Origin of the sequence: Marinomonas atlantica, from assembly GCF_001639725.1 — a bacterium.
Lineage (GTDB): Bacteria > Pseudomonadota > Gammaproteobacteria > Pseudomonadales > Marinomonadaceae > Marinomonas > Marinomonas atlantica.
Genome location: NZ_LTAW01000002.1, coordinates 229,622 through 460,307 on the forward strand (window position 1 = coordinate 229,622; position 230,686 = coordinate 460,307).

Here is a 230,686-nt window from a genome sequence, read left to right on the forward strand (position 1 = left end):
AATACAGGATGAAAGAGCGGTTTAAGCAAATCGTGATCGATGAGGGGGCAACGGTTTCTAACGACTCTCGTTATTCACCGTTTTGGCGTGTGATCTCTGCCATCGTCGTTACACCAGCTATGTGGCTACTAAAAACGCTGATCGGAAGCATTGCGCCGCAGTTTTATTTGAAAACCGCAACGGGGACTTATTTGGATGACTGGGCAGCAAATTACGATGTGACGCGAAACATAGGCCAGTCAACCATTGGCACGCTTGAGTTTCATCGCTACGACGATACGCAGGCGCGAACCCTCGTTGCAGGGACGGCTATTAGCTCGTTGCCGATTAACAACATCGTGTACACCGTCCATCTCCTCAATGACTTGGAGTTTGAGGCGGGCGTTGCCTACAAGGATGCTGTTGTATCGTCTGTTGTAAACAGCTCTGATACTAATCTAGCGGCGGGTTACTTTAACCAGATCGCCGAGGCGGGTTTATCCGTTGATCACGGTGACAACTGGATAAGTCAAATTGGTGTTAGGGATGAAACAGACGAAGAATTACGCGAGCGCGTGCGCCTTCGCTTTAATCGCTTATCTCACTATCACACAGATGGTGTTTACCGCTCAATTATCAGTGAAGAAGCAGACGTACCACCGGCTAATGTCTTTTTTCAACATGATGCACCGCGTGGACCAGGTACGGCAAACGCTTACATTTTATTCCCGCTGGCGGTGCCGCAGACAAGTGTGCTTGCGCGAGTAAATAAGCACATCAGAGAAGACGGCCACCACGGCCATGGTGATGATGTAATGGTGTTTGAAATGCCACGCCAAGGTGTTGAGGTCACGGCCACGGTATTTATCAACAACGAAGTGATCGAGTTAGAACGCGAGCGTATGCGTGCTGAAATTACCCAAGCTATCAGAGCGGCTTTTCGTGAAAACGCTGCGTATACGGGACTAACGCTCACACACCCAAAAAGCCGTTTTTCGTTCACTCGATTAAGTGGGGAGTTAGTCCGCATCTTTCCCGATTTGGATTTGATTGAGTTTGATAACGCTGACATCTACACAGAAATGTGGGTGCCATCACTGAACAGCGTCACGCTGAACATGGGGGCGTAATGACTGACGATATTCAAACCGGTGAGTTACCAAGTTGGTTACAGGACGCTGAAGTCACAAAGTTAAAAAACGCGGCTGGCAAGTTCTGGGGGCAGGTTTCAGATTGGCTAAAACTGCCACTTGAGCAACTAGACCCGATTACCTGTCATCCTGTGGTGTTGCGTCTTTATGCCTATCAGCAAGACGTAGACCGCTTTGTCACAGAGCCGGATTCGTTGTATCGCCTACGAGTTGCAACAGCGGGGTCTAATACTCGCGACGCGGGTGAATTGATCGGCATGGAACAGATTGTCGAACGATTTGGGGAAGTCATCGCTGGAACCGTCGAACGTGATCCTGATAAAGATTGGGACGTTATTACATTGGTTCTGGAAAACGGCGTGCTAACGAAGGATTGGGAGCTAGGACAATTCATTATCCGCCAGTACGGGCGCACTTGCCGCCGCTACGAATTTTTACTACTCGACATGATTAGCGGATTTTCAGTTGGTGGGGTAGAAGGTGGTATGGAGACCGTCACCACGAAGGTGTCTTTATTCATTCCAGCATATGACGACTTGGTGCCACTACCAATTCAAATTTCACTTAACAGCGCGGAAGTGTCGCGCGATCACATTAAGGGGTTCTCATGGCTGTAAACGGCACGATTACCACGGCGGGCGCGGCTTATCTGTCGCAGCGCATTTCAGCAATGGCAAACGTAACCATTGATCATTTCGTGATGGCCAACGTGCCAGGTATCGACGAAACCACCGAAGCCGATCCAAACTTTGTATTAGCAGAAGAATACATCGTCGCCACGGCGCCTGTGTATCGATTGGCTCACAACGGGGAAAACTCCGTTGTGTATTCCATGGTGCTTGATGGTGAAGAAGGTGACTACGATTTCAATTGGTATGGGCTGGTAACGAATACGGGGGTGGTGTTGGCGTTTGCTAATATTCCGCAGGTTGCTAAGCGTGCGAGTGTTGGTCAGGTGATCAACCGCAACTTTATCTTGCCGTTCACCGCAGCCAAAGCGCTGACTGGTGCGGACATTCCTTCGGAAAGCTGGCAGTTTGATTTCACAGAAACCATCGCAGAAGTGACGGTTTCATTATTGGGTCCGCGTTATGTCTACACTGGCGGGACTTACACTTATCAGTTCACGGATTGGGATGATTTTTCGACCTATTCAGTATTCTCTGATGTGGGGGTAGTGACGCTCGGTAATGCGGAAATGACACTGGATATTCCGTCCAATACAACGGCGGAAGAGTGTTTGGTTACTGTGATCCGTAACGGCTCTGCTCGTGTTCTGACTATTCGTGTGGGTGATCCAGTCGTAGCACAGCCAACACTGATTGCGCCAGTTGATGGAGCTCCGAATATCGCAGAGACGCCAACGCTAACCATGTCGCCGTTCAAGACATTTCCACCGGATACGGATACGCAATTGTCGGCGGATTGGGAGCTATACGACGCCAACGACAACTTGGTGCTAAGCAGTTATGACGACACCGTTAGCTTATCTGCCTTTACAATTCCTGAGGGTGTTCTAACTGAGGGCGGATACGGCTACAAGTGGCGTGGTCGTCAAAACGGACAAGTGCTCGGAAATAGCGAGTGGTCAGAATTATCGATTTTCACCACCAAGGATCAGTTTGCTTATAACAGTGCGCCGACATTGATTGCTCCATTGAGCGGTTCTACGGATATTGCGTTACAGCCAATGCTGACAATATCTGGTTATAGCGTTACACCTGCTGGTTTTGATGCGGTAGATGCGGTTCAGTTCCAGCTTTATAGCGATTCAGGGTTAGAAAATCTTGTTTGGGACTCGGGGGTGCTTACATCGGGATTCACATCGGTTCAGGTTGGAGTTGAGTTAGCTATTGGTCAGGAGTATTACTGGGTTGCTAGACATCGCGGAAGTTCTATTGGCTGGACAGGCTTTTCGGTGCCTTGGTCTTTTGTGACTAGAGAGGCAGAGCTGCCGCAGGGAGTCTTTAGTGCTGACCTTTACTTTGGAAACCTATCTGGCGTTCAAATTAACAATGGAATTGATTTTGCTGGTAAAGACGGGATGCTGTGGATTAAGCAGCGAGATAATCCCAACGCTCATGCGTTGTATGACACGATCCGAGGTCCGCTTTACCGTTTGCGCACTCCTGGTGCGTCGGCTCATGCGGGAGTTGTTGGTGGGCTTGAGTCGTTTAATGCCGATGGTTTTACTTTGGGCGGGAATGTTGGTGAAACTAACCAAAATGGTGTTAAGCACGTGGCATGGTCGTTTAGAAAGGCCGTAGGCTTTTTTGATGTGTTCGAGTTTGAAGGGGATGGCGCAACGGATCGTGCGTTATCACACGGATTAGGGAAAGAGGTAGGGGCTTACATCGTTAAGCGAATTGACGGCGCATCTGACTTCTGGTTGTGGCATCGTGCTGTTTCAAAGAAAGATAGTGGTGGCTATCGAGGGTTGAAATTGAATGATGCGGCGGGGTTGAGCACTTACTACTTGGGCGATTCTGATCCAACGAATACGGAGTTGTTTGTGAGCGGCGACTCAAATGTTTTAGGGGCTCGCTACATTGTATATGTGTTTGCGCATGATCCAAGTCCTAGCGGGATTATCCAGTGTGGTGGCGGTGGTGCATATCAAAGGCAGGATTTGGGTTGGCGGCCTCAGTTTATATTTCAAGCTGGAACAAACGGTTCTAATGGTGATCGTCAATTGATTGATGATGCTCGTGGTATAGGCCCATCTGGTGAGGCGATTCTGATGGCTAATCAGACTGGTTATGAAACCACAGATCAGGATGCAATTTTAGAGGTCGACGGCACAGGATTTAAGCCTAATGCTGGTGGGCCAACTATTTTTATCGCAATTCGTGAGCCGATTCCGGTTTAGGTGGAGAAGATAATGCAACAAATGTTTTGTCTCTGTTATGGAGAGCGAATACTGACCAAGCCGAAAATATATGATCGAAATTCTTTAGCAAGAGCAATTGCGCATCATGGTCTTGCTGAGGGGCTTTTGCCGTTCGCCGTCCCGACATCTTATCTTGATATTGGTCATTTGCGCTTATTGCCCGTCTTCGATGAAACGGTTATTCCGAGTCCTGACGATTTTTATCATGTGGGTCAGGCTAAGCTAGAGGTTTCAGACTATCAGGTGATCAGAAGTTATCCTGTTAATCCTTATTCGATTGAGTATTGTGCTGAATTGGTGGCGAAAGAAGTGTCTGACAAGGTAGATGCGGTAAAGCCTAAATTGAGTGTGGGATACCCCGATATCGAAGTGGACAGTTGGCCGTTGCAGTTGATGGAGGCAAACGCCTACGCTACTGATCCAGAAACCTCGGTACCAACGCTTAAAGGTATTGCGGCTCGCCGTGGTTTAGAGTTGTCTGACTTGGTTGATCGTGTTTTGGCAAAGGCTCCAGTCTATTCCGAAAAGATTGGTTTTTTGCTTGGTTCTCGACAGTTTGTTGAGGATGAATTAACTAAGCTGAAGGAGTCAGAACCAGAAAATTGGCTGAGCCAATTGGTTGAATTGCGAAGTACGTGGCAGTCTGATTGGCCGCCAGAGTTGTTGGGTAAGTAGCTATGGGAAAGGCATGGCTTTACTGCTTAGACCATCATTTTGAATACGAGCACCCGCTATTAGCAGGCATCGAGTTTCAAAACGAATGGGTAACTATTTCTAACTCTAAGATGCTCGTTACCCCGTGCTATTCGTGGGACGGGTGTTCGCCAAAGGTTTATGTATTGGGGTTGTTTGTGGTCGGCACGCCGGATGGTTGTCTACGTAACGGTAAACCGTGGCTGTATTACGACAGTCTTGTGCATGACGTGCTATGTCAGTTTCGTGATCAATTGCCGCTAAGCAAGGCGGACAGTGTGACTATTTGGAACGATCGACTAATAGATTCAGATTGGCCATTGCGTCCTTTGTATGTAGCGATGGTGGACAGATATGGTCCGCAGGATTGGGCAGCATGATTCTAGTACTAAACGGAACAAGTGTGCGTGGATGGGGTTTTGCTGTGACCGGTGAGCAACCATTACCAGAAGAGGATTTATCCGCGCAAACATCCTCAACGCTAACAGCAGAGAAGGGTTTTAAGGGTAAGCGCCTGCGGGTAAAGCTGAATATCAACTTTGAAAACGCAGATGATTTAAAGAGCTTAGTTTTATTGGCTCAAGCTGTAGATGCTTCGGGTACACGTCAAGTCTATACGGTGAGCAACAAAACAGCGTCGGCAATGGGCGTCCGCCAAGTAAGATTTAGTGAGCGATTGAGCGCTCAAGAAATGGAAGATAAGCAGGCTTGGACGGTCACCTTTGTTTTGTTGGAGCATAAATCCGTGGCAGAAAAGCGCGAAAGCAAAGCGTTAGCGGATTCAGGAAACAAAGTGACATCTGTGGGACCAGCAGATCAGCAAGCAGAGCAAGAAGCGGCAGCGGACGTGTCATGGTTTGAAGAAAATGTATTGATGTCAGCTGATAGCAGGTTATCAGGAGGGGGTGAAGTCGATGTTGTATAGATTCTTTGTAAAAGTGGCAGGGGAAGAGCGGCAATTAGTGGAGCATGATGTGCGGCTATTCGCCAACGCATGCGGCACGGCATCATTGAAAGTAGTTTCAGACGCGGAGCCAAAGGGCTCCGTTTTTGTATCGATGTCCATTAACAATGGTCAACGGGTGGGTGTGTTTCTGGGCTTTATTGAGCGAGCAACCAAAGCAACAGCTGGTACATGGACCCTGTTTTGTCGTGAAAAATTGGCGATATTAGAGCGGCGTTTACCGTTATCAATGCGAAACACAACACTGCGCGAAATACTCACAGAGATATCGGGTAAAACTAAAGTGTCGTTCTCTTTGCCTAAGTCGGCATCCTATGTGGATCAGCCAGTGCCGCACTTTGTGCATACCGGCACAGCATTGCAGGCAGTCAGATCATTGGAAAAGGTGTTCAGTATATCGGACTTCATCTGTCAGCAACGACGTGACGGAACTATATATGTGGGAAGTTGGGTAGACGGCATCTGGATAGATAAGCCGATGCAGGTGCCGGAAACGCTATTCACTAATGTCAAAGCCAGCGAATCTTTGACATTTCCAGCAATACCAGGTCTTAGACCTTGTTTCTTATTAAACGGTCGTCGTATCTATGAGGTGACTATGTCAGATGTAACCATGGGGGTATCATGGAAAAAGCGATAGAGCGCATTTTGTCTCGCAAATATCCAGAGCTAGAAATGGGCTGGCACTTGCCACTGTGGGCAAAGGTGGTCGATAACGGTGAAGCATTAGCCCAGCAAACCGCCACAGAACAGCGCCCAGTGTACGCAGTGTCGGTACGCATACTGGATCGATACGGCAATGTGGATGCTGAGGTGCCAGTGATCAATGATGTACTGCTGCCAGTGCCAGCCGGTGCAGCCAACCAGCGCGGCCAGTGGTCTAAGCCGCTGGTTGATACCGTGGTTGAATTGGCATTCGCCTATGGCTCACCAGCACATCCATTCATTCGTTCCATATTGCCACATGGTCTAGTGCTGCCATCGATGGGAGAGAAAGACCAGCGTTGGCAGCAGAGCGAGAAAGCCTACATTCAAGTCAACGAAACAGACGAATGGGAAAAGACAGGACTTAACGACCTTACAAAGATTGAAAACAATCTAACACAGCGCATCGGCAACGTCCGCGATATCATCGCCAAGAAACACTGGGCAGGCAGCGAAACAGAGAACATTTATAAGCTACTCCACGAGCTAATGATCACCGTTTCTGGCATCGCAAATATTGCAGCAAACCACGGACATCCATACACATGGAGTGACCCGGGCGGAGCTGGCACCACATCACCGCCAACCACCGCCGGCCAATACACCGCCAAGAGCAACGAAGCCAGCAACCAAGCGGCTCGGCTTCAACCACTACTGAAATAAAAAGGGCGCACACAGCGCCCTTTTTAGTGGCCAAAATTAAAAATATCTCGCACCCCGCGACCCCTCAAAAGCACTCCTCCCCACGCCTGCGCGCTTTACGCAATGTTTTGATTACTGCAACTTTAAAACTGCAACGACAAGCCGCCACAGCCCGTATGTAAAGCGATTACAGAAAATACGGTATTTCAGTCGAATGAAAGAAAATGCAGTAAAAAGAGCCTTAGAAACGCCGTGTAAAACTAGCGTGTATCAGTAACCACGCGGGATGCCGCCGGATCGTCGATAATTTGATTAATTTCTTTCTAGTAAACCACGGAGTAACATGGGCGGGAGAAACTATTGGGGTTGGCTCGGCATCATTAGAGTTGTATCGGCAATGACAGATATGCTGCGTTAAGATAGTATTCAGCCATAAATTTTAGGGTGGCGCTTATTGAAATGGGTATCGTAGTGGGTATCAATGCTAAGTGGCTAAAGGTAAAAAGCTTTAAAAACAAATGGTTAAGCCTTTTATGGTTCTGATGATCGATAACTACGATTCGTTCACCTATAACTTGGTGCAGTACATTCGTGAGTTAGGTTATGAAGTCGATGTGCGTCGTAATGATGCACTTACGATCCAAGATATTGAGGCGCTTGCGCCAAGTCATATCGTCATCTCTCCAGGTCCGTGTACGCCGAACGAGGCAGGTGTTTCTTTGGCTGCAATTAAGACTTTTGCTGGCCATATTCCTATTTTAGGTATTTGTCTTGGGCATCAAAGTATTGCGCAAGTTTTTGGTGGTGACGTAATTCGTGCCAAAACAGTAATGCATGGTAAAACCTCTAAGGTGTACCATAAAGGAATCGGTGTGTTCCGTGATTTACCTAATCCCTACAATGCTACCCGTTACCATTCTTTGGTCGTGAAGCAAGCAACGCTGCCGGAGTGTTTTGATGTGACCGCGTGGACACAGAACGATCAGGGCGAGCTGGATGAAATCATGGGATTGCGTCATACATCCTTGAATATAGAAGGGGTGCAATTTCACCCTGAGTCGATTTTAACAGAGCATGGTCATGCTCTGTTAGACAACTTTTTCAAACATTAGGAGTTGGCTGGTGGATATACAACAAGCAATCGCTAGAGTCGTGGATAAGCAAAGCCTGACAAGCGAAGAAATGCGTGACGTGATGCGTGACATCATGACGGGACAAGCAACCCCAGCTCAAATAGGTGGTTTTCTCATTGGTTTACGTATGAAAGGCGAAACTGTAGATGAGATCACTACGGCGGCTGAGGTGATGCGCGAGCTATCTTCTAAGGTAGACCTAGGGGATGAAACGCTTGTTGATACTTGTGGTACGGGTGGTGATGGCGGTAATTTGTTTAACGTATCTACCGCATCTGCGTTTGTTGTTGCCGCGGCTGGTGGTCGTGTTGCAAAGCACGGTGGTCGATCGGTGTCGTCGAAATCAGGCAGTGCTGACGTATTAGAGAAAGCTGGCGTATACTTAGGTTTAGAAAGTGATCAGGTTAAGCGCTGTGTTGAAGAGTTAGGTTTGGGCTTTATGTTTGCACCGAACCATCATGCAGCGATGAAATACGCGGTTGGGCCTCGTAAAGAAATGGCCACACGGACTCTTTTTAATTTGCTGGGACCGTTGACGAATCCTGCTGGCGCCAAACGCCAAGTAATGGGGGTGTTTGGCAAAGAGTGGGTGCGTCCTATTGCTGAAGTGCTAAAAGCCTTGGGCAGTGAGCATGTAATGGTCGTGCATTCTGTTGATGGCTTAGATGAGATCAGTGTCGCACAGCCAACATACGTGGCTGAATTAAAAGACGGTGAAATTACCGAATATCAAATTGCGCCTGAAGACTTTGGTATTCCTCGTCAGTCTTTGGCCTTAGTGCAAACGGAAGATGCTGACAGCAGTCTTGCAATGTTGAAGACGGCGATTGAAGGAAAAGGCGTGGACAACGCGCCACGTGACATCGTTGCTTTGAATGCTGGTGCTGCGATTTATGTATCCGGTGTGGCAGACTCATTAGCTGAAGGGGTAGCGATTGCGGAAGATGTGATCGGTGGTGGTTTAGCTAAGATCAAATTGCAAGAGCTGGCAAGCTTTACTCGTTGCTACATGCCTCATTCTACTGAAACAGCGAAATAAAATAGAGATCGATTATGCAAGTTGAGACTCCTACTATTTTGAAAAAAATCGTTGCGCGTAAATACGAAGAAATCGCGGAACGTCAGGTGCGCACCCCGTTCGCGAACCTTGAAATTGCAGCAACGGCTGCCAATGCCCACAACCCCGTTCGTGGTTTTGCTGCGGCGTTACGTCGTAAAATTGGTCAAGGGAAAGCGGGCGTCATTGCTGAAGTAAAGAAAGCATCACCAAGCAAAGGTATTTTACGTGATCCGTTTTCTCCGAAAGAGATTGCTGTTTCTTATGAGAAAGGTGGTGCAGCGTGTTTATCTGTGTTGACTGATCAAGATTTTTTCCAAGGCCATGAAGATTACTTGGTAGAAGCTCGCAACGCCTGTTCTTTACCTGTGATCCGTAAAGACTTCATTGTTGATCCTTACCAAGTTATGGAGGCTCGTTCAATTGGAGCAGATTGTATTTTGTTAATTGCGGCTTGCTTGACGGGTAAAGAGTTACGCGAATTAGACCAAATGGCACGTGATCTTTCGATGGATGTGTTAGTAGAAGTTCACAATCGTGCTGAGCTTGAATTGGCGCTTGAGTTTACCGAAACTGAATTGTTGGGGATCAATAACCGTGATTTGCATACCTTTGAACTTAGCTTGCAGCATACGTTTGAGCTGATGAATGATGTGCCCAAGGATCGCTTAATTGTCACCGAAAGCGGTATTCACACTCGTGATGATGTGGCTGCAATGCGCGAAAACGATATTCATGCGTTCTTAGTGGGTGAAACCTTTATGAGAGCGGACAATCCGGGTGAAAAACTGGCGGATTTGTTTAAATAGTTTGAGAGATTAGAAAATGAAAACAAGTATAGCATGGCAAGAAGATAAGCACTTTACTGCAGAAATGGGCAGTGGGTTTAAAGTGGAAATCGATGGTAACCAAGCCGTGGGCTCGCGCCCGATGGAGCTTATCCTTGCTGGGTTAGGCGGCTGTACCTCTTACGATGTTGTGAATATTCTGCAAAAAGCGCGTCAAGACGTCGTATCTTGTATGGCGCATGTGGATGCAGACCGAGCGGATACTATCCCCTCTGTGTTTACAGAAATTCGCATACACTTTGTGGTCACAGGTCGTAAGATCAAAGAAAGCCATGTAGCTCGTGCTGTTAAGCTGTCTGCTGAAGAGTATTGCTCAGCTTCTTTAATGTTAGAGCGTGGCGGTGTGAATATTGTGCACAGCTACGAAGTGATTGAAGTCGAATAAATTATTTCGGCTCGGACATATTTAAAAAGGCCTCTATAGTAAGATTAGAGGCCTTTTTTATGCTATCTATTTTGCAGTCTATTGTTGTTGCTGGTTTGAGCGCTTACGAAAGTTGCTTGGCGCTACACCAAAGTAGTCTTTAAAGCAGTTACTAAAATGACTGGAGCTGACAAAACCACTGGCGATAGCCACTTCGATGATCGGCTTATTGGTTTGCTGTAGCAGACGTCGAGCGTAAGTAATACGTAGCTCAAGGTAGTATCGCGATGGGCTGGTTTCCAAATGGTTCTGGAAAAGACGCTCAAGTTGACGTCTTGATACGCTGGCATAATGCAATAACTCTTCAAGCGTTAAAGGCTCTTCGATGTTACTGCGCATTAACTCAAGAACCTTTTTTAAAGATTCTGGGTATTTACCGTCGTCCGCAGGTTTTGTAATAGGCGTGACGGCGCTTTCAGATAGCTGATCACAGGTTAAAATTTCTTTTGCAGCCCGTGCAATACGGCTGTCTTGCAAATGTTCAACCAGTGATAATGTCATTGCCAATGCACTGACAGGACCGGAGCAACTTAAAATACGGCCATCAAGAACAGACGTTTCTTTCGCAATGACGGTATCTTGGAAATGCTCGCGTACATAAGGATGATTGTCTGGATGGATCGCTATACGAGTGTTGTTAGTAAGTCCTGCGTGTGCTAAGGCAATGGCGCCATTCCACAAGCCGCCTAAATAGGCATCTTGCTTATGGCTGATTTTCAAATAGTCTGTTAGCTTATTTTGCTCGGACAGTTGGCAGCGGTAACCGCCACAAACGATGAGCACATCGAAATGAGCACTGGCATGTTGCAGTTGTTCTTCTATACTTGTGCCCGTCGCAATCTCTATTCCCAGATCACTGGTTACCGAAGGGCCTTCCATACTCAATGTGGCGTAGTCGAACAGCTTTTCTGTTTGTACGAGGTTGGCGGTGACTAGAGCATCTACTGCGCCAGTAAAGGCCACCATGGAGAAGTGCTTCAATAGGACAAAGCCAATCATGATCGGTTTTTTCTCGCTGTCATGGGATGTTACATGAGCGTGATTGTGATCCGCGTTTGATGGGCTGAAGTGTTTCTTATGGTAGGTCTGGGTCATTTTTAAACTGTGATTCCTGGTGGGGGAGTTCGTCAGTAATTGTGCAAGTGTAAGGTAAACTGTCATCTAAGGTAAGGCTAAAGGACGTAAAAACGTTAGAAATATTGCGTTGTTACTGCAAAATAGCACCTTTTTGAGGTTTAAATGTCATATTTTTGCTGTCGTAAATAACCATCTATGTGACGCATTCAAGAATGTGACATGTAGGGGGTTTTCATAGTATTTCTATTGTAAATTATTTCTTCTATTGAACTGCATTTATTAAGACAAAAACGAACGAAAATCTATGGTGTTGGCTTTTGGGTAGCCCGTATTGATAAGATGACGTCGATTTTGAAATGTTGTTTCAATCATTGAAATAGCAGGAAGAGAAAATCACCGCAGTGAAAGAGCAAGTAAAAGCGCTTTGCGCCGACTACCCAGTCTATCGCTAGTATTACCACTTTGTAATGCAGCCCTCAGAAGGGTTGCCATGATAAGGAGCTGACACAATGCAGCAGTATTCCGGATTTGGCTTGTTAAAGCACAGTCTAAGCCATCATGAAAATTGGCAGCGGGTTTGGCGCAACCCGACACCGAAAAAGAAATACGATGTAATCATCGTCGGTGGTGGTGGTCACGGTTTGGCCACGGCCTACTACCTAGCGAAGCAGTTTGGCGTAACTAACGTTGCTGTTATCGAAAAAGGTTATTTAGGTGGTGGTAACACCGCTCGTAACACAACGATCGTTCGTTCTAACTACCTTTGGGACGAATCTGCTCACCTATATGAGCATGCAATGAAATTATGGGAAGGTCTTTCTCAAGATCTTAACTACAACGTAATGTTCTCTCAGCGTGGCTGTCTAAACCTGGGCCACACGCTACAAGACATGCGTGATATCGAACGTCGTGTAAACGCTAACCGTTTGAACGGTATCGATGGCGAAGTACTAGACGCGAAGCAAGTAAGTGAAATCGTGCCAATCCTAGATTGCTCTGATAACGCTCGTTACCCAGTTATGGGTGCTTCTTGGCAACCACGTGCGGGTGTTGCTCGTCACGATGCGGTAGCTTGGGGTTTTGCTCGTGGTGCTGACATGCACGGTGTTGATTTGATTCAACAAACTGAAGTAACGGACTTCATTATTGAAGACGGTACAGTAACGGGTGTTAAGACAGACCGCTACGGTGACATCATGGCTGATAAAGTTGGTTGTGTTGTTGCAGGCCACTCAAGTGTCATGGCTGCGAAAGCTGGTTTTGAACTGCCATTAGAGTCTCACCCGCTACAAGCATTGGTATCTGAGCCAATCAAACCAATCCTAGACACAGTTGTAATGTCTAACCATGTACACGGTTACGCATCTCAATCTGACAAAGGTGACTTGGTAATCGGTGCGGGTATCGACAGCTACGTAGGTTACGGTCAACGTGGTTCTTACCCAACGATCGAGCATACAGTTCAAGCGATTGTTGAAATGTTCCCAATCTTCAGCCGTGTACGCATGAACCGCCAATGGGGTGGCATTGTTGATACATGTCCTGATGCTTGTCCAATCATTTCTAAAACACCTGTTAAGAACCTTTTCTTCAACTGTGGTTGGGGTACAGGTGGCTTTAAAGCGACGCCAGGGTCTGGCAACGTATTCGCTGCTTCTTTGGCGAAAGGTGAAATGCATGAGATGGCTGAGCCATTCTCAATGTTCCGATTCCACAACGGCGCGCTTATCGATGAGCACGGCGCAGCTGGTGTAGCACACTAACGGGAGATTTAGTTCATGTTTTATATTTATTGCCCTTACTGTGGTGAACACCGCGAAGAAGAAGAGTTCCATAACCACGGCCAAGCTCACATTGAGCGCCCAGCTGATCCAGACTCTTGTACAGATGAAGAGTGGGGGAACTACATGTTCTTCCGTAAGAGCCCTAAAGGCTTACACCATGAAATCTGGGATCATGTAGCGGGCTGCCGTAAGTTCTTCAACGTTACACGCGACACTGTAACGTATGAAATTAAAGAAGTTTACAAAATGGGTGAGCAACCTAAAGTAGTTGCGGAGTAAGGGAGCGGATCATGTCTCAAAAAAATCGTCTACAAAGCGGTGGCCGAATTGACCGTTCTAAGCCACTTACTTTTACCTACAATGGTAAGCAGTTCGAAGGTTTCGCCGGTGATACACTAGCGTCAGCGTTGTTAGCTAACGGTGTTGATATAATTGGCCGTAGTTTCAAATACAGCCGTCCACGCGGTATCGTTGCAGCAGGTGCTGAAGAGCCAAATGCTGTTATGCAGCTTGGTGCAACTGAAGCGACTCAAGTACCGAACGTTCGTGCAACACAGCAAGAACTTTTCTCTGGTCTTGTTTCTGGTTCAACAAACGGTTGGCCAAGTGTTGATAACGATATCATGGGTGTTCTAGGTAAAGTTGGCGGCAAAATGATGCCTCCAGGTTTTTACTACAAAACCTTCATGTACCCTGCAACAATGTGGGAGACATACGAAAAAGTTATCCGTAAAGCAGCGGGCCTTGGTCGTTCTCCAAATGAATACGATCCAGATACTTACGACAAAGTTAACCAACACGCTGATCTAGTTGTTGTTGGTGCTGGTCCTGCTGGTTTGATCGCTGCTTTGACAGCGGCTCGTGGCGGCGCTCGCGTAATCATCGCGGATGAACAAAACGAATTCGGTGGCAGCCTATTAAGCAGCAAAGAAAGCGTTGACGGCAAAGCGGCTGGCGCTTGGGTTGCAAGTGTTGTTAAAGAGCTAGAAGCGAACGAAAACGTAATCGTTCTTCCTCGCTCTACTGTTAACGGCTACCACGACCACAACTTCCTAACGATCCACCAGCGTTTGACTGATCACATTGCTGATCGCGCGCCAAATGGACAGGTTCGTCAGCGTTACCATCGTGTACGTTCGAAGTGGGTGGTATTGGCTACTGGTGCACATGAGCGTCCACTAGTATTTGGTAACAACGATGTTCCAGGTTGTATGGTAGCGAACGCTGTTTCTACTTACATCAACCGTTTCGGTGTTGTGCCAGGCAACGAACTTGTTCTGATGACAACAAATGATAACGCTTACCGTACTGCGATCGACTGGCATGATGCTGGCCGTAAAGTACAGGCGATTGTTGATACTCGTAAAAACCCAAGTGGTGCACTTGTTGAAGCAGCGCGTGAGCGTGGCATCACTGTTATGACGGGTTCTGCTGTCATTGATGTTCAAGGTAGCAAGCGTGTATCGGGTGTATCGGTTGCACCAATCAGTGAAGACGGTTCAAAAGTAACAGGTTCTGTTAAGAAACTGAGTGCTGATACTGTGGCTTCATCTGGTGGCTGGAGCCCTGTTATTCACCTATCTTGTCACACTGGTTCTAAGCCAGTTTGGAACGAAGATGTACTTGGCTTCCTACCTGGTAAAACAGTACAGAAGCAACTTACTGCAGGTGCGATCAACGGTACATTTAATACTGCTGGTGCGCTTGAAGAAGGTAAAAAAGCGGGTCTTGAAGCATTGTCTAAGCTAGGTCTTAGCGCAGTTGAAGTAGACGTTCCTGCTACAACTGAAGTGAAAGAATCTAAAGCAATGGCGTTGTTCCATGTGCCTCACACGAAACCAACGTCTCAAGCGCCTAAACAATTCGTTGACTACCAAAATGATGTAACAGCTGCAGGTATTGAACTTGCTTGTCGCGAAGGTTTTGAATCAATCGAACACGTGAAACGTTACACAGCAATGGGCTTTGGTACTGACCAAGGTAAATTGGGTAACATCAACGGTATGGCAGTTGCTGCGAAAGTTCTGAACCAGACGATTCCACAAACTGGTACAACGATCTTCCGTCCTAACTACACGCCAATCACATTCGGTGCGATCGCTGGTCGTGACTGTGGTGCGTTGTTTGATCCTGAGCGTTACAGTGCAATGCACAAGTGGCACCTAGAGAACGGTGCTAAGTTTGAGGATGTAGGCCAATGGAAACGTCCTTGGTACTTCCCGAAAGCTGGCGAATCAATGCAAGAAGCGTTGAACCGTGAGTGTTTAGCGACTCGTGAGTCTATCGGTATCCTTGATGCATCGACGCTAGGTAAGATCGATATCCAAGGTAAAGATGCGCGTGAATTCTTAGGTCGCGTATACTCGAATGCTTGGGCGAAACTACCTGTAGGTAAGTGTCGTTACGGTCTAATGCTGAAAGAAGACGGCATGGTATTTGATGATGGTGTTACATCTTGCCTAGCTGAAAACCACTTCTTGATGACAACAACATCTGGCGGTGCTGCAACGGTTCTTAACTGGCTAGAATTCTACCATCAAACAGAATGGCCAGAACTAGAAGTGTACTTCACTTCTGTGACTGATCACTGGGCGACGATGACGATCTCTGGTCCGAACAGCCGTAAGCTGCTTGAAGAATTGATTGACGGTGATGTTGACGTTTCTAAAGATAGCTTCAAGTTCATGGATTGGAAGCCAATGTCTGTAGCGGGCGTTCCAGCTCGTGTATTCCGTATCTCGTTCACTGGTGAGTTGTCTTTCGAGATCAACGTACAAGCGAACTACGGTCTGCATGTTTGGGAAAAACTGTTCGAACATGGTGCTAAGTACGACTTGACGCCTTACGGTACTGAAACAATGCACATCCTTCGTGCAGAGAAAGGTTTCATCATCGCTGGTCAAGATACTGATGGCTCTGTTCACCCGTACGATTTAGGTATGGGCTGGGCTGTTTCTATGAACAAACCATTCAGCTTCATCGGTAAGCGCGGTATGCAGCGTGAAGACTGTGTACGTGCGGAACGTAAGCAAATGGTGGGTATTAAAACGATTGATCCAAACGTTGTATTGCCAGAAGGTGCTCAAGCTGTATTTGACCCAACTGCGTCAATTCCAATGCCAATGGTTGGTCACATTTCTTCTAGTTACTGGAGTGCGTGCTTAGGCCGTTCTGTAGCCCTAGGTTTTGTGAAAGGTGGCTTAGACAAGATGGGTGAGAAAGTTTATTACCCACTTGTAGATGGTCGTATCGTTGAAGCAGAAATCTGCAGCCCAATTTTCCTAGATCCAAAAGGGGAACGTCAAAATGTCTGATGTTAAACAAGAAGCAGCAACTGTGGCACCAACTGTAGCCGTTATGGATCAGTTGCCAGATGCATCAATCCAAGGCCAGTCACCTCTGTTTCATGCTGACCTAGCGACTGTTGCTAAAAACGGCCCGAAAACAGGTGGTGTGACATTTAAAGAAGAAGCGTTGATGGGTCAAATCACGCTACGTTTGAATGCTGAAAACGCTGAGCAACTAAAAGCCGCAGAAAAAGCGTTGGGCGTGGCTTTGCCAACTCAACCGCTAACATCTGTAGTGAAAGGCGAAGTATCGGTTCGCTGGATGTCTCCAGACGAATGGTTGATCGTTGTTCCTGGCTTGAAAGCCTTTGAAGTAGAGTCTGCACTGCATGCAGAGCTAAGTGGTCACTACCAAGTAGTGAACATCAGCGGTGGTTGGACAATCTTTAAGCTTTCTGGTGCGAATGTTGTGGATGTATTGAAAAAATCTACTATTGTAGATGTACATCCAAGTGTATTCCCAGTGGGTAAGGTTGTATCAACAACTTTCGCCAAGAGCTCTGCGATCATTCGTCGCTCAGGTGAAAGCGAGTTTGAATTGGTAGTTCGCCGCAGCTTCTCTGACTACCTATGGCTATGGATTCAAGACGCAAGTCGTGAGTTCGGCCTTGTAGTCGAAGCTTAGTACTACCCCTCCCCATAATAGGCCGACCTTTAAGGTCGGCCTTTTTTTCCTAAGAGAACTTCCTATGAAAGCAACTACAAAACCATGGATTTTCACCGCTAGCTGTCCCAGCGTTATTGGTACTGTTGACGTAGTCACAGGCTACATGGCAGAAGCCGGTAATTACATTGATGAAATTCATTCTTTTGACGATCGCGAAGCCAATCGTTTTTTCATTCGTGTTGAGTTTTACCCTCAATCTGCGGATTTTACGGCTGATGAGTTTACTGCAGAATTCACGTCTCGTTCTAAGCAGTTTGAAATGGAATGGGAGCTAACGCCTCCAAACCATCGCCCTCGTGTTGCAATCATGGTATCTAAGTACGATCACTGTCTTAACGATCTACTTTATCGTTACCGTACAGGTCAGCTAAATATTGAAGTGCCTGTTATCATCTCGAACCATCCTGATCTTGAGTCTCTAGCACAGTGGCATAACATTCCTTACTACCACTTGCCAATCACAGCTGACACTAAACCTCAGCAAGAAGCTCAGATCCGTGAATTGATCGAACAGTACGATGCGGAACTGGTTGTTCTTGCGCGTTACATGCAAGTTCTATCTTCTGAAATGTGCCAATACCTTGACGGTCGTGCAATCAATATCCACCACTCATTGCTTCCTGGCTTTAAAGGCGCTCGTCCTTATCACCAAGCTTGGGAAAAAGGTGTGAAAATGGTTGGTGCAACGGCTCATTACGTGAATGACGATCTTGATGAAGGACCAATTATCTCTCAAGGCATCCAAACAGTGGATCATGCGCATTATCCAGAAGATTTGGTCGCAAAAGGGCAAGACGTTGAACGCGTTACATTGTTTAATGCCATCAAGTGTCATGTTGAAAAGCGCGTTTTCTTAAACGGTAAGCGCACGGTTGTATTTGGTCGTTAAGATTATTTAAGAAATTTACCTCTACTTACCGTTCTGGTTATACCCATTTAACCATGTCGTACATAGTTAAAGCGGGGTCGAGTTAAATACTTCGATCCCGTTTTATTATGGCTATTCTTATACATCTATCTTCTTCCTAGATTGGAATTTTCTGGAGGCTTTATGTCTATCAGTGTATTTGACCTATTTAAAATCGGCATTGGTCCTTCGAGCTCGCATACAGTTGGTCCGATGGCAGCTGCCGCTGACTTCATTGATGTGATGTCAGAAAAAAAAGCGACGCAAGATATTGCTAGAGTGGTATGTGATCTTTACGGCTCTTTGAGTGCAACAGGTATCGGTCACGGTACTGATAATGCAGTGATCATGGGATTGATGGGTGAGCGTCCTAACCGAATCAATCCAGAGAGTGTTTTAGAGCGTATTGATTCTCTTAAAACGAGTAACCGTCTAGTAGTAGCCGGTAATCATGAGATCGACTTTATTTGGGAACGCGATATGCTTCTTCTTGAAGAAGTTTTACCGTACCACCCAAATGCGATGCGTCTTACTGCGTACGATGCGTCTGAAAACGTGTTGTATCAAAATACTTATTATTCTATCGGTGGCGGTTTTGTCATTGATGAAACAGAAGCAACGCATGTTGCGCATGTTGTCCCACAAGTTGATGTTCCTTATGACTTCAATAATGCCGTTGAGCTTTTGAGCCTTTGTAAGGCTAATGGTTTAAGCATCAGTCAGCTGATGATGGAAAATGAAAAAGTATGGCGCACCGAACAAGAAGTGCGTGATGGTTTAATGGATATCTGGCAGGCGATGAAAGACTGCATTGCCAATGGACTTAATAAAGAAGGTAAATTACCTGGCGGTTTAAATGTGCGCCGCCGTGCCATGAGCCTACATAAGTCTTTGATCTGCGCAACAAATCCAAATATTATCAGCTCAACGTTAAGTGCAATGGACTGGGTTAATCTCTATGCATTGGCTGTAAACGAAGAGAATGCTGGTGGTGGCCGTATGGTCACGGCACCAACCAACGGTGCGGCAGGTATTATCCCGGCTGTATTGATGTATTACATGGAATTCATGACGAATCCGACTGAAGAAAATATCGTTGATTTCTTCCTTGCTGCCGCAGCAATTGGAGCGTTGTGTAAGAAGAATGCGTCTATTTCTGGTGCAGAAGTAGGTTGTCAGGGAGAAGTTGGTTCAGCGTGCGCGATGGCAGCAGCGGGCCTATGTGAAATACTTGGCGGTACGCCTGAGCAAGTTGAAAACGCGGCGGAAATCGGTCTAGAGCATAATCTAGGTCTGACTTGCGACCCAGTAGGCGGTTTGGTTCAAGTACCTTGTATTGAGCGTAATGCCATTGCAGCTATGAAAGCGATCAACGCGACTCAAATGGCTTTACGTGGCGATGGAGAGCACTTTATTTCATTGGATAAAGTGATCCGCACGATGCGTGATACAGGTAAAGATATGCAAGACAAATACAAAGAAACCTCACGTGGAGGTTTAGCGGTAAACGCTATCGAGTGCTAATCCTCTGACAGGGATTAAAAAACCCCTTGAGACGCCGTCTCGAGGGGTTTTTTTATGGCCGCTAAAACTTGAAATCCAGTGATTAAAGTGATTTATGAGCCAAACGTTCAAGCATATCAAGCAACCATTGTTTTTCTTTGTCACTGTCTAAGCATTTAGCCATTTCGTTCTCGTAGCAACTTACGCGTTCGACAGCATTGGCAAAAAAGGCAGTGCCTTCTTCCGTCATAAATAGAGCGTAAGAGCGACGATCATTGGCAGCGGGACGACGCTCAAGAATTTTTTTGCTTTCGAGCTTGTCAACTGCTGCAACCATAGCGGAGCGATCGTTACCAAGTGCTTGTGCGACAGCTGTTTGAGTGAGGCCTGGGTTACGGTCGACAATTGCAAGCACTGCAAATAACCCTGGGCTAATACCCAAATCGTCACACACTTCACCGAACTTAGCGAAAAAATTCATTTGAGCACGGCGTAAGCGATAACCTAAAAACTCGTCTAATACTCCAAAATCAATGTCTTGATCCGACTTTTTTTGGTGATCTGGCATGTGTAGGGTTCCTAACGCTGTCTAAATTAAAGCCTTATATTGTATACCAACGCATGAGTTTGGTGAAAGATATAACAATTGTTGACTTTATCAAGTTTAACAGTAGGGCTCCAAGTTAGGAGCCCTTAAATCGACTAGCTGCTATTGATTTTAAACTAAGCTATGGCGTGTACTAACCAGAGTGTAATACCAGGGAACATGACCAGTAATGCCACCCGTACACAGTCTGAAATTAGGAACGGAACGACGCCCTTGAAACATTCTTTAAGAGGCAACGTATTATCAAATGACTTGATAATAAAAATGTTCATCCCAACTGGCGGCGTTATGAGGCCCACTTCTACTACGACCAGCGCTATGATACCGAACCAGATGCCTAAGTCAGCAGTCGGAATTCCAAAGTCCATTGCCATAATGATTGGGAAGTAAATCGGGATCGTCAGCAAGATCATTGCCAAACTGTCTAGAAAACACCCCATGATCAAATAGGTCACCAGCATGAGCACTAGAATAGTGTATGGCGATAATCCGGAATTCGTTAGAACATCGACACCTATGTCAGGCAGCTTAGACAGGGCAATGAACACGCTAAACAAATCTGCTCCTAACACGATGAAAAAGATCATCGCAGAAGAGATTGCAGTTCGAATTAAGCTTGCCATAAAGCCATCTAGGCGCATTTTACCATGAGTAATGGCTAGGATAGCTGTTAACACAACACCTACTGATGCCGCTTCTGTTGGGGTGAAAACACCCAAATAGATGCCACCTAAAACGATCAAGAAGATCAGCGTAATGTGCCAAACATTGGCAGTAGATTTGAATTTTTGCGCCCAAGTTGTTTTTTCGCCACGAGGACCTGTATTAGGAAACATGCGCACATAAATTGCGATGGTTAGCATGTATCCTGCCGCCGCAAGAAAGCCTGGAATAAACGCTGCCATAAACATTTTTGAAATGTTTTGCTCGGTTAAGACGGCAAAGATTATCAAAACCATAGACGGTGGTATTAAAATCCCCAGCGTTCCACCAGCAGCGAGTGCGCCTGCGGCTAGGCTACCTGAATAGTTTAGGCGACGCATTTCTGGTAAAGCTACTTTACCCATGGTTGAGGCTGTGGCGAGTGAAGAGCCACAAATAGCACCGAATGCTGCGCAGCCAGCGACAGCTGCCATAGCAATACCACCTTTTTGTCGCCCAACCCATGTGTTACAGGTGCGAAATAGCTCTGTGGTAATACCTGAGCGAGTGGCCAGTTCCCCCATTAATAGAAATAACGGCACCACAGATAGATCATAAGTCGAGAACTTCGCGACCGAAGCAGTTCCTAAGTACTCCATCAAAGCGGGCATTCCGCCAATAGAAGCATAGCCAATGGCGCCGCAAACAAGCATTGCCAAGGCAATGGGGATGCGAATACTCATTAAAACGAGTAACAAAGCCATCATTAAAAATGCCAGTTGGATATCACTCATTGTGCTCTCCCGAATTGCGTGAAAATAACTGCAGCGCACCGCATAGTGCGCACAAGCTAAAACAGATCACGCCTACAACATATACCCACCATATTGGTAGCTCGAGAATCATTGTCTGTTCATAGTAGTCTTTGGATTCGATACCGCTCAGTATCATGCGATAAGCAAACAATGCGCAAACTAAGGTGAATAAAAAGTGCCCAACATTGTCTAAGAAGCGAATCGTGGCAGGGCGGCATCCGCTTGTGAATAAATCCACAATGACGTGCCCCCGCCTTAGATAGCATTCTGGCAAAAAGAGAAACACTGAGATCGCTAAACCAACCTCAGTTAGCTCATAGTTCCCTTCAATGGATTGACCAATGAATGTTCTGCCTAGGATGCTAGCGACCGTAATGATCGCTAGCGACAGCATGATTAGACCACCTGTAAGGGCAAATGCCTGTGATAAGCGCATCAGTCCCTTAGATACAACTTGTGTCATAGATTGAGTCATGCCAAATACCTATGTCGGCTTACATTTCTTCGTATTTTTTAACGAGATCACGAGCTTTGTCTAATAAGCGTTGACCGTCGTAATCGTCGTCATTCATGTCTTCAACCCATTGCTCGGTAACAGGCTCTAACTTCTCTTTCCATCGATCGTATTCCGCCCCTTCAATGTAGTCAAAACTGTTGCCTTCTTTTACCGCATAATCTCGCGCTGCCACTTCATAGTTATCCCAAAGTGTGCCCAAATGACCTGCTAGTGCAAGACCTGAGTTATCGTCGATCACTTTTTGAAGATCTGCTGGTAAGTCTTGGTAGACATCCTTGTTCATGGCGAAGATAAAAGTTTGAGTATACAAACCGTGGTCGCCTTTGAACTCGGTATGGTGGTCAACAAGTTCATAAATTTTCATTGGCAGAACAACTTCGTATGGCAGTACTGCAACATCCAAGACACCTTTTGAAATAGCACTGGCCATTTCCGTTACAGGCATGAATGTCGTGTTTGCGCCTAACGAACGAAAAGCGTTATTCATAAGCTTATTCGGTGCACGAACTTTCATGCTTTCGATGTCTTCAATCTTTTTAATAGCTTTGTCGCGCGAGTGTAGAGATCCTGGAGCGTGAGTGTGCATTGCAAGAAGATGTACATCTTTCATCTCATCTTGCATTTCTGTTTGAGCATAATCTTGTAAAGCCAAGCTGGTTGCTTTGGCTGTACTTGAAATAAACGGAAGTTCAAAAACAGTAGATTTAGGGAAGCGGCCAGGCGTATAGCCCGTGACGGTCCAAGTTATGTCTGAAATGCCTTTACGAACCTGATCAAAAAGCTGTGTTGGCTTGCCACCTAATTGCATAGCTGGGTAAATTTCAATATCAATGCGACCGTTAGATTCGGCCTCAATTTTTTCTGCCCAAGGCTCTAAGAATTGAGCATGTGCCATCGCCATAGGCGGAAGCATGTGGTGTAGCTTGAGGGTAAATTCCGCTTCAGCCATTGCATTTACGGAAAGTACTGTGCCAGCGATTAGGGCTAGACCTTTGCGTCCTAGATACTTCATTTTCCACCTCACATTGTTTTTTTTATACGAGTCTTAATGGTTTTGTTTCGGCTAAGTGTTGTAGCAAATACCGATTTATACATTTTTTACACATATTGTTGTGCATTTCAACAATATGCCTCATAGAATTTTCCCAACCCCTATCCGAAAAAAAGATACCTGCCTTTCAATTTGTAGAATACTTATCAATATAAAACAAAACTATTTGTAAAAATAACTGTTGTATAGTACAACAAAAAGCAGTCGGCGTTATGCCGCAGAAATTTTTACACACCGGAACAATGCTAAAAATAGAAGGTGAAACATGAGCAAGGTGATATCTCTAGAGCAGGCGGCAAGCCTAATCAAAGATGGCGACTCGGTTGCTTGGTCGACCATAGGTATGTCTTATTTCGCAGAAGCGGTGGCTAGCCAATTAGAAAAGCGTTTTTTAGAGACGGGCTACCCAAAAAACTTAACCCTGATCCATGACTGTGGTTGTGGCGATGGCAAAGACGCAGGTATGTCTCATCTTGCTCACGATGGTTTAGTTAAGCGACTGATTTCGGGTCATACCGGACAGGCCCCACGCATGGCAGGCATGATTGTTGAAGACAAAATTGAAGGTTATCTATTACCACAAGGTGTCTTAACAACTATGTGGCGTCAAATTGCAGGCAATAAACCGGGTGTGATTACAAAAGTGGGTATGGGCACGTATGTAGACCCTCTAATTAGTGGCGGTAAAGTTACCTCTAAAGCCAAAGAAGACCTTGTTAAACGCATCGATATTGAGGGCGAAGATTGGCTGCTGTACAAAACTTTTCCGTTAGATGTTGTGGTGATTCGAGCTACGACTGGAGATGAAAACGGCAATTTATCGGTTGAAGAAGAGGCCATGCTCGGTGAAATCCTACCGATGGCGCAAGCAGCACGGAACCGCGGCGGTATTGTCATTGCTCAGGTTAAATACTTAGCCGAAGCGAAAACCATTAAACCGAAAGAAGTCAAAGTGCCGGGTGTGCTAGTCGATTACATTACGATTGCACCACCTGAACAACATAAGCAAACCATTACCACGGATTACAATCCAGGTCTTGCGGGTAATGCTCGTGTTCCTCTAAATGCTATTCCTCCTGTTCCGTTCGGTGAGCGAAAAATCATTGCTCGTCGTGCGGCCATGGAACTATATGACAATGCCATAGTGAACCTCGGCATTGGTATGCCTGATGGTGTGGCATCGATTGCAGCGGAAGAGAATGTTGCAAGCCGTTTTATGCTGACAACTGAATTAGGTACCTATGGCGGTATTCCTGCCTCCGGGGGGGATTTCGGTGCCGCGTGGAACCCAGAAGCGATCATTGAGCACGAAGCACAATTCGATTTTTACGACGGTGGTGGTTTGGATATCGCTTTCCTTGGTTTGGCCCAAGCCGATCAAAACGGCAACCTCAATGTCAGTAAATTTGGCCCTAAAGTGGTTGGACCAGGTGGTTTTATCAATATTTCGCAAACGGCTAAAAAGGTTGTGTTCTGTGGCACCTTGGTCAATGGCGCTAAATTATCTTTAGAGGGTGGCAAGTTAACCGTTTTAGAAGAAGGGCGAACTCGAAAATTTGTCGAGCAAGTGGATCACGTTACGTTCAGTGGTGAGTTTGCACGTGAAAACGATAAGCCAGTGTTCTTTATTACTGAACGCTGTGTTTTAGAACTACGCAAAGAAGGCATGGTATTAACAGAAATTGCACCAGGGCTGGATCTTGAAAAAGATGTATTAAGCATGATGGACTTCAACCCAATCATTGCTGATGACTTAAAAACCATGCCTGAAGCTATTTTCCAACAGCAATGGGGTGGTTTGGGTGACTACATGGCCAGCACAGTAGAATAACAATAAAGGGTGACTAAAATGACAATGCAAAATGTTGAGATTCCATACGGTGCTTATTGGAGCACACCATTCACAAAATGGCAGGGCTCATTGCAGTACTTGCATTCGATGAAGTTTGCCGCGCATGTGGCAAAACAAGAATTAGCAAAACGTTCAATTGATCCAACGGTGTTTGACTCGGGTGTATTGGGTATGACCATTAACCAATATCAGTCTTTCAATGGCGCCCCTTGGCCTTTGTATGAAATTGGTGCAGTGCATACGCCAGGTCATGCAGTGAATCAGGTATGTGCGACCGGAGCACGAGGGTTGTTTGCTGCTGCTTCTGAAGTGATGTGCGGTATGGCCAATGTGTCTTTATTGATGAGTGCAGACCGTTGCTCGAATGGCCCCCATATTTTCTACCCTAATCCAACAGGCATTGGTGGTTCAGGGCAGTCTGAAGATCAAGTGGTTTACAACATGATGAATGACTGTGTTGGCGGTCACTCTATGATGCAAACTGGCGAAAACGTAGCGCAACGTTTTGATATTACTCGTGAAGAACTTGATGCGGTGACCTTACGCCGTTATGAACAGTACCAAGAGGCTCTGAAAGATGAGCAGGCGTTCCAAAAGCGCTTTATGACGTTGCCGCTGTCTGTGCCAACCCCTAATTTTAAGAAAGAAGCTTGTGTTATTACCGGTGATGAAGGTGTTTTTCCAACGACGGCCGAAGGCTTAGCTAAACTTAAGCCGGTTGTAGAAGGTGGGGTGATTACCTTTGGTAATCAAACGCATCCAGCTGATGGCAACGCGGCTATGATTGTGTGTCATACCGATAAAGCTCAAGAGTTGTCCAGTGATCGTACTATTAAAGTCGAAGTATTGGGGTTTGGTCAGGCGCGTGACGACTTAGGTTACATGCCTGCGGCACCGATTGAGGCTTCTAAACGTGCTCTGCAAATGGCAGGTATTAGCATTGACCAAGTGGATGCGATCAAGACTCATAACCCCTTTGCAGTGAATGATGTAGCGCTAGCTAAAGCCTTGGACATCGATGTGATGAGTATGAACAACTACGGTTGTTCGTTGATCTGGGGGCATCCCCAGGGGCCGACGGGTTTGCGTGCCATGATTGAAATGATTGAAGAGCTTACTCTACGTGGTGGAGGCTACGGCTTGTTTACAGGCTGTGCAGCGGGTGATACAGGTATGGCAACCGTGATTCGAGTATCGGATCGCTAGGTTATATTCCGTCTCCAGTTTGGCCGCACTTTAGTGTGGCTTTTTTTTGTAAATAATTTAAATAGTTGTATTTGACATTTGTTTAGCAATACAACTATTATATTTTTAAATAGTGTGAAACTACTTGTAAGTCACCTCAGCCCATAAACATAACAACATAGAGGTAAGCGAATGACACCTTATCAATTTATCGAATTTTCAGTAGACAATGGCATCGGCCATCTTCGATTGAATCGACCAGCCAAGAAAAACGCTATCAACGATTCTCTATGTTTAGAGATCGAGCATGTGTTCATTAACCTTTCTGATGACGTTAATGTCATTGTCTTTTCCGGCGCCGGCCCTGAGTTCTGTGCGGGCTTAGATCTAAGCGAACATAAAGCTCGCGAACCGTTTGAAGTGGTTAAGCATTCCAATATGTGGCATCGAGTGTTCGGACACATTCAAAACTCAGGTATTCCTGTTGTGGCCGCTATGCAAGGTGCAGTGATTGGGGGTGGTCTTGAATTGGCCATTTGTGCCCATGTTCGTGTAACGGAAAAAGGCACGTACTTCCGTTTACCTGAAGGTCGTCATGGCATCTTTGTGGGAGGTGGAGCATCGGTTAATGTGGCGCGTGTAATTGGTGCCAGCCGAATGACTGAGATGATGTTAACCGGTCGTGATGTAGATGCTGAGGAAGGTTACCGTATTGGTCTCGGTCATTATGTTGTTGAAAATGGTACCTCTTTGGATAAAGCGATGGAGCTAGCGGCCAGCATTGCGAAAAACTCAAAATACTCTAACTGGGCCATGACCACTGGTCTTAACCGCATCGACAGCATGTCAGCTGACGATGGTCTTTACACCGAATCACTGATTTGTGGCATCACTCAAACCAGCGAAGAAGTCAAAGCGCGAATCGAGTCATTTTTGAATCGTAAGAAAAGCCAATAATTCATCGGAGGGTACTATGGATATTCAAGGTCGTCATTTTGTTGTGACAGGTTCTGCGTCAGGTATTGGTGAAGCTGTTGCTCGTCGATTACACCGTCTAGGCGCGAGCGTTTCACTTGCAGACCTAAATGAAGAGGGACTTAAGCGTGTCGCAAAGAGCTTAGGGGAGCGTGTGCAATTTGCTGTGACGGATATTTCTGATGAAGCCTCTGTCCAAGCTTCGATTGATCAAGCGGTTGAAGCGTTTGGTGAGATCAGTGGTCTGATTAACTGTGCTGGTATTCCAGGCGCTGAACGGGTTGTGGGCCGTGAAGGGCCGCATTCCCTAGCAGGTTTTGAACGTGCACTAAAAGTTAACTTGCTGGGTACATTTAATATGATTCGCCTAGCTGCTGACAAAATGCAGAATAATGAACAACAGCCTAACTTAGAGCGTGGCGTTATCATTAATACGGCCTCAGTCGCCGCATTTGATGGCCAAATTGGTCAAGCTGCCTATGCTGCATCAAAAGGTGGTGTTACAGCGATGACGCTTCCGATTGCACGAGAGCTTGCGCGTTTTGGTATCCGCGTTATGACCATTGCACCGGGTATCTTTAAAACACCGATGATGGACGTGCTACCCGAAGAAGTTCAACAATCGTTAGGTGCTGCAGTACCTTTCCCTCCACGCCTAGGCGACCCAGATGAATTTGCACAACTGGTTCAGCAAATCATTGAGAACTCGATGCTAAACGGTGAAGTCATTCGCTTGGATGGCGCGATTCGTATGGCAGCGAAGTAGGAGAGGCACGATGAGCTACCAAGCCCCATACAAAGACATGCAATGGTTAGTTGAACAAGCATATCAGTCGCAGCATTTAGCTGAGTTAAATTCATTGCAAGACTTCGATCTGGATTTAGCCAATGCCATCATTGATGAAGCTAATAAATTTGCCAGTAATGTTTTGGCACCATTAAACACAGTTGGAGATACGCAAGGCTGTCAATTTGAAAATGGACAGGTCACAACCCCAAACGGTTGGAAAGAAGCGTATGCTCAGTTTCGAGACTCGGGCTGGATTGGTTTAGCGCTTCCTGAAGCGTTTGGTGGCCAAGGCTTACCAAAATACATTGCCCAACCTGTTAACGAAATGTGGCTGTCTAGTAACTTAGCGTTTGTTATGTTTGCAGCCTTGGCGCAAGGTGGCTCTGAAATTCTATTAAAGTTTGCATCAGACGATATAAAAGCACGCTATTTAACTCAAATCGTAACAGGTGAGTGGACCGTAGCCATGTCTTTGACTGAGCCGAATGCAGGCTCCGACTTAGGCGCGTTAACGACGAAAGCCGTTCCTCAAGCTGACGGTACTTACCAAATCAAAGGTCAAAAAATTTACATTACCTACGGCGAACACGATATGGCGGACAATATTGTTCATCTTGTGTTGGCGCGTACACCGGATGCACCTGCTGGCAGCCGAGGGATTTCATTGTTTGCGGTACCGAAATACCGTGTCAACGATGAGGGCGTCTGTGGCGAATTTAATGATGTTCATTGTACCGGTATTGAACATAAAACGGGTCTTCACGGTAGCCCGACGTGTTCCATTAGTTACGGTGATAATGACGCTTGTGTAGGTGAACTTATAGGTGAACTCAATCAAGGTCTAATGGCCATGTTTGTGCTCATGAACGAAGCTCGCTTAAGTTGTGGTCTACAAGGTGTGGCATTAGGAGAGCTTGCGTATCAGAAAGCTCTACAATATGCCCAAGAACGAGTGCAAGGTGCCGGAGTAGGCGGGAAGCGTGTGGCAATTGTAGAGCACCCAGATGTGCAGCGTATGTTGCTTAATATTCGCTCGGAAACATTTGGTTTACGTGCTTTAGGCTATCAAATTGCCGCTTTGCTTGATGTATCTGAGCTGTCACAAGATTCAGAGCGTGTGCGGATGGCTGAAAGTCGAATTGCTTTATTGACCCCGATCTTTAAAGGCTTTGCAACTGAACAAGCGAATGTTATGGCGGGCACGGCGATCCAAATTTTTGGTGGTATGGGGTTTGTAGAAGAAACGGGTATTGCTCAGGTAATGCGCGATGCTCGGATTACAACGATTTACGAAGGAACCACCGGGGTTCAGGCAAAAGACTTAGTGCACCGAAAAATTCGAATGGACCAAGGTGTCGCTATTAGCCAGCTATTAACGGATATGCGTGATGACATCTGCGCCGCGTCACAAAGTAAGCCCTATCAACGTTTGGCTGTAGCAGTAGATCAGTTGGCAGACGTTGTTGACAGAATATTGCTCAACCCGAATGCGGATACGGCTAAATTAGACGCCGTCTCGGTACCATTTTTAAACGCTATGGGCGGTATTTGCTGTGCATGGCAATTGGCTCGTTTGGAACAGCAAGCACACCTAAATCATGCTCAAGATAATGATTTCTTTGGTAATGTGATTGCCTTAGCTGATTTCTATAGTGTTTATCAATTACCGCTTGCGCAAGCGGCTCTAACAACCGTAAGCCAAGAACAAAATGGAGTAGGTGCTTATCTGTTTTAGCATCTAATACAAAAGGTGTAAGCCTTCTTTGAACCTATAAAAATAACAAGTCTCAGGAGAATAAAATGACCAGCGAATTCCATCCGATCAAGGTGGTGAGTCACTCTGTTGCGATCGAGAAACGTGATAACGGTGAACAAATCATAAGTTGTCAAACGGAGCTTGCAGAATACGCACGTTGTTTAACTGACCGTTTAGTGTATTGGGCTGAGCGTACGCCAGATGTTGTTTTTGTTGCGCAGCGCGATGATGAAAACAAATGGGATCGATATACTTATGCTGAAGCCTTAGAAAAAGTCCGTCAGCTTGCATCGTGGCTTGTAGAGCAGAATGTGTCTCCAGAGCGTCCGATTGCCTTTTTATCTGGCAACAGCCTTGAGCACTTGATGCTTGCTATGGCTGGTTACTATATTGGTGTGCCTCATTCGCCGATATCGCCAGCGTATTCAGTGGTTGCTACCGATTACACCAAGCTTAAACATGTGATTGACCTATTAACCCCAGGCTTGATCGTTGTGGATAAATTAGCACCATACGAAAAAGCGATTAAGGCAGTGTCTGATAATGACGTGCCAGTGGCGGTAATGTATGGCGATACAACGCCACAACTGGTCAGTAATCCGACAGTCTCTTTTGCCCAATTCTGGCAGCATCCATTGAGTCCTGCGATTGAAGAGCGTAATGCTGTAGTGAGCGGCGATACTGTGGCCAAAATCCTCTTTACTTCAGGCACAACAGGTATGCCTAAAGGTGTCATGAACACACATCGTATGCTGTGTGCCAATGCCGTTATGATCCGTGACACTATGGCCTTTTTAGCCGACGAGCCACCTGTAATGGTCGACTGGCTACCGTGGAATCACACCTTTGGTGGAAATCATAACGTCAGCATTGCTTTGTACAATGGTGGATCCTTCTATCTCGATGATGGTAAACCAACCGAAGCACATTTCCATAAAACCTTAAATAATCTTGCTGAAGTAGCCCCCACCGTTTATTTCAATGTGCCTAAAGGCTTTGAATTGTTGGTGAAAAAGTTGCAACAAGACGATGAATTAGCACGCAAGTTTTTCTCTCGTTTGCAGTTTATGTTTTTTGCCGCCGCAGGTATGGCACAACATATTTGGGATGACATTGACGCATTAGCGATTAAATACACGGGTAAAAAGGTTCCTATTTTGACCGGCCTTGGGGCAACAGAAACGGCACCTTCTGTAACGTTTGCTTCGATTAAAGAGAGTGCCTCTGGCGTTATTGGAGTACCAGCGCCAGGCGTTACGCTTAAGTTAGTCCCCAACGAAGGTAAGCTGGAAGCCAGAGTTAAAGCGGTGACGGTGATGCCGGGTTACTGGCGTCAGCCGGAATTAACCGCAAGATCTTTTGATGAAGAAGGCTATTATTGTTTAGGGGATGCGATCGCTTATTTAGATGAAGCACAGCCAAATCGAGGTTTTCGTTTTGACGGACGTGTATCAGAAGATTTTAAATTGGACAGTGGCACATGGGTGAGTGCTGGGACGTTACGAGCAAAATTTATCAGTGCTTTTGCTCCCTTAGTTCAAGACGTGGTGTTATGTGGAATGAATCGTTCTTACATCACTGGGTTGGTATTTCCAGATTTCGCGTGCTGCCAAGCCTTGGTCGATAATGGTACAGAATTAACGCCTAAACAGCTGATTGAGCACCCAACCGTTCGAGCGGCATTTGAAGAAAAGTTAAAAACCTTTTTTGCACAGGGTACAGGCGGCTCTACTGTCGTGAGTAGAGTTCTGTTGCAGCATGAAGCACCTTGTATTGATGCTCATGAAGTAACCGATAAAGGCTCGTTGAATCAGCGTAATGTTCAAGACCATCGAGCAGATCAAGTTAACGAATTATATCAAGAGCCTAAATCTGTCAGTGTAATTAGCGTTTAATGTTATTGAAGAAAGCCAGCCTTGAAGCGACTCTAAAGGGGTGATTGGCGTTTATTGTTATAAGAAAAAGTATCTTTAGGTGACGATTATGAAAATATTAGTCGGTGTTAAGCGCGTAATAGATTACAACGTAAAAGTACGCGTAAAGTCTGACAACACAGATGTGGATTTAAGCAATACCAAAATGGCGATCAACCCATTTTGTGAAATCGCAGTTGAAGAAGCCATTCGTCTGAAAGAAGCGGGTATTGCCACAGAAGTGATTGCAGTAAGCGTAGGTTCTAGTGCTAGCCAAGAGCAATTGCGCACAGCGATGGCGCTAGGTGCGGATCGCGCTATTTTGGTGGAAGCCGAAGGGACTGTTGAACCCCTGAATGTGGCCAAAGCTTTCGCCAAAATTATGGCGCAAGAAGAGGCAGGCCTAGTGATCTTAGGTAAGCAGTCTATTGATTCAGACAATAACCAAGTTGGCCAGATGTTGGCGGCATTGACGAAACGTCCGCAGGGCACATTTGCCTCAAATGTAACCGTTGATGGCGACAGTGTATCGGTTACACGTGAAATCGATGGCGGCTTGCGTACGGTTAAATTGGCACTGCCGGCGATTGTGACAACGGATCTGCGTTTAAATGAACCTCGTTTTGCCAAGCTTCCAGACATTATGAAAGCGAAGCGTAAACCACAGGATAATACCTCTTTTGCAGATCTTGGTATCGAAGTGAAGCAACATATTCAGCTTGATAAAGTGGAGGCCCCCGCAGCGCGCCAAGGCGGCGTGAAAGTCGGCTCGGTTGATGAGCTTATCCAGAAACTGAAAGATGAAGCGAAGGTGATCTAAATGGCTACTCTATTGATTGCAGAACATAATGGTACAGAATTAGCGCCTGCAACCTTGAGCGCTTTAACCGCCGCACAACAGATCGGTTCTGATGTAACGGTTCTAGTCGCTGGCGCCGACGTTAAAGCCGTGGCTGATGCGGTGGCGCAATGCGCAGGCGTGAGTAAAGTCTTGTTGGCAGAGGGCGATAGTTTAGCCCATGACTTAGCTGAAAACCTAAGCGAGTTGGTTATGTCCATGGCAAGTGATTATTCACACATCATGGCGCCGGCTAATTCTGTGAGCAAAGACACTATGCCTCGCGTGGCGGCTTTGTTGGATGTTGGTCAGCTGTCGGATATTACTGCGGTATTAAGTGGCGATCAGTTTCAACGCCCAATTTATGCGGGTAATGCGATTGCGACGGTAACATCGAAAGATGCAACGAAAGTCATTACGGTACGTGCCGCAGCGTTTGATAAAGTAGCAACAACGGGTGGTTCAGCTACGGTTGAATCCATTTCTGCACCGGAAGCAAACAGCCACACAGCTTGGGTTAATGATGAGTTGTCTAAATCTGAACGACCTGAACTAACGGCAGCAGAACGCATTGTATCTGGTGGTCGGGGTGTGGGCAGCGCCGAAAACTTTGCTTTGGTTGAAGCCCTAGCGGATAAGTTAGGTGCAGCGGTTGGGGCATCACGAGCAGCCGTCGATTCTGGTTTTGTGGCTAACGATCTGCAAGTGGGTCAAACCGGTAAAATTGTCGCGCCGAGCCTGTACATGGCATTTGGCATCTCGGGTGCCATTCAGCATTTGGCGGGCATGAAAGACTCTAAAGTCATTGTTGCGGTTAACAAAGATGAAGACGCGCCTATCTTCCAAGTGGCTGATTACGGCTTAGTGGGAGACTTGTTCGAGGTTCTCCCTGAAATGACTGAAAAACTATAACGATAACAATAAGAGGAGTGCAGTTATGCGTGAATCGATGGAATTTGATGTAGTCATCGTTGGAGCTGGTCCTTCAGGTCTTTCTACTGCCATTCGTTTAAAACAGCTTAATACTGAGTTAAACGTCTGTGTATTAGAAAAAGGCTCTGAGGTCGGTGCGCATATCCTATCCGGTGCCGTGCTTGAGCCCCGAGCCTTAAATGAATTGTTTGAGAATTGGCAGGATCTGGGCGCTCCTCTAAACACGCCGGTTACTAAAGACGAAGTCTACGTCTTAAAAAATGGTGAAGTGAGTAAAGAAATTCCCCATGCATTAGTGCCTAATTCTATGAAGAATGACGGTAACTACATCGTCAGTGTGGGCAATTTGAGTCGCTGGTTAGCGGAACAAGCGGAAGGGTTAGGGGTGGAAATCTTTCCTGGCTTTGCTGCAGCCGAAATTTTGTATCACGAAGACGGCCGTGTGAAAGGTGTCGCGACGGGTGATATGGGGATTTCTGCCAGTGGCGAACAACTGTCGACTTACATGGAAGGCATGGAATTACATGCCACGTTTACAGTGTTTTCAGAAGGCTGTCGTGGTCACTTAGGCAAACAACTGATTCAAAAGTTTTCTCTGGACACGAATGCGGATCCTCAGCATTACGCACTAGGTATTAAAGAGTTATGGCAGATTGATCCTGCAAAACATCAACCGGGTCTGGTAGTGCATGGGGCAGGTTGGCCTCTTGAAGATGCCAGTGGCGGCTTCTTCTTATATCACACCGACAACAATCAAGTCGTAGCGGGGTTAATCGTTGATCTAAACTACCGCAACCCTTGGCTTAGTCCATATGAAGAGTTTCAGCGGTTGAAGCATCATCCGTTATTCAAACAATACCTTGAGGGTGGCGAACGTGTGTCTTACGGCGCCCGTGCGATCACAAAAGGAGGCTGGAATGCCCTGCCAACCATGACCATGCCTGGCGCGATGTTAGTGGGCTGTGATGCAGGAACACTGAACGTAGCAAAAATCAAAGGCACCCATACGGCGATGAAATCTGGCATGTTAGCGGCTGAGGCAATTAGCCAAGTACTGGCTGATGACAGTCTATCTTTAGGTAAAACCTTTAGTGATGCCTTTGATCAGTCTTGGTTGAAGCAAGAGTTGTACAGCACGCGTAACTTTGCACCTGCTATGCATAAATTTGGTACGGTTTTGGGTGGCGCGTTTAACTACGTCGATCAGAATATCTTAGGGGGCAAGATGCCGATTACCCTACATGATACATCGGTTGATCACGCACAAATGCAGACGATAGCGCAAGCGAAGAAAATTGACTACCCGAAACCAGATGGCAAGTTGAGCTTTGATCGCTTGTCTTCGGTCTTCCTATCGAACACAAACCATGAAGAAGATCAGCCTTGTCATCTTACTTTAGCGGATGACAGTATTCCGACGGGCAGCAATTTAAGTCAATTTGCAGAACCTGCTCAACGTTATTGTCCTGCAGGTGTGTATGAGGTAGTCGAACAAGCGTCTGGCCCAACATTTCAAATCAATGCACAGAACTGTTTACACTGTAAAACTTGTGATATCAAAGACCCAGCGCAGAACATTACTTGGGTCACGCCAGAAGGTACAGGCGGACCAAATTACCCAAACATGTAATACAGAATTATTCCTCGCTTCTTATATCAAGCCCCGCTGTGCTAATACACAGCGGGGCTTTTGAGTGTATGGCATCAACGATTGTTAATGGTATCCAGCACGTCCCAGCAAGCCCCCAGCGTGTGGTAGTCAACTTTCCCCATTGGCGACTTTTCGTTGGTGATTTTACTGCCGTCACGGGCAACGATGCGAAACCAAGCTCCGTATTGATGATCGATTAAATGATCCCAGCTGTATTGCCAAAGTTTGTTGTACCACTGTAAGTAGACGGGTTCTTGAGTCGTCTGATATAGACGATAAGCGGCGGCAATGGCTTCTGCTTGCACCCAGAAGTATTTCTGGGCATCGGAAAACACCCACGTATCAGGAGCAAAGCCATAGACCAATCCACCAAATTCGTCGTCCCAGCCTTTTGATACCGCTTGATCGAACAAAGATTGAGCGCGCTCTTTTAACCATTTGTCTGGACTTAATTGATCGAGTTGAAGGAGTAGTTTGGTCCACTCCACTTGGTGTCCAGGTTGAAATCCCCATGGCTTAAATAAGTCATCTGGTTTATCGATATTGTATTGCCAGTCGGGTTGCCAGTTTTTATCGTAATGTTCCCAAATCAAGCCACCTGCTTGATCACACAATTCACCCGCAAAGCGTTGAGCAAGTGTCATTGCTCGGGATAAAAATCGTTGGTCGCCGATGGCACGATAGGCCGCAATAAAGGCTTCACATAGATGCATGTTGGCATTTTGGCCACGATAAGAGTCAAGTGAGGTGAGGTCTGCGGATAATTCATCGGCGTAGGCAGAGAATTCTGCTTGGTAAAAATGTGTGTCGAGCCAGTGAAAAAGATGTACTAGCTTGTCGGTTGCATCGACGAGACCAGCAAGATGTGCATGAGAATAGGCAAGTACGACGAAAGCATGACCATACGCCATAGCAGTTTTGTCTGTATCACTTCCTAGTGTCCAAGTATAATGGCCGGTTTCAGGTAAGTAGTGTTTTTGTTCTAGGTAGTCTAAGCCTTGTCTTGTCCAATTGGCATAATGATCCCCATAACCTCGGCGGTAGGCTTCAGCGTAATTGAATATAAATCGACAGGAAGAAACAAGGTGCTTGGAGTGAGGCTCAAAGACAGTTCCATCATCTAAAAAGTTTTGATAAAAACCGCCATTTGGATCCATTACAATCGGCTCATAAAACTTTAATATGCTTTGAGTGTGTTGCTGTAAAAAATCTGGCTGATCAAAATGTGGTGGCATGATAAATCCTTCGTACTCTATGACCTATGATGAGAATTGCCTAGAAGCGTTACGCTATCACTACATAACGGGACGTTTATTATTGTTAACATTAAACATCGTGCTGTGAAATAAATGAATGGCATTTTTGATGAAACGGAATTGAGTCGAATATGAGCTGGTTAAATCAATTTTTCACGACAGACGTAGATCCGTCTTTACTAGTAACAGGAGAGTATGACCCGCTGTTAGTCGTACTGTCTATATTGCTGGCGTCCAGTGCTTCGTTTTTTGCCTTACGGCTAGCGGAAACAGCACGGCATATTGTGCTGACGCGATACCGTCATATCGCGACTGTGACTGGTGCGGTTATTCTGGCTGGCGGTATTTGGAGTATGCATTTTGTTGGCATGCTGGCGTTAGATCTCCCTCATGCAATGAACTATGACTTGTTCCTGACGATCATTTCTTTATTTCCTGCCATTATTGCAAGTTATAGTGTGCTTAAGTCGCTTATATATGTACAAGAAAAGGACGCTCTGTCGTTACGTTTAACCTTAAGAAATGGTGTTATTGTAGGAGCCGGTATTGGAGCTATGCATTATTTAGGCATGGCAGCCATGGATATGCACCTTTCTATAAAGTACAACCCATATTTGTTTGTGTTATCTCTGCTGGTTGCAGTTGTGCTGGCTTGCATTGCATTGTTGGCGCGTCGCAGCATGCGGTTAATGTTTCCTAATGTCCCGACTATTCGAATTAAACTGGTGATTGCAACGATCATGGGGCTTGCGATTTCTGGCATGCATTATACTGGAATGTCCGCTGCGTATTTTATTAATGATTCCTCTATCAGTTTGCTGGTTCAGTCGAACGATAAAAATGTCGAGTTGGCGTACTCAGTATCTATTTTCTCATTTTTAACCTTCATCTTAGCGGTGAATGTGAGTTCACAGTTGCGTTACCGTCAGTTATTGATAGAGAAAACAGCCAGTGAAGCGCATACCCAAGCAGTACTGGATACCGCGACAGATGCCGTTATGACAATTAACGCCCAAGGGGTAATTCAAGAATTTAATTTATCTGCTCAGAATATGTTTGGTTGGACCGAGTGTGAAGCGACGGATCAATTTGTCGGTGTGCTTTTTCCTGATCCGACTGATGACGCTTATGATGGCTTTCTCATAGATTACTTTGATGGGCGCGAGAATAATATCGTTGGCACCAAACGTGAGCTCATGGCGTGTCATAAAGATGGTCGATTATTTCCTATTTCATTGGGTATTGGGCGTATCAATATGCCTGATGGAGAGTTGCTGTATGTGGGGTTTGCCTCAGATCTTTCGCAGCGCCGTGAAATGGAAGCGCGTATATCGAAAAGTGAAGAGCATTTAAGTTCGTTGATTCGAAATATTCCAGGTGTGTCGTACCGCTGTTTGCTGGATGAAAACTGGACGCCACTATTTGTATCTGATGCCATTGAAAAGCTTAGTGGCCAAAAAGTGGAAGATTACTTAGAAGGGCGTTTAGGTTTCGCTTCTTGGTTGCATCCAGATGATAAAGAAGCAGTCGTTGAATTTTTCGATAAAGTGGTGGGAAAGCAAGATAAATACGAACTTGAGTACCGCGTAATTCATAAAGATGGCTCTACAGTTTGGATCTTAGAAAGCGGCACTATAGTTTACGATGAGAACCGCAACGCAAAATGGCTTGATGGGGTCATGTTGGATATTACCAAACGTAAGGAAATGGAAGATGAGTTACGAGAAGCGAAACTAAAAGCGGAAGACGCAGCAGAATCCAAAGCTTCGTTTTTAGCCAATATGAGCCATGAAATACGTACCCCAATGAACGCCATCATTGGTTTTAGTAGTATTTTGCTTGATTCTTCTTTGCCGGTTGAGACGCGTAAACATTTGCAGACTATTAGTCAGTCTGCCCAGTCATTACTGCATTTGCTCAATGACATTCTGGACAGCGCTAAGCTAGAGAAGCATAAGTTGGAGCTAGAGTTGATGCCATTTCGCTTAACCTCTAGTGTTGATACAGTCATCTCGACTTTATGGTTGCAAGCAAAAAACAAAGGCTTAGAGCTTAATTTCAACATCAGCTCTGAATTGCCTAGTGTGTTCACCGGAGCAGAAGATCGTATTCGACAGGTTCTTATGAACTTAGTCGGTAATGGTATTAAGTTTACTGAAATTGGCTCTGTTACGTTGTTGGTAACACCTCTTGTTGAGCGAGATAACTGGGTGCGCTTTACAGTTAGGGACACTGGTATTGGTATCTCTGAAGAACGTGCTAATGCAATTTTTGAAGCCTTTACCCAAGCCGATTCCTCTATGAGTCGACGTTTTGGTGGTACCGGATTAGGCACCACTATTTCAAAGCAACTAGTAGAGTTAATGGGGGGCGAAATTTATCTCGAAAGTCGCTTAGGCGAGGGAAGCTGTTTTTATTTTGATATTCCTTTGCCGCCTGCAGAGCATGAAGAGGAAGCGGCGACTCAATTATTACAATTGCCGCCCTTGAAAATTTTGATTGCAGATGACATTGAAGAAAACTTAACTTTACTGGATATTCTTTTAAGCAAACAAGGTCATACGGTTTATAAGGCGAATGACGGCGTTGAAGCTTTAGAGAAATATAAATCTTTACGACCGCAGTTAGTCCTAATGGATATTCAAATGCCTCGTATGGATGGATTAGATGCCTGCAAGGGGATTCGAGAGTTTGAAGCTCACGCAGGACTAGATGAAACACCTGTGATTGCTTTGACCGCCAGCGTTCTTTTAGAAGATAGATTACAGGCCCAAGATGCTGGTATGTCAGGTTTTGCTAATAAGCCTATTGATCTGATCAAGCTTAACCAAGAAATAGCGCATGCGTTAAATCTTGAATTAGAAAGTCTTGATCCTATCTCAATCGCTAAACCTGATAATAGCCATCAATTATCAGTAGTACACGTCGCTAAAGGTATGGATTTGTGGGGCGACTACAGTGTCTTTACCAGTGAAGTGATAAAGTTTTACCATAAGCATCACACATTACTGAGTACACTTGCCCTAAGTATTGAACAGCAAGATTGGTCTTTGCTTACGGAACAAGCGCATGCATTGAAAGGCTTAACCGGAAACTTAGCCTTACTGCCGCTATACCAACAGTTTATTACCTTAGAAAGTGCTGTGGTTAATCGTCGTGACACTGAAGTCTCAAAGGTGCTAGAAGACTTGCAACAGACGTGGGATAGATTTGAGCAAGATATTGTGTTGTTAGAGTCAGAACAACAGCAAAAGGAATGTATAGATGATCAAGGAGAGGCAAGCATATTGGCCGATCAAACCATGAATAAGCTCCTAACAGAGTGGCTCTACATTACCGAGTCAGGTGAAATCGATGACGAACTGTCTCAGTCGATAGCAAAAGGAGCGCGACAGGATATTACAACATTAGTCACCCAAGCCATCCATGCCATTGATGAGTTCGAGTTTAACGACGCTGTGGATTTGATTCTACAAGCGCGTAGCCTCATCCGACAATAAGGGGAACGTATGAGATTACTTGAAAAAACTCAACCTCGCTTATTGATCGTAGATGATGAACCAGCGAACTTAAAAGTATTGCGACAGGTATTACAGGAACAGTATCGCTTGTCGTTCGCGCGATCGGGCGAAGCCGCACTAGAGCTACTGAAAACCGAAAATATCGACCTGATTTTACTGGATATCATGATGCCAGATATGACGGGCTTTGAAGTGTGTGAACGGCTGAAACAGATACCTAACACTGCCCGTATTCCTGTTATTTTTGTTACAGCGCTTAAAGAAACGATTGATGAAGAGAAAGGGTTTGCACTAGGAGCGGTGGATTACATTACGAAGCCCATTGTTCCCGCAATTGTGCGAGCGCGAGTCAATACACATTTATCCCTAGTCCAAGCGGATGTGTTGAAAGAAACACAAGTCGATTTGATCCAGCGATTAGGGCGAGCTGCCGAGTACAAAGATAATGAAACCGGTATGCATGTACTGCGAATGAGTCACTATTCTTATATGTTAGCCATCGCAGCGGGGATTGATGAGATATCCGCTAATGAACTTATGTTGGCTGCGCAAATGCATGATCTAGGCAAAATTGCCATTCCGGATAATATTTTGCTAAAGCCAGGGCGATTAAATGAGGATGAATTTAAAACTATGAAAGCTCATGCGCAGATAGGGGCTGATATTTTGTCAAACCCACGATCTTCATTAGTGGCTTTGGCCCGTTCAATTGCTATTACCCATCATGAAAAGTGGGACGGTAGTGGTTATCCAAAAGGTTTAAAGGGAAAAGAGATTCCTTTAGAAGGGCGTATAGCCGCCATTGCAGATGTGTTTGATGCGTTGACTAGCGAGCGCCCTTATAAACAGGCGTGGTCCGTTGATGAAGCGATTGCACTGCTGCAAGCGGAAGCTGGCAAGCATTTTGATCCAGATCTTGTACCGTTATTTGTTCGAGCGTTACCAGAGGTTCTAGAGATTAAAAATCGTTTTGCAGAGCAAATCCAAAAGCCTTAATAGGCTTTTGGATCATTCAAATCACATACCTTACCAAAAGCAACAAAATCCCCTCATTTCATTACAGGCCATTCACTAAACTACGGCAGTAATTTCCTGTAACAGACGCTAGTCTAAAACACATAATCTAAATAAGTGGTGTCACAATGAACAAATGGATCATTGTACTTTTGCTTATCGTATTAGTTGGGTGTTCAAAAAAGAATGATGAGAAGACAAATGTGCAAAACGGAAAAGAGTTGTACGGTTTGTACTGTGCAACCTGCCATGCTACTAGAGGGACAGGTAAGTTTTTAATTGGTGTGCCACGCATCAAAGATACTGAATTGCAGCTTAGCCAAATAGCGGACTTGATTCGTAATAAGCATTCAAAACGCGATAAAATGCCTGCCTTCCAGCAGTTAACGTCTCCGCAGGCCCACTCAATAGCATTGTATTTAAAACGAGATTTAAGGTACAAGTAAAACGGCTGTTAGATATACAGATCTAGAAAAGGCCTGTAGTGCTACGATGAGCATCAGAACGGACAATAAAAGTTGGTACACCCGAAAGGATTTGAACCTTCGACCTTCGCCTCCGGAGAGAACTGCACAAGAATACGTGTTTGCGCACTAAGACACATAAATACATATAAATCAATGATCTTGTGTTAAATGAGATTTTTATATTGTGCGTATTAAAAAACATATAGGTGCTATTTATGGTCACATAATGAGAATGGTGACTTTGCAATTTTGTGTGGGTTTCAGGAATGCTTCATCTGATATTTTGATCTCAGATGTCAGCTTGGAGAGGAATTTCACGGGGAACTTTTTCGGGGTTCCCTGTAACCACAACATTATCTCCAAAGCTTTCCACCACCACTTGGCCAGGTGCCACCCATCACGTTATTGTTTAATCTGACTTTCAGGATTAATGGCTGCATTTCATCCAATCCAGCACCTATGAGGTATGGGGGACATTGTCATTAAAAAGCCCCCCGAGCCCTTTTTATAAAAATGTTCTAACCTGAGTGAGTTGCTAGCATTGAAAGTCCTTTTATCAAGAAATAGTGTCGGGAGTGAATATGTATTATATCGGTGTTTGTCGTTATTTCGCGACGGGTGAAGGTGTAACAATTTATGTCGTCAGTGGAAGTGAAGAAGCAATTCGAGAAGCTATTCCTGAATTTTATCTTCAAGGGTTGACCCTTTTAACGCCTACTGATTGGCTCAAAGCTGGTGAAGGAGAATGCACAAATGAATATTACCAGTCGGATGCAGAAGTGCTAAAGGTCTATTTGCCGATGTTATGGAAGCAGATTGAAGAGGTGGCATTAGGGCGAGGCTGTTATCCGGATTTTTTTATGAAGTATCACTTTAACTATTCTTAACTTCAGTCGGAACTCATGAGGTATATGGCAAAGAGGATAACGACCATGCAATCTGTGAGATTTAAATGTATTTTTGACGCCCTCTGCGAATATTCAGAAATGACTGAGAATCTTAAACGCCGCGCAGAACTCATGATTAGAGCGAGAGATTTGATCAAGGATGCCGGTGGTGTACTTGTTGAAAATGATGCGGAGCAGTCCTCTGCGGTATTCAAAGTGCCAACAGAAAATTACGATCTGCTAATGGATCTACTGGATGACTTAATGCTTGAGAGTATCGTCCATTTTCGCAGAGACTCAGAAGAGGTAGAAATTCTTATAGATGATCTGTGAGAGTTTTACGGGCCACCGCCATTTCAGGCTAGAACAAAAGGGGGCAGCACTATGACTTTCATTGAATCAATCATGCAGGGCGATACGAGTAGTATCATTCTAGTTTGAGTGTCTTGCCCGTAACGTACTCATTCCTTTGAGGTGTGTCATGCAGTCCAATATTCGTAAGTGGGCCAATTACGCTGGCACCATCATCCTAGCCATCATTAGTGGGCTAGGTTAAACCAAAATCTAACGCAAGCTGAAGTAGCTAAACGAAGCGGATTAACTAAGTTTGTAGTGGGGCAAGTTAAAAGGGCGGGCGCAGCGAAAAAACGCTGGAGAGCTACCTTTTGGCGCTTGATATACTCGGTCAGCTAAATAACTTTGTATTGCCGATGCTGATATCTTCGATTCAGCTATCTAAGCTGAAAAGCAACATAAGACAAAGAACATCTAGAACGACTAATTGAGTAAGCTCTACTTATCTCTCATAGTTGCTTTCTCAAATTCCACTACTAACTTCATTTGATCTTGTAACGCATTGATCAAATATCCTTTCGGATTATCCAGCCGCCTAAGCAAAGGAAACTGCGATTAAGTCCCCAATATGAGACAATACCCATCTGACCTTTACCGCATGACCGAACGACATGAACCAGCTCTCATTCGCCGATACCGAATTCACCAGTAAACGCCGTAAAACCCGTAAAGAGCTTTTTCTTGGCCGGATGAATGAGCTGATTCCATGGCTGCAACTTGAAGCTCAAATTGAACCGTTCTACCCAAAAACTGGCAAAGGTCGGCGTCCATACCCTCTCGCTACCATGCTACGTATTCATTTTATGCAGAACTGGTACAACATGAGTGATCCTGCAATGGAAGATGCACTCTACGAGATCACCTCAATGCGGCTGTTTGCTGGCTCATCCTTAGAAGGTGCGATCCCAGACCACACCACCATTATGAATTTCCGTCACCTGCTTGAGAAACATAAACTGGGTCGTAAACTCTTCAAAGAAGTAAACAAATGGCTGTCGAACTCAGGCATCTACTTTGAAGAAGGAACGATCGTCGATGCGACGATCATTGAGGCAGCAAGTTCCACCAAAAATAAATCCAATGCGCGTGATCCCGAAATGCACCAAACGCAAAAAGGTAAGCAGTGGTTCTTTGGCCTAAAGGCTCATATCGGCGTAGATGCAAAACGAGGCTTGGTACATAGCTTCACCACCACACCTGCCAACGAACACGATCTCAACCAACTATCAGAACTCATTCATGGTGAAGAATCATTTGTCTGTGCTGACTCGGGCTATCGCGGCATAGAAAAACGCAAAGAAGCTAAGGGTAGAAGTGTGAATTGGTTAGTGGCTGAGATGCCAAGCAAGATAAACGCTTGGAAAAAGCACCCACGCATTAACAAGCAACCCATCCGGACGGAATACTTAAAAGCGAGCATTAGAGCGAAAGTGGAGCACCCATTTAGAATTTTGAAATGCCAGTTTGGATTCCGCAAGGCTATCTACAAGGGCTTGTCTAAAAATGACAACAAACTTGCCGTCCTGTTTGCACTTGGAAATCTGTTACGGGTAGATCAGATGATACGGTCTTCGCAGGGGTAATCCGTCCAAATAACGGATTTAAGGTGCTTGAAGCGCCATAAAAGCGGGAAACTGCGGCTAATTAACTCTTTTGAAGCGTTGTAGGCGGGTGAATCAAGTCAGATCAAAATTCTCTGACTTGTTCGTATATTCCTTAGGATCTATGACAAAACTTTTAACTGCTATTTCCATTATGCAGTTAAATGAGAGATCAGAGGTTTCCCTTTCAGACCCGGTAGCCAAATATATTCCTTCTTTCGCCTCGACCCGCGTTGCTAGTGAGCCAAGTCAGTCTATTTCAGAGCCGTTAAAAACAGAGGGCTTATTTAGAGAAATCACGATAAAAGATCTATTGACGCATACTTCAGGTATGACGTACTCAGGCATGACCTTTACAGGTGTAAAAACAATCTCGGATATCTTATATGAGAATGCTGGTTTTTTGAACTGGAGTGAAACGTTGGACAGTTTTGTCAATACCGCAGCAAAACTTCACCTCGCATTTCAGCCTGGTAAAGACTTTGAATATAGCCTCTCATTTGATGTGCTCGGAAGAATTATAGAGATAGTAACTGATCTAGCCTCTAGATAAGTATCTCCGGGAAAACATTTTAATCCCATTAGATATGGAAAATACAGGTTTTAACGTGACCAAAGAAAATGGTTTCTTATCAAACCTTTACACATATGAAAACGGAAATTTATTACTTGAAGAAGGTAGTTTAAAGTCAAGATACAATAATCCACCCCCCGTATTTTCTGCTGGTGGTGGCTGGTCGGACTCATATTGTGGAATTGTTTCATCAGCAGATGACTATTTTAAATTACTGGAAGTAATGCTTAATAAAGGGTCATATAAAGGAAAGAAAATCCTAACAAAGTCATCTGTTGAAAATATGATTAGAAATCATGTAGGAGGTTTAGCATATGATGATCTTGGAGAAGGGGTTGGCTATGGTCTTGGGGTTGGCGTGATTCCAGGGAGAAATGATAATTAAAACTATATATTTTGGACTGGCGCACCTTACAATAATTTGTTTTGGATTGACTATGAAAATAACGAAATAGGTTTACTTCTGAATAATACGGGACCTTACTTGCATAACAACATTATTAGCACGGTTCAAGGATTCGGTAAAAAATTTAATTGATAATTTTTAATAAAAAAATTGAAGCCAGTCTTTAAGTTTGGCTTCAATTTAATTTTCTCTATTAAATTTTTTTTTGAAAACTGATTTTATTATCTCTATTTCACCCTTGAAGGAGGTTTTTTCCCTGTATAGGAAATACCAATTGCAATCTATGCTCAAATCTTCATCATTGATTACATTGTAAAAAATGTTAGAATTATTTAATGTCCACTCTGAAAGACAGCTAATATATTCTTTATTATTGGATACTATCTTTAATATTGATGAGACTGAATCGATCTCTCTTATTGAATTGGGTGTGTGTCCACTTGGTCTAAATATTTTTTCAAACTCCATTTCTGGCTGATAGTATCTGCTGTAGGTGATGTAAGGCTTATTTGATATTTCTTCTACACTAATTTTTTTTGTTTTGAATATATCGTTTTCTTTGTTTGCAATAAATCTTAATTTGTCGGTTAGTATTAGTTCTGAATTGATCTCTTTGGATTTTGTTGGAGAGTTTGTAATAATAAAATCAACTTTTCCTTCAAGTAGAGATTTTAAAATGTAATCGCTAGAAAATCTGCATATGTCTAGCCTGTTGGATATTTCACTTGGTATCTCAGAAAGTAAATCTTCGATCTTGTCGTAGCCTGAAATTCCCCATTTTATATATTGTTCAGAACGGCTGATAACTATCGCATCTTCTTCAGCTCGCTTTGTTATATGGATAATTTTCTCAGCATCTTGCAAAAGTCTTTTTCCTGCCTCGGTCAGTAGTAGCCGTCTCCCAACAGAGTAGTATATTTTAACTGTCAACCTCTTCTCGATTTCATTTAATCGGTATGTTGCAGCGGGCTGAGTAATTCCAATAGATGATGCAGCTGCCTTTAAAGAGCCACATCGATCCAACTCTAAGATCATTTCATAATGTTTTACATCTAACATGAATACTGCTCCAAAATATAAGAACGACAAGATTACCAAATAAAATACACTATAGCGTCACAAAAGTTACCTGTCTAATGTTTGTTTTAGTGTTTTTGTTTTTTTTAAATATATGATTTTAATGTGTTTTTTAAAATCGTTTGAGCTTGATAAAAAAAACATTGTAAATGTTATTATCTTCTTATTTTTAATTTGGTTTTTAGGTTGATAGTATGAGTTGGAAATAATATATAAGACATAAAAGGAACGAGAGAAAATGAATAATATGAAAATAAGGCCTTTAGCCTTCTATCCATCATTATTGATACTTGGGGTGTTTGGGTTCCTAAGTATTTACTCAGAAGATGTTTTTATATCTGTTGCTAATAGCCTGCATGTTTGGCTTTTAGATGGATTCGGCTGGATGTATTTGATTACTGCATTTATGTTGGTTATATCGTGCATATTTGTGTATATATCTCCTATAGGAAACCTTGTTATTGGAGGTGAAGGTGCTTCAAAAATTCTATCAAAGTGGCAATGGGCATCTATAACTCTATGTAGTTCAGTTGCCATCGGCTTGCTTTTTTTTGCTTCGGCTGAGCCAATAATTAATATTTCTTATCCTTCTAAAATACTCGAAGGAAAGAGCTTGGCTGAAGTTTACACATATTCCATAAGTGCCGTATACATGCATTGGTCATTAACAACTTATGCTTTATATAGCATCCCTGCTTTGGCATTCGCAATTGCATACTATAATTATAATAAAGATTTTAGTATTTCATCGGCAATGTTTGTTGGCCGGAAACTGGTTATACATAAAAGCTTGAAGGAAATAATAGATTCAGTCGCTTTAATTGCATTGGTCTCAGGTATGATAACTTCGCTCGGAACAAGTATTTTAATGCTTGAAGGTGGAGTAAACTTTCTATTTGAAACCTCTATAGATTCAGATTACTTGGCGCTTATTGCAATGCTGGTTATGGTTTTTTCGACTATTTCTGCCGCATCTGGATTACAAAAAGGAATAGCGTTTCTTTCAAGTTGGAATACAAAAGCATTTTTGGTTTTTTCATTTTTGGTTTTAATATTAGGGCCGACGAGTTTTATTGCTCATGCGAGTCTTGATAGCTTAGCTATGTATATTAGCAATTTCGTCAATTTTAGCTTAGACACAGGTGTTATAAGAGACGACTCTTGGCCTAAAGACTGGACGGTATTTTTCTGGGCTAATTGGTATGCTTGGGCACCTATAGTAGCAATTTTCCTAGGGAAAATTTCGAAAGGATACACGGTCAAGCAATTTATGGTCTTTAACGTAGTTTTGCCAGCCATCTTTGTTTTGTTTTGGTGTGGTATATTTGGTTCTTACTCTATCTATTTGGAAATTACACAGGATGGGTTACTTTCTGACACTTTCTCTCAGAAAGGACCGGGTGCAATAATATGGCAGTTACTGGCGGACTTGCCTTTCTCAACTTTCTTCATAGCAACATTCTTAATTATATCATTCGTTTCTTATGTTACTGCCGCTGATTCTTCGATTGATGCGATATCAGGTACTTGCATAAATAATCCTGGAGAAAAGTCACCTCTTTTTATAAAGCTTATTTGGGGCGGGATAATTGCTCTTCTATCAACTGTATTAACAATAAATAGTGGATTGGATGGATTGAAATTGGTCTCAACAATAGGAGGGTTCTTTGGAATGATAATTGTTCTATTTTCACAATACTCTCTTTTGACGTACTGCTATATTAAATCAAATAAATAGTGAGGAAAAAATGAACTCAAATTTGGATTTTCTAATTGAAAACATCAATCTTGATTTGTACCCTATTCATAATAAAGGTTGTGAAGATTATAAATTGGCTGTATCAAATTTTAGAATTCAATTAGATGAATTTGGTTGTGCACATCTTCAAAATTTTATAAAAGATGAAAAACTTACTTTAATTAAAGAGCAAAGTGAAAGTGTTGCAAGTTTAGCACACTATCATGAGAATGAGATTACGCCATATGCTACTGAGGTCGATAAATCACTGGATAAGAGTCATCCTATTAATAGACTGCAAAAATTTAGTAATGGTTTTGTTGCTAAAGACTTGCTTCCAGAAGAGATGATCATTAAAAACCTCTATAAAAATGATTTTTTTAAAAGCTTTATCGCTGATTGTCTCGATCTGGATGTCATATATGAATACGAAGATCCTATAGCGGGCTTAGTTATCAATGTAATGCCGGAAGATACGGCACTGCCTTGGCATTTTGATACCAATGAATTCATCGTCAGCTTAATGACCCGTAAGCCTGAGAGTGGCGGTGAGTTTCAGTATTCGCCTAGCATAAGACAGCCAGGCAACGAAAATTATCAAGGGGTGCAAGAGATTCTAGATGGCGATATGTCCAGTGTTAAATCTTTAACGCTGGACACTGGAGATCTTCAGCTTTTTAAAGGTCGATTCTCAATGCATCGTGTTGCTCCTTGTAAAGGAACACGCTTGTGCGCACTTTTTGGTTACTCAGATAAAGAAGGTGTAATGGGAAGAGTTAAGCGAACTAAAGATGTTTATGGACGCGTTACTCAAGCTCATATTGATGCAGAGCTAAAAGTTCGTGAAGATGGGTTGGCGGGTTAATAATTTTTCAATTTGAAATTATATAATTTCTAATGGTGTATATATGCTTTACGATAGTTACGATTTTTTTAACTCTGAGATTGACATCGAACTCGAAAATAGAGTTTCTAAATATCGATTAGATAGATTAAGAGAGCAATTAGTTGCTTTCAAATTGGATGCGGTAGTTTTATTTGAACCTGTAAACATCCGTTACGCATGTGGAGTGCGTAATATGCAGGTATATTCTCAACGCAATCCAGCACGATACTTAATTGTTCCAGCTGACGGCCCTGTAGCGTTGTTTGAATACAGATCCTGTGCTCACCTAGCAAAAAATGCGGTTACGATTGATGAAATTCATCCGGCAAGCGCAGTGATGCCCCTCCATAGTGGTGATCATTCACATAGGCACGTTAACAATTTCATTAACTCGCTGAAGGACGTACTGAGTCGTTCTAAGAAAGAGTTTGGCACGATCGGTATTGAGTCGGCTCCAACAGAATTACTGTCAGCAACGATTAAAGAAGGTTTTGATGTTATCGATGCATCTCGACCAATCGAAGTAGCGAAGTCGATAAAGAGTCTTGATGAGCTTGTTCTGATCGCTCGTTCAGTAACACTCACAGAAAAAGCCATGGCTACATTAGAGTCAAGCTTGAGGCCCGGTATTACCGAGAACGAAGCTTGGGCCATTTTTAATAAAGAAGTTCTATCAACGGGAGGAGAATATGCGGAAACGAGATTATTTTCTTCAGGCGATAGAACGAACCCTTGGTTTCAAGAGTGTTCAGACAAAGTCATGGAAGCAGGTGAGCTTGTTGCATTTGATACCGATACAGTCGGTGTGCATGGGTACTACACAGACTTCTCAAGAACATTTTTGATCCCAGGTGTCGAACCAACCAGCTATCAGAAAGATCTTTACAAAACCTCTTTTGAAGAAATTGAAACAAACATCGAGTTATTAAAACCCGGTATGAGTTTTAAAGAGTATTCAGAAAAGGCATGGCGAATTCCGAAGGAGTTCCAAAAAAATAGATATCTAGCTGTTGTTCATGGGTGTGGTATGACGGGCGAGTGGCCAATAATATCTCACCATTTAGATTGGGATGATGTGGGGTATGACGGTATTATATTGCCAGGAATGACGCTATGCGTTGAATCTTATATAGGGCATGAAAATGGTTCTGAAGGGGTTAAGTTAGAAGAACAAGTACTTGTCACAGAAAGTGGTGTTAGACGAATGTCTTCTTATGGCTATGATGAGAAATTATTGAGCAATTAATTGATTTTCAAAAGAGCTCTATCTCGTTAGAAGTTCTATCGAGCTTATGCCCTGCATGCAGGGCTTTTTTTAGAATTAATTAGTAAATAAAGTTTTTGGTTTTTATATTTAATTCCCTGCTCAAGATTTTAAAAGGGCGTAAATTGCGTAGATTTATTGTTGATACAACTGCAACAGTAATATTTTTCACTGCTCTTGCTGCTTTTACAGAATTGTATTTTTCTGAAATGAATGTTGAGGAAGTATTAATTACTCGTACTTTAATGATACCGATAATGATTTTAACAGGTCGTCCTTACGGTATTTGGAGAGATTGGTTCATATCCAAATTAAATCCAAATAAGTTTTTAAGTAGAGTTATAGTGGATTGTGTTTCATTTGTTTCATTTCAAATGCCAATATATGCCGCAACACTTTTTATTGTTGGGGTTGAAGTTAGTGAAACTATAACACTTATTTTTTCAGCAACGATTGCTATGGTATTAGTTAGTCGTCCATTTGGGCTATTCCTTGAAAAGATGAGGTGTTGGACTAAATCCGATTAACTATTTCGCTTTAAAGTACTCTAATAATTGAATCAATAAACATCCCGTTGTGGATATTGCTATCACAATAAATATAAAAAAGGAGATGCTAAATGACAGTTTTGTTATACATTGATGGTAAAGACCAAGCCGCAACCCTAAATAAAACGTTTAATCGTCTTGATCCAGTGACCGGTGAAGTTGCTTCCCAAGCTGCTGCTACATCAAAAGAAAATGCCCTCGAAGCAGTTGCTGCGGCGCACACTGCATTCGCGTCTTGGAGCAACACTACACCAGCCGAACGACGTGCGTTACTTAATAAAGCTGCAGATATCATGAACAGCAAAAGCGATGAGTTTGTTGCCGCCATGATTACCGAAACTGGGGCGACAGGCCCTTGGGCAGGGTTTAACGTTTCGCTTGCTGCAGGCCATATTCGAGAAGCTGCGGCACTGACTACTCACATTAATGGCGAAGTAATCCCGTCTAACAAGCTAGGCACCTTAGCCATGTCTGTCTGTAAGCCTAAGGGCGTTTGTTTAGCGATGGCTCCTTGGAACGCTCCTGTAATTCTTGGTGCTCGTGCTATTGCAACGCCACTGGCCTGCGGTAATACCGTGATTTTAAAAAGCTCTGAGTTTTGCCCGTTAACTCACCGATTGATCGTGGACTGCTTTATCGAAGCAGGTTTCCCAGCGGGTACTGTGAATGTGCTAACTCGAAATAGCATTTCTGTCGTTGTATGGCCCATCTGACGAGCTATCCACTCTGGGTTTTCATCAGACGCTAACCATAGTGTCGCAGCGGTATGTCGCGTTTGATAAGGGCGTCGAGACTTGAGACCAAGGAGTCTAAGTAGCGGATGCCAGACACGTTTAGTGACAGTATCGCGTCTGAGCGGCATGCCATCCGGACTGCTGAACACAAGCTCTTGTTGACCTGTCATCTTATATTGATCTTGCAGTGCATCGTATACGGGCTGAGACATCTGTATATCACGCTGTGAGCCGTCGGTCTTTGTATAAGTAAACTCGTTGTTTACCCAAGTTTCACGGACGAGAATAAGGCGTTTCTCGAAGTCTACGTAGTTCCATTTCAATCCATCTATTTCGCCTGTTCGCATACCTGTAAAAAAACGAGTGACGAAATAGGGTCTGAAATCTTGTCTCACATTGCTGATAATGAGGTTAACTTCTTCAAGGGAGAAAGGCTCAATGTCGGACTTGTTAACTTTCAAGGATTTGATTCCTTTCCATGGCGATGTAAACTCGTATCGATCAGCGGCTTCATTCAAGATCATTCTTAACGGCGTCATAATTTTATTAACTGATGCTAGTTTAAGAGGGCTGTTTTTTCGCTTCGGATCTTTGGCGAGAGTTGAGCGAAAATTCAATATGTCTGCTTTAGTGATGCTGCTGATCTCTTCATTTCCAAAATGATCCAGTAGATACGCTGTCATAACGGCTCGGACGGATTTTGTGTATGAAGAGCGCCACTCGATAGTCTTCTCTGAAAACCACAGTTCAGCAAACTCTGCAAAAGTCGGTGTTGTTTGATTCGCTTTTGCATGATGCTCAATAGCAAGATCTGTATTAGCCTTGAGCATCTCTCCTTTTTTGCTTTTGGGGAAATACTCCCAGTACTTGAACGTTCCTAGAGTGATTTCAGCCTCAATCCGGTCGAGGATTTGTTTGACACGTTTTCGGTTAGCTGGTGTATCAGGAAGTTTCGTTTGTTCTCGATACCGTTCGCCGTTGTAGCGAAAATCCATTTGCAGTTTGCCTGCTCTGACGTTAATGGTTCCCATATCTCTCTCCTTATTGAAGGCCAGTCATAAGAGTTTGAATGGCAGGAGCCTTGAACATGTCTTCTTCAATTTGCTCCCAAATATAAAGGATCTTTCTCCGCCAAAAGGACGAAAATAATGAATGCCTTCAATGAGAACTGTGTCCTTAAGCTTGCGGCGAATAGTCTTAGCGTCATACTTAATGCGACCAGAAAGCTCTTCGGTTGTGAGGTATGTTTGTGACATAATACTTCTCCTGTAAGTTAAAAAGTATTTCAGAAGATATATTTGATCTTCTGTAGATCATCGTGACCTCAAAATAATCTTTTGCAAGTCTTTTTGGTTTACAGGAGGTTATTTTGAGGTTTTAAAGATGATTAAGTGTCACTTATCAAAGCTCATGGGTGAGAAGAAACTGAAGATTTCAGATGTCGCGAAAGACACGGGAATCAATAGAGGGACCATTACTCGCCTGTATCATGAGACCGCTGTTCGAGTTGAATTTGAAGTTCTAGAGCAGCTTTGCGTATACCTAGGATGCGATATTGCGGATTTATTGGAGTTAGGTACGGACGATGCTAAAGATAAAGAGGCAGACGATTGAGTTATCGTGACTGAATTTGTCAGTAATTAGCTGGTTTAACTTTGAGTAATTTAAATTTTTTATAGGTATGTGAGGCTTAACGATCAGCATCGCATATTTGGAGTGATGGGCACCAAATAGTCACTTTTTGGTCACAAGTGAAAGATAGGGCAAGAGTGACTAAAAAAAGCAAAGGCCTCTGTAATAGATTTGGATTTGGTCCGTCAAATGTTGATTACAGAGAAAAATGACAATCAATGAATCTAAAGGGGTGTTTATCTCATTGATTTTATTGGGAAGTGGTACACCCGAAAGGATTTGAACCTTCGACCTCACCCTCCGGAGGGGTGCGCTCTATCCAGCTGAGCTACGGGTGCATCAATTAGCGGCGAATTATAAGGGGTTGTTCGTAATGACTCAAGAAACATTCTTAGGTTTACGGTAAAACTTCATTTTGCGTGTTTTTAGAATCTGATTTTATGTATTTTTTGAACTAATAATGATGTTAAATTACTTTTACTGTTGTCTAACTACTCACTATGTTTTTAGAAAGGGATAACTTAGTTATGTGCGCAATGAATTTGAAATGGTATCTAGGGCTTACTGCCGTAAGTACCATGTTGGCATCGAGTCTGGCTGTAGCAGCGCCGACACTATCAAAAGCACCGACTTCTGTATGGGGGGTTGATGACCAATATACGCTGTTTAATGTACACCCTAATGAACCATCAAAAATTTTAACGTCGTTACAAATTAAAAATTTAGTCGAAGGTGATAAGCTGATTGGTATTGATTACCGCGTTGCGCGTGGTGATTTGTATGCTTTGGCAAATACTGGGCGTATTTATATGCTGGATACCCGAACAGGCAATGCCAAGCTCATCGAAGGTTCAGAGCCTTTAGCTGAAATGGCTGTTGGCCCTTATGGTTTTGATTTCAATCCAGCTGCAGACAAGCTTCGAGTGGTTGGTAATCGTAATGATAATTTACGAATCGACCCTGATAACGGTGCAAGAGTGGATTTTGATAAAGTCACTTTGGGTGTACAAACGGACCCTGCTTTGGCATTTGATAGTGAGGATCAATTTGCAGGTCAGTCGCCTGATATTGTAGCGGCAGCGTATACGTACAACCCAAATGACAGTAAGTTGACCACTAATTATGCGATCGACCGAAGAAAAGGCATGCTTTTGATGCAAGGTACGAAAGAAGGTGACTCGCCATCTGTTTCGCCTAACCTGGGTGTTTTGTACACCATTGGTGATCTAGGTATGGGGCCATTAAAAGATGCATCACTAGACATCAGTGACGTTAGTAATACAGCATTAGCCGCTGTTTTATCGGCTGGAGATGCTAAAACTCAATTGGTATCGATTGATTTAGAAACAGGAGTGGCCTCACCTATTGGCGTATTCGGCAGTGGGAGTCATGTTATTGGTATGGCAATCGAGCCATAACAAAAAGGACCTGAGATAAGCATGTTAAAACGCTTAAAAATAATTGGGCTGGTAGCGCTTATGTCGCTACCAGCATTTTCGTGGTCTGATGTTACTATTAAAGTCACGGATCTAAATGGAAAGCCAGTAACTAATGCGGTGGTGTTTCTAAAATCACCCACTATTTTGGCTCAAACCAAACCACTGGAAAGAGTAGAAATTGCTCAACAAAACCGTGCATTTGTTCCCGGTGTTCAAATTGTTACAGTAGGTACAGCAATCGATTTCCCTAATCGTGATGATGTTCGTCATCATGTCTACTCATTCTCTTTAGCGAAAATATTTGAGCTGAAATTGTATGCTGGAAAACCAGAAGATCCGGTGAAGTTTGAGTCTGTTGGTGTGGTGGAGTTAGGGTGTAATATTCATGACAGCATGTTGGGATGGGTATTAGTAAACGATACTTCTGTTTTTGCTAAAACCGATGATGCCGGTTACGTATCTTTCAAAGATCAGAATGAAGGACAATACAAAGTTGATGTATGGCATCGAGATTTTCCTTACGGTGCGCCCTATGAATCTTTCCAGCTTGATAATCAGACAATACAAGAGCATGTATTGAGTTTGAAAACAGAGGGAGTCACGCTTTAATGGGGGCCTTGCTAAACCTTATTCGAGCTCGTTTGTCATTTCGTTTTATTTTTATGACGTTGCTACTGTTAGCGATGCTGCAATCGATTGGTTTTTGGATTGTTCAGGCAACGGTAGAGCGTTATGTTCGAGAAGAAGTGCAGCATTCGATTGCCGTTGCTGAAAGAGTTTGGAATCAATTATTGGTTCAAAATCATCGGCGTCTTGTAGAAGGCGCAGAGCTGCTTGCCTCTGATTTTGGCTTTCGCTCCGCTGTTGCATCTAGAGATGAGAATACTATCTCTTCAGCCCTGGCAAACAGCGCAGGGCGAATTGGTGCCTCGATTGCAATTCTAGTAGACCAACAATGGAATATTAAAGGCTCCTCGTTGCCAGATATGGTCGGCTCTTCGAATACTCATTTTTTGATTAAGTCTCTTTCTGATAAAAGTGTTATGCAAGATGATAATGCTTATTTAACTGCGCTCTATGAAGGCTCCCCAACTCAGTTTGTTGTTGTTCCTGTTCGAGCTCCTCGGGTTATCGGTTATGTATTAATGGGCTTTACGATTGAACGAGATATGATCGCAGAGACCAGTGATTTGGCGGGTATCGATATGGCATTAATGGCCAACAGTAGCTCGAGTGCCGTGAGAGTATTAGCCAGTTCTAGTTTTTTAAAGCAACATTTTTTACAGGACATTCCAGGTGAGTATTTTCTCGAGGATTTATCCTTTGATATGAAGGTAGGTGACGGTACCTATGTTAGCGTGATTCATGGTCAAGAAGTGATTGGTGGTTACATCAGTCTTGCGTTTATGAAATCACTTCAAGAAGCACGACGTCAGTTTGATGAATTATTTGATAAGTTTTTATCTGTCACGCTCGTCGGTCTGTTGATTTTTGGTGTAGCGATTACGTGGTTAAGCCGCCGAGTTGCGCGACCTCTTGAAGTTTTAACCAAAGCGACTGAAGCGTTACAGCAAGGCAACTACGATGCTCTTGTGAGTGGGTCAACTCGTACCGATGAAGTTGGAGTGTTAGCGCGAAGCTTTGATGGCATGCGTACCAGTATTAAGCAACAACAAGAAACCATCACAAATTTAGCGTTCAGTGATTCGTTAACAGGGTTGCCTAACCGTCTTAGCTTTCGTAATAAGGTTGCTCATCACCTAGATAGTGGGCAATATGATTCTCTCAGTATCATCACGATTAACCTCGATCGCTTTAAGCAAGTCAACGATATTTTAGGGTACGAAATGGGGGATGAGATCCTCAAAGCAACTGCCACTCGCTTGCTAGGAATTCACTGTGCTCAACATGATAAATTAGCGCGTGTCAGCGGAGATGAGTTTTCAGTATTGGTTATGCCTGGTGGTGACTCTGCCTTAGAGGTTGCAAAATCTTTGCTAAGTAAACTTAATGAGCCGTTAGAGGTTGATAACAACCAGATTGATCTAAGTGCCAGTATTGGTATTGCCACGTGGCCTGAAGATGCCGTTACGTGTGATGCACTGATTAATGCATCACAAGTGGCGATGTACGCGGCGAAACAACGTACAGAAGATATCGCTGTTTATAAAAGTGAGTTAATTACTTCTACACCGGATAGTTTAAGCTTGTTGTCTGAGTTACGCCAAGCTGTGATTAACAATGAACTGAGGGTGTACCTGCAACCTAAAGTTGCAACCGCGGATAATCAAGTGGTCGCAGCCGAAGCGTTAATTCGTTGGCAACACCCTGAAAAAAACTTGGTGCCACCATTTCGTTTTATACCGTTTGCCGAGCAAACTGGCTATATTCGTGAGATTACCAAATGGATAATTCGTTCATTAGCGAGTCAATGGCATTCATTGCAGACGCAAGATACACCCTTTCGAGTTTCTGTTAATTTATCAACACGAGATCTTATGACTGCTAGCTTTCCTACCTTCCTAGAAGAAACGTTAGCAGAGCATAATGTACCAACGTCTGGTATATGTTTAGAGATAACAGAAAGTGCCATTATGGACGACCCAAACTTTGCTCAAAGAACGTTAGAGAAGTTGTCAGCGATGGGGTTTAGGTTATCGATCGATGATTTTGGTACTGGGTATTCATCATTAGCGTATTTAAAGCGATTGCCAGTGAATGAATTGAAAGTGGACCAATCCTTTGTGTTTGGCATGATTGAAAATAACAGTGATCGTATGATTGTCCAATCTACCATTGATCTTGCTCATAACCTTGGTCTAGATGTGGTAGCAGAGGGCGTGGAAACTGGTGAGATGTACCAAGCTCTGGGTGAACTTGGGTGTGAAGAAGCTCAAGGGTATTTCATTGGTAAGCCAATGCCGATTGATGAATTCTTGGTATGGCGTAAGGAATGGAACCGGTTACACGGCTTAACTTGAGCACTTGTTGTGACAATTTTTTCCATGAGATTATGTAAATCCTATGGATAACGTTTCAAAATCTTGAACTATTGTTTACACAATTATTATAGTGCTCCTATTGGTATCACCATTGGAGTATATATGGCTACTGAATTTGAAAAACAGTTCGTTAATAACATCAAACGTGCACATGTACACGTGGCTTGGGATGGTGATGACTCATCTGACGTACACGTTGTAATTTGGCCTACATGGAGTGGCCTAAGTGACTTTGAAAAAGAATTTGCAGAGGACATCGTTAGTTGGGGGCATACTGCAACAGCAGTCGACCTCTATGGTATTGGCAATAATCCTACGGAACTGCAAGCGAAAGCCGACACAATGATGGCATTAGTGGCAAATAAAGAACCGTTAATCGCTTTGCAAGAAAGTATTTGTGAAGACATCGCTGAGGCACACCCTAATAAGAAGCTTGTCCATGTTGGTTTTTGTCTAGGCGGTCGGCTATCACTGGAGGCAGGGTTGCATATCTCAACGAGTCAAGGTGCTGCCAGTTTTCATGGGTTAATGAACTTCCATCGAGCAAGCTCTATTGACGAGATCAATAAAAACACACAGTTCCTGATATTTAACGGTTACCAAGATCCATTGGTAGATATTGAGACTGCCGAAAGCGCTCGTGAGTATCTAGATGAGCAAGGGCTGGACTGGCAATTTATCGATTTTGGTCAAACTAAGCACTCGTTTATGCTTCCAAGTGCCAACGCGCCTCAAGAGGGTCATGCTTTCAGTCAGAAGGCTAATGCTAGAGCGCGGCATGCTCTGCGTTTTTTCTTAGACGAAGTGTAGCTGTAACTTCTCGACACCTTTCGAAACGCCCTAATGATTTTTTATTAGGGCGTTTTTTTTGTTTTTAGCAAACCAGAACGCCTTAGCCAACGTACAAGTATCAAAGTAAATACATCAAGGAGGTACGTATGTTGGTATTGCATCATTTAGAAAACTCAAGGTCGCAACGAATTGCTTGGGCATTGGAAGTGCTAGGCGTTGATTATGAAGTGAAGACTTACTTACGGACCCCTGACAATGTGGCACCAGACACATTAAAGCGCATACACCCATTGGGGCATGCTCCAGTCCTACAAGACGATGAGATGACTATTGCTGAATCTGGTGCGATTCTCGAATTTTTAACTGACGAATACGATCCAGAAAACCGCTTAAAGCCAGTAGATAAGAAGTCACTACGTGATTACCGATATTGGCTTCATTTTGCCGAAGGTTCATTTATGCCACTGTTGGTGATGATGTTACTGTTTCGAAAAATTCCCAAGCAACCTATGCCATTTTTTGTGCGCCCAGTCGCTAAATCTATTTCAAACAAAGTGGTCTCCAGTTTCATTGAACCAAGATTAAGAGACGTATTAAGCCTCATTGAAGAGCATTTAACTGTAAATCATTGGTTTGCTGGCGATACAGTCAGTGCGGCTGATATGCAAATGAGCTTCCCTATCTTAGCGTTGAGCGCCTCGATGCCTATTGAAGGCTACCCGCATATAGAGCGCTGGTTGGCTGCTGTACGAAAAGATCCTGCTTATCAAAGAGCTGTTGTGAAAGTAGGCGAATTCAAAGTGTTTTAATGTCTATTTTTCAGCCTTTTGCAATGAAAAGAAGGTTATCTCTGCAGGCATAGCTGTTGATAAAGTTTTTTTTGAAGGCGTATTTTATAGCTATAAAAGACTCATCTGTGAACAAGCAGTGGTATATTGAGTGCCATAGTTTAAATATAAAATTATACGTCTGTCAGAGGAACGAGTATGTCTACCATCATGGTATTAAACGGCCCTAATTTAAACCTGTTGGGTCAACGAGAACCCGAGCAATATGGCCATGAAACATTGGCCGATGTTGAAAGGATGTGCCGAGAAGAGGCCTCAAAACATGGCTACGAAATAGACTTTCGTCAGTCAAATCATGAAGGTGTTCTGATAGATGCAATTCACGAAGCGGGTCAATTGATTAAAGTTGGGAAGTTACTAGGCGTTGTGTTTAATCCGGGTGCTTATACACACACTTCGATAGCGTTACATGATGCTATCAAAGGTGCAGAAGTGCCTGTGGTAGAAGTTCATATTTCCAATGTGCATGCCCGAGAAGCGTTCCGGCATCATTCTTATATCTCACCTTGTGCTCTAGGTATTGTGGTAGGTATGGGCGTTCAAGGTTATGTATTAGGCATGCAGGGTTTACTGCATAAGCTAACAAAGTAAGGCCTGATTCCCTAGTCTTTTAACTGGACTAGGGAGGTACTGCTAAGGTTTTCCTGCCTCCGTAACAAGGTCACCGATAGTGAGATAGGCTTCGTTTGCGCCCTCTAAAATATTATTGATAATGCTCGATGCATCATTAATTAGCTGTTCACTCATGGTAACTTGGCTGGTCACACTTTGCATACTGGTGCGGACTTCGCCTACTAAGTTCGTGTTCTTAGTAACCATTTTTTCTATTTCTGACGTTGATGTACTGGTTCGTGCCGCTAAGGTACGCACTTCATCTGCGACAACCGCAAAGCCGCGGCCGTTTTCACCCGCGCGAGCCGCCTCGATTGCAGCGTTAAGCGCCAAAAGATTTGTTTGTTCCGCTATGGCACCAATTGTTGTAACGATCTTGCCAATTTCTTCTGATTGATGATTAAGCTTTTCGACCAACTGTTCAGATTGAGTGACTTGGCTAATGATTAGATTTGAACTGTCGACTGATTGACGTAGCAAATCTGCGCCTTGGGCGGAGTCTTCAGAGGTTTTTCTAGTTGACTGATAAGCCATGTTCGCAGCTTCTTTCACAGACTTCTGACTCTCCACGCGTTCGGTTACATCCGTTGCAACTTTTACAATGCGAACAATCTCACCATCTGGTCCATAAACAGGATTGTAAGTTGCTTCTATCCAAATGTCTGATCCATCTTGGCGCTTACGCTGAAATAGTCCTGTCTTTGTTTGACCTGTTGCGAGTTCCTGCCAGAAGTTAGGGTTTTTCTGATAGAAGTCATCGTGGCAAAAGATTCTGTGATGCTTGCCTTGAATATCTCGTAATGATCTATATCCCATAGCGTTAATGAAATTAAGGTTGGCGGTAATCACGGTGCCATCTGGTTGGAACTCAATCGTAGCATTGGATTTATCGATTGCATTTAGTAAAGCATCTTGAGCTTGAGTTCGGACTTTTTCGCAGGTGATGTCATTGGCAATTTTGAAGACTTTAACCACTTCACCATTATGTTTGAGTGGGAAATAGGTCGCTTCAATCCACAGGTTACTGCCATCTTTTCGACGACGTAAAAACTGACCTTTTTGACTTTTTCCTTCAGAAAGTTGCTTCCAGAATGATGCGTATTCAATGGAGTTTGCTTCTTGAGTCTGGCAAAAAATACGGTGATGCTTACCTTGAATCTCGTCCAAAGAATAGCCAATAGCTTTTAGGAAAAGAGGGTTTGCATCGAGTACAACGCCTTCTGGTGTAAAACTGATGGTGGCGCAGTACTCATTCAGTGAGTTAATAAAATCAGCATTGTCGTCCTTTACAATGCTTGTGTCAGAGGTCGCCTCTGATCTTTTGAATCCGAACATGTCAGATCTCCTCAAGCATGTATCTGTAGCAATTAGATTAATTTATAACCACGACGTGTGTCGTAATGATTTGTTAGATAAATGATGCGCGTATGTATCAAAATAGATTTTCACCTATGGCCTAGTTGACCATTGATGAAAACCATTCGACTAATGGTCAGGGTTGTAGTAACTGTCTAACTGCGCGGCTGTCTCTTTAACAGCTTTACCAAACAATTGCAGTGCCATGGATTCATTAGTATCAGCACGAACGCTTAACCCAACTGCGCTGAGGGTTTCTTTAGTGTTAACTGGTAGTTCTGCTAATTCGCCATCGGCAATTTCACGTGCAACGACGCCTCGGGAAATGATCCATATAGCATCGGTGTGACGGATAAACTCTTTACCGAAAGCATCGGATACCGTATCAATGCGGTCTCTAATACTACTAACGCCTTCCGCCAGTAAGAAGCGGTCCACTGTCGGTCCTGTAATAGATTCTTCAGGCGGATAAAGTACAGTAAAGCGTGTAATTTCAGTTAACTGGAAATCTTTTTTTGTCAGTAAAGGATGATTAGGACGTACCGCAAAGACAATTTGCTCAGAGTATAAATGTTGAAACGAAATACCAGCCATGGCCTCAGGGACACCCATACGACCAACCACCAAGTCTAACTCGCCAACGCGCAGCTGACTCATTAATAAAGAGTTAGGACCAGAGACAAGGTGTAGGCGTACATCAACATTATTGGCACGAAAACGTTTTACGGCTTCGGGTAATACACTGGTAGCAACAGTAGGAAGTACACCGATACTGAGTTTTTGCTGACCCGTTACTAAGGCTTGATTTACCCGCTCAGCACCTTCTCTAAGTGCCGCAACACTGGTGCTGGCGTGCTCGAGAAAAAGGTTTCCGTATTGAGTCAATTCAATGCCTTTTTTGCTACGCTCAAGTAAGCGAACCCCGAGAATTTCTTCTAGCTCTTTCAATTTTTTGGAGACAGCTGGCTGGGTAAGGGAAAGTGCATCAGCGGCTCGTATAACACTACCTTGGCGAATGACTTCTAAAAAGCACTCTAAGTGGCGATACTTGATCCGATTTTCCATCATGCCATGTGACCCTCAACTCAATAATTCAGACGGGCTATATTACACACTGGATTGTAATTCTTGAAAAGATAAATATACGACTTTTGATATAGATAATGGATGTTCTGCTTTTTTCAGTGGCTAAACCTCTCAAATACGTCTGTTGTAAACCGTATTCAAGAGATTTTTTGAAAGAAGAAGAGAATAATATACCGAAAAAGGCATCTTACATGGGGGCGCTAACTGCCTAAATGAGTGTATCGAATGCTTCACGGGTTAGGTTTCGCACACCCTCTATGCCGACAACAATATTGTCTTCAATACGGATTCCACCATGAGACATAAGCTTATCGATTTTCTTGAGATTGCATCCATGGTTGGGCTGCTGGGCTTTAAGTTTTTCAATCAACATGGGAATGAAGTACAAACCTGGTTCTATGGTAATCACCATATTAGGGCATAAATCACGAGTCAGTCGTAGGAAAGGGCTGTCAGCAGGGGGATTTTGTAGTGTGCCTGTTGCATCGAGCTGACGTCCACCCACATCATGTACTTGAAGGCCTAAGAAATGCCCTAAACCATGAGGATAAAAGTGGTGGGGGATTTGCTTAGCCAACTGCTCCTCAATGCTGAGTGAGCAAAGGTCATGCTGTTTTAGCAGGTGGGCAACACCATGCAGTGTTTTTTGATGCAGTTCTACAAACGCAATGCCGGCAACTGCTTGGCTAGCAATGGATTGCTGCAGTGTGTCCATATCTTGAAGTAAGGCGCTGAAGTCATCATTGAGCGATGTCGTAGTGCGGGTAATATCGCTGGCGTAGCCCTGGTAACTTGCTCCCGCATCGACCAGTAATGTCAAAGGGCGGAACGGGCGCTGGGAAGATTTTTGCTCATAGTGCAAAACCGCTGCGTGTTCATTGATGCCAACAATGTTTGGGTACGGTGTGCCGATGGCATCTTGTTGTGTGGCGTCAAGGTAAGCAAGATGGGTTTGAAGCTCGCTGGCACCTGATAAAAAAGCCTGCTGAGCGGCAAGATGGCCTTTCGCTGCAATTTGGTTTGCAGCTTCTAAGCATGCGATTTCGTAATCTGTTTTGATTGCACGGTCATAGTTCAGCCATGTCATTAAGTCATGGCGGTGGGTCAGAGAACCGATTGCATCTGGGCCAATGAAGGCACTGTTGCTTGAAAGTGATTGCACCCAGCTATCATCGTTGACTGGAGTAATTCGCCAGTGAGATTGCCATTCGCCTTCGGGGATGGCATTGGACATATGCCAAAAATCTTGCTGCGCTGGCCAAATTAACTCTGGCTTATCTTGCTTGATGACAATAAAACTGCCCGCAGGCAATGCAAAAGGAAGCCACTGTTGAGCCGCCGCAAAGGGCTTAAAAGGGTGGGCGTTATCGTCTTCAAAGTAGTGACTTAATGAACCTGCACTTACCACGATGGTGTCCAGTTGAAATTGACTGATCGCAATGCGATAGCGCTGTAGTAATGTTTCTAAATGTCGAATGTACAAAGCATTATCCATAGTGTTGTTCACTTTATTTAATCCTTAGGGCTCAACTGGACATGATATGTTCAGCTTAGCGATTAATTGGGTCTGAACTCTTTATAAGCAGACGCCATCGAATCTATTGTATTGGCATGTTTAGAATGGTTATGTAATTCACTTCGTCGGGCGTTTGGCGAGGAGACGTTTCATACACTTCTAGGCTCATGCGTTGTTTAGCATGTTTGTAACCATGTAGTCTGCTGTAAGTATGCAGGACATGCCAAGCCAGCCACAGATGTTGATAACTGCCTTGATATTTAAGACCAACGTATTGACCCTTAAATGTTATTTTCTCCGGCTGTGCCTCACAGGGGCTAAAGCATTGAATGGGAATACCGAGTTTTCCGACAAAATAGTGCTGACTAAGGTTTGCGGCCTCATAAAGCGCAAAACGAGGGCCTGCTGGCGGATTATCAGGGCCTAATGCTGTATTTAAGTCGCGAAAGCCTTGTTCCATTTTCATCGACATAGGGCGGTCACTCACGATGAACGGGCGTGTAACAGCGTCGACGTTTTGCAGGGTACGAGAGCCTTGTACGTCAAAGTGAATCGCTTCATCGTGAGAGGATGGCATGCGCGCTTTTAAGCGAATCAGCAATAAACGCATGTCAGAGTGTAATTGTTTAAGTTCTGTACTTTGGCGATAGCGATGCCAAAAATTGAGTTCACTGCTGGCAGTAACGGTTAATAACGATTGTTGGTCTTCAGTTTGAGTAAGTTCAACTTGAACCTGAATGGGGTTCAAATAAAAGTGATCCGACGTCACATAAAAACGAATTAATTTTAGGTCGTTACCCTGCTCTATATGGCAAGAAAGTGTGCCTAAATGTTGGCCTTTGAGCTGGATCAAAGCACCGTTCAAGGAGTGACTGTTACTTTGGTTTACCAGTACTGATGCACTTTCGTCATACAGTCCCCACGGCAACCAGCTCGGCCAAAACTCTAATTGCAAAGTATGCTCTTGCAACGAGTCAACGGGAGAGGTTAGTAATGTCGAGTGATGTACGTAAAGGTATTTTTGCGTAAATAAAACATAGCCAGCTACAAAGAGTAGCATCACGGCGATTATGATAAGCCCAATGATCACGGTCTTGCGCTCCTTACTGCCTCGTTACTGCGGACAGAAGTGAAATCCATTCGGTTCTTTAATGTCCCTAAAATTGGAGAAAAAGGCAAATCCTATGATTAATATAGTAAGATTTAGGGTATGAGAGCAACTGTTAAGGGGAAAGCCATGCAGACGCAAAAGGTGTTAGTGTGGGATTGGCCTGTCAGGCTGATGCACTGGCTATTGGCATTATTATTTACTGGGCTGATCATCACTGGAAAAAGTGATGGCGATTTTATGGAGTTACATTTTTACTTTGGCTATGGTCTATCTGCCGTCATTATCGCTCGTGTGATCTATGGTTTTATCGGGTCGGACTTCGCCAGATTTAAACAATTTTTATACCATCCAGTGGACATAATTAACTACAGTAAAACTTTACTACTGGGAAAGGGAAAAGAGTACTTAGGTCATAATCCAGTTGGTGGCGTTATGGTAATTTTGTTGTTGCTGGCTTTGACGGTGCAGTGGGGAAGTGGTTTATTTAGCAGCGACGAAATTTTTTGGTTTGGACCTTTTTATGGTTCTGTCTCAGATGAGATGACCGCTCAATTAGGCAGTATCCATCATTTTTTACCTAATGTTCTATTGGCATTGGTGGCCTTACATATCTTGGCTGTGTTGTACCATGAAGTGCGTTTCAAAGAGCGTTTAGTCGCAGCCATGTTGCACGGTAAAAAGCCACATAGTGGTGAGTCTATAGAGACGATACAAACACCGCGGGTAGGCGTAGTGTTGTCATTAGGCTTAGGGTTGGCATGGCTGGCTTGGTTGTGGAATATCCCAGTATAAGAAAAAATCAGTGATGCAGCTTAAGCTGCATCACTGTCGCCATAGATCTCATCTTTGTTGTAATCAATAGCATCATCACTGGTACGGTAGTCTTCGCCATTATCGTCAACATAAGAGCTTTCATCCGGCTCGATTACCAAATCTTCAAGTACATCAGAGTCTGACTTGTTGCCTGCTTTAGATGTATTTTCATTGTTCGGCTTTTTAGGTGCTTTCTTGCGTTTATTTCCGAACGCTTCAAGCACATCGTCTTTGTTTTCGGCTAAGTACATCGCTAGCTTAGCAGTCAATTTTTCATCGTCTACAACGCCGCTGGACAGCAGTAAATCTTCTAAGCTTTCTGCAGTTTCCAATAGCTTGTCATAGTGATCTGCTTCCGCTTTAGAGGAGAAGGTCATCTTTTCAACACCATTGCGTTCAACAACATATTTAATTACGACAGGCATAAATCGCACCTCATTTAGAATACTGTATAAATATACAGATAATAATTTAGGCTTGTCTAGTATTTTGTTTGGCTAATAGCAGGGACATTGGTAAAGTGGCGACAAATTAAGAGGGCTTAAAGAAATTATGTTTGGCGTTGAGTGGTCTGAAATTAATTGGTCGGTGTTAACGGACAATTTTGAATACATAGCTACGTTATTTTGGATATTAGGCGTTGTGCTTATTGGTCGTTATGTCAAACGACTACTGCGCGCCAATGAAAAGCTCGATGTTGATCGCAAGCGTCGCCGATTAAATACTGTCGATAATGTGTTTAACCTACTTATCGTGATTGGTCTGGTGATGATTTGGTCAGCGGAGTTGCAAGACATTGCCATTTCCATTGCCGCGTTTATGGTCGCATTAGTCATAGCCACGAAAGAATTTATTTCATGTATTGTTGGTGCTTTTTATAAGGCCAGCACACGGCCTTATACGGTAGGGGATTGGGTACGCATCGGTCACTACGATGGAGAGGTCACCGACAGCGATTGGTTGTCTACCACCTTGTTTGAAGTAGACTTTAAAGGCGGCAGCTACGCCTACACTGGCCGGACAACCGTTGTGCCAAACAGTGTATTGCTGACCAACTCGGTGCAAAACTTAAACTACATGCGTCGTTATATTGAACATACCTTTTCGATTTCTAGACTGACAGACGACGTAAATTTGTTTGAAATAAAAGAACCGATCCTTGCCAAAATAAAAGAATACAGTGAACACTTTCGTGAAGTGGCGATTCGATATAACCATTTGATCGAAAAACGCTTGGATATCAAAATAGCTGGTCCTGAACCGACAGTAAGGGTTCGTACGACGATTGAAGGCTATAACGTGTTTACCGTCTCTCTGTTTTGTCCAACACAGGAAGCGGCAGAGATAGAGCAAAAAGTTACCGAAGACTTTATGCGTATTTGGTTTGATAAAAAGCGTCAATTGTAGGAGGCGCGAACATGATGAAGAAAAAGCTTATGTGGCTAGCGGGCTTGGCGGTGACAGTGATGTTGTCCGGTTGCTCGGATATGAGTGTGACCGAAGAAGAGTTAAACCATGAAGTCGCGCAGCGTTTGCAAACGTCTCAGCCAGATATTATTCAGCTGACACTAGAAGATTCTACGTTAAACCTTGATCTATTGATCAAACAAGCCAAAATTGACCTTACCCAGCGTGATGGTGGGTTGGTGATGGTCGATATGAAAACCGACATTCGCGGAACATTGAATGTATTTGGTCAAGACATGAGTATGAAAGCTCAGCTCGATCCCTCGTTCGAGTCGGGACTGCGTATTGAAGAAGACCGTGTGTATTTAGTCGGCGCCAAGTTGACCCAAGTAACGGTTCAGGGCTCTAGCATCAGTGATCAAATGTTGCGTAATACGCTCGGCTCACTGCACGATGAGTTTGAAAAAGCACTGGCAGATTACTTTAATACTCACCCTGTGTATGTGCTTGACCATGATGCGATGGAAAAAGCCGCCGCGAGAATGGTGAAGAATATCGTCATTACTGATGACAGCATTGAATTTATGATTTTTTAGGTAACAAGTGCCGTTTAAGTTAGCATGGCACTCTTTTTAGAAATGAGGATACTCTATGTCTATTGCAGACAACACAGTAGTGCAATTCCACTACACACTTCGTGAAGGCGATACGCTAATTGAAACATCGGCTGGCAATGATCCTTTGGCGTACTTACATGGCCACGGCAACATCATTCCTGGCCTTGAAAAAGCCATGCTGGGTAAATCAGCAGGTGATGAGTTTGAAGTCACTGTGCCATGTAGTGAAGGTTACGGCGAGCGTCAGGACGACAAAACTCAACAAATCCCTGTGAAGCACCTACACGGTGCTAAAAAGTGGAAGCCTGGTATGGTTGCCACCGTTCGCACTGACCAAGGTGCACGTCAAGTGACTATTGTTAAAGCAGGTCTGAAGCACGCGACAGTAGACCTAAACCACCCATTGGCAGGTAAAGAGCTTACGTTCTCTGTACAAGTTATCGACACGCGTGAAGCGACTGAAGAGGAAGTTTCTCATGGTCATGCCCACGGTGTAGGCGGTCATCACCACTAAGTTCTGATCACATTGCTGTCGGTTTTTTATTGATCGACAGCAATGATCCCCATCTTGTTATGTTGTTCCCCCTTCTTTTAGAACACCTCAATATTTCGTTTAAAACGCGTAAAAAGCCCCTATCTTTGCGCTAAAAATCGTTTTCCCTATTTTTTGAACACATCTAAAACGTTATAAAGCAGTATTAATAATCGATTCGTGACTTGACAAGTCTAGACTTCAATGATTAATTGATAATTATTATCATTTGCATCGAGGGTGTTTCATCATGACTTCTCATATCGTTCCGTTTTCTGTAATCGAACAAACCATCAAACGTGGCGTGGCGGCTGACTCACCAAAAGTGTTGTTTCAGTATCTAGATACCAGTGAAGCTTATGCCGAGCAGATTGGTATTTCAGATGCATACGACCTGTTCAAGCGAGTGTATCAAGTCTTATTAGAAACTGTGTGTGATGCCTCTGTGCCAATGCACTGGCGTGAACTATGCTTAGATACGATCCATCGACCATTAATGCAATTAAAACGATTTGTGATCACCGAACAAGATGCCTTGGAGTACTTTCGTCTAGAACATGAACTGCGTGCGTTAAGTCACTACTTCATGTCAAGCAAGCAGAGTTAGGAGTTAACCAATGAACACCAGAATTGAAGCCGACAGCATGGGCGAATTAAATGTCCCTGAAGATGCGCTATACGGCGCGCAAACCCAGCGAGCAATTAATAATTTCCCTGTCAGTGGGCAATCACTTCCAGAGCCTTTTATTCGAGCATTGATACAGCTGAAGCAGGCTGCGGCCCGTGCCAACCAATCTTTAGATTGTGTGACTGAAGAAATGTCTTCGGCGATTGATCAGGCTTGTAGCGAACTGTTGCAGCAACCCAATCTAATGCAGCATTTCCCTGTGGATGTGTTTCAAACAGGGTCTGGTACCAGCTCCAATATGAACGCCAATGAAGTCATTGCGACACTCGCTAGCCGTAAGCTGGGCGACAAAGTAGGGCCTAACGACCATGTGAACTTTGGTCAAAGTAGTAATGATATTATTCCCAGTACAATACATGCGAGTGCCGCCATTGAGGTCAGCAAACGCTTACTTCCAGCATTACGCCATTTACAAAGTGAGATACACACAAAAGGTCAAGCACTGAAAGGTTACACCAAAACGGGTCGTACTCATTTAATGGATGCGATGCCAGTGCGCTTTGATCAAACCTTTAATGGCTGGGCGGCGCAGCTGCAAGACAACATTGATAATCTAAATGCCTTACTCCCTAAAGTCACTAAGCTAGCTCAAGGGGGCACCGCCGTTGGTACAGGTATCAACGCCCATCCAGATTTTTCGACCAAAATTTGCCAAGAGCTATCCGCCATTACCGAAGTGACGTTTTCACCTGCAGACGACTACTTTGCTCTAATTGGTTCGCAAGATACCGCCGTAGCATTATCAGGGGTGTTAAAAACGATCGCCGTCACCTACACGAAAATCGCTAACGATTTACGTTGGATGAACTCTGGTCCGCTCGCTGGGCTAGGGGAGATCACTCTTGAAGCACTTCAACCAGGGTCATCCATCATGCCCGGTAAAGTAAACCCCGTTATTCCCGAAGCTACGGTAATGGTAGCGGCGCAAGTGATGGGCAACGATGCCACCATCACAGTTGCAGGGCAATCGGGCAACTTTGAGTTGAATGTTATGCTTCCCGTGATCGCCAGCAACTTATTAAGTAGCATTCAGCTACTAACTAATAGTGGGCACTTACTTGCAGATAAAGCCATTGCCACTTTGACCGTGAATGAAGAAAAGTTAAATGAAGCGCTGGCTAAAAATCCAATCTTAGTCACCGCATTGAATCCGATCATCGGCTATGCAAAAGCCGCAGAAATCGCCAAAAAAGCATACCAAGAAAAACGCCCAGTGATTGATGTCGCAGCGCAAGAAACGGAACTAAGCCATGAAGAGCTCGAAGGTTTATTAGATCCCGCCAAACTGACCAAAGGTGGTTTATAGCGACACATTATTGCTAGACAAAGCGAGTCGGCCCCATCAAGGAAGATGGCATGGACTGGGAGAACTTTCTCCCAGTCCATTTTTGCTTTAGGAGACTAAGCCCATTTTGCTCGTAGCTTAGGAATAGACAGTAGCACTAATACATCGACTAAAACGATCACTGCCATGCCAATGGTTGCCATCGGCATCAGTAATGAAATGGGTAGCAGTAGCCAAACCGCATGTTGCCAGCGCTTTAGGTTTTTAGGCATTGGGGGGGCAGACAGATCCAGCGCATTGCTAGGGCGACGTTTCCACCACATCACCACACCAGAGACACACATTAGAATCACGGCCAAACAGAACACCGTGCAGGCGACTAAGTTCCAGACACCAAACTGTCCCATGTGCAAGGCAATGCCAAAGGCCATAGACTTCGCAAACCAGTTGTAATCCATAAAGCCAACATCGGCGATCCCCGAGCCTGAATAACGATCCAGATGTACCGTTCGATCATCCAACGCGTTGTTGATATCGCGTCCCATTGTGCTGGCTGTTGCGGTAAAAACGCCTTGATCGCCACGCGGGAAATGCACTTGGAAACGAGTGAACCCCATTTCTTTAGCATCGTTCACCACACGGTCCAATGTCACCGTGTGATCACCCAATGCGGATGACTCAGGCAAAGGGGACTGCTCAAGGTTCCAAGGGATTTGCTTCACGCCCTCTGGGTTTAAGTCGTTGTGCGTCAGTGTTGAAGACACGTTTTTAGCGCTTTTTTCGGTCGGAAATGTGCTCCATGCCTGTACCAATTTACCGCCCCAGACACTGGCCCAAGATAACCCCGAGATGCAGAAGAAAAGTAAAATAACAGCGATCCAAACACCGGTCACACTGTGCAGGTTGCGCCACATGGAGCGGCCTTTACCACGTACCGTCGTAGCCGCACGCCACTTTGATTGCCCTTTATTTGGCCACCACATGTACACGCCGGTTAGGATCAACAAAATAGTAAAACTGATGGCAATCTCAATTAACCAATCACCGGTTAAGCCAATCATGAAGGTACCGTGGGTATCGTCCGCCCATGCGTAAAGCGAGTGGCTGACAGTTAAGTCACCCAGTACTTCGCCCTGATAAGGATCGACAAAAACAGAGCGTGTGTCATCGTCCATTTTCACTTGAAAGCGAGTGGCGTCGGTTGCGGAATCCGACACATAAACACGTTGGATTTGATCTGCTGGGTATTGATCCGCGACCAACTGATACTGCTGTTCATAGCTCAGTGGCGTATCAGTGACTTGATCAACATAGTACAAATCTGAGTGTTGCATGCGCTCAACAATCGGCGCAAACAGCATCATTAAACCAGTGATGGAGAGCATAATTAAAAACGGAGTGACGTATAGACCGGCGAAGAAGTGCCAGCGCCATACAGAGCGGTAAAAGTCCTTAGAACCAAACATTAGAATTCCTGCAATTATTCGGGCATACAAAGTTGATGCCCCGACAATTGTCAGGGCATCATGCTAGTTTTTGATCTTCACTTAACGCAAGGAATGCAGGAGGCGCACGGGCTTGAGTGGTGCGGGTTGGACGTGTTTGCGGTGTTTTAGACGATTTAGTCGGTTGGTCTACAACTTTTTGATGGACATGGAGCGCCAGCGCAGTGGTGGCGGTGTCTATAAAGAAATGCGTACAGGGGCAAGAATGGGAACTACTATGCTGACTCGCTTGAGAGTCTGGTTGTGTCTCTTGCTGTAGGTCGGACGTGTAAACAAAATAGGTCTCGACGCCTTGAGTGGTACAAAGCTCGATCCGTTGCACACCTGACTGACCAATACCGTTCACTAGCGGTACAGCAAAGTACGCTAGCCAGCAGAGGATCAAGAAAAAGTGAGTGCGTTGTTTCACAGTCAGCCGCTTTGTAAAATAAAAAGTGGCGTGACTTTACTGAAACTTTAAGCAAGCGACAAGCTAAAAATGCTTATTTAGCGACATGCGTCAGTCTAAATCATCGAAACGAATTTGTACTTTTGGCTGCTTCGACTTCTCGGCTTCGGGCAGCTTTAGCGGCTCAACGATCTTTTCCAAACCGTTAATCTTCACCTCCAACGCCAGCTGCAACCAACGGCCTAACTTACCCTCCGGCCAACCTTTATGGTTAAACCAAAGTAAATACTCCTCGGGTAAATCCACGATCAAACGACCCTCGTACTTCCCGAATGGCATCTTCTGACGCGCAATATCCAGCAAATCTTGTTTCTCAATCATAACCCAAACCACTCCCTAACAAGCCGCAAATATTACCACACAAAACCCCTGTAAGACCTCGCTGCGCGAGGGAATCGTACGACCCGATTCCATCGGGGATCACTCGTGCCAAATCTAAATAAATCATCAATGTGCCAAGCTATTTAGCTTCGGCATCTCAACCTGCATTGATGCTTCATTCCATGGCATTTAATTCGCTTGCGCAATCCTCGTGCCTCGGCCACGACAGCGCGAATCAAACGCATGGGAATGAGCCAACAGCCTCGCCGTGCGAGGGACTAACTACAGCCAGTTGAATTACCAAGGGGCTTTACGCCTTTTTCCTCAGTAAAAAGTGATAGAACGGCTGTGCGTCATGCTGCCATGGGACAATGACAGTTAGCGGTTGCCTCTCTGGTCAAATCACGCTACAAAAGGGTACATTAAGAACCAACATAGCGGCGATCAAAGATGATCTGAAGCGGTATAGTCCAACAGACTCTGATGTTTAGCGAGTTATTTAACAGGGAAGTCCCACCATGAAAAAAGCAAATCCCCTATATAGACAACGCAGCCGTTCAACAGTGGGTTATAGTCGCAGCAACGCTGCCGTATAACCCTTAATTGTTAAGTGAAGCAGGAGTTCAGCTTGGTGCCACATTCGGACAAAAAAGAAATGGATGACGAAATTAGCAGGCTTATTGATTCAAAATCAAGGTTGGATCATAGAATATTGCTTACGTTACTGGTATTAGGTGTCTTAGTTGTTGTTATTTCTTGTTTTGGTATATTTAAGCCAGTTCATGATGCACCAGAAGTTTGGTTTCAACGTAGTGGGTCTATAGCGGTTTTTATAGCACTATTAGTTGAATATAATGTGCAAAAAAACAAAAATTTTCTTGCCGACTGTAAACCTAGTGACTTTAAATTTTGGAAAACTAATCATCAATATAATTTTCATAAATTACACATATACTCAATTTCTTTAGGTGTAATTGGAACAATTATATGGGGCTATGGTGATTTACTTTATAAAGCTTTCATATAACAAGTTACTCAAACGGACGCTAAACAGTTGGCTAGCACTCGTTCCTCGTACATTTTAGCCAACTATTTCGCGCCACTTAGTAAGGTGTTATAAGTAAGCTGCTTTTGGAGCTTAAGTTTAATGTCTGAAAAAGAAAAAATGTTAGCAGGTAGGCTTTATGATCCAAGCGATGAAGAGTTATTAAAGCTTAGATTGAACGCTAGGTTGTTAACTGAAGCGTTAAATACTACGTCTGTTGAGTTTCACCAAAAGCGTGTTGAAATAGTGAAGCATTTATTTGGCTCTACAGGTAACACTATTCACATTGAGTCTTCTTTCAATTGTGACTACGGCTTTAACATTCATGTTGGTGATAATTTCTACGCTAATTTCGGCTGTGTGGTTTTAGATGTTGCTCAAGTAACGTTTGGTAAGAACTGTTTACTTGGACCTCAAGTTGGAATTTATACGGCGACACACCCTTTAGACCCAACCGAGAGGAGCAGTGGTTTAGAGTTAGCAAAGCCAATCACTTTGGGTGACAATTGTTGGGTTGGTGGCCATGCGGTTATCAACCCTGGTGTGACCCTTGGCAACAATGTGGTGGTAGCCTCTGGTACAGTGGTAACGAAGAGTTTTGGAGACAACGTGGTGATTGGTGGTAACCCGGCGAAAGTGTTAAAAGACATCGTCGCTGAGCCATAATTACGCATAACAAAGCATTTGATAGTGATCTCCAACACATGGCATTGTGGCATTTTCAGTCCTTCGCTTTAGATTATTCTAGAAGCGTGTTCACCTCATTAGTACTTCGCTAAAATCCTAAAGGAGTTAAGATGTCTCTTATCGCTAACACACCGAAACCGCCGTACTACGCGGTGATTTTTACATCTCATAGAACGGATGATGGTAACGGTTACAACCAAATGGCGGATCGAATGGTTGAGTTAGCGTCAAAGCAGCCAGGTTTTCTAGGCATAGAGTCTGCGCGAGAAGAAGTCGGTATTACTGTATCGTACTGGTCTGATCTTGAGTCTATTAAACAGTGGAAAGCCAATGCCGAGCATCAAGAAGCCCAAAGGCTGGGTCATGAAAAATGGTATTCATCATTTAAAACACGAATATCAAAAGTAGAGCGTGACTACGGCATTTAAAAGCCAAATCCATACGATTATTAGTCCTTTAATATCATTTCCAAAGTCCTGATTCTTGGGGCTATCCATACAGAATACCTAATTAGAAAAAGAGAGTTTTTCTCTTTCTTTATGACAAAGCTTTAAAGCTCTCTGTCACTGTATCCCATTTTGTGAGCAGACCTTTCGCTTGATTTGGGTCGTCGAAATTCCATCTGTTTTTGGCGCGTAGATCACCTCAATACCTAATAGGGCTAATGTCTGTTCTAGTTTCTGCCAGCGTTCGGAGCCTTGCCACTCGATGCCACAAACGACTGTTTTAATGTTTAATGAGTCTATCCACTCAGCAGCGGCTTGGGTTTGCGCCATGGGGGCGGCAACAATATGACTTTCATCGACAATGGCGAGTGCTGTGATTAGATTGCGTCGCTGCGTCTCATTCATAATGGGTGCGTAGCCTTTGCTTTGCAGGCAAAAGCTGTCAGGCGCAATACCCACCACTAGAGCTTCTCCCTGTTGACGAGCAAACTCTAGGTAGCGTAAATGGCCTTCATGCATCAGGTCGAAATATCCTAGGGCTAATACTCGTTTTTGGTTACTGTACTGGGTATGCAGCGTATTAAGCTGTCGGCTTATCAGGCTAAGCACAGTGTCTTGAGGTTTATGGCTACGAAGTACCTCGAGAATACGTATTGCTCTTGCTGTATTTCCTCGAAGCCATTGAGCATATAAACGCGAGTAGCCGTAGCAATAGGATAACCAAGAAAACTGCCGAAGATTGTGGGCACAAACAATGGTGTCGAAATCCCCATCCGGAGTACGCCAATTTTCACCATATAAGGCAGTTAGAACGTGATCAGGTCGGCTCAAGTGCCACACTTCTCCTGCAGGGGTAGAGCGATTTGAGAGTGCGATTTTTGGAAAGAAGGTAATACGATTCCAATGAAAGGGTATTCCTTCTACCCATAGGCCACACATGGTTTCGCCGCTGGCGTTATCAGTGCCAAAACCGCATAAATCCAGTGCGATGCCGGTTTTCTGATGCCTAAAACAGCGCGGATTCATTAAATCATAGGAGCGAGACGCCTCATTCCAGCCGTGCTCGGTCAATACCTGAATAGCTTTATCCATTTGCAGCCAATCCAGCCCAACGTCCAAGTCTTTGTCATTGGCAAGCAAGCTCCCTTCACGCTCTAAGCCTAAAAGCGTTCCGGCACAAGCAAAGGCATATACGCCATGTCGTTTTAATAAAGACAATGTTTGCCACAGCAGCTCTTCACCTTGTTCTTGCGTAAACGGCGCTGCAGAGAAAGAAGTTTGTGAAGGCTGCCAATCTTGTTCTGTCTGAATAGAAAGGAGCGTTAATGCAGTATGAAAAGCCGTGGCTGCTTGAGGTAGCTGTTTTGCCTGCTGCAAGCATTGCCCAAGGACATGGAAAATTTGATGTGAGTGGGGGACTTGAGTCACAAGCTCCTGTAAAGCAGGAATCCATTGCTGACCTTTTCCATCCAGTACGGCAATCTGTGCCAAATAAACTGGCGCCATCACCAGCTCAGGGGAAGAGGTTTTGACTTGCTTAAGTAGCGTCTTAGCTTCAGCGTATTGCCCTGCATGAAAATGCTTGATGGCAGTGTTGAGTTGATTAAGTGGGGACATAGCGTTCCAGTAAGGTTATATACTCGTCTGATTATCTGTGAAAAGGTCTGTTTTAAGATTGAAATGATTGATGATAAAAGAAAAATAATACTTTGTGCGATTTTGGCTATTTTTTAACGGAAAGGTTATATCAATAATGCAGACATTAAACGTTTTCGAATTAAGCGTGCTTGAATAAGAGAAATAGCAAAATAGTTGGCTATTTTCACTTTACGATATTAAACAGTTCCAATGCTTCTAATCGTTAATACACGGTAACTGCCAATAACATAGACACTTTTACTTCGCATCGAACCGCTGGGCTAAGGTCTTAGCTGAAGACATCTTTGGTTGGAAAGTGATGCTAATCACACCACACTATGGCTATAACACGCTATTTTTGGCTTAATGAAGGCTCTGAAATTAGGTTTAGGATAGTTGCATTTTATGGTGCAAAACGCGGATGCCAGTAAGTCAGTGACATGTCGCCATTGTGGTTTAAACACGCTGGTGCCTATTCTGTCGCCTAAACAAAAAGCCCATTGTCCCCGTTGTGATCATATTCTGACATCATTCACGTCCAACTGGGTTGATAAGGTGTTAGCTCTCAGCCTTTCGGCAATGCTTTTATTGATCCTGTCCTTAAGCTTTTATTTTTTATCGTTTGATGTGAATGGCATGAAAACGTCCGTCACATTGATCTCTGTGGTCGATGCCATGGAGGATCAAGGTTACCTAGCGTTGGCTGTGTTGATTTTTATACTGTGTATTATCTTGCCCATTGGCGTTATTTCAATGCTGTTGTTCTGGATGTTGGCTATCAAGTTTGGGTTTGGGGTACGCGCGGCGCAAGCTCAGGTCAAGCTATGCTTTGCGTTTCTTAAATGGTGTATGCCGGAAGTCTTTATTGTCAGTGCGTTAGTCAGTATGGTTAAGCTGGTGACCATAGCTGAAGTTGAGATCGGCCCTGGGCTTTATTTCTACGGAGCATTTATTGTCGTCTATGTGCTTATATTGCAGCTTTTAGATCGACATCAAGTTGAAATAGCTTTGCTTGAAGCCTCTTTACCGCCTAAGCCAGTACAAACTCAGCAACGTTTGCAGTGGATTTGGGCATTGTTGATTACTTCTGTGCTTTTATATCTTCCCGCAAATCTATTACCGATTATGACAACACGTTTTTTAGGGGATGATGACCCTTCTACCATCGTCGGGGGGGTAATTACACTGTGGCAGAATAAGTCGTATTTCATTGCCATAGTGATTTTTTTTACCAGTGTTTTAGTACCTATATTTAAAATTTTAGCCTTAGCGTATTTAAGTTATTCAGTACGAGCTTCTTATGCTTACAATGTAAAACAACGCTCATTACTTTATCGAGTGACGGAATTTATGGGGCGTTGGTCCATGATCGATGTCTTTGTGGTGGCTATTTTGGCTGGATTAGTGCGATTAGGGAGTACGATGAGTGTGTATCCAGGCCCTGCGGTAGTGGCCTTTTGTGCTGTAGTAATTTTGACCATGATGGCAGCGATGTCATTTGATAGCAGAATGTTGTGGGATGAACAATCATGAGTGTTTCGCAGGAAAGTAGTGGCGAAAAAACAACCCCCGCGGTTGTGAAAAGTACCCAGAAGGTTTCGAAAATATGGTTGATCCCGATCATTACTCTATTGTTCGGTGCTTGGTTTGTTCTTCAAGATATCAAAAGCCAAGGGGTCTCTATCGAGATAGAGTTCGATACGGCATCTGGTCTTGAAGAAGGAAAAACTGAGATCCGGATACGCGATGTTGTCATGGGGCGAGTGGATAATATTCGTTTAAGTGAAGATTCATCAAATGTGCTCGTGACGGCGAAGATGAATGAGGGGGCGAATAAATTTCTACGCTCAGACACACGTTTTTGGGTCGTTTCTCCTAAAATTTCCTTGGCGGGAGTGTCTGGCTTACAGACCTTAGTTTCAGGTGCCTATATTGATATGTCTCCAGGTTTAGAGGGCGAACCTAAAACTGAGTTTAAAGCGTTAAAAGAGCCTCCAGTGACACCGATCGGTACACCTGGTGTGCGGGTGCATTTGACAAGTGAAGAGACGTTTACAGCTCAAGTTGGCGACCCTATGATGTATCGAGGTTTATCGGTAGGTCGTATTGAGACAGTGGATTATGACTTAGAAGCACAGCAAGCAAAGTACAGTGCTTTTATTGTGGCGCCGTTTGATCAGTTGATTACTGCAAACACACGCTTTTGGAATTCCAGTGGTATCGAAGTGCAGCTCGGTGCCGATGGCGTAGGCTTAACGACATCCAATCTTGAGTCACTTTTGATTGGCGGCATTACTTTTGATGAGCCTAAAGGGATGCCTTCGAAAGGGCCTTTGAAAGACGATCATGTCTTTGAGATTTATCCTTCTAAGAAGAGTGCGGATGACCACCGGTATTCGGAAAAAGTGTATTACATTTTAATGGTTGAAAGCTCTGTCCGAGGCTTAGAAAAAGGCGCCCCTGTGGAGTATCGGGGTTTGAAAGTTGGCCAAGTTGAAGCCATTAATTTTGAGATCGAGGAGATGGAGCGCGCTTTGAGTGCAGACGCGTATAAAATTCCTGTATTGATCTCGGTTCAACCTGCGTTGGTTAACTTAGACGACACACCATCCGGTAAAGAGAAAATCTCAAAACAAATCTCTACATGGGTAGATCGCGGACTGAGAGCCTCCCTTAAAACCGGTAATCTATTAACGGGTGCGGTGTTTGTCGACTTACAGCATTACGATAATGTCGCCAGCGAAAGCTTAGGCAGTCGGCAAGGTTTTGCTGTTATTCCGACGGTACCAGATCAGATTGTACAGTTCGCCGATCAGCTTAATGCCACGATGGATAAGATCAATGCCTTACCGATTAAAGGCATGGCGCAGGATTTACGCACACTGCTTCAAGATTTGGCCCGTAGCACCAAAGCATTTAACGAGACCAGTAGCTCGCTGACGACTAAGCTCGACGAGTTAGATATGCGCGGTATTAATGGCACGCTTAACAGTCTGAATGATTTGTTATCATCCCTTGCTAAGGATGACCAAGGCCTGTCGTCGGTCAACCAAACGATGGTGGAAGTGCAAGAAGCGATTCGCGAGTTGAAGCCGTTGCTACAAAAAATGAACAGTGCGCCGAACAGTCTTATTTTCAAAAGTAAGGTCGCGCCTGATATTGAGCCACGAGGAGTGAATCGATGAGAATTGCAGTATGGCTGCTATGTGTACTGGCGTTGAGTGGATGCTCTACGACGACTTTAGAGCCACCTAAGTATTATGTGCTCAGTGTAGCGCCCAGTACTCTTATAGATCGGGAAGAAGATTCAATTCAGGTAACGCTGGATAACATTAAGCTGGCTGGGTATTTGCAAAGCTCGAATATGGTGTTGCAGGTGTCTGATCATGAATTGTTTTTCTCCAGCAATCACCTTTGGGCAGAATCACTCAAGGTTGGCATTGAAAAAACGTTAGCCCAACACGTCTCGCTGACATCGACGGGTGAAACCTCGCCCATATATTTAGACATTGTGATTGATTATTTTCATACCATTGATCAAGACTCGGTCATTTTAGCCGGTAGCTTTGCCTTAAGAGAGGCGAGTAAACCTGTCAAAAGACAATCTTTCTCGTTAAGCGAACCGCTTAGTCGTTCAGGTTATCACTATTCGGTGTCGGTTATGTCCGATTTAGTAGATCAGTTAGGACGTGACATCAGTCAACAGGTAGAGGAATACAAAAGCTCCGACATCAGTGCCACTGATATATAAATCGATAGGAAATGAAGCGAGCTACTAATTTCCTAGATAGTATACTGAACAAGTGATGGCGGTGCTGGTGTTCGGTTATCCCTGAAAGTCCTATGATTAATTTTGAAGCTCTCCAAGTCATTGCCAATTTTGGGGCATGACAAAAGGAAAGGTCTTGTGCATAAAGCGAGAGAAAGAAATTGGGTAAAAGAGCTGTTCATAGTGATTGTCACGGGCTGTTTCTTTTTATTTACAGCTTCGTCAATTGCCCAGACTAAGAATGAAATTGGGTTGACCCAAGATGAATTAGATTATCTTAGCGCTAAGAAAATATTGCGGGTGTGTGTTGATCCTGATCGGATGCCTTTTGATGGGGTAGATGAAGTCGGACAACACACTGGCCTATCAAAAGATTACTTTGATATTTTCTCGCGCATGCTAGACATAAAAATGATCGTTCCAGAAACTTTGGACTGGGATGATCTGATTAACAAAGCTAAAGACCGCGAATGTGATGTGGTCTCTCAGATCAATGCCAGCGAAAGTCGTAAAACTTTCCTCGATTTTACGTCTCCTTATTTTAATCTACCGTTAGCCGTTGTTACGCGCTATGACAGGATCTTTGTTGAAGAAAGCCTTGAGGGCGCTGGTACACGTTTTGCCGTGATCAAAGGTGACATTGCTATTGAGAAGCTTAAACAGCGTTATCCACGGATTGATCTTATTGAAGTCAGAAATAATATTCAGGCTATGGAGCTGGTGTACGACGGAGAAGTCTTTGGTTATATCGGAGCACAGGGGGCCGTTGCTTTTGCTATTCAGTCCCTTGATTTGAATAAATTGGCAGTGACTGGCAGTTTGCCACTTCGATATGAGCTTTCTGTTGCGACTCGTAATGATGAGCCGTTATTAGGCAGTGCGTTTGAAAAGGCCGTTCTTAACCTTGATCCTAAAGAGGGGCAGAGTATTCGAGATAAGTGGATCGCGATTATGATAGAGGAAGTGCCTGACTATACTTTGTTGTGGTTGGCCTTGTTAGTTTTAGGCACTGTGATTGTTGTTTCTTTACATTGGAATCGTCGCCTAGCCAAAGCGAACCGGAAAGTTCGGGATACTCTTAATGATTTGCATAAAGCGCAGACTCAGCTCGAAAATCAGAACAAAATTTTCAAGCAACAGTCGATCACCGATACTCTCACAGGAATTTATAATCGTCTGAAACTGGATGAAGAACTTTCTTATGCGATTGAGCTATCTGATCGCACTAAATGTGAATTCTCTATCATTTTGTTGGACATAGATAACTTCAAACTGATGAATGACCAGTTCGGCCATCTTTTTGGTGACGAACTATTGAGATCTTTTTCTGACATATTAGTAAGCTCTATTGGTGAAAACGATACAGTTGGACGTTGGGGTGGTGAAGAGTTTCTTGTCATCAGCCCCAACACTGGTCTAGAAGAGGCTAAGAAACTGGCCGAATTCCTGAGAGTGCAAATAGCAGGACACAAATTTGCTGAGGAAAAGACGTTAAGTGCCAGCTTAGGTGTTGCTGTTTACCAATCAGGTGAAAAAGAAGGTTCCTTGATTGGGCGTGTTGATAAGGCTCTGTATCGAGCCAAAAAGAGAGGCCGTAATTGCATTGATGTTGGTTAACAAAACTTGATGCGTTATGGCAGATGACGTTAATTTGGATTAGTTAAAATTAACTTTTACAGTTGATGAGTGCAATGGTCATCCGTTTGAAATAGGTGCTGTTTCTAATCTGAGGTTCTATTAAGTGAGTGACAATATGGATAAGACCGTTTCTTTGGTTCATAAAGCTAAAAAGTGGATGACATTTATTGTCCTTATACTAATGACCTTAATTGTTGCTCTGGCAATAGTAGAGCTGGGTATTATTCTATTTTTAGACATATTCGATCCTACAGACGATGTTCTTTTCTTGGAAATAGACGAGCTGTTTCAGATCTTTGGCTTTTTCTTCATTATTCTCATTGGGTTTGAGCTGGTCGAGACAGTCGAAATGTATTTCAAAGATAACGTTATACATGCCGAGGTAGTATTGCTGGTTGCGGTGATAGCGGTTGCTCGTAAAGTGATTCTACTTGATTTAGACAAGTATGAGCCTTTAGCCATTATTGGGTTAGGGGTTATCATTTTTAGCCTAGGCGGTTGTTACTGGCTGATAAAACACAGTTATCGAGCCAAACTCAATAAAAACAGTGTCTAGCTTTCAGTACGCCTTTGGCTTGAGCGTGCTCTGATCAATCTGCAAAAGAGAGTTCTATGAAGCTGCTTGCAATTTCCGGTAGTCCCCGACAAGCTTCGACTAATACCGCTTTGCTAAATGCCATCAAAAGGCGTGCTCCTTTGGGGGCAGATTTTTTTGTGTTTAACCAACTCAACACGCTGCCCGTTTTTTCGCCTGACTTGGAAGGCGATGCAATGCCACAGGTAATGCGTAAGTTTATCGATCAGGTAGCGCTGGCGGATGGCATTATCATTTCCAGCCCTGAATACATACGAGCAATACCTGGTGGTTTGAAAAATGCGATTGATTGGATGGTGTCGCGCTATGAAGTCGTAGGTAAGCCAATCGCATTAGTGCATGCTTCCCACAGAGATGATGACATGCTGGTTTCTCTAAGGTTGGTATTAAGGACCGTCAGTGAGCATTTTCAAGAAGATAATTTTCTGCGTATTCCTTTGATTGGCAAAACACCTGAGGAAGTGGAGGCGGTTATTCAAACCTCAAACTATGAAGTAGACATTTCAAAATTTCTAGCGGATTTCATGGCGCGTATTGAAGAGATTAAACAAAAATAGTCAGTACTCTACACTATATTCCCTCGTTCTTATTCCATGCCTCTCGGGTTCATTGATTGTGTAGCAACCGGTTAATACCTCTTACGCTGTTCAGGCTGTTACAACTGAATGCTGTTTACAACAAGGTAAGAGGAAGCATCATGTCGAATAAGAAAATCTTAATGATCACGGGTGATTTCACGGAAGACTACGAAACGATGGTGCCATTTCAGGCGCTGATCAGTGTCGGCCATACTGTTGATGCTGTATGTCCAGATAAAAAAGCTGGGGATACGGTGGCGACGGCGATCCATGATTTTGAAGGGGACCAAACCTACACCGAAAAGCCTGGACACCGTTTCTCCTTGAATGCGAGCTTTAGCGAGGTCAACGTTGAAGACTACGATGCTTTGGTCATTCCTGGTGGTCGTGCTCCTGAGTATCTACGGTTAAATAAAGAGGTGATTGCGATGGTGCAGCATTTCTTTACGGCCAATAAGCCTGTGGCGGCGATTTGTCATGGCGCGCAGTTGTTGGCAGCTGCGGGTGTGTTAGAAGGACGAAAGTGTTCAGCGTACACAGCATGTCAGCCAGAAGTAGAGCTGGCAAAAGGAACCTATACGTCGATTGAGGTCGATCAAGCGGTTACCGATGGTAACCTTGTCACAGCACCAGCATGGCCTGCACACCCTGCGTGGCTGGCTCAGTTTTATACGCTATTGAATAACTAACCGGCATAAATAAGGTGTGTCGCGTAGTGACACGCCTTATTTTTTATTCATAGCCTGCGAATAGATTCATTAGTTCTTTTACCATTTTACAAACAGCGTTTTTTGCTTTCTAGCGCCTTAATCTCAATTGCCTTACTTTATATCGTGTACTTCCCCAAGTTATTGGTTCCGTTAATAGATTGGATCACTGACAAATGTGGAGAGGTTGGTTAAGTATATTTTGTCTTATATGCCTATTTTAATACATTGTTCAACAACCATGTAAAGCCAGTGCGTCTTATCACTTGGATGGTGCATAGAAACATTAGGTATGTCAGTTTAATAACCTATTATCAGTCATTAATAAAAGGTGAGGCACAGCATGGAACTGGCGACGTTATATGGAACAGCGTTTTGGGGTATCTTTGTAATTCTACTAACTTGGATGGTGCAGTGGTTTATTGCCGCTGGAAGTAAGAGTAAAAAAGCGGATGCGGTGCCTGGAAAAATTGATGAATCCTTAGGACATAAATCGTTCACGTTTCGAGCCCATCGTACTTTTATGAATTCGCTTGAAAACGTACCGGCGATGTTAGGTGTGATCTTTCTGGCGATACTTGTAGGTGCGGATGCTTTTTGGGTGATGATCTGTATTTGGAGTTTTGCAGTGGCGCGTATTCTTCATATGCTGATGTATTACGCTGTAGCGACCAATGAAAATCCAAGCCCTCGCTCGTACTTTTTCTTGATGGGTTTGTTGTCGAACATCGCACTGTTAATTTTGTGTGCGGTTACCATGCTTAACACATAAAAGTTGGTTGCACTTCAGTCATCGAGTGCGCTTGAAGTGTATGTTTTATGATTAAGGCGCGTCAGCCTAATGACGCGCCTTTTTTACTTTATTGGCGGTCTTTAATTAGCTGGCGTTGTGTTTGGTGGATACTGGTTCTATATTCATTAGTCCTATTACGCTAGTAAGGACGACAGCATGTGCCAACTCTTTGTCAATGCCGATCCCGGTTTGTGGCAGAACATAACGCGTTCTCTTCGCATCGATGGCATGGTGACCAGCATCCGTTTGGAAAATATCTTTTGGTTTACTTTGGAAGAAATTGCTCAGCGTGACCAGCTTTCTTTATCGCAACTGATCGTGAAGTTAAATCATGAAGCATTGGATGCAGGTCATGATTTGGAAAACTTCACTTCGTTTCTGCGTGTCTGTGCAATGCGCTATTTGCATTTACAGACAATTGGCATGTTGCCGCATGCATCCGATATATCATTGGCATCGCTTAACAGTGAACGCATTTTAGAGCAGGAAAAGCATTACTTTGAAACGTATCCCTAGCCGCGATCGCTTGATAGTTCTAACGTTGTTACCCATTTAACGGATATCTGGAGTCCTTATGAAGCTTCTCGATTTTGCTGAAAAAAGTGTGTTGTGTTGGCTTGCGACTGTGTCTAAGGATGCTGCGCCCAATGTGTCACCTAAGGAAATTTTCACCTTTATTGATGAAAACTTGGTATTGATTGCAAACATTGCCTCACCAGAGAGTGAGCGTAACATTCAGGTAAATCCAAAGGTTTGCGTGTCCTTTATCGATATCTTCGAACAGCGCGGGTTCAAAGTAAAAGGCACAGCTCAGGTGGTGACAACAGAAGACAGTGATTGGTCAGAGTATTTGGCAGCGCTGAAGGTATTAGCCGGTGAAAGTTACCCAATCAAAAATATTTTTGCTGTGACCGTAGAGTCTTCGTCTAAAATTATGGCGCCAAGCTACGGGTTATTTCCTGATACCACCACACCAGAAAGCCAAGTCGAGGGGGCTTTAGACACCTATAAAGTGCAGCGTAAAGTCTGAGTCGGTTCATTAATCTGAGCGCTATCGAAGGTATTTATCAATAGACGGAGTATGTTCGCAGAATTATCATAGTGCTTTAGATGATAATCTCTTATAAAAGCAGCGGTGCCTGCTCCTATTCGCCTCATTCATGGACTGCACAATGAAAGCGCTCTCAAAACTTTATAATTACATTCGCTGTATCCCCAAAACACTTCTATTTAACTTTTCTTACTTACCGTTTAAGCAGGCCATTAAGCTCCCTGTGATTGTTAGTCATAGAACACAGTTTTTAAATAGGAAGGGCAGCATCGTTGTCCCTAAAAACGCCAAAACTGGAAAAATTAAATTAGGATTTGGACAAGTTCAGGTGGCAGATGCTGCTTATTCTAGATTCATCTGGAGTTTAGAGAAAAGTGGCTCGGTCACGTTTGGGCATAATGTCAGAATCGGTACGGGCTCTAAGTTGTTTGTGTCTGGTGCATTAACCATTGGTGATAATGTGAATTTTAGCGGTGAAACAAGCATCACTTGTCAAAAGCAGATTGATATATCGGAAGGGTGCTTAGTTTCATGGCGAACGTTGTTTATGGACACCGATTTTCATTCAATTATTAATAGTGATGGCGTTTGCTTAAATCCTGATAAACCTATTCTCATCGGCAAGTCAGTATGGGTGTGTGCTAATTCAACCATTTTAAAAGGTGTGTCTATCGGAGAGCATTCCATTGTGTCCGCCTCAGCCAATGTGGTGTCTTCATTTGAAGGTAATAATATTATTGGCGGCAACCCTGCAAAGGTGATTGGCTCAATGGAAAACAAAACATTTTGTATGTAATCCATTGAAATCTCAATGACGCTTGATGCTAGGGCCTTTTGCTCCAGCTGCCGAAGATGTCTTCTAGATGGCGCTAGTCGCAGGTTGATGAGTATAGTTACGTGCTTGACGAAGCAGTTCAAGTACAGCTCTAGAGGCAGGTGCTAAGATCCCTTCACCTTTATGAATTAGACCATAAGGCTCAAGGATCTTGCCTAACTTTTGTTGTAGATCAGAGTCGACCATGACCTGTTCGATCATGCCATATTTCATGTAATGGTACATAACCGCTTCGGGAAGAAGTGTTAACATGTCATTTTTTTCGAGCAAATTAGTGACCATCAAAAGGTTTTCCGCCGTGACGATATGGTTTGGTAATGGCAGCCCTTTGCGTTTAATGATGGCTTCGAATTCAGCACGCATAATACTGCCCTTTGGTGGCAATACCCACTCTTTCTCTAATAAGCTTTCTATTGGTTGGGGGGTGCTTTTGTTGCAAATTTCGTGTGAGCTTTTGGCGCATACCATTACTGGCTCGGGGCGTGGCATAGTATTGTGAGCCGTATACAATGAGGTACCTTGCTCAAACATATCTTCAGATTGGTCAGAATAAGTTGTTTTATGATAGATCGGCTCATATTGGAAATTAAATTTAAGAAATGTACTCTGTAGCCGAGCTATGGCGATATCAATTTCATCATTTTTTAGCATGATTAGCAGTTCTTCGCTTGACCCAGTTCGTACACTTATTTCCAAAGCGGGATGTTCTTTTCGAATACGATGCATTGCTTCAGGAATCAAATCCGTACATGGAGTTAGGATTGTTCCTATCCTAACATGACCACTCAGGCCTTGACGTATCGCAGATATTTCTTCGAAGGCATTGTCCAAGGTTTTTAATGCATGCCGTGCATACCGAATCATCGTATCACCGTACATGGTAGGGATGACACCTCTTGGATGGCGTTCAAATAGTGGTACTTCTAATGAGTCTTCTACTTCCTTCAATAGTTTTGATATCGCAGGTTGACTAATACCTAACCCTCGAGCCGCATGATTCAGGTTTGACGTTTCTCCTAATGCCACAAGAACTAGTAAGTGGCGATGCTTTAATCGAGCTCGAATAAACCAATTAGAATTAATCGTACGCATAGAATGTCTCGATATATTTGTTTGTATATATATAACTGCAAACTTGATATTTGTTCAATGATTTCTTGTTTCATATTCTTTTTGAGGCCTCAAGGAATAAAGTTCATATGAAGTGACAATATGATCTGACAGAAACTTGTCCAGATTAAAAAAACAAAAAAAGGAGACAGATAATGAAACTCGATTCGTGTATTAGATCAGGTGTAATAGCATTAACCTCTACACTAACTTTGACGGGTGCAATATCAGCACATGCAGCTGAATACTGGAAATTTCAAATCAATGTCAATGCAGGTGATGAGCAATACCAAATTGCGCAACAATGGGCCGAAAGTATTGTTAAGAAAACCCATGGTGATATTTCCGTTGAGCTGATGCCAACCAATTCAATTGTAGGAAACAACGAGACCTTAGACGCGGTAGGGGCAGGCATTCTACAAGGACATATTACTGATCCGAGCTATTTTTCTGGTAAAAATCCAGCGTTTGCAGTTTACGGCAATATGGTGGGAGCGTGGTCTGACCCAGAACAATTTCTAGGCTACATGAGAAGTGCTGGGGGCGAAATGCGTTATAATGCTTTGGTTGAGCCATATAATGTGCATCTGATACGTGCGGGTGTCATGATTCCGGAAGCCCTTGTGAGCAAACGCAAAATCGAAACCATGGAAGACTTCAAGGGGCTTAAAATTCGTGCTCCTGAAGGCATGGTATCTAATATATTCAAACTGGCAGGCGCAGCGCCAGTCAACCTTCCGACTTCTGAAGTCTATACTGCGCTTGAAAAAGGTGTAATCGACGCGGCTGATTATACTGTATTTGCGACAAATTATACCCAAGGCTACTACAAGTATGCGCCGTTTGCAGCGTACCCTGGGTTCCATTCGATGCCCATGATGGCTGTGTCTTTGAATAAAGATATATGGGATGACGTGTCGGACAAAAATCAAAAAATATTGCGTGATTCAATAGATGACATGGTCCTGAAAATGCGTTCAAAGTTAGTGGCAGCTGACCAGGCACAAGTCGCTATTGCTGAGAAAAAAGGCGATGTCACCATAACAACGCTTTCCCCAGAAGAACTGAAAAAATTCCGAGCTGCGGCGCAAAATGAGTGGTCAAACTGGCGTAACAAAACCCCAGAAGCGAAGGAAGCAGTTGACTCTATCGTTACTTATCTAAAAGACAATAATCTGCTTTAAGACTCTGAAACCGAGTCCACTCTTTGAGTGGGCTGATGACCACGGATATTTTCTATGAGTAAACTCCACAATCTCTCCGAATCAGAGTATGAAACATTGGAGCCAGATAAGCGAATGAACGATGACGAGTCGGATCATGAAATTACGTTAGTCGATAGACTAATACAAAGAGCTGGGAAGGCTTGTGCTTGGTTAGTATTAGTAGCCATGGTGATTAGTGTCTATGAAGTCATTATGCGTTATGCCTTTAATTCGCCCACCACATGGGTGCATGAAACGACAACATTTCTGGTAGCCGCTATTTTTTCGATCGGCGGACCTTATACGCTGGCTCGCAATCGTCATATTCAAATCAATGTGTTACATGACTTATTACCCGTCGATAAGCGACGTTGGTTAAAGCTTCTACAGCTATTACTGGGAATAGGTTTTTGTGTGGCAATTGGCTATGCAAGCTGGGTATTGGCTTGGAATGCAACGCACACACCTACAGGTAATTGGCGTTTGCAAACATCGGGATCCTCTTGGGATTCTCCTTTACCTGCCTTTACAAAGTTGATCGTGCTTTTCTCTGTTGGATTAATGGCGTTGCAATTGTTAGTTCGACTCGTTAGGCATGTTCGTCGTAGCCTAGTTCGGCAAAGTGAGAAAAACTGATGACTATTGAAATAGCAACGTATCTGCTGATCTCATCGATCTTTGGGTTGTTGATTTTAGGATTACCATTAGCTTTTGTGACAGGGTTGGTGGCAGTCGTATTTACATTAGGCTGGTTTGGAACCAATGCTGTGCCGCTCGTTGGTAGCCGGATCTACGGATTTATTACTGAGTACTCGTTGGTTGCTGTCCCCATGTTTGTATTTATGGCAGGGCTGCTGGATAGGTCTGGCATGGCTAAGGACTTATTTAACTCCATGAGGATATTCTCGGGACGCTTGCCAGGAGGTGTAGCGGTTCAGACACTTTTTGTGGCATTTTTCTTAGCCGCTATATCTGGCATTATTGGCGGTGAAATTGTGCTACTTGGATTGTTAGCACTGCCGCAGATGTTGCGCTTAGGTTATGACAAACGTATCGCGATAGGGGTTGTTTGTGCCGGTGGCTCTTTAGGGACGATGGTACCGCCTTCTATCGTCTTGATCATTTATGGGTTGATTTCTGGGGTGTCCATTGCTGATCTCTTTAAAGCGGCCTTTGTCCCAGCCTTTGTGTTAATGGCCGCTTATATCGCTTACGTTATATTTATGTGCGCGCGTAATCCTAACATGGGCGGATTAGGCTCTGATCAGGAAGAAAGCTTACCCAAACAAACGTTTTTGCAAACCTTAAAAGGTATTGGTGCACCAGTATTAATTGCTGGAACGGTGCTTGGTTCTATCTATGGTGGTATTGCATCGGTCACAGAGGCTGCCGCTATGGGGGCTGCCGGTGTGTTGTTAGCTGTGAAATTGCGTGGCGAGTTTAACCTCAAACTGCTTAGAGGGAGCTTGACACAAACGTTAGAAACCTGCGGCATGATTGTGTGGATTGGTATTGGGGCGGCTTGTTTAGTCGGTGTATATAACTTGATGGGCGGAAACCGCTTTGTTTCAAACGCGATTCTTGGGTTAGATGTAGCACCGATTCTCATCATAATGGTCATGATGCTGATCTTTTTATTGTTGGGGATGTTTCTGGATTGGATTGGTATTGCCATGTTGTGTTTACCTATTTTCATTCCAATCGTGGTACAGCTTGGCTTCAATCCCGTATGGTTTGGGATTCTTTTTGCTATTAATATGCAAGTCTCCTATATCAGTCCGCCCTTTGGTCCTGCCGCATTTTATTTAAAAAGTGTGGCCCCACCTGAAATAACGTTGAAAGATATTTTTGGCGCGATGTTACCATTTATTGTAATCCAACTCTGTGTATTAGGGCTGATGCTTGCTTATCCAGAAATGACCACTTGGGCTCTTTAGTTCTTCAAAATTTTTTGCTTACAGAGGACTTGGTTCTATGAAAATAGAACCAAGTCATTTTTTATCAGTTACATAAATATGAAAAATACTGTTTCCATTTATTTTTTTCCCCATCTATTAAAAATATCTTCTTTTTCAAAGTGTTCAATCAAATAATCACATATAGATTTCAGCTTGGGTGACGGTAATTGAGTTCTTGGGTAGACCAGCCAAACGCCTGTATAGGGGTACTGGTATTGCGGCAGCAGCGAGACCAGTTTGCCGGATGCTAAATCGTCTTTTACGTAGTAATCCGGCAGTTGGGCAATGCCTAAACCACGACGTATGGCGTCAAGTAAGGCGGGGCCGGAATTACTGCGCCAATGGCTGGACACTTTAATTTCTTTACGTTGGCCATTCTGACTGAATACCCAATGGGTTTTTGACCCCATCAAGCAGCTGTGTTTGTTGAGTTCCGCCAAAGTGTGCGGCATCCCGTTTTGATCAATGTATTCTCTTGAAGCACAGAGATATTCTGCTCGGTCACACAAGCGCCTTGATAATAGGCTGGAATCTCTTAATGCGCCCATTCTGATCGCCAAATCGTAGCCTTCTTCAATTAAGTCCACTTCGCGGTTGGTCAGGTGTAGATCAAGATCAACTTGTGGGTTTTGCAGCAGAAAGTCATTCAGCAATGGCGCTAAGTAGCGCTCGCCAAAAGTCGTTGCACAGGTAATACGAAGTGTACCCATGGGTGCTTGGTTTAGGGCACTTACGGCTTCTTCGGCGGCGGCGAGTGTATTCGGTAGATCTCGACAATGCTGATAGAAGCGCTCGCCTGCTTCACTGAGTCGAATGCTACGTGTGGTACGAAACAAAAGCGTGGTGTTTAAGCGCTGTTCAAGGTGTGTGATTAGTCGACTTACATGCGAGGCGGAGACATTCAGCCGATTAGCAGCTTTTGAGAAGCTGCCCTGGTGGACAACTTCAACAAAGGCTTCCATTGCTTCCCATTGTTTCATAAGTGGTGAATCCTGATTGTTGCTGTATGACAATAATGATTTGTTAAAATAAGTATTATCGCAATAGTTTTTTAGGATTACACTACCTGCACATGTTTCACTAACTATTAAGTTAAGACGGAGTTCACAATGTTGAAATGTAAAGCGGCCGTAGCTTGGGGTCCTGGTCAACCTCTTAAAATCGAAGAAGTTGATGTTCAAGATCCGCAGGCAGGTGAAGTACTTGTTCGCATGGTAGCAACAGGTGTGTGTCACACTGACGCATTCACACTTTCTGGAGAAGACCCAGAGGGTATCTTCCCAGCCATCCTAGGCCATGAAGGTGCGGGTGTTGTTGAAGCGGTTGGTGAAGGCGTAACGTCTCTTAAAGTTGGCGATCACGTTATCCCACTTTACACGGCTGAATGTGGCGAATGTAAGTTCTGTAAATCGGGTAAAACAAACCTTTGTCAGGCTGTTCGTGCAACACAAGGTAAAGGCCTAATGCCTGATGGTACAAGCCGTTTCAGCATTAATGGTGAGCCAATTTTCCATTACATGGGCTGTTCAACGTTCTCTGAGTACAGTGTTGTACCAGAAATTTCATTGGCGAAAGTCAATGAAGAAGCGGCGATGGACAAAATCTGTCTATTAGGTTGTGGTGTTACAACGGGTATCGGTGCGGTTCTTAATACTGCAAAAGTTGAAGAGGGCGCGACGGTTGCTGTCTTTGGTCTAGGCGGTATCGGTTTGTCTTGTATCCAAGGTGCTCGTCTAGCAGGCGCGTCTCGCATCATCGCGATCGATTTAAACGAATCTAAATTCGAAATGGCTGAGCAATTTGGTGCGACGGACTTCATCAACCCATCTAAATTTGATAAGCCGATCCAAGAAGTGATCGTTGAATTGACGGACGGTGGTGTTGACTACTCTTTCGAATGTATCGGTAACGTCAACGTTATGCGTGCAGCACTTGAGTGTTGTCACAAAGGTTGGGGCGAGTCGATCATCATTGGTGTCGCTGGCGCAGGTCAAGAAATCTCAACGCGTCCATTCCAGCTAGTGACTGGTCGTGTATGGCGTGGTTCTGCATTCGGTGGCGTTAAAGGCCGTACTGAATTGCCAGGTTACGTAGAAGACTACATGAGCGGTAAGATCGAAATCGACCCATTCGTAACGCACAAGATGAAGCTAGAAGACATTAACGAAGCGTTCCATCTTATGCATGAAGGTGAAAGTATCCGTACTGTCATCGAGTTTGATACAAAATAAGAGTGATTTATCACAAAAAGCCCATCTAAATGATGGGCTTTTTTACTGATACAAAGAGGGATATATGGAACTTTTATCAAGTACAAAAGTAAGCGGTGGTTGGTTAAAACGCTACCGTCACGAAAGCTTGTCTGTAAAAGGCGACATGGTATTCGCAATCTTCTTGCCGCCTCAGGCAGAGAGCGCGAGTGTTCCAGTAATGTACTGGTTGTCTGGCCTGACATGTACCGATGAGAACTTTTCGCAAAAAGCAGGTGGTTTCAAGAAAGCTGCTGAGCTTGGTTTAGCGATTGTCATGCCGGATACGAGCCCACGTGGCACAGACTACCCTGGCGAACACGAAAGCTACGATTTCGGCTCCGGTGCTGGCTTCTATGTGAACGCAACGGTTGCACCTTATGCCAACACTTACCACATGTATGACTACGTGGTAAAAGAATTGCCAACTCTGGTTGAAGAGCACTTCCCTGTGACGGATAAGCGTTCTATTTCTGGACACTCTATGGGTGGACATGGTGCGTTGATTTGTGCACTGAAGAACCCTGGGCGTTACCAGTCAGTGTCAGCGTTTGCGCCGATCACAAACCCAACGCAGTGTCCTTGGGGCGAGAAAGCGTTCATAGGTTACCTAGGTGACGATCGTGAAGCGTGGAAAGCGTGGGATACTTGTGAATTGATCGCGACGGCCACTGAGCGTTTGCCATTATTGGTGGATCAAGGTGAAGCGGACAATTTCTTAGAAGAGCAACTGAAGCCTGAAGCGCTAGAACAAGCATGTGAAAAAGCGGGTCATGAATTGACGCTACGCCGTCAGTCTGGCTACGATCACAGCTATTTCTTTATCTCTAGCTTTGTTGATGATCATCTGGTTCATCACGCAAAAGCATTGGGTCTATAAGCCTAATTACGCTTTTGTTTAGAGAGACAAAAAAGGCGAGCTACTGAGTAGTTCGCCTTTTTAATGCGTGGTGTTTTAATGCTGCAACAGTATCAGTTAAAACGGAACTGGCTGATTTGAATGCGTAGAGATTCGGCCATTTTGGTGACCTGTTGCGAGCCTTGTGCTACTTCATCAGCTTCTTGCAGCACACGTTCTGATACTTCACGAATACCGATCAGGTTGCTGTTTATTTCCTCAGCGACTTGGCCTTGTTGCTCAGCAGCGGAGGCAATTTGCACGCTACGGTCAGACACATCATCGACTTGCATTAGCATCTTTTCAAGATTCTGCGCGGCATTACGCATACGTTCTGCGCCCAATTCTGCCTGTTGTGTGCTGGATGCCATAGAGCTAGAGGCTTCTGAGGATTGCTGTTGTAACTTTTCAATGATCTGACGGATCTCGACGGTTGAGCTTTGAGTTCGACTGGCAAGAGTGCGGACTTCATCAGCGACGACAGCAAAACCACGACCTTGCTCACCTGCACGAGCTGCCTCGATGGCTGCATTTAAAGCCAGTAAGTTTGTTTGCTCAGAAATATCACCGATCACACCTAAGACAGATTCAATATCTTTTGTTTGTGACAATAACTCAATGATGACGGAGTTAGCGCCTTCAACATGATGTGTCAGCGTCTGGATATTGTGATTGGTTTCATTCAAGTCGGTGCTAGAACTGCGCGTTGTGTCTTGTACGACTTGTGTAGCTTGCGCCGTGTCTTTGGCATTGTTGGCCACATCACGAATAGAGTAGGACATCTCATTCATAGCAGTGGCCAGTTTCTCCACTTCATTAAATTGGCTATCCATCCCACGTTTTGTGTTGCTGGTGTTGCCTTGCATTTGGACAGAGACTGCTTGAAGCTCGTCAATTGCCTGCGCCACGCTGCCTAGGGTTTTTGCTAAAGATTCAGACATTTGATTAGCTGAATCCGCTAGAATACCAAGCTCATCTTTACGGCTAAGTTCTAAGTGATGAGTCATATCGCCACTTGCCACATTTTGTAGATGAGCTGTAACGGCTTTTAATGGACGTACTATGCTACGCACTAGGAAGCAGCTCATTGTCAATGCGACCAGCACCATGATTGTTTCAATAATGACTGACACTAAGGTCGTGTCCCAAAAAGCCTGCTGGACATCTGTTAAAAAGACCCCTGAGCCTATTATCCAGCCCCAGTCTTTAAGGCCTTTTACATAAGAAACTTTATCTTCAGGCTCATCTACTTGAGGGCCTTTGTAAGTATATTCAACAAAGCCTTCACCGTTTTGTTTTACAGTTGAAACCATGTCTTGCCAATGGTGTTTGCCGCCAGCATCCGTTTTATTTTTGACATTACTGCCATTTAGCTGAGGCTTTAGTGGGTGCATCAACAGTGTATGCTGATAGTCGTTTATCCAAAAGTAACCGCCTTTGCCATAACGTAATGCTGCGACCGCTTGTAAAGCTTGCTCTTTGGCTTTTTGCTCACCAATGATAGGCGCTTGAGCATGATAGAACTCAATCAATGAGTAGGCATTGTCTACCTGTTCTTTAACTTGTAACTTGCGTGCTTCAAGTGCGCCTTGGTATTGATTCGTGTAGGCTTGAAATTCAAATATCACCAATAAGCCTACTAATAATGCAATTAGGCCCCATAATTTACGACTGACTTTGATGTCGGCAATCCGCATGATTTCCTCCTGAAAATTTTATAAGCAGAGGTTATGGTTTTTTAGAGGCAAGGGTGCTGATACAGATCATTAATTGAATATAAATGAGACTAATAGATTAGGTTTTTGGCTTTTATTAGTCATGACTTTCAAACTTTTGACATAAACCGTTTAGGGATTCTAATGCGTTACTCAATTTTGATTACTGGATGCAGCAGTGGCATCGGTTTGGAAGCAGCTTTGATGTTGCAAAAACATAATTTTTTAGTGGTGGCGAGCTGCCGTAAAGCCGCTGATGTTGATGCGTTGCGGCAACAAGGTATTAAGCATGTTGTACAGCTAGATTTAGCAGACTCTAAATCCATTGAGCAAGGGCTGAAACAAACGCTTGAGATAACTGGTGGGGCTTTGTACGCACTGTTCAATAACGGTGCTTATGGGCAGCCTGGGGCAGTGGAAGACTTACCAGTAGACGTATTACGCCAACAGTTTGAAGTGAACGTTTTCGGTACGCATGATTTGACGACACGTGTTGTGAAAGTGATGCTTCAGCAAGGCTATGGCCGTATTGTACAAAACAGTTCAGTACTTGGTTTGGTTGCCGCTCCGTTTCGGGGTTCTTACAATGCGAGCAAGTTCGCATTAGAGGGACTTACGGACACCATGCGCATGGAGTTAAGCGATACGCCGATTAAAGTGTCAACCATTGAGCCAGGTCCGATTGTCAGTCGCTTTAGAGACAATGCTTTAATTGCGTTGCAATCTAACATTAATGTGGAAAACAGCCGACATCAAAAAGGCTACCAGCAAGCCATTACGCGTTTAAGCAAAGTTGGTCCTGCAGCAAGTGGTACATTACCCGCAAGCGCGGTCGTGAAAAAGCTATTACATGCATTGGAATCACCCAAGCCTAAGCCTCGTTACTATGTGACTTGGCCAACGTACGCGGCTGGTTTGATGCGTCGTGTGCTGCCGACTTGTTTATTGGACCGCATTATGAAGTCGAATGGTAATTAGTGGTTGGCTCTATTGGCTAACGAGTTGATGACGTTCTGATCCAGTAGCCATTGATCGATGGCGGCTAAATAGCTCTGACGTATGGGCTTCGGTGATAAAAATAAATCATGGTAGCCGCCTTCAATAGCTACCGTTTTAAGCTGGGAAAAAGCGTTGTTCGCGGCCAAGTTCATACTGCCTACATCTAAAACACCATCTCCTTGCTTGACCTCTTCAATATCCAGTGCATGGCGTGTTGTGGTTTTAGAATGGCACATCAGTGTTGGTAACGTTATTGGATGCTTCTGCAAAGCACGTTGGGCTAGAATGACTTGTTTAAGCCAGTGAAAGGAAAGAGGGAACCCTTGTGCTGGTTTCCAATCTAGGCGGTAGTCCCATTCGCCACCAAATTTTTGATGTAAAGTCTGGGCGTATAAACTGATTTTATGGGCTCGTAGTGAATGGTATGGCAGTAAAGATACTGCCAGCCAAATAGGCCAGCTTACATGCTTTATGATCTTGGGCGAAAAGGGCAGGGCTAGAAAAGGACTGTTTAACATCAGCCCAGTAATACGTGGTTTGTTGTTTGTATCTTGTTCGAATACTTGCTGAGTTGATACATAACTTGACGCGATTAACCCCCCTGTCGAATGTGCTAGCAGAGTCACTTCAGTTACGCCGAGTCTATACATCTCAGTCAGCGCGAGATGTATATCATCGTGGTATTGAGTCAGACTTTCACACCAATTAGGCACACTGTTCGGACGAATAGAGCGACCGTAACCTCGTAGGTCGAGTGCAAAAAAACGCAACCCTAACTGTTCGAAGTGATGTGCCAGTTGATCTTGAAAGAAGTAATCCGTATAGCCATGCAAATATAGAACTGCTTTGTGACTTGGCGTGCCAGTGACGTACTCAATGACAGTGGTCACAACGTCCGTCACTGGACCGTCAAATCGATAGGTGTGAGCTATAAATAGCTCACCGAGAATATCAGGTTTGCTATGAAGGTGCTGCCAATAGTCAATCATAACAAATTAGAAAATTTGGTCGCCTAATTGATCTATGGTGAGCTTTGCTTTGCGCGTGGTGAGTTCAACACATTCATCAAGGCTCGCGACCAAATCAGAACGAATAAACTTATGAACTTTTTGGTCTTCGAATTCGCCTTTAGTAATTGTCGCACATACTCGGTATTGGCCTTGATCTGGCTGAGGTGTAGGAATAATGATGAAGCCATTATGCTCAACGGGGTCAAACGTACGAACATTTGAGGTGGTTCCATCACCAGAAAACATTTGAGTAATTTTAGAAAGAAAGCCCATGACAAAAAAGCCTTTGGTAATTAGGATAACCTTCATTGTCATGGATTTTGGCTTGGAGTCAAATAAAGCCTTAAAAGATTAGCTTTGTGGCGTAATATTTGGGGTTACTATGATGGCGCGTTTACGGCTCGACATAAGCGTAAACATAGCGACTAAGATCGCTGGGATCATCAGCAAGTTCAGGATCTCCCAACCAAAAAGCGAGTGCCAGTAACCGGATAACAAGCTGGCGGCCGCGGCACTTGAGAACACGATCAAATCGTTAACACCTTGAACACGGGCTTTATCTGCAGGCTTATAGGTTTTTGTCAAAAGTGCTGTTGCCCCAATGAACGTGAAGTTCCAGCCAATGCCAAGCAATACTAATGCAATGAAGAAGTGCCAATAGCTCACTCCGAATTGGTTTAGGAAAACGCAGCCGAGTAACATTAAGCAGCCAAGCTGGATGACACTGTATGTGCCAATGCGCATAATCAGCCGACCGGTAAAGAAAGAAGGTAAGAACATCCCCAGTACATGCCATTGAATGATGTGTGCAGTGTTACCAAAATCAAAGCCGCATGCCTGCATTGCCAAAGGGGTGGCGGTCATAATTAACACCATCACAGCATAGCCAATGGAGCCGGCCACGATTGCACTCATTAAATCAGACTGTTTAAGCAATTCAAGGTAAGGACGTGGTGTGCCATTTAGTTCTTGTGCAGTGGGCACGCGCATCGGTAATACTGCAATCAACACCGTATTAAAGGTGTACAGCACGATTAAAGCCGCAAACGCACCTAAATACTGAGTTTCGGGTGCCCAGTGCTCAAACCAGATCGCCATATTAGGCCCCAGTACCGCGGCGATAACGCCAGCTCCCATAATCATACTGATGGCAAGAGGTGCTTTTTCTTTCGGTACATTTTCAGTGGCGGCAAAACGGTATTGTTGACCAATACCAATCGCCATGCCCAGTAAAAAAGTCGCGCCACAAAATAGCTCGAATAAACCATGTTTTACGGCGTAAAAGGCAAGAAAAGCACCGCCAACACCGATCAGGTTACCCGCAAGAAAGCCTTTCTTACGGCCTAGCCAGCCCATTAAAAGAGCGGCTGGAAGAGTGACCCCCATGAGACCTAAAAATTGCAGAGCAACGGGTAACGTTGCCAATGCAAAGCTCGGCGCTAAACTTTGACCGATGAGTGCGGTCACAGATACAAGAAGTATGTTGCCTGTTATTAACAGAGCTTGTCCGAGAGACAATCCCCAAACCGTTATATTGCGCATGCTAAATCCTTTATATAGCTGTCATAGTATGTAACGCCGCAATAAGGATCGGGCAGCTACGCCAACATATTAGTCGAGCAACTTGAACATTTATTGCATGATTATAGTAATCACATGAGTTAAGTTCAATTTGATTCGCGTAGAATGGGAAATATTTACAAAAGGAGATATGTGTGGATTTGCTGATGCCAACGCGAAGCGACCTCTGGTTTCTGCCCCTAGGAGGAACAGGGGAAATAGGAATGAATCTAAATTTGTACGGCCACGATGGACAGTGGTTGATGGTCGACTGTGGGGTGTCATTCAACGAACCGATTGATGAAAATAGTGCGCGAACATACGAGCTGGTGTGTGCTGCCCCTGATTTTATTGTACAACAGCGTCATCGTTTAGCTGGGATCGTTATTACCCATGCGCATGAAGACCATGTCGGAGCGTTGCCGTTTTTGTGGCGCCGCTTCCAAGTGCCCGTTTATACCACGCCTTTTACGGCCGAAATTTTACGTCGAAAACTTGCTCAAGTTGGCTTATTGGGAGACGTTGAAATTCACGAATTGCCGATGGGGAGTCAATTTTCCGTGGGTGTATTTGATTTACAGTGGATTACCTTGACGCATTCTATTCCTGAGCCAAGTGGGTTAATGATTGAGACACCAGCGGGTAATGTTTTTCATACGGGGGATTGGAAGATTGATCACAGTCCAGTCATTGGTGAAAAGTTTTCTCCAGCCGTGCTGTCTACGTTACGCAAGCGTGATGTAAAAGCGATGGTGTGTGATTCCACGAATGCCTTAAAAAAGGGTCATTCTGTATCGGAATATGATTGCTATAAAGCCTTACTGGACGTTATCAAAGACGAACAGGGGCGTGTGGTCGTTGGTTGCTTCAGCAGTAATATTGCGAGGTTGGTGTCACTGGGTTACGTCGCTAAGGAAACAGGGCGTTATTTAGCACTGTTAGGTCGCTCTTTACAAAACATGGTCAGTGCGGCTCGAGTCGCAGGCTATTGGCCTGATGATCTACCTGTGATTGACCCTTCGCATCTTGGTTATTTACCTGCAGATGAGGTGTTGGCGGTTGCTACTGGGAGCCAAGGTGAGCCAAGAGCAATGTTAAACCGCTTAGCGCGGGATGACTGTTTCGATTTGTCTCTTCAAAAAGGCGATGTAGTTTTATTTAGCGCTATGATTATTCCGGGTAACGAAGACGCGATTGAACGCTTGGTAACGTCGTTTAAAGCCCAAGGCATTCGCACGATTCAAGGTCATGATACCGTTTTACCGATTCATGTCAGTGGCCATCCATACGAAGAAGAGCTTGCCTCAATGTATGACTGGGTGCGTCCTGAAGTGGCAATACCTACCCATGGTGAACCTGAGCATATGGCTGCCAATGCTCGAATCGCTAAAGAAGCGTTTGTACCACGTCAACTGACTGGACTAAATGGCGACCTGTTTACACTCGCGCCAGAGGTTGGAGTGCGCAAAAACGCGATTAAAGCAAAGCGCATTGCGATAGCCAGGTAACCTTGCGGACTAGCAAGAACCCAAAAAGCCTCATTTTACAATTGTATCATGAGGCTTTAGGCATCAACTGATATGAACCTAACTGGTGTATTGATTACAGCTCTACGGCAACGTTTTCAGCAAACCCTAGCATTAGGTTTAAGTTCTGTACCGCAGCACCAGAAGCGCCTTTCCCAAGGTTATCAAGCTTCGCTGAAAGGACCACCGATTGGCCATCGTCAGAAGCAAATACGGCTAATTCCACTTGGTTTGTATTTTCTAAACCGTGCGGCGTTAGGAACGGTGCATGGCTGTCTTTCACTTCATTAAATGGATGTACAGTGACAAAGTCTTCAGCTGCGTAGGTTGCTGCTAACGCTGCTTGCAATTTTTCACCCGTCATATCGCCAGACAGTGTTACAGGGATGCTAATCAGCATACCTTGAGCAAAGTTGCCCACGCTTGGGATAAAGATTGGCGTGTAGTCTAACTGAGACCATTTTTGAATTTCTGGTAAGTGCTTATGTTTGAAGTTTAAGCCGTAAGTGCCATATGTTGCAGCGCCAGTACTGCCTTCGTATTGCTCGATTAGCTGCTTACCGCCCCCAGTGTAACCAGAAATAGCATTAACAGAGTAATGACCGTTTGCAGCGAGTAGGCCTTGTTCAACCAACGGCTTGAGCAACAGAATAATCCCTGTTGGGTAACAGCCTGGATTGGATACGAACTGTGCCGCTTCGATTTGCCCGCGTTGGCTTTTGTCCAGTTCCGCAAGACCGTAAACCCAACCATCGGCAATACGGTGGACAGAACTTGCATCCAGTACTCGACAACTTTCTTCTTTTGCTAGAGCAACGGTGTCTTTAGCTGCGTCATCTGGCAAGCATAAAACCGTTACGTCGGCTTCTTTCATCAGACGGCGTTTTTCTTCTACATCGCGTTTTTTCTCAGGATCGATACTGATCACTTCGATATCAGGATGGTTTACCAGACGTTCACGTACTTGTAGGCCAGTCGTGCCCGTTTCACCGTCAATAAATACTTTCTTCATTCGTGTCTCCAAGCAACTGCTCAAGCGAAAATGTGAGCAGTAGGCAATTCATTTATGAGCTAATCATAGCACTGGCATGGGCGGGAAAAAACTAAGCGCCAGCTCAGTTTGGAAAATATTTAGGCTGGCGCAAAAGTTTTCATGGTATGAGGTTAGGGTTGTATTTGTTCTTCAATGACTTCGTCAGGGACATCAGCAATCGCCGACTCAAAGGCTTTTAAGCGTTTGTAGATTGATAGCAATTCGACAATCGTTGTCCAAGAGTTAACGAGGAACTGAAAAGAACTTTCAACTTGGTTGAAAGCATTCGAAATACGTTGCATGACCCCTAGCGTAAATGCACCCGCTACGATAGAAGGGCCTAATGCGATTAAAGGTACAAGTACACCAGCTTGCAAGTAACCGTAACGGACCACATTAAAATAAAGGTAATGGAAGTACAGACGGAAGTAGTTTTTGCGAACATTATCGAACAACTCAACGAGTTTTACGGGTTCAGCGCGGTCAGCGTAATCTTCACCATACACCAGTTCTTTACGGTAGGCCGCTTCCACTTTTTGGTTTTTGAATTCAAGCCCCGGGAGTTTTATCCCAGCCGTTGCTAGAAGAACAGTACCGATAATGGACCAAAGAATGGCGACAAACACTAAGGCTTGAGGCACTTCACCTACTAGAGGGAGCTCAGTTACATAACTTGAAAGCGCCCACAAAACAGGTAAGAAAGCGAGTAATGTCATGATGGAATCCAAAAAGCGAACGCCTAGGCTTTCCATAATACTTGCAAAACGCATGGTGTCTTCTTGAATACGCTGGGAGGCCCCCTCAATATGGCGCACTTTTGGCCACAGTGCAGTGTAGTAATTATTCATAGCGGTGCGCCAGCGGAACACGTAATGACTGACAAAGAAATGATTGAAGACAGCAACGGTAATCGCGACCAAAGCAATGGCAGCAAACGTCATAAGCTGCCCATAAAATTCGGTTAGGGTAATGCTGTTTGGTGCAGTTAAGGCTTTTTGGATGAGATCGTAAAAACTGCCATACCATTCATTTATCATGACACTGACTTGAACTTGGAACCAAGTGATAAAGACGATTAGGGCTGATCCCATGACCGACCATTTTGCCCATTTGTGGCCGCCATAAGCCATCCAAGCGCCGACGAATAAAGCATAGCAGACCAACATGTACTGATAGAGCCACACATCGCTGGCAAAACTATAAGCCTCTTGATACGCGACTTGTGCTGCTTGTTCCGCTCCTTCACCTAGTGCATCAGGAAAGTTAACCCCAAAAAATTGTCCAAGGCTTAGCGTTGAACCAAGGTCTTGTCCGATGGTGTACCAGCTAATGACACAAATAAGTGCCCAAAGGGCAAATGTCAAAAAGAACAATTTTGGTTTTGGGAAAAAGGATAAAAACACTGTTTATCTCTCTCTGTCAGTAGGTGATTGGAGCTCAGTAAGGTATTGATTTAACTAATAAGGTAAGTAAAAGCTACTAGAGCTTAAACGAGTAAGTGATCTACGACAACGAAACTCAGTAAAGGATCATGCAAAAAAATCGATTAACTTAGCGGATTCTGCGGCCGTGCCAATAATGCTTTTTCCAATAGACATTATCTAAACGTGAAATTATGACGCCTCTTGATGTTGAGGCATGTAAGAATTTACCGTTTTCTATGTAAATGCCGACATGACGGGCTTTAGAACTCGTTTTGAAGAAGACCAAATCACCTGCTTGAAGTTCATCTTCATCAACGTGGTACCCTGTTTGAACTTGTTTGTCGGTCGTGCGAGGAAGATAAGTTCCGAATTGATCGCGTAGTGCTAAATAGACGAATCCCGAACAATCAACTCCGCGTCGGCTCATACCACCCCACGCATAAGGCGTGTCACGCCAATCTTGATAGTGTTTATAAAGATGCTGTGCTATGGCGGGTTCGTTTTGAGTGCTCAGAGTGCCTGTGTTGACCTGAATTGAGTTGTCTGGAATTGAGCTACAAGCGGTTAGCCATACTGCAAAAAACATAGCGAATAGCATTCTGATTAACGATTTTGTATAGAGCATTGGGCTGGCGTCCTTATACACAGAACATTTATCTTATGCTCTTTATAGGTCGCTGACAAAAACTAGACACGATTTTGTCATCAATAAACGATCAAAACGAAAAAAGCTGTGTCCTATCGCTAGGACACAGCTTTTGAATGGTTAAGTTGTTTGTTAGACAAACTTATTTTTTTAGGTCAGCTACGGTTTTAGCAACAGCACGTTCAAAACGCTGGAAGCCTTCTTTGATATCAGCCTCTGGAATGATCAGTGATGGCGCAAAACGAACCACATTGGGGCCTGCTACCAACACAAAAAGACCTTCGTCTGCCGCATGGGTTAGAAAGTCTTTCGCATGTCCTGCTAGTTCATCTGAGACTTCCGCCCCCATCAACAACCCCATACCACGAATATCTTTAAAGACATGATATTTATCATTGATGGCTGTCAGTTCATCAACAAAAAGTTGGTGACGTTTTTTGACGCCGTCTAGTACTTCAGGAGTGTCAACGATGTCGATCACAGCTTCGGCAACAGCGGCTGCCATTGGGTTACCACCGTAAGTACTGCCATGAGTGCCAACGGCTAAAGAGTTTGCAACTTCTGCGGTTGCAAGCATGGCTGCAACAGGAAAGCCATTACCCAATGCTTTTGCCGTAGTTAGGATGTCGGGTGTCACGCCTGTTTGCTCGTAAGCGTATAAGGTTCCTGTACGACCCACGCCTGATTGCACTTCATCGAACACTAACAATGCTTTGTGTTCATCACACATAGCGCGCACTTGTTGAGCAAATTCAGGGTCAGCGGGGATGATACCACCTTCACCTTGAATGGGTTCCATTACAACAGCACATGTCTTATCAGAGATAAGTCCTTTAAGGGCATCAATGTCGTTGTAATCACAGTGCTTAATGCCACCAGGAACAGGAGCAAAGCCTTCCGTGTATTTTGGTTGGCCACCCACAGAGACTGTGAACAATGTACGACCGTGGAACGATTGATAGAACGAAATGATCTCGTTCTTTTCTGGGCCGAAATGATCAAACGCGTAACGTCGTGCAAGTTTGAAAGCAGCTTCGTTTGCTTCACCACCACTGTTGGCAAAGAAAACGCGATCAGCAAAGGTCTTGTCTGTTAGCTTTTTCGCTAATCGAAGTGCCGGTTCATTGGTCATTACATTCGATAAATGCCAAAGTTTACCGGCTTGCTCACGCATAGTGTCAACCAAAGTAGGGTGGGAGTGTCCCAATGCTGTGACGGCAATACCGCCTGCAAAGTCAATGTACTCTTTACCTTCCTGATCCCATACGCGAGAGCCTTCACCACGAACCGGAATCATTGCTGCCGGTGCATAGTTAGGAGCCATTACATCATCAAACATTGCTCTCGTTACTTGTTCAGTCACTGTATTAATACCTCATAAATTTAGAGCGGCCCAAAGTAGTGGGCCGCTCAAAGGGTTATATCAAATTTCTCAACTCTCGAATAGCAACACTTACCATAGACAGTGACAATTCAGGTTCTGATTTAATCTCGTCAAATGTGCTGTGGTAGTGGTGGATATTGTCATGATTGAGCTGCTTCCAGTTTGCTAAGCGGTTATCTAGGTCGTTCACCTCGATACTGGCCTGAATGACTTCTTGTGAAATAGTGCGTAAAGCATTATCGACTTCGTCGCCAAGGCCTGCTTTGGCACGACGCTCCCACATATCGTCTGCAGGTAATTTGTTGATGCTTTGACGTAACCAGTACAGACCAAGATCCATCTCTAGAGCAAAGTAAGTTTGTGCTGTATCCAAAACTTCTTTCTCTGTCTGAGCTGCAACGCGAATAATGTCCAAGCCATAGAACAAGAATGGTAGGGCAGACAGTTTATCAGCAATCTCTGCAGGGACATGTTGTTCCTGCAATTGCTTGCTTACATCAGAGATGTATTCACACGTTGGCTCCGTCAAAATTGCATCTAAATTATTGCGAATAATACCAATGCCAGGTTTGTAGTTATCCGTTAACTTCTGAATCGCTAGTGCTTCACGAGTGTTACGAATTAACCACAGTGTCGCTTTTTCAAGCAAACTTTGAACTTGGATAAACAACTGATTTTGCAGTTTGTTGTCGACTTTGAAATCTAGCTCGTTGATGGCATCCCACAAAGCTGGAATATCGAACATCTGCTCTGCTGCCATGTAAGCTCGTAATACATTCAAAGCCGATGCACTGGTTTCTTCTTGTACATAGGTAGAGAACGTCGATCCCATGCGGTTACCAACATTGTTGGTCACGTGCGCCGCAATGATTTCTTGTGAAAGGGGGTGGTCACTCATATGTTCAGAGAAACGTTTCACTAATGGTGTCGGGAAATAATCTTTAATTTGTGCGCGCAAATCTGGATCTTTGCCAATACCATCTTCAACCAGTTGTTCAGCGAACTTGATTTTTGAGTACGCCAATAACACAGAGATCTCCGGACGGGTTAGACCTTGGCCTTTGCCCATACGCTTTTTCATCTGTGCATCAGTTGGTAAAAACTCGATTTCGCGATTTAGACGACCTTCACGTACCAATGACAACATCAAACGCCAGTGGTCAGCGATACGTTCAGGTGCACGTGCATTGACCAACGATAAAAGATGGCTCTGGCCTTTGTTGTGACGAATAACCAAATCACCGACCTCATCGGTCATCTCGGCAAGCAGTTTGTTACGTTGCTTTTCAGTCATATCGCCATTTTCAACAATACGGTTAAGCAATATTTTGATATTTACTTCGTGGTCCGAACTGTCCACACCTGCGGAGTTATCGATTGCATCGGTGCTAACTAGTCCGCCTTTTTGAGCAAATTCAATACGTGACTTTTGGGTAAAGCCAAGGTTGCCACCTTCACCAATCATCTTGCAACGTAACTCATTGCCGTTTACACGCAGTGAGTTATTACCATTATCACCCACTTCCGCATGCGTCTCTGATGAGGCTTTTGCGTAGGTACCGATACCACCATTCCAAAGTAGGTCGACAGGGGCTTTAAGAATGTGGGAAATCAATTCCGTTGGCGGCAAAGACTTAACGTTCCCTTCGATTCCTAAGGCTTTACGAATGTCAGCGTTAATTGGGATCGATTTGGCGCTACGGTTAAAGATACCGCCACCTTTAGAGATTAGCTCAGCGTTGTAATCTTCCCATGATGAGCGTGGCAAATTAAACAAGCGTTGGCGTTCTTCAAATGAGGTCGCAGCATCCGGAGTTGGATCGATAAAAATATGCATGTGGTTGAAGGCTGCAACAAGGCGTATGTGTTTAGACAACAGCATGCCATTACCAAATACATCACCAGCCATGTCACCGATACCTACTGCTGTGAAATCAGTAGATTGACAGTCAATGCCTAACTCTTGGAATTGACGTTTAACCGATTCCCATGCTCCGCGGGCAGTAATGCCCATTTTCTTGTGGTCATAACCGTTTGATCCACCTGACGCAAAAGCATCGCCTAACCAGAAACCGTATTTTTCAGAGATGCTATTGGCTAAATCTGAGAATGTTGCTGTCCCTTTATCTGCAGCTACCACTAAGTATGGATCGTCTTCGTCATAACGTTTTACTGAAACAGGCGGGACTAATTCACGCTGAACTAGGTTGTCAGTGATGTCCAAAAGACCTGAAATAAAAGTGGTGTAACAGCGAACGACTTCGGCTTGTGTTTCTTCACGAGAAGAAACTTTCTTAAGCTGCTTGGCAACAAATCCACCTTTCGCGCCGGCTGGTACGATAACGGCGTTTTTGACCATTTGTGCTTTAACGAGGCCCAGTACTTCGGTGCGGAAATCTTCCATACGGTCAGACCAACGTAAGCCACCACGAGCAACTTTGCCACCGCGCATGTGAACGCCTTCTACCCACGGAGCATAGACGAAAATCTCAAAGCGTGGACGTGGCAGAGGTACAGCTGGAATCAAGCTTGGATCCAGCTTGAAAGAAACGTAGTCTTTAACATTACCGTCTTCAGCAGGCTGATAGAAGTTAGTACGCAGCATGGCTTGAATCACAGATAAGTAGTGCTTCAAGATGCGGTCTTCATCTAGGTTAGCAACGTTTTCAAGCGCTTCTTCGATTTTCTCTTGAAGCTTGACTACTTTGTCTTCGCGTTTGCTTTCAAGTGAAGGATCGAATCGTTGCTCAAACAGTTGAACTAGTAAGCGAGCAATCGGCGCATTCTTCTCCAATGTTTGCTGCATATATTGAAGTGAGAAAGGTATTTGCAACTGCACTAAGTACTTTGTGATTGCTCGTAGCATGGTCACTTGACGCCAAGTTAGTGAGGCATCTAATACTAGAGAGTTAAAGCGGTCATTCTCAATACGGCGTTTGACGACAGCATTAAATGCATCTTGGAAATCATCACGGTAGGCTTTTTTATCAAGGTTAACGCTAGGGTTTACACTAATAGCAAACTCCACCACCCATGTGTTGGCTTCACCGTCACCATTTTGATCAAGCTCGTATGGACGAGCTTCTAAGACGCGTAAGCCCATGTACTCAAGGATCGGCAGTACATCGGAAAGAACCAGTGTGGTACCCGCACCATAGACTTTAAAGAAGTAATGGTTTTTGGTTTGACCAACTTGACGGTAAAGATGAGTCGAAATATCGCTGTCATCAGTCAGTTCGCTTAAACGTTCAATGTCTAATACTGCAGTATTTGCAGAAAAGTCTTCGCGGTATGCTGCAGGCAAGTAGGGTGCGTACTCGGTGTAGAGTTTGTTGCCATTTTCTTCGCCTTGGCTGGTATGCAGTGCCGCAAGCAATTTATCATCCCAAGAAAGAGCCGCGTCTTGCATCTTGCGCTGGATGTCATCAATGTCGACCGTTGGGCTATTTTCTGGATCGGCAATTTGGATGGTGAAATTCACACGCGCTAGAACTTGTTGAGAGAACTGCACGTTGAATTCTGAACTGGCGCCATTGCAGGCTTTCATCAAGATGTCTTGCATCTTAATACGTAACTCGGTGTTGTAGCGGTCACGAGGAACATATACCAGAGCACTTAAGAAACGGCCATAAATGTCTTTACGTAGGAAAATACGCAGCTGACGACGTTCTTGAATGGCTAAAATACCTTCGATACTGTGGTACAGCTCATCGACTGGTGCTTGAAGCATTTCGTCGCGAGGATAACTGTTGAGAATGTGCTTAAGCGTTTTACCTTTGTGGCTATTTGGCTCTACATTCATTTTCTCTACAAGTAAGTTTAGCTTCTTGCGCAATAGAGGAACGTCTTGTAAACGCGCAACGTAGGCAGCCGATGAGTAAAGGCCAAAGAAGCGCCACTCGCCAATGACATTGCCTTTTTTGTCAAAGCGCTTAATGCCAAGGTAATCTAAATGTACAGGGCGGTGAACAGTCGAAATTGCAGTTGATTTCGTCAATACCAACAAGTTGTCACGATCATAAGCCAATTTAGCTAAGTGATCATTCAGTACGATGTCGTATTTTTCTTTTTTGGTTTTGCGGAACGTGCCAAGTGCTGAGTTCTCAACAAATCTTAGGTGGCTAAGATTATCTTCTTTTACTAAGTCGTAGGCGCGGAAGCCGACGAATGTGAAATGGTTGTTTTCTACCCAACGTAGGAAGGCCAAGTTTTCTTGATGCTGCTCGTTGTCTTTTAAATGTTCTACTTGTTCAGATGCTTTAATGACCTCAGCCAACTTTTCTTTCATGGTTGGCCAGTCTTCGACAGACTGTTTTACATCGCCTAGTGTGTCTAGAAGACCTTCTTTAATTTCTTCCATTTTGCCTAGATCAGAAATACGGTCAATTTCAAAACGAATTAACGCTTCTTGATGGCCTTTCTGATGGCGATCTTTGATAGCTTCCAATTCACCTTGTTTTGAACGATCTGTTGCAATAATAGGATGTGCAGTAAAGTGAATTGTATGGCCTAGTCGAACTAGCGCCATGTTAAAAGAGGACACTATGAAGGGCATATCGTCAGTCAGCACTTCAACTACAGTGTGCGTAGATTGCCAGCTGTGCTCTTCAAAATTGGGATTATAGACACGAACTTTAGGGGTGTTAGCATTACGTTGTTGGATAAAATCCCATAGACAAATGACTGTGCCGTATAGGTTATCTATATTATCGTGCTCCATATCTTCAATAAGTAGATCTTGAAAATAGATATGGGCCAGTTGGATGATAGCATCAGCGGATTGACTACCAGCGTTATCTTTAATCTCTGCTTCAATACGAGTGATTAACTCACTTTTTTTTGTATTCGTCATGTTACTCATCCTTATGAGTGGTGGTGTCTATTTTGGATCTGTTTATTATTATTGTTAGCCACCTAGAAACCGCTTAAATTGATTATTATGAAAAATAAGCGGCATAGATAGCTAGCGACTTTTCAAAATGCGACGTATGCTTTTGCTCAAGCGGTATCGCTGTCAAAAAAAGCTTGATGTCGATATCAAAAGCCTCTGTTATTCATTCTAAACGATATATATATCTTTTTAATGTGCTTATCGCAGGATAATAATTTGTACAACAGCCAATTCGCATCACGTGAAATCATGCAAGCCAGTAGAAAAGTGCAAAAGTACGGTTTTTTACTGATGCCTAGCTTTTCCATGCTTGCATTTTCCTCTGCTATTGAAACCATACATATGGCTAACTGGGTCAGTGGTAAAGACTTGTATCAGTTTTGTACTCTTGGTGAAAATACGAAAGTTGTACTTTCGAATTCTGGTGTTGCTACGACAACACAATATACTTTAGAAGATGCTCCTAGAGATTTAGATGCTTTATTTATTTGTGGTGCCTCCACAGCTAGTCAAGAAGATGATCTTAGTTTAGACGCTTGGTTACTTTCTTGCTCGAAACGTGGAATAGCATTAGCAGGAATCTGTACTGGGAGCCATATTTTAGCGCGAGCAGGCTTATTAGATGGTTATCGCGCTACGATCCACTGGGGGGATATTGCTAGTCTTCGGGAGGCGTTTCCGTCAGTGATTGTATCGAGTCATTTATTTGAAGTTGATAAAGATCGTTACACTTGTAGTGGTGGCAGCGCGGCCATGGATATGATGCTATTTTTAATAGGTAAGCAGCACGGTATGGCTCTCGCAAGCCATATATCAGAGCAGTTTGTTTGTGAGCGTATCCGTACCAATCAAGATCCGCAACGTATTCCTCTTCAAGCTCGAATCGGTACTGGTCAGCCAAAATTGATTGAAGCGGTACAGTTAATGGAAGCAAATATTCGCGAGCCTTTATCTTCGGATGATATTGCTTATCATGTTGGCTTGTCACGTAGACACTTAGAGCGATTATTTAAACAGAACCTAGAAACGGTGCCTTCACGGTATTATCTTGAGCTAAGGTTGAAACATGCAAAACAATTGATTGTACAAACCGATAAGAGCATTTTAGAAATTGGGCAAGCTTGCGGATTCACTTCCGCACCTCATTTTAGTACTACCTATAAAGGGTTCTTCGGTGTTTCTCCTAGAGAAGAGCGAAAAAATTTGACCATTAATTTTGATAATGCTGTCCATTTGGATAAGAAAACACGCCAACTTTGGCGAAAAAAGTTTTAGAATAGGCGACAATATAGTTGGCGTAATTTTTGATGCGTTCTACCTGAACCAACATTTATGCGTGAGTCTTAAGTTTACCCAACTTGTCTTTTACGCGAACAGAGTCATAAAAAAAGGTAAAAAGAATGTCTAAAGACCCTGCTTTAGAGCTAAAGGATATCCATAAGACCTTTGGGGACCATGAAGTTTTAAAGGGAATTTCGTTAGAAGCCCATGATGGGGATGTTATTTCTATTCTCGGCTCTAGTGGCTCTGGCAAAAGTACGTTCTTGCGTTGTATTAACTTATTAGAGAATCCGACTAAAGGGTTGATTCGTTTCAATGGTGAAGAGTTGAACTTGAAGCCTGGCGAGACTGATCTCTATGCCGCTGATATGAAGCAATTGACTCGTATGCGTCAGAAAATTGGATTTGTATTTCAAAGCTTTAACCTTTGGCCTCATATGACAATTTTGCAAAATGTCATGGAAGGCCCGTTGCATGTATTGAAACGCCCTAAAAAGGAAGTTTTGGAATACGCAGAATACTTACTTAATAAAGTGGGTATTGCCGATAAAAAAGACATGTATCCCAATCAGTTGTCTGGTGGTCAGCAGCAGCGTGTCGCGATTGCGCGTACCTTGGCTATGGACCCTCAAATCCTGTTATTCGATGAACCTACGTCTGCTTTAGACCCCGAGTTGGTGGGTGAAGTGTTGGGGGTAATGCGTGGCTTGGCCGAAGAAGGTCGTACCATGCTGATAGTTACGCATGAAATGAACTTTGCCAAAGAAGTTTCTAGCGAAGTCGTTTTCTTACATCAAGGTATGGTGGAAGAAAAGGGCACGCCTAGTAAGGTGTTCGGATCTCCAGACTCTGAGCGCTGTAAAGCTTTCTTATCAACTGTTTTTTAGTACGCTGTCAGACGACGCGAGTGTTTTCGCCTAGATAGGGTGAAAACGGATTAAGCGTTTTATATAAAATCAAGAACCTAGCAAAAGGACCTATCAATGAATATGAAGAAATTAGCACTTACCTCAGCCGTTGTGCTAACGGCTGCAGTGTCTTCTGTTTCTGTAAACGCTGCAGATACGGTGCGTATCGCAACTGAAGGTGCATGGGCGCCATTCAACTACATTGACGATAGTGGTAAGCCACAGGGTTTTGATGTAGATATTGCATGGGCATTATGTGAGAAGATGGAAGCGGATTGTAAAGTCGTGACTCAAGATTGGGACGGTCTGATCCCTGGTCTGAAAGTGCGTAAATTTGATGCGATTATTGCGTCCATGTCCATTACAGAAGAGCGCTTACGTCAAGTCGACTTTACCAACAAATATTATTCTGGTGGTCTTCGTTTCTTGGCGCCAAAGGGCAAAGAATTTAATCTTGAAGAATTGGATGGCAAAGTCATCGGTGCTCAGCGTGCGACCTTAGCTGCTCAGTATTTAGAAGACAACTTCATGGGTAAATCAGACCTTAAATTCTACGATACTCAAGACAGTGTTTACCTTGATCTGATATCAGGCCGTTTAGACATCGTTTTGTCGGATGAGCTGCCTACATATGATTGGCTGAAAACATCGGGTAATGGCGACAAATTTGAATTTAAAGGTAAATCCTTTAAGAAAGAAGATGAAATCGGTATTGCGGTACGTAAGGGCGACGATCTGAAAGAAAAGTTCAACAAAGCGTTGGATGAAATTATGGAAGACGGCACTTACCAAAAAATCAATGCTAAGTACTTCCCATTCTCCATCTATTAAGATGAAAACAAACAATGCGCAGATTCTTTCCTGCGCATTGTTTATATTCAGACTGAGATATCTTTATGTTAGATCTTCATGGCTTTGGTGATCAGCTCTTACAAGGAGCGAGTATAACCATTCAGCTGGCGCTTTGTTCTTTAGCGGTTGGGTTAGTGCTCGGCTTGTTAGGGGCGTCCGCAAAACTGTCCAATATTAAACCTTTGCAATGGATAGCAAACTTTTACACGACGATCATCCGCGGTGTGCCAGAGCTGTTGACGGTATTGATCATTTATTTTGGTGCCACTACGGTACTGATGTCCATCGCCAGCGTATTTGGCTATGAAGAATATATAGAAATTGGTCCTTTTGCGGCAGGTGTTACAGCATTAGGACTAACGTTTGGCGCTTACGCAACGGAGGTTTTTCGTGGTGCGTTGCAAGCGATTCCTAAAGGGCAGCATGAGGCAGCCATTGTATTAGGGATGAGCTCACAGCGTAAATTCTTCCGCATTATTCTACCTCAAGTGTGGCGTGTTGCCTTGCCGGGCATTGGTAACTTGTTTTTGGTATTGCTTAAAGATACGGCTTTAGTCTCCGTGGTAGGTCTGGAAGACATTATGCGTAAGGCGAATGTTGCTGTAAGTAATACCAAAGAGCCGTTCCTATTTTATTTAGTCGCTGCGTTCATGTACTTAGCATTGACCATTGTGTCGATGGCAGTGGTGCACTTCTTAGAAAAGCGCGCGAGTCGCGGTTTGAGCCGAGGATAAGTACATGGAATTAGATTTTTCTGTTGTTATAGAGTATTTCCCGCGTTTGCTAACGGGCACTTGGATGACGATTAAGCTGGTATTGCTCTCAATTGTACTGGGCGCGCTTGTTGCGCTGCCGATTGCATTGGCTCGTATCTCGAAAAACTGGTTGATCAGTGGCGTACCCTTTGCATTTATTTTCTTCTTCCGAGGCACACCGTTATTGGTACAGATCTTTTTGGTGTATTACGGTGCCTCTCAATTTGAAGCGGTTCGAGAAAGCTTTATGTGGCCGATTCTACGGGAGCCATTTTGGTGTGCGATTATTGCCTTTACCTTAAATACCTCCGCTTACACGGCTGAGATCTTCCGTGGTGCGATTCAGGCAATTCCTGAAGGGGAAGTGGAAGCGTGTAAAGTCATTGGTATGACAAAGGCTCAAATGTATCGTCGTATTTTATTACCGCGAGCATTTGGTATTGTTTTACCTGCTTACGGTAATGAGATAATTTTGATGCTCAAAGCCAGTGCTTTGGCCAGCACGATTACATTGCTAGATTTAACAGGAATGGCGCGCACAATTATTGCACGTACCTATACACCAATCGAAATCTTCTTAGCGGCGGGTGGTATTTATTTAGTGATTAGTATTTTGGTGATTTACATCTTTAGGCAGGTTGAGAAGCGCCAGAATCGTTATTTAGGAACGCTATCGATCAAAGTACCTGATAAAGGTTAATGTTTGTTTTGGGTTTAAACGCTAAAAAAGAAAGGCGCACCCTAGGGTGCGCCTTTCTTTTTCGATCAGTATGAGAAGCGATTAAATTGCTTCTGCACCTGTTTCGCCTGTACGAATACGAATAACTTGCTCAAGGGCGGTAACAAAGATTTTGCCGTCACCAATTTTGCCTGTGTTAGCACTTTTTTGGATGGCTTCGATTGCTACGTCCACTTGGTCGTTATCAATCGCCAGTTCTAACTTCACTTTTGGTAGGAAGTCGACTACGTATTCTGCGCCGCGGTATAGCTCAGTGTGACCGCGCTGGCGACCAAAGCCTTTAACTTCTGTAACAGTGATGCCGTTAATACCAATTTCAGAAAGTGCTTCACGCACTTCATCTAGTTTAAAAGGTTTAACTATGGCTGTTACTAATTTCATAGATTCTCTCCATCTAAGGCAATGATTTTCTATAAATTACCATTCAAAAGCGGCCCCCGCTACTAAATGCATAAAATTGTTCTACAGTTAATGACGATATAGGGTGCGATGCTAGGTTTTAAAAGGGGGCGTAATGGATAAGCAGGATTTAATGAACTTTGAGGATGGTATGGATCAATTCATGTCTAATTTAAAAAAGAGTCTGCAGCGTGATCAATTGCATGTTACACACCAAACTATGCCCCAATGTTTGGATAGCTTTAAAGTAACGGGTGATCGTGCGAACGCGTATTTTCTTCGACTGGTTGTCATTGGTTATACCCCAACAACGATGCTAGCTCGTTTATCTTGGCTCGACGCGAAAGGGCGTGATCATATATGTTGCTATTTAAACAACGCATTTGAGGCCGTAAAACGTAAGAAAAATGGCTTGTGGGTGAGGGAAAAAAATATCCCTGAGGCGATGTGTTTACAGACTTGGAGTCGTCTGCAGTCTCCTGTTTAAGAAGGCTAAAACACAGCACCTTAGGGTTGTGTGCACTTATTAGAGTGCTATTTTATGTCGTTTAAGGCGTCTAGATCGTCGAACTTTTGCTCATGGTATGGGCGACTTAGTTCATGCACTGCATCAATGAGGTATTTTGGGCGTTCAGGGTCTACGAATTGGTGGATACCGTGACCTAGATTAAACACATGGCCTGTCCCTGAGCCATAACCTTCTAGTACCGCCGCAACTTCACGTTCAATAACGTCTTTGTCTGCATATAAAACGCATGGGTCTATATTGCCTTGTAATGCGACTTTATCGCCTACGCGTGCGCGTGCTTCAGCCATATCCGTCGTCCAATCCAAACCCAGTGCATCTGGGCCTGAAGCCGCCATGTTTTCAAGCCATTGACCGCCGTTCTTGGTAAACATAATAACGGGAATCTTGCGGCCTTCATGTTCGCGAATCAGACCGTCCATAATTTGACGCATGTACATCAATGAGAACTGCTGGTACATCGGGCCACTTAATACGCCGCCCCACGTATCAAAGATCTGCACCGCTTGAGCACCTGCTTTGATTTGGCCGTTTAGGTAATCGGTAACCGAGATAGCAAGCTTGTTAAGTAGTGCGTGCAACACGTCAGGCTGGGCGTACATCATGCCTTTGATGTGGCGAAAATCTTTACTTGAGCCTCCTTCGACCATGTAAGTAGCTAATGTCCAAGGGCTGCCGGAGAAACCAATAAGTGGAACACGGCCATTTAAAGCATGACGAATGGTGGTCACCGCTTTCATCACGTAATCTAGATCAGACACTTTGGCAATCGGTAGGGCGTCTACATCAGCAGCAGTACGAACCACATGCTTGAATTTTGGGCCTTCACCGGTTTCAAAGTACAGCCCCAATCCCATTGCGTCAGGAATGGTTAGGATGTCAGAGAATAAGATGGCAGCGTCTAGGTCATAGCGCTCTAATGGTTGTAAGGTAACCTCACAAGCAAACGCATCGTTTTTACATAGACTCAAAAAGTCACCTGCAGTCGCACGGCTTTGTCGGTATTCTGGAAGGTAACGCCCCGCTTGGCGCATCATCCATACAGGTGTTGCGTCAACAGGCTCTTTTAAAAGAGCGCGCAGAAAACGGTCGTTCTTGAGTTCTGGAAACATTCAATTTCTCCGATGAGTTTCAAGTTTTTCGGCATTTTACCTAAGTTGAATAAAAAAAAAGATGTAATAACCAGAATTTATGACTCGGGTTAAGAAAAATGCACTAAAACTTAGAAAAATAGACGATTAATCCCCTAGGTACCTCTTAAGGCTACCTTCCTGCACCAACGAAGCGGCATTGTCGATAATGCCTAGGTAATAAAGATCATCCATGACGGAAGGGAGCGCTTGTTCGACTTGTGCACTGCTCATACCTGCCTTGAAGCGAGGTGAATACAGCATTTTTAAAAGGATGAAGTCTAAAGGGGATAAGTAAATATCAGAGCTTATATCATTGAAAATTGATGGATACACTTTATTTGAGTCATTAGGGAGACCCATTAGTTGTGTGATTTCCTCGACAACGCAATCAAGGAGCCGGGCTCTTTGTCTAGCGTAATTAACAGGAATAATAATTACGCCGCGCTGTATTTCTCCAGCACGATTTACACCAAAGTTTCCAAGGCATACTGCTTCATCGAGTGCTCTTCTAACCGTTTTAGGATCACCAATATAGCGACGAACTTTGTTTTCCATATTTTCACGGCTTGTAAAGATCGCAAAAATATCAGCGTTATTACGTGTTGAGCTGAAATATATTGGCACTCCGGTAATACGAGATAAATGCTGTGCATGAGTACTCAATAAGCGAGCTTGTAGTTTGCTGTCTCCTTGTTCACTTTCAAAATAGAGCATAATAGGCTTTTGCCAACGGACAAGTCGTGCAGGCTTAGAGGTGTCGTATTCCCTTTGGAGAGCGATGACTTTGAAGCTATCTTGAATGTATTGTCGTTCTTGCCAATGTGATTTGCCCCCTGCTGAGTGTGCTATAGAGGTAAAGAGTGTCAATACAACAACAAAGATATAGTGCCGAGCGCGGGGACTATGGGACATTTGAGTATTCCTGCAATTTATCTTCTACATAGTGTAGTAAAGCATCGTAAGAATCGGGAGTGAATAGCAAGTTGTGGGGATTTTCAAGAATATCTTGGATGCGCATCTCACGTACTTCGGACACTTCCTTAGCCTGTAAGTGTAGTGGACCATGTAGTGCTTCATCATACTGACATGTGTAGACCTTGCCCCAAATGCGAAACCCTTCCCCCTCAGTGAAAAACATTCCTTGTGGTGCCAGTGTCAGCTCGACGCCAAGCTCTTCTTCAAGCTCTCTGCTCGCGCATAAATCATAGCTTTCATCTTTAGCAACGACGCCACCGGTTGTAATGCCAAAATAGCCAGGGCAAAAGGCTTTTGTATCGGTTCTTTTCTGAACTAATAAAGTGTCTTGTTTTGTGAACACTAAAATGAATGTTACACGGTGTATGTCTTGTTGAAAGTTCATTAAACGTCGAGGAATATCACCAATTACTTGGTTTTGGCGATCAACGAGCGTAATTATTTCATCAGTTTCAGACATAGGACTATTCTTAGTTGTAAGCAAAGCCAGAAGGGTAACGATTTAGCGCTGGATTTTAAAGACTTAATCCAATTCAGTAGGAGAATAGATAAGTTACGAAATTGCGACAGTTACTTAAGTAATTGAAAGTGCTCGACTGTCTCTTTCTTTTGTCAGCGAGAACTTTCGTTAGCATAGCCAGTATACGATTTAAATGGAGACCGTTGATGACATTGCCCAACCATGATTTTTTAGACTACACCTTGTCCAAACCAATAAATGACACGATAGAGCAGGTGGTCTTTGCCACAGGGAGTGCGCAGATTTTAGGGCAGGGCATTATTCAGCTGGAACCGATTGCCGAGGCAAAGCACAGCGTGGTGTTGTCGGCTGGCATTCATGGTAATGAAACCGCCCCCATTGAGCTGCTTAATACGTTACTAAAACAGATACTTGATGGGGAACTGACGCTCTCAATACGTTTGCTGATTATATTGGGTCATCCAGAAGCGATGCGTACGGGTGAGCGGTTTTGTGATGTAAACTTGAATCGACTTTTTTGTGGTGCATGGCGCAAATACAATGGACAAGAAGTGGCGAGAGCTCAACAACTGGAACACTCGGTAGCTCAGTTCTTTGAGGCGCATCAGACCGGGTGTAAACTCCATTACGATCTGCATACCGCCATTCGTGGTTCTGAATACGAGAAATTTGCCGTACATCCATTTACCCATGGCCAACCTTATCAGCAGCAACAGTTCGATTTCTACGCAGCAATCGGTTTGGAAGCGGTGCTGTTGTCTCATCAGCCAACCACAACATTTTCTTATCATTCGTATATTAATCATGGTGCGCAGGCGGCCACTATTGAGCTTGGGCAAGTGCATCCGTTTGGACAGAATGATTTGCTAAGTCTTGAAAAGCTTAGCAAGGCGCTCCAGTTGCTTATTGAGCAAGGCGAGTTGTCGTGCGCCGATGCAACGACCGTGAAGCTCTTCTCTGTTGTCGAGGTGCTTATTAAGGACGCTGATGATTATCTGCTTAAGATTGCTGATGATGTCAAAAACTTTACCGCATTTGAAGCGGGGTTTGAGCTGGCAACATCTAATGTGAGTCATTACCAAATTAAACAGAGTGGTGATGCGATTGTGTTTCCAAATGTGAATTTACCGGTAGGTCAGCGTGCGGGCCTAGTCGTGCGACAGGACAGTTGGGAAACCTTTCGTACGGTCTAATGAAACCTGCCATTAGGGATTGAGTGTAAAAATGAATGCTGTTATTGTTATGTTATAACATCTATTGTGGCTTGGATTTTTACTCATGTTTAAGTACGTATTACCTGCATCCCTTTTATTATCCGTATCAGCTTTTGCACAAACTCAAGTTGTCACCTCGGTGAAGCCTGTGTCTATGATTGTGTCAGCCATTGGTGGTGAGCATATAGAAGTGCAACAACTTGTTAGTAACCAGGCATCTCCTCATGATTTTGCTATGCGACCTTCTGATCTACGAAAACTTGATCAAGCCGATTTAGTTGTTTGGGTCGGAGAATCCCTTGAAACCTTTATGGAAAAGCCGTTAGCGAACCTTTCCGCTAAAAAAGATCTAGAGTGGATGGCATTAAATGATGCTTTCCTGCGTGAATTTGGTGACAAAGAAGCGCACAACCATGATGAACATCACGAAGGCCATGACCATGATGAACATCACGAAGATCATGACCAAGATGAACATCATGAAGACCACGACCATGATGAACATCATGAAGACCACGACCATGATGAACATCATGAAGACCACGACCAGGATGAGCATCACGAAGACCACGACCAGGATGAGCATCACGAAGAGCACGGGCATGAAGGTCACGATCACTCAGGCACCGATCCACATGTGTGGTTAGATCCGGTTAATGCGAAAGTTTTGGCAAAAGCCGTCACTGAGCAACTGATTTCAATCGATCCAGAGCACAAGCAGGATTACCAAACGAATTTCCAAGCCTTTATGAGTAGCGTAGAGCACGCAGATCATGATGTTGCTGAGCGATTAGCTGATGTCGCAGATGTGCCGTATTTCGTGTTCCATGAAGCTTACGGCTATTTTGAAAATCATTATGGGTTGAACAACAAAGGCGCCATTGCACTCAGTCCGGAGCGTAAGCCAGGCGCAAAAACTGTAGCGCATATTCGAGAAGAAATTGAAGAGCACAACGTTTCTTGTGTCTTCAGTGAGCCTCAATTCAGTCCTGCGATCGTCGAGACATTGATCGATGGAACCGATGTTAAAACGGCGGTACTTGATCCGCTAGGTACCAATATTGAGCTAGGTGCCGACAGCTACGCGATGTTCTTAACGGGTTTGGCAGACCAGTACATTTCTTGCCTTAAATAATCGACTCATGAACGTCTACCAATCACGGTAGGCGTTCTGCATTTGCCTCTGTATAATGGCGTCATATTCATCAGTTCGAGTTGACCCATGAGTGATACCCTTTCTTCTGTATCTTGTTCTACGGATACTCTGATCGACAGTGCTAAAACGACGTTAAAAACCCAAGGGCAAGCATTAATGGGCTTAGCCGAGCGCGTTGATACGCAGTTTTCTGACGCAGTCAATATGGCGCTTAATTGTCGTGGTCGCGTGATTATTTGTGGCATGGGGAAATCTGGCATTGTCGGGAAAAAGATTGCCGCGACATTAGCCTCAACGGGTACCCCTTCTTTCTTTATGCATCCAGGTGAAGCTTTCCATGGTGATCTTGGCATGGTACACCCAGATGACTTATTGATTTTGATTAGCTACTCCGGTGAAACAGAAGAAGTGATTCGCTTACTGCCATCTCTTAAAAGCTTCGGCAATCAATCAATTGCCATCGTCGGTAATTCACTGTCCACCTTAGCGAAACACTGCGACAGTGTGTTAGACATCGCTATTGACCGAGAGGTGTGTCCAAACAATTTAGCGCCTACTACGTCGACCACGATGACGATTGCTATGGGCGATGCATTGGCTGTTGCGCTAATGCAGTGCCGTGACTTCCAACCTCAAGACTTTGCGCGTTTTCATCCAGGAGGAAGCTTAGGGCGTAAGTTGCTAACTCGCGTGCGCGATCTAATGCATAAAGATAATCTACCGTTTTGTACACCAGATACATCGCTTCAAGAAGCCATTGCCGTCATGACAAAAGGTCGTAAAGGTGTGGTTTTAGTGAAAGAAGATGAGCGTTTAGTGGGCATATTTACCGATGGTGATTTACGTCGCTCAATGCTACATGATGCGGCAGGGATGTTGACTAAAACCATGGCCGAATTGATGACGGCGAATCCCAAAACCATTTCTCAAGAGACGATGATTGTCGAAGCAGAAGAACGTATGCTGCGCGATAAAATTACCCTATTGGTAGCCGTTGATGACACAAAAAATGTCGTTGGCCTATTAGAAATATACGACCGTTAAACTAAAGGAACTCCAGAGTATGTCTGAAACCAGCAAAATTATTCGCATTGGTGACAAGGTAGAAGTTGCAAACCACCTACCGTTCGTATTATTCAGTGGTGTGAATGTGCTCGAGTCTCGTGACCTTGCGATGAAAGTGGCGGAAGAGCATGTCAAAATCACGGAAAAGCTTGGTATTCCTTATGTGTTTAAAGGGTCTTTTGACAAAGCTAATCGCTCTTCTATCAATTCATTTCGTGGTCCTGGCCTAGAAGAAGGTTTGAAAATTCTTCAAGAAATAAAAGACACATTTAATGTGCCGGTGATTACAGACGTTCATGAGAATGAACAATGTCAGCCAGTTGCTGAAGTCGCAGACGTAATCCAGTTGCCCGCGTTCTTATCTCGTCAAACTGATCTTGTGGTTGAAATGGCGAAAACCGGCGCGGTGATTAATATCAAAAAAGCACAGTTCTTAGCGCCGCATGAAATGAAGCACATCATGACCAAGTGCCAAGAGGCTGGTAACGATCAACTAATGCTGTGTGAGCGCGGTACTATGTTTGGTTACAACAACTTAGTGGTTGATATGCTGGGCTTTGGTGAAATGAAGCAATTTGGGTTTCCGGTGATGTTTGATGTGACCCATGCGTTACAACGTCCTGGTGGTCGTTCAGATTCAGCTGATGGCCGTCGAGCGCAAGTCACTGAACTGGCGCGTGCGGGTATGTCATTAGGCCTTTCAAGCATGTTCCTTGAAACACACCCAGATCCAAACAATGCTAAGTGTGACGGCCCGTGTGCTTTACCTTTAGACAAGTTAGAGCCTTTCTTGAAGCAGATTAAGCAGCTTGATGAGCTGGTTAAAACCTTTGAAACGTTGGATACCAGTGCCTAATGGATACGCAGTTTCTAGCGCAATACGCAGAGCTTGAGCAAGGCAATGTGTTGATGAAAAAACTGCCGTTTTTAAAACTGGCCATTTTTGATGTGGATGGCGTGTTGACGGACGGTGGTTTGTACTTTGATGGCAACGGCGAGATGATTAAACGCTTCAATGTCAAAGATGGTGTAGCGTTGAAACTGTTGCCACAGTGGGGTGTAGATGTGGCGGTGATTACCGCAAAAGACTCTGCACCTTTGCGTAAGCGAATGTCGGATCTTGGCATCAAACACGTTTACTACGGCTGTCATGATAAAGCAGCAGCGTTTGATGATTTGATGAAAACACTAAAGCTTGAGCCCGAGCAAGTGGCTTATGTGGGTGATGACGTCATTGATTTACAAGTGATGCCGAAAATAGGTGTGTCTTTGTGTCCTAACGATGCGCATATTCTTTTGCAGCGCCATTGTGATATTTGCTTACATAAAACGGGTGGGCAAGGGGTTGCTCGAGAAGTGGCTGACTTAATTCTAGCGACACGAATGGACCTTGAAGCGGCTTATGAGCTTGCCAAGCGGCCTGAATTTGAGAAAAAGTAATATGAATTTACCTCCGTTCCATATTGTCGTACCGGCGCGATACGCATCGCAGCGATTTCCGCAGAAAATGCTGGCTGATTTGGCAGGCAAGCCAGTCGTGCAATGGGTTTATGAGCTGGCACTTAAAGCAGGTGCTGAGTCGGTGACCATTGCCACCGATCACGAATCGATCTTTGCTGCGGCGAAAGCGTTTGGTGCGGACGCCGTGATGACACGAGACGACCATGAAAACGGTACTGAACGTCTGGCAGAAGTCGCTATGCTTAAGGGATGGTCTGGCGATGAGATCGTTGTTAATGTACAAGGCGATGAACCACTGTTGCCGATTGCGCTGATTCAGGATGCAGTTCGTGCCCTTGCCGAAGATGATGAATCTGAAATGGCGACCGTGGCGTGTCCCATTCATCGTCCAGAAGATATCTTCAATCCAAGTGTGGTGAAAGTTGTATGTGACGCCAAAGGCCGCGCCTTGTATTTTAGTCGTGCCACCATGCCTTGGGATCGCGATGGCTTTGCTCAAGAACCTAACGTTATCAGTGATGGTTATCCGGCTCTGCGCCACGTGGGTCTGTATGTGTATCGCGTGTCTTTGCTTGATCGCTACGCCCACATGCCGATGTCGCCACTTGAAAAGTGGGAAAAACTAGAGCAACTAAGGTTCCTACACCAAGGAATTAAGGTTCAGGTAGCGGTTACACAAGAGCTTCCACCGCATGGTGTGGATACACCAGAAGACCTTCAGGCGCTGACTCAAAAACTGTCTTCGCAGTAGGAGTAACTTGTGAGATTCAAGACATACGCATTGCTTGCAGTTTGGTTTGTCTTGGTCGCTTTCTTGGCGGTTGGACTGTATGTTCCTCTGCACTATTGGTCGCCTCAGCTGCGTGGGCTAATGCCTCAGGGCGTTAGCTTGATGCAAGTTTCTGGTCATTGGTGGTCTGGCCGCGCAGCATTGTCCGTTCCTTATTTAAAAGAACCTGCTTTGTTAAGCTGGACCACTGCTGGTTTTTTGTCTCCCATCTCGTGGCAACTTAATCATCCGAAAATAATGGGCTATGGCAAATTTAAGCCTGAACTGTCTGGTTTAAGTCTTTGGATAGAGGGCCTAAGTGCTCAAGCAAGCGCTTTAAACCCCGTGCTAGCAAAGCAGGGGATAGAACTGTCTGGTCAACCCATCACCGTGAGTCGTTGGTACAGTGATTATGTTTGGCAAGATCATACTTTTGATGCTTTTAAAGTTCAGGCCAATTGGCCTGAAGGGAACATCCGGTACCCAGCAGGAAATCGAGAGATTGAAGCACCAGTTAAGCAATGGCAATTGCATGGCTATTTGTCAGAGCAAGAACCTGTCGTCTCACTGCGCTCTTTGCAGGGAAGTGAATTGCTTGAGATAAAGTTGTTATCGACTCATGCATTAGAAGTGACTGTAATGCCAGAACTGATCGAGTCTCTGGGTCAACGTTGGCCTGGAAAAAAAGAGTATCCGGCATTTGTTGTAGTACGGCCCTTGAATGAGCTAAGGTAATAATCATTTCATGAAATCCTAGGTGCGATTTTCTTGCATTATATTACCTATTTGTTGAGTATAATGGGCAACTCATCCTCTAAACCTTCATTAGGTTGTACTTGTGCCTTGGAAATCTGTTGAAAAATATGCTGTTAGGCTAATTATTCTTGCAGCTGTAACAGCTATCGCTGTTGCAGTGGGTGCAAGTGTTGCTCGATGGTACTTTCCGGCAACGGCTTTTTCATTGGCTACTCCTTCAAATGTCACGTCAGCATTAGATTCCCCTGCAATAAAGCTGAACGCTGAATTATTTGGTGCTGTTCCTATTGCACAACAAGCACTAAAGCCAACCCAGCTTAAATTGTCTTTAGTGGGTGTGTTGCCAAGTCAAGATCCAACCGATGGCGTTGCAATAATACGTTCGCCTAGTGTTTCTGATGCTACTTATGATGTCGGTGCAGAACTCATGCCAGGTGTAAGGTTAGTTGGAGTTTATGATGATTATGTCGTGATTGATCGTGCAGGGAAAATGGAGTCGTTGTTTTTAGTGAATACATCTGACGATGATCCTAATAATGCGTTATTTGTGAGTACTGATACTGTTCAGCAAACCCTAGTTGATGAAAGTCATCAAACGAATGTCGTGATAGCGGGAAAACAAAGTGCAGAAGAACGATGGAAGTCAGCCTCCCAAGCATTTTTGGATCAGCCAAAAGCGTTTCTAGAGGACGTAGGCGTCACTATGACGAGTGAAGGGTATCAATTAAATCAGGGTAATGTATTGAGTCAATTTGGTTTACAACCAGGCGATAAAATTGTGTCGGTAAATGGCGTATTACTGAATGATGCGACACCGAGTGTTGAGGCAATGAAAACGTTGCGCAACGCTGAAAGTTTGCGTGTTGAAGTTGAACGCAAAGGCAAGCGCTTCATTATGAATGTTTCAACCCACTAAAGGATAAACCATGGTGCCTCTGGCGATTAGAAAACTCATTACGGCTTGGTTTTGCGTGATTGCTCTGGGAGCAAGTATCAGCGTGGCGCAAACGTGGCAAGTGAATTTACAGCAGGCTGACATCGGTGTGTTTATTCAGCAAGTGTCAAAAATGACGGGTAAAAGCTTTATTATCGATCCTCGAGTGAAAGGTAAAGTCAGTGTTATTTCCAGTCAGGAGCTGAGCGAAGAGGCGGTGTACCATCTTTTGCTGTCGGTGTTGCGTGTGCATGGGTTTGCTGCGGTAGAAACATCCGATGGCGTAAAAGTTGTACCGCAAAATATTGCTAAACAGAGCGGTGTGAATTTTGATAGTCAAGGCATCGCTGCCGGGGGCTTGTTGGTTACACGCATGATTCCTGTGAAGCAGGCGACAGCCTCGGAATTGGTACCTATTCTACGTCCTTTGATCCCTCAGTACGGTCACCTTGCGGCTGTAGACAGCGTCAATGCACTGATTATCAGTGATCACGCCGATAATATTGGTGAGCTAGAGGCGCTGATTGAGCGATTGGATAATTCCAATGATGGTGCTGTTAGAGTGGTAGGTCTTAATCATGCTTGGGCAAATGATATTTTAGATTTACTGACTGAGCTTAATAGCGGCTCTATCGGTTCTGATAAACAATCTTCCTCTGCAATACTCAGTACCAAAGTCATCGCAGATGATCGTACCAATCGTATGGTACTCAAGGGGGAAGCAGAAGATATTGAGTCGTTAGCTCAATTGATTCAACAATTGGATACGCCAACAAAATCTTCCAGTCGCTTATCTGTTATTCCGCTTCGCTATGCGGACGCGCCAAAAACGGCTGAATTAATCAGTGGCTTAATGGGAGTAAATGGCTTGACGGAAGGCAGTGCGAACCAAACTATTTATGTTAAAGCAGATGAGGACTTGAATGCCTTAGTCATCCGTGCAAATCCTAATGTGTTGGTTGATATACAGTCTGTTTTAAAAGAATTGGATGTGCCGCGTGCGCAAGTATTGGTAGAAGCTATTATCGCGGAAGTGACCATGGATGATGCGGAAGCATTTGGATTTCAGTGGCTTTTCGGTGATGTGTCGGATTCCTCTTCCCCTGTCTTTGGGACAAATTTTAATGCCGCTGGAAATAGTATTACGGAGATTGCAACGGGGATAGCAACAGGGCGTCCGACGTTGAGTAATGGTTTAACAGCAGCAGGAATCCGCTTTAACAGTAATGGCGACTTAAATTTAGCGGGCATTTTGCAGGCCATTGAAAGTAACTCTAATGCTAACTTGCTTTCGACACCCAAAATCATGACGCTCGATAACCAGACCTCTAAAATCCTAGTGGGTGAGACCCGTCCGTTTCAAACTGGTGGTTACGCCGACAGTAGTAGTAATGCGTTCGTCACCACGACCCGTGAAGACATAGGTCTGACGTTAGAAGTCACACCGCATATTAATGCCGGCGATGAAGTCCGTATGGAAGTATTACAGATTGTTGAAGCCGCATCAGCAGAGCCCAGTTCGCTTGGTACGATTACCACGAAACGAGAAATTTCAACCACCGTGATCGCTGGCAATCGTCGCACTATCGTGCTTGGTGGGTTGATTGAAGATAACGTCATAGAAGTACAGCAGAAGGTACCATTGTTGGGGGATCTACCTGTCATCGGCGCTTTGTTTCGCAGTACTTCTCATGAGAATCAAAAGAAAAATTTGCTGGTATTCATTCGTCCAACCATTCTACGGTCTCAGCAAGATATGCAGCAGGTGACGGATGATAAATTCAATGCATTTCGCAGTATTGAAATCTCCCAAGGGTTTCCGGTATCACGTCCAGAGGCACTAAATGATCGTTTCGATGCCCCCTACAGTACTAACAAAGAGCCTTAGCTTTTATAAGTAAAATTAACATCTTACATCGAATTTAATGTCAGCGCAGTGTCAATTAAGCAAAAAAAATGTACTATATGTGTGCTTATTTCGACGTACTAGGGAAGTGGACGACGTAAGTTATGTTATTGCTTCCCTTTTTTCATTTTTCTCGGAGATGTTACACAATGAAAAAAACGCTAATTATTGCAGGAAGCTTGGCGTGTAGTGCAGTTTTTGCTGCCCCGGTTTCTCAACCTTTTGGTTCCAGCTTTACTCTTGGTTCAAGTGCTAATCCAGCTTCTTTAACGACAGCTTTGGGTAATCCTGCTGCTTCATATTTTATGGTTAACTCAGAAGAAGAGGATAACTTTCGCACGGGAATCGTTGGTCCTATTGGTTTTGGTTACGAGGTAGGACAAGTTGACTCGCTAGAAGATAAAATTGATGAGCTTGATAAAATTTTAGATGTGCAAGTAACGTCCGTTGCTCAAGCTCTGTCTTTGCAAAACCAGGCTAATCAATTGATTGCGCAAATGGGTAGAGATGCAAACCTTAAAGTAATGATGGGAACTCCAATTCCAGTATTTCCTATTATCTACAAAACAGATAATGGCGGCACTTTTATGTTGGATTTATCTGTATCAGCTGTTGCAAAAGCACATTTTCTTGATGACGATATAGACATCAACCTAGTAGCACTTAAGCTGGAAACAAATTCATCTTTGTACGCTAAGTCGGGCGTTGATTTGAATCTTGGGTTGGGCTACTCAGATGCTGTTTATAGTAGTGATGCTGGCACATTGGTGTTGGGTGGTAAATTAAACGCTCACAGTGTGACGTTGGGTAAGGCTTTACTACACCTAGAATCAACCAATGATGATACAGAAGATGCTTTTTCAGATGCTTTTTCAGAACAACAAGAAACCAGCATGGATTTCGGTTTAGATCTAGGGGCTATTTGGGCATCAGAACATTATCAAGTAGGTATTCAAGGTACCAACTTAAATGAGCCAACATTTGCTTATTCTGAACTACCAAGTAATTGCTCTGCTGAATTACCAGTTGACCAACCAAGCTGTAATGCAGCACTCGAATTTAACCAAAAGGGCGACTTGTCTCTTAAAGAAGAGTACACCATGGAGCGTCAGTTTACGGTTGAAGCAGCGACTCATGTCTTTAATCGACAGTTGTCTCTAGCAGCAAGCTATGAATTAAATGAAGTCGCTGACCTTGTGGGCGATAAATACCAGTGGGCAACGGTTTCTACTTCATATTATAGTAAGAGTTCTTTTATTCCTGCGGTTCGTTTGGGATATAAAAAGAATATGACAGGCTCTGAACTTAGCTATGCAATGTTTGGTGCAACACTGTTTAAACGTCTGAATCTTGATTTGGCTTATGGGCTTGAAAAAGTCAAGATTGATGGTGATGAGCAGCCACGTAGTCTTTACTTTAGTGCTGGGATTGAAAGCGCATTTTAAGAATGTGTTTAGCGGTATAAATTCTGCATTTATATCTCAGTAGCAGGGAGATGCATGGTATAAATATTTACTAAGTGTGCTCCCTGCACCACTAAGGTTTAACTCTTGCTTACGCTCAATTACGCTTTTGTAAAAGAACACGGTGTGTTGCTTTATGAGTCACAAAGCGGTTTGACTCTGGCTTATAAAGCAACCTCTTCCCTTGCGGCGATTAACGAAGCACTTCGCTTGAGCCCGTCAGCGCCCAATCTTACCCTCTTAGAAGGCCCAGACTTTGAGCGCCTTGTGGTGCAGTATTACCAGCACGAAGGCCAGCAAACGTTAGCCAATGTAAGCGCTTTTGATGATCACTATGACTTAGAGAGCATGGTTGAGTCGATTCCTGAAAGTGAAGATTTGCTTGAGCGAGAAGGGGATGCTCCGGTTATTCGGTTAATCAATGCGATCCTAAGCGAAGCGTTGAAAGACGGTGCCTCGGATATTCATATAGAAACCTATGAAAAGTTGCTGAAAGTGCGTTTCCGTATTGATGGCATGTTACAAGATATTATCTCCCCGAAACGTGCCTTAGCGCCCATGCTGATATCGCGAATTAAAGTGATGGCGAAGTTGGACATTGCCGAAAAACGCGTGCCTCAAGATGGTCGAATTTTATTAAGAATTTCAGGGCAAGATACAGATGTACGAGTATCGACGTTGCCCTCTGCCTACGGTGAGCGAGTGGTGATGCGGCTCCTGAGCAAACGTGTTGGGCAAATGGGCATAGAACATTTGGGGATGTCGTCAGCGGATCAAGCATGTCTTGAACAATTAATCACTCGTCCAAACGGCATTGTGCTAGTCACTGGACCCACTGGCTCCGGTAAAACGACTACGCTTTATTCTGCGTTGAATCACTTAAACAATGGCCATCATAATATTATGACCATTGAAGACCCCATTGAGTATCACGTAGAAGGGGTGGCGCAGACTCAAGTTAACCTTAAAGCAAATATGACTTTTGCTCGTGGGTTGAGGGCAATTCTACGTCAAGATCCAGATGTAGTGATGGTCGGCGAAATACGTGACCGCGAAACAGCGGACATTGCCGTTCAGGCGTCTTTAACGGGACATTTAGTGTTGTCTACTTTGCACACCAATAGTGCGATTGCTGCGATTACACGTTTGCAAGATATGGGCGTTGAAAGCTTTCTGTTGTCTTCTAGTGTGGTAGGTGTTGTGGCACAACGTCTGGTACGTCGCTTATGCGACGCATGCAAAATATCTACCTCGTTGGATGAGGCCAACCTGACTCATTTTAATTGTCATGTATCGCCTTCGACCCTTTATGCGGCGAACATTCAAGGGTGTGACCAGTGTCATCAAGGTTACCGCGGACGTCTTGGTGTATATGAGGTAGTACCAGTCGGTCAGGAGCTCCAGCAGTTGATCCACAATGGTGTTGGGGAGTATGAGCTTGAGGCGCTAATTCGAAAGTCTCGCCCAAGTTTACGACAAGATGGTTTAGATAAAGTATGCCAAGGGTTAACCTCGTTAGAGGAAGTGCTTCGTGTGACATCAGAGCACAGCGGGGATATCTTAAATCCAGATGCAACAAGCAGCGATGGGCATTAGTCATGGCGGTGTTTGAATATCGTGCGTTAGCGCCATCAGGCGCCAAGCAGAAAGGCGTTTTGGAAGCGGATAATGAGCGTCACGCTCGGCAAAAGCTGCGTGACTTAGGATTGTTACCACTTGAACTTCATAATGCCAAGCCAAGTGCTCGGCTCGTATTTCAGCGCCGTTTGTCTGTTCGAGAGCGTGCGTTGCTAGTTCGCCAGTTAGCAACATTAATCGATGCTGGGTTGCCGATAGAAGAAGCCATTTCAGGGGTGGCAGCCCAAAGCCAGCAGCGTCATATTCGCTCCATGTTGTTAGCCATTCGGGCACGTGTACTGGAAGGTTTTTCATTAGCGCAAGCCTTAGATACGTATCCTAAAGCGTTTCCAATGTTGTTTCGTGCCAGTGTTCAGGCTGGTGAAGAATCAAGTAAGCTCGCTACAGTTTTGTTGGAATTATCCGAGCACTCTGAACGCGAACAGGGCAATCAGCAAAAACTAAAATCGGCGCTTTTGTACCCTGCTTTATTAACGCTAGTGGCCATTGCGATCGTCGGTTTTTTGTTAGGCTCGGTGATGCCGGATATTGTCGCCGTATTTGAGCGCCAAAAAGCCGATTTACCGACCTTGACTATCAGCATGATGTCCCTGAGTAACTGGGTCGTTACATGGGGCGACAGTCTTCTTGTAGGGCTTGTTATTATTTTGGTCAGTTATCGGCTGTTGTTACGTCATGAACGTTTTAGGCATCGTCGTGATGCTATGTTATTTAATCTGCCTGTTATAGGCAGGATGATTCGTGTGAGTTCTATGACGCGCTATGTGTCGACGCTGGCTATGCTGTTTAGAAGTGGGGTGCCATTAGTGAATGCGATGGAGATCGCTAATCGGATTGTCTTCAACCATTCAGTGCAATTCTTATTAGGCCGTGCTCAGGTACAAGTAAAAGAAGGTGTCTCGTTAACAAAAGCGCTAAAAGAGACGCAGTTAGTGCCGCCTATGATGATGCAACTGATTGACAGTGGCGAGCGCAGTGGCGAGCTGGCGGGGATGTTGGATAAAGCGGCTAAGCAACAGTCCGAACAAAGCCAATATCAGATGAATAACTTTATTACACTGTTTGAACCTCTCATGTTGTTGATTATGGGGGCGGCCGTCATGTTGATTGTGATGGCCATCTTGCTGCCTATTATGAATATGAATCAGCTGTTGAACTAATGCAGTTTCAAATACAGAAAAAGAACAAAGGAAGGCATCCATGAAAATGGTTTCGAAGCATCGTAAACACTCCTTAGCTGCGAAGCGACAGGCTGGTTTTACGCTACTTGAATTAATGGTCGTTGCGGCAATTTTAAGTTTGTTGGTGGCGCTGGTTGCTCCAAATATTTTGGGGCGTTCGGATGACGCTAAGGTGGCGGTTGCTAAAACTCAATTACGCAATATCGTCTCGGCGCTGGACTTATATAAGCTTGATAACGGTCAATATCCATCTACAGCACAAGGGTTACAGGCGTTAGTTAATCGCCCCACGGGGTACCCAGAGACGCGTAATTGGAAACAAGGCGGGTATTTACCAAGTGTGCCTCAAGATCCTTGGGGTTTTGATTTTCTTTACATTAGCCCCAGTGCTCAAGGTGAATACGAGCTTGTGACATTGGGAGCGGATGGCCGCGATGGTGGCGAGGCGGACGCGTCAGATATCAGTAGCCGAGATCTGTAGTGTCACTTAAAAGTGGGCGGCAAGGTTTTACCTTATTGGAGTTACTGGTAGTGCTGGTGATTTTAACGGTAATGACCAGTTTGGTAGCGCCTAATTTGGTTGGGGTTGCTGCAAACAATCGTGCTAATAGCGAAGCCCATTCGTTGCGGAAAACCTTACAGCGTGTCTTTGATCAGCAATGGATGTCTCGGCAAACCTCCTTTTTACAGGTGGATCAGGAGCAGCTTGTATTATGGCAAAACGTTACAGGAACATGGCGACCCGCTGAGGTGGTGTATACGTTTAATGATGAGTTGAACTATGAGTTGTCATATAACAAAACCAGTTTAAGTGATGCACAGCAGGCAGTAAATGTGTCGGTGCCAATGGCCTTGTTCGTTCTAGAATCAGGGGAGTATTTGCCCTTTCGCTGGCGAGTCTTAGAAGGTGATCAACAAGTGACAGTCGTTGGAGATGGCTTAAATGTTCTTTCGATGGAGTAAAGTTACTGGTTTTACTTTAATCGAAGTGCTGGTTGCGCTGGTTATTTTAGCATCTGTGGGTTTGGTGTTAATGCAGACCAGTGATACTGGGACGAAGCAAAGTGAATATTTAACCGAGAAAATACTGGCCGCTTGGGTTGCTGAAGACCGAGCGACTGAGCTGCGTTTAGCTGTTCGATTAGGGCAACCCTTAGAGCTAGGCGACGCATGGACTGAGCAAGGAACGTTACGTTTTCTTACTCGCGCGTTGGCAGTCGAGCAGACTGAGTTTCTGCAAACGATCGAGGTTTCAGTATTTTACCCATCGGATGTGGATCAACCACTGTATCGTTTAGAGTCTTTTCTACCACGCGAGGCATTAATACCATGATGTGTAATAAGCGTGGTTTTACCCTGATAGAGCTACTGGTGGTGGTGTTTATAACTGCGGTGATGGGCGGTGTTGGTTATCAAATTCTCGGAACGTCTGTTCGGATGTCGGACGCCACTGCTGATCATACGAAGGAGCTTAATCAACTCAGCCGAGCGATGAACTGGCTGGAAAGAGATGTCACACAATTTATTGGCAAACCAGTACGAGGCGAATTGGGTGAGGCTGTGCCAAGTTTGGTGGTCGCCGATCAAGCGCTAAGCTTTACTCAGTTAGGGCACTCGAATGCGCTTGATAAGGCGCAGTCACAGCTACAGCGGGTCACGTATCAAGTCGTCAATAATGGACTGCAGCGAGTTGTCTGGTCAGTATTAGATCAAGTAGAGAGCTCCACGCCTCAAATACAAGAGTTAACACCATCGACTCGTTTTTCAGTTCAGGTGCTTACGACAGAGGGGTGGTATGAACAATGGCCAATCAACTCTTCACTGCCAGGACAAGAGCGTTCGTCTATAGCAATAGCGCTGCGTATAAACTTAGATACGCCTAGATTTGGGGTTATAACGCGCTTATTTGAGTTACCCTGTGGCCTAACAACGCAGCGAAAGGGGGAGCAATGAAATCCTCTCAAAATGGCGTCGTATTGCTGGTCGCTTTAATGGTGTTTGCTGTTGTAGCGACCTTGTCTATTCAGATATTGGGTCACGTCGAGCAAAGTGTTGCAGTGGTATCGAGAACTCAAGAAGACATGAAAGTACGCCACCGATTATTGGCTGGCGAGGCATGGGCATCGACGTGGCTTGTCCAACAGTTGCTTGAATCGGACCGACTGGTGCCACCGGATGCAAGTCGCCCGTGGCATTTAGCGACACACGAGTTTGTGCTACAAGACGTGCCTATACAAGTGAATATGATAGATCGGCAAGCCTGTATTAATCTAAATGATCTGGCTGACGCTAATCGTTCCAAACTTGTTCAAGACCGGTTACTGCGCTTGTCGTCTGAGTTATTGCTTTCTGATGAGTGGGTGTATTTGGTTAAAGATTGGGTCGATAGCGATCAAGTGTTGAGTGCAGCGTCGAGTCATGAGGATGAATACTATGCAGGGTTGCAACCTGCCTATCGAACGGCAGATTCGCCTTTGGCTGATGTTTCAGAGTTACGGTTACTACCGGTACCTGAGCAAACTTGGCTTAGGTTGATGCCTTATGTGTGTGTGTTGCCACAAGGTAGTGCTACCAATATCAATCGATTAACACCGCCGTTATTGCGTGCTTATTTTCCCGAATTGACCGAGCGAAAACTGCAGGCGTTAGAGGCACGTATTGCCTCGGCGGGTTTTAGTTCGATTGAAGAATTAATCAACTGGCCAATATTAGCAGATCAAACATTACGAACGGAAGATTGGCGCGTACAAAGTGGTACGCTTGACGTGTTTGTTACGTTAAAGGATGGGTCACACCAGCGTTATCTAAGAACAGTACTTAAGCAGAATGAAGAAACGGGGATCGTGGTGCCTTTATCTCGCTCCTTTATTACCTTTGACGTATTATCGAAAGCTTTAGTAAACGAACAAATACGATTACCAAACGATTGAGAGACGTTGTGCAAAGATTGATGATTCAGCTACGCGAAACGCATTTAGGTCATGGCCATTGGGTGTATGACTGGTGGTGTTTTGATGGCCAAAAAATGATACAGCAAGGAATGGTTGAATCTAATACTGAGATGGCAGCGTTGTATCAAGAAATGGCTTCCAAAAACAGTGATTTACGTGTTTTTTTGTTTCCTCCGCATCATCGTTTCCACATTCGTAAGTTGGTTGTGACCAAACATCAGCGTCGGCATATGGACAAGGTGCTACCTTATTTAATGGAACCTTATTTAGCGCAACCGATTGAGTCTTTAGCGTTTTTCTGGGTGCCAGACAGTCCCAATCAGATCTGGGCATTGACGATGGATAAGTCGCTATTGGCGGATTGGCAAGCAGAGTTACATAATATTGGCAGCACTAGAGCGGTCATATTACCACTACAATTTGTACTCACACTTCAAGCTCAAAATGGTGTCGCCGAAGTATTAGGCGAGCATTTTGATGTCAGTCAGAGTCAACTGTGCTGGCTACCTGAAGAGCTGTCGGAGACTCACACCTCAGCAACGATCAGCCAAGTCTATGATTTAACCTGTATCAATGAGGCGTTGGCTCAGGAAGCACAGTGGAAACGATGGTGTATTGGTGAAACAGAAGAAATCACTGAGGAAGCAAAGATCACGGCTTCCCGTTGGCAATGGGCGGCTGGGTTGGTCGTGGTCGCTTTGACTGCACAATGGTTGAATAGTGAGCTCGCTACGCAAGAAATAAATGCACAAGCGTTGGAGGTTGAACAAGCTTCTAATGAACTGTTCTTAAGTCTGGTCCCGGACGCTGGGCGTGTTGTGAATTTGTCACGACAGTTGGATGCGCGTTTACTACAAGCTTCACAGCAACAAAACCAGCCAGCGCAGTGGTCTGCTTACGAGCTTCTCGGCAAGCTTGGTGATTTACAAAAGGTGTTGAATATTGAGTCCGGTTTACAGCAAGTGTCACTGCGTCAACAAGTGTATCGTTTTGAATGGTTAGCTGCGTCACGAACTGAATTAGAGCGTGTACAAACCCTTCTAGTGCAGCAAAATGTCTCGATCGAATTGGTTCAATGGGCGCGACAAGGTGAGCAATACTTGGGTGTGTACCGTGTACAAGGAGTGACGAGGTGAAAAGCTGGTTCGTTCAACAGTTGCAGCAGAGTACTGTACTGCAACGCATGATGATTTCTTTTCAAGCTAGAAGCGCACGAGAGCGCCTTCTTATTCTTGTTATGGTATCTGTATTTGTTTTAGTGATTGTTTTTTATACGATCATTGAACCTTCTCAAGCGGCTCATCAGCAAGCGATCACTCGATTGTCTACTGCTCAAAACCAATACCAGCGCCTTGTAATGAGTGCCGAGGTGCTGGCTCAAGCTCGATCTGAGCAGGAATTAGAAGATCGTGACACAAATGCATTACGCAATGTATTAACACAAACAGCAAACCAAGCGGGCTTTGTAGCGGATCGCATTCAGGTGGAAAGAGAAGGGCGCATTCAGGTGTGGTCGTCGCGGGTGCCATTTACGATTCTGTCAGCATGGTTCGAAGCGCTGGGTGAGCAGCGGGTAGGTATTGAAAGTATGCAAATAGAAAAAATCGAGTCAGGGCTAGTCAGCTTACGGATCACGTTGGACTAGCCCTGTCTTTCATAAAGAAGAAAGCTGTTCTTTGGTTAGTTTGAGCAGGTAATATAGCGGCTAGGCGTTAAAATACCACTTAGCGGTACATCCCAAGACTCAATTGGTAGTTGTTCGACTTCCTGGCAATCATGTGCCAAACCAATTAAATGAGTCCGTTCAGCCTTGTTCTCGAAGGTGCGGTCATAAAAACCGCCGCCCATGCCCAGACGCCCACCTTGGACATCAAAGCCTACTAATGGCATTAGCACAATGTCCATATCCGCTCCGGTAGCCGGTGTTGGGTCGACAGGTTCAAGAATGCCAAAGCTGTTTTTTTGCCATTGACTGTGTTTGTCATAACGGGCAAACACAAGTGCTTTGCCATCGAGTACAGGAAGATAGACGTTTATTTCGTTTTGCCAGCACCAGTCACATATGCTGCTTGGTGAAATTTCACCATCATTGGTGAGATACAGGGCAATATTGGCTGATGTCGGTAGAAATTGGGCTAAGGCTTGTAAGAACTCTTGTTGCAAAGCATCTGCAGCATACTGTTGTTCTGTGTCGGAGAGTTGGTTGCGTAGTAGGCGAAGCGATTTACGAAGCGTTTGACGATCTAAAGACATAAAAAAAGAGTTTCCCAAGTTGCCGTTTCGACTATTGGCCTTGAACCCAGTGGTTCAAGGTGGAAATAGCTGAAGCTCTTTAGGCTTTCCGACGCACGGACATGCTCACCGAACTTACAGCATCTTTCCGGGGGTATACTCATAGGCTCAAGGGCGTTAAGCCGTTCCGAACAACCCAGGAAACACCGCCAGTATAGGGGAGACGATATGAAAAATCACCCTAAGAATCTTGTGGAGTGGGGTATTACTTGAAGAATTTTCGTGAACAAAATGCTTGCTAAACGCTGCAAAACCTATGATCAAAACTATTAGCTAACTTTTGTCTGTTGGCCCAGAGCCGAATCCAGCTGTGATGTTAGCTCGCGAAGTTGCTGCTCATTAGAACGAGCGTAACGACGACTTGATAGCAAATCATGAGTAATATTTAAAGCAGTAATAATAGCAATTTTTTCAAGACCGACCGCCTTGCCACTTGCGCGAAGCTCACGCATTTGGGTGTTCAGATATTCTGCGGCTTCTTTTAATTCTGCCTCATGACCTTTCGGGCAGTTGATATTGAAAGGCTTGCCCAGAATGTCGACAGCAACAGTTGGCTTTTCCATAGGATCTCCGACAGCTAGATAAGTGTTAAGTGAGTTGAATTTCCGCTATTTTCGCAACGAATAACATTTTATGCCGCTGGTAAATTCGTTACAATTGATGATTCGCTAAATCCACCCTAAATTTATAGTAAATTGACGAAAAAATGGAAATTAATCCGATTGTTTCAAAGATAAAAGACCTTTCCGAACGAACTCAGGTACTTCGGGGGTATCTTTGACTACGAGTCAAAGAAAGAAAGACTAGAAGAAGTGAACCGTGAACTGGAAGATCCTGATGTTTGGAACGACCCAGATTACGCACAGAAGTTAGGTAGAGAGCGCTCTACATTAGAAGGTGTTGTTTCCACGATTGATAATCTGGAAGCGGGTGTTGAAGACGCATCTGTATTATTGGATATGGCCGTTGAAGAAGACGATCAAGACTCAGTTGACGCCGTTCAACTTGAGCTTGAAGAGCTTGAGACGCAATTGGCTGCGCTAGAATTTCGCCGTATGTTCTCCGGTGAAATGGATCCGAACAGTGCATTCTTAGACATTCAATCTGGTTCGGGCGGTACTGAAGCACAAGATTGGGCCAATATATTGCTGCGCATGTATTTGCGTTGGGGTGAAGATAAAGGCTTTAAAGTGGAGCTGCTCGAAGTCTCCGCAGGTGAAGTCGCAGGCATCAAATCAGCGACGGTACGTTTCGAAGGTGACTATGCATTCGGCTGGTTACGTACTGAAACAGGTGTTCATCGTCTGGTGCGTAAGTCGCCTTTTGACTCAGGCAATCGTCGCCATACGTCTTTTGCATCGGTGTTTGTTTCTCCAGAGATTGATGACAACGTTGATATCGATATTAATCCATCGGACTTGCGCATTGATACCTACCGCTCGTCAGGTGCTGGTGGACAGCACGTGAACACGACCGATTCCGCGGTACGTATCACACACGAACCGTCTGGTATTGTGGTTCAGTGTCAAAACCAACGCTCGCAACATGCTAACCGTGACTTCGCGATGAAACAGTTGCGTGCGAAATTATACGAAATGGAAATGCAAAAGCGTACGGAAGCCGCTCAAGCGCTAGAAGACACCAAGTCTGATATCGGTTGGGGAAGCCAAATCCGTTCTTATGTATTGGATGCCTCTCGTATCAAGGATTTGCGTACGGGTGTGGAAAGCTCCAACACGGGTGCCGTACTTGATGGCAATTTAGATCAATTTATTGTGGCGAGCCTTAAACAAGGCCTTTAGTGCACTAAAACCTTTTGACAAGAGTACCTTACAAAATCATGTCTAACGAAACTCAAAACGAGACCAGCGTAAATTCTGAAGATAACCGTTTAGTTGCCGAGCGTCGCGCTAAGTTGGCTGCCATTCGTGAAGAGCGTAATGCTTTTCCAAATACCTTTCGCCGTGATGCCTACGCTGCTGACCTGCAAGCTGAGTTCGCTGAGCTAGAAAAGCCAGAGTTAGAAGAAAAGAACCACGTGGTGAGCATTGCGGGTCGTATCGTTCGTAACCGTGGAGCATTTATGCTGCTGCAAGATATGAGTGGTCAAATTCAAGCTTATGTAAACCGTAAAGCGCTTGATCCAGAGCTTTTGAAAGACATCAAAAGCTGGGATTTGGGTGACATCATTGGCGTAACTGGTCCAGTGCATAAATCCGGTAAAGGCGACCTTTACGTTGACATGCAGTCTGTTGAGTTGCTGACAAAATCGTTACGTCCATTGCCTGATAAGCACCATGGCTTGGCTGATATGGAAATGCGTTATCGCCAGCGTTACGTAGATTTGATTGTAAACGAAGAGTCTCGCAATACGTTTCAAGTACGCTCGAAAATCATTTCTACTATTCGTCGCTTCTTAGAAGATCGTCGTTTCATGGAAGTGGAAACACCTATGCTGCAAACCATTCCTGGTGGTGCATCGGCACGTCCGTTTGTAACCCACCACAATGCGATGGATATGGACATGTTCCTACGTATCGCACCAGAGCTTTATTTGAAGCGTTTAGTAGTCGGTGGATTTGAACGTGTTTTCGAAATCAACCGTAACTTCCGTAACGAAGGTGTATCGACGCGTCATAACCCAGAATTCACTATGATCGAATTCTACCAAGCCTATGCGGATTACAAAGATCTAATGGATCTGACGGAAGAGATGCTGCGTATAGTATCAGAAGCCGTTCTCGGCAAAACGGTTGTTCAGTACGGTGAGTACGAGTTTGACTTCGGTGCGCCATTCACACGTATGACCATGCTTGAAGCAATCTTGCACTACAATCCTGAGCTAACGGCGGATGACGTTTCAACGGTTGAAAAAGCGACCGCTGTTGCGAAGGCATTGCATATTGACGTGAAGCCAATCTGGGGCCTTGGTAAGTTGTGGACAGAGATCTTTGAAGAGACGGCAGAAAGCAAGCTGATTCAGCCGACGTTTATTACAGAATACCCTGCAGAAGTATCACCGCTGGCACGTCGTAATGACCATGATGAGTTTATTACCGATCGTTTTGAATTCTTCGTAGGAGGGCGTGAGATCGCTAATGGCTTCTCGGAGCTTAACGATGCCGAAGACCAAGCTGAGCGTTTCCGCCGTCAGGTGGAAGAAAAAGATGCGGGTGATGATGAAGCGATGCATTACGATGCTGATTACATCAATGCGTTGGAATACGGTCTGCCGCCAACCGCTGGCCAAGGTATTGGTATCGACCGTCTGGTGATGCTGTTTACCGATTCGCCATCGATTCGTGATGTGCTATTGTTCCCTCATATGCGCCCTCAGGACTAATTGAGGCGTCTCACGTAGCACACGTTTGATTTTGTATAAGGCCTCTTTTGAGGCCTTATTTTATGGTTTTAAAAACTTCTTAATGGTTAAATTTTTAAAAAATGGAGCGTTGAAATGAGTCGCTTTTGGACGGATAAAATTGCATCACTGGACCCTTATGTGCCAGGCGAGCAGCCACAAGATAAGCAATACATTAAACTAAATACCAATGAAAGCCCGTATGGTCCTTCCCCTAAAGCGTTGGCCGCGATGCAGGATCAGGTGAGTGAAAAGTTACGCTTATACCCTGATCCAAATTGCCAAACATTGAAAAATGCGTTGGCAAAGACTTATTCGGTAGATGCGGATCATGTGTTTGTCGGCAATGGCTCTGATGAAGTGCTGGCGCTGGCGTTCATGGGCTACTTTGCTGGTGGTAAACCGTTAGCGTTTGCAGACATCACCTACAGTTTTTATAAGGTGTACGCGAACTTATATGGCATTACCCCAGATATCGTGCCGCTGAACGATGATTTTGATGTGGTGCCAAGTGACTACGAAAATCTGGATGTTTCAGGCATTGTCATTACCAACCCAAATGCACCGACAGGTAAAGCATTGCCGTTAGCGGACATTGAAAAAGTACTGCAGTCGAATCCTGATATTGTCGTTCTTGTTGATGAGGCGTATGTGGATTTTGGTGCGCAAAGTGCTGTTACGTTAGTTGGCCAGTATCCGAATCTCATGGTCGTGCAAACCTTGTCGAAGTCGCGTGCCTTAGCGGGTATACGAGTAGGGTATGCCATTGCTCAGCCAGAGTTAATTGAAGGTTTAGAGCGTTTAAAGAACTCTTTCAACTCTTACCCTGTTGATCGTATTGCACTAGCCGGCGCGACAGCAGCGGTGGAAGATACGGATTATCTGGAAGAAATTTGTCAAAAGACTGTCGCAACACGCGAATGGACGACAATTGAGCTTGAGGCATTAGGCTTCCAAGTTTTGCCATCAGCGACGAACTTTGTCTTTGTGACGCATCCTGAACATGAAGCGGAGTCATTGTACTTAGGTCTAAAAGAGCAGGGTATTTTGGTGCGTTACTTTGGTAACAAACCTCGTATCGGAGATTTCTTACGTATTACGATTGGTACGGATGCTGAAATGGCGGCGTTAGTTGCTAGGTTAAAAGAAATGTAACGGTCGACCCTATCGAACTCGATATCCATTTACGGTTGTCTATTTACTTTGTGCTAAAGCGCAATTAATGAATATTGAGTTCGATGGTTTCTGCTAGAAAAAAGTTAAGTTAATTGACTTAACGGTGCGGGTCTTGCGTAAAAATAACCTTGTCGATAACGAATGCCCAGCGCATCCAATTGGAATGCTTGTTCCTGTGTTTCCACGCCTTCTATTAAGCATTCCATATTGAGGTTTTGGCAAAGGTCTCGAATGAAGCGAATGGTGTGAGGGTCGTTCTCGATATTATTAGTAAAAGCTTTGTCTATTTTCACAAAGCTCGCAGGGATTTGGCTCAAATAGGCAAGGGATGAGTAGCCAGTACCAAAGTCATCAATAGCAAAAACGAATCCTAAATTACACAGTTCCTGGAGTGTATTACGGCCTCTTTCTAAAAAGCTAACTAGTACGCTTTCAGTTAACTCTAGAACAATATCTTTTGCGTTGGTTTTGGTTTCTTCTAGAACTGATTTAATGTCATCAACAAAATTCAGTTGTGTTAAATGAGCGCCAGAAATATTGACGCCGATGGAAAAATTTTCACCGTAGAGTATTTTTAGTTCTGCTAAATCTAAGCATGCGCGACGAATAACCCAATTTTCTAAAACAGCAATATGGCCTGTTTCTTCTGCTGCAGTAATAATTTCAAGCGGTGAGATATGCCCAAGAGATGGATGTTCCCATCGCAGCAATGCTTCTGATCCGACTGCATTTGAATTAGGGGTTTTATAAATGGGTTGATAGTGAAGCTTTAGTTGGTTGTTTTCAATGGCGTTTTGTAGTTCTTTAATGATGAGGCTGCGCTTAAGTTGATGGTCCTCCATGCCTGGAATGTAGCTTATGAATCGGTTTCGTCCGCTCCGTTTAGCCACATAAAGTGCCGCATCAGCATAGATGAGTACTTGTAAGGGGTCATCCGTTATGTTGTCGCGGTTGTGTGCAACCCCGATGCTCGCTGAAATTAAGGTACGGTGTATATCATCCAGTTGCATGGGTGAAGATAGCTTCTGCACTAACTTATGAGCGATAGTCTCACGTTGTTGTTTTGGTAAATCTTCAGGAATGATTAACACAAATTCATCACCTCCCAAGCGGGCGCAGACAGAATTTGAATGCATAGAGTTCTGTAAGATCTCAGCGACTTTTACAAGTAAGGAATCTCCAACGGAGTGCCCATAGCTGTCATTAATGGGTTTAAAACCATCAAGATCAATATAGAATAAAGTGTAGGGTAGACCATGGATTTTCTTCAGCTTATTTTGTAATCCGCGGCGATTAAGTAAATCTGTTAACGAGTCTGTAATAGAAGCATGGGCGTATTTTAACTCGCTTATTTTACGTTCATTTATATCATTCAATGTAGCAATGACACTTTTCGCATAAATGTCTTTGCTAAGCTCTAACCTATGCCAGCGTTTCCCTTTCTTGGTGGACAATAAGTAATCATTCTCGAACAGGGATTCTTCTGAGAAAACAAAAGATGTAAGATCAATTTCTTTGGAAAATAGATCAGAAAATGTCTGTATTTCGTGGCCAAATTGGTCTTTGAATGGAGGGTTGAAACTGAGCAAATGACCGTCATTATCAAATAGGCCTAAAATAGCGCTCTTTCCGACTTCACCAACATAACGATTTAGTATTTCTGAATGGATCCCCTCGGCGAGCATTGCTGTACGGTTGCCTTCAATTTCTATGCCGCTGAACCGCATAAATACTTGTTTATCGATGCCTTTTGGAGAAATGCGCCACCAACAGTCTATGATTCTTCCTGCCTCAAAGTCATTTAAATAGCCAAGCAGTGTTTGAGTAACAGCATCGGAACTTCCTGATTTAAAATCTCGACTTATGAGTTCATCTAAGTCATTGGCTTCCCAAAGATTCAAGGCTGCATTATTAGCCCAATATACTTTGAAATTTTGAACGTCATAGATCCATACAGGATTTTGTATGCTGTTAAGACAGAAATCCTCAAATTTTTGCAAGTCCACTCCTTCCACTTGACCTATGAGTAGATGTACTCACCATTATAGCGATATTAAATAGTACCTTAAGAAGGCATTAAAGTAATAGATGCTTAGATTTAGGAGGGATACAAAAACTAGAGTGGCTTAAATGTGCACTCTAGTTTTTTAAAAGTTAGCCAAACATCCGGTCAATGGTTTCGTGGCCAGTAAACAATTCAACTACTCTAATTTTAGTTGAATCATGTTCAACACAATAGCAGATTGCATCAGCGACATCAGTTCTGGAGATACTAGTGTCAGCACCTATATTTGGTCGTTCACTAGTAAACCCACCTGTTGCTGGCGTGTTGGTGAGTTTTCCCGGACGCAGAACAGTGTATGGAACGCTGGCTTTGGTTAGATATTCATCGGTGATGTGTTTTGTTATCAAGTAAGGCTTAATACTTGAATTAATCTCGTCGGGATCATCTGCACCAAATGAGCTGAGTAGGATAAAATGCTCTACAGAAGGCTCTTCTTCAGCGTAATCAATGGCTCTTTTAGCAGCCCAAAGATCAACGAGTATAGTTTTATCGTAACCACTAGAGCTGCCTGATCCTGCGACAAATATAACTTTCTGTACCCCTTCATAGGCATCACAAAAGTCGTTTTCTAGATCGACCGTAAAGATTTCTAAATCGAGGTGCTCAAGTTCACTTGCGCGTTGACTGTCTCGTGCAATTGCTCGGACTGAATGCCCATCATTAACGAGTGATTGACAAACTCTCTGCCCGATTTGGCCAGTTGCGCCGATTACCAAAATAGTCTTCATGGTTATTGGCCCTTGCTTTTGAATTTAAGTTATCCTAGCCAAAAATTAAGCAGCTATTATGGAGCAATAGTGCTTTCACACTATGTTGCAGTTTTTTCTAAATTAGCAAGAGCGGCTTGCACCACCGCCCCGAGTATTAACTAGTCAGATTTTCTAGTTTTGCCTTGATTTGAGAAAGGATTCCTTCTGAGTCTAAGCCAATACGTTTAAGCATTGCACTATGTGTTGCATGCTCTTCATACCTGTCCGGCAAGCCTAACTGAAGTACTGCTGATGAAATATCATGGCGATTTAAAAGCTCAGATACAGCAGAGCCTGCACCACCCATAATGGCATTTTCTTCTACTGTGACAAACAACTTAGCATGGCGGTAACTTAAAAGAGCCTCTTCATCGATAGGTTTTACAAAGCGCATATCGATTAACGTAGCATCTAAAGTCTCAGCAGCAAGTAATGCGTCATAGGTAGGACGACCAAAGCCACAAATTATAATATCAGTACTACCTTGATGGAGTATTCGAGACTGCCCAATTTTAACCGTTTCAAGCGCGCTGCTAACTGCAATTCCTCGTCCTGTTCCTCTGGGGTAGCGGACAGCAGCAGGTCCTTGATATTGGTAGCCAGTGTGTAGTAATTTTCGACACTCGTTTTCATCAGACGGTGCCATCACCACCATGCTAGGAATGCAGCGTAGATAACTTAAATCGTAAGCGCCTGCGTGAGTAGGACCGTCTTCGCCAACTAAGCCAGCGCGGTCAATTGCGAATAATACATCTAGCTTTTGCAGGGCAACATCATGAATAAGTTGGTCGTAGCCACGTTGAAGGAACGTAGAATAAATGGCGACAACAGGTTTTAAACCATCGCAAGCCATACCCGCGGCAAGTGTTACTGCATGCTGTTCGGCAATCGCTACGTCGAAATATCGGTCTGGGTAACTGTCGGCAAACTCTATAAGATCAGAGCCTTCTTTCATTGCGGGTGTAATAGCGACTAATTTCTCATCTGAAGCGGCTGCATCACATAACCAACGACCAAAAATATTACTGTACTTTGGTAGCTTAATTTTGGGTTCTTCAGTGTCCGGCTTAGGGTCAGGTTCAGTTTTATTAATAGCATGATAGCCGATGGGGTCACCTTCAGCTGGCTCAAAACCTTTACCCTTTTTAGTGATGACATGAAGAAACTGAGGGCCATTACGGTCTTTTAGATTACTAAGCGTTTGAGTAAGTAGCTCAATGTCATGACCATCAATAGGGCCAATATAGTTAAAGCCTAATTCTTCAAAAATGGTTCCTGGAGCAACCATGCCTTTCATGTGTTCTTCTGCTTTACGTGCCAATTCAAGTGCGGATGGCAGGCCTGAGAAGACTTTTCGGCCGCCTTCGCGAATATTTTCATACGTTTTACTGGCCCAAATTCGAGCCAAGGAACTTGATAGAGCACCTGCAGGTTTGGAAATAGACATCTCATTGTCATTAAGGACAACAAGCATATCGGCTTCGACGTCACCAGCGTGATTCATTGCTTCAAATGCCATCCCCGCAGACATGGCGCCATCGCCAATAATAGCTACTGCTTTACGGTTTGTCTTCAGTTGGCGAGAGGCAAGAGCCATACCCAATGCTGCACCAATTGATGTACTTGAATGACCCACTCCAAAGGTGTCATATTCGCTTTCTTCCCGTTTTGGAAAGCCAGATATTCCGTTTTCTTGGCGAATAGTGAGCAAGGAGTCACGCCGTCCGGTTAAAATCTTATGAGGATAAGCTTGATGGCCAACATCCCACACTAAACGGTCTTCTGGCGTATTGAATACGTAATGCAGTGCGACGGTTAATTCAATTACGCCTAGTCCAGCACCAAAGTGACCGCCCGTTTGTCCAACACTGTAAAGCATGTAGGCACGCAGTTCGCGAATTAGCGTGCTGAGATCTTTTTTGTTTAGCTCACGAAGATCAGCTGGGCTGTCTATTTGGTCTAATAGAGGCGTCAAAGGACGCGATGTAGGTATCGTTTCGAACATGGGCACCGGAAGGTCACTTATTCTGTCATAAAATAGCGAGGCATTATATCAGTGGTTGCGGGCAATAATATAGTTAGCCAGCTCTACTAATGGTGTCGCTTTTGGGCCAAATGGCATGACTTGTGCGATTGCTTCATCGTGCAAACGCTTTGCAAGTGCTTGAGCACCCTCTAACCCAAGTAGTTTAGGGTATGTGGGCTTGTTTGCATTTGAATCTGAAAACTGTGTTTTACCAAGTGTTTCGGTATCGCTGGTAATATCGATGATGTCGTCTTGAACTTGAAATGCAAGGCCGATAGCAGACGCGTATAAATCAAGTGCATCAAGTTGTTTAGGGTCTGTTACGTTGACACTTTGAGCACCCATTTTAACGGCTGCACGAATAATGGCTCCCGTTTTGTGGCGATGCATTAACTCTAAGTCCTCAAGAGTCATCTCTTTATCAACATTTGCAAGGTCAATCATTTGGCCAGTGACCATGCCATAACGTCCAGATGCTTTTTGCAGAGTTTGTATTAAAGCAATTTGAGTATCTGCTTTGCCAAGATGGCTTTGACTGAGTAACTCGAAAGCATAGGTCTGCAATGCGTCACCCGCTAAAATTGCTGTCGCTTCATCATATTGGATGTGACAAGTTGGTTTGCCGCGGCGTAAATTATCATCGTCCATCGCAGGCAGATCATCGTGTATTAGAGAGTAGGCATGTATTGATTCGACCGCTGCTGCACTGGCATCGGTTAATTCATTCGCTTCAGTAAAAAGCTGAGCTACCGCATACGTCAGCATAGGGCGGACTCGTTTTCCGCCATTGAAAAGACTATAACGCATGGCTTCTTGAAGTCCACTAGCCGGAATGTATGCAGATAAAGTTCGATCTAAGTAGCGGTCAACACGTTCGCAAGCGTAGTGCGTAAATTGCTCTAAGTTCACTGTTCAGGTTCCGGGTCAAAGTTTTCTAGGCGCTCGCCTTCGTTGGTTTCAAGCAAAATTTGTACTTTTTGCTCTGCTTGGGTTAGAACTGACTGGCAATCCTGACTAAGCTTGACGCCTTTTTCAAACGCTTTTAACGCTTCTTCAAGGGATAGCTGGTTGGATTCTAGTTGTCCGACAATAGTTTCTAGTTCCGAGAGGTTTTCTTCGAAATGACGCACGCTAGTTTTTCGAGACATAATGACTTCTCTTTTGATAATCTACAATTTGTAACAGAATTCCGCATAATTCAAGAGTAAAGACACTCTAAAAGTTACAAAATAGTAACGGTATATTAAGACGCGCCGCTACTATTTGTTTAAAATGGAATGAGTTAAGTTGCATTATACTTTATTCGTAGGAGACGCGTGTGGATATCGCAACGCTAATAGGCCTCATTGGCGCATTTGCCATCGTATTGATGGCCATTATTTTTGGTGGCTCGGCAGGGATGTTTTTGGACCCTGCTTCTGTCTTGATCGTATTGATCGGATCTACCTTCGTTGTATTAATGCAATACCCGCTGGGCCAGTTTCTTGGTGCCGGAAAGTCTGCCGCAAAGGCATTCATGTTTAAAAGTATTCCTGTTGATACTCTAATCGATGAAATTTATGGTTTAGCCGACGAAGCTCGTAAAGGTGGTCTTCTATCATTGGAAGGCAAAGAGGTCAGTCACCCATTCCTGTCAAAAGGCATTCAAATGTTGGTGGATGGTCACGATGGATCGGTTGTAAAAGCTCAGCTATCAAAAGATATGAATCAAGCTTTCACTCGACATGATAATGGTGCCAAAGTCTTTAAAGCATTCGGTGATACTGGTCCAGCAATGGGAATGATCGGTACCTTGGTGGGTTTGGTGCAGATGTTGGCTAATATGGACGATCCAAAATCTATAGGGCCAGCAATGGCTGTCGCTCTTTTAACGACATTATATGGTGCCATGCTGGCGAATATGTTGTGTTTGCCGCTCCAAGCTAAGCTGTCTAACCGTGCTAATGAAGAGTTGCTTTGTCAGCAGCTTATTTTAGATGCTTTATTGGCTATTCAAGCTGGACAAAATCCTCGTGTCTTGGATGGTGCTTTGAAAACCTACATTGCTGAAGGCAAACGAACAGAACGTGAGTGATGTTTTCCTGATGGTTAACTGGATTGTAGTATAATGAGTGATGAAGAAGACGAAAACGACTGCCCCGAATGTATAGAAGGTCTCCCTGCCTATATGGGGACATTTGCCGATTTGATGTCGCTGCTGATGTGTTTCTTTGTATTGTTGTTGTCGTTTGCTGAAATGGATGTCTTGAAATTTAAGCAGTTGGCTGGCTCTATGCGGGAAGCATTTGGTGTACAAAAACAAATTGAAGCGGAATCTATCCCAATGGGAACGTCGATTATTGCTCAGGAATTCAGCCCTGGGCGCCCGGAACCGACGCCTATAAATGAGGTCCGACAAAAAGCAGATGATAGGCCTGAAAATACACTAGAGGTGATGTGTAAACCGGATTCTGCTCAATTGAATGAGCAAGACGGTGCTGGTCAGCCTTCACCGAATACAGCTGTCGACATGTCTCAAGCAGACATGCAGCGCGAACAACAGATTCAACAGACTGAGGAAACGGCACAGCAAGTGGCCTCCGTTATGCGGGAAGAAATTTCAAAAGGAACGGTTGAAGTTGAAACGCAAGAAAATACCATCACGATACGTTTAAAAGATAAAGGTTCGTTTCAATCAGGCTCTGCCGAATTAAACTATGACTTTATTCCTATAATAGATATGGTTCGAGATGTTTTGGTTGGTTTAGATGGTAGTATTGCGGTAGAAGGTCATACCGACAATATTCCCATTGATAGCCGACGATTTCGGTCTAATTGGCAATTATCATCTGCGCGTGCGATTTCTGTGGCAGAAGAGTTATTTTCTACTGGTCAACTGGAGCAAAGTCGATTTTCGGTAACTGGTTTTGCCGATACTCGACCACTTTTACCGAATGACACGGCGCAAAACCGTGCAACAAACCGTCGAGTTGAAATTGTTATACGCCAAAATGACTTAGCACGACCTAATGTGATAGAGCCTGAGTATCCGCCGGGTCTAGGTGGTGACTCAGATACGAATGATCTATTTACAGAAGGTGATGGTGGGTTTGAGTTAGACCCTAATGAAATCTTCTAATTGTAATTAACCAAAAAAGCGACGTGTTACGTCGCTTTTTTGGTTCTTATGATGCGCTTTTAGAGGTTTTTTGCTATGGTTCTTGACAAAATTTTTTGAGGATAGAAGTGATGCGTATTGCAGTAATTGGCGCAGCAGGCCGTATGGGTAAAACATTAATTCAAGCCATTACAGATGCAGACGGTGTTAAGTTGGGGGCGGCCATTGTAGAGCCAACAAGCTCTTTACTGGGTGCAGATGCTGGTGAAGTGGCAGGTGTTGGTAAGCTGAACGTAAGTATTGTGAGTGGCATTGAGCAATGTATTGATGACTTTGATGTACTTGTTGATTTCACTACACCAGAGTTGAGTGTTGGTAATGCTGCTTTTTGTGCTAAGCATGGCAAATCAATAGTCATCGGCACAACGGGCCTTAACGATGAGCAAAAATCTCAATTAGAAGAAGCTGGCAAGCAAACGTCTGTTGTTTTCGCACCTAATATGAGTGTTGGTGTTAACCTGACTTTGAAGTTGCTGTCTCTAGCGGCAGAAATCCTTGGTGATGATTATGATGTTGAGGTGATTGAAGCGCACCACCGTCATAAAGTAGATTCACCATCGGGCACTGCTTTGCGCATGGGTGAAGTGGTTGCTGAAGCCTTAGGTCGTGATCTGAAAGAATGCGCTGTTTATGGTCGTGAAGGCCAAATTGGTCCTCGTACGCAAAAAGAGATTGGCTTTGAAACCATCCGTGCAGGCGATGTTGTAGGCGAGCACAGTGTATGGTTTGCAACAGAGGGCGAGCGTATTGAGATTGCCCATAAAGCCAGCAGTCGTATGACCTTTGCTAAAGGCGCAGTTCGAGCTGCTGCTTGGTTAGAAAGCAAACCTGCTGGTCTATATGATATGCAAGATGTTTTAAATCTTAAATAAAGACGTAGAATAGTAAAAGGCCGCTTATGCGGCCTTTTTTGTTGCTTATCAATTCCAGTTAGTGTGAACCTGGAGCGTTTATATCGAGTAACGGTGCAGCGTCTAGCTTTTCTGCATCCATCATTACAGCAACACGCTGTAAAGAAGATAGAATTTGTGTCTGTTCCCAGCTTTGCAGCGATTCAAATTCAGAAATGAATTTTTCATGTAGCAACGGTGGCGATGTTAGCAATACGTTTCTACCTTCTTCGGTAAGGCGTGCGTTCACAATGCGTTTGTCTTTTTGCGCGCGTACGCGCTCAACTAGCTTTCGTTCTTCTAAACGATTTAGGATAGTTGTCACGGTCGCTTGACTCAAAGATACATTGTCAGAAATTTTGCGCACTGTGACGTCTCCGAGCTCCTCAATGGCACGTAACACCATGATTTGAGGAATTGTAAGACCACACGCTTTTACTATTCGTTTAGATTGAAGATCTGTTGCACGAATGATGCGGCGCAAATGAACGAGGACGTCATGTAGATGTTGTTGTTCGGGCATATAACACTTGTTTTGATGTCTGAGGTGTCTGTAAAGACGCGCATTATAGAGAGAACTTCCAGCAGGATGAACCCCTTGGGGACAACGAACTCTCTAAAGTAGATTAATTAGACTTCAAAATAGTGCGCGAGTTAGTAAAAGTCAATGAGTAGGTGTCTTAGGCACCTACTGACTCTCCTTTTTGAGATTTTCGAATGCTGCTATGGCATGTTGACGTGCAAGCTTGTAATCGACTACTGGCGCTGGATAATCGTTCTGGTCACGTATAGCGCCACTTGGGTTATGGATGCTCTTGACTGGGACGTTCTTTAGCTCCGGAACAAACTTCTTTATGAAAGTGCCATCAGGGTCGAATCGTTCAGATTGACGCGTCGGGTTGAATACTCGGAAGTAGGGGGCAGCATCACAACCGGTTGATGCGCTCCATTGCCAACCGCCATTATTGGCAGCGAACTCACCATCAATTAACTTGCTCATAAAATAGGCTTCGCCTTTACGCCAATCGATTAGCAATAACTTGGTTAGAAAGCTCGCTGCAATCATGCGTAGTCGGTTGTGCATCCAGCCTGTTTGATTGAGTTGGCGCATGGCTGCATCAACGATAGGGAAGCCAGTACTTCCTTCACACCAGGCCTTAAAGCCCGTTTCATTATTGTTCCAAATGACGTTCACTGTTTCAGGCTTAAAAGGGAGTGACTTTGATAAATTTGGGAAAAAGCCCATCAGTTGCTTATAAAAATCTCGCCAAGCGAGTTCTTTTAACCAGACGCTTGCGTGCCAGTCGCGGTTGTCTTGAGAGGCAGAATAAATAATGGCCTCTAGACACGCTCTTGGACCAATAGCGCCCAGTGCTAAATATGGTGACAATAAGCTCGTATTTGGTTTTGCTGGAAAATCACGCAGCTCGTCGTACAGCGCTTCCTTGGTATGACAAAAATGCCATAACTTTTCGCGAATAGCTTGATAGTCTGCGGGCCATAGATCTTCTCGGTAGCTCGATTGATCAGAAGGCATGACGAACTCATTGGGCAAAGCCTCCCCTTGTGTTTGCTTATTTGGCAGATCGTAAGGGGATTGCACGTTTGCTGACAATGTTGCTAACCAGCGCTTATAAAATGGTGTGAAAACTTTAAAAGGCTGGCCTTGTTGATTTAATACGGGTTGAGAAACGATTAAGTCCGGTGCAAATCGCTGGCATTCTATATTGTGCTCACGAAGATGATTTTCTGTATTGTCATCACGATGAGATTCATGAGCAGGTAATTCATTTTGCCACCAGATTTGCTGAAAGCTTTGCTCTTGGCAGAGAGTCAATAATGCACTTGGACAGTCTGAAAAACGCTTCAAAGACAGTACATGGCAAGGTATGTTGAGTTCATGTGCTTTCTGTTGTAATGCCTGTAAGAGCTTTAAACGTAAACTACATTTAGCTGGGGACTCATAGTGCTCATCCCATTGCTCAGGTGTTAAGCATACAGCGACAGCGATCTCTCCTTGTTGTTGGGCTTGAGCGATAGCAGGGTGATCATTCAGCCTAAGGTCATTTCGGAGCCAAACTAATTGCGTGATTGCCATGATTAAACTGTATTCCTAATGCCTAATGCCTGTGGGTATGGAGCAAAGTAGCGTTGCTCTTTAACGTATTCACTGCCGTACAGTTTTAGATAGTGATACAGCAGTGTGGTCGGTGTGGTTAGGTTCACTTCCCCTCGACGGTATTGTTCTACGACGTTAAGTATGTCCTGTCGTACTGCCGAGTCAACTTCACGCTTTAAATACCCCACTAGGTGCATCAATACATTGCAATGATCTTTACGTTTTGCTGGCTTTGCTAGCGCCGCCATAAATTGCTTAAAATATTCTTCAGAAAGATCCTCAATAGACATCTTTTCTTGGCCTGAAAGAAGGCGGCCGATTGATTTATAAGCTGGTTGTGAGTGCGCCATCACGACATACTTATAACGGCTGTGGTAATCAATTAAATTTTTCATTGAAAGGTTGTTTAGTACGGTGTTACGAAATTCATGGTGAGCAAAAACTCGCAATAAAAAGTTTTCTCGTAAAAGTGGATCATTTAATCGACCGTCTTCTTCAATTGGAAGATTTGGGTACCGATCCATCAGTGATTGAGTAAACAGACCTCTTACTCGCTGCATGTGAGGGTGGCCATTTTCTTGATACACTTTAATGCGTTCATAGCCACAAGAGGGTGAATTTTTCATCACTATGTAACCATCAATATCGGGTAGATTGTCTAAATAGCGCTCATTGGAGCTGACGAGTTGATCGGTGATCTCTACATCGCGCTTGTTTGAAAATACGAGGCGAGGGTCATTAGGGTCACCTTCTAGTCGCATGGTCGGTCTTGGGGTGCCGAACCCTGCAGCCATTTCTGGACAAAATTTTTGATAATCAAAATACTCGGAAAGAGGGCCCAAACAGTACAATGAACGACTGTGACCGCCATTGAAGCGAACATTTTCACCTAACAAGCAGGCACTAATGCCAACCGGTATTTTGCTGCTGATATGATCTGGGTGGCATTCATTGACTGTCATAGCAGCCTCCTATGTGTTTGTATCCGTTAGTGTTTTTTGAATTGCTTCGAAAGCAAATTTCGCACTCAACATGGCACCTTCGGCATCACCTTGACATAGCCAGTCACCAATTAAACTGATGTTCAGCGTGTTATCAAAAAAATACTCACTTGGTGACAGGGCCATCGCTTGACGTCCTAATAGCCAACGATGTGGATCCCCAGATTCTTTCACCGTCGACGAGGTGGCATCAGTAAATGCTTCAATCAGTATGGATTTAACGTCTTCCTTAGGCGTATCTAGGTGCGTTTTACTCCATTGAGGTGAGGCTTGAATAACCCATGTTTCCATTGATCCTGCAACTCTCTGAGGTTTGTCTGAGTCTTTTATTAAAGACTCGAGTATAGGGTGCTGGCAAGGCCTTAGTGGTGCACTATCCGTTGGCTCTGTTGTCACCCACATACTCCATTGGGGTTGGGTTTGGCTTCCTGCTTGGTTTGCAAACTGAAGTAAAGCACCAGAATTTGGGATAGTTGCTAACAGCATGGCAGATTGCATGGCAGGTGTCGCGATCACAACATGTTCAGTAAGGCAAATGGGTTGATATTTCTCGTCGCGAAGTAACCATTTACTTCCTTGTCGTTCGATGTGATGAACTTTCGTTTCAGTAAGTAATGGTGAGTCTTGGATTAGGAAGCGAGCGATAGAAGACATACGTGGAACGCCAACGTAGGCACTTTGCCAGCGTTCAATGACTTGGTTTTCAAGTAGAACCTCTCTTAGATCAGTAAGTTCTTCATCGCCAAAGCTGATAATGCTGGCACCAAGATCAACGCTGTATTCCCCCAAGCGCTTGCTGCCTGCTCTGCCTCCGGTGCCACGTGATTTCTCAAGTACTATACATTCAAACCCTTGCTGGTGGGCAAAGTGGCTAAATGTTGCGCCTGCAAGGCCTGCACCGATGATGGCAAAATGTGTGCGAGGAATACCGGATGTCATATTTATGTTCTCTATGTGATATTTGTTTTTAATCTTATACAAAAATATATTTTGTATAAGTTAATTTTTGTACATAAAATGATTTTATACAAGCCTCCGGTATGCATGAATGAATGTTACGACTGAATTAATAGCTTCGGATTACTTTCCAATACGAATTCTTTCTGAGCAGACAGGTGTCAATTCTGTCACCTTAAGGGCGTGGGAGCGTCGTTATGGGTTATTGAAACCGTTTCGAACTGAAAAAGGGCATCGCCTATATTGTTTACAAGATGTTGAACGTGTGAAACGGATTTTGTATTGGATTAATCAGGGAGTGTCTGTCGGTAAGGTTCGTGCGTTGTTGGATTCTGGTTCAGATGATCTACGTATGAAAGGTGATGAGGAACAATGGCCTGACTGGCAGTGGCAGTTTATTGCAGCGGTTGTCGAATTGAATCAGAGTAAGTGGCAGCGTCTTTTTCAAGAAGCCAGCAAGCAGTACCCTGTGAGTGTATTTTTGAAGAAGGGCTTACTACCCGCCCTGCAAAAGTTACGTAACCAAAAAAACGCTTTAGTCGCTCGGTTATGCTTGCAAAGCGCATTAATTGAACGGGTGTCATCGATAAAAACGAGTGGATATAAGGTTAAAACGGACAGACCAGTAACGCTGATTATTAATGCGGATAATAGTGCTTTGATGTCGCATCTTGTTTGTTGGTCTTTATCTGAAAGTCAGCAGTTGTATCGGTATATCGAAGGCGTTAAAACTGCTGCTGAGGTGTCTGTATTAGTCGGCGCCTTGCAGCCCGGCGCTACTATTTTGGTGGCGGAAAGTTTGACACAAGCTGAAGCGGAAAAGTGGCTAAGTTTTTTATCTGAAGCGCCTTTAGAGAATCTATCTCTGATTGGTTCTGGGTTTTGGTTAGGTATGCTTGGTACTAAGCCTATCGTTGGTATAAAGGCTTATTCGGATGTATCAGCTTTTTTATCATAGCCGCTTTAGCTATCAGTGTTATATATTTAATTAATTTTAAGTATTGTTGGTTTTTATTTACTCTGAGTGTATTCATAACACTCAGAGGTAACTCAAATGACTAAAACACTGACCTTCGCCGTTATGCATTTTACAGTCGCTTTCTCCGTCGCATATTTGATCACTGGTAGTTTCTTAGTCGGTGGGTTGGTTGCCACCATTGAGCCGGCAATTAATACCGTGGCGTATTACTTCCATGAAAAATTTTGGCAGCGCATGACGCCAGAGAAGCAAGCTTCTTTAAGGCTTTGTTTGCGCTCAGTATTTGATACGTATGCCTTAAAAAGCTCATAAAAAAACCCTGCTTAGCAGGGTTTTTTTGTTTCTAAGTGTATTCGTAGTTAAAGGTTAAGTACAAACACGATAGCAACGGCTACGGGTGCAATAAACTTGATAACAAACAACCAAAGTTTGAATAAGCTTTCAGATGTAAAGTTCAGTTCATCTGCCGCAATCTTTTGCTTAACAGTCCAGCCAGCAAACAGAGCAATAAAGATACCACCAAGAGGTAGCATGATATTGGCAGTGGCGTAGTCCAGCGTATCAAAAATATTTTTGCCGAAAATGGTTACATCAGACATAAAGTTGAATGAACCTAGACATAGAATACCTACCGCCCATACAACAATACCGATAGAGATTGAGGCGGTAGATCGCTTCATGCCCATGCGTTCAACAAGGAAAGCAACGGTAGGTTCTAGCAAAGAAATCGCGGATGTCCAAGCGGCTACACCAATCAGGATAAAGAACAATGTACCGAAGAATTGACCACCAGCCATTTGGCCAAAGGCTACTGGCAAAGAGACAAACATCAAGCCTGGGCCTGCAGCAGGATCCATTCCGTTAGAGAAGATGATAGGAAAAATCGCAAGGCCCGCTACCAAGGCTACTAAGGTATCAAGGAAGCCAATCGCAAGAACGGTTGAGCCGATTGATGCGCGTTTAGGCATGTAAGAGCCGTAAGCCATGATCGTGCCCATACCCAATGATAGGGTAAAGAAGGAGTGGCCCACTGCAACTAATACAGAGTCCCAAGTTAACTTGCTGAAATCGAAATCAAACATGAAGTCCCAGCCCGCTTCAAAACCATCTGTGCTCATGCCGTAACCAAACAGTACAAATAGCAAGACAAATAGAGCAGGCATCATGATGCGCGTTGCACGCTCAATTCCTGCGTTAACGCCACCAATAACGACTACAACAACCATGATCATAAAGATACTGTGCCACATCAGCAGCGTAGATGGATCAGCAAGTAAGCCAGAGAAAACAGCGCCAGCTTGTTCAGATGTAATATCGTTTAATGAGCCATTTGCGGTAGAAACAATGTACTGTAAAACCCAGCCTGCAACGACAGAGTAAAAAGACAGTATCATCACGCCAGCTAACATGCCCATAAGGCCTATTAAGCCCCAATTTTTGCTTTTGCCTGATTCTTCAGCAAGTTCTTGCAGCGCATTGTAAGGACTTTGACGAGCACGGCGACCGATGAATACTTCGGCTAACATGATCGGAATACCAACCAGAGCAATACACAGCAGGTAAACCAGTACAAACGCACCACCACCATTTTCGCCAGTAATGTAAGGAAATTTCCAGATGTTACCTAGGCCAACCGCTGATCCCGTTGCGGCTAAGATAAAGATCCAGCGGCTCGCCCAAGAGCCGTGGATGGATTTTTTCTCTTGCATAAAATTCTCTTTGTTCTAAGCAAGTGACACATCCTTTTTGAGGATATGTTGAGAGCATCGCTCATCGGCGACTTTCCGGACTGCAGGCTCGGTTCTCATGCTTAATTTTGTTAATGGAAGAACTGCTTACAGAGATCTTACCTAAATACCTTCCCACAGGTGATATCCAGGTCGTAATGCGATTTGCATTACATAATCACTCTGATTTGGCGGGCGATTTTGCAAATTTTGTTCAAGCTTTTCAAGTTAAATCTGTCGATTTGGTCAATAACGCGCCAAAAATCAATGATCGAGAGCTTTAGTGACGGGCTGATTTTTACCAACAAATACGAATACTCAGCAACAGTGGTTGATATAAATATTTAGACATGTAACTATTTTTATAGGCTTACACAGCTAAGAACGTAATTTTAAAGAAGAAATTGTTATTTAACTTATTAGAGATGTAATTTTCAAATGATGAGTGACGTTATTACCTTACGCAAACCAAAGGCCGAAGATGGAATGGACTTATTTGAGTTGGTCGAGCGTTGTCCACCGTTAGACCCCAACTCATCTTATTGCAATTTGCTTCACTGCAGTCATTTCGCTGAAACAGGTGTTGCTGCGACACGTAATGATCGTTTGGTGGGTTTTGTTTCAGGATATTTGAAACCTTCAACGAGCGATGTTTGGTTTGTCTGGCAGGTGGCGGTAGATGCCGAGGCTCGAGGCTGCGGACTAGCTAAACGTATGTTGAAGTCAGTACTTGAGCGTCAAAACTTAACGAATGTGAAATATATAGAAACGACGATTACCTTAGACAATAAAGCGTCTTGGGGACTTTTTAAAAGTCTTGCCAAGGAGCTGAATGCCGCCATTGAGGAAGAGCCTTTCTTTGATGAGCAGAAACATTTTAAAGGGAAACATAATACCGAGTACCTAGTACGAATCGGCCCCTTTTCTTGACCATCTGAGTACCCCCATACTCAGGTCTAGCATATTCAAATAACATTATAAATTATTAAACATAGAGGACTATCCATGAAGATTTTTGAGGAAATTGAATCCGAAGTACAATCCTACGCTCGCTCTTTTCCGCGTGTATTTCATAAAGCTCAAGGCAGCTATTTGTACGATGAAGAGGGTAATCAATACCTCGATTTTTTAGCAGGTGCAGGCACACTTAATTATGGCCACAATCATCCAGTCCTTAAAAAAGCTGTCCTAGAATACATTATGGACGATGGTATTACCCATGGGTTAGATCTGCATACCAAAGCAAAAGGTGAGTTTTTAGAAGCCTTCAAAGAATATATCTTAGAACCTCGCGGCCTTGAGTATGTGATGCAGTTTACTGGACCAACGGGGACTAATGCGATCGAAGCGGCGATGAAATTGGCACGTAATGTTACGGGTCGAGAAAATATCATCACGTTCACTAATGGTTTCCATGGCTGTAGTTTGGGGGCATTGTCAGCAACAGGCAACTCTCATCATCGTGGGGTAGCCGGCACTACGCTTGGCGGTATTAGCCGCGTTCCTTTTGATGGCTACTTAGGTGATGGTATTGAAACCACTGAGTATCTAGATAAGGTGTTGTCTGATTCTTCAAGCGGTATTGATCATCCAGCGGCCGTATTGGTCGAAACCGTTCAAGGTGAAGGTGGCATTAACGCAGCGTCTATGGAGTGGCTGAAAAATCTTGAAACGGTTTGTCGCAAACATGATGTGTTGTTGATTATTGATGACATCCAGGCTGGTTGTGGTCGAACAGGTACCTTTTTTAGTTTTGAGCCGGCCGGTATCAATCCGGACATAGTGACCTTGTCTAAATCAATCAGTGGTTACGGATTGCCATTTGCTATTGTTCTGTTTAAACCGGAACTGGATCAATGGAAACCAGGTGAACACAATGGAACCTTCCGTGGTAACAATCTCGCCTTCGTAACGGCTAAGCATGCACTGGAAACCTTTTGGAAAGATGACTCGTTTGCTAAAGAAGTGCGTCGTAAAGGCCAATACATAGAAGATCGACTTAATGCCATTGTTGATGAGCTTGGTGATGGTAACTTTACTGTGCGCGGTCGCGGCATGATGCGAGGCATTAACTGTGTTAGCGGTGAACTGGCAAGCCAAATCACAAGAGCATGTTTCAAACAAAATCTGATGATAGAAACCTCTGGTGCAGATGATCAAGTGGTTAAGTTCTTGTGTCCTCTTGTTATTACGGATGAGCAGCTAAAGCAAGGTCTAGACATAGTAGAGCAGGCTATTCGTGAAGTATGTGCGAAAACAGATGAAATGCCGGAAGAGCGTAGTTACTTTGATGAGAACTACGACATCGCTGTGTAGCTTAGAAGTGGGTGAGCTCATATTGTTCACCCTCTGCCCGCCAATAATGAATTCTATGAAGGAGCAACAATGATTGTACGTCAGTTAAGTGAGTGTGAGAAAACAGAGCGTCGTGTGGTATCCCCTGATGGCAAGTGGCAAAGCGTACGTATGCTGCTTAAAGGTGATGACATGGGTTATTCATTTCATATTACAACTATTTTTGCTGGCGAAGAGTGCCAGTTCCATTATCAGAATCATTTTGAATCGGTGTTCTGTATGGAAGGTGAAGGTGAGATTGAAAGCCGCGAAGATGGCAAAGTCTATCCGATTACACCGGGCACACTTTATAACCTTAATGAGCACGATCGTCATACATTACGAGCCTTTAAAGAGTTGAAACTTGCGTGTGTGTTTAATCCGCCTGTTACAGGGAAAGAGGTGCATAACAAAGACGGTGCCTACGAATTAGTCGATTAATTTCAAAGGAGAATATACCGATGGCTGTTGTGCAGACTTCAACTGCATCCGATCGTGATTTGTATATTTCACGGACGTATCCAGAGCCTGTTAAATTTAGCCGCCAAGATCCGGTTGTTTACTCCGACTCACAAAAAGCTGCGCCTTTAACGAAAGCGCAGCTAGCGGAGTACGAAGAAAAAGGCTTTTTATTTCTGGATGATATATTTAGTCCTGAAGAATTATCTTCCCTAATCAGGGAAATGAAGAGTATGTGTCTTGATGAGGCCATAAAGCGCAGACCTGAAACCATTACGGAGAAGGGGAGTGGTGAGGTGCGTTCTGTCTTTTCAGTGCACCAACTGAATAAAGTTTTTGCCAAATTGGCTGAAGACCCGAGGCTAGTGGCTGTTGCTGAATACATACTTGGCGATAGTGTTTATATTCATCAAAGTCGATTAAATTGCAAGCCGGGTTTTGAAGGAAAAGAGTTTTATTGGCATTCAGACTTTGAAACATGGCATGCAGAAGACGGAATGCCAAGGATGCGGGCACTCAGTATGTCGATCACATTGACACCTAATGACCACAATAATGGTCCTTTATTGCTTATTCCAGGATCACATATGTCGTTTATCTCTTGTGTCGGTGAGACTCCCAAAGATCATTATTTGTCATCACTGAAGCAGCAAGAGTTTGGTATTCCAGATCAATCCTCTGTTGCTGACTTGATTGAGCAGGGTGGTATTGAAACCGCTGTAGGGGATATTGGGCGCATCATACTATTTGACTGTAATACATTGCACGGTTCAAATGGCAATATAACCCCTTATCCAAGATCTAATTTATTCTTTGTATACAATGCATTAAGCAACAAAGTGTCTCAACCTTTTGCAAGTGATTCTATTAGACCTGAGTTCATCGGCGCACGGCATAGCATCAAACCTATTAAAAGTGTCATTTTTAATTAAAATTTGTGTAATTCATGCTTAATATTTGAGCTTCCTTATGACAAACTACCCGCCGGCGCTCACTAATATAGGTTGAGGTTCTCTTAACCCAACATAAGAAATTCGGAAAGAAAATGGGACAACATACAGTTGATAAAATCGGCGGTACGTCCATGAGTGACTACCGTTCGGTACGAGATAACATTATTTTTAAGCCAGCAGGTACAGAAGACCTGTATCAACGCGTTTTTGTAGTATCGGCATACGGCGGTATTACCGATAAGTTGCTGGAACACAAGAAGAGTGGTGATGCGGGAATTTACGCTCACTTTGCAAAAGACCGTAACCAGAGTGGTTGGCGTGAAGCGTTTGATGAAACTCGTCAAACCATGCTGGACATCAACCGTGATTTGTTCGGTGAGAGTGAACTTCTTAAAGAAGCGAATGACTTTCTAGCAGCTCGTCTTGATCAAGCGCAAGAAGCGCTAGAAGACTTGAGCCGTTTGTGTTCTCACGGTCACTTTGCAATTGATGAACATCTTGCGACAGTTCGTGAAATGCTTGCCAGTCTTGGTGAAGCGCACAGTGCATGGAACATGGCGAATTTGCTTAAACGTGACGGTGTAAACGCAGTCTTTGTTGACCTCACAGGCTGGAATGCTAGCGTTCACATGTCGCTAGACGAGCGGATTGTGGAGTCATTCAACGACGTTGATTTAGCAACTCAGTTGCCGATTGCGACAGGTTATGCTCACAGTGAAACGGGTCTAATGACAACGTTTGACCGTGGTTATTCCGAAATGACGTTTAGCCGTATTGCCGTACTGACACAAGCACGCGAAGCGATCATCCACAAAGAGTTTCACTTAAGCAGTGCAGATCCGCGTTTGGTCGGTGAAGATAAAGCGGTTCCTATTGGTCGAACTAACTACGATGTGGCAGATCAATTGGCAAACTTGGGTATGGAAGCGATCCACCCTAAAGCGGCTAAAGGTCTTCGTCAAAGTAAAATTGCATTGCGTGTGAAGAATACATTCGAACCTGAGCACAGTGGTACCCTCATTACAGGTGATTACATCTCCGATGCGCCATGTGTTGAGATCATTGCTGGCAGTCGCGGCGTCTACGCCGTTGAATTATTCGACCAAGAAATGGCCGGTGAAATTGATGCCTTTGATATGGGCGTGTTGAAAGTGTTGAACCAACTGGGTGCGCACATTATCGCTAAAGACATCAATGCGAATAGCATCACTCACTATTTAGCGGCAAATCTTAAGACGCTAAAGCGTGTTCTTCGTATGCTGGGTGAAGAATTCCCGGAAGCTGAAATTACACAGCGTAAAGTCGCTATCGTATCGGCTATTGGTTCTGATATGAAGACGACTGGTATGTTAGCAAGTGCTGTGAAAGCCATTTCAGAGCAAAGTATTAACGTGATCGCGATGCATCAGTCAATGCGTCAGGTAGACATGCAGTTTGTGGTGGATGAGGAAGACTACGAAGTCGCGATCCGCAGCCTACACAAAGAGCTTGTTGAATCGCATAACCATGGCCGAGCAATTTGTTTAGCGTCGTAAGCTAAAAGATCTCGACCTTTAAAAACCCAGCTTGTAAGTTGGGTTTTTTTATGAATGCATGAGTTGATCTACTGACCTGTTTTCTGGGAACTGGTCGAACTGCTCTTGTGGGATAGGGCGGCTGATAAAATAACCTTGGCCTAGATCGCAATTAAAGGACTTTAGCATTTCAAGTTGAGCGCGCGTCTCAACGCCCTCTGCAATAACCAAAATACCAAGTTTGTGCGCCATGGCGATGATTGCTTCCACCATCATACGGTCATCTTTATCGGCTTCTAAATCCCAAACAAAGCTACGATCAATTTTGAGTAAATCAACAGGCAAGTTCTTAAGCTGCCCTAGTGATGAAAAACCTGTGCCAAAATCATCAATAGCAATACAAATCCCCATTGCCTTTAAGTAGCCAAGTGTTTTTTTAGCTTGCTTCAAATCAGTCAAGAGTGTCGTTTCGGTAATCTCAAAGCCAATGTAGTGGCCAGGTATATTGAATTGTTCAATCATTGTTCGTACATAGGGAACAAGGTTTGGATCATTTAGTTGCAAAGACGACAAATTGATGTGTAGCAAAATAGGGTAGAGTCCAAGTGATTCACGATGAGCTAAGTACTCAAAGCTTTTACGGATGACGTGGTTACCTAACTCTAAAATCTGTCCTGACTGTTCTGCTAGTGGAATGAAGCTGTCTGGAAAGACTAATCCTTTTTCAGGGTGATTCCAGCGTACTAGTGCTTCGGCACCGATGATTGTACCTAACGTTAAATCAAACTGAGGCTGAAAGTGTAAAATCAGTTGATCTTCTGCTATCGCTTTCTTAAGAGCGAGCTCTTCGGCATGTGTATCCAGTGATCGTTTGCGCATGGCTTCATCAAAGAGTACGAACTGATTTTTCCCACGACGCTTTGCTTCATACAAAGCAACATCAGCACATTGCATAAGCTCTAAGGCTTGTGAGCCATGATTTGGGATAAGGGTAATACCTAATGAGGTGCTTTGTTTGAATTCTTTGTGGTCAATATTGATGATTTTTTGTGTGCAAGAGATGATTTTTTGAGCGATGTCTTCCACGTCGCCAATCGAGTCCGCTTGTGTCACGACAATTGCAAACTCATCTCCGCCTAAGCGTATCACGATGTCTTGCGTACGTTTATGTTGAGATAAGCGTTTGGCAACTTCAACCAAAACTTTATCTCCAATGTCATGACCAATGGTATCGTTTATCGATTTGAAATTATCCAAGTCAAAGTATATGAAAGCACCTAGAGTTTGATGTTCTTTGATTTGAAAAATGAGCTGCTGGAAGTGGTCGTTTAGATATCGTCGATTAGGTAAGCCAGTAAGAGGGTCTTTAAATGCTAGCTCTTTTAGTTCTAATGTTTTTTTATTAACTTCCTTCTGGAGTTCAATAGGTCGTATAAGGATATGATAAAGGCTTAACGAACATACTGTTGCGAGAAGAATGGTGATGAGCAGCATATTAAAAGTACGAGTTAAAACATTGCCGTTAATATCATTGGATATTGACAGTGTCCAAGTGCCTGTTGGTAGACCAATACCTGCTTTTACTAAAGTGTCAGAATTAAGAGGTTTTAATGAGCGATAAAACTGAAATATTTCACTAGAATCTGCATGCTCTCGTTCAATCTTAATCGCGTAACCTTCCTTTTCTAGTTCATGGATGCCAGTGTTATTTAAAAGTGGCGTCAACATAATGAGTGCAGAAGCGAACCCCCAAAACTCATTAGATTTAGGTCCATCGATAGATTTATAAATCGGCATACGACTGATGACAGCTGAGCCGCCTTGGACTAAATTCAATGGACCAATCATGATCATGTTACGGTTTTCGATCGCAGTACGCGCCGCTTCACTGTATTTAGAATGATTCAAAACATCTAACCCAAGTGCACCTTCATTACCTTCAAGTGGGTAAATGTGTTCAATAACACCATTAGGAGCTAATTGAATATTGTCTATGCCAGGGATAGATTGCATGATGTTTTTGGCATAGCTGTCAAAATGTTCAAGCTTATTGTCTGCTAGTGTAATTTGGTGAGCTAAAATCTGTGTCGATGTAAACGATAGACTTAAGCTGCGCTCTATTTCAGTCGCTTGAGTACGAGCAATACTGCTAAGCATAAGGCGCTGGTTCTGGACGAAATTGGTATTTGAAAGAGTAATAAAGTAGCCGCCGATCACGACAATCAGCATGAAAATACTCATAGATATAAGAAAGGCGCGCCTGTCTTTGATACTAGGTATGAGCATTAATTTTTAAACTCCAAAAGTAAGACAGTTATGATCGTATTCAGCGAGTGATTATTTTTACAGTATATATGTGAAATTAGTATTAATAAAAATTATTTATACACTATAAATATAACAACTTTAAACTGAAAAAAATCCAAGGTAGTAAGTCAAGCTATCAAAATATTCTATCAGATTGATCTAAGTCTTAGTTATGTACTGTAACTTGCGACTGTTCTGCAAAAATGTACACCAACCTAATTAAAACGAAAACGTAAATTTATCGTAAGGCATTAATTTCTATGGAAAGTAACTCACTAGATATAGGAGTTTTGCTTGATGACTAAAATACGAAAATATAATTCTAATGATTGACCGATATCAGTTAAGTGTTTTGAGATAGATCTGAATGCTAAGTGATGCATTGTACTGTGTAAGCTTTTGCTAGAAACTGCTGTGTTACCCAAATGTAAAGGATTCAGTGTACATCAACCGAGGATAAGAAGGTTGTGGCATTTGATCGTTTACATTTGCCAAGCTTATCGTTTGATGAATGCTTAAGAGCTACTTACAGTTACTTGAGGGCAAGAAAATAGGACCCTGACATGAAGAGAGCACAATTCATTGATAGTAAAAGCAATACTTTGATTCAGTTTGCTGATTCGTATTCTTTTAATTAGGTGTTGCATACATGTTAAAACGGATTCTTTGCTTCCTTTGTATTGTTTTACCTTTGTTAGCTTATGGTGAACCAAAAAAACTAAATCTTGTTGTTCTATCCTACAACTCTGATGTTTCTACAGCTTTTTTGTTTCAGTCTATTATAGATGATTTAGCTGAGCGATTACCTAACTATGAAATCAAGCTGAAAGTTTCTAATGCTGAACATTTAGCGAGTACTATTACCCTCGATCAATATGATTTGATGTTGCTAGACCCTGTCCATTATTTGACGTTTCGTAGTAATGGTAGTTTAAGTGGTGCACTGCTGACGCTACAACGCGGATTTGAAGGGCAAACGACAAGCTTTATGGGAGGGGTGATTTTCACACGAAGTGACAACCAAAAGATAAGACTTGATAATCTTTATCAATTTTCTGTTGCTGCAACTGCCCCTGCTTTTTTAGAAAATTACATTGCGCAAGTTTATGAACTTAAGAAGAAGGGCTTTAATATTCCTTCTGTTGAGGCCCTAACAAAATATTCTGACGCTGAACAAGTGATTGATGCGGTGTTATCTGAGCGGCAAGAAACAGGTTTTGTGCGAAGTGGCGTGCTAGAAAAGTTAGTAGAAAAAGGACGAATAAAGTCGGATTCATATAACGTTCTAAATAAGCAAAATCTAGCAGGTTATCCCTTTTCTGTTTCTACAAGTCTGTTTCCTGAGTGGGCTTTTGTAGCTAAGGAAAATATTGATACTGATATTTCTCGTGAAGTGACTGCTGCGTTATTAAATATGAAGCTTGATCACAAACAATCCCAAGATTATGGGCTGTATGGCTTTGTGCCTTCTTTAGATTATTTACCTGTTGAACTGATGTTAAAAGAACTTTCGTTGCCACCATATGATGATGAAAATGTTGGTTGGGTTGATTTTCTGAAACGTTATGCCATGTACTTTCTGTTAGCAAATATGGTCGCTTTGTCACTCATATTTTTATCTTGGAATACGTTTAGACAAAACAAGAATTTAGCTCGATTGATTAAAAAAGAAAAGCAAGCTCAAGTGTTACTTGCACGCAGTAATAAACAATTGGATGCTTTACTAAGTAGCAGCCCAACCGTCATTTATTCTCTTGAACCAGAATACTACCAACTTAAATTTATTAGCAGTAATTGTTACCACTTGTACGCTAAAACAGCAGATGAAGTAAAATCCATTCGAAACTGGTGGCAGAAGTCTATTCACGATGATGATTTAATCAAAGTTTTGGCTACGTTTCGTCAATGGCGTGTCGATGGTTGCTTAGGCACTTTGATTCTTTCGTATCGAATCTCTCAGGGAGATGGCTTGATTTGGGTTGAAGATCGACTTCAAGCGCTGCGTAATGAAGCAGGGGACGTGACTCTTTTTGTTGGTGCTCATTCGGATGTCTCAGAACGGCATTTAAACGAAGAGCAGTTAGAACTTTGGGCCAGTGTGTTTGCCAATGCACGTGAAGGTATTGCCATTACGAATCCTAAGGGCGATATCCTTGATGTTAATTCTGCTTTTTCCAGAATTACAGGCTATAGCCGACTCGAAATCATTGGCCAAAATCCACGAATTTTAAATTCAGGACGGCAAAGTAAAGATTTTTATCAAGAGATGTGGCGTCAGATTGTCAATGCCGGTTTTTGGGAGGGAGAAATTTGGAATAAGCGCAAGGATGGTAGTATTTTTGCTCAAAACCTAACTGTTGTGGCTGTCAGCGATACTTCAGGAAACGTCAGCCACTATATATCCCTTTTTTCAGATATTACACGTCAAAAGCGTAATGAAGAGCAGTTAGAGCATATTGCTTATTTTGATTCGTTAACGGGGCTGCCAAACAGAACGAACTTAACCAATTCTCTTGATATCAAAATCAACAACTCTACTATTTATGGAACAACATTCGCTTTAGCCTTTCTAGATTTAGATGGTTTTAAAGAGGTAAACGACACATTCGGCCACGATACTGGTGACTTATTGTTAGTCGATGTGGCGCAACGTATGCGTGACACACTGGGTGGTGAAGGCATTGTCGCCCGATTTGGGGGGGATGAATTTGTTTTGCTGGTGCCAATTTTACAAAACTCTTCGGAAGTCGAACCAAAATTACAGTGTTTGTTAGTTGCATTAGCTCAACCGTTCAAAGTGTCTGGTGTAACGCTTCACATCAGTGCCAGTATAGGCGTGACTTTCTACCCTCAACATCGTGAGATTGAAGCTGACCAGCTAATTCGTCAAGCGGATCAAGCTATGTATCAGGCTAAAATTAGCGGTCGTAACCGATTAAAAGCGTTTGATTTGAGCCAAGAAGATATTCTAGTCGAGCAGCATCGCTTCTATGAGGAGTTGCAAGAGGCGTATGAGTTAGAACAGTTCCGATTATACTATCAGCCAAAAGTGAATATGCGTAGCAAGGAAGTGATTGGCTACGAAGCGTTGATACGCTGGCAACATCCAATCCGAGGTATTTTAGCACCTGCGGTATTTTTACCGGCTTTGACTAATCAGCCTTTGGAATTAGAAGTCGGTAATTGGGTGATAAAAACTGCTTTAGCACAGTTATGGCAATGGCAGCAGCAGGGCTATAAACAAACGGTAAGCGTTAATTTGGCAAGTTATCAGTTACAACAGAGTGGTTTTATTGCACAGATGAAAAGTCTGTTAGCGGGTTATCCACGTTCTGTTGCAGAGTCATTAGAATTGGAAATTCTTGAAACAAGTGCAATAGAAGACTTGGCAACTGTCTCTGGAGTGATTGATGCTTGCAAAGAAATGGGCGTCAAGTTGTCTCTGGATGATTTTGGAACAGGCTATTCAACTCTTAGTCACTTAAAAGAGCTGTCAGTGGACATTCTCAAAATTGATCATGGTTTTGTTCGCGAAATGTTAGAAGATGAAAATGATCTAGCTATTATTAAAGGGGTTATAGGCTTTGCTGATGCGTTCTCGTTAGACGTTATCGCGGAAGGTGTTGAGACGGCGGAGCATGCTAGGCGTCTTATTGAGCTAGGTTGTGAATTAGGCCAAGGCTATTACATATCACGTCCAATCCCGGCAGAAAAGGTATTAGAATGGTACGCTCAATGGCGACCTTTTGGTGATCAGTAAACTATGTATGAATTGAATGAACTAGAGAGATATTTTAAAACGTATGTTGTTAAACGAATGCAATCAGACAATGCTCATGATTTAGCTCATATTGAGCGTGTCGTTAAACAAGCAAAGCGACTTGCCGCAGACGAGGGCGCTGAGTCTACACTTGTGGTTGCTGCTGCGTGGCTACATGATGTTGTTAATTATCCAAAAGATCACCCTAATAGGTGTCAAGCTTCCTTTGACTCTGCATCTTCAGTTGAACCTTTTCTTAAGGAATTAGGGTTTGACTATTCGCAGATTACTGCGATCCAGCATGCTATTATTACTCACAGTTTTAGTGCTCAAGTGACGCCAAGAACACTTGAGGCTCAAGTTGTGCAGGACGCCGATCGACTGGATGCTTTAGGTGCTATTGGGATTGCTCGGTGTATGATGGTAGGAGGGCAGTTGTCTCGCTTATTATACGAGCTGGAAGATCCGTTTTGTTCAGAGCGTGAACCTAATGATTCAGAGTTTACGTTAGACCACTTCTACCAGAAGCTTCTGCGTTTAGAAGCCACATTCCAAACACAAGCTGGTCGAGCTGAGGCAGCGCGTAGAACACAGTTTATGCGAAAGTACTTGGAGCAGTTACGTTTCGAGATCAATTAGAAGATTTTTCATAACGTGCGAGGTTGTCTGCCATAACCATAGATATTTCAAGATATTGTTGAAGTTGTTCATCTGATAATCCTCGGGTCATGACAGTAAGCGCTTCTAAATCATAGCTTTCTAATGTCTTGAAAGACTGGGCTCCTTGCTGAGTTAATTCAATGAAAGAACTTCTCTTGTCTGCAGGGTTTTGCTTTTTGCGAACCATATTGTATTTTTCTAACTCTTTTATGAGTCGCGTTATTTGACCTTTATCTCTACCACAGCGCTGAGCAATCATAATGGCTGTAGAGTTTTCATTATCGTGGATCATTTTTAAAATAATGAAGTACAAAGGCGAAAGAGGCGTGCTGCTTTCTTGCATAGCAAAACGCATTGCATGTTTCAATCCAGAGATAATGCCAATTAAAGCAGTTTGTATATCGCGTTCAATGCCAGCCATAGAGAAGTCGTTTAGTCATTATTAATGAGATACTGCCAGAATATCAGATAAAAGTTAGGTACGCTGTTTCAATTCCTTAGATGTCGGCAGTAGGCAAAAAACGTCGTTGACCTCGGTAATGATAAAACGTTGTAAACGTTCGCCAAGACATGGGCCTGAAACGCATTCTCCTTTTTCGGGTGTAAATTGCGCGCCGTGAAATTGACATTCAATTAGGCTAAATGTTTCGTCAAAGCAATGGAAGCTGTCGTTTGCAATACGTTTATTCAAATGTGGACAAAGATTCTGATAAATAAAAAGTGAGTTATTCAACATAAGAGCAAGAAAATGCTGTGAATTGACGTCAAACACGTAACTTTGTTCATTTTTAAGAGCATGAATTGTGTCGTTCTGAATGTTAGATAGAACCAGCATATTGTATTTCCAGTTATCATTTTTATGAGTGTAAAGTGTATCGAGAATGCAAAGAAACGCCTATTGTTTAATGGCTGATTGCTGTCTTTACAGAGGCCCTTTATACTCCGCACTATGACTAATAAACCCTCCTCCGTTAAGAAAAAATCAGCACCAAAAAAGCGTGCCAAAAAAAGCAAACGCTTGCCTAAACGACTTTCTATTTGGCGTAGGCTGTTTAAGTGGCTGGTTATTCTCAGTTTAATTCTAAGTGTTCCCTTTAGCCTTTGGATATGGTGGCTAGATAAGCAAGTTGTCGCTCGTTTTGAAGGGCAGAAGTGGCAAGTGCCTTCGGAAGTATACAGTGCGCCTCTGGAGTTAACCGATGGTGCGCCTTGGCGTAAGCAAGACCTTGAGAAAGTTTTGGCTGAATACGGGTATCGCTTTGGTAAAAACAGCCAGAAGGTAGGGTGGGCGGCACGCAGCCAAACAAAAGTAAGTGCTCATTTACGTGATTATACCGATCATACAGGTTATCACCCTTCATCACGTCGAATTTTTTCGTTTGCAAACGGCCAGCTGCAAATTCAGGATGTCTCAGGTAAACGTTATCGTAATGCAGTGCTTGAGCCTCAAAAAATTGGTTACTTATACGGCGGTAATACAGAGAATCGTGACATTCTAACGTACGAACAGATTCCTAAAAGTTTGATTGAAATCCTGACGATTACCGAAGACCGTGAATTCTTTCATCACTTTGGTATATCGCCGACAGGAATTGCGCGAGCCGCTTTTGTTAATGTCACTTCTGGGAGTCGAAGGCAGGGGGGGTCGACACTGACTCAGCAGTTAATTAAGAATATGTTCTTAACCTCTGAGCGGACTTATACTCGTAAAATTACGGAAGTTTTTATGGCTTTGCTGCTTGAATATCACTACAGCAAAGAACAAATCATTACAGCCTATGTTAATGAGGTTTATCTGGCCCAAGAAGGTGATAGCGCGTTACATGGCTTTGCTGCAGCCAGTGAATACTTTTATGGACGACCACTGCACGAGTTGAATTTAGATGAACTGGCATTGTTAGTTGGTATGGTTAAAGGTCCCTCACTGTATAACCCCAGACGCAATCCAGAGCGTGCTAAACAACGTAGAAATGTGGTGATTGCTTTGCTGTTTGATCAAGGGAAGTTGACCGCGCGCAATGCCATCGCATTGAAAAAGCAACCACTCAGGCTGTCTCCGCCAGGAAAGCGCCGGTCTGTCTATGGTGATTACTTAGATTTGGTGTCGATGCAGCTAGAGCGTGATTTTGATCAAGCTACGTTGGCGACGAAAGACCTTAAAATCTATACCGGACTTGATATTCGAGCTCAGAAAGCTGCCCTTAAAGCGATGCATAGTCGTGTTTCTGCTTTGGTTCAGCAAAAGATGCAGTTGAAAGGTTTACAGGGAGCTATGGTTGTCACTGACCGTCATAACGGCCAAGTACGTGCTGTGGTTGGATCATCTGATAAGTATTACAGTGGCTTTAACCGTGCGTTAGGGGCTGTTCGCCCGATAGGCTCTTTGGTAAAACCTTCTATTTATCTTACTGCAATCGCCTCTGGGCGATATAATTGGTGGGATCGTATTCAAGATGAACCAAAACGTTTTAAGGTCGGCGACAAACTGTGGGAGCCGCAAAACTACAGTCGAACGGCTCATGGCGAAGTGCCGTTATACGAAGCATTAGCAAAGTCATACAATTTAGCGACCATTGATTTAGCCAGTAACTTAGGTTTCGATCGTGTAGCCGATACGCTACGGCAGTTGGGGGTCAAAAGACCTTTTACCATGTACCCATCTGTTGCTTTAGGGTCTTTAGAGCTTTCTCCATTTGAAGTTGCACGTTTGTATCAGCCGTTAGCCTCAACGGGTGAGAGTGCAGAGTTAGGTGTTGTGCTGTCTGTTATGGATCAAAATGGCAAAGTATTAAAACGATTTGATCGAAGCAGTGAAGTACCCTTTACTAATGAAGCGCTAGCGGTGACGTTAGCAGGGATGACAAAATCTCCTGAAATAGGGACAGCGCGAGCAGCTCAAGGTCAGTTGCCTTGGTTGAGGTTTGCCGCCAAAACCGGTACGACCAATGACCAGCGAGATAGCTGGTTTGTTGCGGTTACCGATGATTTTTTAAGTACCGTATGGCTTGGCCAAGATGATAATTCTCCCATGAATATAACTGGTAGTTCGGGAGCTCAGTGGGTTTGGATTGACTTTGCTAAGGCGTTACCACAGAGGTCGCTGCCCAAGGCGCTTCCCCGAGGAGCGAGTTATTATCATGTGACACTGGACGAATTTGAAATAGCTGCGGATCGTTGTAAAGAAAAGGTCGAGCTTCCTTTTATTGAAGGGACTCAACCTAAATCATCGAGCTCATGTTTTTGGTTCTTTTGAAATTAGAATTAAATATGGAATTGTAATTTACTGATATATATGCTTTTCTTTGGTGAAGTATAGGCTTGCTTGAGTTTTAAAAGAAGCGAGCAGTGACCACAGTCGAAGAAGTGAAGTGCTTAGAATGAAAAAAATACTAAATGTAAAAAGCACCTTAAAAACTATTTTGGCGCCTGTTGCTTTTTTAGGACTACTCCTAAATCCTATGTCTGGTTTTGCGGAGGAAAATGTCATGCGGTGCTCTGCTATGACTGCGACAGGTAATCCCGAATACCCCCCTTTTTTGTGGCAACAAAGACAAACTGGCCAGCTTCGTGGTGCTGTTGCTAATTTGATGGGAAGGCTTAGTGAAAAGATAAATATCCCGATTAAGACTATTTATGTTGGTCCTTGGTCTCGTTCTCAGCAAGAGGTCAGAAGTGGTCGCATTGATTTGATGGCGGGTGCTTTTTATACATCAGAGCGTGCTGATTACATGGCGTATTTTGCTCCGGCAATGATGTTTACGAAAAGTGTGGTATGGCAGTCTAGTCGTCGCAAATTCGACTATCAAAAGTGGTCGGACTTACGTAACAATTGGGGTGTTACGGTTATTAACAACAGTTTCGGACAGGATTTTGATGACTACGCGAAGAAACATTTAAGCTTGTTAACAGTTGCAAGTTTAGAGCAAGCGCTTTCAATGCTTGATGCAGGTCGTGCTGATTATGTCCTATATGAACGCAGTCCAGGAGTGGCCTATGTTCAGCGTATGTCGCTGAAGGGGCTTGTTGAAGCCGTAGAGCCGGCTGTTAGTAGTGAGGGGCTGTTTTTAGCCGTATCAAAACTCTCGCCATGTAATACACCTGAAATTAAAGAGCGTATTGCTACTGCACTCAGAGAATTAGTCGATGAAGGTGTCCCACAGGATGCACTTGTTAGTGCGATGTCAGAATGGGCGAGTAATACGAGATAGTGCTGTTTTTTTAGATTGGGTTTTGGCTATTAAAAAGCCGAAGCATTTGTTTGCTTCGGCTTTTTTGTGGCTAGTTAATTAAAGATTCATAGAGATTAATCCACTGTTCAGTAACACGCTCCCAGCTATGATCTTGTGTCATGGCTTGTATTTGCAGAGTACGCCAAGTTGATAAATCACTAAAAGCTACTAACGAGCGATCTATTGCAGACCTTAGGTCTTCCGCTGTTGCATGGTTAAAAACAAAACCATTAGCATGGTGGCCTTCCTCGAATACTGTGTCTGCAAGCCCTCCTGTGCGCCGAACGATAGGTAATGTTCCATATTTTAGCGCATAAAGTTGTGTTAGGCCGCAAGGTTCAAAGCGTGATGGTATCAATAGCATGTCAATTCCCGCTTGAAGTCGATGTGAGTACGCTTCATCGTAGCCTATGCGTATACTGACTTGATCCGGGTATCGTGCTTGCAGGTCTAAATATTGTTGCTCAAGTCCCTTGTCGCCAGAGCCTAATAGAATAAACATTGCGCCTTGCTTTAAGGCTGGTTCAATTGCAGCAGGAATTAAATCTAATCCCTTTTGCTCCGTTAAACGACTAACGACTCCAAATACAGGGATATTAGGGGATTCCGGTAGGCCATTTTCACGCTGTAACGCCAGCTTGTTTTGCTGTTTATTATCTAAGGAATGTAAGTCGTAATGTGTATGAATGAATGGGTCGATACTTGGGGACCACTCATTGTAATCTACGCCGTTTAATATACCTGACAGTTTGTTACTTTGCGCTCGTAGCGTGCCGTCCAAGCCATCTCCATACGTAGGTGTGAGGATTTCATGGGCATAAGTAGGGCTAACGGTTGTGATCGCGTCAGCAAACACTAAACCTGCTTTTAGCGATGAGTAGCGGCCGTAAAACTCCATACCATGAATGGATAACAAATCATGTGGTAAGCGTACTTCATCAAATCGCTCAATTGGAAAGCTACCGTTGTAACGTAAGTTATGCACTGTTGTTACGATGGGAGGATGATTTAAACGCCATGCCGCTAAGTAAGCTGCAGCATAGCCTGTTTGCCAATCATTTAAGTGCAAAAGGTCTGGTTGCCACCCAATTAATGTCCCATGCTGAGTAATAAGGGCGCATACCCAGGAAAATGCTGCAAAGCGTATATCGTTGTCGCCGAAATCTTGACCATAAATATCTAAATACGGGCCTGCATCTCGTTCGAATAAGTTTTGGCACTGAACTAAATAAATGGGTGTGTTTGAATCTGCTAATTGTGTCTCTAGCAAAATCAGGTCTCCGCAGCCAAAAGGGTTACCTAAATTAGTACTGTTTTTCACAGGAGGGAGTTTTTCAAGTATACCCTGATATGCTGGCATTATGAGTTTAACGTCAATCTCTTTGCTGCGTAAAGCCACAGGAAGCGCGCCTGCAACATCTGCAAGACCGCCAGTTTTAATGAGTGGATGGATTTCAGATGATGCAAACAGAATTTTCATAATTTTTTTTTCATATTGATTTAGTAATATGACCAGAGTATACCTAATAAAAGCCTAATGTAGTGTAGGGCTCGGATAAAAAAGTAAAGGTGATATATGGATTTGAATGCCGCACGTATGAACACTCTTTCGTTAATTTTAGCGGGAGGAAGAGGGTCTCGACTGAAAGATCTAACAGACCATCGATCGAAGCCAGCGGTGCCGATTGCTGGTAAATACAAGATTATCGACTTTCCTTTATCCAATTGTATTAATTCAGGGATGAGAAAAATTGCTGTGCTGACGCAGTATCGTTCGCATACGTTAAATCAGCATGTGCAAAGAGGCTGGAACTTTTTACGTTCTGACTTTAACGAATTTATTGAATTGTGGCCGGCGCAACAACAAACAGGTGAAGAGTGGTATCGAGGTACAGCCGATGCGGTTTACCAAAACTTCAAAATGATTGACGAGCTTAATAGTGAATATGTACTGGTTTTAGCGGGTGATCACGTCTACCGCCAAGATTACAGTGTAATGTTACAAGAGCATATCCAAAACAATGCTGATGTAACAGTTGCTTGTATTGAGGTGCCTGTTAAAGAAGCTGATCAGTTTGGCATTATGCATGTAGACGAAGATGACAATATCATTTCCTTCGAAGAGAAGCCTAGTAATCCTCCGACGATGCCAGGAAATCCTGAAGTTTCGCTTGCAAGTATGGGGATTTATATTTTTAGTACTCAGTTCCTACGCGATAATTTGATGAATGATGCTCAGGATTGCCAGTCTAGCCATGACTTTGGTAAAGACCTGATCCCTATGTTTGTCGGTCGCTCTAAAATAAAAGCACATCATTTTGCTAACAGCTGTATTCCTAACGAAAGTTATCCTGAAAGTCCATATTGGCGTGATGTTGGTACTCTGACCGCTTTTTGGGAATCCAATATGGATTTAACCAAGTTGGTTCCTGAACTGGACCTTTACGATGAGTCGTGGCCTATTAGAACGGCGCAGTATCAAAGGCCTGCTGCAAAATTCAATTACAACTATGAAGAGCGGATCGGTACGGCGCTCAATTCTGTGGTTTCAGCTGGTTGTATTGTTTCAGGATCAACGGTTGAACAGTCGATTTTGTTTAATAATGTGCGAGTCAATTCCTATTCTTACGTTAAGAGGTCTGTGATTTTACCTGGTTGTGATATTGGACGTCACTGTCAATTGACGAACGTGATTGTGGACTCAGATACTAAGTTACCACCTAATCTCATTATTGGCGAAGATCCTATTGCGGATGCAGAGCGGTTTTATCGTAACGAAGATGGCATTGTTTTGGTGACTCAGAAAATGATAGATAAGCTTCTTAAAACAGAGTAGATGAAATGATAAAGTCTGTTTGAACCTAAAAGCCCTACTTAGTTAGGGCTTTTTTGTGCAGACTTAGTTTTGAACATCGGTTGAACGTAGAGCCCTTTTTGTTCAAGTTCTTTAATGATGCTGTTAGGGCCGCTTAAATGTAGCGCACCGACCACTATGAAGGTGGTTATTGGTTGTCTTTCCGCTTGTCCGACATAGATGTTAATCACATCAGCCATACGTTTGTTTCTATGATCTAGTAAGGACTCCATCATAGGTTTCAGTTGTGGTGTATTCAGTACATCTTGGTAGACAAAATGGTAGAGTCCATCGGCATCCGCTTGTCGCCAGTATGAAGTCATCTGTTTCATATAGTCGACATCATTCATTTGCTCGAGACTGGTCGTCAACATGGCTAACTGTGCTGAAAAAGGAGCATCTGCAATGGCATTAATCTGTTGTTGAAGAGTTTCGATTTCAAGAATGGGTAGATTTTTCTGTTTAGCCTGTTTTAAGAAGTGCATATCAATCCCAAGCTCAGACTGATATTGAGAGTTTTTTAGTTGAGCTTGGGTGAGCTGTTCTACTAGCATCCATGGGCGTAAGTGGACAATACGCTCATATTGTGAACCATTTTGCTCGGCAAAGGCTTTTAATTGTATTGTTTGGCTCTCCGATAAATAAGATTCGATGGTGACGCCTTTTGGTAACCACATTTTTGATTGTATTAGGCGGGCTGATTTTTTTGGGTGCAGCTTTTCGGGATCCAGTTCAACTACAATTCTATCTGCTTCTGAAAAGGCTTTTTCGTAGGCTTTTGGAAGAGGGTAGAAGTCAGGTGTTAATGCGTGAATTGAGCCGACTAAGTAGACTGTGGCGGCTTTGTGCTGCAGCTTCCACATGAATGGTTGATAAGAGGATGCGAATGCTGATACTTGTACTATGACTAGCAGCGCGATAAAGATACACTTTAAGAAATAGATAGGAGAGCGCATAGGGATAAGGTGCTTAATTATCATGGAACAGAGAAGGATTATCCACGATGGTTGTGGATAACCCATGTAGAGACTATGTGATAACTCCCTCAAAGCCTTATCATGCCTGCTTTGAGGCGGTATAGTATATAAATTCTTCACTCACGTAGAAATTATGCCCCAAAATATATTCAGGGGCTTAAATGATCAAACAGAGGTTTGGGTTATGTTTACCGGTATAGTTCAAGGTATGGCGGAAGTGCACTCTTGTCAAGAAAATGGTCGCAACCTAATTCTTGAAGTGGCTTTTCCTCAAGGTACGATGCTTCAGCAACAGCTGGGTGCTAGTGTCGCCATCAACGGTGTCTGTTTAACTGTGGCGAAAATTGAAGGGGATGTATTGACGTTTGATGTCATTGATACAACTCTGAAACTGACTAACATTGGTAAGCTTAAGCCTGGTTCACAAGTTAATTTCGAACGTGCTGCTCGCATGGGTGATGAAGTTGGTGGGCACGTGATGTCAGGTCATATTATGACAACGTTATCGGTCCGTCACGTAGAACAAATAGAAGAAAGTTTCCATATTCGCTTTTCTATTGATAATCAACAAGTGGATGCTCGTCGTTATCTGTTTGATAAAGGCTATGTGGGATTAAATGGCGCTAGCTTAACAATAAGTGCTATTGGGAATGATTGGATTGAAGTTTCTTTGATACCAGAAACACTTCGTTTGACTACTTTTGGCCTTTTGCAGGCGGGTGATGTGGTGAACCTTGAAATCGATGCACATACCCAAGCAACAGTAGATACCGTTGAGCGGGTGCTAAAGCAACGAGGCATTGTTCTACCGTAACGTAAATACCATGGATATGGCGTGAAAACATTGAAATAAATGGAGTCTAGCGCTTTATTTCGGTAGAATGCGCGCCATATTTTGTCCTGAGAACCTGTTTATAAGTCATTTATTGCAACGTGAAGGTTAGCCTTCAATGGTTAGACGCAGTCTAACCATGTAGTTGACTTATCAACAGGTACTCTTTTAAAAATCGCTTTCTAAGTGTGAGTTTAAAGTGTCGAACAACCTAAAGCACATCCGAAATTTTAGTATTATTGCCCACATCGATCACGTATAGTTTTTCCCTCCTTTTTATTCTTCCCGTTTCTACCCGCTATGCCTTGCTATTCCTAGCTTTCTTCCTTTTTCTTCTGTTTTATTGTCCCGCTCCTAATCATTAGCTATCATCGCGTTTAAGTACATAATTGAGTACATGGGTTTTATGTACTCGTTTTTCCGTAATTTAATTACACATAAAATTACACATAAAATTACAGGTATGTGATGGCGATATCTAATGCGTGGCTTAAGGCTAATGATGGCCGTGAGCGTGATAAGGTCGAGGTGGTTTCGGATCGGGATGGTCTGAGTGTGCGGGCGACGCCGAAGGGTAAGCTTATTTTTCAGTTTCGGTACCGCTTTGCGGGTAAGCAGCATCGTGTTGATATTGGTCCGTATCCTGGCATTACGTTGAAGCGGGCGCGTGAGATACATGCTGAATTGCGGGCAGAGTTGGCAGAGGGCAGTGATCCGAAAAAGGTGCTGGCACATCAGCGGCTTGGTGATGCGCCGGTGAACACGGTTGAGCAGCTGTATCAAGATTATCATGATAAGTTTGCGTCGCATCATAAGTCGCGCAGCGACCAGGTGATTGGCTCGATGCGGTTGCATGTGTTCCCGCGGTTTGGCAATTTGGCGGCGGACAGTATGAAAACGCATCATTGGGTGTCGCTGTTTGAAGAGGTTGCTTTGTCGGCCCCGTCCATTGCTGAGCGTTTACTGAGTGCGGTCAGTCAGATGTACGCGTGGGGGATTCGGATGCGTCGTGTCACTGAAAACCCAGTGTCCGATATATCAGCCAAGTTTGATTTGCGGATTAAGCGTAAAGCGGCGGTTCGGAGTCTCGACGATCGTGAGCTTAAATTGGTATGGCACGCCATTCTTAAGAGCAATGTGTCGCCGCGTAATACGGTCATGATGCAGTTGTTAATCATGTGGGGGGGACGGATCGGTGAGCTACGTTTAGCGGAAAAGAGCCATTTTGATTTGTACAATAATGTGTGGACGATACCGCCAGAAAACCACAAAACAGGTGCCAAAACGGGTAGGCCATTAAAACGGCCGATTTTGCCAGAAATGGCGGATTTGATTAAGCAATGCTTTCAGTTAAGCCCGGCGCATTATAAATACATGTTCCCTCGTAAAGACGGCACGGATATGCCTACAGTGGGTAATACGCATCTGGGCATGAGTAAAAATATCAATCAGTGGATTAAGCGTCGCTTGGCTCAAGATGTGGATCACTGGACAGTGCATGATTTGCGATCGACGGCGCGGTCACGTTGGTCGCAACTGGCGCCGCCTCATATCGCTGAGATTGCGTTAGGGCACGCGCTGCCATCAATGTGGCAGACGTATGATCATTATGATTACTTAGATGAGCAACGAGAGCTGTATGCCGCATGGATGATTAAGCTACGTGAGATTGTTTCTTAGCGTTTTCCCATTCAACAATGTCTTCTAGCGCCCATCGCGCGCTTTTTCCGCTGCCAAACCGGGGTTCGGGTAGCTTGTGTGGGCAATCGTCTTGACGCCAGCGCCCGAATGTTGATGTACTGATGCTGTAGCGTTTTTGCAATTGGCTACCGCTAAAATACTGCGTTGGTGCGCCTGCGGCCGCAAATACATCGATCATGGCTGGTGCTGTGGGTGTTACTGATTGTTCGCTCATGCTTCTTCTCCTTCTTTCATTCCAATCGCGCACAGTTCCGCGACTTCTTTGCCCCACTTGGATGTAAGAGGTTCAGCGTCGCGGCCATAGTTGTCTTTGATGTGGCATTGCATAAACAGGTAGATCTCGGCTAGTGTGATTGGGCCTTCTTCTACAAATCCGCTTTCTAATGCGCCGATCATGGTGTTTACGAATTCCTCTATTCCATCAGCGGCGCCTTTTTCGATATGCCCGAGCAGTCCATACACTTTCCCAGCTGCTAAGCTATTGAATGAGGCTTTCTGACGTTCGACCTCTGCTTTTAGCTGTTCATTTTCTTCGTGAAGCGCTTCGTTTTTGGCTTTTGTGTTGTCGATCACGGCCCAAAGCAGGCCGCTTTTAATTGGTGCCCCTGAGCCGTGGCCAACGGTGACGTCTTTGATTTTCTCGATGCTATGGTATTTGCTCTCGTTGAGCGCAGTCACTAGGTGATTAGCGATGTTGCGCGCGTGGGTGCTGTTGCCAGTTTGTTGCCAAAGCTGTAGGTCGCGTTCTAGGCTCATAGCGAATATACCTGTGTTGCGATGAATAGACTTTTTAGACTAAACATCAAAATGATCTCTATTGAAAAAGCGATGCCTTGGAACGCAAGCTTGTTGCTCCGATCGACTGTCGATGGCAGAAGCATTGCCAGCGTCAGCGCAAAGGCTAGGGCAGCAAAGTTAAATACCGATATGAGCAAAAATGCCCCGAGCAATTGAATAAACGGTTTCACGCCTTATCTCCCTTTAGTGCTTCGATCGCTATGGTGTGCATGAATTTCTCTTGCTGGGTGCGCGGTACAAAGCTTTTAATTTTCTCCAATCCATCGCGTAATGGTGCGGTGGCTTGTTCATGTAATTCTTGCGCTCGTTTGCAAAACGTTCTTACTGTGTAGGCTTCAGAGCGCTGGCTCGCGGCGAATGCTTCTAGTAGTAGCTGATCGCCAAGGTCTAAAGCTTCAGACATGGAGCCTCCCGATCGCTGGGTGCGTGGCGATGATGTGTTGCATCTTTGCTTTTGCAATCGCTGGGTCTTTGATGATATTTAATCCTTCGCGCGCTTTTGTTTCGCCGTCTGTGCGCACTTTTCGAGCCGCACCGTTTTCTTTGAGCTGTTCAATTTGTTCGTCTGACGCGAGCGTGTGTAGTTTGCGGTTTGTAATGCCCATAAAATCGAGCGTTTGATTAATGCCGAGGCCGTCTTTGATGGCCTCATTGATTCGCTGGTTGATTTGCTCTTCTGTTAAATGCGCCAGTTTTCCGCGGCCGTGCAGATTCTTTTCTGCATTTTTTTGAAATGCAATTAGCTGTTCTGGGCTGGCTATTTTTCTCAATCGTTCTATGCCAATTCCCAGCTGTATAGCTGCCTTGAACGCGCTGGTGCCCGCTTCGATGATTGCCGGTAGCTTTGCGGCCAGTTCTTCGTTTGTTTTTGGGTTGATGCCTGCCATGGGGCCTCCTTACGCGGCGTTTTGTTCGTTTAGGCGAGCGTTGACGTGGTTTAACTGCGCCTCTAGCTCTGCGTTTTGTGTTTGAAGTTGGCGGATGGTTTCGGCACTGGCATCGAGTGAGTGTTGTAGCCCTTCGACTGCGGCGACGAGCTCAGCAACTAGGATCGGGTTGCTGTGGTCGTCGTGGCCAGCGATCAGAGTGCGGTTCCAGCAGTGTTGTTTAGTGATCATGCCGCGTGCTCCTTGCTGATCAGGACTTCTCTTGAGCCGTTATAACGCATAGGGCCAATCACACCTTTTTGCTCCATTTCTTCGATCAAGTGAGCTGCTCGGTTGTAACCAATTTGTAGGCGTCTTTGCAGTTTTACCGGGGATGCAGCGCGAGACTCTATAACGAATTTTTTGGCCTCTGGATAAAGCGGATCAAAATAAGGTTCTTCGCTTTCAGTAACATCGTATTCCGCATCTTCGTCAGAAACACACATTTCAATGTCAAACCATTTCGCCATGTGTTCGGTAAAGAACTCGCGCACGGTTAAGGACATCAGTGCAAAGTTGGCGTCGAGGTCGGACATCGCGCCGCCTTGGGAGTCGTTGAACGCGGCTTCTTTTAGGGTGTCGTCCCACTTCACGCTTTTAAGCGTCAGGTCATCATTAAGTACGAATGACAGTTTGTCGGTGTAGCATAGTGCTAGGGACTTCACTTGCATGCCTTGCTCTAGGTGACGGGTTACGTCTTCCGAAAGTGGCTCGAAGCTGTTAAACGTCGCTTTGGTGCTCGCGCTGGCTGTGTCTTTGATCACGCAGTTGTCACCGGTTTCTAGGTTGGCTGGCACGTCGTTTTTCATGAGCCAGTCGGTCATAACGCGTGCCGGTGACGACTGCACCTGCAGTGGTACCATGGCGAACGATCCGAGCATGGTTTGCAGCAGCTTGAATGACTGCTCGGTCATGCTGGCATTCGTTGTGTTGAGTACCAGCAATTCAGCTTTCTTATCGATGTATAGCCACACGTCAGAGCGCTTAGCGAAGGCTTTAGGGCGTAGGGTAAAGATCAGCTCTTCTTTGATGTCGCTTTTTTCTTTACGGCCTACTTTACGGCCTTCTACCAGCTCGATCTCGGCCACTTTGGTGTCCAGTGCTTCACGCACGACTGCTGCAGGTAGGTTCTTTTCTTCTTTGCCGAAACGGATCAACATGCAGTCATTGCTCACGATCGACCAGCACTCAGAGTTACGGACTAGCGGCAGTGTGCCGAATGTAAACGCGTCTTGTGCGCCGACTTCTTGCAGCTGGTGTTCTGGCAAAGCCTGCTCAATGGCCGCGAAATCAACGGTGCCTTTGAGTTGGAATATTTGGATGGTCTTGAAAAACATTATACTGTCACTCCTGTGAACTCAGGTGCTTGATACTCCGCCCAGCCAAGTAGCTTGTAATCTTTGTTGAATTCAAGCTGTTCGTAGTAGTCGTCAAATTCAGAATGCGATTTGCAATCCACCCATCCTACGCTTTTAACATAATCGCCATCAGGAGACGTAAGTGCCCATTCATCGCACTCTCCATTGGGGTTGCCCGCTTCGTCAGTTGTGATAGGCCGATTTTGATAATGGGCTGTAAATACGTGTACGCCCTTCGGGTTTTTAACAGCTATCCAGTACAGTTTCTCAGTGCCAAGCTCTACCTCTGGCACTGTATTTGGATCGTTCCATTTCACGATCGGTGGTTGTGGGGTTGTCATGGTGTCTCCTTAAAAACAATCAGACCAGTCATTGTTTAGAGCTTGTATTGCATGCTCTTCTCGTGAGGACTCCCATTCAACAACCACCGCTTCAACATTAGGTAAGTGCTGGCGTTTATCTTCTGGGGTGCTTTCGATGTGATCTTTATGTAGCTGGTTGATTTCTGCAGCGCGGAAGTCGGCTTCGGCGCGGGATGATGCAGCAACTAGTGAGCCGGGGCCGTGTATCTCAACTGCCCAAAGCTTCTGCTCTTCGGCTGGCGTGGTATAGGCTTCAGCACAGAAAGGGCAGAAGCGACCAAAGATAGGCATTTCGATCTTTTTACGGTTCTTGGCTTCTTCACCATTCACTTTTTTGACTTTATGACTGCCTGAAACAATCATTGCCGGCACAGCATTTGAGCTGCCATCCATGCGGAAGTAGTAGTGCATAATCTCTGTGTCGAATGACTCTGCTATCGCGTTTTCAGGCGGGTTGCCTTTCATGTGTTCAGTGACGTATGCCAAGGTGTCTTGCATGCAGTTGCACATATCTGTCTCCTTACATGCCTGCCGCTTGTTTTGCGGCGGCTTCTGGTAATACGGTGAATGAGCTGGGTTTCTCTAAAAACACCAAGCTCACGGCTTGCGGGTGATCTGCGGATGCCTCGCAGCGGATCAGCATTTGTGCGATACGCATGGTTTCGCCGTCGATGCGTTCGCGTTTGTGCTTGCAAGCGGAGCCGCCCATTACAGAGCTAATAACAACGCTGCTGTTGGGGCCGTGCTGTGTTAGCTCGCGGAAGTTAAGCGCGAGTCGAAACAACGGGTTCTGTTCGCCATCAAGCACGATCAGCGGCTTATTTGGGTAAAGAGTGGCGGTGTATAGGCTCATGCTGCTTTCCCTTTTTTTGGAAACTTAATGTCTACGATTCGTGGTGCGTCGAATGCCAACCGCGCGGCGTTGGTGGTGCCGTGGCATTGGCTGCGGTGTTGGCCTGCGTATTTCACGACGATCACGGTGTCTGAGTCGCTGGGCGGCACGGTGATCGTGGCGTGTTGGTCCTTTTGGAGTGTTGAAACAAGCATTAGCGGCCTCCTGAATGTGTGCCGTAGCTGCCATAGGATTGGCCATAACCGCCTTGTTGCGGTGCCGGTGCAGGCTGTTGTGGTTGTTGTTGCTGTGGCTCGTCCCAAAACAATTGAATATCAACAGGGCCCGTTACGCCCACTGGCACGGCGTCCAGCTGTAGCGTGATGTTGGGCATGTTTTGCCCTGGTTCCGGTGCCCAAGCGGTGACGCGACCTAGCGAGGCATAGCGGTTTTTCTCTTTCGGCTGGCCGTTTGTGTCCAGCTCGCGGCTTTGATATTTCTCCGCGACGTATACTGCGCGGCCTCTGGCGATGGGTTGGCGTGACATGGTGTATCTCCTATCCAATGATTTCTTCGTTGATGACGAAAAGGCCGTGTCGACCAATTCGTGTTTTTACGCGTAGCGTTTGGCTGGTCTTGCGAATGTCCACGTCGTGGTCGGTAACAAAGGGCGTATCGATCGCAGCGGTGAACAGCACAAGCGCGATGAAGCTGAATGCGGCAAACGCGTGCTGTGCTGGTGTTTTTTCGGTGGCTGGACCGATACGAAACTGGATGTCGCCAAGCGCTATGGCTTTGGCAACGGCTTCGGTCAAGCAGCGCGCGTGGTAGAACTTGCGGGCTTCAACTTGATGAAAGCGAATAGTGGGTACAGAGCGACACATAATGTTGGCGATCTGTGGTGACTTAAGGCCTTGGGCCGTGAGCGCTAGGATTTCAACAGCGCGGCCGCTGATGTGCGGGGCGCTTTCTGAGGGATAAAACGTGATGTTTTTTGCGTCTTGCATGGGGCGGCCTCTTGCCTGTGTTTCTTTGATTTCCTGTAAATTACAAAAAGTATAATATTCAGTCAAGTAAATTATTAGATTTAAGGTTAAGTAAAACACTGTATATTAAAACAGTATTAAAGTGATATGATTGATCGGAAATGGAAGGAACGGGGCTTAACGGTAGGATTTGGCGAGGTGTTCTAGCGTGAGAATGGCGGCGTCTTGTCGCTCGGTTGGGAGCGTTAGAATAGCGGTTTTAAGATCGGCCAATGCTCGATCGGCACGGCTTTCGCGCAACTGGTCGCGGGGTGAAAGGTCGGTTTTGAGAGCGTGTTGGAGTTTTTCAATGATTGCGCGAGTGGGAATATGGCGGTCCAGTTCCCACGCTTTGATCGTGTGAGCCGAGCATTGTAGTTTGCTGGCTAGCTCATTCCGTGAGAGATTTTGGGCGTTCCGTGCGGCTTTTAGGCGTTGGCCGAACGTTTTATTCATAGTGCGAAAAATTGACCTAAATCAAGGAATGTACATGCTTAAGGATATTCTGGGGGCGTGTATATAACCATTTGATTTAAGTGAAGAAAAGTAAGTGGGCAGTGAAATCGCGTGATCCTATCCGAATCGTGTAGACTTTTACGCCAAACGTGTAGACTTTTACAGAGGGTGTTGCATTAGATTGTTACGATACGCATCATTTCGTAATGATTTATTGCACCAGGATGGGTGGAAAGATGGATGTGTTAAAGCAAATCGCGCACTTGGAAGCGTTGAAAAAAGGAGCCGAAGCCGACGGTGAGATCGGCATGGCGTTGTATTATCAGGTAAGGGTTGATGAGCTTAAAGGTCTGAATCGGGTAGGCCATATATCAGAGTCTGTAGAAATTCGTACTGGTTCAGTGTTCTCATGCTGTGATAATGGAGCTTACCGTCTTCATCGCGTTTGAGTATTTGAAAGTCTACTAAGCCGTAGTCAATGATGTGCGTTTTTCGGTTTCGGCTCATTGGTGTGGCCATTTTGACAGATAAGCTTATGTCGCCCGACTTCGACTTTAGCGAGTCGCCTTCTTTGAAATCAATGTAGGGGCCTTGAACCCACACCATATAGGGCTTTTTGTCTTTAAATCGTTGGTCAAATGATAGGCCCAGTGCGTCGCGGAATGCGTAAGGTACATTGAATGTCCAATGGCTATTATTTAAGTCGCCTGTTCTTGAGTCTTGGCAGTAATCGACGCGCGGGATAATTAGCTCAGTAGATTTATCGGCACGGTAATAATGATTGCCAGATTCTTTTTCAGTCGCTCGCTTCCAGAGTGTTTCTAAAAGCTGAATTTCGTGGGACATGCTAGCCACCTTCCATGATGCGTGCGAGTTTACGTTTAGCGTTTTTCACCAGCTTTTTGTATTCGTCTAGCTTTTGTTCTGCAGTGATGACTTCTTTTAAAGCGGCTTCTACTTTTGTTCCGGCTATCCACCCTTCCAATTTTTTTAACTGGTCAATAGTGGCTTCATCATAGATAACATCTTCATAGCTGCCAGTTAATACTTCAATTCTGTGTTTGCAGTGGGTGCCATTTTTTCCTGCGGGGCAGTCGCACGCTATCTCTAGTTCGTGATCTGTGTGTTTAAGGATTTCGACTTGGTAGGGTTCTGGTTGCGATCCTTGTATTTGAATTTCTATAGTGTCCATACTGCCCCTTTAAATTAATACTTCCAAAGTCCGTCTTTCATTTTGAGCTGCAATGTCAATTGATCAAACACAGCTTGGAATTGCGCGGCGTCTTGCTCTGGATCGTAGCCTTCACGGGTTGCGATGCGGGCGTTATACAGTTGGACGACGGCGGTTAAGTAAGGGTTGATGATGTCGGTATCGATCTCAAGCCCTGTAGTTTTGATGGCTGCTGCCAGTTGGTTAGATGTTTTGGCGACTAGATTTTGGTCAATCTGCACGGCCTTGGGTGGTGTCATCGGTTTGCGATCAAACCAGCCCTCTGGTAACTCTAATCTTTGCTCTGACAGGCGTGCTGATTTTGCATTAAGTTGGCTTTTGCCATTAAGCACCTTACTGATCCAAGCTTCACTGCGGCCACAAATTTCCGCAATTTTAGCGCGCGTAATGCCTTTATCTGCTTCAAGGTGTGCAACATGTTTGGCGAAATTTTGACGACGCCATTGATAAATCCATGCGTTGCTAAATTCTTCATCTGTCATGCCGCCCAGCTTCATAGCGTCTGAGATGGGGATGTCTAGTAGACGACAAATCATCACTGCTTCATCAAGCGTAAAAGATGTTTCGCCACGCATTCGGCGCTCCACAGCGCTAACAGTTAAGCCTAGATAGTCGGCAATGTCACTGCGTTCAAAACGTGAAGCGTTAATTATCCGCATCATTGCTAGCGCGCATGCGGCGGCCGTGCTGCCTTTGCTCTCTTTGTTTTGTGGGGGTTGTGTCGGCATATAGTGGTGTCAGCCTATTTTGAATCGGATTTAATAATTAATTAATCCAATTAATTAATTAATTTGTGCTTCGATTCTGTTTAAAAAAGAAATTTCGTCAATTTCGTAAAAAATTAATCTTTACTGAAACTGTCATTAGGTGTTAAATTTATGAAATATTGGATTGGTTAGACAACTGGTGTTTTGTATAAAAGATCGCAGGTTGTGTAATTGAACCAAAAACGACCATGTTTTCATGGGCTCTTAGTCGGCACGCTGTGAAGCGCCCGAGCAGAGTTTGGGGGATGTCTTGTGAAGCTACCACGCCCGTTAGGGTTCAGTCTATTAACTAATAGTCGTTGTGGTAGTGGAACGACTGACCCGCATTTGAGATCGGCCCTTATTTGTGATGAATCTGCATTATTCGCCCCTTCGGGGGCTTTTTTAGCAACGCAGAAAGTCATGGATTGGGACGACCTAGAACTTTGTAAGCTTGTTGATCAGATCAATGAGCGATTCGGACAACTGAGACACATCGATAGGCAAGACGCCGATCAAATGTAAGACGCAATCATCGATGTATCTGTTTTACTTTACAGGTACAGAGCAATGAGCAATAATTTAATCGCTCCTGCAAAATCAGGAGACTGGATTACCACCCAGCTAAAAATCACGGGCAGACAAGCCGCCCATTTAAGCGGTTTTTTTACGTCTGTCGCACGCCTGTACCTGCCTGTTATGGTCGGGTTGGCGGGGCCGTCTTCTGACGGGTCAGCGCTCCGTGATGCTGATTGTGGTAACCCTGCTAATCCGGCCACCCAAATTTCGAAATTACCACTTCGATGTGGTGGCCTCAAAGATAAATCACGGAGGCTTACCATGGCACAATTACGCCTATTGGTTGACGATCGCCTGAGCGTTTACGCTAAGCGAGTTCGCAACGCTATCAAATACCACCTACCTGTTTTTGGGGATTCTCCCCGTATCTTGCTCGACGAGCAGGAGATTTCCCGTTTAGCTAAAATTCCAATTGAAAAAGTTCGCCACGCCATCAAAGAATTGATGCGCGAAGGCTACCTCGCGCCGTTCTTCCACGGCCGCCGCTCAAAATGCAACGTAATCGCGCTGCTAAATCCCTCTCTATCCGGTGACGCGATGGAGGTGTGGGCATGAGCTTATCCCCTGAACACGTAGACGCTATGGTTTTACGACAAATGCAGGATTTTTCTGTTTGTGGTGAAACCCAGAACACAGGCGATATTGCTAACCGAGTGTCGTACCGAAATAAAGAATCTGTCTCTGGTGAGGTTGCTCGCCGATCTCTTTATCGCCTTTCTAATCGAGGATTGGTGAAGCGTCATCCTATCTTTTGCGGTGAGCTGCGCTGGTCGTATGTAGGGGGTGAGGTATGAGTGCATATTTTTTATACGGCGCTTGTTTGGCTGCTGTTTGGATTGCATCATTTAAATATGCTGTTGCATTGGGTCGTTTGAAGGCGTCAAAAGGAGAGCAAAAGCGGCTTGCCGATTTGATTGAGCGCCTTAAAAAGAACCAATCTCGCGTTGCTTTGCGCAATATTTATCGGGCGCAGCTTTCGTATTATCAACGCAAAGCGGCGGGGCTGAATTTGCAGCCAGCCGCATCAAAATCTATTAACTTCACTGTCCTTTTGTCATCGAGTCATGAATTTCCTGATCGTGAGATCAAGAAGCTCTATGGACCTGATTTGATCGCAGGTATTCCCAAAGCCTATCGATGTAATGGTGTGTTGCTTGTTGAAAATATTCAGTACCTAGGCCAAGTCAATGAAGTGGCTGGGGGTGAGCAATGAGCATGGATTCTCGCTACAAAGAAAAAATCCGCAAGCTGTTGGCTTTGTCTCAGTCCGATAATGAGCATGAAGCCGAAGCGGCAAAACGCCAAGCCAAAAAGCTAATGGCGAAATACCATATTAACGCCGATGAATTAGACATCGTGACGATCAACGCTAGGCCATTGGTACGTAAAGGCACTAAGGAATACGAGAATAGCTTAATTTGTGCTATCGAGCGTATTTCTGGTTGTTACGCAATTATTCGAGCGAAACGGACCTGCGGTAAGTGGGGACGAGTAATTGAGTTCACTGGCCTCGAGCGTGATGCAGAGCTTGCGGCTTACTCGTTTGATGTCCTGCTTCAGCAAGTTGAAGAGGCACGTAAGACTTTTGTTAAAAAGGTTGACCGGTCTGCAAAAGCGGCCGACTTGTATTGCGAAGGCTGGATGGATACCGCCACGTGCAAGTTGGTTAACGTGTTTGGTCGTCGTGAGCGCCCTGTATCTGTAGAAAAAAATATGGGCAAGCGTTATCCCGATATTAAGTCTGCAAATATTCGTTCTGTGTCGCTAGGTGTGGTTTTTGGAGGAGGTGAGTACCTAAACCTTGGTTGCCAAGATGGCGAGCACGCTAATCTCAATGTGGCCGCTGGTGACCAGCGTGAACCTCAGTTACAGATTGGGGGTGTGCAGTGAGTGTAACCCCAGCTGTGGCGGCCATTGGTCGCCTTGGCTTCACTGGCAATGTGACGCCTAAAATTTGGTACAAGCAAATCTCTTTGCCTTCTGGTCGCCCTGATCATAAGGCAATTACTCTATTGTCTGAAATTCTGTACTGGTATCGCCCAACTGAGATTCGTGACGAGCATACTGGTCAGGTTGTTGGCAGCCGAAAAAAATTCTCAGACGATAAATTACAGCGCTCTTACCAGTCGTTTGCTGATGATTTTGGTATGACGAAACGTGAGGTGCAGGATTCACTCAAACGCTTGCGTGACGCGGGGTTGATCACTCTTGAGCTACGTTCTAAAACGGTTGGCGGCAATCACCTATCAAATATTCTTTTTATTGAGCCTGTTGCGATTGAAATTGACCGCATTACATTCCCAAAAGTTGAAGCTAATGTGACGCCCAGCTGTAACACCTCCTCCGAAAATTCGGAGGATCCCCCACGTGAAAATGTAGGTGCCCCTACGTCAGGATGTGGGACGTATACAGAGATTACTACAGAGACTACAACAGAGATTAATTTAAATAACTTGTCCGATTCGGTCGAATCGAACGCAACCGCTCCGGTGGTCCCTGTTGAAAAATTCGATGCCAAAGCCAAACGCGAATTACTGGCCGAGGCGTTTGAACACGTCTGGGTTGGCTACGGTCGCCGAGGCAGTAAGAAGCCCGCCGAGACGAAATTCCTAAAACTCAAGCTTCCTGATGATCGAGATCAGGCCGTGGCGTTTTTGCAAAACATCATCGCCAAGGCTAAGCAATGGGGAGCGCTGTACGCTCAGCACCCTAGCGAGATTCGGTTTCAGCCACACTGCGTGCGCTGGATCAATGAAGAAAAATGGAACGATGAGCAATTGCCTGTCCTGAATACCGCACCAACGCAATCGACTACCGGAGGTCACCACCATGCAACACGTAAACTCTCTGCTGCAGAACGCGCAATTGCCGACGCCAACGAATTACTCAGCCAACAACGAGCAGACCAACCAGAGCCAACAGGCGGGTATCAAGACGTTTGCGGCGAATATCTGGGCAGGGATGAGTAGCATGTTTGGTAGCCGTTGGTCGAGCCAGTATGGTGAGTTGTTGGGCGCTGATCGCCAGTTGACGGCAACCGCGATGGTTTGGGGCCGCACGTTGGTTGAGTTTGGTTACGATCGTGTTAACCGCGCATTGAATGAGTGTGTTCATAACAATTTGGCGTGGCCGCCAACGCTGGGCGAGTTTGCCAAAATGTGTTCGCCTCGCCCTAGTGATTTCAATTTGCCTGATGTGGCGGCGGCGTTTCGTTTGGCGATCGATAAAGATTGGTCCAATAACGCAATTTGGGAAACGGTTCATCGTATTGGTTCGTTTGATTTCTACCGCATGCAGGAGAAGGAGGCTAAGCAGACGTTTAACCGTGCTTATAACAGTGTGGTGGCTGACATTGCAGCGGGTAAGCCTTTGACTAAACGCCATGTGGTGAAAACGGGCGATATGTTGGAAGACCAAGACTCTGCTAGCCGCTACAAACGCATGACTGACGCTGAACGCGCCGCTGATCGTGAAGTGGGCAAGCAAAAAGCCTCGGCGCTACGTGCCATGTTGCGTGGGGGTGCGGTATGAGCGATTTGTTTAATGAGTTCCCATCGACTGATACAGCCTATTACGAAGCGGCCAGCAATTCGCATGATATAGCGCGCTGGAAGCCCAGTCATGACGTTGTTTTTGAGGCCGCAAGGCGTGTTGGTTTTTCTGCTCTTCGTCGTCGTGATACGGGCGCGGGAAAGCGAGGGTTTGCAAAGCATTACAAAGAGGTTTGTAAGGCGTATCTGCGCGGTGAGCGGTTCAAGCGTGATGTTGTAGCGCCGCGTGATACCGCCACTGGCTTCGAGAAGTTGAGCGAAACAGAAGCATTCGAGCGCAAGATGATTGGCCGTGCTAGAGTGGCTGAGTTGAAAGAAATGCTAAGGAGTTAGTGAATTATGATTGGTGTAAGTGCATTAAATACAGCGTTGAAATGTGTGAAACCTCAAGAAATCGAGGAGGCTTTTGCAAAAGCTCTTTCTGAGTTGGTTGGGAAGGATGTCGAGGTCAATATCGAAAGTATTGATTTAAGCACCGGTGCCACCCCATCGATTAAGTTGACAATGGGGGAGCCTCTGAACCTTGAAGACCTCTAAGAAGTGATTTAGCGGCTGACTTCGGTCAGCCTGCATCGACAAGCGTGTTCGCTGAGCGCGCTTTTCAATGCTAACCATCATCGTCGTGAGACGAGGAGTACAACATGCGCTGGAACGATCGTCACAAGCCGCTATCCCTTGGCGGTATCTCTTGGAATGTTATCAATCGTCACATCAATTATCTGATTAGTTCGTCTAAGGATGCGGGCTGGCATGGCCAGAGCAACGCGGGGAAAATCTGCGATATGCTGGAGACGGGTATCGAGCCTGATTTTCAGGGCGGTGGTAATTCTAATTCAAAGATGATCCGTGAGATTGAGAAATTAGAGGTTTCTGACTCTGGCTTGGATTATCTGTTCTCGGATTTAACCCCACAACAAAAACTGTGTCTATTGGCGGCGGTATTGGCGGATGGTCGCAAAAATGAGCATGGTCAAGCGCCTTCTAATGCGGCGATTGTGGCGATGTTGCCAGGCTATGCGGCTCAGTTACGTATGAAGGCGCCGCATAAAGCCATCTTGGTTAATCGCTTTGAAAAACACGTTGCGGAGGGGAAAAGCCGCTTTGTGAAGCGAGTTGAGCAGGAGCTGATCAAGCGTGACATCTAAGCGAATCACGGACACGTTGATAAAAGCCACGTTAGCGACGGGTGATAAGGAGTGGTTGTTCGATTCGCGCCGTGTTGAGTTTCGGGCGAACCAAAGTCGAACAGGCGGGACGTTTTACGATGTTCGGTATCAGGGCAAACGAAAGGTGCGCACGGTGCTGGGCAAGTGGCCAGCATTGAGGGCATCTGATCTATTTAAGCGGTTAAGCGCGATCAGATCGCAGACCATGGCGGGTGAGCGCTCGACGGTGAAAGTAGAGCAGATCAAGGACGTGCAGGGGCTGTTGCTGTGGTTTGCGGATCATATCGAGTCGGATAAGTCGTTTAGTGATAGTTATGCGGCTACGGCCCATGGCTGTATTTATAACCATTTGATGGATTCGTTGGGCGATGTGGCGATTAAGTCACTGTCTAAGACGGATTTCTATAAGCGTGTGTATATGCCCAAGCAAGAGACGCTTGCGGTGTCCACTCTTCATAAGGTTTGGGGGGTATTGAAGCGTGCGTGTTCGTTGGCGGGTAAGCTCGGTTTGATTGCGCGTGATCCGCTGATGGGGGTGGGCTGGCGTGACTTTACGCAAGACAAAGAAGTCGCACGATCGGGGCGCCTTAAACCGTATCAGTTGCCCGAGCTGGCTCAGTGTATTCAAGATAGCCAGTTTTGGCGTCGTTTGTTCTTTTCGATGCAGTTGTGCCATGCGACTCGCATTTTAGAAACGAGTTTAGTGGAGTGGTCCCATATCTCGCTTGATGACGCGGTTTGGTATATCCCAGCAGCGAACACGAAAACAGGGATAGAGCATAAAGTGCCGATCGCACCTGCAGTGGTCGAATTGCTCCGTGAAGCCAGCGCTAAACGCCGTGGTAAGTTTGTGTTTTCGCAAAATGGTAAGAAGTCAGTTCATACGAGTACTGCAAGTAAGTGGTACCAAAAGCTTTCGGCTGAGTTCGGCCAGAAGTTTACTAGCCATGATATGCGTAAGCTTGCGCGTGATTATTGGCAGGAGAGTGGTGTCGATAGCCGTGTCGCTGAAATGTTGCTGAACCACGCGCAAAGCGATTTAGAAGGGCGGTACCAAAGCCGCTATGCGTGGCCTGAGATGGTTAAAGCCGTGGGCGCGTTGGCAGGGGTGGTATTCGGGCAATAAAAAGCCCCGCTAAGCGAGGCTTTAGAAAAATCCTGATATCAAACTCACGAAATACGAGAGTTTACCACTTCCATCGCTTTCGCTAATTTAGATTCGGTCTCAGCTGTCCATTCTGCTGAATGTAGGCGAGGCGCTGGGGCAGAAGGAACGGTTTTTCCAGATTTTAGCTGGGCAACTACCTCACTGAAAAGAGGGTGCTCACTAAGTTTAACTGGTTTACTAACAGCTACTTGATTCAATTCCATTATGTATCCCCTTGAAACTATTGCCTCATTGATGATGTTCATATCATAAATTGTAGGCGATAGATTATTTTGTTTAGTGGTATTACACACAAACTTCACTTCTGGGCTTGTGCAATAATCCGAAAAGGCTGCAATTTGAATGGAGGTTTTAGCACATCCACACTCAAATAAGGCTGCCGCTGCAAACTCTCCTCCGCTTCCAGCAGAGAATACTTTTACAATCTGCTCATCTTGACAATATAGGGCATGACCTAGCCCAAAATCAAATAGAGTTCTACTATCGGCTAGGTCAACTATAGCCAAAGCAACTTGAGGAGTGCCATTCTCGTCGCATACCACAGGTGCGCTTGCCATGTCTCTCGAAACTAACCACCACTCTTTCCACTTAGCTATATACAGAGAACTACCTGCAGTCATCAAGACAAAAGTATTTTGATATGGCGTTAGTTTGTCGAATCCAGTGTCGTCGCAGTAAATCAAGTAGCGCTTTTGGTCTGACAGTATTAATGGAGATTCAGGGTTTCCGCCAACTGACCATCGAGTATCCGAAGTTACGATTGAATTAGCATAGTCGCATAAAAGAGTTGTCATTTACTTTCCGATGTCGTCCCTGAAATTGGTTGCGAATCCTACTTTATTGAGCGTGATGTGTCTATATTTTCCGTCACAGTGCCGTCACGGTATCGCGTTTCGTTATGCGCTTAAAGCCTTTTGCGGCGCGGCTTTGCGCTGTGTTGTTATAGAGTTCTATTAAGACCATAGAATTCACATATCGCGCGCGCAAGGGTGGAAAAAGGGGAAGTTAGCGGTTACAGTTTGTTCATCCTGTGATTTTTGTGTTTACGGGAAACAAATCATCAGAACCCAGCCAGTGCGCTGGGTTTTGTCGTTTTAGAGCGATTTGATTTGGCGTCCTTAATTAAGTCTCACTTTCCAGGCGGTGAGTAGCTTTGTGGGGCGTCAATTCAAAGTGTTCTTATTTCTGGCCTCGCACCCGCGGGGCTTTTTCGTTTCTGGACTGGATTGCCAAACATGAAGCCGCTACTAGATGACCTGTTACCAATTGCTGCGTTCATCTTGGTGGGCGTGCTGGGAGGTGCTGTGAAGTACCTACGACAAATTAAGCAAAAGATTAAAGATTTCTCGATTATTCAATTACTTATCACCGTTATGACGGGCGGTTTCTTGGGGATGCTTACGTATTTCTTGGGGACTGAGATGGGGATGTCTGGGCCGATGATCGGCTTTATGGCTGGCATGGCTGGCTTGATGGGTGATGAGGCTATCAGCTTCTACACCAATAAATTCAAGGGGATGCCATGAGTATTAGTTATCCGCAATTACGCCAATTTGTTGTGCGTCCAGCTTTAGAGCAGCTTGGCTTGTATTCGCTAGCTGCTGATCAGTTGGTTATGGGCACGATCGCTCAAGAGTCGAATGGCTCTTATTTGAAGCAGATCGGTAAAGGTCCGGCGCTTGGATTGATTCAAATGGAGCCAGCAACTCATAAAGACATCTGGCTCAACTTTCTCAAGTACAAGCCTGCATTGCGCGATCATCTATTGAGTATGACCAGTGACACTGTTGATCTCGTGTATGACGAGTGTGGCTGGCCGGATCATCAAGCGTTGATCTGGAACCTACGCTATGCCATTGCAATGTGTCGAATCTACTACTATCGCAAGCCACAAGCATTGCCGAAAGCCAGTGATATCAAGGCATTAGCGCAGTATTGGAAAGATCACTACAACACGGTTCACGGTGCAGGCACGGTGAGCGAGTTCATTCATAATTTCCCGTTTGAGTTGTACGGGTTAGACCAGGAGCAATTCAAATGAGCAAGATTCTACTCGGTACACTCAAGTACATCGTCACCAAAGCGTTCACTGAGAAGGTGCTAACAAAGTTGGTGATCTACATCGCTGAGCATTTGGCGGCTAAGTCTACGAACAAGCTTGATGACAAGATCGTTGGCGAGCTGAAAGCAGCCTTAGAAGAGTAAAAAACACCCTGATTTTAGAGTTTGGGTCCTTCTGGGGCGTTAGAAAGCGGATGGGTCCCGACATCGCCATTCCCGCGACGTTGAGAAAGGAAGAATCTAGTCCTTTCTTCTTTTCCGGTTAGAAAGGAACCGTCCTCGCAATCCGTTGATTTTTCTGGTGCTGAGCCATTTTCGTGAGAAAGGAAGTGGCTTGTCTGATGTGGGAAAGTGCTTCCTTTCTATCTGTGTAGTTAGTTCCTTTCTTAGAGGTCGATTATGGCGTTGGTAAACAAAAAAGAGTTTGCCGCGATTGTTGGCTATTCAGAACGCTGGATCGGTGAGTTTGTGAAGGAAGGAATGCCCACTGAGAGTGGTGGCGGAAAAGGTAAAGCTCTTAAAATTGATACCGCGAAGGCGGTCAAGTGGATCATCGAACGTGAGGTAAGACTTCAGGTCGGTGAGATTGACCCCAACGCACCCAAAGCTGGCACAAAAGACAGTGAGGATTTGTTACTCACCAAGGCCAAGCGACGCAAAGCAGACGTGGAAGCGGCCAAAGCTGAAATGTCAGTCATTGATATCCAAGATGCAGCGCAGTTCCTATTTGAGATTAGCACCCTGTTTGGGCATGAGTGTGATGGACTGGGCGCTCGATTAGCTCCTGAGGTTGCACCTGTTGATGAACCAGCCAAGTGTAAGCACATCATCGACACCGAAACCCGACGGGTTCGAGCTGCCACCGCTGACAGGCTCCGAGAGTTTGTTTCTGAGTATCGTGCTCGACGCGGCGAACATGGTTCAAGCACCGCCGATGAGGACGCCAGCGGATTGGGCGACGAGTCATAGACGCATGCCGCCTGGTTCTCCAATACCGGGCAATTTCAGTACATTAAGAACGCCATACATGATTCCGGTCTGTATTGCGTTCACAGAACCTAGTTTTAGCAAGATCACTTTTGTGATGGGAACGCAGATGGGTAAGTCTGCTACCATGCAAAACGTGATTGGTTGGAAGCTTGACGATCATCCTGCTCCGGTTATCTACGTTGGACCAACTGAGTCCAACATAAATAACGTGGTAGAACCGAAGGTCGTTGAGATGTTCCAGCAGTGTGACAGCTTATGGCGTAAGTTCGACCAGAAAAGCCCAAAGCACAAAAAGCGCGTTGCAGGTGTATCGCTTCGTTTTGCTTGGGCTGGATCTGCAACCGAGATGGCGTCTGACTCAGCCGTCTTAACTTTGGTGGACGAATTAGATCGCCCCGATGAAAACTCAACGGGCGAGGGTACACTTGCCGAAGTGGCAGAGGCGCGTGGTGATGCTTACACCGACTCAAAGCTAGGCTTAACTTCAACACCGACACATGGCTCGGTGTCTACCTACATTCATCCAGATACAGGTTTGGAGCATTGGGCGGTTGCGCTCAAAGGTAAAATCAGCTCACCGATCTGGTTGCAATGGCAAAAAGGCACAAAGCATGAGTGGGCGGTACCATGCCCGCACTGCAACGAATATTTTATCCCGCGTAGCCATCTACTTTGGTGGCCTGGCAAAGACTCTAATGAAGAGTGTTCGCCTGTAACCGCGTCAAAAGAAGCAAAACTGATTTGCTTTCACTGTGGATCGGCCATTGATGATGGCGACCGTCCACGAATGAACGCGAAAGGTATTGCGATCGCACCTGGTCAATCAGCCAAGCTTGCTGATGATCAGGCTATCTTGACCCAAGACGGTGAAGAGTTCGCCATTCCATTTCACAGCTATGTGATCCCCAGCGAGCAAAACAACCACTTTTCTATTTGGGTAAGCGGTCTTTGTAGCTTCTCTGGTAAGAAAAGCTATGGCTATCTCGCTCGTAAATTGGTTGAGGCCAAAGAATCCGGCAATCCTGACGATCTGCTTTCTGTTTACAACACTGGCTTTGGTGAAGTGTTCGCCATGGTTGGCGATGTTCCAGAATGGGAAGAGGTGTTTGCACTGCGTAGTGAGTACGCTGCGGGTGATGTTCCGGAGGGTGTTCATACACTTATCGCCACCGTGGACGTACAAAAGAACCGATTGGTTTATGTTGTGCGCGGCTGGATGGATGGCCTGTCTTCTCGCCTAATTGAATTTGGCGAATTGTGGGGTGACACCGACAAGCCAGAAGTCTGGCAAGAGCTAGACGAACTCATGGAGCAAGAGTGGAACGGCCTAAGCATCAAAATGATTGGCGTGGATGCTGGTTACCGTGATGAAGAAGTTTATGCGTGGGTGCGTAAATACAAGACTCGTGCTCGTGCGCTGATGGGTCTACAAAAGATGGATAAGCCATTCGGCATGGTTCGAGTGGAAGTCGATAAAAACGGTAAAGTCCGCAAGCGCGGTGATAAGCGTTGGAACTTCAACACCACCACTGCTAAGGCATGGGTTCATAGCCGTGTGCGCTGGGAACGCGAGACAGTGGGTGATTGGTTGCTACCTAGCAACGTAACGCCCGACTACTGTAAGCAGATCGTTGCCGAAGAGTTTGACGAAAACAAAGGTGTGTACCAGCGCATCAGTAAAAACAACCACTTCCTTGACTGTGAGGGGATGAACTTTATGGTCGCAAAAATGCTCAAGCTAGACCGAAAAGGAAAGGCGCAACAAGAAAGCGACCAAGAACAGTCAGAGGATCCAGAAGTGCAGGAAGAGGATCAGGAAGAAGAACCAAAATTAGTAAAGCGCAAACGTAAAAAGCGGATAGCGCGTAAATCGGGGAACTTTGCGAAGTCATGGTAATACCAAAAGAACTAACAGCGGGACTATCGGTGTCGTTTGTATTGTCTTTGCAAGATTTTCCAGCAAGCCAATGCGTAGCGACTTTGCATTTACGCAACCAGAACGGTGCGATCGATATCACATCAAGCGCAGTGGATGATGATTATCTATTCTCAGTGGCTCCATCAGTAACAACTGAGTGGGCGGCAGGGGAATATACTGCGGTACTACGTGTAAACAAAGATGATGATGTCCATCAGCCCTGGCATGGCTTTATCGCCATTAACCCAGATGTCGCGGCGCTTGCTGTGCTGGATGATCGATCTAACAACGAACGAATGCTCGAAGCGGTGCAGGCCACCCTTGAGCGTCGTGCCAGTTCTGATCAGCTAAAGCTAGCCTTTAATGGGCGAAGCCTAGAAAAAACACCGCTCAGCGAATTGATGCAACTCGAACAAATGTATCAGCGCCGAGTCATGATTGAGCGGCGCAAGAAGGCGAAACAATCTCTATTCAAAGTTAGTAAGGTGAGGATGCGATGAGTTGGAATCCATTTAAACGCTCCAAGCCGCCACAGCCCGAAAGCGGTAAAAAGAGCCGCCGATCGCCACTGTTTAAATTGAAAAGTACACAATCTCGTGGGCTTTTTAGTGCCAGCGAGTATGACCACAACAACAGCGGGTGGGATGCCACAGCGGTTCCAGTTGGTCAGGTGATCGATCGCAAGCTACTTTCATTGGTTGCTCGCTCTCGAGAGCAAGTTTCTAACAATGACTACGCCCGCGGATTTGTCCGTGAAGTACGAAAGAACGTCTGGGGTTCAAAAGGTATCCAGTTGCAGGTTCGCGGCAAAGATCCTTCTGGTTCACTGGATGCGGTTGCGAATGAAGCAATCGAGCGAGCGTATAAAAAATGGTGTCGTCGTCAAAATTGCTCAGTTGATGGGCGTCTTGATTATGTTCGCCTTGGTCGAGTTGCCATAAATATGGCGGTTGGTTCCGGTGAAGCCTTTATCCGAATAGTAGAAGGTGACGCGGCTGGCCCATGGGGGTTTTCGTTACAGGTTATTGATTCGCTACGTGTTCCAGTGGGTGTTAATGATACGCGCCTGCGCAACGGAAACGTGATTCGTCATGGCATTGAAATGACGCCTTATGGTCGTCCGGTTTCGTATTTGGTTGAAACCAAAGCCGGTGTATTAGCGGACCCATTTAAGCATAACGGCAAAGAGTTTGAGCGAGTCCCAGCTGAGGACATGCTGCATATTTACGATATGGAGCAGGCTGAACAGTTCCGTGGCTTGCCATGGACGCACAGCTCACTGACCCGCATGAAAAACGTTGCGGGTTTCGAGGAAGCCTCGGTGGTCAATGCTCGTGCGGGTGCCAGCAAAACCATGGTGCTTAAAGCTGACCCTGATGTGTATGAAGCGGATGAAGATGAAGAGGAGCCAGAATTTGATTTGGAACCTAACTCAGTGGTGGTGTTACCGCCTGGCTATGAGCCAGTTGATTACTCCCCTGACTTTCCATCGGCTGAGACAGCGTCTTTCATAAAATCGCAATTACGCGGAACGGCTTCTGGCTGGGGTGTGGCTTATAACTCTATAGCCAATGACTTGGAAGGTGTGAACTTCAGTTCCATTCGCCAAGGCAAGCTTGATGAACGTGACGGCTGGAAAGATCTACAAGAATGGTTCATTGAAGCCTTTTGCCGCCCAATCTACGAGCGTTGGCTCGAACACTCTCTATTGTCAGGCAAGATCGTGTTGCCAACAGGCAATGCACTGAATGCAAGCCGTTATGAAAAGTTCCTTGATGTTGAGTGGCAACCACGCCGCTGGGAGTGGGTAGACCCTCTCAAAGAGGAAAAAGCGATCTCTGAAGCGCAATCGAATGGCCGCAAGTCTCCAAGCGAGGCGATCCGCGAGTCAGGCCGCGACCCAGATGCGGTTTGGCAGGCTTATGCGGATGATATTGCCGCGATGCGAGCTAAGGGGATTCCTGACAATTTTATCTTTCGGATTCTAGGGCTATCAGCCATAGCGCCTAGCGATGGAGAAGAAGATGGCCAAGAAGAATAAAGGCTCACTGCAAGAGGTCTTGCGTGATGCCCAAGCTCAGCCACAGTACCGAAGTTTTAAAGTCGGTACCGTAGATGAAGAGGCTCGGACGGTCGAGCTGTCTTTCTCAAGTGAATACCCAGTCGAACGTTGGTTTGGCATGGAGATCCTAAGTCACAAGTCCGGTGCAGTGCGCATGACTCGCTTTGAGTCCAATGCTTCTGCTCTGGTTAACCATGACTGGGATGATTTAGTGGGTGTGATCGAATCAGCCCGCATTGAAGGGGGTAAAGGAAAAGCGATTGTTCGCTTTGGTACCAGTGAGCGCGCTGAAGAAATTTGGCAAGACGTTAAGTCTGGTATCCGCACACACATTTCAGTGGGTTACATCGTTCACGCCATGGAGTTGGAAAGTGAGCGTGATGACGTGCGCACTTATCGAATTACTGACTGGGAGCCGTTTGAAATCTCCTTTGTCACAGTGCCTGCAGATCCATCTGTGGGTGTCGGTCGTGGCATGGTCCATGACCAGTATGAAAAACAACTGCGTGAAATTGGCGTGCTCAATGCCGCAGAACCAGAAACCGAAAACCGGAGCAATCCTACTATGAATGAAAAAGTTTTACGTGATGCGAGCGGCCGTTTGGTGCGAGCAAAAGTCGATGACAAAGGCGCAATTGTTGAAGTCTTGGAAGTGCTAGAAGAATCTAGCGAAGAGCGTTCAGCAGGCCAAGAACAAGAGCAACAGCGTGTACGTGAGCTGCTTGATTTAGCAGAGCAATACGGCCACCGTGGCGTCAGCGTACATCCTTTCCTTCGTGACAAATCTAAAAACGCTGCGGATTATCAGCGTGCTTTGCTGGATGCTGGCAAAGAAAATGGCGGTGGTGCTGGCAAGCGCTCTGCAACACCGACGGCAGCAGACTCACCAGATATCGGCATGAGCGAAAGCGAAGTTCGTAACTACTCGTTTTTGAATGTGTTGCGTTACTTGGCGAACCCAAACAACGAGCGTTACCGTCGTGAAGCAGCATTTGAGCTTGAAGCGTCAGAAACCGCCGCAGGCAAGATGAAGCGTGAAGCGCAGGGCATTATCGTTCCTAACGATGTATTGCGTGCGGCGCCGATCGCAACCACTGGCACTGGCGGTGGCTTGATCGATACGACTTTGGCGTCTGGTTCATTCATTGACATGCTGTACAACAAGTCAGCGGTGATGAACTACGCCACTACCTTGACTGGCTTGGTGGGCGATCTATCGATCCCAACTCAAGAAGGCGGTGCGACTGGTTACTGGCTAGGTGAAGACGTTGATGCAACGCTTAGCGATCTAACATTTGGCGAGCGTTCATTGCAGAACCGTACTTGTGCGGCCATGGTTGAAATGACTCGTAAGATGCTTCAGCAGTCATCGACTGACGTTGAAATGCTGGCGCGTCGTGACATTGCCACAGCGCTGGCATTGACGATCGATAAAGCAGCGCTTTACGGTGCTGGCGGCGATCAGCCAACAGGTTTGGCGAACATCACTGGTGTGAACGGTGTTGATTTTGCGGCGGTTAACCCGACGTACAACGAAGTTGTGCAAATGGAAACCGAGATCATGTCTGATAACGCAGACGTGGGCTCAATGGCGTACATGATGAACGCGGCTGGCCGTGGTCACCTAAAAACAACTCAGAAGTTTACTGGTACGAACGGTAACCCGATTTGGGAAGGCGGCAACACCGTCAACGGTTACGGTACCAACATTTCTAACCAGATCACGACGGGTGATTACTGGTTTGGTGTTTGGTCTGAGCTTCTTATTGGTTTGTGGGGCGGCTTGGATCTTACGATCGACCCTTACACTCACTCAAGCAAAGGCCGCTTGCGTGTGGTTGCTTTCCAAGATGCTGATGTGGCGGTGCGTCATGCAGCGGCATTCTGTCTTGGTAAAAAGCCAGTAGCCTAACCCGTTAACCTAAACTCACCCTAGCAAAAGAGCCGCATACAGCGGCTTTTTGCGTTTCTGGAGAAACAAACCATGTCCGAAGTGATCAAATTTAAAGTGCTTAAAGCCTTTCGTGCGGGGGGCAAGCTGGTGAAAGAGAAAAGCCAAATCAGCATTGGCGAACGCTTAACCAAAGCTGAAGCGCGTGCGCTGGTATCGCAAGGCAAGCTTGAGCCGGCTACTGCCGCCAAAGCTGCTGATGCCACTGATGATGGTGGAAAAGGCGACTCTAAATGAGTTGGCGAGAAGAGGTGGCGTCTATGGACGCCGCTCTTATGGCTGAATTTGCCGATGAAGTCACGATATTGCCTGGCAATGCCATCGTGATGGGGATCTTTGAAGACCCAGCGATCGGCGGTTCTCTCAAGTCCGGCGGTCATGTTGTCGCGTCGCAAGGTTATGTGTTTATCCGCGATGAAGATGCAGAAGGCATTGATTACAAATCAGAGCTGATTGTCATTGGCAAGCGTTGGAAAGTCGTTGCACCGCCACATCGTGACGGTACCGGAATGACCAAGTTTATTTTGGGTAAAGCAAATGAGCAGCAAAGACTCCCTGACGTTCAATATTGATTTAGAAGAGGTCGCCGCGATCTCTTCTGTTCTTGAAGCCACGGAAACCCAAATGCTGGCAGCGTTCAATAGGGCGCTTTCTAGAACGCAAACAACAATGATGAAGCATTCTAGAAAGCTTCTTTCAGATGAGCTTGGGGCTAAATCTGCAAAGCGCTTACAGCGTCGAATTCAGTCCTTTAGATTGAGACGAGCTAAAAAAGGGCAGGTTGGAGATCTAAAGCTTTGGACTGGTCTTAACGATATTTCCGTTCAGTGGGTGAAGGGGCGAATGATTGCCAAGCGCAATGCAGGCGCTTCATTTTCATCAAGCAAGCTTGGAAAGCATCGTTATGATCGAGGGTTTATTTTTGAGCGAGAAGGTAAAAAGTACCTTTATGAGCGCGACTCAAAAGGCATTCGCGCTGCGAGAATACCAATACCGGACAGCATATCTAAAAAGCTCAGCGATGAGGTGTTGAGCATGCTTCCTGATGTGTTTATGCACCACTTTGAAATCGACTTAAAGGGACGAGTTAAGACTGGGCTTATGAAGGTTGACTGGTGGACTGGCCGTGAGAAAGCGGCAGACAAGAAGGCTAGATTGGAAAGGGGTGGTTAGCAGTGGGTATTAATTTAAATGAACACGCTCAAGCCGTGATCTCTCATTTGACTGAGAAATTCAATGGCACTCTTCATTCGATCGAAGAGTACCCAGATGAGTTTGGCAGTATTCAGGCGCCTTGCGCGTTCTTTGGGGTGTTGGATTGGGAGCGCGCGGAAGAGCAGCGCATGACGGGTGAGTTAACCGTCGATCTTAACTGCCAGTTGCTAATAGTCTTTGGCCAAGACGGCACAGTCTCTCAAAATGATGTGCGTAACCGTGCAATGGGAGCCTCGCTTTTTATTGATGATCAGAACTTTGGGTTGGATGCTGAGCCTGCGCGTTTTATCTCTGCTCAGCCGTTTGCGTTTGATCCAGACCTTGAGCAGTACGTAGTTTGGTCGGTGGATTTTAAACAAGAAATCGACATAGGTGTCGATCAGTTTGATGCGGTACCAGATTTCCAGCCGACGGGTATTTTTTTACGCGAAACAGTTTGTCGAACTGATGAGGATCCTGGCGAATATGTGGAGCTGACATGAGCGAGATAGATTTTATCGTTAGAGATCTGCAGCGGCGTTTAGCCAACATGATCCGCCGTGGCACGATCCACAGCGTGGATTTTGAGTCCAATCCGCCGCTTGTAAAAGTCGAATACAAAAAAGACGTGATAAGTGGTTGGTTGCCATGGGTCGCGGGCCGCGTTGGTCATGCGGCCACTTGGGAGCCGATCAAAGTCGGTGAGCCTGTGCTGATATTATCCGAGTCGGGCGAAATGTCCGCAGGCGTGGTGTTGCCATCGTTCCCCAGTATCGAAATGTCATTGCCGGATAACAAAGCAACAACACACGTCACTCGTTATGAAGACGGTACAACAGTCACATACGATCGTGAGGCGCACAAATTGACAGTTGATGTTGTTGGCTCAGTGCATCTTGAAGCAGACGATAAGATCAGCGTGCAGTGCAAAAAGGCCACGGTCAATGCAGATCAAACGATCAAGATCACGGCTGGCAGCACGATCACAGCCGATGGCTCCCAAATCAAGCTAAATGGTGGCACAGGCGTGGTCACCGGTGCTCATATTTGCATGGTGACAGGTAAACCGCACGGTGACTGCTCATCAACAGTGACAGCGGGGAAATAGCATGGCACTAGATCCAGAGAAACTAGCGCAAGATATTGAATCAGCAATGGCCGCGCGCGGGTTTGATCCCGTGGCGGAAAAATCCGCAGGACATCAATGGTGGCTGGCCTTCGCTGAGGGCATCGTCACTCACATCACTCAAAACGCTGAGGTGCCAGTCACTGGCGGCAGCTCAGCAGGCGCTTACAAAGTCACATAGTAGGTCAATATGTCCGGAATGAATGCAATCACAGGTGCCAGCCTTAGTGGTCTGGCTCACCTGCGACAAAGTGTGCGTGACATTTTGACTACGCCGATTGGCTCGCGGGTAATGCAGCGCGAATACGGCTCACGCTTGTTTGAGTTGATCGATGCGCCCACCAATGCTGGAACGATCGCAGACATTATCGGTGCCACGGCGGATGCGCTGGCGAAGTGGGAGCCGCGCATCAAAGTGAAAAAAGTCGAAGTGAATGCGGTCCAAGTCGGCCACATCACGGTCACAATTTATGGCGTTCAGCTGGTCGATGGCCAGCCGATCGCGCTTGAGGGGATAGAAATACGATGAGCGAATTTACATCCATCGATCTCAGTCAACTATCTGCCCCAAGTGTCGTTGAGGTACTTTCTTACGACACGATTTTAGAAGAAATGAAAACTGCACTGGCGGTTGAGCTTGGCACTCGTGAATGGGATATGCCATCAGAGCCAATCGTCAAGCTGCTTGAGATCAGCGCATATCGAGAGCTGATTATTCGCCAGCGAGTCAATGAAGCAGCTAAGCAAACGATGCTGGCTTATGCATCTGGAACTACCCTCGATCATGAGGTTGCTAGATTTGGTGTGGAGCGTCTGGATGGCGAGACCGATGAGCAATTGAGATTTCGTGGCCAGCTTGCACTTGAGGGGTTTAGTACTGCTGGGCCAGAGGGGGCGTATATTTTTCATGCATTATCCGCTTCTAGCTTTGTAAAAGGGGTTTCTATTGAGGCTCCAAAGTTCGGGTATGCTGATTTAAGCGCAGAGCTACAAGCTCAGTTGGCTCCTGATGTTATCGTTTTGAAGGTGCTGGATGATGTTGGGTTAGTTGATCCGCAGCCTGGGAATGTAGCGGTTAATCTGCTTTCTCGGGATGGTAATGGTGTTGCATCAACCGATTTGGTTAATGTGGTTGATAGTCATCTTGAGCATGAGGATGTGAGACCTGTTACCGATATTCCAGTTGTGAGGTCTGTAGAGATTTTGGAGTATCAAATTGATGCAGACTTATATTTTTATGACGGCCCAGATAAAACAGTAGTTTTGGCGGAGGCGATATCGGCGGTACAAAGCTATGTGTCGGAGCAGCATCAAAACGGAAAAAGCATCGAGATATCGGCTATTTATGCATCCTTGCATCGAACAGGTGTTAAGCGAGTGGATTTAAGGTCTCCCGTCGCTCCGATCGAATGCACAAAACGTCAGGCGGCTTATTGTACGGCGATTAATATCGCTGATGGTGATGCTAATGAGTGACTCATTATTACCACCTAACGCCACGGATCTGGAGCTGGCCGTTGAGAAGGTCTTGTCGCGCTCTGATCAAATCCCTATTCCAATTGACACGCTTTGGAGTGCGGAAAACGCACCCGAAAACACCTTGCCGTGGCTCGCTTGGGCGTTATCCGTTGATGAATGGTCTAGTGATTGGTCAGTTGAGACTAAGCGATCAGTCATTCAAAGCAGTCCATCAGTTCACAAAGTGAAGGGGGCTGTGGGTGCTGTTAGGCGAGCCATTGCCAGTGTCAGTATCGACATAAATTTAGTTGAGTGGTGGCAGCAAGAGTCTGCTGTGCCGTTTACATTTCGAGCAGATGTCGTAATACCTGAAAGCGGGATATCTGAGAGCAAGTTGACGGAAGTTAAGCGAGTTGTGGCAGCGTCTAAAAACGCCCGCTCGCATTTAACACATTTTCGATTAACGCATGAGCAAAGCGCTGGGGTCTTTATGACCGCTATGCTGTCCGTGCGTGACAAAATTCAAATCTATCCAGTGGAGTAACTATGTCAACAAAAGTAACGCTGATTGGGCAAACCAAGCTAGCTGGATCGGTTGCGTCCGATCCGCTGGAATTGTACGAAGTTGCTGTCGGTTCTGGTGTTGTTGTGTTTGATGAAAACACGTCGGCCATGACTGCATTGGTCAATGAAGAGGCCCGCTTTGTGATCCCAAGTGGGGGTATAGCAACACACGAATCAAACGAAAATTGGATTGGTGTGACGGTAGTGATCCCGCTCGATTCGGGCGGCTATACGATCCGTGAAATAGGTGTATTTGATAACGATGGCGACTTGATCGCAATCGGGTCATTTCCTGAAACCGAAAAGCCCGCCGTTACTGATCCCGATGCGCGCGAAATTGAGGTCACGATGTGGATCAACGTCGGTGCAGATGCCAATGTCTCAATTGTGATCGATCCGCAAAACCAAGTGACAGAAAAGTTTGTCAGTGACTCACTCTCGGCGCACGCGCAAGGGCGAGATCACCCGCAAGCGACAGAAACCGATCTGGGCTTTGCTCGACTGGCAACCACCGAAGAAGCTGTTGCAGGTCAAAGTAATTCATTGTCTGTTACGCCCACTGGTGTAAAAGCAAGTGTTGAACAAAATAAGCGATCAAATTGGGCGCTTAATTTTTATATGGGTAATGCGTAATGAGCGGATTATTAGGTAAAGCGGCATTGGTCGCGGACACAGACACGGAGATTTATACCGTGCCAGCCAACACGGTTACCACATTGAGTGTTTTGATCGTCAATCGTGGAACGGACAGTGCGAAATTTCGTGTGGCGATCACGGATGCAGTGTCGCCCGCCGCTGCTGATTACATTGAGTATGACGCCACGATACCGGTAGCTGGTGGGGTTTTTGAGCGAACGGGGTTGGTGTGTAGTGCGGGTGAGCAGGTATTTGTGCGATCTAGCACGGCCAATTGTTCAGTGCGTGTAAATGGTTTTGAGCAGGGGGTCTAAATGGGACGTTTATTGAATGGCTCTTTAGATTCATTGGGATCAGTTAGTCCATTATCTGTGGGGTTTGGCAATGGTCAAATGATGATTATTGCTAAAACTATGACGTTTGTTGTGCCCGAGAATATCTATTCTTTAAGAGTGCGGCAATGGGGCGCAGGAGCGGGATCTGGATCTGGTATGGGGTCTGGTGGTGGGGGTGGTTTTTCGATAAAAACATGCTCTGTAACGCCGGGTGAAATAATAGAGGTAACAGTAGGTGAGGGTGGTAAAGATGGTGGCATGTCCGGCAGTTCTTCGTCCTTCGGTGCCTATTTTTCTGCTACTGGAGGTCAGGGTCCGACGGGTACAGCTGGCGGCAACGGCGGTGTTGGTGTTGGCGGAGATATTAACACGACTGGTGGGCGTGGTGGTAACTATAGCAGCTCATATTTTGGCGGTGGCGGTGGCGTTGCTAGTCTGATGGGCGATGGCGGCGATGGCGGTGATGGCGGTGGTTATCAATCTGGAGAGAGTGCTGCCTCTGGCGGTGGCGGTGGCCAGTATAGTGCGTCATATGGCAATGGCGGCACTGGTTTTAGTGGCTCTGGGGCGACGATGAACGATGCAGCAACAGCGGGCCTGATTGATTATATTGATTATATTGGTACCGGCGGTGGTGGTGTTGGTGGTGGAACCAGTGGGGTTAGTTGTGCAGGGATTAATGGAGGTGGCGGCGGCGGGTCTAATTACGGTGCCGGTTCTGGAGGGTTTCCCGGTGGCGGTGCTGGAGGGTCCGAGGCCAAAGGCGGCGATGGTTTGGTAATTGTGGAGTGGTAATTATGTCTAACTATGCGCGAATTATTAACAATGTGGCGGTCGATGTGTCCGCCGATCCTGATGCTAAGTATCACCCGCAAATAGCGTCTGAGTTTCAGCCTGTACCTGATGATGTAAAACGTGGCTGGGTGTTGAGTGATGGCGAATGGAGTGCTCCGATTGAAGTTGCTCCTGTAGTGGTTGAGTCAAAAGCCCCCACGGTTAGCGTCACGGCATTTATGTTGCTGTGGACATCGAAAGAGCGTGTGAAATTAAAGCAATCGCGCGTGGATGATCCGATAATTGATGACTTTTTTGATATTTTGGACGGTGCGGAAACGGTCGATCTTGCGCTTAACTCTACTCAACAAGGCGTTGAGTATTGTCTAACGTATCTCGAAGGTTTGGAAGGCGGCATTCTGGCGGGTGTCAGTGTTGCAGATCGTAAGACTCAAATTTTGTCGGGTGAATTGCAGTGATTAAAAAAGCTTGGCTTTACTGTCTTGACCAGCCCTATACTTTTGAGCATCCATTGCTTAAAGGTGTTGATTTTGAAAACGAGTGGGTGACGATCAGCAAGGGACAAATGACGATCGCTTGCCGCTACGCTTGGGACGGTTGTACGCCACGCTACCACGTTGCAGGGCTGTTTTCGATTGGAGTGCCAAACGGCATTTTGCGTCTGGGTAAACCGTGGACGTATTTTGCGAGTTTAGTGCATGACGTGTTCTGTCAGTTTCGGTATCAAATTTTTATTTCGAAGCAGTCTGTCGTGCAGATATTTGACGACATTCTAAAACGGGATAAATGGCCGCTTCGGCCATTGTATGTAAAGGCGGTCGATCGACTCGGCCCGCAAGACTTTTTAATTAACTGATCATGGCCGCGAAGCGGTTTTTTTTGTGCCTAAGCCTCGCATCTGCGGGGCTTTTTAGTATCTAAAGGTGACTAAATGGCGGGAACAACATTTTTACATGGCGTGGAGGTTATCGAGGTCGATAATGGCTCGCGCTCCATTCAAACCGTGCGATCGGCCGTGATTGGTCTGGTTGGTACGGCTCCAAATGCCGCCGGTGCAACAGCGGCAACGGTAACGATCGGTTCAGCCATTTTAAATGATGGCTTGGTGATCACGGCTGTGACTGCAGGCATGGAAGGTAATGCCTGCAGTATTGAGTTGGTTGATCCTGGTGCGCCTAATGTGGCGATCTCTGCTGTAGAGGATGGCTCTAAGATCACGGTAACGCTCGGCACAGATGCCGAGGGCGCAATTCGCTCTACGGCGAACGATGTGGATTTAGCATTGGATACCATCACTCTGGTGGCCGCGACTGTGCTGGGTGACGGCACAGGTGAAGTGGTGCCGCTGTCTCAGACGTTCCTTGCAGGCGGTGCAGATGAGCCGTTCCCATTAGGTGTGCCGGTGGCTGTGGCTGGTGATCAAAGTGTGGTCGATCAGCTCGGCTCCTCTGGCACGTTAGCCAAAGCATTTGACGATATCTTTGATCAAACAGGTGCGTTGGTGATCGTGGTGCGCGTGGATGAGGGAGCTGACTCAGCGGAAACTCAAGCCAACGTGATTTTGGGTATGGACGGCTGGCTAGCGGCTAAGACGGAGACAGGCTATCAGCCTCGTATTTTGATCGCCCCAGAGTTCTCTCAATTTGATGGCGTAGCTGCGGAAATGTCTGCGAAAGCAGAACGTTTGCGTGCGATCGCATACTTAGACTGCGAAATGACAGCCACTTATACAGACGCAATGAAGCGCGCGCGTAACTACGGCCGCCGTGTTGAAATCTCTTGGCCTTGGGTCAAGGTGTTTGATACCGACCTGGCTAAAAACGTGGCTCGCCCGCTGTCTGGTCGTGCTGCTGGTCTGCGTGCTCGTATCGATGCTGATAAAGGTTTTTGGTGGTCCAAATCTAACCAAGAGATTTTTGGCATTGTCGGTACGTATCAGCCAGTCGACTGGGCGCTGGACGATCCAAACACCACCGCAAATATGCTGAATGAAAACAAAGTCAGCACCGTGATCAATGAAGGCGGCTACAAATACTGGGGCAACCGCACTTGTTCCACTGACCCAAAGTGGGCGTTTGAGTATGTTCGTCGAACAGCTGACATACTGAATGATTCAGTACAGCGCGCCCATTTGTGGGCAGTCGATGCAAGTGTTGGTAAGACTTACGTCTATGATGTGGTTGAGGGCGTTAATGCCTATATGCGAGAGCTGATCGCTCTAGGGGCATTGATCGGCGGACGCTGTTGGGCTGACATCTCCATTAATTCTTCCGCAACGCTGGCAAAGGGCGTTGTTTACTTTGATTTCGATTTTTGTCCTCCAGGCATTGCCGAGCACATTATTTTCCGCTCTCGGCTTGAGCAGGGTTACTTAGAAGAGGTATTCGCATAATGGCTGCAGATAACATGTTACGCCGCTGGGCGATCTGGGTGGATGGTATTGGCAAGGCCGGTAATGCGACTAGCTACACGCCGCCGGTTATCAATGTTCGAACAACGGACTTTGAGTCGGGTGATATGGATATGCCCGTGCCGATCGATGATGGTATGGATCCGCTTGAGGCGTCGTTTTCAATTGCGGGTATTGATCCAACCACGTTGGTACTGTTTGGTTTTCGCTCTGGAGGTTCGCTGCGAGTGAGTGCGCGTACCACTTACGACAATCGCCAAGGTGAAGTGAAAGAGTTGGTAGAAACGCTGGGCGGCATGATCACCAGTATCGACCGTGGCGAGCAGGGTACTGGTTCTCAGCGTGATCGAGCGCAGGCACACACGATGAAGCTCGACTATTACAAGGTCGAGTATGACGGTCAGACGCTGATCGAGATCGAACCGGTCAACGGCATCCGTAAGCTTGATGGGACGGATCAGCTGGCTGGCATTAAGGCGGCAATGGGGCTGTAATAGTCCCACTTTCCTTTCTGTTGTATTTCCTGTTTTTGGGTCGCTGATGTGGCCCTTTTTTATTTCTTGGAGTTGTTATGTCTTACCCGAATAAAACCGTTGAGCTGAAGCTTGAGTTTCCGATCATGGTCAATGGTAATGAAACGAACACGTTAACAGTCCGTCGCCCAACATTGCGCGACAATATGATCGCTGACAAAAAAGAAACCACTACAGATAAAGAAATCTGCATGATTACGCATCTGACTGGTCTTGATGAAGATGACCTTTATAACTTGGATATGAGCGACTTTGACGCTCTAACCGAGGTGGTTGTGGGTTTTCGCAAGAAATCGAAATCAGAGAGCGAGACCTCCAGCGGGGAATGATCGCACTGGCCAGTCACACTGGCTGGTCGATCTGTGAAATGTTGGATCTTCCAGTTTCGGTTTTTATCGAGTTCTTAGAGTGCCTACCTAAGAAAGAGGGCGCGTGATGGTTGGACAAAACCTAAAAACAGTCGTCCAGCTGGGCGGCACAGTCGATAGCTCATTTCAAAAAATTGGCTCTACGTTTGAGAAAACGATGGGGCAAGCGACACGCACAGTCAAAGACCTAGAGCGTGAGCAAAACAATCTTACTCGCTCGATCGAGAAGTCCACTAAAGCGGCTGCGGATGCAGACAAGCTCGATCAGATGCAAGCCGAGAGCCTGCAAAACGTTCAGCGGCTAGGCTCTGAGCGTCAAAACCTTACTCGCACGATTAATGGTCAAACCAGTGCTATTCGTCGATTAGATAAAGCGCTTGAAAGCACAGACGATCCCACAGAAGTGCAGCGACTGACAGCTGAGCGTGAGCAGCTAAATGCCACGCTTGATGATGAACGCAAGAAGCGTGACCGCATCACGACTGAGATCAAGTCGAACGAAAAAGCCCAGAAGCAGTACGCAAAAGAGGCCAAAGGAATCCGTGACAACATTCAGGACGCTGGCGAGCTGTCAGGCCGCTTGAATGATGTCAGTGGTGAGTTAAAAGACGCCAAGAGAAACGCCGATGGTTTATCCAAAGCGGGCAAGCTTGGCAGTACGTTCCGCACGATCGGTGCCGGTGCGGCTTATGCTAGTGCTGCCGTTGGTGGTTTGGTTGCCACGCTGGGTGGCTTGATGACCATGACAAATGAAAACACGGCTGAAATGGTCGGGTTGGCTCAAGCATACGACATGAACGTCGAGCAGTTTGCTGCTTGGGGCGGTGTGGCTAAGCAGGCGGGTCTAGAAATGGACACTGTCGGCGACATGGTCGAAGAGCTCAGCAATAAATTCGGTGAGTTTAAAGCGCTGGGTGAGCAGTCGTCTGTAGCGGATGTGTTCGGTGCTCTGGGTATCGACCAGGCAATGATGGACGGTATGGAAACCGCTGATCAGTTTGAGTTCATTATGAACAGACTGCAGCAGGTAGGCGATAAGCAGCAAGCGGCATCATTGGCCGACATGCTGTTCGGCGGTGAAGGCAATAAAATATCGATGTATATCCGTAACACGGGTAAATCGATTGATGAGTTGCTAGAGCGTCAGCGTGACCTCAATCAGCTAACTAATGAAGGCGGTGCCGGTGCGCAAAAGTACGGATATGCGTTTAAAAACCTAAAGACCGTCGTTACGTCCAGTTGGCAAGAAATCAGCGGCATCGTTGGTGGTGAGCTCGCGGGCGAGATCGATGATCTAGGGGATTCGATCGCAGGCTTCGTGCGTGAGCATAAAGACGAAATCGTGGTCACTATCAAGGGGTTGATCACCACTGCAGGCGATGCGGTCAATGTGGTTTGGGAGCTAGGAAAAACCGTTAACTCAGTCGTGCAGACGTTTGGCGGATGGGAAACGGTAGGCGCGGTGGTGGCTGGCATGCTCGCGGGCAAGTTAGTTGTCGGTATTGCTGGTGTTGTGAGCACTGGCCTAAGCATGATCAAGATGCTCGGTGCGGCCAAAGTTGGCATGGCGGGGCTCAATGTTGTTATGGCCGCTAACCCTATCGGGCTTGTTGCAGCGGCTGTTGGTGCGCTGGTGACGGGCGGGATTCTGCTTTACCAAAACTGGGGCAAAATCACGGCGTGGTTTGGGGGAAATCTGCCGTGGGTTGGTGAGCTATTCACTAGCGTGTGGGACGGCATCAAAACGGCATTCAGCTGGACGCCCCTTGGCATGATTGTGAACAACTGGGAGCCAATCACAAGCTTTTTTAGCGGATTGTTTGATGGTATCGGTAATATCATAAGCAGCCGAATTGAGTCGATTAAAGGCACGATCGACACAGTTAAGGGTTGGGTTGGAAAGCTCAAGTTTTGGGAGAGTGACGATGAGGAGAAAGCGCCTGAGCAAAGAGTCGTTCAGCCAGTAAAATCTAACGTCGTTCGACCAAATGTTGACTCGTGGCGACAGCGTGATTTGGATGCTCGTCTCGAGGAGCGTAGAGAGAGGAATCGAGGCCGAGTAAATCAGGCTCGTTCAGAGCTCGATGTTCCAGCTTCTCGCGGCGCAGATGTGATTGCTAAAGCTGAGATGGGCTCTCGTGGCACCACGGTCAATCAAACCGTTGGCAATATCGAGATCCATGCAGCGCCTGGTCAATCGCCGCAAGAAGTTGCTCGTGCAGTGCATGATGAATTGCGCGGCACGCGTAACTCAGCGCTTTATGATTTACCGGAGGTTGGCTGATGGCCAGTGTTCTAATGAAGTGGGGCGACTTACGCTTTGAGATAAGCCGTGCGGCTTACAATGAGATGACTAAGTCGTGGCAATGGAATTGGCAATCGCAGGGGCGTATCGGTCAATCCGATGCGCTCCAGTGCACCGGCAAGGAGGCGGACACGATATCGATCTCAGGTACCGTGGCTGCAGCGTTTTTGGGTGTGGGGATTAATCAGATCCAAAACATTGCTGACGTTGGCAACGAAATGGAGCCAAAGCTGATGACGAGCGGTTTGGGTGACGTGATGGGCTATTGGGTGCTGAAGTCGCTCAAAGAGAGCGGATCGCGCTTCGTTAAGGGCGGTGCACCACGTCGACAGGAATTTAGTGCGGAGTTTGCTTTCTATGGCGACAGTTTATAGAACAAGAGACGGTGATGTGCTGGACGCTATCTGCAGGAGACACTACGGTACGGAAGCCGTGTTTCTGCAGGTGCTAAATGCGAACCCCGGTCTCAGTAATTTAGGGGCAAAGTTCGCGGCAGGTGTTGAGATTACACTGCCAGAAATTGAGCTACCGAAGAAAGAGCCAGAGGCCAGTTTATGGGATTAGATAAAGCGTGGTCGCCGCGATTTTCGCTGACAGAAAGCGGTACCGATATCACGTCTCGTATGGCCCCGTATCTATCGAGCCTGACGTATACGGACAATGCGGGTGATACAGCGGATCAGCTAAAAATCACCCTTGCGTCTGATCGGTTGCCAACGCCTCAAGCTGGTGCCGTACTTCGGCTCGGCTTGGGTTTTGGTGATCAGCTAGTGGATAAAGGTCAGTTTGTGGTCGATGAAGTCACCGTGGCTGGACCGCCGAGACAAATCACAATCATTGCCAGCGCATCACCAATGGATGATCGCAAGCAGACGGGCACTCTGCAGTCACAAAAAACACGGAGTTGGGACAACGTCTCAGTTGGCCAACTCGTGAATGAAATGGCAGGCGATAATGGCTTAGAGGCTCGCGTGTCGGATGAGCTGGCAAGCATCCAGATTGAGCACTTGGATCAAGTAGCAGAGTCCGATATGGCTGTGCTGACTCGACTAGCAAAACGATTTGGTGCGGTGGCTAAACCAGCAGGCGGCTATCTGATGTTTATCAAAGAGGGCGAGGGTAAGTCGGCAAGCGGTCGCGAGCTGAAAAGCATCACACTGACACCGGATCTTGGTACCAGTTACCAGTTCCGATCGGCCAGTCGAACAAAGATCAAAAGCGTCACCGCAGAATACACAGATAAAGCAACCGGCAAGCCTGAAACCGTCACAGTCGGCCAGGGCGAGCCGACCTTTAAGATTGTATTTCCATTTCCAACGCGCGAAGAGGCCATCGCGGCCGCAGAATCGCGCATGAACAAAGCACAATCCGACAGCGGCACCATGTCGCTGATACTGCCCGCCACGCCAGAAAGCATGGCATTGGTGGCAGAAAGCAAAATCAATCTAATTGGTTTTGGTGCTGCAGAAGACGGCGGATGGCGAGCAAAAGCCCTGCGCTGGACGCTGGCAGGTGGCGGAATGGTGTTATCGATCGAGGGTGATCGAAAATAAAAAAACGCCCCTGATCGGGGCGTTTTTTTTGTTTATTCGGTTGATGGTTCTGATAGTAGTTTAGTCGAGCAAACAAACTGCGCAATTGCTTTCATGCTTTGCGCTATCAACTCGCGCCCAGTCCTAGTATAATCCCGCGCAATTATTTCGTTTATATTCATTGTTACCCGTTGCACCCCGCGAGCTTTAGTACATATATGAGTACATAAAATCGCACAACGGAACTATTGAGGGGCAAAATGTCCAATAATCTCAAGCACATACGCAATTTCAGTATCATTGCCCACATCGATCACGGTAAGTCTACGTTAGCAGACCGTTTTATTCAAAACTGTGAAGGCTTAACTGCACGTGAAATGTCTAACCAAGTGTTAGATTCGATGGACATCGAGCGTGAGCGTGGGATCACAATCAAAGCTCAAAGTGTCACGCTAGATTACCATGCAAAAGACGGTGAGACTTATCAACTAAATTTCATCGATACACCTGGGCACGTGGACTTTTCGTATGAAGTGTCTCGTTCTCTAGCAGCCTGCGAGGGTGCACTGTTGGTCGTTGATGCGGCACAAGGTGTAGAGGCCCAGTCGGTGGCAAACTGCTACACTGCTATTGAACAAGGCTTGGAAGTTATGCCTGTTCTAAATAAAATCGATTTACCTCAAGCTGAGCCTATTCGGGTGGCAGAAGAGATTGAAGAGATTATTGGTATTGATGCGACCGACGCTGTTACCTGTTCGGCAAAGACCGGCATGGGCGTAGAAGATGTTCTTGAGCGGCTTGTCGCTACAATTCCACCTCCAGAAGGTGACACCGATGCACCTCTACAAGCACTTATTATTGACTCGTGGTTTGATAATTATCTAGGTGTTGTATCCTTGGTGCGAATTAAGCAGGGAACACTTGCGAAAAAAGATAAAATCTTCATTAAGTCGACAAAACAGTCACATCCAGTTGATAACGTTGGTATTTTTACCCCTAAACGTAAAGAGACGGGTGTACTGCGTGCTGGTGAAGTGGGCTATGTGATCGCGGGTATTAAAGATATTCATGGTGCACCTGTAGGTGACACGATCACTCACATTGCGACACCTGATGTTCCTCAGCTAGAAGGTTTCCAAAAAGTTAAGCCTCAGGTTTATGCAGGTCTCTTCCCAGTCAGCTCTGATGACTACGAAGACTTCCGTGAGGCACTGGATAAACTAACCTTGAACGATGCTTCGTTATTCTTCGAGCCTGAAACATCTGATGCCTTAGGCTTTGGCTTTCGTTGTGGCTTCTTAGGAATGTTGCATATGGAAATCATTCAAGAGCGCTTAGAGCGTGAATATAATCTTGATTTGATTACCACTGCACCGACTGTTGTGTATGAGGTGGAACTAAACAGTGATGAAATAATCAATGTAGATAGTCCCTCGAAAATGCCTGACCCAAGTACTATCCGTGAGATGCGTGAACCCGTGGTGGAAGCTAATATTCTAGTGCCGCAGGAGTACCTTGGAAATGTCATTTCACTGTGTGTTGAAAAACGTGGTGTTCAAAAAGATATGCTGTATGTGGGTAGCCAAGTACAGTTGCGTTATCACTTACCGATGAACGAAGTGGTGTTAGATTTTTTTGACCGTTTAAAATCTTGCAGTCGTGGTTTTGCATCATTGGATTATTCTTTCCATCATTTTGAAGCTGCGCCGTTGGTGCGTTTGGATGTCATGATCAACGGTGAGCGTGTGGATGCCTTGGCGATCATCATGCACCGTGACAATGTTCAAACCAAAGGTCGAGCGTTGTGTGAGAAAATGAAGGATTTGATCCCTCGTCAAATGTTTGATGTTGCGATTCAAGGAGCCGTCGGAGCAAAAGTTATTGCACGTACTACGGTCAAAGCATTACGTAAAAACGTAACCGCTAAGTGTTATGGTGGTGATGTGAGTCGTAAGAAAAAGCTACTGCAGAAGCAAAAAGAAGGTAAGAAGCGTATGAAGCAAGTGGGTAATGTTGAAGTGCCACAAAGTGCGTTCTTAGCCGTGTTAAAAGTAGATAGCTAAGACGGGAATGATAAAGGGCCGCCCATATGTGCGGCTCTTTTACTTGGAGAAGATGTATGGATTTTGATTTCGAACTGATCTTGGCGATTGCGTTTTTAATAACGTTTGCCGCGTGGCTTTATGATCGTATTGTTTATGCTCCAAGACGTAAATTCATTTTGTCTCAAATGGCACCTGAAGCAGTGGCAGCATTAGATAAGAATATCCAACTAAACTTGGCTGATACACCCAAGTGGTTGTTGGAAGTAAAATCCTATTTTGTGATTGTCGCAGTGATCTTTGGTTTACGTTCGTTTGTTGCTGAGCCCTTTCAGATTCCATCAGGTTCGATGTTACCAACGCTAGAAATCGGTGATTTTATTCTAGTGAATAAAATGGATTATGGACTTCGCTTACCAGTGTTGAATAAAACGATTATCCCTACCACAGAACCTGAGCGTGGTGATGTGGTGGTCTTTAAGTATCCAGAGAACCCAAGTCTGAACTATATTAAGCGTATGATCGGTTTACCTGGTGATGTCATCAGTTACCACAATAAGCGCTTGATGATTAATGGCAAGCTGATGGATGAAGAGTTGTTGGCTGAATTGCCTGTTTCTCTTAATCCTAGTCGTGAGCCAGTCGCGGTTTATAAAGAAGACTTAGAGGGTGTTAGCCATCAAATTTATAAAAGTTATCGTCGTAACCCGCTAGAGGGTGACTGGGTAGTGCCGGAAGGCCACTATTTTGTGATGGGTGATAACCGTGATAACAGTGCTGATAGTCGCGTTTGGGGCTTTGTGCCAGAAGAGAATATGAAGGGTCGTGCATTTTATGTATGGCTGCATTGGAATGAGTTTTTTAGTCTTCCAAGCTTTAAGAATAATGGTTTAATTGAATAATACTTTTGGAGAAATTTTGAGCTCTATTTATGAAAAATTGTGTCGGCGAATAGGCTACTTCTTTGCTGACCTAGGGCTACTTGAACTGGCGTTAACGCACCGAAGCTTCGGTGGTAGAAATAATGAACGGTTGGAGTTTTTAGGCGATTCAATCTTAAATTATGTTATCGCGGAAGAGTTATTTCATCGCTTCCCAAAAGCGAAAGAAGGTGAATTAAGCCGCCTTCGAGCATCGTTGGTGAAAGGTGATACGTTAGCTGAATTAGCTCGCGAATTTCAATTGGGTGATTTCCTAAAATTGGGAGCTGGTGAATTAAAAAGTGGTGGCTTCCGTCGCGACTCAATTCTAGCCGATGCGGTAGAGGGCATTATTGGTGCTATCTATTTAGATGCTGGAATGGATGTCTGCCGTCAGCACATTTTGGAGTGGTACAAAGAGCGCTTAGACGCAACCTCATTAAAAGTGGTTACGAAAGACGCTAAGACACGTTTACAAGAGTACTTACAAGCGCGTAAGCATTCATTGCCTCTTTATGAAGTAGTGAAAATTGTAGGTGAGCCTCATGATCAAATGTTCTTTGTCCACTGCCAAATTGAGTTGTTCGATACGCCTGTTGAAGGCAAGGGTGGAAGTCGTCGAATTGCAGAGCAAAATGCTGCTGCCAAAGCGCTTAAAGAGCTGGAAAAGAACTAAATGGATCACGAAGAAGAGTATCAAGAGATTACGCACTGTGGGTTTGTGGCGATCGTTGGTCGTCCGAATGTAGGTAAATCAACCCTAATGAACCACATCCTCGGTCAAAAACTGTCGATTACGTCGCGTAAACCGCAAACCACTCGAGATCAAATTTTGGGAGTGCAGACCAAAGGGCACATCCAAACAGTATATGTGGATACGCCAGGGCTGCATAAAGGCCAAGATAAAGCGATTAACCGTTATATGAACCGCACAGCAAGCTCCGCACTAAAAGATGTGGATGTTGTGTTGTTTGTGATCGACGCTGAGCGCTGGACGGAAGAAGACGATAATGTGCTAGCAAAGGTTCGCTATGCGGACTGTCCGGTTGTATTGGTGGTTAACAAAGTTGATCAATTGGACGATAAGGAAGAGCTTTTACCAAAGCTTGCAGCATTGTCTGAAAAAATGACCTTCTCTCAGATTATTCCAATTTCGGCGCTGCGTAATAAAAATCTGGATCGTTTGGAGTCACTGGTTGAAAGCTATATTCCGGAAGGTGAACAGTATTACCCAGAAGATCAGATTACCAACCGTAGCTCTCGTTTTCTTGCTTCTGAAATTGTGCGTGAAAAAATTACACGTCAATTGGGTCAAGAAGTACCTTACGAAGTCGCTGTGCAAATCGAAGAATTTGTATTTGAAGGGGCTACCATTCATATCTCTGCTTTGATCTTAGTTGAACGTGATGGGCAAAAGCGCATTATCATTGGTGATAAAGGCTCTAAGATTAAGTTAATTGGTAAAGAAGCTCGCATTGATATGGAAAACCTATTTCAACAGAAGGTTATGCTTAACTTGTGGGTGAAAGTGCGGTCAGGTTGGTCTGATGATGAGCGAGCGTTGGCTAGTTTAGGTTATCAAGACGATTAAGCTGTGCGCGTCCAAGGATACATTATACACACTCGCCCATTTCAAGATGACAAAGTGCTCTTGGATATTCTTACAAAAGAGGCAGGCTTGATTCGTAGTGTATGGCGTAAAAAAGCAAAAGAGGCTCGGGTATCCCCCGGGTCTTTTTTGTTGATGGAGTTTGAGTTGTCTGGTCGCTCTGAGCTTAAGAGTGTGCGCTCTGCTGAGGCACTCGAATCCCCGGTATTATTGCAAGGTAATGCACTGTACAGTGCTTTTTACGTGCATGAGTTGATTGAGCGTCTGTTGCCTGTGGGGCTTCCCCTAGAGCCTTTGTTTATCTTGTACCAGTGGCTAATTACTCATTTACAAGGCGAAGCGCCAATAGCACCTTTGTTGCGACGTTTTGAAATAGGCGTGTTTGAAGAGTTAGGTATTCACGTCAATATGAGAGCGACCAGTCGCGGTGAGCCGCTGGAATCACAGCAACTCTATCAGTTGCATCATCGATTTGGCCTTCGCCCCTATTACGGTGAGCAGCCTAAAGTGAAGCCTATTGTATATTTGGATGGTGCAGCAGCGTTAGCCTACGCGGAAGGTCGATGGGACAATAGGCAGGTGCTGGCGTTGGCCAAAGAGTTGCACCGAGCATGGTTAGATCATGCACTGGGTGCACGCGTGTTAAAGTCGCGTTCTTTGTTGCCCTCAAAGCCCTATGAAGGGGAGCGATTGTGGCATGTACCACTTTTTAGGTTCTCTATTTAATGTATTGTAATTTGAGTGACGGTTTAGGCATATAGATGATTATTGGTATCGGGACAGACATTATTGAAATCAGTCGGATTGCGGAGTCTATTGAGCGCTTGGGAGATCGATTCTTGAATCGTATCCTAACGAAACCTGAGCAAGATCAATATTTTAGATTGTCAGGTCATCGTGCAATTTCTTTTGTAGCTAAACGTTTTGCCGCGAAGGAAGCTGCAGTTAAGGCATTGGGTACTGGGATTGGAGCAGGTGTGAGCTTTCAGCATTTTACGGTATCGAATTTAGACTCAGGAAAGCCTATATTAGAAGTTGCCGATAGCATTAGTCAGTTGGTAGGTCAGCATGCTATTTGGCATCTTAGCTTATCGGATGAGAAGCAGTATGCTCTTGCTTTTGTGACGCTAGAGACCAAGGAATAAGACTTTGTGCGTGTTGAAGTCGTTCTAACGCATGGATGAAGTCGTTATATACATCTTCTGCTTCATCGAACCCAAGTTCCTTTAGGTGGGTTTCTAGGAAATTTGCGTGCTTAGTAAGCTCGATGGTGCCTGAATATTTACTCGCACCGTGGATTCTGTGGACGGTGGCGATGAGTTTATCTAAATCTCGCTGTTCAAAGTGATGGCTAAGGAGGCGTTTATCTTCGATAAGTGATTGCATGAGCATTTCAAATAAGTCTTTAGCGGCTTGCGCTCTATTGCCCGTCATTGAAAGCGCTTTATGTAAGTCAAATACTTCGGATAATTCCTCTTCTACTTGAGCACTTAAGTTTTTATCGCTATAGCACCAATCTTGTAATGTATTGAGCAATGTTTCTTCGTTGATTGGCTTGGTGAGGTAAGCATTCATGCCGCTTGCTAGAATAGACTGTTGTTCTTGAGCCAAGGCGTGTGCTGTTAATGCAATAATTGGAGTGTCTTTATATTCGTCTATTTGGCGCAGTCGCTTTGTGGTCTCCATACCATCCATTTCCGGCATTTGTATGTCCATCAATATTAAATCAAACGATTGAGTTTGGGCCATGGTCAGAGCCTGTTGTCCAGAGTGAGCAAGGCTGAGTTTTATACCATGAGGGTCAAGCCAATGACCCAGTAGTTGTAAGTTGATTTGGGTGTCATCGACCGCTAAAACGTGTAATCCATTTAGACGCTCATAGACTGGTGGCTCTATTTCTTTAGCGTTTGCTTCAATTGTTTCAGAAGGACCATTTTGAGTACTTAAATGCGCCAACGCGTAATGTAATTTAGAGGCAGACAATGGCTTCTGCACGATAGCGCTTAAATGTTGATAGTGTTGGGCGTGAAGTGTGATGTAGCTTGTGGGTTTGGCTAAAATGAGACTTGGCAGTTGAAAGCGATGATTTAAATACTGTACCAATTCATGAATTTCTTCTGCTGTTTCTTGATCGCTACCAGCGCAGATTAATGTTGCCGTGTAAGGCTTGTCAGAATCATGCAAAGAGTTTATGAACTGCTCCGTCGAGCTGGTAAAAATATAGCTTGATGAAAACGCATCAAGGCATGAGCTTAAGTAGGTTCGATAGTTATTGCTCGGTTCTAAAATAAGTAGGTTGTGCTCCAGTGATGTTAGCGGTTCCGTTGTCTTTTTTGACGCTTTTAAGCGAATGCTAAAGTAAAAATTAGATCCTCGCCCTGGTTCACTGATTACACCAATTTCACCATTCATCTGCTCAATTAGCTTTTTGGTGATCACTAAGCCAAGGCCAGTGCCTGCATAGCTTCGAGTGTGGCTGGAGTCTACTTGCGAAAAAGGTTTGAATAATTGATTGATTTTCTCACTGGGGATTCCGCAGCCGGTGTCGATCACTTCGATTGATATGTCGAGGTCTTCGTTACTTATTTGCTTGCCATCAACAAGGACCTGAATTGAGCCTTTCTGAGTGAACTTAATAGCGTTACCAATGAGGTTGTTGAGTATCTGGCGTAAGCGGGTTTTATCGCCTTTTACCCAGTCCGGTAGATTAGGATCAAAGCTAGGTACTAAATCGATGTCTTTGACTTCAGTGGATGGCGTTGAAGCGAGTGAATGAAGAACATCGTCGATACTCTCTCTAAGGCTAAAGTCTTCACTGTCTAAAACAACGGTTTTTCCCGCTTCGATTTTGGAAAAATCTAAAATATTACCAATGGTTGTGAGTAGGTCGTTGGTGGATTGAGCAATAGTCTCAACGTAGTTTTTCTGCTGCGCTTCGAGACGGTCTTTTTGCAATAGATTTGTGTAACCAAGAATGGCGTTTAATGGCGTTCGAATTTCATGAGAAATATTGGCTAAAAACTGCGTTTTTAAGCGATTAGATTCCATTGCTTCCTTGTTGGCTATGTGGAGCTGAGCACTTTTTTCTTCTAATAGGATCGAATTTTCACGAGTCTCTTTGGTTATTTGCTCAATTTCAGTATCTAGATCGGAGCGGTAATGTTTGAGGCGACCAGAAATATATTTTAGTTCTTCTTGGGTTTTTTGTAGGTGTTTCGGCAAAGACAAATTGTTGCTTGCCTCGTAATCGCCACTGGTAATATCTGTTATAGTGCGTGTGATGCGTAGCCAAGGAGTTGATAAGCTAATGACATACTTCCAACATAAAAAAGCACTTGCGATTGCAGATAATATAAAGTAGCCAAAAATAGACAGTCCAAAAGTGATTCTTTCTAAGTAGAGTTGTTGTGTACTGGCGGTTACTTGAATCCATCCTAATAATTCTTTTTGTGGGCTTTTTGTTAGCCCGATAGCGTCTGCTATTAACGTGGGATTAGTTTGATTAAATGGTAGATCACCCATGCTCTCCTGAGATGTGTTTAGATAAAAAATGGGAGCAATCGATACGTAGCGAGTGTCATTGTTAACATAACGACTCGTGATATGTGTTGGCAGGTCTGCTTGAAGGGATGTAGTCTGACCTACTTCATCAAGGATTTGGCGTTGATTGTTGAGGTAAGTGACGCCAATAATGTCTTCTTGAGCAAGCAATCCATGGATATTGTTAGTAATTAAGTTTTTGTCATTAAACAAGAGTGCGTACTCGCTGGAATCTGCAACTTGCTCAGTTTGATAGCGGTTGAGGTATTCGAATTGTTTCTTGCGATCAAAAACCTCACTTAAATAAATGATCAAGGCAGTACTAGCGAGGATTGCTAGTACTGGAAGATAAATAGCTTTCCATAGCTTTTGTTGCAAAGGTAGGTTATCGATTGGGTGCACTTCCTATTTTCTTGTTTATCTACAAGAAGTTTAATAGCAAGCTATGTTACCTTTGCTCTTACGGCGATCACATTCACGAACATAATTTTCACATGCCAATACTTTTGTTCGTGATGGGTTGCTAATGGATTTGCATTCGCGCCACTTTTGGCGTAATTCTGAATCAGGAATGTCGGCCGCAGGTCCGCCGAAAATATCGCAGCCGCTAAGTGTAATCGCTGCGAAAAATGCGCTAAATACAAGAGGTTTGTGCATGGTCTGTTACTCCTAGTGCAACTAAATTGGCCTAAATTTATAACAAGTTTTTATTTTAATCTGTATTTGATATGCATTCTAATACCTTCTAGTAAAAAAGCGTAAACCATTAATATATAAAGTATCTTAAGTGTCTGAGTTTTATGATCGAATATCAAACTATTGAATCTATTATAGGTAATACGCCGCTGGTGAAGTTGCAGCGTATTAATCCTAACCCAAGTAATACAATTTTGCTTAAACTGGAGGGGCAAAACCCCGCAGGCTCAGTAAAAGATCGTCCAGCTCTAAACATGATTACCAAGGCTGAATTGCGTGGTGATATCAAACCAGGCGACAGTCTTATTGAAGCAACCAGCGGCAATACCGGTATTGCGTTAGCCATGGCTGCTGCGATTAAAGGCTATGAGATGCATTTGATAATGCCAGATAACATGAGTCAAGAGCGTAAATCTGCGATGTCAGCTTATGGGGCAATTTTGCACCTTGTTACCAAAGAAGAAGGCATGGAAAGAGCTCGAGACTTAGCACTAGAAATGCAAGCGCAAGGTAAAGGTATTGTATTGAACCAGTTTGGTAACCAAGACAACCCGAACGCCCATTACGAGTCTACAGGTCCTGAGATTTGGCAACAGACCCAAGGTGCCGTGACTCATTTTGTCAGCTCCATGGGAACCACTGGTACCATTATGGGGATCTCAAAGTATTTGAAAGAACAGAATCCAGAGGTGGAAATAGTAGGTTTGCAACCATCTGAAGGCAGCAGTATTCCTGGTATTCGCCGTTGGCCTAAAGAATACCTCCCGACTATTTTTGATGAGAAGCGTGTTGATCGGGTTATGGATATTGCACAACAAGATGCAGAAGTTGTGATGCGTCGATTAGCAAAAGAGGAAGGTGTGTTCAGTGGTGTTTCATCTGGTGGGGCTGTCAGTGCAGCGCTGACACTTTCTGAGCAAGTGAGTAATGCCACTATTGTTGTGATTATTTGTGATCGCGGCGATCGATATCTTTCAACCGGTGTATTTAATTAAAGGTATACCTCATTCAAGCAAAGTGTAGGCTTACCCTAGGTCGAAAGATGCGAATGGGGTATTATCGTCAGTTAACTTTATTGCTAGAGACGTTACCTTGAAAAAACGATCTAATCGTCGAGCTAGACCTTCTCAGGATAAGCCTATCTCTTCCCCTCTACGTCTGCTTTCTATCGAGGATACGACCCATGAAGGTCATGGTGTGGCTCGCGAAAATGGTAAAGTCACCTTCGTTTCAGGTGCGATAACTGATGAGCAAGTCGAAGCGCGTGTTGTAAAAGAAGGGCGTCAATTCAACCAAGCTATTACAATCAGACGTCTGCAGGACAGTCCTGATAGGGTGTTACCACCGTGCCCTCATTTTGAGCAATGTGGCGGTTGTCAATTACAGCATATGAATATTTCCGCGCAACGCCACTTAAAGGTGAGCTGGTTGGCAAGTCAATTTCGTAAGCTAGCGCTGCCTGATGAGATGAGTCGACTGGAAGGGGAGCCCTTCGGCTATCGTCGACGAGCTCGTATTTCGGTGTTCGTTAAAAACAACAATGCTCTAATAGGATTTCGTGCTAAATCCTCCAATGAAATTGTTGATATTGAACAATGCATGGTTTTGGAATCATCTTTGCAGGGCGTTTATCAGGCATTGCGTTTTTACCTTAAAAGTTCTTCGCTTGTCTCCAAATTGGGGCACATTGAGTTGCTAGATGACAGCCAAGGTGTGTGTGTGGTTTTAAGGCAGTCACGTGATATTCAAGACACTGATAAAGTTGAATTGAATAATTGGGCTAAATCGGCCTCCGTTACACTGCTATGGCAAGGCCCCTCTGAGAGCAAAGTTAGTTATCAGTCGGCACGTCATTACGTGGTAAATGATTTAGTATTGAACTTTCAGCCGCAAGACTTTATCCAAGTGAATGCTCAGATAAATGAAGCCATGGTTAAACAAGCAATGTCATGGTTAGAGTTAAGTGAAAATGATGTTGTGCTGGACTTGTTTTGCGGCGCCGGTAATTTCTCTTTGCCGATGGCTAAGCGTGCAGGTCGTGTGCTTGCTGTAGAGGCGATTGAATCGATGGTAGAAATGGGTCAGTTTAATGCGAGCCAAGCGCATCTAAATAATATCGAATTTATGGCTGCAGACTTGACTCAGAGTCCGCCAAACCGCTTAAAGAAAGCTAAAATCACTAAAGCTCTATTAGACCCTCCTAGGGCCGGAGCATTTGAGTTTTTACCGACTTTGGTGCGTTTAAAACCGCAGCAAATTTTATATGTTTCCTGCAACGCTTCTACTTTAGCAAGGGATGCAGAATATTTGGTCGAAAATGGATTTCGTGTGACAAAGGTTTGCATGATGGATATGTTTCCGCAAACGTCACATGTTGAAGCAATGATGTTGTTGCAGAAGTAAGTTGTTACCAGAAGGGTAGTTATATGGTTACGGTAAGAAAGGATCACCCTGTATTAGCAGACGGAAGTGTCGATATTGATGCTTGGATGTCTCATTTTGCTGACAAGATTGATGAGGCAAGTCGCGTTCCTTTGAGAATGGCTTGTCAGTTAGCAAGACAGGCGGAAGCCGCGTCGGGGCGGTCATCTTACTGGGGGCCTCAGGCAAGCACATTTCGAGCAGGCTTAGAAATGGTGGAAATTCTTGCCGGTTTCCGTGCCGACCAAGACTCTCTTTTGGCTGCGGCGCTTTACCGAGTTGTTCGTGAGGATCAATTAGAGCTTTCCAAAGTCAGTGACATGTTTGGTCGTAAAGTGGCGTCATTGATTGAGGGCGTGATTCGTATGGGTGAGGTATCAAAAAACTTATCCAAAGACAGCTCTGCAGAAGTGCTGGGTAGTCATGAAAATCAGCTTGAATCATTGCGAAAAATGTTGGTTTCTATCATTGACGATGTGCGCGTCGTATTAATCAAATTGTCTGAACGAGCATGCGCCATAAAAGAGGCGAAGCATCAGAGCGATGAGCGCAAAGAATCAATCGCCTTGGAAGTACAGAGTGTCTATGCACCGCTTGCCCATCGACTAGGCATTGGTCATATCAAATGGGAGCTTGAGGACTTATCGTTCCGTTACCTTTATCCAGCTGATTACAAGCGTATTGCCAAACTGCTCGATGAAAAGCGTTTGGATCGACAGCAATTTATTGATGATGCCATTAAAGATCTAAAGTTCCGTATGGAAGCGATCAATATCCATGCAGATGTAATGGGCAGAGCAAAACACATTTACAGTATTTGGCGCAAAATGCGTCGTAAAAATATTCCATTTGATGAAGTTTATGATGTTCGTGCTGTACGAATTCTCGTTGATGAAACAATGGAGTGTTACGGAGTATTGGGTATTGTCCATAACCTTTGGAAGCCTGTTCCTCAAGAATTTGACGATTACATCAGCAACCCTAAGTCCAATGGGTACCAGTCGCTCCATACGGCGGTAGTTGGACCTGAAGGACGTGTGTTAGAAATTCAGATACGAACCCATAAAATGCATGAAGATGCAGAGCTTGGTGTGTGCGCTCATTGGAAATACAAAGGGACTGATCTTACTTCAAACAGTTCAAGCTATGAAGAAAAGCTGCAGTGGTTGCGTACGATTCTAGATTTTAATGAAGTGCAAGGTGATTTAGAGTCACTCAGTGAGCAGGTACTTAACGACATTGAACAAGATCGTATCTATGTATTTACGCCTGATGGACATGTGGTCGATTTACCTATCAATGCGACACCGGTAGATTTTGCTTATCGTGTTCACACGGAAATAGGGCATCGCTGTCGGGGTGCTAAAGTGAACGGTAAGATTATTTCCCTTGTAACGCATCTTAAAACGGGCGACAAAGTAGAAATTTTGACAACCAAAGATGGTGGGCCAAGCCGAGATTGGCTGCATCCAACATTAGGATATGTAAACACCAATCGTGCCAGAGCTAAGATTCAGAGTTGGTTCAGACGAGAAGATCGTGAGAAAAATCTTGAAGCGGGTCAAAATGTACTTGATAAGCAGTTAAAGCGCCTTGGTATTGAAGAAAATAAACTGAACTTTAATGCCATTGCAGAGCGCTTTAATTTCACCTCAGGAGAAGATGTATACGTCTCACTTGGTGCTGGAGATATCCAATTAGGTCGCGTTCTTCGTGTCATAGATGATTTGCACGGCTTAGATGGTGAGCCTGCTGTTCGCCCTGTTCGTTTGAAGAAAAGCCGACATAAATCTTCTGATAATGATATTCATATTCAAGGTGTGGGTAAGCTACTCACACAAATGGCAAAATGCTGTTCACCGATTCCTGGTGATGACATTATCGGCTACATTACGCAAGGGCGTGGTGTTTCTATTCACCGCCAAGATTGTATTAATGCTGCGCAATTACAGCTTGAAGAGCCAGAGCGAATAGTGGAAGTGAATTGGGGGGAAGAAGTCGATAACTTGTACCCTGTCAATATTCGTGTATCAGCTTACGATCGTACAGGTTTACTGAATGACATTACGGCACTGCTTTCCAATGAGAAAGTGAATTTGCTGTCGATGAATACTATTTCTGCGAAGGAGGATCATACTGCTGCAATTCGCTTTACTATTGAAGTAAGTGAAATCAGCTCTTTGTCTCGCTTGCTCCATCGAATCAACCAATTGCCTAATGTATTAGATGTCTTTAGGGAGCGTGATAATTGAAGTATTCCCTGAATGATCTGTTAGCTCTAATGACCATGCTACGTGACCGTCAGTATGGTTGTCCGTGGGATCAAAAACAAAGTTTTGATAGCATCGCACCTTATACAATTGAAGAGGCTTATGAAGTCATGGATGCGATTGTTCGAGGCAATCGCCAAGACCTTCAAGACGAGTTAGGGGACTTGTTGTTTCAAGTAGTATTTCATGCACAAATGGCCAGTGAAGAAAATACCTTCAATTTCTCTGATGTAGTGAATACGATTGTAGAAAAAATGCTGCGCCGTCACCCTCATGTCTTTCCAGATGGTACGTTTGACAGCTATGCCAGCCCAAATGCATTGTCTGAACAAGAGATAGGCGAACAGTGGCAGAAAATCAAAGCTGAAGAAAAGCGAATCAAAGGGCAATTACCAACAGGTTTATTAGATTCTGTTCCTAGTAGTACGTCAGTGTTAGCCCAAGCCGTGAAGCTGCAAAAGCAAGCGAGCAAAGTTGGCTTTGATTGGCAAGATGTGAAGCCTGTTTTTGCTAAGATTCGAGAAGAGCTTGATGAATTAGAGGAAGCGATTGAGCATCTTTCGCATGCAGAAGCAGAAGCAGAGTTAGGTGATGTATTGTTTGCCGTATCAAATTTAGCAAGGCATTTATCGATTTCGCCAGAGCATGCTTTGATGCAGACCAATGTGAAATTTCGTCGTCGATTTGCTTTTATGGAACACTTATTATCAGATCAGAAAACACCTTTAGCAGATTGCTCGCTAGAAGAGTTAGATCAGTTATGGGAGCGTGCTAAAGCCAACGGCTTATAGCGGATATGGCTCGGATAGGCGAGCGATAACAGAATTAAGGAGACGTGTTGTGACCGATCGTCAGGCCTCATTAAGAGAAAACGTGCGTTTATTAGGGGGTTGCTTAGGGGAAACCATGAGTAATCATTTGGGAGAACGCTTTTTAGATACGGTCGAAAATATTCGTCAGCTATCCAAAGATGGGAGACAAAGCGGTGACTCCAGTGCCTTAATTAAAGCTCTAGAAGAGCTTGATGACAAAGACATTGTCCCTGTCGCGAGAGCGTTTAATCAGTTTTTAAATCTTTCCAACCTTGCAGAGCAATACCATCGTGTT

The 230,686-nt window shown here is 44.8% G+C and carries 239 protein-coding genes, 1 tRNA gene and 1 other RNA gene (2 of these 241 cut by a window edge); 170 read left to right on the forward strand and 71 right to left on the reverse strand.

Features of this window, described 5'->3' with window-relative positions; translation table 11 throughout:
• From AYW75_RS03790 to AYW75_RS03845, 12 genes are all read left to right on the forward strand, one after another.
• Positions 1-1,109, forward strand: partial view of a baseplate J/gp47 family protein gene (locus AYW75_RS03790; protein ID WP_067095613.1) — the 3' portion only. The gene continues 49 nt to the left of window position 1, outside the view; only the last 1,109 of its 1,158 coding nucleotides appear in the window; the start codon falls outside the window, past its left edge; the stop codon is at positions 1,107-1,109.
• Complete coding sequence (locus tag AYW75_RS03795; protein ID WP_067095616.1) at positions 1,109-1,747, forward strand: hypothetical protein; 639 nt, start codon at positions 1,109-1,111, stop codon at positions 1,745-1,747. The genes AYW75_RS03790 and AYW75_RS03795 overlap by 1 nt, the downstream gene beginning before the upstream one ends.
• The gene (locus tag AYW75_RS03800; RefSeq protein ID WP_067095618.1) at positions 1,738-3,999 is read left to right on the forward strand and encodes a DUF7483 domain-containing protein; all 2,262 of its coding nucleotides are present in this window, start codon (positions 1,738-1,740) and stop codon (positions 3,997-3,999) included. Before AYW75_RS03795 ends, AYW75_RS03800 begins: the two co-directional genes overlap by 10 nt.
• 12 nt (positions 4,000-4,011) lie before the next feature.
• Positions 4,012-4,695, forward strand: coding sequence for a hypothetical protein (locus tag AYW75_RS03805; protein WP_067095622.1), 684 nt, complete (start codon positions 4,012-4,014; stop codon positions 4,693-4,695).
• A 2-nt stretch (positions 4,696-4,697) separates the two neighbouring features.
• Positions 4,698-5,093: a hypothetical protein gene (locus tag AYW75_RS03810; protein WP_067095625.1), complete on the forward strand. Its 396-nt coding sequence runs from the start codon at positions 4,698-4,700 to the stop codon at positions 5,091-5,093.
• Positions 5,090-5,638, forward strand: a complete 549-nt coding sequence (locus AYW75_RS03815) for a baseplate complex protein (protein WP_082856378.1) — start codon at positions 5,090-5,092, stop codon at positions 5,636-5,638. Before AYW75_RS03810 ends, AYW75_RS03815 begins: the two co-directional genes overlap by 4 nt.
• Positions 5,628-6,317, forward strand: a complete 690-nt coding sequence (locus AYW75_RS03820) for a hypothetical protein (protein ID WP_067095628.1) — start codon at positions 5,628-5,630, stop codon at positions 6,315-6,317. The genes AYW75_RS03815 and AYW75_RS03820 overlap by 11 nt, the downstream gene beginning before the upstream one ends.
• Entirely contained in the window at positions 6,302-7,045 is a 744-nt protein-coding gene (locus AYW75_RS03825; RefSeq protein ID WP_067095631.1) for a hypothetical protein, read from the forward strand. Before AYW75_RS03820 ends, AYW75_RS03825 begins: the two co-directional genes overlap by 16 nt.
• A 512-nt stretch (positions 7,046-7,557) precedes the next feature.
• Positions 7,558-8,136, forward strand: coding sequence for an anthranilate synthase component II (locus AYW75_RS03830; protein ID WP_067096368.1), 579 nt, complete (start codon positions 7,558-7,560; stop codon positions 8,134-8,136).
• Positions 8,137-8,146: 10 nt separating this feature from the next.
• Positions 8,147-9,196: an anthranilate phosphoribosyltransferase gene (gene trpD, locus AYW75_RS03835; RefSeq protein WP_067095635.1), complete on the forward strand. Its 1,050-nt coding sequence runs from the start codon at positions 8,147-8,149 to the stop codon at positions 9,194-9,196.
• A 14-nt stretch (positions 9,197-9,210) separates the two neighbouring features.
• A complete protein-coding gene (gene trpC / locus AYW75_RS03840; RefSeq protein WP_067095638.1) occupies positions 9,211-10,023 on the forward strand; it encodes an indole-3-glycerol phosphate synthase TrpC in 813 nt (270 codons plus the stop codon).
• 16 nt (positions 10,024-10,039) lie between these two features.
• The gene (locus tag AYW75_RS03845; protein WP_067095641.1) at positions 10,040-10,447 is read left to right on the forward strand and encodes an OsmC family protein; all 408 of its coding nucleotides are present in this window, start codon (positions 10,040-10,042) and stop codon (positions 10,445-10,447) included.
• A gap of 78 nt (positions 10,448-10,525) precedes the next feature.
• On the opposite strand, the gene AYW75_RS03850 is transcribed toward AYW75_RS03845, so the two are convergent.
• Positions 10,526-11,581: a GlxA family transcriptional regulator gene (locus AYW75_RS03850; RefSeq protein WP_067095644.1), complete on the reverse strand. Its 1,056-nt coding sequence runs from the start codon at positions 11,579-11,581 to the stop codon at positions 10,526-10,528.
• Between the two features lie 491 nt (positions 11,582-12,072).
• On the opposite strand from AYW75_RS03850, the gene AYW75_RS03855 reads away from it, so the two are divergent.
• The 6 genes from AYW75_RS03855 to AYW75_RS03880 all read left to right on the forward strand — a co-directional run bounded on the left by AYW75_RS03855 (position 12,073) and on the right by AYW75_RS03880 (position 19,792).
• Complete coding sequence (locus tag AYW75_RS03855) at positions 12,073-13,326, forward strand: sarcosine oxidase subunit beta family protein (RefSeq protein ID WP_067095647.1); 1,254 nt, start codon at positions 12,073-12,075, stop codon at positions 13,324-13,326.
• 15 nt (positions 13,327-13,341) lie between these two features.
• A complete protein-coding gene (locus tag AYW75_RS03860; protein ID WP_067032031.1) occupies positions 13,342-13,626 on the forward strand; it encodes a sarcosine oxidase subunit delta in 285 nt (94 codons plus the stop codon).
• An 11-nt stretch (positions 13,627-13,637) separates the two neighbouring features.
• The gene (locus tag AYW75_RS03865) at positions 13,638-16,661 is read left to right on the forward strand and encodes a sarcosine oxidase subunit alpha (protein WP_067095650.1); all 3,024 of its coding nucleotides are present in this window, start codon (positions 13,638-13,640) and stop codon (positions 16,659-16,661) included.
• The gene (locus AYW75_RS03870; RefSeq protein WP_067032025.1) at positions 16,654-17,319 is read left to right on the forward strand and encodes a sarcosine oxidase subunit gamma; all 666 of its coding nucleotides are present in this window, start codon (positions 16,654-16,656) and stop codon (positions 17,317-17,319) included. The genes AYW75_RS03865 and AYW75_RS03870 overlap by 8 nt, the downstream gene beginning before the upstream one ends.
• Before the next feature lie 64 nt (positions 17,320-17,383).
• Positions 17,384-18,250: a formyltetrahydrofolate deformylase gene (gene purU / locus AYW75_RS03875; protein WP_067032022.1), complete on the forward strand. Its 867-nt coding sequence runs from the start codon at positions 17,384-17,386 to the stop codon at positions 18,248-18,250.
• Positions 18,251-18,412: 162 nt separating this feature from the next.
• Positions 18,413-19,792: an L-serine ammonia-lyase gene (locus AYW75_RS03880; RefSeq protein WP_067095654.1), complete on the forward strand. Its 1,380-nt coding sequence runs from the start codon at positions 18,413-18,415 to the stop codon at positions 19,790-19,792.
• A gap of 82 nt (positions 19,793-19,874) precedes the next feature.
• Here AYW75_RS03880 and AYW75_RS03885 read toward each other — a convergent pair whose 3' ends face one another.
• The 4 genes from AYW75_RS03885 to AYW75_RS03900 all read right to left on the reverse strand — a co-directional run bounded on the left by AYW75_RS03885 (position 19,875) and on the right by AYW75_RS03900 (position 23,364).
• The gene (locus tag AYW75_RS03885) at positions 19,875-20,339 is read right to left on the reverse strand and encodes a MarR family winged helix-turn-helix transcriptional regulator (protein ID WP_067095657.1); all 465 of its coding nucleotides are present in this window, start codon (positions 20,337-20,339) and stop codon (positions 19,875-19,877) included.
• Between the two features lie 155 nt (positions 20,340-20,494).
• On the reverse strand, positions 20,495-21,814 hold the full coding sequence (locus AYW75_RS03890) for a TRAP transporter large permease (RefSeq protein WP_067095660.1): 1,320 nt from the start codon (positions 21,812-21,814) through the stop codon (positions 20,495-20,497).
• Entirely contained in the window at positions 21,807-22,310 is a 504-nt protein-coding gene (locus tag AYW75_RS03895) for a TRAP transporter small permease (protein ID WP_067095663.1), read from the reverse strand. Before AYW75_RS03895 ends, AYW75_RS03890 begins: the two co-directional genes overlap by 8 nt.
• Before the next feature lie 19 nt (positions 22,311-22,329).
• Positions 22,330-23,364, reverse strand: coding sequence for a TRAP transporter substrate-binding protein (locus tag AYW75_RS03900; RefSeq protein WP_067095666.1), 1,035 nt, complete (start codon positions 23,362-23,364; stop codon positions 22,330-22,332).
• A gap of 304 nt (positions 23,365-23,668) precedes the next feature.
• Here AYW75_RS03900 and AYW75_RS03905 point away from each other — a divergent pair, with 304 nt between their 5' ends.
• From AYW75_RS03905 to AYW75_RS03945, 9 genes are all read left to right on the forward strand, one after another.
• Positions 23,669-25,234, forward strand: coding sequence for an acyl CoA:acetate/3-ketoacid CoA transferase (locus AYW75_RS03905; protein ID WP_067095669.1), 1,566 nt, complete (start codon positions 23,669-23,671; stop codon positions 25,232-25,234).
• 18 nt (positions 25,235-25,252) lie between these two features.
• Complete coding sequence (locus AYW75_RS03910) at positions 25,253-26,461, forward strand: thiolase family protein (RefSeq protein WP_067095671.1); 1,209 nt, start codon at positions 25,253-25,255, stop codon at positions 26,459-26,461.
• 171 nt (positions 26,462-26,632) lie between these two features.
• Positions 26,633-27,397 (forward strand): crotonase/enoyl-CoA hydratase family protein, encoded by a 765-nt coding sequence (locus AYW75_RS03915; protein ID WP_067095674.1) that lies wholly within the window; start codon positions 26,633-26,635, stop codon positions 27,395-27,397.
• Between the two features lie 16 nt (positions 27,398-27,413).
• Complete coding sequence (locus AYW75_RS03920) at positions 27,414-28,181, forward strand: 3-hydroxyacyl-CoA dehydrogenase (protein ID WP_067095677.1); 768 nt, start codon at positions 27,414-27,416, stop codon at positions 28,179-28,181.
• A 10-nt stretch (positions 28,182-28,191) separates the two neighbouring features.
• Entirely contained in the window at positions 28,192-29,940 is a 1,749-nt protein-coding gene (locus AYW75_RS03925) for an acyl-CoA dehydrogenase (RefSeq protein WP_197478894.1), read from the forward strand.
• Positions 29,941-30,005: 65 nt separating this feature from the next.
• A complete protein-coding gene (locus tag AYW75_RS03930) occupies positions 30,006-31,856 on the forward strand; it encodes a feruloyl-CoA synthase (RefSeq protein ID WP_067095680.1) in 1,851 nt (616 codons plus the stop codon).
• A gap of 88 nt (positions 31,857-31,944) precedes the next feature.
• Positions 31,945-32,694 carry an electron transfer flavoprotein subunit beta/FixA family protein gene (locus tag AYW75_RS03935; protein WP_067095683.1) on the forward strand — a complete coding sequence of 250 codons (750 nt, stop codon included), beginning with the start codon at positions 31,945-31,947 and terminating at the stop codon, positions 32,692-32,694.
• Entirely contained in the window at positions 32,695-33,624 is a 930-nt protein-coding gene (locus AYW75_RS03940) for an electron transfer flavoprotein subunit alpha/FixB family protein (RefSeq protein WP_067095686.1), read from the forward strand.
• A gap of 25 nt (positions 33,625-33,649) precedes the next feature.
• Complete coding sequence (locus AYW75_RS03945) at positions 33,650-35,275, forward strand: electron transfer flavoprotein-ubiquinone oxidoreductase (RefSeq protein ID WP_067095689.1); 1,626 nt, start codon at positions 33,650-33,652, stop codon at positions 35,273-35,275.
• A 74-nt stretch (positions 35,276-35,349) separates the two neighbouring features.
• Here AYW75_RS03945 and AYW75_RS03950 read toward each other — a convergent pair whose 3' ends face one another.
• Entirely contained in the window at positions 35,350-36,531 is a 1,182-nt protein-coding gene (locus AYW75_RS03950; RefSeq protein WP_067095692.1) for an AGE family epimerase/isomerase, read from the reverse strand.
• Between the two features lie 152 nt (positions 36,532-36,683).
• On the opposite strand from AYW75_RS03950, the gene AYW75_RS03955 reads away from it, so the two are divergent.
• The 8 genes from AYW75_RS03955 to AYW75_RS19110 all read left to right on the forward strand — a co-directional run bounded on the left by AYW75_RS03955 (position 36,684) and on the right by AYW75_RS19110 (position 45,355).
• Positions 36,684-40,052 carry an MHYT domain-containing protein gene (locus AYW75_RS03955; RefSeq protein WP_067095695.1) on the forward strand — a complete coding sequence of 1,123 codons (3,369 nt, stop codon included), beginning with the start codon at positions 36,684-36,686 and terminating at the stop codon, positions 40,050-40,052.
• Between the two features lie 9 nt (positions 40,053-40,061).
• Entirely contained in the window at positions 40,062-41,069 is a 1,008-nt protein-coding gene (locus tag AYW75_RS03960) for an HD-GYP domain-containing protein (RefSeq protein WP_067095698.1), read from the forward strand.
• Between the two features lie 146 nt (positions 41,070-41,215).
• A complete protein-coding gene (locus AYW75_RS03965; RefSeq protein WP_067095701.1) occupies positions 41,216-41,533 on the forward strand; it encodes a c-type cytochrome in 318 nt (105 codons plus the stop codon).
• 602 nt (positions 41,534-42,135) lie between these two features.
• Complete coding sequence (locus tag AYW75_RS03970) at positions 42,136-42,441, forward strand: hypothetical protein (RefSeq protein WP_067095703.1); 306 nt, start codon at positions 42,136-42,138, stop codon at positions 42,439-42,441.
• A 45-nt stretch (positions 42,442-42,486) separates the two neighbouring features.
• Positions 42,487-42,774 (forward strand): hypothetical protein, encoded by a 288-nt coding sequence (locus AYW75_RS03975; RefSeq protein WP_067095705.1) that lies wholly within the window; start codon positions 42,487-42,489, stop codon positions 42,772-42,774.
• Positions 42,775-43,406: 632 nt separating this feature from the next.
• The gene (locus tag AYW75_RS03980) at positions 43,407-44,378 is read left to right on the forward strand and encodes an IS5 family transposase (RefSeq protein ID WP_067095708.1); all 972 of its coding nucleotides are present in this window, start codon (positions 43,407-43,409) and stop codon (positions 44,376-44,378) included.
• A gap of 88 nt (positions 44,379-44,466) precedes the next feature.
• Positions 44,467-44,949, forward strand: coding sequence for a serine hydrolase domain-containing protein (locus tag AYW75_RS19105; RefSeq protein ID WP_269447775.1), 483 nt, complete (start codon positions 44,467-44,469; stop codon positions 44,947-44,949).
• A gap of 34 nt (positions 44,950-44,983) precedes the next feature.
• The gene (locus AYW75_RS19110; protein WP_067095714.1) at positions 44,984-45,355 is read left to right on the forward strand and encodes a hypothetical protein; all 372 of its coding nucleotides are present in this window, start codon (positions 44,984-44,986) and stop codon (positions 45,353-45,355) included.
• A gap of 201 nt (positions 45,356-45,556) precedes the next feature.
• On the opposite strand, the gene AYW75_RS03995 is transcribed toward AYW75_RS19110, so the two are convergent.
• Complete coding sequence (locus AYW75_RS03995) at positions 45,557-46,435, reverse strand: LysR family transcriptional regulator (protein ID WP_067095717.1); 879 nt, start codon at positions 46,433-46,435, stop codon at positions 45,557-45,559.
• A 256-nt stretch (positions 46,436-46,691) separates the two neighbouring features.
• Here AYW75_RS03995 and AYW75_RS04000 point away from each other — a divergent pair, with 256 nt between their 5' ends.
• The 5 genes from AYW75_RS04000 to AYW75_RS04020 all read left to right on the forward strand — a co-directional run bounded on the left by AYW75_RS04000 (position 46,692) and on the right by AYW75_RS04020 (position 51,602).
• On the forward strand, positions 46,692-48,191 hold the full coding sequence (locus tag AYW75_RS04000) for a BCCT family transporter (protein ID WP_067095720.1): 1,500 nt from the start codon (positions 46,692-46,694) through the stop codon (positions 48,189-48,191).
• 10 nt (positions 48,192-48,201) lie between these two features.
• A complete protein-coding gene (locus AYW75_RS04005) occupies positions 48,202-49,056 on the forward strand; it encodes a HalD/BesD family halogenase (protein WP_067095723.1) in 855 nt (284 codons plus the stop codon).
• Between the two features lie 43 nt (positions 49,057-49,099).
• A complete protein-coding gene (locus tag AYW75_RS04010) occupies positions 49,100-50,323 on the forward strand; it encodes a M24 family metallopeptidase (protein WP_067095726.1) in 1,224 nt (407 codons plus the stop codon).
• A gap of 143 nt (positions 50,324-50,466) precedes the next feature.
• A complete protein-coding gene (gene alaE / locus AYW75_RS04015) occupies positions 50,467-50,868 on the forward strand; it encodes an L-alanine exporter AlaE (protein WP_067095729.1) in 402 nt (133 codons plus the stop codon).
• Positions 50,869-50,960: 92 nt separating this feature from the next.
• Positions 50,961-51,602 (forward strand): aldehyde dehydrogenase family protein, encoded by a 642-nt coding sequence (locus AYW75_RS04020; RefSeq protein WP_082856380.1) that lies wholly within the window; start codon positions 50,961-50,963, stop codon positions 51,600-51,602.
• Here AYW75_RS04020 and AYW75_RS18610 read toward each other — a convergent pair.
• Positions 51,500-52,654 carry a site-specific integrase gene (locus tag AYW75_RS18610; RefSeq protein WP_082856381.1) on the reverse strand — a complete coding sequence of 385 codons (1,155 nt, stop codon included), beginning with the start codon at positions 52,652-52,654 and terminating at the stop codon, positions 51,500-51,502. The genes AYW75_RS04020 and AYW75_RS18610 overlap by 103 nt on opposite strands.
• Before the next feature lie 352 nt (positions 52,655-53,006).
• Between AYW75_RS18610 and AYW75_RS04035 the strand changes: the two genes are divergently transcribed.
• Positions 53,007-53,237, forward strand: a complete 231-nt coding sequence (locus AYW75_RS04035; protein ID WP_067095735.1) for a helix-turn-helix domain-containing protein — start codon at positions 53,007-53,009, stop codon at positions 53,235-53,237.
• 279 nt (positions 53,238-53,516) lie between these two features.
• On the opposite strand, the gene AYW75_RS04040 is transcribed toward AYW75_RS04035, so the two are convergent.
• Positions 53,517-53,593 (reverse strand) — tRNA-Arg (locus tag AYW75_RS04040).
• A 198-nt stretch (positions 53,594-53,791) separates the two neighbouring features.
• Between AYW75_RS04040 and AYW75_RS04045 the strand changes: the two genes are divergently transcribed.
• The 6 genes from AYW75_RS04045 to aroQ all read left to right on the forward strand — a co-directional run bounded on the left by AYW75_RS04045 (position 53,792) and on the right by aroQ (position 59,927).
• Positions 53,792-54,673, forward strand: coding sequence for a DUF4394 domain-containing protein (locus tag AYW75_RS04045; protein ID WP_082856398.1), 882 nt, complete (start codon positions 53,792-53,794; stop codon positions 54,671-54,673).
• A 21-nt stretch (positions 54,674-54,694) separates the two neighbouring features.
• On the forward strand, positions 54,695-55,303 hold the full coding sequence (locus AYW75_RS04050; protein ID WP_067095739.1) for a methylamine utilization protein: 609 nt from the start codon (positions 54,695-54,697) through the stop codon (positions 55,301-55,303).
• Positions 55,303-57,675: a bifunctional diguanylate cyclase/phosphodiesterase gene (locus tag AYW75_RS04055; protein WP_067095742.1), complete on the forward strand. Its 2,373-nt coding sequence runs from the start codon at positions 55,303-55,305 to the stop codon at positions 57,673-57,675. The genes AYW75_RS04050 and AYW75_RS04055 overlap by 1 nt, the downstream gene beginning before the upstream one ends.
• Before the next feature lie 123 nt (positions 57,676-57,798).
• Positions 57,799-58,506: a dienelactone hydrolase family protein gene (locus tag AYW75_RS04060; RefSeq protein WP_067095745.1), complete on the forward strand. Its 708-nt coding sequence runs from the start codon at positions 57,799-57,801 to the stop codon at positions 58,504-58,506.
• Positions 58,507-58,634: 128 nt separating this feature from the next.
• On the forward strand, positions 58,635-59,297 hold the full coding sequence (locus AYW75_RS04065; RefSeq protein WP_067095748.1) for a glutathione S-transferase family protein: 663 nt from the start codon (positions 58,635-58,637) through the stop codon (positions 59,295-59,297).
• Positions 59,298-59,474: 177 nt separating this feature from the next.
• Positions 59,475-59,927 (forward strand): type II 3-dehydroquinate dehydratase, encoded by a 453-nt coding sequence (gene aroQ, locus AYW75_RS04070; protein ID WP_067095751.1) that lies wholly within the window; start codon positions 59,475-59,477, stop codon positions 59,925-59,927.
• 42 nt (positions 59,928-59,969) lie between these two features.
• Here the strand turns inward: aroQ and AYW75_RS04075 are convergent, their stop codons facing one another.
• The 4 genes from AYW75_RS04075 to AYW75_RS04090 form a co-directional block, all read right to left on the reverse strand.
• Complete coding sequence (locus AYW75_RS04075) at positions 59,970-61,283, reverse strand: methyl-accepting chemotaxis protein (RefSeq protein ID WP_067095754.1); 1,314 nt, start codon at positions 61,281-61,283, stop codon at positions 59,970-59,972.
• 150 nt (positions 61,284-61,433) lie between these two features.
• Positions 61,434-62,372, reverse strand: coding sequence for a pca operon transcription factor PcaQ (gene pcaQ / locus AYW75_RS04080; protein WP_067095756.1), 939 nt, complete (start codon positions 62,370-62,372; stop codon positions 61,434-61,436).
• A gap of 226 nt (positions 62,373-62,598) precedes the next feature.
• Positions 62,599-63,897, reverse strand: coding sequence for a Xaa-Pro dipeptidase (pepQ, locus tag AYW75_RS04085; RefSeq protein ID WP_231886138.1), 1,299 nt, complete (start codon positions 63,895-63,897; stop codon positions 62,599-62,601).
• Positions 63,898-63,988: 91 nt separating this feature from the next.
• Entirely contained in the window at positions 63,989-64,996 is a 1,008-nt protein-coding gene (locus tag AYW75_RS04090; RefSeq protein WP_067095762.1) for a hypothetical protein, read from the reverse strand.
• Between the two features lie 147 nt (positions 64,997-65,143).
• Here AYW75_RS04090 and AYW75_RS04095 point away from each other — a divergent pair, with 147 nt between their 5' ends.
• Positions 65,144-65,809, forward strand: coding sequence for a cytochrome b/b6 domain-containing protein (locus AYW75_RS04095; protein WP_156490804.1), 666 nt, complete (start codon positions 65,144-65,146; stop codon positions 65,807-65,809).
• A gap of 20 nt (positions 65,810-65,829) precedes the next feature.
• On the opposite strand, the gene AYW75_RS19205 is transcribed toward AYW75_RS04095, so the two are convergent.
• Entirely contained in the window at positions 65,830-66,255 is a 426-nt protein-coding gene (locus tag AYW75_RS19205; protein ID WP_067095766.1) for a YebG family protein, read from the reverse strand.
• Positions 66,256-66,382: 127 nt separating this feature from the next.
• Here AYW75_RS19205 and AYW75_RS04105 point away from each other — a divergent pair, with 127 nt between their 5' ends.
• The 5 genes from AYW75_RS04105 (at position 66,383) to AYW75_RS04125 (ending at position 70,380) form a co-directional block, all read left to right on the forward strand.
• Positions 66,383-67,237 carry a mechanosensitive ion channel family protein gene (locus tag AYW75_RS04105; RefSeq protein WP_067095769.1) on the forward strand — a complete coding sequence of 285 codons (855 nt, stop codon included), beginning with the start codon at positions 66,383-66,385 and terminating at the stop codon, positions 67,235-67,237.
• Between the two features lie 11 nt (positions 67,238-67,248).
• The gene (locus tag AYW75_RS04110) at positions 67,249-67,833 is read left to right on the forward strand and encodes a DUF1439 domain-containing protein (RefSeq protein ID WP_067095771.1); all 585 of its coding nucleotides are present in this window, start codon (positions 67,249-67,251) and stop codon (positions 67,831-67,833) included.
• A 55-nt stretch (positions 67,834-67,888) separates the two neighbouring features.
• Positions 67,889-68,368, forward strand: coding sequence for an FKBP-type peptidyl-prolyl cis-trans isomerase (locus AYW75_RS04115; protein ID WP_067095774.1), 480 nt, complete (start codon positions 67,889-67,891; stop codon positions 68,366-68,368).
• Positions 68,369-68,636: 268 nt separating this feature from the next.
• On the forward strand, positions 68,637-68,993 hold the full coding sequence (locus AYW75_RS04120) for a hypothetical protein (protein WP_067095776.1): 357 nt from the start codon (positions 68,637-68,639) through the stop codon (positions 68,991-68,993).
• A gap of 10 nt (positions 68,994-69,003) precedes the next feature.
• Positions 69,004-70,380, forward strand: coding sequence for a class II fumarate hydratase (locus AYW75_RS04125; RefSeq protein ID WP_067095778.1), 1,377 nt, complete (start codon positions 69,004-69,006; stop codon positions 70,378-70,380).
• 95 nt (positions 70,381-70,475) lie between these two features.
• On the opposite strand, the gene AYW75_RS04130 is transcribed toward AYW75_RS04125, so the two are convergent.
• From AYW75_RS04130 to AYW75_RS04140, 3 genes are all read right to left on the reverse strand, one after another.
• Positions 70,476-71,825: a PepSY-associated TM helix domain-containing protein gene (locus AYW75_RS04130; protein ID WP_067095781.1), complete on the reverse strand. Its 1,350-nt coding sequence runs from the start codon at positions 71,823-71,825 to the stop codon at positions 70,476-70,478.
• 58 nt (positions 71,826-71,883) lie between these two features.
• On the reverse strand, positions 71,884-72,273 hold the full coding sequence (locus tag AYW75_RS04135; protein ID WP_067095784.1) for a DUF2946 family protein: 390 nt from the start codon (positions 72,271-72,273) through the stop codon (positions 71,884-71,886).
• A gap of 90 nt (positions 72,274-72,363) precedes the next feature.
• Entirely contained in the window at positions 72,364-72,633 is a 270-nt protein-coding gene (locus AYW75_RS04140; protein WP_067095787.1) for a DUF3820 family protein, read from the reverse strand.
• 631 nt (positions 72,634-73,264) lie between these two features.
• On the opposite strand from AYW75_RS04140, the gene AYW75_RS04145 reads away from it, so the two are divergent.
• The 3 genes from AYW75_RS04145 (at position 73,265) to AYW75_RS04155 (ending at position 74,793) form a co-directional block, all read left to right on the forward strand.
• Positions 73,265-73,660 (forward strand): hypothetical protein, encoded by a 396-nt coding sequence (locus AYW75_RS04145; protein WP_067095790.1) that lies wholly within the window; start codon positions 73,265-73,267, stop codon positions 73,658-73,660.
• A 120-nt stretch (positions 73,661-73,780) separates the two neighbouring features.
• Positions 73,781-74,344, forward strand: a complete 564-nt coding sequence (locus AYW75_RS04150; RefSeq protein WP_067095792.1) for a sugar O-acetyltransferase — start codon at positions 73,781-73,783, stop codon at positions 74,342-74,344.
• A gap of 131 nt (positions 74,345-74,475) precedes the next feature.
• Entirely contained in the window at positions 74,476-74,793 is a 318-nt protein-coding gene (locus tag AYW75_RS04155) for an antibiotic biosynthesis monooxygenase family protein (RefSeq protein WP_067095795.1), read from the forward strand.
• A gap of 135 nt (positions 74,794-74,928) precedes the next feature.
• Here AYW75_RS04155 and AYW75_RS04160 read toward each other — a convergent pair whose 3' ends face one another.
• On the reverse strand, positions 74,929-76,428 hold the full coding sequence (locus AYW75_RS04160; RefSeq protein ID WP_067095798.1) for an adenylyltransferase/cytidyltransferase family protein: 1,500 nt from the start codon (positions 76,426-76,428) through the stop codon (positions 74,929-74,931).
• A gap of 426 nt (positions 76,429-76,854) precedes the next feature.
• Here AYW75_RS04160 and AYW75_RS18965 point away from each other — a divergent pair, with 426 nt between their 5' ends.
• From AYW75_RS18965 to AYW75_RS04215, 11 genes are all read left to right on the forward strand, one after another.
• Complete coding sequence (locus AYW75_RS18965; RefSeq protein WP_082856382.1) at positions 76,855-77,982, forward strand: paraquat-inducible protein A; 1,128 nt, start codon at positions 76,855-76,857, stop codon at positions 77,980-77,982.
• Positions 77,979-79,634, forward strand: a complete 1,656-nt coding sequence (gene pqiB, locus AYW75_RS04170) for an intermembrane transport protein PqiB (protein ID WP_067095802.1) — start codon at positions 77,979-77,981, stop codon at positions 79,632-79,634. The genes AYW75_RS18965 and pqiB overlap by 4 nt, the downstream gene beginning before the upstream one ends.
• Entirely contained in the window at positions 79,631-80,200 is a 570-nt protein-coding gene (locus AYW75_RS04175; protein WP_067095804.1) for a PqiC family protein, read from the forward strand. Before pqiB ends, AYW75_RS04175 begins: the two co-directional genes overlap by 4 nt.
• Positions 80,201-80,356: 156 nt before the next feature.
• Positions 80,357-81,835 (forward strand): diguanylate cyclase domain-containing protein, encoded by a 1,479-nt coding sequence (locus AYW75_RS04180; RefSeq protein ID WP_067095807.1) that lies wholly within the window; start codon positions 80,357-80,359, stop codon positions 81,833-81,835.
• A gap of 136 nt (positions 81,836-81,971) precedes the next feature.
• A complete protein-coding gene (locus AYW75_RS04185) occupies positions 81,972-82,412 on the forward strand; it encodes a phosphate-starvation-inducible PsiE family protein (protein WP_067095809.1) in 441 nt (146 codons plus the stop codon).
• A 56-nt stretch (positions 82,413-82,468) separates the two neighbouring features.
• Positions 82,469-83,008 (forward strand): NADPH-dependent FMN reductase, encoded by a 540-nt coding sequence (locus AYW75_RS04190; RefSeq protein ID WP_067095812.1) that lies wholly within the window; start codon positions 82,469-82,471, stop codon positions 83,006-83,008.
• 140 nt (positions 83,009-83,148) lie between these two features.
• Positions 83,149-83,718: a DJ-1/PfpI family protein gene (locus AYW75_RS04195; RefSeq protein ID WP_067095815.1), complete on the forward strand. Its 570-nt coding sequence runs from the start codon at positions 83,149-83,151 to the stop codon at positions 83,716-83,718.
• A 361-nt stretch (positions 83,719-84,079) separates the two neighbouring features.
• Entirely contained in the window at positions 84,080-84,508 is a 429-nt protein-coding gene (locus tag AYW75_RS04200; RefSeq protein ID WP_067095818.1) for an MAPEG family protein, read from the forward strand.
• A gap of 177 nt (positions 84,509-84,685) precedes the next feature.
• The gene (locus tag AYW75_RS04205) at positions 84,686-85,045 is read left to right on the forward strand and encodes a ribbon-helix-helix domain-containing protein (RefSeq protein WP_067095820.1); all 360 of its coding nucleotides are present in this window, start codon (positions 84,686-84,688) and stop codon (positions 85,043-85,045) included.
• 58 nt (positions 85,046-85,103) lie between these two features.
• Positions 85,104-85,559 carry a pyridoxamine 5'-phosphate oxidase family protein gene (locus tag AYW75_RS04210; protein WP_067095823.1) on the forward strand — a complete coding sequence of 152 codons (456 nt, stop codon included), beginning with the start codon at positions 85,104-85,106 and terminating at the stop codon, positions 85,557-85,559.
• A gap of 142 nt (positions 85,560-85,701) precedes the next feature.
• Positions 85,702-86,376 (forward strand): acyltransferase, encoded by a 675-nt coding sequence (locus AYW75_RS04215; protein ID WP_082856383.1) that lies wholly within the window; start codon positions 85,702-85,704, stop codon positions 86,374-86,376.
• A gap of 63 nt (positions 86,377-86,439) precedes the next feature.
• Here AYW75_RS04215 and AYW75_RS04220 read toward each other — a convergent pair whose 3' ends face one another.
• Entirely contained in the window at positions 86,440-87,507 is a 1,068-nt protein-coding gene (locus AYW75_RS04220) for a LysR family transcriptional regulator (RefSeq protein ID WP_082856384.1), read from the reverse strand.
• A gap of 173 nt (positions 87,508-87,680) precedes the next feature.
• Here AYW75_RS04220 and AYW75_RS04225 point away from each other — a divergent pair, with 173 nt between their 5' ends.
• From AYW75_RS04225 to AYW75_RS04235, 3 genes are read left to right on the forward strand one after another with little or no spacing between them, the layout of a single operon-like run.
• Complete coding sequence (locus tag AYW75_RS04225) at positions 87,681-88,709, forward strand: TRAP transporter substrate-binding protein (protein ID WP_067095829.1); 1,029 nt, start codon at positions 87,681-87,683, stop codon at positions 88,707-88,709.
• 54 nt (positions 88,710-88,763) lie between these two features.
• Entirely contained in the window at positions 88,764-89,366 is a 603-nt protein-coding gene (locus AYW75_RS04230) for a TRAP transporter small permease subunit (RefSeq protein ID WP_067095832.1), read from the forward strand.
• Positions 89,366-90,667 (forward strand): TRAP transporter large permease, encoded by a 1,302-nt coding sequence (locus AYW75_RS04235; RefSeq protein ID WP_067095835.1) that lies wholly within the window; start codon positions 89,366-89,368, stop codon positions 90,665-90,667. Before AYW75_RS04230 ends, AYW75_RS04235 begins: the two co-directional genes overlap by 1 nt.
• 98 nt (positions 90,668-90,765) lie before the next feature.
• Here the strand turns inward: AYW75_RS04235 and AYW75_RS04240 are convergent, their stop codons facing one another.
• A complete protein-coding gene (locus AYW75_RS04240; RefSeq protein ID WP_067095838.1) occupies positions 90,766-91,668 on the reverse strand; it encodes a LysR family transcriptional regulator in 903 nt (300 codons plus the stop codon).
• A 132-nt stretch (positions 91,669-91,800) separates the two neighbouring features.
• Here AYW75_RS04240 and AYW75_RS04245 point away from each other — a divergent pair, with 132 nt between their 5' ends.
• Positions 91,801-92,919, forward strand: a complete 1,119-nt coding sequence (locus tag AYW75_RS04245) for an S-(hydroxymethyl)glutathione dehydrogenase/class III alcohol dehydrogenase (RefSeq protein WP_067096382.1) — start codon at positions 91,801-91,803, stop codon at positions 92,917-92,919.
• Positions 92,920-92,983: 64 nt separating this feature from the next.
• A complete protein-coding gene (gene fghA, locus AYW75_RS04250) occupies positions 92,984-93,817 on the forward strand; it encodes an S-formylglutathione hydrolase (RefSeq protein WP_067095841.1) in 834 nt (277 codons plus the stop codon).
• 92 nt (positions 93,818-93,909) lie between these two features.
• On the opposite strand, the gene AYW75_RS04255 is transcribed toward fghA, so the two are convergent.
• Entirely contained in the window at positions 93,910-95,532 is a 1,623-nt protein-coding gene (locus AYW75_RS04255) for a methyl-accepting chemotaxis protein (RefSeq protein ID WP_067095844.1), read from the reverse strand.
• 162 nt (positions 95,533-95,694) lie between these two features.
• Between AYW75_RS04255 and AYW75_RS04260 the strand changes: the two genes are divergently transcribed.
• Complete coding sequence (locus AYW75_RS04260) at positions 95,695-96,528, forward strand: SDR family NAD(P)-dependent oxidoreductase (RefSeq protein ID WP_067095850.1); 834 nt, start codon at positions 95,695-95,697, stop codon at positions 96,526-96,528.
• Here the strand turns inward: AYW75_RS04260 and AYW75_RS04265 are convergent.
• From AYW75_RS04265 to AYW75_RS04275, 3 genes are read right to left on the reverse strand one after another with little or no spacing between them, the layout of a single operon-like run.
• On the reverse strand, positions 96,525-97,538 hold the full coding sequence (locus AYW75_RS04265; RefSeq protein WP_067095853.1) for an alpha/beta hydrolase: 1,014 nt from the start codon (positions 97,536-97,538) through the stop codon (positions 96,525-96,527). The genes AYW75_RS04260 and AYW75_RS04265 overlap by 4 nt on opposite strands.
• 6 nt (positions 97,539-97,544) lie before the next feature.
• Positions 97,545-97,874 carry an HlyU family transcriptional regulator gene (locus tag AYW75_RS04270; RefSeq protein ID WP_231886139.1) on the reverse strand — a complete coding sequence of 110 codons (330 nt, stop codon included), beginning with the start codon at positions 97,872-97,874 and terminating at the stop codon, positions 97,545-97,547.
• Between the two features lie 36 nt (positions 97,875-97,910).
• The gene (locus tag AYW75_RS04275; protein ID WP_067095860.1) at positions 97,911-99,101 is read right to left on the reverse strand and encodes an MFS transporter; all 1,191 of its coding nucleotides are present in this window, start codon (positions 99,099-99,101) and stop codon (positions 97,911-97,913) included.
• A gap of 242 nt (positions 99,102-99,343) precedes the next feature.
• On the opposite strand from AYW75_RS04275, the gene AYW75_RS04280 reads away from it, so the two are divergent.
• On the forward strand, positions 99,344-100,627 hold the full coding sequence (locus AYW75_RS04280) for a ribonuclease J (protein ID WP_082856388.1): 1,284 nt from the start codon (positions 99,344-99,346) through the stop codon (positions 100,625-100,627).
• Positions 100,628-100,721: 94 nt separating this feature from the next.
• On the opposite strand, the gene argC is transcribed toward AYW75_RS04280, so the two are convergent.
• The 5 genes from argC to AYW75_RS04305 all read right to left on the reverse strand — a co-directional run bounded on the left by argC (position 100,722) and on the right by AYW75_RS04305 (position 109,984).
• The gene (argC, locus tag AYW75_RS04285) at positions 100,722-101,657 is read right to left on the reverse strand and encodes an N-acetyl-gamma-glutamyl-phosphate reductase (protein WP_067095862.1); all 936 of its coding nucleotides are present in this window, start codon (positions 101,655-101,657) and stop codon (positions 100,722-100,724) included.
• A gap of 152 nt (positions 101,658-101,809) precedes the next feature.
• On the reverse strand, positions 101,810-103,081 hold the full coding sequence (sbmA, locus tag AYW75_RS04290) for a peptide antibiotic transporter SbmA (RefSeq protein ID WP_067095866.1): 1,272 nt from the start codon (positions 103,079-103,081) through the stop codon (positions 101,810-101,812).
• A gap of 148 nt (positions 103,082-103,229) precedes the next feature.
• The gene (locus AYW75_RS04295) at positions 103,230-103,727 is read right to left on the reverse strand and encodes an NlpC/P60 family protein (RefSeq protein WP_067095868.1); all 498 of its coding nucleotides are present in this window, start codon (positions 103,725-103,727) and stop codon (positions 103,230-103,232) included.
• Between the two features lie 163 nt (positions 103,728-103,890).
• Positions 103,891-105,111 carry an aspartate aminotransferase family protein gene (locus tag AYW75_RS04300; RefSeq protein ID WP_067095870.1) on the reverse strand — a complete coding sequence of 407 codons (1,221 nt, stop codon included), beginning with the start codon at positions 105,109-105,111 and terminating at the stop codon, positions 103,891-103,893.
• A gap of 55 nt (positions 105,112-105,166) precedes the next feature.
• Positions 105,167-109,984, reverse strand: coding sequence for an NAD-glutamate dehydrogenase (locus AYW75_RS04305; RefSeq protein WP_067095872.1), 4,818 nt, complete (start codon positions 109,982-109,984; stop codon positions 105,167-105,169).
• Between the two features lie 288 nt (positions 109,985-110,272).
• Here AYW75_RS04305 and AYW75_RS04310 point away from each other — a divergent pair, with 288 nt between their 5' ends.
• The 5 genes from AYW75_RS04310 (at position 110,273) to AYW75_RS04330 (ending at position 114,519) form a co-directional block, all read left to right on the forward strand.
• On the forward strand, positions 110,273-111,298 hold the full coding sequence (locus tag AYW75_RS04310; RefSeq protein WP_067096387.1) for a GlxA family transcriptional regulator: 1,026 nt from the start codon (positions 110,273-110,275) through the stop codon (positions 111,296-111,298).
• A 125-nt stretch (positions 111,299-111,423) separates the two neighbouring features.
• Positions 111,424-112,191: an ABC transporter ATP-binding protein gene (locus AYW75_RS04315; protein ID WP_067095873.1), complete on the forward strand. Its 768-nt coding sequence runs from the start codon at positions 111,424-111,426 to the stop codon at positions 112,189-112,191.
• 96 nt (positions 112,192-112,287) lie between these two features.
• On the forward strand, positions 112,288-113,043 hold the full coding sequence (locus AYW75_RS04320) for a transporter substrate-binding domain-containing protein (protein WP_067095874.1): 756 nt from the start codon (positions 112,288-112,290) through the stop codon (positions 113,041-113,043).
• 65 nt (positions 113,044-113,108) lie between these two features.
• Positions 113,109-113,798, forward strand: coding sequence for an ABC transporter permease (locus AYW75_RS04325; protein WP_067031803.1), 690 nt, complete (start codon positions 113,109-113,111; stop codon positions 113,796-113,798).
• Between the two features lie 4 nt (positions 113,799-113,802).
• Positions 113,803-114,519: an ABC transporter permease gene (locus AYW75_RS04330; protein WP_067095875.1), complete on the forward strand. Its 717-nt coding sequence runs from the start codon at positions 113,803-113,805 to the stop codon at positions 114,517-114,519.
• An 81-nt stretch (positions 114,520-114,600) separates the two neighbouring features.
• Here AYW75_RS04330 and glnK read toward each other — a convergent pair whose 3' ends face one another.
• Complete coding sequence (glnK, locus tag AYW75_RS04335) at positions 114,601-114,939, reverse strand: P-II family nitrogen regulator (protein WP_067095876.1); 339 nt, start codon at positions 114,937-114,939, stop codon at positions 114,601-114,603.
• A 133-nt stretch (positions 114,940-115,072) separates the two neighbouring features.
• Here glnK and AYW75_RS04340 point away from each other — a divergent pair, with 133 nt between their 5' ends.
• A complete protein-coding gene (locus AYW75_RS04340; RefSeq protein WP_067095877.1) occupies positions 115,073-115,444 on the forward strand; it encodes a hypothetical protein in 372 nt (123 codons plus the stop codon).
• 47 nt (positions 115,445-115,491) lie between these two features.
• Here the strand turns inward: AYW75_RS04340 and hemE are convergent, their stop codons facing one another.
• From hemE to AYW75_RS04355, 3 genes are all read right to left on the reverse strand, one after another.
• The gene (hemE, locus tag AYW75_RS04345; RefSeq protein WP_067095880.1) at positions 115,492-116,595 is read right to left on the reverse strand and encodes a uroporphyrinogen decarboxylase; all 1,104 of its coding nucleotides are present in this window, start codon (positions 116,593-116,595) and stop codon (positions 115,492-115,494) included.
• A gap of 126 nt (positions 116,596-116,721) precedes the next feature.
• Positions 116,722-117,528 carry a DUF2927 domain-containing protein gene (locus AYW75_RS04350; protein WP_067095883.1) on the reverse strand — a complete coding sequence of 269 codons (807 nt, stop codon included), beginning with the start codon at positions 117,526-117,528 and terminating at the stop codon, positions 116,722-116,724.
• Positions 117,518-118,051: an NUDIX hydrolase gene (locus AYW75_RS04355; protein ID WP_067095886.1), complete on the reverse strand. Its 534-nt coding sequence runs from the start codon at positions 118,049-118,051 to the stop codon at positions 117,518-117,520. The genes AYW75_RS04350 and AYW75_RS04355 overlap by 11 nt, the downstream gene beginning before the upstream one ends.
• A gap of 206 nt (positions 118,052-118,257) precedes the next feature.
• Between AYW75_RS04355 and astE the strand changes: the two genes are divergently transcribed.
• The 19 genes from astE to gspM all read left to right on the forward strand — a co-directional run bounded on the left by astE (position 118,258) and on the right by gspM (position 136,211).
• On the forward strand, positions 118,258-119,265 hold the full coding sequence (gene astE, locus AYW75_RS04360; RefSeq protein WP_067095891.1) for a succinylglutamate desuccinylase: 1,008 nt from the start codon (positions 118,258-118,260) through the stop codon (positions 119,263-119,265).
• 85 nt (positions 119,266-119,350) lie between these two features.
• Positions 119,351-120,421, forward strand: coding sequence for a zinc ABC transporter substrate-binding protein ZnuA (locus AYW75_RS04365; protein WP_067095899.1), 1,071 nt, complete (start codon positions 119,351-119,353; stop codon positions 120,419-120,421).
• 87 nt (positions 120,422-120,508) lie between these two features.
• Positions 120,509-121,486, forward strand: coding sequence for a KpsF/GutQ family sugar-phosphate isomerase (locus tag AYW75_RS04370; RefSeq protein WP_067095907.1), 978 nt, complete (start codon positions 120,509-120,511; stop codon positions 121,484-121,486).
• 19 nt (positions 121,487-121,505) lie between these two features.
• Positions 121,506-122,363 (forward strand): 3-deoxy-8-phosphooctulonate synthase, encoded by an 858-nt coding sequence (gene kdsA / locus AYW75_RS04375; RefSeq protein WP_067095909.1) that lies wholly within the window; start codon positions 121,506-121,508, stop codon positions 122,361-122,363.
• Positions 122,363-122,947: a KdsC family phosphatase gene (locus AYW75_RS04380; RefSeq protein ID WP_067095912.1), complete on the forward strand. Its 585-nt coding sequence runs from the start codon at positions 122,363-122,365 to the stop codon at positions 122,945-122,947. The genes kdsA and AYW75_RS04380 overlap by 1 nt, the downstream gene beginning before the upstream one ends.
• A 1-nt stretch (position 122,948) precedes the next feature.
• The gene (kdsB, locus tag AYW75_RS04385; protein WP_067095914.1) at positions 122,949-123,719 is read left to right on the forward strand and encodes a 3-deoxy-manno-octulosonate cytidylyltransferase; all 771 of its coding nucleotides are present in this window, start codon (positions 122,949-122,951) and stop codon (positions 123,717-123,719) included.
• A 9-nt stretch (positions 123,720-123,728) separates the two neighbouring features.
• Positions 123,729-124,472: a hypothetical protein gene (locus AYW75_RS04390; protein WP_067095915.1), complete on the forward strand. Its 744-nt coding sequence runs from the start codon at positions 123,729-123,731 to the stop codon at positions 124,470-124,472.
• Between the two features lie 103 nt (positions 124,473-124,575).
• Positions 124,576-125,409 carry a type II secretion system protein N gene (locus tag AYW75_RS04395; protein ID WP_067095917.1) on the forward strand — a complete coding sequence of 278 codons (834 nt, stop codon included), beginning with the start codon at positions 124,576-124,578 and terminating at the stop codon, positions 125,407-125,409.
• A 10-nt stretch (positions 125,410-125,419) separates the two neighbouring features.
• Positions 125,420-127,315 (forward strand): type II secretion system secretin GspD, encoded by a 1,896-nt coding sequence (gspD, locus tag AYW75_RS04400; RefSeq protein WP_067095919.1) that lies wholly within the window; start codon positions 125,420-125,422, stop codon positions 127,313-127,315.
• A gap of 167 nt (positions 127,316-127,482) precedes the next feature.
• On the forward strand, positions 127,483-128,778 hold the full coding sequence (locus tag AYW75_RS04405) for a conjugal transfer protein TraF (RefSeq protein WP_067095921.1): 1,296 nt from the start codon (positions 127,483-127,485) through the stop codon (positions 128,776-128,778).
• A gap of 105 nt (positions 128,779-128,883) precedes the next feature.
• The gene (gene gspE / locus AYW75_RS04410; RefSeq protein ID WP_067095931.1) at positions 128,884-130,392 is read left to right on the forward strand and encodes a type II secretion system ATPase GspE; all 1,509 of its coding nucleotides are present in this window, start codon (positions 128,884-128,886) and stop codon (positions 130,390-130,392) included.
• 2 nt (positions 130,393-130,394) lie between these two features.
• The gene (gene gspF, locus AYW75_RS04415) at positions 130,395-131,594 is read left to right on the forward strand and encodes a type II secretion system inner membrane protein GspF (RefSeq protein WP_067095935.1); all 1,200 of its coding nucleotides are present in this window, start codon (positions 130,395-130,397) and stop codon (positions 131,592-131,594) included.
• 40 nt (positions 131,595-131,634) lie between these two features.
• Positions 131,635-132,096: a type II secretion system major pseudopilin GspG gene (gspG, locus tag AYW75_RS04420; protein WP_082856390.1), complete on the forward strand. Its 462-nt coding sequence runs from the start codon at positions 131,635-131,637 to the stop codon at positions 132,094-132,096.
• Entirely contained in the window at positions 132,096-132,578 is a 483-nt protein-coding gene (locus AYW75_RS04425; protein WP_067095940.1) for a prepilin-type N-terminal cleavage/methylation domain-containing protein, read from the forward strand. Before gspG ends, AYW75_RS04425 begins: the two co-directional genes overlap by 1 nt.
• Positions 132,559-132,948 (forward strand): type II secretion system minor pseudopilin GspI, encoded by a 390-nt coding sequence (gene gspI, locus AYW75_RS04430; RefSeq protein WP_067095943.1) that lies wholly within the window; start codon positions 132,559-132,561, stop codon positions 132,946-132,948. The genes AYW75_RS04425 and gspI overlap by 20 nt, the downstream gene beginning before the upstream one ends.
• The gene (gspJ, locus tag AYW75_RS04435) at positions 132,945-133,568 is read left to right on the forward strand and encodes a type II secretion system minor pseudopilin GspJ (protein WP_067095946.1); all 624 of its coding nucleotides are present in this window, start codon (positions 132,945-132,947) and stop codon (positions 133,566-133,568) included. Before gspI ends, gspJ begins: the two co-directional genes overlap by 4 nt.
• Positions 133,565-134,545 (forward strand): type II secretion system minor pseudopilin GspK, encoded by a 981-nt coding sequence (gspK, locus tag AYW75_RS04440; protein WP_067095949.1) that lies wholly within the window; start codon positions 133,565-133,567, stop codon positions 134,543-134,545. Before gspJ ends, gspK begins: the two co-directional genes overlap by 4 nt.
• Positions 134,546-134,553: 8 nt before the next feature.
• Positions 134,554-135,702 carry a type II secretion system protein GspL gene (gene gspL, locus AYW75_RS04445; RefSeq protein ID WP_156490805.1) on the forward strand — a complete coding sequence of 383 codons (1,149 nt, stop codon included), beginning with the start codon at positions 134,554-134,556 and terminating at the stop codon, positions 135,700-135,702.
• Positions 135,699-136,211 carry a type II secretion system protein GspM gene (gene gspM / locus AYW75_RS04450; RefSeq protein ID WP_067095955.1) on the forward strand — a complete coding sequence of 171 codons (513 nt, stop codon included), beginning with the start codon at positions 135,699-135,701 and terminating at the stop codon, positions 136,209-136,211. The genes gspL and gspM overlap by 4 nt, the downstream gene beginning before the upstream one ends.
• A 35-nt stretch (positions 136,212-136,246) precedes the next feature.
• Here gspM and AYW75_RS04455 read toward each other — a convergent pair whose 3' ends face one another.
• The 3 genes from AYW75_RS04455 to AYW75_RS04465 all read right to left on the reverse strand — a co-directional run bounded on the left by AYW75_RS04455 (position 136,247) and on the right by AYW75_RS04465 (position 137,421).
• Positions 136,247-136,819, reverse strand: coding sequence for a 5-formyltetrahydrofolate cyclo-ligase (locus tag AYW75_RS04455; protein ID WP_067095960.1), 573 nt, complete (start codon positions 136,817-136,819; stop codon positions 136,247-136,249).
• Between the two features lie 7 nt (positions 136,820-136,826).
• Positions 136,827-137,004, reverse strand: a non-coding RNA gene (ssrS, locus tag AYW75_RS04460) — 6S RNA.
• A 123-nt stretch (positions 137,005-137,127) separates the two neighbouring features.
• Entirely contained in the window at positions 137,128-137,421 is a 294-nt protein-coding gene (locus AYW75_RS04465; RefSeq protein ID WP_067095963.1) for a cell division protein ZapA, read from the reverse strand.
• A 143-nt stretch (positions 137,422-137,564) separates the two neighbouring features.
• On the opposite strand from AYW75_RS04465, the gene prfB reads away from it, so the two are divergent.
• From prfB to hisC, 3 genes are all read left to right on the forward strand, one after another.
• Positions 137,565-138,660 (forward strand): peptide chain release factor 2 gene (prfB, locus tag AYW75_RS04470; RefSeq protein WP_156490806.1). Its coding sequence is split into 2 segments (ribosomal slippage): positions 137,565-137,636 and positions 137,638-138,660, totalling 1,095 coding nucleotides; the frame shifts between segments, so codons are not numbered across the junction.
• Between the two features lie 38 nt (positions 138,661-138,698).
• A complete protein-coding gene (lysS, locus tag AYW75_RS04475) occupies positions 138,699-140,201 on the forward strand; it encodes a lysine--tRNA ligase (protein WP_067095967.1) in 1,503 nt (500 codons plus the stop codon).
• Positions 140,202-140,315: 114 nt separating this feature from the next.
• Entirely contained in the window at positions 140,316-141,374 is a 1,059-nt protein-coding gene (gene hisC / locus AYW75_RS04480) for a histidinol-phosphate transaminase (RefSeq protein ID WP_067031715.1), read from the forward strand.
• Positions 141,375-141,478: 104 nt separating this feature from the next.
• Here hisC and AYW75_RS04485 read toward each other — a convergent pair whose 3' ends face one another.
• From AYW75_RS04485 to AYW75_RS04505, 5 genes are all read right to left on the reverse strand, one after another.
• Positions 141,479-143,395 (reverse strand): putative bifunctional diguanylate cyclase/phosphodiesterase, encoded by a 1,917-nt coding sequence (locus tag AYW75_RS04485; protein ID WP_067095969.1) that lies wholly within the window; start codon positions 143,393-143,395, stop codon positions 141,479-141,481.
• 154 nt (positions 143,396-143,549) lie between these two features.
• Entirely contained in the window at positions 143,550-144,188 is a 639-nt protein-coding gene (locus tag AYW75_RS04490) for an SDR family oxidoreductase (RefSeq protein WP_067095971.1), read from the reverse strand.
• Between the two features lie 136 nt (positions 144,189-144,324).
• The gene (dxs, locus tag AYW75_RS04495) at positions 144,325-146,214 is read right to left on the reverse strand and encodes a 1-deoxy-D-xylulose-5-phosphate synthase (RefSeq protein ID WP_067095973.1); all 1,890 of its coding nucleotides are present in this window, start codon (positions 146,212-146,214) and stop codon (positions 144,325-144,327) included.
• A gap of 48 nt (positions 146,215-146,262) precedes the next feature.
• The gene (locus AYW75_RS04500; protein ID WP_067095976.1) at positions 146,263-147,144 is read right to left on the reverse strand and encodes a polyprenyl synthetase family protein; all 882 of its coding nucleotides are present in this window, start codon (positions 147,142-147,144) and stop codon (positions 146,263-146,265) included.
• A complete protein-coding gene (locus AYW75_RS04505; protein ID WP_067095979.1) occupies positions 147,141-147,383 on the reverse strand; it encodes an exodeoxyribonuclease VII small subunit in 243 nt (80 codons plus the stop codon). The genes AYW75_RS04500 and AYW75_RS04505 overlap by 4 nt, the downstream gene beginning before the upstream one ends.
• 170 nt (positions 147,384-147,553) lie before the next feature.
• On the opposite strand from AYW75_RS04505, the gene pomA reads away from it, so the two are divergent.
• The 3 genes from pomA to dapB all read left to right on the forward strand — a co-directional run bounded on the left by pomA (position 147,554) and on the right by dapB (position 150,264).
• Positions 147,554-148,309, forward strand: coding sequence for a flagellar motor protein PomA (gene pomA / locus AYW75_RS04510; protein WP_067095982.1), 756 nt, complete (start codon positions 147,554-147,556; stop codon positions 148,307-148,309).
• A gap of 33 nt (positions 148,310-148,342) precedes the next feature.
• Positions 148,343-149,353 carry a flagellar motor protein MotB gene (locus AYW75_RS04515; protein WP_067095985.1) on the forward strand — a complete coding sequence of 337 codons (1,011 nt, stop codon included), beginning with the start codon at positions 148,343-148,345 and terminating at the stop codon, positions 149,351-149,353.
• A gap of 110 nt (positions 149,354-149,463) precedes the next feature.
• On the forward strand, positions 149,464-150,264 hold the full coding sequence (gene dapB / locus AYW75_RS04520) for a 4-hydroxy-tetrahydrodipicolinate reductase (protein WP_067095988.1): 801 nt from the start codon (positions 149,464-149,466) through the stop codon (positions 150,262-150,264).
• Between the two features lie 58 nt (positions 150,265-150,322).
• Here dapB and AYW75_RS04525 read toward each other — a convergent pair whose 3' ends face one another.
• The 4 genes from AYW75_RS04525 to AYW75_RS04540 form a co-directional block, all read right to left on the reverse strand.
• Positions 150,323-150,805, reverse strand: a complete 483-nt coding sequence (locus tag AYW75_RS04525) for a MarR family winged helix-turn-helix transcriptional regulator (RefSeq protein WP_067031688.1) — start codon at positions 150,803-150,805, stop codon at positions 150,323-150,325.
• A 165-nt stretch (positions 150,806-150,970) separates the two neighbouring features.
• The gene (locus tag AYW75_RS04530; protein WP_067095992.1) at positions 150,971-152,380 is read right to left on the reverse strand and encodes a cryptochrome/photolyase family protein; all 1,410 of its coding nucleotides are present in this window, start codon (positions 152,378-152,380) and stop codon (positions 150,971-150,973) included.
• Positions 152,381-152,382: 2 nt separating this feature from the next.
• A complete protein-coding gene (locus AYW75_RS04535; RefSeq protein ID WP_067095995.1) occupies positions 152,383-153,363 on the reverse strand; it encodes a YbgA family protein in 981 nt (326 codons plus the stop codon).
• 9 nt (positions 153,364-153,372) lie between these two features.
• On the reverse strand, positions 153,373-154,341 hold the full coding sequence (locus tag AYW75_RS04540; RefSeq protein WP_067095997.1) for an NAD(P)/FAD-dependent oxidoreductase: 969 nt from the start codon (positions 154,339-154,341) through the stop codon (positions 153,373-153,375).
• A gap of 109 nt (positions 154,342-154,450) precedes the next feature.
• Here AYW75_RS04540 and AYW75_RS04545 point away from each other — a divergent pair, with 109 nt between their 5' ends.
• Entirely contained in the window at positions 154,451-155,317 is an 867-nt protein-coding gene (locus AYW75_RS04545) for a MerR family transcriptional regulator (RefSeq protein ID WP_067095999.1), read from the forward strand.
• Between the two features lie 96 nt (positions 155,318-155,413).
• Positions 155,414-155,650, forward strand: a complete 237-nt coding sequence (locus AYW75_RS04550; protein ID WP_067096001.1) for a DUF2061 domain-containing protein — start codon at positions 155,414-155,416, stop codon at positions 155,648-155,650.
• A 47-nt stretch (positions 155,651-155,697) separates the two neighbouring features.
• Here AYW75_RS04550 and AYW75_RS04555 read toward each other — a convergent pair whose 3' ends face one another.
• Positions 155,698-157,047 carry a sodium-dependent transporter gene (locus AYW75_RS04555; protein WP_067096003.1) on the reverse strand — a complete coding sequence of 450 codons (1,350 nt, stop codon included), beginning with the start codon at positions 157,045-157,047 and terminating at the stop codon, positions 155,698-155,700.
• Between the two features lie 456 nt (positions 157,048-157,503).
• On the opposite strand from AYW75_RS04555, the gene ectA reads away from it, so the two are divergent.
• The 5 genes from ectA (at position 157,504) to AYW75_RS04585 (ending at position 162,346) form a co-directional block, all read left to right on the forward strand.
• Positions 157,504-157,995, forward strand: a complete 492-nt coding sequence (gene ectA / locus AYW75_RS04565) for a diaminobutyrate acetyltransferase (protein ID WP_067096005.1) — start codon at positions 157,504-157,506, stop codon at positions 157,993-157,995.
• Positions 157,996-158,070: 75 nt separating this feature from the next.
• Entirely contained in the window at positions 158,071-159,381 is a 1,311-nt protein-coding gene (gene ectB / locus AYW75_RS04570; RefSeq protein ID WP_067096008.1) for a diaminobutyrate--2-oxoglutarate transaminase, read from the forward strand.
• Positions 159,382-159,450: 69 nt separating this feature from the next.
• Complete coding sequence (locus tag AYW75_RS04575; RefSeq protein WP_067096013.1) at positions 159,451-159,840, forward strand: ectoine synthase; 390 nt, start codon at positions 159,451-159,453, stop codon at positions 159,838-159,840.
• A gap of 20 nt (positions 159,841-159,860) precedes the next feature.
• A complete protein-coding gene (gene thpD, locus AYW75_RS04580) occupies positions 159,861-160,790 on the forward strand; it encodes an ectoine hydroxylase (protein ID WP_067096016.1) in 930 nt (309 codons plus the stop codon).
• A 113-nt stretch (positions 160,791-160,903) separates the two neighbouring features.
• Entirely contained in the window at positions 160,904-162,346 is a 1,443-nt protein-coding gene (locus AYW75_RS04585; RefSeq protein WP_067096020.1) for an aspartate kinase, read from the forward strand.
• 48 nt (positions 162,347-162,394) lie between these two features.
• On the opposite strand, the gene AYW75_RS04590 is transcribed toward AYW75_RS04585, so the two are convergent.
• Complete coding sequence (locus tag AYW75_RS04590; protein WP_197478896.1) at positions 162,395-164,554, reverse strand: bifunctional diguanylate cyclase/phosphodiesterase; 2,160 nt, start codon at positions 164,552-164,554, stop codon at positions 162,395-162,397.
• A gap of 727 nt (positions 164,555-165,281) precedes the next feature.
• Here AYW75_RS04590 and AYW75_RS04595 point away from each other — a divergent pair.
• The gene (locus tag AYW75_RS04595; protein ID WP_067096025.1) at positions 165,282-168,392 is read left to right on the forward strand and encodes an EAL domain-containing protein; all 3,111 of its coding nucleotides are present in this window, start codon (positions 165,282-165,284) and stop codon (positions 168,390-168,392) included.
• A gap of 3 nt (positions 168,393-168,395) precedes the next feature.
• Positions 168,396-169,031 carry an HD domain-containing protein gene (locus tag AYW75_RS04600; RefSeq protein ID WP_067096029.1) on the forward strand — a complete coding sequence of 212 codons (636 nt, stop codon included), beginning with the start codon at positions 168,396-168,398 and terminating at the stop codon, positions 169,029-169,031.
• Here the strand turns inward: AYW75_RS04600 and AYW75_RS04605 are convergent.
• Positions 169,024-169,473 carry a MarR family winged helix-turn-helix transcriptional regulator gene (locus AYW75_RS04605; protein WP_067096033.1) on the reverse strand — a complete coding sequence of 150 codons (450 nt, stop codon included), beginning with the start codon at positions 169,471-169,473 and terminating at the stop codon, positions 169,024-169,026. The genes AYW75_RS04600 and AYW75_RS04605 overlap by 8 nt on opposite strands.
• 54 nt (positions 169,474-169,527) lie before the next feature.
• Positions 169,528-169,887, reverse strand: coding sequence for a Rieske (2Fe-2S) protein (locus AYW75_RS04610; protein ID WP_067096035.1), 360 nt, complete (start codon positions 169,885-169,887; stop codon positions 169,528-169,530).
• A 114-nt stretch (positions 169,888-170,001) separates the two neighbouring features.
• Between AYW75_RS04610 and mrcB the strand changes: the two genes are divergently transcribed.
• A complete protein-coding gene (mrcB, locus tag AYW75_RS04615) occupies positions 170,002-172,305 on the forward strand; it encodes a penicillin-binding protein 1B (RefSeq protein WP_067096038.1) in 2,304 nt (767 codons plus the stop codon).
• A gap of 124 nt (positions 172,306-172,429) precedes the next feature.
• The gene (locus tag AYW75_RS04620; protein ID WP_082856391.1) at positions 172,430-173,260 is read left to right on the forward strand and encodes a substrate-binding periplasmic protein; all 831 of its coding nucleotides are present in this window, start codon (positions 172,430-172,432) and stop codon (positions 173,258-173,260) included.
• Between the two features lie 70 nt (positions 173,261-173,330).
• On the opposite strand, the gene glgA is transcribed toward AYW75_RS04620, so the two are convergent.
• Positions 173,331-174,761 (reverse strand): glycogen synthase GlgA, encoded by a 1,431-nt coding sequence (gene glgA, locus AYW75_RS04625; protein ID WP_067096041.1) that lies wholly within the window; start codon positions 174,759-174,761, stop codon positions 173,331-173,333.
• 96 nt (positions 174,762-174,857) lie between these two features.
• Between glgA and glgC the strand changes: the two genes are divergently transcribed.
• The gene (glgC, locus tag AYW75_RS04630) at positions 174,858-176,117 is read left to right on the forward strand and encodes a glucose-1-phosphate adenylyltransferase (protein WP_067096044.1); all 1,260 of its coding nucleotides are present in this window, start codon (positions 174,858-174,860) and stop codon (positions 176,115-176,117) included.
• A gap of 38 nt (positions 176,118-176,155) precedes the next feature.
• Here the strand turns inward: glgC and AYW75_RS04635 are convergent, their stop codons facing one another.
• Complete coding sequence (locus tag AYW75_RS04635; RefSeq protein WP_197478897.1) at positions 176,156-176,998, reverse strand: TraB/GumN family protein; 843 nt, start codon at positions 176,996-176,998, stop codon at positions 176,156-176,158.
• A 298-nt stretch (positions 176,999-177,296) separates the two neighbouring features.
• Here AYW75_RS04635 and AYW75_RS04640 point away from each other — a divergent pair, with 298 nt between their 5' ends.
• The gene (locus AYW75_RS04640) at positions 177,297-177,926 is read left to right on the forward strand and encodes a riboflavin synthase (protein ID WP_067096051.1); all 630 of its coding nucleotides are present in this window, start codon (positions 177,297-177,299) and stop codon (positions 177,924-177,926) included.
• 486 nt (positions 177,927-178,412) lie between these two features.
• Entirely contained in the window at positions 178,413-179,624 is a 1,212-nt protein-coding gene (locus AYW75_RS04645) for a tyrosine-type recombinase/integrase (RefSeq protein ID WP_067096053.1), read from the forward strand.
• On the opposite strand, the gene AYW75_RS04650 is transcribed toward AYW75_RS04645, so the two are convergent.
• The 17 genes from AYW75_RS04650 to AYW75_RS04730 all read right to left on the reverse strand — a co-directional run bounded on the left by AYW75_RS04650 (position 179,599) and on the right by AYW75_RS04730 (position 187,361).
• Complete coding sequence (locus AYW75_RS04650) at positions 179,599-179,859, reverse strand: helix-turn-helix transcriptional regulator (RefSeq protein WP_067096055.1); 261 nt, start codon at positions 179,857-179,859, stop codon at positions 179,599-179,601. The genes AYW75_RS04645 and AYW75_RS04650 overlap by 26 nt on opposite strands.
• Positions 179,856-180,401, reverse strand: coding sequence for a hypothetical protein (locus tag AYW75_RS04655; RefSeq protein ID WP_067096058.1), 546 nt, complete (start codon positions 180,399-180,401; stop codon positions 179,856-179,858). The genes AYW75_RS04650 and AYW75_RS04655 overlap by 4 nt, the downstream gene beginning before the upstream one ends.
• The gene (locus tag AYW75_RS04660; RefSeq protein ID WP_067096059.1) at positions 180,398-180,613 is read right to left on the reverse strand and encodes a hypothetical protein; all 216 of its coding nucleotides are present in this window, start codon (positions 180,611-180,613) and stop codon (positions 180,398-180,400) included. Before AYW75_RS04660 ends, AYW75_RS04655 begins: the two co-directional genes overlap by 4 nt.
• The gene (locus tag AYW75_RS04665) at positions 180,610-180,846 is read right to left on the reverse strand and encodes a hypothetical protein (protein ID WP_067096061.1); all 237 of its coding nucleotides are present in this window, start codon (positions 180,844-180,846) and stop codon (positions 180,610-180,612) included. The genes AYW75_RS04660 and AYW75_RS04665 overlap by 4 nt, the downstream gene beginning before the upstream one ends.
• The gene (locus tag AYW75_RS04670) at positions 180,839-181,330 is read right to left on the reverse strand and encodes a hypothetical protein (RefSeq protein ID WP_067096063.1); all 492 of its coding nucleotides are present in this window, start codon (positions 181,328-181,330) and stop codon (positions 180,839-180,841) included. The genes AYW75_RS04665 and AYW75_RS04670 overlap by 8 nt, the downstream gene beginning before the upstream one ends.
• A gap of 9 nt (positions 181,331-181,339) precedes the next feature.
• The gene (locus tag AYW75_RS04675; protein WP_067096066.1) at positions 181,340-181,561 is read right to left on the reverse strand and encodes a hypothetical protein; all 222 of its coding nucleotides are present in this window, start codon (positions 181,559-181,561) and stop codon (positions 181,340-181,342) included.
• On the reverse strand, positions 181,558-182,706 hold the full coding sequence (gene rdgC, locus AYW75_RS04680; protein WP_067096069.1) for a recombination-associated protein RdgC: 1,149 nt from the start codon (positions 182,704-182,706) through the stop codon (positions 181,558-181,560). Before rdgC ends, AYW75_RS04675 begins: the two co-directional genes overlap by 4 nt.
• Positions 182,706-183,068: a hypothetical protein gene (locus AYW75_RS04685; protein ID WP_067096072.1), complete on the reverse strand. Its 363-nt coding sequence runs from the start codon at positions 183,066-183,068 to the stop codon at positions 182,706-182,708. Before AYW75_RS04685 ends, rdgC begins: the two co-directional genes overlap by 1 nt.
• A 9-nt stretch (positions 183,069-183,077) precedes the next feature.
• Positions 183,078-183,599, reverse strand: coding sequence for a hypothetical protein (locus AYW75_RS04690; protein ID WP_067096074.1), 522 nt, complete (start codon positions 183,597-183,599; stop codon positions 183,078-183,080).
• A gap of 10 nt (positions 183,600-183,609) precedes the next feature.
• Positions 183,610-183,942: a hypothetical protein gene (locus AYW75_RS04695; protein ID WP_067096077.1), complete on the reverse strand. Its 333-nt coding sequence runs from the start codon at positions 183,940-183,942 to the stop codon at positions 183,610-183,612.
• Complete coding sequence (locus AYW75_RS04700) at positions 183,939-184,136, reverse strand: hypothetical protein (protein WP_067096080.1); 198 nt, start codon at positions 184,134-184,136, stop codon at positions 183,939-183,941. The genes AYW75_RS04695 and AYW75_RS04700 overlap by 4 nt, the downstream gene beginning before the upstream one ends.
• Entirely contained in the window at positions 184,136-184,468 is a 333-nt protein-coding gene (locus AYW75_RS04705; RefSeq protein WP_067096082.1) for a hypothetical protein, read from the reverse strand. Before AYW75_RS04705 ends, AYW75_RS04700 begins: the two co-directional genes overlap by 1 nt.
• A gap of 10 nt (positions 184,469-184,478) precedes the next feature.
• Positions 184,479-184,994, reverse strand: coding sequence for a helix-turn-helix domain-containing protein (locus AYW75_RS04710; RefSeq protein ID WP_156490807.1), 516 nt, complete (start codon positions 184,992-184,994; stop codon positions 184,479-184,481).
• 90 nt (positions 184,995-185,084) lie between these two features.
• On the reverse strand, positions 185,085-185,402 hold the full coding sequence (locus AYW75_RS04715; protein WP_067096086.1) for a helix-turn-helix domain-containing protein: 318 nt from the start codon (positions 185,400-185,402) through the stop codon (positions 185,085-185,087).
• Positions 185,403-185,744: 342 nt separating this feature from the next.
• Positions 185,745-186,248, reverse strand: a complete 504-nt coding sequence (locus AYW75_RS04720) for a hypothetical protein (protein WP_067096089.1) — start codon at positions 186,246-186,248, stop codon at positions 185,745-185,747.
• A gap of 1 nt (position 186,249) precedes the next feature.
• Complete coding sequence (locus AYW75_RS04725) at positions 186,250-186,594, reverse strand: hypothetical protein (RefSeq protein WP_067096093.1); 345 nt, start codon at positions 186,592-186,594, stop codon at positions 186,250-186,252.
• 14 nt (positions 186,595-186,608) lie between these two features.
• Complete coding sequence (locus AYW75_RS04730; protein ID WP_067096095.1) at positions 186,609-187,361, reverse strand: helix-turn-helix domain-containing protein; 753 nt, start codon at positions 187,359-187,361, stop codon at positions 186,609-186,611.
• A gap of 291 nt (positions 187,362-187,652) precedes the next feature.
• Here AYW75_RS04730 and AYW75_RS04735 point away from each other — a divergent pair, with 291 nt between their 5' ends.
• The 11 genes from AYW75_RS04735 to AYW75_RS04785 all read left to right on the forward strand — a co-directional run bounded on the left by AYW75_RS04735 (position 187,653) and on the right by AYW75_RS04785 (position 193,801).
• A complete protein-coding gene (locus AYW75_RS04735) occupies positions 187,653-187,904 on the forward strand; it encodes a hypothetical protein (protein WP_067096099.1) in 252 nt (83 codons plus the stop codon).
• Positions 187,905-187,949: 45 nt separating this feature from the next.
• Positions 187,950-188,513 carry a hypothetical protein gene (locus tag AYW75_RS04740; RefSeq protein WP_067096102.1) on the forward strand — a complete coding sequence of 188 codons (564 nt, stop codon included), beginning with the start codon at positions 187,950-187,952 and terminating at the stop codon, positions 188,511-188,513.
• The gene (locus tag AYW75_RS04745) at positions 188,510-188,752 is read left to right on the forward strand and encodes a hypothetical protein (RefSeq protein ID WP_067096105.1); all 243 of its coding nucleotides are present in this window, start codon (positions 188,510-188,512) and stop codon (positions 188,750-188,752) included. The genes AYW75_RS04740 and AYW75_RS04745 overlap by 4 nt, the downstream gene beginning before the upstream one ends.
• Entirely contained in the window at positions 188,749-189,171 is a 423-nt protein-coding gene (locus tag AYW75_RS04750) for a hypothetical protein (protein WP_067096108.1), read from the forward strand. The genes AYW75_RS04745 and AYW75_RS04750 overlap by 4 nt, the downstream gene beginning before the upstream one ends.
• A complete protein-coding gene (locus tag AYW75_RS04755; RefSeq protein WP_067096121.1) occupies positions 189,168-189,848 on the forward strand; it encodes a DUF2786 domain-containing protein in 681 nt (226 codons plus the stop codon). Before AYW75_RS04750 ends, AYW75_RS04755 begins: the two co-directional genes overlap by 4 nt.
• On the forward strand, positions 189,845-190,927 hold the full coding sequence (locus AYW75_RS04760) for a hypothetical protein (RefSeq protein ID WP_067096124.1): 1,083 nt from the start codon (positions 189,845-189,847) through the stop codon (positions 190,925-190,927). The genes AYW75_RS04755 and AYW75_RS04760 overlap by 4 nt, the downstream gene beginning before the upstream one ends.
• 1 nt (position 190,928) lies before the next feature.
• Positions 190,929-191,489: a hypothetical protein gene (locus AYW75_RS04765; RefSeq protein ID WP_067096127.1), complete on the forward strand. Its 561-nt coding sequence runs from the start codon at positions 190,929-190,931 to the stop codon at positions 191,487-191,489.
• Complete coding sequence (locus tag AYW75_RS04770; RefSeq protein WP_067096130.1) at positions 191,486-191,842, forward strand: hypothetical protein; 357 nt, start codon at positions 191,486-191,488, stop codon at positions 191,840-191,842. The genes AYW75_RS04765 and AYW75_RS04770 overlap by 4 nt, the downstream gene beginning before the upstream one ends.
• A gap of 6 nt (positions 191,843-191,848) precedes the next feature.
• Positions 191,849-192,046 (forward strand): hypothetical protein, encoded by a 198-nt coding sequence (locus AYW75_RS04775; protein WP_067096134.1) that lies wholly within the window; start codon positions 191,849-191,851, stop codon positions 192,044-192,046.
• A gap of 104 nt (positions 192,047-192,150) precedes the next feature.
• Positions 192,151-192,654, forward strand: a complete 504-nt coding sequence (locus tag AYW75_RS04780) for a hypothetical protein (protein ID WP_067096137.1) — start codon at positions 192,151-192,153, stop codon at positions 192,652-192,654.
• Positions 192,644-193,801 carry a tyrosine-type recombinase/integrase gene (locus tag AYW75_RS04785; RefSeq protein ID WP_067096141.1) on the forward strand — a complete coding sequence of 386 codons (1,158 nt, stop codon included), beginning with the start codon at positions 192,644-192,646 and terminating at the stop codon, positions 193,799-193,801. Before AYW75_RS04780 ends, AYW75_RS04785 begins: the two co-directional genes overlap by 11 nt.
• Before the next feature lie 44 nt (positions 193,802-193,845).
• Here the strand turns inward: AYW75_RS04785 and AYW75_RS04790 are convergent, their stop codons facing one another.
• The gene (locus tag AYW75_RS04790) at positions 193,846-194,637 is read right to left on the reverse strand and encodes a hypothetical protein (protein WP_067096145.1); all 792 of its coding nucleotides are present in this window, start codon (positions 194,635-194,637) and stop codon (positions 193,846-193,848) included.
• 441 nt (positions 194,638-195,078) lie between these two features.
• Between AYW75_RS04790 and AYW75_RS04795 the strand changes: the two genes are divergently transcribed.
• The 35 genes from AYW75_RS04795 to acpS all read left to right on the forward strand — a co-directional run bounded on the left by AYW75_RS04795 (position 195,079) and on the right by acpS (position 221,797).
• Positions 195,079-195,369, forward strand: coding sequence for a phage holin family protein (locus AYW75_RS04795; RefSeq protein ID WP_067096150.1), 291 nt, complete (start codon positions 195,079-195,081; stop codon positions 195,367-195,369).
• Complete coding sequence (locus AYW75_RS04800; RefSeq protein ID WP_067096153.1) at positions 195,366-195,884, forward strand: hypothetical protein; 519 nt, start codon at positions 195,366-195,368, stop codon at positions 195,882-195,884. Before AYW75_RS04795 ends, AYW75_RS04800 begins: the two co-directional genes overlap by 4 nt.
• Positions 195,881-196,048: a hypothetical protein gene (locus AYW75_RS18870; protein WP_197478898.1), complete on the forward strand. Its 168-nt coding sequence runs from the start codon at positions 195,881-195,883 to the stop codon at positions 196,046-196,048. The genes AYW75_RS04800 and AYW75_RS18870 overlap by 4 nt, the downstream gene beginning before the upstream one ends.
• A gap of 255 nt (positions 196,049-196,303) precedes the next feature.
• Positions 196,304-196,873: a terminase small subunit gene (locus AYW75_RS04805; RefSeq protein WP_067096156.1), complete on the forward strand. Its 570-nt coding sequence runs from the start codon at positions 196,304-196,306 to the stop codon at positions 196,871-196,873.
• The gene (locus tag AYW75_RS04810) at positions 196,821-198,791 is read left to right on the forward strand and encodes a terminase gpA endonuclease subunit (RefSeq protein ID WP_197478899.1); all 1,971 of its coding nucleotides are present in this window, start codon (positions 196,821-196,823) and stop codon (positions 198,789-198,791) included. The genes AYW75_RS04805 and AYW75_RS04810 overlap by 53 nt, the downstream gene beginning before the upstream one ends.
• On the forward strand, positions 198,785-199,312 hold the full coding sequence (locus AYW75_RS04815; RefSeq protein WP_067096159.1) for a hypothetical protein: 528 nt from the start codon (positions 198,785-198,787) through the stop codon (positions 199,310-199,312). Before AYW75_RS04810 ends, AYW75_RS04815 begins: the two co-directional genes overlap by 7 nt.
• Entirely contained in the window at positions 199,309-200,853 is a 1,545-nt protein-coding gene (locus AYW75_RS04820) for a phage portal protein (RefSeq protein ID WP_067096162.1), read from the forward strand. Before AYW75_RS04815 ends, AYW75_RS04820 begins: the two co-directional genes overlap by 4 nt.
• Positions 200,837-202,786, forward strand: coding sequence for a phage major capsid protein (locus tag AYW75_RS04825; protein ID WP_156490808.1), 1,950 nt, complete (start codon positions 200,837-200,839; stop codon positions 202,784-202,786). The genes AYW75_RS04820 and AYW75_RS04825 overlap by 17 nt, the downstream gene beginning before the upstream one ends.
• 72 nt (positions 202,787-202,858) lie before the next feature.
• Positions 202,859-203,062 (forward strand): hypothetical protein, encoded by a 204-nt coding sequence (locus AYW75_RS04830; RefSeq protein ID WP_067096168.1) that lies wholly within the window; start codon positions 202,859-202,861, stop codon positions 203,060-203,062.
• Complete coding sequence (locus AYW75_RS04835; RefSeq protein ID WP_067096171.1) at positions 203,059-203,397, forward strand: head-tail joining protein; 339 nt, start codon at positions 203,059-203,061, stop codon at positions 203,395-203,397. Before AYW75_RS04830 ends, AYW75_RS04835 begins: the two co-directional genes overlap by 4 nt.
• Positions 203,363-203,998: a hypothetical protein gene (locus AYW75_RS04840; protein ID WP_067096174.1), complete on the forward strand. Its 636-nt coding sequence runs from the start codon at positions 203,363-203,365 to the stop codon at positions 203,996-203,998. The genes AYW75_RS04835 and AYW75_RS04840 overlap by 35 nt, the downstream gene beginning before the upstream one ends.
• 2 nt (positions 203,999-204,000) lie before the next feature.
• Positions 204,001-204,522, forward strand: a complete 522-nt coding sequence (locus tag AYW75_RS04845) for a hypothetical protein (RefSeq protein ID WP_067096179.1) — start codon at positions 204,001-204,003, stop codon at positions 204,520-204,522.
• Positions 204,519-205,127 (forward strand): phage baseplate assembly protein V, encoded by a 609-nt coding sequence (locus tag AYW75_RS04850; protein WP_067096182.1) that lies wholly within the window; start codon positions 204,519-204,521, stop codon positions 205,125-205,127. Before AYW75_RS04845 ends, AYW75_RS04850 begins: the two co-directional genes overlap by 4 nt.
• Position 205,128: 1 nt before the next feature.
• Positions 205,129-205,326, forward strand: a complete 198-nt coding sequence (locus AYW75_RS04855; RefSeq protein ID WP_067096185.1) for a hypothetical protein — start codon at positions 205,129-205,131, stop codon at positions 205,324-205,326.
• A gap of 9 nt (positions 205,327-205,335) precedes the next feature.
• Positions 205,336-205,674, forward strand: a complete 339-nt coding sequence (locus AYW75_RS04860; RefSeq protein WP_067096188.1) for a GPW/gp25 family protein — start codon at positions 205,336-205,338, stop codon at positions 205,672-205,674.
• Positions 205,671-206,621: a baseplate assembly protein gene (locus AYW75_RS04865; protein WP_067096191.1), complete on the forward strand. Its 951-nt coding sequence runs from the start codon at positions 205,671-205,673 to the stop codon at positions 206,619-206,621. Before AYW75_RS04860 ends, AYW75_RS04865 begins: the two co-directional genes overlap by 4 nt.
• Positions 206,614-207,147: a phage tail protein I gene (locus AYW75_RS04870; protein WP_067096195.1), complete on the forward strand. Its 534-nt coding sequence runs from the start codon at positions 206,614-206,616 to the stop codon at positions 207,145-207,147. Before AYW75_RS04865 ends, AYW75_RS04870 begins: the two co-directional genes overlap by 8 nt.
• Before the next feature lie 2 nt (positions 207,148-207,149).
• A complete protein-coding gene (locus tag AYW75_RS04875; RefSeq protein ID WP_067096199.1) occupies positions 207,150-207,800 on the forward strand; it encodes a phage tail protein in 651 nt (216 codons plus the stop codon).
• Entirely contained in the window at positions 207,800-208,117 is a 318-nt protein-coding gene (locus AYW75_RS04880; protein ID WP_067096202.1) for a hypothetical protein, read from the forward strand. The genes AYW75_RS04875 and AYW75_RS04880 overlap by 1 nt, the downstream gene beginning before the upstream one ends.
• Positions 208,118-208,933 (forward strand): hypothetical protein, encoded by an 816-nt coding sequence (locus tag AYW75_RS18975; protein ID WP_067096205.1) that lies wholly within the window; start codon positions 208,118-208,120, stop codon positions 208,931-208,933. It begins immediately after the preceding gene.
• A gap of 2 nt (positions 208,934-208,935) precedes the next feature.
• Positions 208,936-209,391, forward strand: a complete 456-nt coding sequence (locus AYW75_RS04890; protein ID WP_067096208.1) for a hypothetical protein — start codon at positions 208,936-208,938, stop codon at positions 209,389-209,391.
• Complete coding sequence (locus AYW75_RS04895) at positions 209,388-209,789, forward strand: hypothetical protein (RefSeq protein ID WP_197478900.1); 402 nt, start codon at positions 209,388-209,390, stop codon at positions 209,787-209,789. The genes AYW75_RS04890 and AYW75_RS04895 overlap by 4 nt, the downstream gene beginning before the upstream one ends.
• Positions 209,790-209,864: 75 nt before the next feature.
• Positions 209,865-211,325, forward strand: a complete 1,461-nt coding sequence (locus tag AYW75_RS04900) for a phage tail sheath subtilisin-like domain-containing protein (protein WP_067096210.1) — start codon at positions 209,865-209,867, stop codon at positions 211,323-211,325.
• Complete coding sequence (locus AYW75_RS04905) at positions 211,325-211,837, forward strand: phage major tail tube protein (protein ID WP_067096212.1); 513 nt, start codon at positions 211,325-211,327, stop codon at positions 211,835-211,837. Before AYW75_RS04900 ends, AYW75_RS04905 begins: the two co-directional genes overlap by 1 nt.
• Before the next feature lie 77 nt (positions 211,838-211,914).
• Positions 211,915-212,205, forward strand: coding sequence for a phage tail assembly protein (locus AYW75_RS04910; protein WP_067096215.1), 291 nt, complete (start codon positions 211,915-211,917; stop codon positions 212,203-212,205).
• 103 nt (positions 212,206-212,308) lie between these two features.
• On the forward strand, positions 212,309-214,528 hold the full coding sequence (locus AYW75_RS04915) for a phage tail tape measure protein (RefSeq protein ID WP_156490809.1): 2,220 nt from the start codon (positions 212,309-212,311) through the stop codon (positions 214,526-214,528).
• On the forward strand, positions 214,528-214,923 hold the full coding sequence (locus AYW75_RS04920; protein WP_067096220.1) for a phage tail protein: 396 nt from the start codon (positions 214,528-214,530) through the stop codon (positions 214,921-214,923). Before AYW75_RS04915 ends, AYW75_RS04920 begins: the two co-directional genes overlap by 1 nt.
• Positions 214,907-215,113, forward strand: coding sequence for a tail protein X (locus tag AYW75_RS04925; RefSeq protein WP_067096223.1), 207 nt, complete (start codon positions 214,907-214,909; stop codon positions 215,111-215,113). Before AYW75_RS04920 ends, AYW75_RS04925 begins: the two co-directional genes overlap by 17 nt.
• Positions 215,104-216,102 (forward strand): contractile injection system protein, VgrG/Pvc8 family, encoded by a 999-nt coding sequence (locus AYW75_RS04930; RefSeq protein ID WP_067096226.1) that lies wholly within the window; start codon positions 215,104-215,106, stop codon positions 216,100-216,102. Before AYW75_RS04925 ends, AYW75_RS04930 begins: the two co-directional genes overlap by 10 nt.
• A gap of 239 nt (positions 216,103-216,341) precedes the next feature.
• Positions 216,342-218,144: a translation elongation factor 4 gene (gene lepA, locus AYW75_RS04935; protein ID WP_067096230.1), complete on the forward strand. Its 1,803-nt coding sequence runs from the start codon at positions 216,342-216,344 to the stop codon at positions 218,142-218,144.
• Between the two features lie 56 nt (positions 218,145-218,200).
• The gene (gene lepB / locus AYW75_RS04940; RefSeq protein ID WP_067096232.1) at positions 218,201-219,025 is read left to right on the forward strand and encodes a signal peptidase I; all 825 of its coding nucleotides are present in this window, start codon (positions 218,201-218,203) and stop codon (positions 219,023-219,025) included.
• A 16-nt stretch (positions 219,026-219,041) separates the two neighbouring features.
• Entirely contained in the window at positions 219,042-219,719 is a 678-nt protein-coding gene (gene rnc / locus AYW75_RS04945; RefSeq protein ID WP_067031613.1) for a ribonuclease III, read from the forward strand.
• Complete coding sequence (era, locus tag AYW75_RS04950; protein ID WP_067096235.1) at positions 219,720-220,634, forward strand: GTPase Era; 915 nt, start codon at positions 219,720-219,722, stop codon at positions 220,632-220,634.
• A gap of 3 nt (positions 220,635-220,637) precedes the next feature.
• Positions 220,638-221,378 (forward strand): DNA repair protein RecO, encoded by a 741-nt coding sequence (gene recO / locus AYW75_RS04955; RefSeq protein WP_067096238.1) that lies wholly within the window; start codon positions 220,638-220,640, stop codon positions 221,376-221,378.
• A 35-nt stretch (positions 221,379-221,413) separates the two neighbouring features.
• Positions 221,414-221,797, forward strand: coding sequence for a holo-ACP synthase (gene acpS, locus AYW75_RS04960; protein WP_067096241.1), 384 nt, complete (start codon positions 221,414-221,416; stop codon positions 221,795-221,797).
• Here the strand turns inward: acpS and AYW75_RS04965 are convergent.
• Together AYW75_RS04965 and AYW75_RS04970 are read right to left on the reverse strand one after the other, a co-directional pair.
• Positions 221,736-224,594 (reverse strand): ATP-binding protein, encoded by a 2,859-nt coding sequence (locus tag AYW75_RS04965; RefSeq protein WP_067096243.1) that lies wholly within the window; start codon positions 224,592-224,594, stop codon positions 221,736-221,738. The genes acpS and AYW75_RS04965 overlap by 62 nt on opposite strands.
• A 30-nt stretch (positions 224,595-224,624) precedes the next feature.
• Positions 224,625-224,849 carry a hypothetical protein gene (locus AYW75_RS04970; RefSeq protein ID WP_067096247.1) on the reverse strand — a complete coding sequence of 75 codons (225 nt, stop codon included), beginning with the start codon at positions 224,847-224,849 and terminating at the stop codon, positions 224,625-224,627.
• Positions 224,850-224,992: 143 nt separating this feature from the next.
• Here AYW75_RS04970 and cysM point away from each other — a divergent pair, with 143 nt between their 5' ends.
• The 5 genes from cysM to ppc form a co-directional block, all read left to right on the forward strand.
• Positions 224,993-225,883, forward strand: coding sequence for a cysteine synthase CysM (cysM, locus tag AYW75_RS04975; RefSeq protein ID WP_067096250.1), 891 nt, complete (start codon positions 224,993-224,995; stop codon positions 225,881-225,883).
• Between the two features lie 97 nt (positions 225,884-225,980).
• On the forward strand, positions 225,981-227,291 hold the full coding sequence (gene rlmD / locus AYW75_RS04980; protein ID WP_067096253.1) for a 23S rRNA (uracil(1939)-C(5))-methyltransferase RlmD: 1,311 nt from the start codon (positions 225,981-225,983) through the stop codon (positions 227,289-227,291).
• A gap of 23 nt (positions 227,292-227,314) precedes the next feature.
• Positions 227,315-229,561: a GTP diphosphokinase gene (relA, locus tag AYW75_RS04985; RefSeq protein ID WP_067096256.1), complete on the forward strand. Its 2,247-nt coding sequence runs from the start codon at positions 227,315-227,317 to the stop codon at positions 229,559-229,561.
• Positions 229,558-230,370: a nucleoside triphosphate pyrophosphohydrolase gene (mazG, locus tag AYW75_RS04990; protein ID WP_082856395.1), complete on the forward strand. Its 813-nt coding sequence runs from the start codon at positions 229,558-229,560 to the stop codon at positions 230,368-230,370. The genes relA and mazG overlap by 4 nt, the downstream gene beginning before the upstream one ends.
• 49 nt (positions 230,371-230,419) lie before the next feature.
• Positions 230,420-230,686 carry the start of a phosphoenolpyruvate carboxylase gene (gene ppc / locus AYW75_RS04995; RefSeq protein WP_067096259.1) on the forward strand. Its footprint extends 2,364 nt past the window's final position, so 267 of the gene's 2,631 nt are visible here — the first part of the coding sequence; it begins with the start codon at positions 230,420-230,422; its stop codon lies off the right edge, out of view.

Coding starts and splice junctions, on each gene's coding strand:
- AYW75_RS03795 (WP_067095616.1), top strand. CDS start 1,109: ATGACTGACGATATTCAAACCGGTGAGTTACCAAGTTGGTTACAGGAC.
- AYW75_RS03800 (WP_067095618.1), top strand. CDS start 1,738: ATGGCTGTAAACGGCACGATTACCACGGCGGGCGCGGCTTATCTGTCG.
- AYW75_RS03805 (WP_067095622.1), top strand. CDS start 4,012: ATGCAACAAATGTTTTGTCTCTGTTATGGAGAGCGAATACTGACCAAG.
- AYW75_RS03810 (WP_067095625.1), top strand. CDS start 4,698: ATGGGAAAGGCATGGCTTTACTGCTTAGACCATCATTTTGAATACGAG.
- AYW75_RS03815 (WP_082856378.1), top strand. CDS start 5,090: ATGATTCTAGTACTAAACGGAACAAGTGTGCGTGGATGGGGTTTTGCT.
- AYW75_RS03820 (WP_067095628.1), top strand. CDS start 5,628: ATGTTGTATAGATTCTTTGTAAAAGTGGCAGGGGAAGAGCGGCAATTA.
- AYW75_RS03825 (WP_067095631.1), top strand. CDS start 6,302: ATGGAAAAAGCGATAGAGCGCATTTTGTCTCGCAAATATCCAGAGCTA.
- AYW75_RS03830 (WP_067096368.1), top strand. CDS start 7,558: ATGGTTCTGATGATCGATAACTACGATTCGTTCACCTATAACTTGGTG.
- trpC (WP_067095638.1), top strand. CDS start 9,211: ATGCAAGTTGAGACTCCTACTATTTTGAAAAAAATCGTTGCGCGTAAA.
- AYW75_RS03845 (WP_067095641.1), top strand. CDS start 10,040: ATGAAAACAAGTATAGCATGGCAAGAAGATAAGCACTTTACTGCAGAA.
- AYW75_RS03850 (WP_067095644.1), bottom strand. CDS start 11,581: ATGACCCAGACCTACCATAAGAAACACTTCAGCCCATCAAACGCGGAT.
- AYW75_RS03855 (WP_067095647.1), top strand. CDS start 12,073: ATGCAGCAGTATTCCGGATTTGGCTTGTTAAAGCACAGTCTAAGCCAT.
- AYW75_RS03860 (WP_067032031.1), top strand. CDS start 13,342: ATGTTTTATATTTATTGCCCTTACTGTGGTGAACACCGCGAAGAAGAA.
- AYW75_RS03865 (WP_067095650.1), top strand. CDS start 13,638: ATGTCTCAAAAAAATCGTCTACAAAGCGGTGGCCGAATTGACCGTTCT.
- AYW75_RS03870 (WP_067032025.1), top strand. CDS start 16,654: ATGTCTGATGTTAAACAAGAAGCAGCAACTGTGGCACCAACTGTAGCC.
- purU (WP_067032022.1), top strand. CDS start 17,384: ATGAAAGCAACTACAAAACCATGGATTTTCACCGCTAGCTGTCCCAGC.
- AYW75_RS03880 (WP_067095654.1), top strand. CDS start 18,413: ATGTCTATCAGTGTATTTGACCTATTTAAAATCGGCATTGGTCCTTCG.
- AYW75_RS03885 (WP_067095657.1), bottom strand. CDS start 20,339: ATGCCAGATCACCAAAAAAAGTCGGATCAAGACATTGATTTTGGAGTA.
- AYW75_RS03890 (WP_067095660.1), bottom strand. CDS start 21,814: ATGAGTGATATCCAACTGGCATTTTTAATGATGGCTTTGTTACTCGTT.
- AYW75_RS03895 (WP_067095663.1), bottom strand. CDS start 22,310: ATGACTCAATCTATGACACAAGTTGTATCTAAGGGACTGATGCGCTTA.
- AYW75_RS03900 (WP_067095666.1), bottom strand. CDS start 23,364: ATGAAGTATCTAGGACGCAAAGGTCTAGCCCTAATCGCTGGCACAGTA.
- AYW75_RS03905 (WP_067095669.1), top strand. CDS start 23,669: ATGAGCAAGGTGATATCTCTAGAGCAGGCGGCAAGCCTAATCAAAGAT.
- AYW75_RS03910 (WP_067095671.1), top strand. CDS start 25,253: ATGACAATGCAAAATGTTGAGATTCCATACGGTGCTTATTGGAGCACA.
- AYW75_RS03915 (WP_067095674.1), top strand. CDS start 26,633: ATGACACCTTATCAATTTATCGAATTTTCAGTAGACAATGGCATCGGC.
- AYW75_RS03920 (WP_067095677.1), top strand. CDS start 27,414: ATGGATATTCAAGGTCGTCATTTTGTTGTGACAGGTTCTGCGTCAGGT.
- AYW75_RS03925 (WP_197478894.1), top strand. CDS start 28,192: ATGAGCTACCAAGCCCCATACAAAGACATGCAATGGTTAGTTGAACAA.
- AYW75_RS03930 (WP_067095680.1), top strand. CDS start 30,006: ATGACCAGCGAATTCCATCCGATCAAGGTGGTGAGTCACTCTGTTGCG.
- AYW75_RS03935 (WP_067095683.1), top strand. CDS start 31,945: ATGAAAATATTAGTCGGTGTTAAGCGCGTAATAGATTACAACGTAAAA.
- AYW75_RS03940 (WP_067095686.1), top strand. CDS start 32,695: ATGGCTACTCTATTGATTGCAGAACATAATGGTACAGAATTAGCGCCT.
- AYW75_RS03945 (WP_067095689.1), top strand. CDS start 33,650: ATGCGTGAATCGATGGAATTTGATGTAGTCATCGTTGGAGCTGGTCCT.
- AYW75_RS03950 (WP_067095692.1), bottom strand. CDS start 36,531: ATGCCACCACATTTTGATCAGCCAGATTTTTTACAGCAACACACTCAA.
- AYW75_RS03955 (WP_067095695.1), top strand. CDS start 36,684: ATGAGCTGGTTAAATCAATTTTTCACGACAGACGTAGATCCGTCTTTA.
- AYW75_RS03960 (WP_067095698.1), top strand. CDS start 40,062: ATGAGATTACTTGAAAAAACTCAACCTCGCTTATTGATCGTAGATGAT.
- AYW75_RS03965 (WP_067095701.1), top strand. CDS start 41,216: ATGAACAAATGGATCATTGTACTTTTGCTTATCGTATTAGTTGGGTGT.
- AYW75_RS03970 (WP_067095703.1), top strand. CDS start 42,136: ATGTATTATATCGGTGTTTGTCGTTATTTCGCGACGGGTGAAGGTGTA.
- AYW75_RS03975 (WP_067095705.1), top strand. CDS start 42,487: ATGCAATCTGTGAGATTTAAATGTATTTTTGACGCCCTCTGCGAATAT.
- AYW75_RS03980 (WP_067095708.1), top strand. CDS start 43,407: ATGAACCAGCTCTCATTCGCCGATACCGAATTCACCAGTAAACGCCGT.
- AYW75_RS19110 (WP_067095714.1), top strand. CDS start 44,984: ATGGAAAATACAGGTTTTAACGTGACCAAAGAAAATGGTTTCTTATCA.
- AYW75_RS03995 (WP_067095717.1), bottom strand. CDS start 46,435: ATGTTAGATGTAAAACATTATGAAATGATCTTAGAGTTGGATCGATGT.
- AYW75_RS04000 (WP_067095720.1), top strand. CDS start 46,692: ATGAATAATATGAAAATAAGGCCTTTAGCCTTCTATCCATCATTATTG.
- AYW75_RS04005 (WP_067095723.1), top strand. CDS start 48,202: ATGAACTCAAATTTGGATTTTCTAATTGAAAACATCAATCTTGATTTG.
- AYW75_RS04010 (WP_067095726.1), top strand. CDS start 49,100: ATGCTTTACGATAGTTACGATTTTTTTAACTCTGAGATTGACATCGAA.
- AYW75_RS04020 (WP_082856380.1), top strand. CDS start 50,961: ATGACAGTTTTGTTATACATTGATGGTAAAGACCAAGCCGCAACCCTA.
- AYW75_RS18610 (WP_082856381.1), bottom strand. CDS start 52,654: ATGGGAACCATTAACGTCAGAGCAGGCAAACTGCAAATGGATTTTCGC.
- AYW75_RS04035 (WP_067095735.1), top strand. CDS start 53,007: ATGATTAAGTGTCACTTATCAAAGCTCATGGGTGAGAAGAAACTGAAG.
- AYW75_RS04045 (WP_082856398.1), top strand. CDS start 53,792: ATGAATTTGAAATGGTATCTAGGGCTTACTGCCGTAAGTACCATGTTG.
- AYW75_RS04050 (WP_067095739.1), top strand. CDS start 54,695: ATGTTAAAACGCTTAAAAATAATTGGGCTGGTAGCGCTTATGTCGCTA.
- AYW75_RS04055 (WP_067095742.1), top strand. CDS start 55,303: ATGGGGGCCTTGCTAAACCTTATTCGAGCTCGTTTGTCATTTCGTTTT.
- AYW75_RS04060 (WP_067095745.1), top strand. CDS start 57,799: ATGGCTACTGAATTTGAAAAACAGTTCGTTAATAACATCAAACGTGCA.
- AYW75_RS04065 (WP_067095748.1), top strand. CDS start 58,635: ATGTTGGTATTGCATCATTTAGAAAACTCAAGGTCGCAACGAATTGCT.
- aroQ (WP_067095751.1), top strand. CDS start 59,475: ATGTCTACCATCATGGTATTAAACGGCCCTAATTTAAACCTGTTGGGT.
- AYW75_RS04075 (WP_067095754.1), bottom strand. CDS start 61,283: ATGTTCGGATTCAAAAGATCAGAGGCGACCTCTGACACAAGCATTGTA.
- pcaQ (WP_067095756.1), bottom strand. CDS start 62,372: ATGATGGAAAATCGGATCAAGTATCGCCACTTAGAGTGCTTTTTAGAA.
- AYW75_RS04095 (WP_156490804.1), top strand. CDS start 65,144: ATGCAGACGCAAAAGGTGTTAGTGTGGGATTGGCCTGTCAGGCTGATG.
- AYW75_RS19205 (WP_067095766.1), bottom strand. CDS start 66,255: ATGCCTGTCGTAATTAAATATGTTGTTGAACGCAATGGTGTTGAAAAG.
- AYW75_RS04105 (WP_067095769.1), top strand. CDS start 66,383: ATGTTTGGCGTTGAGTGGTCTGAAATTAATTGGTCGGTGTTAACGGAC.
- AYW75_RS04110 (WP_067095771.1), top strand. CDS start 67,249: ATGATGAAGAAAAAGCTTATGTGGCTAGCGGGCTTGGCGGTGACAGTG.
- AYW75_RS04115 (WP_067095774.1), top strand. CDS start 67,889: ATGTCTATTGCAGACAACACAGTAGTGCAATTCCACTACACACTTCGT.
- AYW75_RS04120 (WP_067095776.1), top strand. CDS start 68,637: ATGACTTCTCATATCGTTCCGTTTTCTGTAATCGAACAAACCATCAAA.
- AYW75_RS04125 (WP_067095778.1), top strand. CDS start 69,004: ATGAACACCAGAATTGAAGCCGACAGCATGGGCGAATTAAATGTCCCT.
- AYW75_RS04130 (WP_067095781.1), bottom strand. CDS start 71,825: ATGTTTGGTTCTAAGGACTTTTACCGCTCTGTATGGCGCTGGCACTTC.
- AYW75_RS04140 (WP_067095787.1), bottom strand. CDS start 72,633: ATGATTGAGAAACAAGATTTGCTGGATATTGCGCGTCAGAAGATGCCA.
- AYW75_RS04150 (WP_067095792.1), top strand. CDS start 73,781: ATGTCTGAAAAAGAAAAAATGTTAGCAGGTAGGCTTTATGATCCAAGC.
- AYW75_RS04155 (WP_067095795.1), top strand. CDS start 74,476: ATGTCTCTTATCGCTAACACACCGAAACCGCCGTACTACGCGGTGATT.
- AYW75_RS04160 (WP_067095798.1), bottom strand. CDS start 76,428: ATGTCCCCACTTAATCAACTCAACACTGCCATCAAGCATTTTCATGCA.
- AYW75_RS18965 (WP_082856382.1), top strand. CDS start 76,855: ATGGTGCAAAACGCGGATGCCAGTAAGTCAGTGACATGTCGCCATTGT.
- pqiB (WP_067095802.1), top strand. CDS start 77,979: ATGAGTGTTTCGCAGGAAAGTAGTGGCGAAAAAACAACCCCCGCGGTT.
- AYW75_RS04175 (WP_067095804.1), top strand. CDS start 79,631: ATGAGAATTGCAGTATGGCTGCTATGTGTACTGGCGTTGAGTGGATGC.
- AYW75_RS04185 (WP_067095809.1), top strand. CDS start 81,972: ATGGATAAGACCGTTTCTTTGGTTCATAAAGCTAAAAAGTGGATGACA.
- AYW75_RS04190 (WP_067095812.1), top strand. CDS start 82,469: ATGAAGCTGCTTGCAATTTCCGGTAGTCCCCGACAAGCTTCGACTAAT.
- AYW75_RS04195 (WP_067095815.1), top strand. CDS start 83,149: ATGTCGAATAAGAAAATCTTAATGATCACGGGTGATTTCACGGAAGAC.
- AYW75_RS04200 (WP_067095818.1), top strand. CDS start 84,080: ATGGAACTGGCGACGTTATATGGAACAGCGTTTTGGGGTATCTTTGTA.
- AYW75_RS04205 (WP_067095820.1), top strand. CDS start 84,686: ATGTGCCAACTCTTTGTCAATGCCGATCCCGGTTTGTGGCAGAACATA.
- AYW75_RS04210 (WP_067095823.1), top strand. CDS start 85,104: ATGAAGCTTCTCGATTTTGCTGAAAAAAGTGTGTTGTGTTGGCTTGCG.
- AYW75_RS04215 (WP_082856383.1), top strand. CDS start 85,702: ATGAAAGCGCTCTCAAAACTTTATAATTACATTCGCTGTATCCCCAAA.
- AYW75_RS04220 (WP_082856384.1), bottom strand. CDS start 87,507: ATGCGTACGATTAATTCTAATTGGTTTATTCGAGCTCGATTAAAGCAT.
- AYW75_RS04225 (WP_067095829.1), top strand. CDS start 87,681: ATGAAACTCGATTCGTGTATTAGATCAGGTGTAATAGCATTAACCTCT.
- AYW75_RS04230 (WP_067095832.1), top strand. CDS start 88,764: ATGAGTAAACTCCACAATCTCTCCGAATCAGAGTATGAAACATTGGAG.
- AYW75_RS04235 (WP_067095835.1), top strand. CDS start 89,366: ATGACTATTGAAATAGCAACGTATCTGCTGATCTCATCGATCTTTGGG.
- AYW75_RS04240 (WP_067095838.1), bottom strand. CDS start 91,668: ATGAAACAATGGGAAGCAATGGAAGCCTTTGTTGAAGTTGTCCACCAG.
- fghA (WP_067095841.1), top strand. CDS start 92,984: ATGGAACTTTTATCAAGTACAAAAGTAAGCGGTGGTTGGTTAAAACGC.
- AYW75_RS04255 (WP_067095844.1), bottom strand. CDS start 95,532: ATGCGGATTGCCGACATCAAAGTCAGTCGTAAATTATGGGGCCTAATT.
- AYW75_RS04260 (WP_067095850.1), top strand. CDS start 95,695: ATGCGTTACTCAATTTTGATTACTGGATGCAGCAGTGGCATCGGTTTG.
- AYW75_RS04265 (WP_067095853.1), bottom strand. CDS start 97,538: ATGATTGACTATTGGCAGCACCTTCATAGCAAACCTGATATTCTCGGT.
- AYW75_RS04270 (WP_231886139.1), bottom strand. CDS start 97,874: ATGACAATGAAGGTTATCCTAATTACCAAAGGCTTTTTTGTCATGGGC.
- AYW75_RS04275 (WP_067095860.1), bottom strand. CDS start 99,101: ATGCGCAATATAACGGTTTGGGGATTGTCTCTCGGACAAGCTCTGTTA.
- AYW75_RS04280 (WP_082856388.1), top strand. CDS start 99,344: ATGAATCTAAATTTGTACGGCCACGATGGACAGTGGTTGATGGTCGAC.
- argC (WP_067095862.1), bottom strand. CDS start 101,657: ATGAAGAAAGTATTTATTGACGGTGAAACGGGCACGACTGGCCTACAA.
- AYW75_RS04295 (WP_067095868.1), bottom strand. CDS start 103,727: ATGCTCTATACAAAATCGTTAATCAGAATGCTATTCGCTATGTTTTTT.
- AYW75_RS04305 (WP_067095872.1), bottom strand. CDS start 109,984: ATGACGAATACAAAAAAAAGTGAGTTAATCACTCGTATTGAAGCAGAG.
- AYW75_RS04310 (WP_067096387.1), top strand. CDS start 110,273: ATGCAAGCCAGTAGAAAAGTGCAAAAGTACGGTTTTTTACTGATGCCT.
- AYW75_RS04315 (WP_067095873.1), top strand. CDS start 111,424: ATGTCTAAAGACCCTGCTTTAGAGCTAAAGGATATCCATAAGACCTTT.
- AYW75_RS04320 (WP_067095874.1), top strand. CDS start 112,288: ATGAATATGAAGAAATTAGCACTTACCTCAGCCGTTGTGCTAACGGCT.
- AYW75_RS04325 (WP_067031803.1), top strand. CDS start 113,109: ATGTTAGATCTTCATGGCTTTGGTGATCAGCTCTTACAAGGAGCGAGT.
- AYW75_RS04330 (WP_067095875.1), top strand. CDS start 113,803: ATGGAATTAGATTTTTCTGTTGTTATAGAGTATTTCCCGCGTTTGCTA.
- glnK (WP_067095876.1), bottom strand. CDS start 114,939: ATGAAATTAGTAACAGCCATAGTTAAACCTTTTAAACTAGATGAAGTG.
- AYW75_RS04340 (WP_067095877.1), top strand. CDS start 115,073: ATGGATAAGCAGGATTTAATGAACTTTGAGGATGGTATGGATCAATTC.
- hemE (WP_067095880.1), bottom strand. CDS start 116,595: ATGTTTCCAGAACTCAAGAACGACCGTTTTCTGCGCGCTCTTTTAAAA.
- AYW75_RS04350 (WP_067095883.1), bottom strand. CDS start 117,528: ATGTCCCATAGTCCCCGCGCTCGGCACTATATCTTTGTTGTTGTATTG.
- AYW75_RS04355 (WP_067095886.1), bottom strand. CDS start 118,051: ATGTCTGAAACTGATGAAATAATTACGCTCGTTGATCGCCAAAACCAA.
- astE (WP_067095891.1), top strand. CDS start 118,258: ATGACATTGCCCAACCATGATTTTTTAGACTACACCTTGTCCAAACCA.
- AYW75_RS04365 (WP_067095899.1), top strand. CDS start 119,351: ATGTTTAAGTACGTATTACCTGCATCCCTTTTATTATCCGTATCAGCT.
- AYW75_RS04370 (WP_067095907.1), top strand. CDS start 120,509: ATGAGTGATACCCTTTCTTCTGTATCTTGTTCTACGGATACTCTGATC.
- kdsA (WP_067095909.1), top strand. CDS start 121,506: ATGTCTGAAACCAGCAAAATTATTCGCATTGGTGACAAGGTAGAAGTT.
- AYW75_RS04380 (WP_067095912.1), top strand. CDS start 122,363: ATGGATACGCAGTTTCTAGCGCAATACGCAGAGCTTGAGCAAGGCAAT.
- kdsB (WP_067095914.1), top strand. CDS start 122,949: ATGAATTTACCTCCGTTCCATATTGTCGTACCGGCGCGATACGCATCG.
- gspD (WP_067095919.1), top strand. CDS start 125,420: ATGGTGCCTCTGGCGATTAGAAAACTCATTACGGCTTGGTTTTGCGTG.
- AYW75_RS04405 (WP_067095921.1), top strand. CDS start 127,483: ATGAAAAAAACGCTAATTATTGCAGGAAGCTTGGCGTGTAGTGCAGTT.
- gspF (WP_067095935.1), top strand. CDS start 130,395: ATGGCGGTGTTTGAATATCGTGCGTTAGCGCCATCAGGCGCCAAGCAG.
- gspG (WP_082856390.1), top strand. CDS start 131,635: ATGAAAATGGTTTCGAAGCATCGTAAACACTCCTTAGCTGCGAAGCGA.
- gspI (WP_067095943.1), top strand. CDS start 132,559: ATGTTCTTTCGATGGAGTAAAGTTACTGGTTTTACTTTAATCGAAGTG.
- gspJ (WP_067095946.1), top strand. CDS start 132,945: ATGATGTGTAATAAGCGTGGTTTTACCCTGATAGAGCTACTGGTGGTG.
- gspK (WP_067095949.1), top strand. CDS start 133,565: ATGAAATCCTCTCAAAATGGCGTCGTATTGCTGGTCGCTTTAATGGTG.
- AYW75_RS04455 (WP_067095960.1), bottom strand. CDS start 136,819: ATGTCTTTAGATCGTCAAACGCTTCGTAAATCGCTTCGCCTACTACGC.
- AYW75_RS04465 (WP_067095963.1), bottom strand. CDS start 137,421: ATGGAAAAGCCAACTGTTGCTGTCGACATTCTGGGCAAGCCTTTCAAT.
- lysS (WP_067095967.1), top strand. CDS start 138,699: ATGTCTAACGAAACTCAAAACGAGACCAGCGTAAATTCTGAAGATAAC.
- hisC (WP_067031715.1), top strand. CDS start 140,316: ATGAGTCGCTTTTGGACGGATAAAATTGCATCACTGGACCCTTATGTG.
- AYW75_RS04490 (WP_067095971.1), bottom strand. CDS start 144,188: ATGAAGACTATTTTGGTAATCGGCGCAACTGGCCAAATCGGGCAGAGA.
- dxs (WP_067095973.1), bottom strand. CDS start 146,214: ATGTTCGAAACGATACCTACATCGCGTCCTTTGACGCCTCTATTAGAC.
- AYW75_RS04505 (WP_067095979.1), bottom strand. CDS start 147,383: ATGTCTCGAAAAACTAGCGTGCGTCATTTCGAAGAAAACCTCTCGGAA.
- AYW75_RS04515 (WP_067095985.1), top strand. CDS start 148,343: ATGAGTGATGAAGAAGACGAAAACGACTGCCCCGAATGTATAGAAGGT.
- dapB (WP_067095988.1), top strand. CDS start 149,464: ATGCGTATTGCAGTAATTGGCGCAGCAGGCCGTATGGGTAAAACATTA.
- AYW75_RS04525 (WP_067031688.1), bottom strand. CDS start 150,805: ATGCCCGAACAACAACATCTACATGACGTCCTCGTTCATTTGCGCCGC.
- AYW75_RS04530 (WP_067095992.1), bottom strand. CDS start 152,380: ATGGCAATCACGCAATTAGTTTGGCTCCGAAATGACCTTAGGCTGAAT.
- AYW75_RS04535 (WP_067095995.1), bottom strand. CDS start 153,363: ATGACAGTCAATGAATGCCACCCAGATCATATCAGCAGCAAAATACCG.
- AYW75_RS04540 (WP_067095997.1), bottom strand. CDS start 154,341: ATGACATCCGGTATTCCTCGCACACATTTTGCCATCATCGGTGCAGGC.
- AYW75_RS04545 (WP_067095999.1), top strand. CDS start 154,451: ATGAATGTTACGACTGAATTAATAGCTTCGGATTACTTTCCAATACGA.
- AYW75_RS04550 (WP_067096001.1), top strand. CDS start 155,414: ATGACTAAAACACTGACCTTCGCCGTTATGCATTTTACAGTCGCTTTC.
- AYW75_RS04555 (WP_067096003.1), bottom strand. CDS start 157,047: ATGCAAGAGAAAAAATCCATCCACGGCTCTTGGGCGAGCCGCTGGATC.
- ectA (WP_067096005.1), top strand. CDS start 157,504: ATGATGAGTGACGTTATTACCTTACGCAAACCAAAGGCCGAAGATGGA.
- ectB (WP_067096008.1), top strand. CDS start 158,071: ATGAAGATTTTTGAGGAAATTGAATCCGAAGTACAATCCTACGCTCGC.
- AYW75_RS04575 (WP_067096013.1), top strand. CDS start 159,451: ATGATTGTACGTCAGTTAAGTGAGTGTGAGAAAACAGAGCGTCGTGTG.
- thpD (WP_067096016.1), top strand. CDS start 159,861: ATGGCTGTTGTGCAGACTTCAACTGCATCCGATCGTGATTTGTATATT.
- AYW75_RS04585 (WP_067096020.1), top strand. CDS start 160,904: ATGGGACAACATACAGTTGATAAAATCGGCGGTACGTCCATGAGTGAC.
- AYW75_RS04590 (WP_197478896.1), bottom strand. CDS start 164,554: ATGCTGATTGTCGTGATCGGCGGCTACTTTATTACTCTTTCAAATACC.
- AYW75_RS04595 (WP_067096025.1), top strand. CDS start 165,282: ATGTTAAAACGGATTCTTTGCTTCCTTTGTATTGTTTTACCTTTGTTA.
- AYW75_RS04600 (WP_067096029.1), top strand. CDS start 168,396: ATGTATGAATTGAATGAACTAGAGAGATATTTTAAAACGTATGTTGTT.
- AYW75_RS04605 (WP_067096033.1), bottom strand. CDS start 169,473: ATGGCTGGCATTGAACGCGATATACAAACTGCTTTAATTGGCATTATC.
- AYW75_RS04610 (WP_067096035.1), bottom strand. CDS start 169,887: ATGCTGGTTCTATCTAACATTCAGAACGACACAATTCATGCTCTTAAA.
- mrcB (WP_067096038.1), top strand. CDS start 170,002: ATGACTAATAAACCCTCCTCCGTTAAGAAAAAATCAGCACCAAAAAAG.
- AYW75_RS04620 (WP_082856391.1), top strand. CDS start 172,430: ATGAAAAAAATACTAAATGTAAAAAGCACCTTAAAAACTATTTTGGCG.
- glgA (WP_067096041.1), bottom strand. CDS start 174,761: ATGAAAATTCTGTTTGCATCATCTGAAATCCATCCACTCATTAAAACT.
- glgC (WP_067096044.1), top strand. CDS start 174,858: ATGGATTTGAATGCCGCACGTATGAACACTCTTTCGTTAATTTTAGCG.
- AYW75_RS04635 (WP_197478897.1), bottom strand. CDS start 176,998: ATGTGGAAGCTGCAGCACAAAGCCGCCACAGTCTACTTAGTCGGCTCA.
- AYW75_RS04640 (WP_067096051.1), top strand. CDS start 177,297: ATGTTTACCGGTATAGTTCAAGGTATGGCGGAAGTGCACTCTTGTCAA.
- AYW75_RS04645 (WP_067096053.1), top strand. CDS start 178,413: ATGGCGATATCTAATGCGTGGCTTAAGGCTAATGATGGCCGTGAGCGT.
- AYW75_RS04650 (WP_067096055.1), bottom strand. CDS start 179,859: ATGAGCGAACAATCAGTAACACCCACAGCACCAGCCATGATCGATGTA.
- AYW75_RS04655 (WP_067096058.1), bottom strand. CDS start 180,401: ATGAGCCTAGAACGCGACCTACAGCTTTGGCAACAAACTGGCAACAGC.
- AYW75_RS04665 (WP_067096061.1), bottom strand. CDS start 180,846: ATGTCTGAAGCTTTAGACCTTGGCGATCAGCTACTACTAGAAGCATTC.
- AYW75_RS04670 (WP_067096063.1), bottom strand. CDS start 181,330: ATGGCAGGCATCAACCCAAAAACAAACGAAGAACTGGCCGCAAAGCTA.
- AYW75_RS04675 (WP_067096066.1), bottom strand. CDS start 181,561: ATGATCACTAAACAACACTGCTGGAACCGCACTCTGATCGCTGGCCAC.
- rdgC (WP_067096069.1), bottom strand. CDS start 182,706: ATGTTTTTCAAGACCATCCAAATATTCCAACTCAAAGGCACCGTTGAT.
- AYW75_RS04685 (WP_067096072.1), bottom strand. CDS start 183,068: ATGACAACCCCACAACCACCGATCGTGAAATGGAACGATCCAAATACA.
- AYW75_RS04690 (WP_067096074.1), bottom strand. CDS start 183,599: ATGTGCAACTGCATGCAAGACACCTTGGCATACGTCACTGAACACATG.
- AYW75_RS04695 (WP_067096077.1), bottom strand. CDS start 183,942: ATGAGCCTATACACCGCCACTCTTTACCCAAATAAGCCGCTGATCGTG.
- AYW75_RS04700 (WP_067096080.1), bottom strand. CDS start 184,136: ATGCTTGTTTCAACACTCCAAAAGGACCAACACGCCACGATCACCGTG.
- AYW75_RS04705 (WP_067096082.1), bottom strand. CDS start 184,468: ATGTCACGCCAACCCATCGCCAGAGGCCGCGCAGTATACGTCGCGGAG.
- AYW75_RS04715 (WP_067096086.1), bottom strand. CDS start 185,402: ATGAATAAAACGTTCGGCCAACGCCTAAAAGCCGCACGGAACGCCCAA.
- AYW75_RS04720 (WP_067096089.1), bottom strand. CDS start 186,248: ATGTCCCACGAAATTCAGCTTTTAGAAACACTCTGGAAGCGAGCGACT.
- AYW75_RS04725 (WP_067096093.1), bottom strand. CDS start 186,594: ATGGACACTATAGAAATTCAAATACAAGGATCGCAACCAGAACCCTAC.
- AYW75_RS04730 (WP_067096095.1), bottom strand. CDS start 187,361: ATGCCGACACAACCCCCACAAAACAAAGAGAGCAAAGGCAGCACGGCC.
- AYW75_RS04740 (WP_067096102.1), top strand. CDS start 187,950: ATGAGCAATAATTTAATCGCTCCTGCAAAATCAGGAGACTGGATTACC.
- AYW75_RS04745 (WP_067096105.1), top strand. CDS start 188,510: ATGAGCTTATCCCCTGAACACGTAGACGCTATGGTTTTACGACAAATG.
- AYW75_RS04750 (WP_067096108.1), top strand. CDS start 188,749: ATGAGTGCATATTTTTTATACGGCGCTTGTTTGGCTGCTGTTTGGATT.
- AYW75_RS04755 (WP_067096121.1), top strand. CDS start 189,168: ATGAGCATGGATTCTCGCTACAAAGAAAAAATCCGCAAGCTGTTGGCT.
- AYW75_RS04765 (WP_067096127.1), top strand. CDS start 190,929: ATGTTTGGTAGCCGTTGGTCGAGCCAGTATGGTGAGTTGTTGGGCGCT.
- AYW75_RS04770 (WP_067096130.1), top strand. CDS start 191,486: ATGAGCGATTTGTTTAATGAGTTCCCATCGACTGATACAGCCTATTAC.
- AYW75_RS04775 (WP_067096134.1), top strand. CDS start 191,849: ATGATTGGTGTAAGTGCATTAAATACAGCGTTGAAATGTGTGAAACCT.
- AYW75_RS04780 (WP_067096137.1), top strand. CDS start 192,151: ATGCGCTGGAACGATCGTCACAAGCCGCTATCCCTTGGCGGTATCTCT.
- AYW75_RS04790 (WP_067096145.1), bottom strand. CDS start 194,637: ATGACAACTCTTTTATGCGACTATGCTAATTCAATCGTAACTTCGGAT.
- AYW75_RS04795 (WP_067096150.1), top strand. CDS start 195,079: ATGAAGCCGCTACTAGATGACCTGTTACCAATTGCTGCGTTCATCTTG.
- AYW75_RS04800 (WP_067096153.1), top strand. CDS start 195,366: ATGAGTATTAGTTATCCGCAATTACGCCAATTTGTTGTGCGTCCAGCT.
- AYW75_RS18870 (WP_197478898.1), top strand. CDS start 195,881: ATGAGCAAGATTCTACTCGGTACACTCAAGTACATCGTCACCAAAGCG.
- AYW75_RS04805 (WP_067096156.1), top strand. CDS start 196,304: ATGGCGTTGGTAAACAAAAAAGAGTTTGCCGCGATTGTTGGCTATTCA.
- AYW75_RS04810 (WP_197478899.1), top strand. CDS start 196,821: ATGGTTCAAGCACCGCCGATGAGGACGCCAGCGGATTGGGCGACGAGT.
- AYW75_RS04815 (WP_067096159.1), top strand. CDS start 198,785: ATGGTAATACCAAAAGAACTAACAGCGGGACTATCGGTGTCGTTTGTA.
- AYW75_RS04820 (WP_067096162.1), top strand. CDS start 199,309: ATGAGTTGGAATCCATTTAAACGCTCCAAGCCGCCACAGCCCGAAAGC.
- AYW75_RS04825 (WP_156490808.1), top strand. CDS start 200,837: ATGGCCAAGAAGAATAAAGGCTCACTGCAAGAGGTCTTGCGTGATGCC.
- AYW75_RS04830 (WP_067096168.1), top strand. CDS start 202,859: ATGTCCGAAGTGATCAAATTTAAAGTGCTTAAAGCCTTTCGTGCGGGG.
- AYW75_RS04835 (WP_067096171.1), top strand. CDS start 203,059: ATGAGTTGGCGAGAAGAGGTGGCGTCTATGGACGCCGCTCTTATGGCT.
- AYW75_RS04840 (WP_067096174.1), top strand. CDS start 203,363: ATGAGCAGCAAAGACTCCCTGACGTTCAATATTGATTTAGAAGAGGTC.
- AYW75_RS04850 (WP_067096182.1), top strand. CDS start 204,519: ATGAGCGAGATAGATTTTATCGTTAGAGATCTGCAGCGGCGTTTAGCC.
- AYW75_RS04855 (WP_067096185.1), top strand. CDS start 205,129: ATGGCACTAGATCCAGAGAAACTAGCGCAAGATATTGAATCAGCAATG.
- AYW75_RS04860 (WP_067096188.1), top strand. CDS start 205,336: ATGTCCGGAATGAATGCAATCACAGGTGCCAGCCTTAGTGGTCTGGCT.
- AYW75_RS04865 (WP_067096191.1), top strand. CDS start 205,671: ATGAGCGAATTTACATCCATCGATCTCAGTCAACTATCTGCCCCAAGT.
- AYW75_RS04870 (WP_067096195.1), top strand. CDS start 206,614: ATGAGTGACTCATTATTACCACCTAACGCCACGGATCTGGAGCTGGCC.
- AYW75_RS04875 (WP_067096199.1), top strand. CDS start 207,150: ATGTCAACAAAAGTAACGCTGATTGGGCAAACCAAGCTAGCTGGATCG.
- AYW75_RS04880 (WP_067096202.1), top strand. CDS start 207,800: ATGAGCGGATTATTAGGTAAAGCGGCATTGGTCGCGGACACAGACACG.
- AYW75_RS18975 (WP_067096205.1), top strand. CDS start 208,118: ATGGGACGTTTATTGAATGGCTCTTTAGATTCATTGGGATCAGTTAGT.
- AYW75_RS04890 (WP_067096208.1), top strand. CDS start 208,936: ATGTCTAACTATGCGCGAATTATTAACAATGTGGCGGTCGATGTGTCC.
- AYW75_RS04900 (WP_067096210.1), top strand. CDS start 209,865: ATGGCGGGAACAACATTTTTACATGGCGTGGAGGTTATCGAGGTCGAT.
- AYW75_RS04905 (WP_067096212.1), top strand. CDS start 211,325: ATGGCTGCAGATAACATGTTACGCCGCTGGGCGATCTGGGTGGATGGT.
- AYW75_RS04910 (WP_067096215.1), top strand. CDS start 211,915: ATGTCTTACCCGAATAAAACCGTTGAGCTGAAGCTTGAGTTTCCGATC.
- AYW75_RS04920 (WP_067096220.1), top strand. CDS start 214,528: ATGGCCAGTGTTCTAATGAAGTGGGGCGACTTACGCTTTGAGATAAGC.
- AYW75_RS04925 (WP_067096223.1), top strand. CDS start 214,907: ATGGCGACAGTTTATAGAACAAGAGACGGTGATGTGCTGGACGCTATC.
- AYW75_RS04930 (WP_067096226.1), top strand. CDS start 215,104: ATGGGATTAGATAAAGCGTGGTCGCCGCGATTTTCGCTGACAGAAAGC.
- lepA (WP_067096230.1), top strand. CDS start 216,342: ATGTCCAATAATCTCAAGCACATACGCAATTTCAGTATCATTGCCCAC.
- lepB (WP_067096232.1), top strand. CDS start 218,201: ATGGATTTTGATTTCGAACTGATCTTGGCGATTGCGTTTTTAATAACG.
- era (WP_067096235.1), top strand. CDS start 219,720: ATGGATCACGAAGAAGAGTATCAAGAGATTACGCACTGTGGGTTTGTG.
- acpS (WP_067096241.1), top strand. CDS start 221,414: ATGATTATTGGTATCGGGACAGACATTATTGAAATCAGTCGGATTGCG.
- AYW75_RS04970 (WP_067096247.1), bottom strand. CDS start 224,849: ATGCACAAACCTCTTGTATTTAGCGCATTTTTCGCAGCGATTACACTT.
- cysM (WP_067096250.1), top strand. CDS start 224,993: ATGATCGAATATCAAACTATTGAATCTATTATAGGTAATACGCCGCTG.
- relA (WP_067096256.1), top strand. CDS start 227,315: ATGGTTACGGTAAGAAAGGATCACCCTGTATTAGCAGACGGAAGTGTC.